Source organism: Thauera sedimentorum, assembly GCF_014489115.1.
GTDB lineage: Bacteria > Pseudomonadota > Gammaproteobacteria > Burkholderiales > Rhodocyclaceae > Pseudothauera > Pseudothauera sedimentorum.
Window position 1 is genome coordinate 1,870,134 of sequence record NZ_JACTAH010000001.1, and the last position, 223,371, is coordinate 2,093,504.

Sequence of the window (223,371 nt, forward strand, 5' to 3'; positions counted from 1 at the left end):
GCCAAGGCCAAGGAGGCCGGCGACGAGGAAGCGATGTACTACGACGCCGACTACATCCGCGCGCTGGAATTCGGCCTGCCGCCCACCGGCGGCTGCGGCATCGGCATCGACCGCCTGGTGATGCTGCTGACCGACAGCCCGTCTATCCGCGACGTGATCCTGTTCCCGCAGATGCGCCCGGAATGATCCGCCACGCCGCCCGCTCCGCCTGACCTCTGACCGGAAAAGAAGCGCATGGCCGGAACCAGCCTGTTCGTCCTGCTCGATGACATCGCCAGCGTGCTGGACGACGTCGCCACCATGACCAAGGTCGCCACCAAGAAGACCGCAGGCGTGCTGGGCGACGACCTCGCCCTCAACGCCCAGCAGGTCGCCGGGGTGCGCACCGAGCGTGAGCTGCCGGTGGTCTGGGCGGTGGCCAAGGGTTCGATGCTGAACAAGCTCATCCTGGTGCCGGCCGCGCTGGCCATTGCCGCCTTTCTGCCCTGGGCGATCGTCCCGCTGCTGATGCTGGGCGGCGCCTACCTGTGCTACGAAGGCGTGGAGAAGCTGGTCCACCACTTCCTGCACCGCGCCGAGGACAAGGCCCATCGCCAGCAGGTGCTGCAGGCGATGGCCAGCCCGGAAACCGATCTGGCGGCACTGGAGCGCGAGAAGATCCGCGGCGCCGTCCGCACCGACTTCATCCTGTCGGCGGAGATCATCGTCATCGCGCTGGGCGTGATCGGCGGCCTGGACCTCGTCACCCAGCTGTCGGTGCTCGCCGCCGTTGCGGTAATGATGACCGTCGGCGTCTACGGGCTGGTGGCGATCATCGTCAAGCTCGACGACCTCGGCCTGCTGCTCAGGCGCCAGCCGGGCGCCGGCGTGCTGCCGGCCGTGCAGCGCGGGCTGGGCGGCGGCATCCTGTGGGCCGCGCCGTGGCTGATGCGCGGCCTGTCGGTAGCCGGCACGGTGGCCATGTTCCTGGTCGGCGGCGGCATCCTCAGCCACGGCCTGCCGCCGGTGCACCACGCCATCGAGGCCGCCACCGCGGACATGGTGGGTGTCGCGGGCGCCTTGCTGCCCAGCGCCCTGGACGGCCTGGTCGGCATCGCCGCCGGCATCGTCGTGCTGCTGGTGGTGAGCATCGCCACCCGCCTGCTGCGCCCGCGCACCGAGGTGGCCTGATCCCTTCCCGGCTGCCACTCGGGCCGGGCGAACGAACGCAACGAAACCAACCGGCGCCCGCCGCGAACACCGGCGGGTGCCCCAAGCCAACGGCCGTCCGACCATGCCGATCATCCCTGCCCCGCTCGAGTTCGCCGCCGACGGCACGCCCTGCAGCAGCGCTTTCGACGACGTCTATCACTCGACCGACGGCGGGCTGGGCCAGGCGCAGCACGTCTTTCTCGCCGGCAACGACCTGCCGCGGCGCTGGCAGGGGCGCGACAGCTTCGTCATCCTGGAAACCGGTTTCGGTCTCGGCCTGAACCTGCTCGCCACCTGGGCCGCCTGGCGGGCCGACCCGCAGCGCTGCGCACGGCTGCATTTCGTCTCCTGCGAGCTGCACCCCTTCCGCCGCGAGGACCTCGCCGCCCTGCACGCCACGCTCGCCGCCCAGGCCCCCGAGATCGCCCCGCTGGCCGCCGAACTGCAGGCGCGCTGGCCCACGCTCACCCCCGGCCTGCACCGCATCCACCTCGACGGCGGGCAGGTGGTGCTGAGCCTCTTCCTGGGCGACGCCGCCGACGGCCTGGGCAATCTGCGGGCCTGCGCCGACTCCTTCTACCTCGACGGCTTCTCCCCGGCGAAGAATCCGCAGCTGTGGTCGGCGCGCGTCTTCCACCTGCTCGCGCGGCTGGCCGCGCCGGGCGCCACGCTGGCGACCTGGTCGGTGGCCGGCGAGGTACGCGAAGGCCTGCGCCGCGCCGGCTTCGACTGCGACAAGGCACCCGGCTTCGGTGGCAAGCGCCAGATGCTGCGCGGCGTCTATCGCGGCCCGGGCAAGCTTGCAGCCGCCGCGCCGCGCCGCCACGCGCTGGTGCTCGGCGCCGGCGCAGCCGGCAGCAGCGTGGCCGAACGCCTGGCCGCGCGCGGCTGGACGGTGGATGTGGTGGACGCGGCCGACCGTCCCGGCGCCGGCGCCTCCGGCAACCACGCCGGGGTGCTGCGCCCGCTGCCCAGCCTGGACGACAACCGCCTCGGCCGGCTCACCCGTGCCGGCACGTTGTATGCACTGCAGCACCTCGCCCACCTGGACGAACTCGGCCAGCCGGTGCGCTTCGACGCCTGCGGCGTGCTGCACATCGCCCGCGACGACCTGCAGGAGGACAAGCAGCGCGCGGTGGTCGAGCGCCACCAGCCACCGGCCGAACACCTGCGCTACGTCGACCGCGAGGAAGCCAGCCGCATCGCCGGCTGGCCGCTGGCCAACGGCGGCTGGTGGTTCCCCAGCAGCGGCTGGGTGCAGCCGCCCAGCCTGTGCCGCGCCAACCTGGCCGCGCAGGCGGAGCGCATCCGCTGCCACTTCGGCCGCACTGTCGCGCGCCTGGAGCGCGAAGGCGACGACTGGCTGGCGCTGGATGCGGAAGGCGGCCTCATCGCCCGTGCCCCGCAGCTCATCGTCGCCAACGGCGTAGGCATCCGCGAGCTGCCGCAGGCCGGCGCGCTGCCGGTGATCAGCGCCCGCGGCCAGGTCTCGCTGCTGCAGGCGGAAAACGGCTCTCCGCCCCGGGTGGTGGTGTGCCGCCAGGGTTACGTCAGCCCGGCGGTGGACGGCCTGCGCTGTGCCGGCGCGAGTTTCGGCGTAGGCGACGACGACCCGGCGCTGCGCCGTGCCGACCATGTGCAGAACCTCTACAAGCTGGAAGGCATCCTGCCCGGCTACACCAAGGGGCTGGACATCGCCGCCCTGGGCGGGCGGGTGGGCTTCCGCCCGGCCTCGCCCGACCGCCTGCCGATGGTCGGGGCGCTGCCGGCGCCGACCCGCCTGGAAACACCCTGCCCACTGAACGAGATCCCGCGCCACGAGGGGCTGTGGGCCATCTCGGGCTTCGGTTCGCGCGGCCTGGTGTTTGCCGCGCTGATGGGCGAAACCCTGGCCTGCATGCTGAACGGGGAACCTTTGCCCATCGAAAACGATCTTTGTGAAGCCATCGATCCGGCGCGCTTCCTGCTGCGCCCGCCACGCACCCCGCGCGGCGAGGATTGAGCCTGCCGACAACAACAATCGACAAGACAGACCCTGATGGACGCCATTCCGCTCTTCTTCCTGCTGGGCTTCGCCGCACGCCTGGCCCGTTCCGACCTCAAGCTGCCCGGCCAGTTGTACGAGGCCCTGTCGATCTACCTGCTGCTCGCCATCGGCCTGAAGGGCGGCATGGAACTGGCCAAGCAGGACCCGCTGCAGGTGCTGCCGCAGGCGCTGTCGGTGCTGACCCTGGGGGTGATCATCCCGCTGGTGGCCTTCCCCATCCTCTACAAGCTGGGCCGCTTCGAACGCCACGACGCCGCAGCCATCGCCGGGCATTACGGCTCGGTCAGCGTGGTGACCTTCGCGGTTGCGGTGGACTACCTGACCGCGCGCAGCATCCCCTACGAAGCCTACCTGCCGCTCTTCCTGGTGCTGCTGGAGATGCCCGGCATCGCGGTCGGCATCCTGCTGGCGCGCATGGGCGGCGAGATGCGCAGCATCAAGTGGGGGCCGCTGCTGCACGAGATCTTCCTGGGCAAGAGCATGGTGCTGCTGGCCGGCGGCCTGCTGATCGGCTGGGCGGCCGGCCCCAAGGGCCTGGCGCCGCTCGACCCCTTCTTCTTCGTGCTGTTCAAGGGCGTGCTGTGCCTGTTCCTGCTGGAGATGGGCCTGGTGGCGGCCGGCCAGGCCGGCACGCTGCGCACCAGCGGCGCCTTCCTGGCGGTGTTCGCGGTCGGCATGCCGGTGCTGTCGGCGCTGATCGGCACCGCGGCCGGTGCGCTGATCGGCCTATCGGCCGGCGGCACGCTGCTGCTCGCCACCCTGGCGGCCAGCGCCTCCTACATCGCCGCCCCGGCGGCCATGCGTATCGCGGTGCCGGAAGCCAACCCCGGCCTGTCGATCACCGCCGCGCTGGTGGTGACCTTCCCCTTCAACATCCTGCTCGGCATCCCGCTCTACGACCGCATCGTGGGGCTGGCGTACGGAGGCTGACCATCATGCCCAACACCCATCCCTGCAAACTCGTGGTGATCATTGCCGAGGAGGCGCTGGAAGGCCCCCTGGCCAAGGACGTGATGGCGCTCGGCGCCCACGGCTACACCGTGGCCGATGTACGCGGGCGCGGCAGCCATGGCAGCCGCAGTGGCGCCTGGGACGCGGACAAGAGCATCCGCATGGAGATCCTGTGCGACGAGGCGACCTCGCTGGCGATCACCCGCCACGTGGAGGAAAAGTACTTCCGCCACTACGCCATGGTGACCTTCGTCGCCGACGTCGGCGTGCTGCGGCCGCAGAAGTTCGTGCGCTGACCGCAGCAGGTTCACCCACCGACCACGGCCGTCGCATGAACCGCCGATCGCGGCCAAGGCCGCTCCTACAAGGGATGCATCGGTAGGAGCGGGCCTGCCCGCGATCGCGGCCGTCCAACCATCACCGGCCGCCGCCCTGGGCCGCTCGCCTGCGCGGGCGCGTCAGAGATGGCGGTCCAGGCGGTGCAGCACCGCCTCACGCCCCAGCACCTCCACCACCGCGTCGATGGCCGGGGTCTGCGGCACGCCGAGCAGGGCCACCCGCAGCGGAATGGCGACCTGCGGCATCTTCAGGCCATGCTCGGCCATGGTGTCCTTGATCGCCTGGCTGATCGCCGCCTTGTCCCAGGCCGCATCGGCGAGACGCGCGCGCAGGCTGGCAAGCGCCGCGCGGGCGGTTTCGGTCAGGTGCTGGCCGACCACTTCCGGTGCCGGATGAACCTCGACCACGAACAGTTCCACCGCGTCAGCCAGCTCGTTGAGGTTGGTCACACGCTCCTTGTACAGCGCGATCACCGCTTCGAGCGCCGGACCGCTTTCCGGGTTCACCCCGCGGCGCGCCAGGCGGTTCGCCACCTCGGCGGCCAGGCGGGCGTTGTCGGCCTGCTTGATGTAGTGGGCGTTGAGCCAGTTGAGCTTCTCGGTGTTGAACTGCGCGGCCGAAGGGGTGATGTGGTCCAGGTCGAACCACTCGACGAACTGTTCGCGGCCGAAGATCTCGTCGTCGCCGTGGCTCCAGCCCAGGCGCGCGAGGTAGTTGATCACCGCCTCGGGCAGGTAGCCGTCATCAAAGTACTGCATCACGCTCACCGCACCGTGGCGCTTGGAGAGCTTGGTGCCGTCGTCGCCGAGGATCATCGACAGGTGGCCGTACAGCGGCACCTCGGCGCCCAGCGCGCGCAGCACGTTGATCTGCCGCGGAGTGTTGTTCACATGGTCGTCGCCGCGCAGCACATGGGTGATGCGCATGTCCCAGTCGTCCACCACCACGCAGAAGTTGTAGGTCGGGGTGCCATCGGCGCGCGCGATGATGAAGTCGTCCATCTCCGCGTTGGCAATCTCGATGCGGCCCTTGACCTGGTCATCCCAGGCCACCACGCCCTCGGTCGGGTTGCGGAAGCGCACCACCGGCTGCACGCCGGCGGGCGGTTCGGGCAGCACCTTGCCCGGCTCCGGACGCCAGCGCCCGTCGTAGCGCGGCTTCTCCTTGCGCGCCTCCTGCTCGGCGCGCAGCGCGTCGAGCTCTTCCTTGGAGGTGTAGCAGTGGTAGGCGGTGCCGGCGGCGAGCATCTGTTGGATCACTTCCTTGTAGCGATCCATGCGCTGCATCTGGTAGTACGGTCCTTCGTCGGCCTCCAGCCCCAGCCACTGCATGCCGTCGAGGATGGCCTGCACGGCCTCCGGCGTGGAGCGCGCCACGTCGGTATCCTCGATGCGCAAGACGAACTGCCCGCCGTGGCGGCGCGCATAGGCCCAGGCGAACAGCGCGGTGCGCGCGCCGCCGATATGCAGGAAGCCGGTGGGGCTGGGAGCGAAACGGGTGCGGACGATGGAAGACATCTGGACGGGCCTGGAGCGGGACAAACGCCGGATTTTACGCCAGCCGCGCCGCCACGGCATAGCCTGGAGCGCCCTTCAAGCGCCCTCGGCGACCCCGACGTAGCGGCTCATCTGCACGAGGATCCCTGCCGTCGCGCCCCAGATGAAATAGTCGCCATAGGGGATCGCGTAGTACTCGCGCATGCGCCCCTGGTATTCCATGCGATGCCGCTGGCGGTTGGCCGGATCGAGCAGGAAGGCCAGCGGCACCTCGAAGGCCTCGGCGACCTCGAAGTCGTCCAGCAACAGTTCGAAGGGCGGATGCACCAGGCCGACCACCGGCGTGACCCGGAAGCCGGTACCGGTGTGATAGTCGGCCAGTTCGCCGAGCAGTTCGACGCGATCGGGCGCAAGGCCGATCTCCTCTTCGGTCTCGCGCAGGGCGGTCATCACCGGCGAGGTGTCGGCTTCCTCCACCCGGCCACCGGGAAAACTGATCTGCCCGGGGTGGTGATGCAGGTGATCGGTGCGCCGGGTAAGCAGTACCGACAGGCCATCGTTGCGATCGACCACCGGCACCAGCACCGCCGCCGGGCGCAGCGCCCTGCCCGGCTCCCCCTCATGCACCGGATCGCTCCCGTTGCCGGCAAGGAAGCGCTCCCGCAACCAGCCGGCGGAGAGGGGTTCGAGCGAGGGGGACAGGGTATCTGCGGTCACGATGCGTAAGGTCCGTAATGCCCGGGACGCCGCGCGCGGCGTGGCAAAACCTGCGCACCACTGTATGAACAACCACATGACGCGTCAACGTGCACCGCAGCAGATGCCTGCCCCGCTCACGGCCCGCCTAGTCGTTGCACTCGGCCCCCTCGACCATGCGCGGCCGGCCGGTGGCGCTGATGACGATCTTGCGCGCCAGGCCACGGTCGCACACCGTCAGCGTACCCATCTGCAGGGCGCCGCTGGCGGTACGGGTGACACCGGAGGGCACGTAGGACACATAGTTCCGTACCGGATCGTTGCCGCGGATCGCCAGGCGGTCGCTGCGCGCACCGGTCACATGGACGAGTTCCTCTCCCGCGTCACGCTGGCCATTGCCGTTCTCATCATCGAAAAGTATCCAGCCCGGTTCCCAACCGATTCCCGCCGTGCAGGATTCGCCATCGGCGCTGGTGCATAGCGTCGCCCGTCGTCCTCGCCTGATGGCCTCGGAGCGCGCATGGAAGAGCGCCGCGAAGAGTTCGCCCGAGGTGGTCGAGAGACGGGCATTGCGCATCAGTGCCTCGTACGACGGCACGGCGATAGCGGCGAGGACCGCGAGGACGGCGAGCACCAGCATCAACTCGACCAAGCTGAAGCCGCTCGCAACACGGCCGGAGACGATGCCGGAGGCTGGCATAGGCACGGACATGGCTCTGGATGCCGATCAACAATGACGTATGCATTCTAGAGAACACCCCAGATATTGCAAATGTCATTTACCGTCTATCAACGCACCGAGCCATCGCCCCCGATCCAAACATCGCGCGCACCAGGCGAGCAAAACCCCGGGAGTAGACGGCAAAAAGCCGCGCACGGCTTTCGTGAGCGGCTTGGCTGATCGACACCGAGGGTGTCGTGATCTTCGCTTTGGGCACCTGAGGAGGTGGTGGGCGGTACTGGGATCGAACCAGTGACCCCTGCCGTGTGAAGGCAGTGCTCTACCGCTGAGCTAACCGCCCCTCGGCGAAGAAGCGCGCATTCTAGTGGACGGATTTCGGGCAGTCAAGCTCCGCCTGAACCCCCGCCTTCACCTCGTATCGGCGCAGCCTCGACCTCCTGCACACCGAGCGTGAGCGTTTCGCGGTTCGGCACCGCGAACACGTCCTGGACGGACAGCAGTTCATTGCGATGCAGACCCGCCAGGAGCGTGACCAACTCGTCGCCGTGCGGCGTGAGCCTGACCTCCACCGTACGGCGGTCGTCCCGCCCGGTGCTGCGCATGACCAGGCCAAGCTTCTCGCAGCGCGTAAGGAGCGACACCACGCCATGATGATGGGCCTGCAGCCGCTCGGCCAGTTCTGCAATGGTCACCCAGTCGCGCTGCGGAAAGCCCTTGATCTGCAGAAGCAGCAGGTACTGGAGTTGGGTCACGCCGTGCTTGCGGGTGAGCACCTCCGAGAAACGCTCGAAGCGGCGCAGCTGATAGCGGAAATGGGCGAGCGCCTCGATCTCCTCCTTTGAAACCGCCTGCCTGTCACTCATTCGTCTCTCCCTCGTCTCGCTTCATCTGCGGAAAATCCTGACTTGCAAGATGGCACGCAGCATTTAATATCAAACTGTGATGCATTTAAACCCCGGCACCCTTGGTTTGCCTCATCCCGACAATGATTGCAAGGATTCTGGCCGAGGATCCACGGAGATGACATGAGCGAGTTTCTGGAGTATCCCCGCATGTTGTGGTCTTCAAGCGCAGGATGGGCGCGCCTCGCCCGGACGCGTCCGGCGATCGCGGCCATGTTCCTGCACCTTGTCCTGCCATTGTCCCTGCTCCCGCCCCTGATGCTGATCCACGCCGGCGGGCATATCGGCAGCGTCCACTTTCCGTCCGTGGCGCCCTGGGTGTGGTGGTCCGTTGCGGCCCTGTTCCTCGTGCTGGAACTGCTCACGGTGCCGCTCATGGCGCGCCTCCTGCAAACGCTTTCGCGCTCGAACGGCGGAACCGGCGAGCACCGCCCCGCCTTCACCATCGCTGCGGTGGCGCCGGTCCCGCTGTGGCTGTCGTCCCTGGTGCTCTTCCAGGACAGCGCGGCCCTCGCCCTCACGATACCCGCCCTCGCCTTGCTGGGGTCGGCCTCGCTGGTGTACCGCGGCGTCGGCGCGCTGCTCGACATCCGTGACGAGGTCGTTGCCGCCGAGGTCGCGAACATCACCATTGCGACCGGCCTCCTTGCCTGGCTGTCGATCCTGAGCGCCGCACTGATACCGCTGCTGATCGCACGCTGAGCGGCGCTCGAGAAGCGCGGGCGGACCATGTGGCGGCAGTGCGCAACTTTAAGATGCGTTTCGTTTGACTCTTTTTAAAGTTTCATTTTATATTCCTCTTCAACGTCAACCACGTTCGAGAGGCCGCAGCATGCAAACCGTTCAAGCTCCCGGTGCCGACGAGCATCCCTTTCCGCTGGATGCGACCCAGATCCTGATGCTGGGTCGCATGACGATGGCACTGACCGCTGCCGGATGCATCATCGCCGCCGTGATCGCCTATCCGCTGGCCAACCACTTCTCCCTCGCCGGGCAGATCGCCGCGCACCTGGCCCTCCCGGTACTCGCTGCAGGCTTCAAACTCGGGTATGTTGCAAGGCACGCCGCCCACCGCCATCTCGGCAACCTGAACGCCGGTTGAGGGCTCCACCCCTGCCGGCAGTCGCCGCCGCAGTCCATGGAACAGGCCATGTCCAAAGAACCTGCCTTCGACGAGAGCTTCATTCGTGATCTGCTGCGGCAGGTCATAGACCCCGAGGTCGGCATCAACATCGTCGACCTCGGACTGATCTACGGCATCGACGTATCGCCCGAACTGGTCAGCATCCGCATGACGATGACTTCGCCCGCCTGCCCCATGGGGGAGATGATCCTCGACGACATCGACCGCGTGCTCGACGCCGCCTTGCCGAAGGAGATCCGCATCGATCTGGCGCTGGTGTGGGACCCACCATGGACACCGGAGCGCATGGATGGCAGCGCACGAGCGCACTTCGGCTGGAAGCCCGGCCACTGAACTGACCGTCGCGCCCATGCCGATCTCGTTTGGCCGCAATCCGCGGACCCGCATCCCGCTGCTCGTCCTAGGCATGCTGGCGCTCGTGTTTGGCCTCCTCGCGGGCTTGGCACGCTTGGGCATCGCCGTTCCCGCAAGCGGCGCCCAACTGGCCGGACTGCACGGGGCATTGCTCGTCTGCGGTTTCTTCGGCACGGTCATCAGCCTCGAGCGCGCAGTCGCGCTGGGCGACTCCTGGACCTATCTCGCGCCGGCAGCGTCGGGAGCCGGCGGCATCGCCTTGGTCGCCGGCGCCCCCCCTGTCGCCGCGCAATACTTGTTCATTCTGGCCGCGACACTCCTGGTTGCCGGCAGCATCCGGGTCGTACTGCGCCAATGCGCCTTGTTCACCGTCATGCTCGGCGCAGGCGCCCTCGCATGGCTGGCAGGCTGCCTGGTCTGGCTATCCACCGGTGCAGTCTCCGCTGCCGTTCCATGGTGGCTCAGCTTCCTGGTCCTCACCATCGCAGCCGAGCGGCTGGAGCTCACTCGGCTGATGCCGGTTCGTCCGGCATCCCGGCCGCTGTTCATCGCCATCAGCCTGACCATTCTGGCAGGCGCAGTGGGCAGCGCATTCTCATCCACGCTCGGTCTGGGCGCGCTTGGCGCGGGGATGTTCGCCCTGGCATTGTGGCTGCTGCGCTATGACATCGCGCGGCGCAACCTGCATCTGGATGGACTGGCGCGCTTCATCGCCTGGTGTCTGCTCGGCGGCTATGCATGGCTTGCGCTGGGCGGAGCACTGGCCCTGGCAGGCGCCTTCGTGCCCGGCGCCCCCCTGCGCGATGCCGCCATTCACGCGACCACGCTCGGCTTCGTGTTCTCCATGGTCTTCGGCCACGCACCCATCATCTTTCCGGCGATCGTGCAGGTCCGCATTCCATACCTGAGGGCGTTCTATCTGCCTCTGCTCGCCCTGCATGCATCGCTGCTGGTGCGCATCATCGGCAACGTCTGGGAACGCATGGCCATTCAGCAGGTGGGAGCCATCGCCAACGCGCTGGTGCTCGCGCTATTCGTCGCGACGATGCTTGGCAGCGTGCTGCACGGCCGGCGCAAGCGCAGGGGCTGAAGCACCGCGCGCGGCGGCCGGATGCAGGATCTGCGGGCCGAGCAGCGGCCTTTGTTCAGGCCCCAGCAGGTCGGCCAGCGTCGCCCGGTCGAGCACGGCCATGAAGGCATCGAGCGCCCCGGCAAGTATCCCCTTCAGCTGACAGGCCGGCGTCAGCAGGCAGCGGTTCTGCGGTCCGAAGCACTCCACGATGTCCTTGTTGCGCTCCGTCACCCGCACCACGTCGCCAACGACGATACGGGCGGGCTCGCGGGCCAGCCGCAGGCCTCCCCCCTTGCCGCGCAGCCCCTCGACGAAGCCGCTGCGGATGAGTTCGTTGGCGACCTTCATCAGATGGGAGCGCGAAACGTCGAGGCGGCCGGAAATCTCCGCGATGGTCACCAGCCGATCGAGGTTGTTCCCGAGATAGATCAGAACACGCAGGGCATAGTCGGTGTGCTGGGTAAGGTGCATCGCTCAGCTCGGGGAAAGGGATGGGGAGTCGCAGGCAAATGCCGCTGCCCGGCGGCCGGCATGCATCCTCGTCGGAGGACGGCAAGCTGTCATCGTACTTGACGGCAGCCCCTGACAAGACAAAGCCCGGAACAGGTCCGGGCTTCATGTGAAATCTGGTGGGTGCTGACGGGATCGAACCGCCGACATCCAGCTTGTAAGGCTAGCGCTCTACCAACTGAGCTAAGCACCCGCACCGCACTGGTTGCGGCGAGAGTACCGCGCCCAGACGAGCCCGTCAGTTTACTGCATCTTTCAGGGCTTTGCCAGCGCGGAACTTGGGCACCTTGGCGGCCTTGATCTTGATGCTCTTGCCGGTGCGGGGGTTGCGTCCGGTACGCGCCGCGCGCTCACCGACGTAGAAAGTGCCGAATCCAACCAGAGTGACACTGTCATCTTTCTTCAGGGCCTGCTTGACGGCCGCAATGGCGGCATCGAGCGCCTTACCGGCGGCGGACTTGGAAATTTCGGCCTTGGCCGCGATCTCGTCAATCAGTTCGGATTTATTCACTTATGCCCCCTCTTCGGATTCGAATGCAACACGATAAAAACGCGCAATCCCTGAGCCGGCGCGGCATTCAGGGCCATTCCAAATGCGTTGAAGCTTGCACCGGCTTTATAGCCCGCGCAATTCCGGCATGTCAAGGGTGTTACCGCCCAATATCCCGAACGTTACAAAGGACGAAAAGAAAACGGCATGCGCCGGGTGGCCGCATGCCGTTTCGATCCTCCAATGGTCAGAGGCGTCAGTGTGCGCGAATCTTCGGCGCGCTTCCGTCCTCTACCGCCTGCGCCACTGCCGGCGCCTTCTCCTCCTCGACCTCGGGGAGCGGTTCGGGCTGGCGTTCGAGGGCGTGCTTGAGCACTTGGTCGATCCACTTCACCGGCAGGATCTCGATCGAGTTCTTGATGTTCTCAGGAATCTCGGCGAGGTCCTTGACGTTCTCTTCCGGGATCAGCGCCGTGGTGATGCCACCACGCACTGCGGCCAGCAGCTTCTCCTTGAGACCGCCGATGGCCAGCACTTCACCACGCAGGGTGATCTCGCCGGTCATCGCCACGTCGCAGCGCACCGGGATGCCAGTGAGCACCGAGACCAGCGCGGTGGAGATGGCCACGCCCGCCGACGGACCGTCCTTCGGGATCGCACCCTCGGGCAGGTGGATGTGGATGTCGCTCTTCTGGTAGAAGTCGCCGTCGATACCGAGCGAGCGGGCGCGCTTGCGCACCACCGACAGCGCGGCCTGGATGGACTCCTGCATGACCTCGCCGAGCTTGCCGGTGGTCATCACCTTGCCCTTGCCGGGCAGTACCACCGCTTCCACGGTGAGCAGTTCGCCGCCGACCTCGGTCCACGCCAGGCCGGTAACCTGGCCGATCTGGTTCTCCTTCTCGGCCATGCCAAAGCTGTACTTGCGCACGCCCAGGTACTTGTCGAGGTTCTTCGCGTTGACCACGATCTTGCTCGAACGCGCACGCAGCACCAGCGACTTCACCACCTTGCGGCAGATCTTGGAGATCTCGCGCTCCAGGCTGCGCACGCCCGCCTCGCGGGTGTAGTAGCGCACCACGTCGCGCAGGGCCTCTTCGGTCACCGACAGTTCGTCGCGCTTCAGCCCGTTGTTCTTCATCTGCTTGGGCAGCAGGTAACGCTGGGCGATGTTGACCTTCTCGTCCTCGGTGTAGCCCGACAGGCGGATCACCTCCATGCGGTCGAGCAGCGGCGCCGGGATGTTCATGGTGTTCGCGGTGGCCACGAACATCACGTCGGAGAGGTCGAAATCGACCTCGACGTAGTGATCCTGGAAGGTATGGTTCTGCTCCGGGTCCAGCACCTCGAGCAGCGCCGACGAGGGGTCGCCGCGGAAGTCCTGGCCCAGCTTGTCCACCTCGTCGAGCAGGAACAGCGGGTTCTTCACCCCGACCTTGTTCATGTTCTGCAGGATCTTGCCCGGCATGGAACCGATGTAGGTGCGGCGGTGGCCGCGGATCTCGGCCTCGTCACGCACGCCGCCCAGCGCCATGCGCACGAACTTGCGGTTGGTGGCCTTGGCAATCGACTGGCCGAGCGAGGTCTTGCCCACGCCCGGAGGACCGACCAGGCACAGGATGGGCGCCTTGACCTTGTCCACCCGCTGCTGCACGGCGAGGTACTCGACGATGCGTTCCTTGACCCGCTCCAGGCCGTAGTGGTCCCTGTCGAGGATCTTCTCGGCCGCGGCCAGATCCTTGCTGACGCGGGACTTCTTTTTCCACGGCAGGTTGATCAGGGTCTCGATGTAGTTGCGCACCACGGTGGCTTCCGCGGACATCGGCGACATCAGGCGCAGTTTCTTGAACTCCGCCTGGACCTTGGCGAGTGCGTCCTTCGGCATGCCGACCGACTTGATCTTGCGCTCCATCTCTTCGAGATCGGCGCCTTCCTCGCCTTCGCCGAGCTCCTTCTGGATCGCCTTGACCTGCTCGTTGAGGTAGTACTCGCGCTGGCTCTTCTCCATCTGGCGCTTGACGCGCCCGCGGATGCGCTTCTCCACCTGCAGGATGTCGAGCTCGGTCTCGAGCTGGGTGAGCAGGCGCTCCAGGCGCTCGCCGGTGTTGAACATCTCCAGCACTTCCTGCTTCTGCTCGAGCTTGAGCGGCAGGTGGGCGGCGATGGTGTCGGCCAGGCGGCCGGCTTCCTCGATGCCCGACAGGGAGGTGAGGATCTCCGGCGGGATCTTCTTGTTGAGCTTCACGTACTGGTCGAACTGGGCAATGATCGCCCGGCGCATGGCCTCGACCTCGTTGTTGCCCACGTCGGACGACGGGATGGGCGTGACACGGGCGACGAACACGCTGCGCAGGTCATCGACCGAATCCAGCCGGGCGCGCTGCACGCCTTCGACCAGCACCTTGATGGTGCCGTCCGGCAGCTTGAGCATCTGCAGGATGTTGGCGATGCAGCCGATGTCGTAGAGGTCCTCGGCACCCGGCTCGTCCTTGGCAGCGGACTTCTGCGCCACCAGCAGGATGCTCTTGCCCGCCTCCATGGCGTTTTCCAGCGCCTTGATGGACTTCGGGCGACCCACGAAGAGCGGGATCACCATGTGCGGAAACACCACTACGTCGCGCAGTGGCAGCAGCGGCATTTCCTGTTGTTCGTTGGGGAGGTCAAGCGGGCCTGACATGTTATTTACCCTTTCCAAGACGCGTTGAGCCCAGATATGGGCTCAAGCGGTGATTTCAAGCAACGAGGGTGACAATGATCAGTTGGAGCCGGAAACTTTTTGCTGATCAGCGTAGATGAGCAGGGGTTTCGCGCCTTCCTCGATGGTGTTCTCGTCGATGACGACCTTCTCCACCGATTTCATCGTAGGCAGTTCGTACATGATGTCCAGCAGCGCCGCTTCCAGAATCGACCGCAGCCCGCGCGCGCCGGTCTTGCGACGGATGGCCTTGCGCGCCACGGCGTGCAGGGCGGCCTGGCGGAACTCGAGATCGACGTTCTCCATCGCGAACAGCTTCTGGTACTGCTTGACCAGCGCGTTCTTCGGCTCCACCAGGATCTGGATCAGCGCTTCCTCGTCGAGTTCCTGCAGCGTGGCCACCACGGGCAGGCGGCCGACAAACTCGGGGATCAGACCGAACTTGACCAGGTCTTCCGGCTCGACCTGGCGGAAGGTCTCGGTCAGGTTCTTGCCCTGGCGGCTCTTCACCTCGGCGCCGAAGCCGATGCCGGCCCTTTCGGTGCGGTTGCGGATGACCTTGTCCAGGCCGTCGAACGCGCCGCCGCAGACGAACAGGATGTTGGTGGTGTCGACCTGAATGAAATCCTGGTTGGGATGCTTGCGCCCGCCCTGCGGCGGAATCGAGGCGATGGTGCCTTCGATCAGCTTGAGCAGCGCCTGCTGCACACCCTCGCCGGACACGTCGCGGGTGATCGACGGGTTGTCCGACTTGCGCGAGATCTTGTCGATCTCGTCGATGTAGACGATGCCATGCTGCGCCTTGTCGACATCGTAGTCGCACTTCTGCAGCAGCTTCTGGATGATGTTCTCGACGTCCTCGCCCACATAGCCGGCTTCGGTCAGGGTGGTGGCGTCGGCCATCACGAAGGGCACGTTGAGCAGGCGTGCAAGGGTCTGCGCGAGCAGCGTCTTGCCGGAACCGGTGGGGCCGATCAGCAGGATGTTGCTCTTCGAGAGCTCCACCTCGTCGTCACGTCCGGAGATGTGGCGCAGGCGCTTGTAGTGGTTGTACACCGCCACCGCGAGGTTGCGCTTGGCCTGGCCCTGGCCGATCACGTACTGGTCGAGGATGTCGCAGATCTCCTGCGGCGTGGGCAGGCTGTTGCCCTCGCCCTCGGCCGCGGCATCGCCCGCGATCTCGTCGCGGATGATGTCGTTGCACAGCTCGATGCACTCGTCGCAGATGAAGACCGACGGTCCCGCGATCAACTTGCGGACCTCGTGCTGGCTCTTGCCGCAGAACGAGCAGTACAGCAGCTTGTCGCCGCCCGTCTTCTTTTCCGTCATGGTCTTCCTCGCTTGGCTCTCAGGAATCGGTGCGGCTGGTCAGCACCTGGTCGACCAGGCCGTACTCGACGGCCGCAGTCGCCGACATGAAGTTGTCGCGATCGGTGTCCTTCTCGATCTGCTCGATCTTCTGACCGGTGTGCTTGGCCAGCATGTCGTTGAGCCGGCCGCGCAGGTAAAGGATCTCGCGGGCGTGGATCTCGATGTCCGAAGCCTGGCCCTGGAAGCCGCCCAGCGGCTGGTGAATCATCACCCGCGAGTTGGGCAGGCAGTAGCGCTTGCCCTTCTCCCCGGCCGCCAGCAGGAAGGCGCCCATGCTGGCCGCCTGGCCGATGCACAGGGTGCTGACGTTCGGCTTGATGAACTGCATGGTGTCGTAGATCGCCATGCCGGCGCTCACCGAACCGCCGGGGGAATTGATGTAGAAATGGATGTCCTTGTCGGGGTTCTCCGACTCGAGGAAGAGCAGCTGAGCGACGATCAGGTTGGCGGTGACGTCGTTGACCGGGCCGACCAGGAACACCACCCGCTCCTTCAGGAGGCGCGAATAGATGTCGTAGGCGCGTTCGCCGCGCCCGCTCTGTTCGACCACCATCGGAACCAGGCCGAGACCGACCGGTTCCCAGGTGCTGCCATGCTGTGGTGTTCCGTTGTTCATCGCTCGCTCTTCCGCGGTTTAGGCCGCATTGCCCATCAGTTCGTCAAAAGACACCGCCTTGTCGGTGGTCTTGGCCTCAGCCACCGCCCAGGCGACGACGTTGTCCTCGATCACCACCGCCTCGGCCTGCGCCAGGCGCTCCGGCTGGGCATAGTACCAGCGCACCAGTTCCGCCGGATCCTCGTAGCTCTGCGCCATCTCCTCGACCAGCGCACGGATCTGCTCCGGCTTGGCGTGCAGTTCCTTGGCCTTGACCAGCTCGGCCATGATCAGGCCCAGCTTGACGCGGCGCACCGCCTGGTCCATGAACCAGCTCGCGTTCACCGGGATGTCCTTGGTCTTCATGCCGCGGGCTTCCAGGTCACGCTTGGCGTTCTCGGCCAGCTGCTGGGCTTCGGCTTCGACCAGCGCCTTGGGCACCTCGATCGGGTTGGCCGCCAGCAGGGCTTCCATCACCTGTTCCTTCACCTTCGCCTGGATGCGGCGCTTCACTTCGCGCTCCAGGTTGGTCTTCACTTCCTCGCGCAGCTTTGCGACGTCGCCGTCGGCCACGCCCATCGCACGGGCGAAGTCGGCATCGACTTCCGGCAGGCGGGGCGCCTCGACCTTCTTCAGCGTCACTTCGAACTGCACCGTCTGGCCAGCCAGGTTGGCGGCGTGGTAGTCCTCAGGGAAGGTCATGTCGAAGGTCTTGCTCTCGCCTACCTTGAGACCGCCCACCGCGTCCTCGAAATCCTTCAGCATCGCGCCGGCACCCAGCACGAAGGGGAAATCCTGTGCCTGGCCGCCTTCGAACACCTCGCCATCCTTGCGGCCGGTGAAGTCGATGCTCACCCGGTCACCGCTCTCGGCAGCCTTGTCGGCCGCTTCGAAGGTGGTGCGCTGCTTGCGCAGCACGTCCAGGGTCTTGTCGACTTCGGCATCGCCCACTTCCAGCACCGGACGCTCGATCTCGCTGTCCTTCAGCTCAGCCGGCACGATCTCGGGATAGACCTCGAACACCGCGGTGAACTCCAGCGCTTCGCTGCTGCCCTCGCCCTCGGCCTGCTTCGGCTCGATGCGCGGGTAACCAGCCACACGCAAGTTCTGTTCCCGGACCTGCTCGACGAAAGCCTTTTCAACTGCAGCACCGATCGCCTCGGAGCGCGCCTGGGCACCGTGGGTCTGCTCGACGATCTTCATCGGCACCTTGCCCGGACGGAAGCCGGGCATCTTCACGGAGCGGGCCATGCGCTTCAGGCGGGTGGCCACTTCCTGGTCGATGGCCGCCATCGGCACGGACATGTCGATACGGCGCTCGAGCGAGCTTTGCGATTCCTGGTTGGTTTGCATTAAATGATCCCTGAGAAGTCAATTGATTGCGTCCTTGCCGCGCTGCCGGACGGGTCTGACCGGAGCGGCGACTGGCCGGGAATGTGCGGACGCGTGTTGCGAACAAATTTCGATTCTAGCACAGCCCCGGGGCCTTCCTTCCAGCGTCCCCGCGGGCGGAGAATGCGTCACGGGCCGATGCAAAAAGGTCCTCGCGGGGGCGGAACTCGCGACATGCCCCCCTATCTCATGAATGACGCGGACACAGCCGGACATGCGGCGGGCAAACCGCAGCACAGGCCGGCATCCACAACGGAGGAGCGGCGACATGAGCATCTTCAACGCGTACCAGACGCGCTTTGAATCGGCCCGTGAAGAAGAGATGTCCATCCAGGAGTACCTGGAGCTTTGCAGGCACGATCGTTCAGCCTACGCGACCTCGGCGGAACGCATGCTGATGGCGATCGGCGAGCCGGAGCTGGTGGACACCCGCCTTGATCCGCGCCTGTCGCGCATCTTCTCCAACAAGGTGCTGCGCCTCTACCCGGCCTTCCGCGACTTCTACGGCATGGAGGAAGTCATCGAGCACATCGTGTCGTACTTCCGACACGGCGCCCAGGGACTGGAGGAAAAGAAACAGATCCTCTACCTGCTCGGCCCGGTCGGCGGCGGCAAGTCCTCGCTGGCGGAAAAGCTCAAGAGCCTGATCGAGAAGGTGCCCTTCTACGCCATCAAAGGTTCGCCGGTGCACGAGTCCCCGCTGGGGCTGTTCGACCCCGAGGAGGACGGCGCGCTGCTCGAGGACGACTTCGGCATCCCGCGGCGCTATCTCAACACCATCATGAGCCCGTGGGCGGTCAAGCGCCTGCACGAGTTCGGCGGCGACATCACCAGGTTCCGCGTGGTCAAGCTGCGCCCCTCGGTACTGCGCCAGATCGCCGTGGCCAAGACCGAGCCGGGCGATGAGAACAACCAGGACATTTCCTCGCTGGTCGGCAAGATCGACATCCGCAAGCTGGAGCAGTACTCGCAGGACGACCCGGACGCCTACAGCTACTCCGGCGGCCTGTGCCTGGCCAACCGCGGCCTGCTCGAATTCGTGGAGATGTTCAAGGCGCCGATCAAGGTGCTGCACCCGCTGCTCACCGCCACCCAGGAGGGCAACTACAAGGGCACCGAAGGCTTCGGCGCGATTCCCTTCGACGGCATCGTGATGGCGCACTCCAACGAGTCCGAGTGGGTGGCCTTCAAGAACAACAAGAACAACGAGGCCTTCCTCGACCGCATCTTCACCGTCAAGGTGCCCTACTGCCTGCGCGTGTCCGACGAGATCCGCATCTACGAGAAGCTGCTCACCAACAGCTCGCTGTCGGAAGCGCCCTGCGCGCCCGACACCCTGCGCATGATGGGACAGTTCGCCGTGCTCTCGCGCCTGAAGGAGCCGGAGAACTCCAGCATCTATTCCAAGATGCGGATCTACGACGGCGAGAACCTCAAGGACACCGACCCCAAGGCGAAGAGTTTCCAGGAATACCGCGACTACGCCGGGGTGGACGAAGGCATGACCGGCCTGTCCACCCGCTTCGCCTTCAAGGTGCTGTCACGTGTATTCAACTTCGACCATCGCGAAGTCGCGGCCAACCCGGTGCACCTGATGTACGTACTCGAGCAGCAGATCGAGCAGGAGCAATACACCCCCGAAACCGAAGCGCGCTACCTGGGCTACATCAAGGAATTCCTCGCGCCACGCTACGCCGAGTTCATCGGCAAGGAGATCCAGACCGCCTACCTGGAGAGCTATTCCGAGTACGGGCAGAACATCTTCGACCGCTACTGCACCTACGCCGACTTCTGGATCCAGGACCAGGAGTTCCGCGACCCCAACACCGGCGAGATCCTCGACCGCAACGCGCTCAACGACGAGCTGGAGAAGATCGAGAAGCCGGCCGGCATCAGCAACCCGAAGGACTTCCGCAACGAGGTGGTCAACTTCGTGCTGCGCGCGCGGGCCAAGAACGGCGGCAAGAACCCGAGCTGGACCAGCTACGAGAAGCTGCGCGGGGTGATCGAGAAGAAGATGTTCTCCAACACCGAGGACCTGCTGCCGGTGATCAGCTTCAACGCCAAGGCCAGCGCCGACGAGCAGAAGAAGCACCAGGACTTCGTCAATCGCATGATCGAGAAGGGCTACACCGAGAAGCAGGTGCGCCTGCTGTGCGAATGGTATCTGCGGGTGCGCAAGAGCACCTGAGTCCGGTCCGGCCACCACCACGCCCGGCCCCGATGGCCGAGCCCACGACCACAGGCCACTGACATGGCCGGCGCCCCGTCCGCTCGGGGCGCCGGCCGGCAGCGCGGAGGGACTACATGGTCCGTATCATCGACAGGCGGTTCGACAGCAAGAACAAGAGCGCGGTCAACCGCCAGCGCTTCATGCGCCGTTTCCGCCAGCAGATCCGCCGCGCGGTGTCGGAGGCCATCCAGGGGCGCTCGATCCGCGACCTGGACAACGGCGAGCAGGTATCGATCCCGGCCCGCGACCTGTCCGAACCGCACTTCCAGCACGGCAAGGGCGGCGTGCGCGAGCAGGTGTACGCGGGCAACGACCAGTTCACCTCGGGCGACCACGTCAAGCGCCCGCTCGAAGGCGGGGGCGGCAGCGGACAGGGCAAGGCCAGCAACGAAGGCGAGCACGAGGACGATTTCGTCTTCCAGCTCTCGCGCGAGGAGTTCCTCGATCTGTTCTTCGACGACCTCGCGCTACCCAATCTGGTGCGCACCCAGTTGGCGCGCATCACCGACTACAAGACCCGCCGCGCCGGCTTCACCGCCGACGGCACGCCGGCCAACATCAACATCGTGCGCTCGATGCGCGGCGCGCTCGGCCGCCGGCTGGCGCTGGGCGCACCGTGGAACGCCCGCCTGCGCGAGGCCCAGCGCGAACTCGACGAGCTGGTGGCCGGCGGCGGCGGAGACAGCGAGGAAGCGCGCACGCTGCGCGAGGAGATCGCCCGCCTGCGCGCGCGCATCGAGGGCATCCCCTTCATCGACAGCTTCGACCTGCGCTACAACAATCGCGTCAGGGTGCCGCTGCCCACCACCAGCGCGGTGATGTTCTGCGTGATGGACGTCTCGGGCTCGATGGACGAGGAGAAGAAGTCCATCGCCAAGCGCTTCTTCATGCTGCTCTACCTCTTCCTCACCCGCAGCTACGAGCACATCGACGTGGTGTTCATCCGCCACCACACCGTGGCCAAGGAAGTGAACGAGGACGAGTTCTTCCACTCGCGCGAATCCGGCGGCACGGTGGTGTCCAGCGCGCTCAACCTGATGCACGAGATCATCGTCGAGCGCTACGCCGGCGGGCAGTGGAACATCTACGGCGCACAAGCCTCGGACGGCGACAACTGGGACAACGACTCGCCGGTGTGCCGCGAACTGCTGGACGAGGCCATCCTGCCCTGGTGCCAGCACTTCGCCTACATCGAGATCACCCCGGGCGAACCGCAGAACCTGTGGCGCGAATACGAACGCCTGCTCGGCGCCCACAAGAACTTCGCCATGCAGCGCATCGAGACGCCGGCCGACATCTACCCGGTATTCCGCGAACTGTTCAAGAAGACTCTCGTATGAAGCGCGCCGCCAGCCGGAAAAAGGAAGCCCTGCCCGCATCCTCGGAATGGACGATGGAGGCGATCGACCGCTACCACGAGGAGATCGCCCGGGTGGCCGCCGGGTTCGGCCTGGACACCTACCCGGTGCAGATCGAGATCATCACCGCCGAGCAGATGATGGACGCCTACGCCTCGGTGGGCATGCCGGTGAACTACCACCACTGGTCCTTCGGCAAGCACTTCCTCGCCACCGAGAAAGGCTACCGGCGCGGGCAGATGGGCCTGGCCTACGAGATCGTCATCAACTCCAACCCCTGCATCGCCTACCTCATGGAGGAAAACACTCTGACCATGCAGGGCCTGGTGATCGCCCACGCCGCCTACGGGCACAACAGCTTCTTCAAGGGCAACTACCTGTTCCGCACCTGGACCAACGCGGACGCCATCGTCGACTACCTGGTGTTCGCCCGCAATTACATCGCCGAATGCGAAGAGCGCTACGGCGAGGAAGAGGTGGAGCTGCTGCTCGACTCCTGCCACGCGCTGATGAACCTCGGCGTCGACCGCTACAAGCGCCCGCCCAAGCTCTCGCTGGCCAAGGAAAAGCTGCGCCAGCGCGAGCGCGAGGAATACCTGCAGGGCCAGGTCAACGAGTTGTGGCGCACCCTGCCGATCCAGGAGGTGCAGCACGAGACCGGCGGCCGCCGGCGCTTTCCGGCGGAACCCGAGGAGAACCTGCTCTATTTCATCGAGAAGCACGCGCCACTGCTCGAACCCTGGCAGCGCGAGCTGGTGCGCATCGTACGCAAGATCGCGCAGTACTTCTTCCCGCAGCGCCAGACCCAGGTGATGAACGAGGGCTGGGCCACCTTCTGGCACTACACCCTGCTCAACAAGCTGTACGACGAAGGCCTGCTGGCCGACAGCTTCATGCTGGAGTTCCTGCAGTCGCACACCAACGTGGTGTACCAGCCGCCCTACAACAGCCGCTGGTACAGCGGCATCAACCCCTACGCATTGGGCTTCGCCATGTGGCAGGACATCCGCCGCATCTGCGAGGAACCCACCGCAGAGGACCGCGAGTGGTTCCCCGACATCGCCGGCAGCGACTGGCTGCAGACCTTCGACTTCGCCATGCGCAACTTCAAGGACGAGAGCTTCATCGCCCAATACCTGTCGCCCAAGATCATGCGCGACATGCGCCTGTTCGCGGTGCTGGACGACGATCGCGAGGACACCCTGGAGATCTCCGCCATCCACGACCAGGGCGGCTACCGCGAGGTGCGCGCCCTGCTGTCGGAGCAGTACAACCTGGGGGCGCGCGAACCCTACATCCAGGTGTGGAACGTGGACCTGCGCGGCGACCGCTCGCTCACCCTGCGCCACCAGCAGCACATGCGCCGCCCGCTGGGCGAGTCCACCGACGAGGTGATGAAGCACCTGGCCCGCCTGTGGGGCTTCACCGTGCGGCTGGAGACCGTGGACGCCGACGGCCACGTGGAGCAGATCGCCGAAGTGCGCAACGAAAAGCGCCGCAACAACCACGACGACTGACCCCCGCCGCGCGCAAGCATCGCCGTAGGAGCGGCCTTGGCCGCGATGCGGCGGTTTTGCGGCCAATGAACCGCCGCATCGCGGCCAGGGCCGCTCCTACACACCAGCCCCGTCCCCGACCTAGCCCGCCGCCTCCAGCAGCACCCGCACCCGCAGGCCCGGCGCCACGTGGATGCCGCTGCCGGTCTGCTTGGCGACCTTCTTCGCGGCTGCCGCAGCCGAAGCGACCTCTTCGGGCGTCTGGAACTGCCCGCCGGTCACATGCACCACGCCCGCCGCCACCGTGGTCAGCGGGAAGAGCACCTTGAAGCCGCGCCTGTCCTCGCTCTCGAAGCCGTTGCGCGCCAGCTCCTCGGCATCGAACAGGTCGCGCGCCCGGCGGTTGAAGGCTTGCACCGTGCGCTCACAGCGCAGCCGCCAGTCCTCGCTCTGGAACAGCACCACGAAGTCGTCGCCGCCCACGTGGCCGACGAAGTCCTGCGCCGGATCGGCGTGCGTGCCGATCACCTGGGCGGCCAGCTTGATCATCTCGTCGCCGCGCCAGTAGCCGTAGAGATCGTTGTAGGGCTTGAAGTTGTTCAGGTCGAAGTAGCAGGCGGCGAACTCCGCCCCGGCGTCGAGCAGGCGGCGGATGTGCTCGGTGATCGGGATGTTGCCCGGCAGGAAGGTCAGCGGATTGGCGTGGCGGGCCGCCTCGATGCGCCGCTCGGTCACCGCGCGCACCAGGCTCTCGCCGGTGGCCAGCCCGGCGTAGCGCCCGTCCTCGGTGATGATGAAGCCTTCGTGCAGGTAGCGCTGGTCGTCGCCGGTCAGCACCGAGGTCAGCGAATCGATCGGCGCGCTCGCCTCCACCCGCAGCGGGGTGGCGTTCATGAACAGCGTGCACGGCCGCCGTCCGTAAAGTTCGCGCGAGTAGCGCTGGGCGAACTTGTCCACGAAATTGCGCCGGTTCACCAGGCCGATCGGGTAGTGGTTCTCCACCACCGCCACCGCGTGCAGATCGGGATGGCGGGTGAACAACTCCATCAGGGCGCTGTTGCTGTCCGCCGCGGCAATGGTCGGCGCGGCCAGCTTGAGCCGTCCGATGGTTTCCGCCATGTCGGGGCGCGGCGCGGAGTTGGGCAGCACCGCGATCTTGGACGATGCCAGCACCGCGCGCGCCGGCTCGGCCACCACCGACTCGGGGCGCGACACCGGCCGGCCGAAGAGATACCCCTGGCCGTAGTGGCAGCCGAGGTCGCGCAACACCCCCAGCTCCTCGGCCTCCTCCACGCCCTCGGCCACCAGCGGGGTGCCGAAGGCGGCGGCCAGCGCCAGCATGGCGCGCAGCACTTCCACCTTGCGGCTGTCGCGGTGGATGCCGCGCACGAAGAACTTGTCCACCTTGACGATCTGCGGCTTCAGCTGCGCCCACAGGCGCAGGCTGGAACGCCCGTCGCCGAAGTCGTCCAGCGCCAGCCCCACGCCCTGGCTGGCGAGCGCGGCGAAGGTGGCCTGCAGCGCGTCGACGTCCTCCACGCGCTCGTGTTCGGTGAGCTCCAGCATCAGCCGCGCGGGCGACAGGCCGGCGTCCACCGCGCAGCGCAGCAGCGCGCCGCCACGTTCGCGGCCGAAGGCGCTGATCGCCGGCGCACTCAGATTGAGGAACAGCTTGCCCGGCAGATGCAGGGCGGCAAAGGCCTGCATCGCGCCCAGGCAGGCGGCCACTTCGAGTTCCATGGCCAGGCCGCAGTGCTTGGCCACGCGCAGCAGCTCGTCCGGCGACTCCAGTGCCGTGCCGGCCGGCCCGCGCATCAGCGCCTCGTAGCCCAGAATGGTCGCCTGGCCGATATCGACGATAGGCTGAAACACGAAGCGCAGGCCCTGCCCCTCGAGGACCTGCCTCAACTCTGCGGCCAGCCTCGCGTTGTACAGCATGATCACCCCGGTCGTATTGAGCGCGCCGAGTGTGCCCGTCGAAGGTTAAGCTTCGATGACCGCCGGCCCGCGCGCCAGGCCTTACAATCCGGATTCACTTTCCAGGCCCCACCGTCATGTTCCTGCCCGCCCAGCCCATCTACCCGGTAGCCGGCATCCGCGAGATCGAAGCGCGGGTCATGCCCGGTGCCAAACCTTCTCTGATGGAGCGCGCCGGCCGCGCCGCGGCCGAGGATGCGGTGCGCCTCATCATGGACCGCCCCGGCCCCATCCTGGTGGCCTGCGGCCCCGGCAACAACGGCGGCGACGGCTTCGTGCTGGCGCGCCACTTCCGCCAGGCCGGCCGCGAGGTGGTCGCCGCCTTCGCCGACGACGCCGCACGCCTGCCGGCCGACGCGGCCAAGGCGCTGGCGGACTTCCGCGCCGGCGGCGGCGAACCGGTCGCAGAGCTGCCGCCCGCTCCGGCCGACGGCTGGGCGCTGGTCGTCGACGCGCTGTTCGGCATCGGTCTCAAGCGCCCGGTCGACGGGCGCCACGCCGAGTGGATCGCCACGCTCAACAGCCTGCGGGCGCCGCGCTTCGCGCTGGACATGCCCAGCGGCCTGGACACCGACACCGGCCGCGTGCTCGGCGCGTGCTTCCGCGCCACCCACACCACCACCTTCATCGCTCTCAAGCCCGGCCTGCTGACCCTGGACGGCCCGGACCATGCGGGCGACGTCTCGGTGCAGCGCCTGGACGTGGATGCCGCAGCCTGGCTCAAGCCGCTCGGCCACGCGGTGCGTCCCAGCCTGTTCACCAGCCAGTTGCTTCCCCGCCCGCGCAACTCGCACAAGGGCTGCTACGGCGACGCCGGCATCCTGGGCGGCGCGCCCGGCATGGGCGGCGCCGCCCTGCTGGCGGCCCGCGCCGCGCTGTGGCTGGGTACCGGCCGGGTCTATGCCGGCCTGATCGACCCGCAGGCGCCGACGGTGGACCCGACCCGTCCCGAGTTGATGCTGCGCCCGGCCGACGAACTGCCCGCGCACCTCACCGCGCTGGCGGTCGGCCCCGGCCTGGGCCAGTCCGGGCAGGCCGCGGCCGCCCTCGCCCAGGCCATCGCCCGCGAACTTCCGCTGGTGCTCGATGCCGACGCCCTCAACCTGCTGGCCGCCGACCCCGCCCTGCAGCAGGTTCTGGCCGCCCGCAGCGCGCCCACCATCCTCACGCCGCACCCGGCAGAGGCCGGCCGCCTGCTCGGGCGCGACACCGCCGCGGTGCAGGCCGACCGCGTGACCGCCGCGCTGGAGCTGTCGGCGCGCTACCGCGCCCACACCGTACTCAAGGGCTGCGGCAGCGTGGTCGCGTGCACCGACGGCAGCTGGTACATCAACGGCACCGGCCACGCGGGCATGGCCAGCGCCGGCATGGGCGACGTGCTCACCGGCCTGATCGTCGCCCTGCTCGCCCAGGGCTGGACGGCCGAACAGGCGCTGGTCGCCGCGGTACACCTGCACGGCGCCGCGGGCGACCGCCTGGCGCGCGAAGGCATCGGCCCGATCGGCCTGAGCGCCAGCGAAGTCATCGATGCGGCGCGCGGCGTCTACAACGGCTGGATGATAGAAGCCAACCGCGACGGCGGCTGACCCGCCGCTGCAGCGGAAATCCTTCCGGCGCACCGTGCACCGGCCGGATTACAATCGCGCCACCGCCCCACTTCACACCGCCATGCAAAAAGTCCCCATCGACCGCCTCCAGCCCGGCGTCTTCATCTCGCTGTCGTCCATCGGCTGGATGCGCCATCCGTTCATGCTGAACGAATTCCGCATCTCCAGCGAGAAGCAGATCCACGCACTGCGCGAGATGGGCCTGGCGGAAGTGGTCTGGGACCCGGCGCGCAGCGCGGCCCAGCCCTTGCCGGAGAGCGCCGTCGCCGGGAACGCGGGCGAGGAGGACTTCGGCAGCGCTGCGCTGGCCGGCATGCTGGACGAAAAGCGCCTGCGCCTGGACGGCCTGCGCCGCCAGCGCGAGGGCCTGGCGCGCCGCGAGCGCCAGTACGAGCAGGACGCCGCCGCGGCCGGCGACATCCTCAAGGGTTTCCCGGCCCGCGCCCCGGAGGCCCATGCCCGCGGCAAGCAGCTGGCCGGCCAGGTGGTCGACAGCCTGATCGGCGCCGAGAGCATGGTGATCCACCTGGTGAACCAGAAGAGCAAGGAAGGCGGCACGGCCTTCCACGCCCTCAACGTCATGGTGCTGTCGCTGCTGCTCGGCCGCGCCCTGAAACTGCCGGAGGAAGAGATGCGCCAGCTCGGCGTGGGCGCCCTGCTGCACGACGTGGGCAAGGCGGAGATCCCGCCGCGCATCCTGCGCGCCACCACCCGCACCCCACCGGAAGAGGAGTTCTACCGCGCCCACATCGGCTACGGCATCAAGGCGGTGGCCGGCGCACGCGGCATGCAGGTGGCCGAGCGCAACATCATCGCCTGCCATCACGAACGCTGGGACGGCAGCGGCTTTCCCAACAAACTTGTCGGTGAGAAGATCCCGCGCCTGGCGCGCATCACGGCAATCGCCAACCGCTACGACAACCTGTGCAATCCCTTCGAGCTGCAGCACGCCAAGACCCCGGCCGAAGCGCTGCGCCAGCTGTTCAAGGTCGAAGGCGCCCACTTCGACCCCACGATGCTGCAGGCCTTCGTCAAGACGCTGGGAGTGTATCCGCCGGGCTCCTTCGTGCACCTGTCCAACGGCGCGTTCGGCCTGGTGGTGGAGACCAATCCGGCCGCCCTGCTCAACCCGCTGGTCATGCTCTACGACCGCGACATTCCGCGCAACGAGGCCATGCTGCTGGACCTGCGCGATGTGGACCTGAAGGTCGAGTCGGTGGCCAATCCGGCCAAGCTGCCGGTGGAAGTGGTGGAGTACCTCGCCCCGCGCGGCCGCCTGGACTACTACGTCGAGGGCGCGGCCGGCTGAGCCGGACGCCCCCTCCGTATCCCCGCCGCCGATGTCCGCCCCCTCTCCGGCCGTGCTGCGCGCCATCCTCCTGCTGATGGGCGCGCTGGTGCTGTTCGTGCTGCTCGACGCCACCGCCAAGCACCTGGGCCGGACCTATCCGGTGCCCATGCTGGTGTGGGCCCGCTACGCGGTCCATTTCGCGCTGATGGTGGTCCTGCTCGGCCCGTCCATGCGCGGCCGCCTGGTCTCCACCGGCCGGCCTGGCCGCCAGGTGGTGCGCGCGCTGTGCCTGCTGGCGGTCACCTTCTTCAGCATGGCCGCGCTGTCGCGCATGCCGCTTGCCGAGACCACCGCCATCCTGTTCGCCGCGCCGCTGATCGTCACCCTGCTCGCCCGCCCGGTGCTGGGCGAGCAGATCGGCGCGGTGCGCTGGGCGGCGGTGCTCACCGGCTTTGCCGGCGTGCTGCTGATCGCCCGCCCGGGCAGCGGGCTGGTGGTCGAGGGAGTGCTGCTCGCGCTCGCGGGCGCGGTGAGCTACGCCATCTACCAGATCCTCACCCGCCAGCTCACCGCCACCGAGAATCCGGTGACCATGCTGTTCTACACCGCCCTGGTCGGCACCGGAGCGATGACGCTGATGCTGCCGTGGGTCTGGGAAGGCCCGCTGCCGGACCTGAAGGATGCGCTGCTGATCGCCTCACTGGGGGTGTATGGCGGCACCGGACACTTCCTGCTGATCCGCGCCTTCCGCGACGCGCCGGCCTCGACCCTGTCGCCCATCCTCTATGTGCAGCTGGTGTGGGCCACCTTGCTGGGCTGGGTGATCTTCGGCCATTTCCCGGATGGCCTCGCACTCGCCGGCATCCTCACCATCGGCGCCGCCGGCGCGATGATCGCGCTGCACAGCCGCAGCGGCGCACGCAAGAAAGTCTAGGTCGGAGCGGCCTTCATCCATCCAAAGCCGTATCGCGGCCAAGGCCGCTCCTACACGGGGCTCACCCTGTGCGGGAAGGCTAGCGCGGCAGCCTCACCACCCCGGTCGCCAGGCCGGTACCGAGCAGGATGATGCCGCTGCCGACGAGCATCAGCAGGGTGACCTGCTCGTCGATGAACAGGGCGCCCCACAACATGCCGAACACCGGGATCAGCAGGGTCACGGTCACCGCACGCTGCGGGCCGACGCGGGCCATGAGGCGGAAGAACAGTACGAAGGCGAGCCCGGTGCACAGCACCGCCAGCAGGATGCCGGCCATCCACGAACCGGACGAAGGCGGCTGCTCGGGCCAGTAGGCCAGGGCCAGCGGGGCGAGCAGCAGCGCGGCATAGAACTGGCTGCCGGTGGCGGTCACCATAGGCGCCGCGCCGGTGAGGTAGCGCTTGGTGATCGACGCGGAGATGCCGTAGCTCAGGGTCGCCCCCAGGCAGGCCGCAACCGCCAGTCCGGCGCCCTCGCCGCCGAAGGCGAGCTTGTCCCACACCAGGATCACCACCCCCGCCACCCCGGCGCACAGGCCCAGCGTCGCCCCTGCGCTCAAGCGGTCGCGCAGCCACAGCCAGGCGACCAGCGCGGTAAACAGCGGCGTGGTGGCATTGACCACCGCGGCGAAGCCGGCGGTCACCGTCAGGGTGGCGTAGGCATAGAGCACGAAGGGCAGCGCGGAACTGGTCAGCCCCAGCACCAGCAGCACCGGCCCGCGCCGCCACAGCTGCGCGAGCCCGCCGGACACCGCCAGCACCGGCAGCAGCACCAGGGCGGCCAGCCCCACGCGCAGCTCGATCAGCGCGAAGGGGCCGAACTCGGGCACCGCGATGCGGGTGAACAGAAAGGAGCCGCCCCACAGGGCGGCCAGAAGGAACAGCTCGAAGAGATCGCGCGGTTTCAAGATTCGCAGTCCGATGAGGTGCGGCGGTAAGGACGCCGCCGGCACTGCACGACCGATGGTAATCGGGCGCAGCGCACACGGCACGGCACAATAGCAGAACGTGCGCGAACACTGGCCCGGTCGCTCCGCCATGACAATGGCCCGTCCGCCCACGGCGGGCAAGCCAGCGCACGCCTGCCGTGCGGCAACCGCGTTAGAATCGGGCGACCACAGCGCAGGCAGACAAAGACATGATCCTCACCGAACAGCTCCGCATCGAAATCCAGCGCACCGTCGCCGCCTCGCTCGCCGAGGACGTCGGCACCGGCGACCTCACCGCCCGGCTGATCCCCGCCGGCACCCTGGCCCACGGGCGGGTGATCTCGCGCGAGGACGCGGTGATCTGCGGCACCGCCTGGTTCGATGCCACCTTCGCCGCGCTCAGCCCGACCGCCAACGTGCTGTGGCATGTGCGCGACGGCGAGCCGGTGGAAGCCGGTCAGCCGCTGTGCGACGTCGATGCCGACGCCCGCACCCTGCTCACCGCCGAGCGCACCGCGCTGAACTTCCTGCAACTGCTCTCCGGCACCGCCACCGTGACCCGCCGCTTCGTCGACGCCGTGGCCGGCACCCAGGCGAAGATCGTCGACACCCGCAAGACCCTCCCGGGCCTGCGCCTGGCGCAGAAGTACGCGGTCGCGGTGGGCGGCGGCACCAACCACCGCATCGGCCTGTACGACGGCATCCTGGTCAAGGAGAACCACATCATCGCCGCCGGCGGCATCCGCCAGGTAGTCGAGCAGGCGCGCGCGATCGCGCCGTCCAACGTGTTCATCGAGGTCGAGGTCGAGAACCTCGACCAGCTGCGCGAGGCGCTGGACGCCGGCGTGACCATGATCCTGCTCGACAACATGGGCCTGGAGGAGATGCGCGAGGCGGTGGGCATCACCGCCGGACGGGCCGAGCTGGAAGCGTCCGGCGGGGTCAACCTGGAGCGCGTGCGGGCGATCGCCGAGACCGGCGTGGACCGTATCTCCATCGGCAGCCTGACCAAGGACGTGCGCGCGCTGGATCTCTCCCTGCGCCACATCGAGGAATGATCCGCCGGGGCGGCGGTCGGCCACGATGAACGAGGAGCTCGCCGCCGCCCTCAAGCGCTGGCCGAACGTGCCGGCCTGCTACGGCTGGCTGTCTCTCGACCGGCGCGGCCACTGGCGGCTGCAGGGCAAGCGCATCGAGCACGCCGGGCTGATCGCTTTCCTCAACGCCCACTACCACGCGGACGAGGCCGGCAACTGGCTGGTGGATAACGGCCCACAACGGGTCTTTGTACGGCTGGACTACCTGCCCTGGGTGGTCCGCCTGCAGCCGGACGGCAGCCTCGCCACCCACACCGGCCAGACTACCGCCGCGCGAGGCGCGGTGCTGGTCGACGAGGACGGCTGCATCGTGCTCGATACCGCGGCCGGCCCTGCGTTGCTGCACGACCTGGATTTGCCGGATTTTCTCGCCGCGCTACGGGACGGCAGCGATCAGCCGGTTGCGGAAGACGAGCTGCTGGCACTGATCAAGGGAGACGGCAGCCGCACTATCCTGTGGCACGGCCAGGCACTGCAGCCGGTGCGCAGCGCCGAACTGCCGGCACGCTTCGGCTTTCAGCCCGACCCGTCGCCCTGATCCGGCCCGGCCGTCGTCCGGCCGGCCTCGAAGCGCCGCAGCGCGTTGCGGTAGCCGCGCGTGGCGAACACCGCCACCGCGAGCAGGATCAGCACGAACACCGTCAGTTTGAACGCCACCCCTTCACTCCCCCGTGCCCTTCGCTGTTGCGTGCAGAAGCGGCCTTGGCCGCGATGCCGCGCGCCGAAGAACCGACGCCGCAATCGCGGGCAAGCCCGCTCCTACCCAAGGCATGCCTGCCCCGCCCGCTCGGCCTCCGGCGCCGCCGCTATTGCCGACAGCCTGTTACCTGCTGTAGGAGCGGCCTTGGCCGCGATGCCACGCGCCGGAGAACGGACGCCGCAATCGCGGGCAAGCCCGCTCCTACCAAAGGCATGCCTGCCCCACCCGCTCGGCCTCCAGCGCCGCCGCTATTGCCGACTGCCTGTTACCTGCTGTAGGAGCGGCCTTGGCCGCGATGCCGCACGCCGGAGAACCGGCGCCGCAATCGCGGGCAAGCCCGCTCCTACCGGTGGCAAGCCTAGCCTACCCGTTCGACGATGAAGCGTTTGACCGCCTCGACGTCCGGCGCCATTACCTCGACGCGCTGCGGCAGGCGCTCGATGCCTTCGAGATCCGCGGGGCGCTCGGGCTCGCGGCCCAGGGCCTCGCGGATGGTCTCGGCGAACTTCACCGGCAGCGCGGTTTCCAGCACCAGCAGCGGCACGCCGGCCGGCAGCTCGGCGGCGCGCTCCCAGGCCACCTTCACACCGTCGGCGGTGTGGGTGTCGATCATCACGCCGTACTGCTCGAACACCTTGCGGATGGTGGCCAGGCGGTCGGCATGGCTGCTCGCCCCGGAGACGAAGCCGAAGTCGCCGATACGGGCGAAGTCGGCGGATGCGGACAGGTCGAAGGCGCGCCCGGCATCCACCTCGGCCCACAGCGCGGCAACCTTCTGCGGGTCGCGGCCGACCAAGTCGAAGACGAAGCGCTCGAAGTTCGACGCCTTGGAGATGTCCATCGACGGGCTGGAGGTGACATGCGTCTCAGCGGTCTTGCGCGGGCGGTACACGCCGCTGCGGAAGAACTCGTCGAGCACGTCGTTCTCGTTGGTGGCGAGGATCAGCTTGGCCACCGGCAGGCCCATCATGCGCGCGATGTGGCCGGCGCAGATGTTGCCGAAGTTGCCCGAGGGCACGCAGAAGGCCACCTGCTGGTCGTTGGATTCGGTGGCGCCGAAGTAGCCCTTGAAGTAATACACGATCTGCGCCGCGACCCGCGCCCAGTTGATCGAATTGACCGCGCCGATCTTGTGCTGCGCCTTGAAGGCGGCGTCGTTGGACACTGCCTTCACGATGTCCTGGGCGTCGTCGAACATGCCGGTGACGGCGATGTTGTAGATGTTGTCGTCCTGCAGGGAATACATCTGCGCGCGCTGGAAGGCGCTCATCTTGCCGTGCGGCGAGAGCATGAAGACGCGCACGCCGTGCTTGCCGCGCATCGCGTATTCGGCTGCCGAGCCGGTGTCGCCCGAGGTCGCGCCGAGGATGTTGATGCTCTGCCCGCGCTTGTCCAGCACGTACTCGAACAGGTTGCCGAGCAGCTGCATGGCCATGTCCTTGAAGGCCAGCGTGGGACCGTTGGACAGTTCCAGCAGACCCAGCTTGCGGTCTTCCAGCCAATGCACCGGGGTGATCTCGGCGGTGTCGTCGCCGGGGCGTGCGTGGCAGTACACCGCGGCGGTGTAGGTCTTGTCGCAGATGGCTTTGAGATCCGCCGGCGGGATGTCGGTGATGAACTTCGATAGGATCTCGAAGGCCAGCTCGGCGTAGGAGAGCTGGCGCCAGGCGTCCAGCTCGGCGCGGCTGACCTGCGGGTAGGTTTCCGGCAGGTAGAGGCCGCCGTCCGGCGCGAGGCCGCCGAGCAGGATGTCGCAGAATTCGGGCCGGCCGGCGTGGCCGCGGGTGGAGAGATATTTCACGACGGAGTCCTTGGTCTTCGTGAGGCGGGCGGCGCGCTTACTCGCGCGCCCGTGAGTCGATCATCAGGGTTACCGGGCCATCGTTTTCCAGATGGACCCGCATGTGGGCGCCGAACACCCCGGTCGGCACCGCGCGGCCAAAGGCCTGCGACAGGCGGGCGACGAAACCGTCGAACAGCGGCCCGGCCAGCTCGGGTGGCGCGGCGCGGCTCCACGACGGGCGGTTGCCCTTGCGGGTGGAGGCGAACAGGGTGAACTGGCTGACTGCCAGCAGCTCGCCACCGACCTCCTGCACGCAGCGGTTCATCACCCCGGCCTCATCGTCGAACAGGCGCAGGCGCAGCAGCTTGCCCACCATCCAGTCCTGGTCCGCGGCATCCTCGGGCGCATCCGCGCCTTCGAAGCCGGTCAGCAACAGCAGGCCGGGGCCGATGGCGCCGGTGACGCGCCCATCGACCTCGACCCGCGCGGCGCGCACGCGCTGCACCAGCACCCGCACGCCCTGCCCCGCTTACTGCAGGTTTTCCAGGCGCAGGCGGGTGACCTTGCCGCACACCACCGGCAGCGCCTCGATCTTGGCGATCGCGGCGTTGGCGTTCTTCTCCACCGTCTGGTGGGTCAGCATGATGATGTCGGTCTGCGACTCGCCCTCGGCCGGCTCCTTCTGGATCATGGCGTCGATGGAGATGTCGCTGTCGGCCAGGATGCGGGTGATGTCGGCCAGCACGCCCGGCTTGTCCTCGACGCGCATGCGCAGGTAGTAGGAGGTGAGCACTTCCTCGATCGGCAGCACGGCGATGTCCTGCACCTGATCCGGCTGGAAGGCCAGATGCGGCACGCGGTGCTCGGGGTCGGCAGTGTGCAGGCGGGTGATATCCACCAGGTCGGCGATCACCGCGGAAGCGGTGGGTTCGGCACCCGCGCCCTTGCCGTAGTACAGCGTGGCGCCGACCGCGTCGGCCTGCACCAGCACCGCGTTCATCGCGCCTTCGACGTTGGCGATGAGGCGCTTTTCCGGGATCAGCGTGGGATGCACGCGCAGTTCCACGCCGTTGTCGCGCTTCCTGGCGATGCCCAGCAGCTTGATGCGGTAGCCCAGCTGTTCGGCGTAGTTGATGTCGGCCGACTCCAGCTTGGTAATGCCCTCGACGTAGGCCTTGTCGAACTGCATCGGGATGCCGAAGGCGATCGCGCTCATGATGGTGGCCTTGTGCGCGGCGTCCACGCCCTCGATGTCGAAGGTCGGGTCGGCCTCGGCGTAGCCCAGCGCCTGCGCTTCCTTGAGCACCTCGGCGAAGGGCAGGCCCTTGTCGCGCATCTCGGACAGGATGAAGTTGGTGGTGCCGTTGATGATGCCGGCCAGCCACTGGATGCGGTTGGCGGTGAGGCCTTCGCGCAGCGCCTTGATGATGGGGATACCGCCGGCCACTGCGGCCTCGAAGGCCACCATGACGCCCTTCTTCTGCGCCGCGGCGAAGATCTCGTTGCCATGCACCGCGAGCAGTGCCTTGTTGGCGGTGACCACGTGCTTGCCGTTCTCGATGGCCTTCAGCACCAGTTCCTTGGCCACGCCGTAGCCGCCGATGAGTTCGACGACGATGTCGATCTCGGGGTCACTCACCACCGCAAAGGCGTCGTCGGTCAGCTTGACGCCGCCACCGGTCACACCGCGGGCATGCTCGAGGTTCTTGTCGGCCACCGCGGTAATGCGGATCGGCCGCCCGGCGCGCCGGGTGATTTCCTCTTCGTTACGTTTCAGAACGTTGAAGGTGCCGCCGCCGACGGTACCGATGCCCAGCAGGCCTACGTTGATCGGTTTCATGCAGTGTGTTTCCGTGTCGTCGTTGAATGGTTGGTGTGTTGTGCGCAGCCCAAGGGCTCAGTCGGTGCCGTGGCGCTTGCGGTAGTGCTCCAGGAAGCGGGCGATGCGGCCGATGGCGTCGCGCAGGTCGTCCTCGTGCGGCAGGAAGACCAGGCGGAAGTGATCGGGATGCGGCCAGTTGAAGCCGGAGCCCTGCACCAGCAGCACGCGCTCTTCTTCCAGCAGTTCGGCGATGAAGGCCTGGTCGTCCTCGATCGGATACACCTTGGGGTCCAGGCGCGGGAACATGTACAGCGTGGCCTTGGGCTTGACGCAGCTCACCCCGGGGATGGCGTTGATCAGCTCGTAGGCCAGGTCGCGCTGGCGGCGCATGCGCCCGCCTTCGGCCACCAGGTCGTCGATGCTCTGGTAGCCGCCCAGCGCGGTCTGGATGGCGTACTGGCCGGGCACGTTGGCGCACAGGCGCATCGAGGCCAGCATGTTGAGGCCTTCGATGTAGTCGGTGGCGCGGCGCTTGTCGCCGCACACCACCATCCAGCCGGCACGGTAGCCGCAGGAGCGGTAGTTCTTGGACAGGCCGTTGAAGACGATGGTGAGCACGTCCTCGGACAGCGCGGCCAGCGAGGTGTGGGTGACGCCCTCGTACAGCACCTTGTCGTACACCTCGTCGGCGTAGAGAATCAGGTCGTGCTCGCGGGCGAGCTGGATGATCTCCCTCAGCACCTCGTCCGGGTACACCGCCCCGGTCGGGTTGTTGGGGTTGATCACCACGATGGCGCGGGTGTTCGGCGTGATCTTGGCGCGCATGTCGGCGATGTCCGGCAACCAGCCGGCGCCTTCGTCGCACAGGTAGTGCACCGGGCGCCCGCCGGACAGGCTCACCGCGGCGGTCCACAGCGGGTAGTCGGGCGCCGGCACCAGCACCTCGTCGCCGGCGTTGAGCAGTGCGTTCATCGCCATCACGATCAGCTCGGACACCCCGTTGCCGATGTAGATGTCCTCGATGTCCACACCCTTGATGTGCTTCTGCTGGGTGTAGTGCATCACCGCCTTGCGCGCGGAGAAAATGCCCTTGGAGTCCGAATAGCCTGCCGAGTTGGGCAGGTTGCGGATCATGTCCATCTGGATCTCTTCGGGCGCGTCGAAGCCGAAGGCGGCCAGGTTGCCGATGTTCAGCTTGATGATCTTGTGGCCTTCGTCTTCCATCTGCTTGGCGCGGGTGAGCACCGGGCCGCGGATGTCGTAGCACACGTCGTTGAGCTTGGACGACTTGCGGACCGGACGGGCGGCGGCGGCCTCGGCCTTGACCGCCTCGGTGGGTGCCACAGCCAGGTTCAGGGGTTTCGCCGCTTTCATTTCCGTCGTCCTCGTCGTATCGTCCGCAGGTCGCTGCGGACATGCGTCTGCGCCCGGCCCGGGCGCAAAGAGTGCAATATTAGCCCCCCTGCCGCAGCGCGGCAATTTGCCCGGCGCGGCATGCCGGCACATCCGCCCTGCCCGGCCCGGCCGGTTTGTTTTTTCCACAGCAGAACCCCGCCATGAAGCTCTACACCGACCAGCCCGCCAACCTCAACATCGTCACCGGCTACGGCGACGATCACGTCCTGATCAACAAGCAGCGCCACGACGGCAACCTGCTGGTCACCCCGGACGAGATCCGCCCCGGCTGGGCGCCCGGCGGCTTCGCCGGCCTCACCGCCGACGACTTTGCTGCAGTGCGGGAGCTGCAGGTGCAGGTGGTCATCATCGGCACCGGCGCGCGCCAGCGCTTCCCCGCCCCGGCGCTGCTGCGTCCGCTGATCGAGGCCGGCATCGGTTTCGAGGTCATGGACCTGCCGGCCGCCTGCCGCACCTACAACATCCTCGCCGGCGAAGGCCGCAAGGTGGTCGCCGCGCTGCTGTTCGACCCCGCAAGCTGACGCAGGCGGCGGGCGCCGCGATTGTCAGCGCCCGCCTTCCTCCGCTACGCTGCGGTCATTCGTTCCCCCGCGGAGGCCTCATGAATCTACCTGAGCTCACCCTGCCGGCCACCGGCGGCAATCCGGTTGCGCTGGGCGCCTTGAAAGGCGGCAAGGCCGTCATCTACTTCTACCCCAAGGACAACACCCCCGGCTGCACCAACGAAACCAAGGACTTCGGCGCCCTGCACGCCGAGTTCGCCGCCGCCGGCTGCCAGGTGTTCGGCGTCAGCCGCGACAGCCTGAAATCGCACGAGAACTTCAAGGCCAAGCTGGAACTGCCCTTCGAGCTGCTCTCGGATGCCGACGAGGCGCTGTGCAACGCCCTCGGCGTGATCAAGATGAAGAACATGTACGGCAAGCAGGTGCGCGGCATCGAGCGCTCAACCTTCGTGTTCGCCGCCGACGGCAGCCTCGCGCGCGAGTGGCGCGGCGTGAAGGTGCCCGGCCACGCCGCCGAAGTGCTCGAATTCGTCCGCAGCCTGTAACAACGCCTACCGCCGTCCAACCTGTCCAGCGAGCCGCCCGATGACCAAACGCGTCACCCGCAGCACCAAGAGCCAGCCCGCCACCAAGCTGTTCGTCCTCGACACCAACGTGCTGATGCACGACCCCACCAGCCTGTTCCGCTTCGAAGAGCACGACATCTACGTGCCGATCATGACGCTGGAAGAGTTGGACGCGAACAAGAAGGGCATGAGCGAAGTCGCCCGCAACGCCCGCCAGGCCAGCCGCACGATGGACGACATCGTCACCTCCTCGCTGGACGACATGCACCAGGGCATCCCGCTGGACGAGCCCTCGCACGGGCTGGCCACCGGCAAGCTCTTCCTGCAGACCGAGGCGATCCGCATGGAGCTGCCCGAGGCGCTGCCCACCGCCAAGGGCGACAACCAGATCCTCGCGGTGGTGATGCACCTGGCCGAGCGCTTCCCCAAGCGCCCGGTGATCCTGGTGTCCAAGGACATCAACATGCGCATCAAGGCCCGCGCGCTGGGCCTGGCGGCGCAGGACTACTTCAACGACAAGGTGCTGGAGGATACCGACCTCCTGTACACCGGCACCCGCGAGCTGCCCGCCGACTTCTGGGACACCCACGCCAAGGGCATGGAATCCTGGAAGGAGGAAAGCCACACCTTGTACCGCGTGACCGGCCCGCTGGCCGCCGAGTTGCTGACCAACGAGTTCGTCTACCAGGACGGCGAGCAGCCTCTGGAAGCCTGGGTCACCGAGAAGGCCGGGCGTACCGCGGTGCTGCAGACGCTCACCGACTATACCCACCAGAAGAACAACGTGTGGGGCATCACCGCGCGCAACCGCGAGCAAAACTTCGCGCTGAACCTGCTGATGAACCCGGAGATCGACTTCGTCTCCCTGCTCGGCCAGGCCGGCACCGGCAAGACCCTGCTGACCCTGGCGGCCAGCCTCACCCAGGTGCTGGAGACCAAGCGCTACTCCGAGATCATCATGACCCGGGTGACCGTGCCGGTGGGCGAGGACATCGGCTTCCTGCCCGGCACCGAGGAAGAGAAGATGGCCCCGTGGATGGGCGCGCTGGAGGACAACCTCGACGTGCTCAACGGCACCACCGGCGAGGGCGGCGAATGGGGGCGCGCGGCCACCCGCGACCTGATCCGCAGCCGCATCAAGATCAAGAGCCTCAACTTCATGCGCGGGCGCACCTTCATCAACAAGTTCCTGATCATCGACGAAGCGCAGAACCTCACCCCGAAGCAGATGAAGACCCTGATCACCCGCGCCGGCCCCGGCACCAAGGTGGTCTGCCTGGGCAACATCGCGCAGATCGACACGCCCTACCTCACCGAGGGCAGTTCCGGCCTGACCTTCGCGGTGGACCGCTTCAAGGGCTGGACGCACTCGGGGCACATCACCCTGCAGCGCGGCGAGCGCTCGCGGCTGGCGGACTACGCGGCCGAGGTGTTGTAGAACCTCCCTGCCGTGCCGGCGACTCACCCGCCGGTGCGGCAGATGCGGGATAATCGCGTCATTCCAACGCGAATCCACGCGCCATGACCAACACCGCCCCCGAACTGCTCGTCGGAGCCAGTTCGGACTTCCTCAAGCGCTTCTCGCCCTTCGATCGCATGGAGGCCGACGCGCTGGCCTTCGTCGCGCAGCGGGCGGTACTCGGCTTCCACGCCCGCGGCAGCGAAGTGCTCACGCCCGAGATGGGCCTGCCGCGCCACTTCTACATCGTCCAGCGCGGCAAGGTGCAGGCCCGCCAGACCGCCGCCGGCGAGACCTCCAGCCTCACCCTGGGGCCGGGGGAGTGCTTCCCGATCGGCGCCCTGTCGGCCCAGCGGCCGTCCACCAACGCCTACGTCGCGCTGGAAGACAGCTTCGTATATCAGCTCGCCGCGGACGACTTCATCGAGCTGATGCGCATCAGCCCGGTCTTCCACCTGTTCTGTACCCAGTACATCGCCAGCCTGCTCAGCCAGTCGCGCCAGCAGCTGCAGAGCACCTTCGCGCAGCGCGCCGCCGAGCAGCAGACCATGACCACGCCGCTGGGCGACCTGGTCAAGCAGGCGCCGGTGTGGGTGGCCCCTGAGACCAGCACGCGCGCGGCGCTGGAGAAGATGGCCGAACTGCGCATCGGCTGCATGGTGGTGTGCGACGACGCCCAGCAGCCGGTGGGCATCCTCACCCAGAGCGACCTGCTGCCGCGCGTGGTGCTGCCCGCCTTCAACCTCGCCCGGCCGATCGCGGAGATCATGACGCCCGCGCCGCGCACGCTGCCGGCCAGCGCCTCGGCCTACGACGCGGCGCTCGACATGGCCACCCACGGCGTGCGCCACCTGCTGGTGATCGACGGCGAAGGCAGGCTCGCCGGCGTGGTGTCCGAGCGCGATCTCTTCAGCCTGCAGCGCATCAGCCTGCGTCAGATCCGCGCCAGCATCGAGACCGCGGCCGACATCGAGGCCCTGCAGCGCGCCGCTACCGACATCCGCCAGCTCGCCCTCAACCTGATCGCCCAGGGCATCGGTGCAGAGCAGCTCACCCGCTTCATCTCCGCGCTCAACGACGCCCTCACCCACCGCATCATCGCGCTCGCGCTGGAGCGCCACGACCTCTACGGCATCGACTACGCCTGGCTGGCCTTCGGCTCGGAGGGCCGTCACGAGCAGACCCTGTCCACGGACCAGGACAACGGCCTGGTCTTCGTCTGCCCCGAACTGGTCGACAAGGAGCAGCTCAAGCTGCGCCTGCTGGAGTTCGCCCGCGACGTGAACGACGACCTCGCCGCCTGCGGCTTCCCGCTGTGCAAGGGCAACATCATGGCCAGCAACCCGGAGCTCTGCCTCACCCCCGAGGAGTGGCGCCACCGCTTCGGCAAGTGGATCAGCGAACCCGACCCGCAGGCCCTGCTCAACGCCTCGATCTTCTTCGACTTCCGCGTGCTCTACGGCAACCAGCGCCTCGGCGACCAGCTGCGCGCCTGGCTCAACAAGACCGCCAAGGCCAACTCCGCCTTCCGCCGCATGATGGCGGTGAACGCCCTGCAGGTCGCCCCGCCGCTCGGCCGCCTGCGCGACTTCGTGGTCGAGGACGACGGCACCATAGACCTGAAGAAATCCGGCGCGCGCCTCTTCGTCGACGCCGCCCGCATCTTCGCGCTGCACACCGGGGTGGGTGCCAGCGGCACGGTGCAGCGCCTGCGCCAGTCGGCGGTGAAGATGGGATTCCCGCAGGACGAGGTGGCCGCCATCGTGGACGGCTTCCACTTCATCCAGCTGCTGCGCCTGCGCTCGCAGCACCTGGAGACCGAGCACGACGAGCCGGGCGACAACAAGGTGCATCCGGACGCGCTCAACGAGCTCGACCGCCGCATCCTCAAGGAAGCCTTCCGCCAGGCCCGCAAGCTGCAGTCGCGCCTGCGCCTGGACTACCAGATATGAACTGGCTGAACCGCCTGCGCCCCGCCCGCGGCGACGCTTCGCAGACATCGCCCGCCGCCCGCGAGGCCGTGGCGCGCTGGCAGGCCCTGCCGCAGCCCGAGCTCGGCCGGCCGCACTTCGACACCCGCTACGTGGTGGTCAACACCGAGGCCACCGGCCTGGACCTGGAGCGCGACCGCGTGCTCGCGGTCGGCGCCATCGCCATCGACGGCGGGCTGATCGATCCGCGCCAGTGCTACTACGCGCGCCTGGACGAAGACCCGGCCGGCGCCCTCGCCGGCCTGCTGAGCTTCTGCGGCAAGGCGCCGCTGGTGGTGTTCAACGCCGGCTTCAATCGCGTGGCGCTGGAGCGCGCCTGGACGCAGTGGCTGGAGATCGAACCCGAACCCTTGTGGCTGGACCTGTTCTGGCTGCTGCCGGCGGTGTTCCGCCCGGCACTCGACGGTCCCACCCGGCTGGCGCAGTGGATGAAGATCTTCGGCATCGAGACTTTCCAGCGCCATCACGCGCTGGGCGATGCCTGGGCGATCGCCCAGCTGTTCATCGCCTTGCAGGGACGCGCCACCCGCCAGGGCGCCACCACCCCGCGGGCGCTGGCCGAACTGGAACGCACGCGCCGGCAGTTCACCACGCCGGTTTAGGTCACCGGTAGACACGCGTCGGCGACGCCGGCGATTTACAGCCGCGGTGCCGATGCGTATATTCCGCGCGATGCGTTCACGCCCCGTCCTTATAGCCCTCGTTTCCATCGCGGTAAGCCTCACCGCGATGCACGCACGCGCGGACGATGCGACGCCCCTGCCTGCCGCCGCGGAGCCGGCGGCGGACTATGCCGGCGCGGCGCAGGAGCTTGCCAACCAGGCGATGAACTACCTGGGCATCCGTTACCGCTTCGGCGGCAACTCGCCGGAAACCGGCCTGGACTGCAGCGGCCTGGTGCAGACCGTGTTCCGCAATGCGCTGGGCCTGGACCTGCCGCGCACCGCGCGCGAGATGGCCGGCCTCGGCAGCCGGGTGACGCGCAACGAGCTGCAGCCGGGCGACCTGGTGTTCTTCAACACCATGCGCCGCACCTTCTCGCACGTGGGCATCTACCTGGGCGACGGCCGCTTCGTGCATGCCCCGGCCAAGGGTGGATCGGTGCGGGTGGAGAGCATGGGCACCGCCTACTGGTCGCAGCGCTTCAACGGCGCGCGCCGCCTGGTGCACGAAGACAGCCTGCCTTCCTCGCTGCCGGACACGCGCTGAACGGCCCACCACAAGCCGGGCCGTTTCCGCAGTAGCGGACTCGCCCGCGATTGGCGCTTGATTCAACGGCCGCATCGCGGCCAAGGCCGCTCCTACATGCCTACGCGCGGCCGCTCAGCGCTTCTTGCGCTTGCAGCCGTCACCGGCGCCGCAGCGCCCGCAGTCGTCCTCGCTCATCCGCCGTCCCAGGGCCTGCTGCAGCGCGCACACCGAGCGCCGGCAACAGACGAACATCACGCCCTCGCGGCTGGCCGCCTCGCGGAACCGCTGCATCACGTTGTGGCCCAGGAAGTCGGTAAACAGGATCACCACCTGAATGCCCGCCGGCAAGGGCGCACTGCGACGCTGATGCGTGGTGTCGCGACCGCTCACATGCGCGGCGATGCGGATGCCGAACTGTTGCAGGACATCCGGAATGTTCCCGAGGCGGTCGGCGCCGACGATCAGTGCATCCATGCATTTCTCCTTATTGCGAATAATTTTCAATAACACTAACTGCAATACGAGCCATTTGCAACTGCGAATTGATATCGTTACTATTGCGCCATCCAACCACGCAACCAGGAAGGCAGTCCCACCATGATCAAGAAGGCAGTCCTTACTTCCCTCCTCGCCACCCTCGGGCTTGCTGCCGGCAGCGCCGTCGCCCAGCAGGAGCTGAACATCTACTCCGCCCGCCACTACCAGACCGACGAGGCGCTGTACGGCGACTTCACCAAGCAGACCGGCATCAAGATCAACCGCATCGAGGCCAAGGAAGACGAGCTGATCGAACGCCTGCGCAACGAAGGCGCCAACAGCCCGGCCGACATCCTGATCACGGTGGACGCCTCCCGCCTGGCCAAGGCCGACGAGATGGGCCTGTTCGCCCCGGTCAAGTCCGCGGTGCTCGAGGAGCGCATCCCCGCCCACCTGCGCACCTATACCTGGATCGCCTTCTCCACCCGCGCCCGCGTGATCGTGTTCAACAAGGACCTGGTCAAGGCCGAGCAGGTGCAGAACTACGAAGACCTCGCCAACCCGGCGCTCAAGGGCAAGGTGTGCACCCGCTCGGGCAGCCATCCGTACAACCTGTCGCTGGGCGCCGCGCTGATCCAGCACAACGGCGCCGAGAAGACCGAGGAGTGGGCGCGCAATCTGGTGGCCAACTTCGCGCGCAACCCGCGCGGCGGCGACACCGACCAGATCCGCGCGGTGGCCGCCGGCGAATGCGGCGTGGCCATCGCCAACAGCTACTACTACGCCCGCCTGATGAACTCCACCCGCGCCGAAGACCAGAAGGTGGTGGAAGCCGCCACCCTGGTGTGGCCGAACCAGAAGACCACCGGCACCCACATCAACGTGTCCGGCGCCGGCATGCTGAAGCACGCGCCGAACAAGGAAGCCGCGGTCAAGTTCCTGGAGTACCTGGCCTCCGACGACGCACAGCGCTACTTCGCCGACGGCAACAACGAATGGCCGGCGGTGGCCGCGGTCAAGGTGAACAACCCGGCGCTCGAGAAGCTCGGCGAGTTCAAGGTCGACACCCTGCCGATGAGCAAGCTGGCCGGCTCCGTGCCGGAAGCCCAGCGCATCTACGACCGCGCGGGCTATCGCTGATCCAGCCCCCGCTCGCAGCAAGGAAGGCCGCCTCCGGGCGGCTTTCTTTTTTCTCGCCCCACCCGCTGCCATGCGGGCAGCCCCCAATTTCCGCCACCCGCACCAACTGCGAGCATCCGGACATCTTCCCCGCAAGAACAAGGACGCCTGCATGGACCCCATCCCGCTCGACCTGCCCGCCCTGCAGCAGGCGCGCGCCCGCATCGCCGATGCGGTGATCCGCAGCGCGCAGTGGCAGAACGATCCGCTGTCCGAAGAACTCGGCCTGCCGCTGCAGCTCAAGCTGGAGAACCTGCAGCGCACCGGCTCGTTCAAGCTGCGCGGCGCCACCCACAAGATCGACCGCCTGCTGGCCAGCGGCCGGCCGCCCGGGGTGATCGCCGCCTCGGCCGGCAACCACGCCCAGGGCGTGGCGCGCGCCGCGGCACTGGCCGGCCTGCGCGCGGTGGTGGTGATGCCGGCCAACGCGCCGATCACCAAGGTGCAGGCCTGCCGCAAGCTGGGTGCGGACGTGCGCCTGGTGGGCGAGAACCTGGAGCAGGCTGCCGACGAGGCGCGGCGCATTGCCGCCGACGAAGGCCTCGCCTTCCTCCACCCCTACGACGACTGGGACGTGATCGCCGGCCAGGCCAGTTGCGGCCTGGAGATGCTGGAGGACGCGCCGGAGATGACGCTCGCCATCGTGCCGCTGGGCGGCGGCGGGCTGATCTCCGGCATCGCGCTGGCGCTCAAGCTGCAGAACCCGGCGATCCGCATCGTCGGCGTGCAGACCGAAGCGGTGGCGCCCTACCGTCGCTTCCTGGTCGACGGTTCGCTGGAAGAAGTGCCGCCCGGCGCGCACACCATCGCAGACGGCATCAAGGTCAAGCGCCCCGGCGAACTCACCCGGCGGGTGATCGCGCAGTACGTGGACGAGATCGTCACCGTGGACGACAACGCCATCGCCGAGGCCATCGTCACCCTGCTCGAGCGCACCCGCACCATCGGCGAAGGCGCCGGCGTGGTCGGCCTGGCCGCGCTGATGCAGAAGAAGATCGCCCAGCGGGAGAACGAGCGCGCGGTGTGCGTGATCTCCGGCGGCAATGTGGACATGACCCTGGTCGGCCGCTCCATCGACTACGGCCTGGCCTCCAGCGGCCGGCTGATGAGCGTGGCGGTCACCATCACCGACGCCCCCGGCCAGCTGATGCGGCTGATCCGCAACGTCGCCGAACTGGGAATGAACATCCGCCACGTCGAGCACCGCCGTGGCGAACTGCACGTGCCGGTGGGCATGACCGAAGTGATCCTGCAGATGGAAACCCGCGACTTCGAGCACCAGCGCGAACTGCTCGCCCACCTGACCGGCGAGGGGCTCACCGTGCGCAATCTGCTGGGCATGTAGCGCCGTCGCTTATCGCGGCCAAGGCCGCTCCTACAAGTTCTGCCCTGGCCTTTCATGGCCAACGGAACCGTAGGAGCGGCCTTGGCCGCGACAAGCCCGCGATCACCCCACCCTAACCCGCCACCGCGCGCGGGTAATGAATCACGTTGTGAAACACCGCCGGCACGGCGCCCGGATTGCGGTAGCCGTGCGCACGGTCGGCGGCGAAGCGGATCGCCTCGCCCTCGGCGAGCGGCGTCCAGCGCCCGTCGACCAGCACCTCCATCGCCCCACGCACCACCAGCACGTATTCGCTCACCCCGGCCTCGTGCGGTTCGGACTGGCGTTCGTAGCCGGGCAGCAGGGTGAGCTCGAAAATCTCGAAGCCGGTGCGCGGCTCGAATGGAAACAGCGGCGCCACCAGCATGCCCTCGCCCGCCGGGCGGGTGCGCAGCGCGTCCGCGCGGCGCAGCAGCGTGTCGGTGCCGGCCGCGGGCGGCGGCTCCAGGAAGCTGGAGAGCGAGCTGCGGAAACCCCCGGCGATCTTCCACAGCGTGGCCACCGTGGGGCTGGATTCGCCGCGCTCGATCTGCCCGAGCATGGCCTTGCTCACCCCGGTCTCGGCCGCTGCGCGGTCCAGGCTCCAGCCCAGCGCCTTGCGCTGCGCGCGCAGGGCCTCGGCGAGATGGCGGTTCGGTTCTTCTACTGCGGTGTCGGTCATCGGTGTATCGGCGTGTTGGATCGAAAATCGAGCTTGTGCGTTATAGCGCACACCTGCTAGGCTGCGTTTGTGCGTTAAAACGCACAACAGTCTATCGCCATCCGGAGCCGCCGTGTTCAAGCATCTCAGCCTCTCGCACCTGTCCGCCGGTTTCATTGCCGTGCTGGTCGGCTATACCAGTTCGGCCGCCATCGTCTTCCAGGCCGCCAGCGCCGCGGGCGCCGGGCCGGCGGAGATCAGCTCCTGGCTGTGGGCGCTGGGCCTGGGGATGGGGGCCACCTGCATCGGTCTGTCGCTCGCCTTCCGCACCCCGGTGCTCACCGCCTGGTCCACGCCAGGCGCGGCACTGCTGGTCACCGCGCTGGCCGGCGTGCCGATGAATGAAGCCATCGGTGCCTTCCTGTTCTCCTCCGCGCTGATCGCCGCCTGCGGCTTCTTCGGCTGGTTCGACCGCCTGATGCGGCATGTACCGCGCACCCTGGCCGCGGCCATGCTGGCCGGCGTGCTGCTGCGCTTCGGGCTGGAGTTGATGGCCTCGCTGCAGACCGACCTCGTTATGGTCGGCGGCATGTTCGTGCTCTACCTCATCGGCCGCCGCGTGCTGCCGCGCTACACCGTGCCGCTGGCGCTCGCCGGCGGGCTGGTGCTGGCCGCCATGCAGGGCGGCATCCGCGTCGAGGCCCTGCAGCTGGAGTTCGCCCGCCCGCTGTTCACCATGCCGGCCTTCTCGGTGTCGACGCTGATCGGCGTCGGCCTGCCGCTGTTCATCGTGACAATGGCCTCGCAGAACCTGCCCGGCCTCGCGGTGCTGCGCGCCAACGGCTACACCGTGCCGGCCGCGCCGCTGGTGGGCTGGACCGGCGCCACCGGCGTGCTGCTCGCGCCCTTCGGCGGCTTTGCCTACAACCTGGCGGCGATCACCGCGGCGATCTGCATGAGCAAGGATGCCGACCCCGACCCCGCGCGGCGCTACCTCGCCTCGGTGTGGGCCGGGGTGTTCTACCTGCTCACCGGGGTGCTGGGTGCCACCGTCGCCGGCCTGTTCGCCGCCTTCCCGCAGGCGCTGATCGCCGCCATCGCAGGGCTTGCGCTACTCGGCACCATCGCTAACAGCCTGGCCGGCGCGCTGGCCGACGAAGCCGAACGCGAAGCGGCGCTGATCACCTTCCTGGTGACCGCCTCGGGCCTGACGCTGGGCGGCATCGGCAGTGCATTCTGGGGACTGGTGATCGGGCTGGCGGCGCTGCAGGCCAACCGCCTGTTCCGCAAGGCGGCCGGCTAAACTGCGGGACCACCCCGCTCCCCGTCCGACCACCATGCAAGCAGACGCCCGCCAGTTCGCCCCCGCCACCGCGCGCAATCGCGACTTCATCCTGCCCATCCTGCAGCGCGTACTGCCCGGGACCGGCACGGTGCTGGAGATCGGTAGCGGCACCGGCGAGCACGCGGTGTATTTTGCCGCGCACCTGCGGGGACTCAGCTGGCAGCCAAGCGACTGCGAGCCGGCGGCGCTGACGTCGATTGCCGCGTGGGTCGAGCACAGCGCCGCACAGAACGTGCGCCCGCCACTTGCGCTCGACGTTCATGCGCCCCGCTGGCCGCTCGCCGAAGCCGCCGCGGTGGTGGCGATCAACGTCATCCACTATTCGCCCTGGGAAGCCACCCCGGCGCTGCTCGCCGGCGCCGCGCGCCTGCTGCCCGCGGGCGGCGTGCTCTACTGCTACGGCCCCTACAGGCGCGGCGGGGCGCACACCGCGCCGAGCAATGCCGAGTTCGACCTGTGGCTGAAGAGCCGCGACCCGCGCTTCGGGGTGCGCGACCTGGAGGCGGTGCAGGCCGAGGCCGAGGCGGCCGGCCTGCTGCTGGAAGAGCTCATCGACATGCCGGCCAACAACTTCAGCCTGGTGTTCCGCCGCGCCTGAGCGCCGGAGGGGTCCGGGGCGGATTCAGCGCCCGCCCTTGGCGCCCTTGCCAGTCTTGGCGGTCTTGGCGGTCTTGCCGTACTGGCGGAACACGATGCGCGCGTCCTCGTGCGCGCGATCCAGCGTGCAGATCGAGGTGTCGTCGTCGTGCCCGCTGAAGAAGTCGTCCGCCTGCGCGCGCATCACCATGGCGATCGCCTCGTCGTCGGCGACGTCGTACTTCTCGGTGATCAGCGTGGTCACCTCGTCCAGGTGCTGCTCGTAGCTCATGGTTTTCGGGCTGCCTTGTCCTGCCATCTTCGTCTTCCTCGTCTTGTTCAGCGCCCGCGCAGCATGTCCACGTAGAGCTGCTCTACCTGCTCGCGCGCCCACGGCGTGCGGCGCAGGAACTTCAGGCTGGAGGCGATGCTGGGCTCGTGGGTGAAGCAGCGGATGTTCACCCGCCGGCCCAGCTGGTGCCAGCCGTAATAGTCCACCAGTTCGGTGAGCAGGCGCTCCAGCGTGACGCCGTGCAGCGGGTTGTTGGCTTGCGTGTTGGTCATCGTGTTCCTGTGTGCGGGCGGCGGCCCCGCCCGCGCGCCTTCATTCGTCTATCCGTCCGCGCCCGGCCTTCACTGTTGCGCGGCGCGCCTTGCCGGCCAGGCGGCGCTCCACCGAGGCGCGGGTCGGCCGGGTCGCGCGGCGCGCGCGCGGCACCGTCGCCACGCCGTCGACCAGCGCCTCCAGGCGACGCAGGGCTTCGGCGCGGTTCTTCTCCAGGCTGCGGAATTCCTGCGCCTTGATCACCACCACGCCGTCGCGGGTGATGCGGTGGTCGCGCAGCGCCAGCAGGCGCTCGCGGATCTCCGCCGGCAGCGAGGAGGCGCGGATGTCGAAGCGCAGATGCACCGCGTTCGACACCTTGTTCACGTTCTGCCCGCCGCTGCCCTGCGCGCGGATGGCGATGAACTCGACTTCCTCGGGCGGGATCGAAATGTGGGGGCGCATGAAGGTATACCGCGGCTGCGAGGCAGCCATTGTAGGAGCATCCGCCGGCCCGTGCGCCCCCGCAAGCGCCGCAAGCCTTCGATGTCCGGCCCAGGCGACGTAAGCTCCCCCCTTGTGACCGCACGCAGAATCCGCCCACGCCGATGAACTACCTCGCCCACGCCTTCCTTGCCGGCCCCTTGCCCGCCGACCGCATCGGCGGCGTGGTGGGGGATTTCGTCAAGGGCCGGCTCGATCCGCTGCCGCCCGGGCTGGACCCCGCGCTCGCGGCCGGGGTGATGCTGCACCGGCGCATCGACAGCTTCGCCGACACCCATCCCGCCTTCCGCCGCAGCCGCGCCCGCGCCAGCGCCGCGCGCCGCCGGGTGAGCGGCATCATGGTCGACCTGTTCTACGACCACTTCCTTGCCCGCCACTGGCAGAGCCTGAGTGCGCAGCATGCGGTGGAAGCGGACCTCGCGGCCTTCACGGCCCGCCTCTACCGCCAGATCGCCGAGCACCCTGCCCCGCTGCCCGCGGCCTTCCTGCCGGTGTTCGAGCGCATGGCCGCGCACGACTGGCTGACCAGTTACCGCGACCCCGCCAACGTGGCGCTGGCGCTCGACCGCATGGCCCGCTACCGCCTGCGCCAGCCCAACCCGCTGGCCGGTGCGGGCGAGGAGCTGCTGCGCGACTACGCCGGCTTCGAGGCCGATTTCCTGGCCTTCCTGCCCGACGCGCTGGATTTTGCCGAATCGGTGCGCGGCGCGCGCGCCATGGCGGACTGAAGGCCCCCGCCGACGGCGCCCGCCGCGGTCCGCGCCCTCACCGCCGCGCCAGCACCAGCAGGTTGCGCGGGGTGAGTTCGCGCGCGCAGAAACGCCCGACCTCCACCTCGAAGCCCCGCTCCGCCAGGCCGAGCGCCAGGTCCAGCACCAGCCATACCTCCAGCGGACGGCGAAAGGCGTGGCGCACCAGCTCCAGCCGTCGCACCTCACCGCGCCGCCGCCAGCCCACGGCCTCCCAGTGTTCCCAATCCACCGTCGTTGGCAACGCCATGTCCGCACGCTGCGCCAGCAGCCGGCAGAAGGCCTCGAAGCTGCCGCCCAGCCAGGCCGCCGGAACCGGGCGAAAGCTGCGCACCGCCTCGCCCTCCAGCGCATTGCGCAGGGCGATGAAGCCGAGCTTCCAGGCCTGGTCGCGGGCCAGGCGCACACGGTCGCGCGCCGGCGCGGTCACCGTCTCGGTCACTGCCAGGCGCAGCGCGCCTTCGTCCAGTTGCAGCGCCGCGTCGCGGCTCAGTGCGCGATAAGCCCCGTCGCTGCCCAGGTGGTAGCAGCACGGGGCGATCTGGTAGGCCAGCGCGCCGTCCTCGCCGGCACCGCGCACCAGCGTGCGGTGCAACTCGCCGCAGGCATGGAGTGCGACCACCGAATGTCCCCGCAGCAGCTCGCGTGCCGGCGCAGCGAGCGCGTCGCCGCACACCGCCCGCTGTGCCACGCCCTGCCGCAGGGCAAGCCGCCCGGTCTCGCCGCACAGCACCGGGTCGATCTCCAGCGACACCACCGGCACCCGGTCGGCCAGCGCCAGCCGCCGGCCCAGATGCCCCTTGCCGGCACACCACTCCAGCAGCGGCGCCGCTGCGGCCGGCATGTGGGTGGCGAAGGCCTCGATCTGGCGGCGCTTGCGCGCAGGAATGCCTTCGTCGAAGCGCGCATCGCATGCCGCCAGCACCCGCTGCGGCAACTCCGCAAACCGGCTCGCCGCGCGCAACTCCGCCAGCAGCGGCAGGCGGGGCAGCAGCCAGGCATCGGCGGCCTCTTCGTCGGTGCTCAGACGATCCACGCTGGCCTCGTCGAGTTCTTCCAGGGCGGCCACCAACGCCGGCCACTGCGCGCACCACGCCGGCCGTGCGACGCGGAAGGGCGCGGGACGCCAGAAGGATTCATGCTGCGCAAGCAGCGACTGGAGTTCGAGGAAGCGGGCGCGGAGCGTCATGGATGCCGGGGATGGTTCGAAGCGTGTGGATACCGGGCAATCCAGCACCGCCCGCAGGCCGGGCACCCGGGAGCGGCGCGATGGATGCTGCCTCGCCGCGGTTATAGCAGCAGCGCGGCGCGGACGGAATGGGCCGCGCCGGCCCGCGCGCGCCTAGCCGGCCATGGCCACCGCGCTGGCACGCGCCCGGTGCAGCTTGCGGTAGCTGTCGATCAGGCGATGGTGCCGGTCCAGCCCCTCCAGCTTCATGCTCGTCGGCGTCAGGCCGAAGAAGCGCACGCTGCCATCCACCGAGCCCATCACCGCGTCCATGCGCGGATTGCCGAACATGCGGCGGAAGTTGGTCTCGTAGTCGTCCAGTTCCAGCTCGTCGTCCAGCAGCACTTCCAGCACCACGTTCAGGGCCTGGTAGAACAGCACGCGCTCGACCGTGTTCTCGTTGTATTGCAGGAAGGCTTCCACCTGCTCCTTGGCCGCCTCGAAGTCCCGCAGCGCGAGGTTGATCAGCAGCTTCAGTTCCAGGATCGTCAGCTGGCCCCACACCGTGTTCTCGTCGAACTCGATGCCGATCAGCGTGATGATGTCGGTGTAATCGTCGAGTTCGCTGTCTTCCAGCCGTTCGAGCAGCGCTTCCAGTTCAGCGTCGTCGAGGCGGTGCAGGTTAAGGATGTCGGCGCGGAATTTCAGCGCCTTGTTGGTGTTGTCCCAGATCAGGTCTTCGACCGGATAGATCTCCGAATAGCCCGGCACCAGGATGCGGCAGGCGGTGGCGCCGAGCTGGTCGTACACCGCCATGTAAACTTCCTTGCCCATGTCTTCGAGAATGCCGAGCAAGGCAGCGGCTTCATCGGCATTGGAGTTCTCGCCCTGGCCGGAGAAATCCCACTCGACGAACTCGTAATCGGCCCTGGCGCTGAAGAAGCGCCACGACACCACGCCGCTGGAATCGATGAAGTGCTCGACGAAGTTGTTCGGCTCGGTCACCGCATTGCTCTCGAAGGTGGGCTGCGGCAGATCGTTCAGGCCTTCGAAGCTGCGCCCCTGCAGCAACTCGGTGAGGCTGCGCTCCAGCGCCACCTCCAGGCTGGGATGCGCGCCGAAGGAGGCAAACACCCCGCCGGTGCGCGGGTTCATCAGGGTGACGCACATCACCGGGTAGGCCCCGCCCAGCGAGGCATCCTTTACCAGCACCGGAAAGCCCTGCTTCTCCAGTTCCTCGATGCCGGCCAGGATGCCGGGATACTTGGCCAGCACCTCCGGCGGCACGTCGGGCAGCGCGAGTTCGCCTTCCAGGATCTCGCGCTTGACCGCCCGCTCGAAGATCTCCGACAGACACTGCACCTGCGCTTCGGCCAGCGTGTTGCCGGCGCTCATGCCGTTGCTGAGATACAGGTTGTCGATCAGGTTGGACGGGAAGTAGACCACCGCGCCGTCCGACTGGCGCACATAGGGCAACGCGCAGATGCCCCGCTCCACCGCGCCGGAGTTGGTGTCGTACAGGTGCGAGCCGCGCAGCTCGCCTTCCGGGTCGTAGATCCGCCGGCAGTGCTCGTCGAGCATCCCGGCCGGCAACGCATCGTCGCGACCGGGCTTGAACCAGCGCTCGTCCGGGTAATGCACGAAGGGCGCGTCGGCAAAATCCTCGCCCCAGAACTGGTCGTTGTAGAAATGGTTGCAGTTCAGGCGCTCGATGTACTCGCCCAGCGCCGAGGCCAGCGCGCTTTCCTTGGTCGCCCCCTTGCCATTGGTAAAGCACATCGGCGAATGCGCGTCGCGGATATGCAGCGACCACACATTGGGCACCAGATTACGCCAGGAGGCGATCTCGATCTTGATCCCCAGGTCCGCCAGCACCCCCGACATGTTGGCGATGGTCCGCTCCAGCGGCAGGTCCTTCCCCAAAATATAGGTACTCGCCTCCGAATCCGGATTGACCGCCAGCAGGGCCTGCGCGTCCGCATCCAGATTCTTCACTTCCTCGATCACGAACTCCGGCCCGGTCTGCACCACCTTCTTCACCGTGCAGCGCTCGATGGAACGCAGGATGCCCTGGCGGTCCGCAGCGGAAATATCCTCCGGCAACTCGACCTGGATCTTGAAGATCTGCTTGTAGCGATTCTCCGGGTCGACAATATTGTTCTGCGACAGGCGGATGTTGTCGGTCGGAATATTGCGGGTATCGCAGTACAGCTTCACGAAGTAAGCCGCGCACAAGGCCGACGACGCCAGAAAGTAATCGAACGGCCCCGGCGCCGAGCCATCGCCCTTGTAGCGGATGGGCTGATCGGCCACTACCGTGAAATCGTCGAACTTGGCCTCCAGGCGAAGCTTGTCGAGAAAATTGACCTTAATTTCCATGTGGGAATCCAGCAGCGGCGTTCGACGAAAAATTGGCCGCCATTATCGCCGTTTTTCCGGTGCGGAATCGGTTTTTCTCTGGACTTGAAAGAGTCGGCGAGCGGGCCCGGGCGCCAGCATGTGCTAGCGCGTCTGGCCGATGGAGGAGAGGCGCGTAGGCTCTGACGGTCAGTAGCCCCCGCGGTGTCGAGCAGCCGCCTCCGGCGGGCAAGCCTCGCCCATTTCGACGGGGTGCTATCGACCCGATGCTGTCGTTCAGCCTTCAGGGAAGCTGTCGCTCAACGATCATCTCCAATCGCGGCGCAGCCGGCTGCATGAGAATGCGGGTAGCGTCCGGTACGCCGGTCTCAAAGAGACCTTTCGGCACTATTTAGGTCCGTTTAAGGAGGCGGCACCCGAGCTTTGTGTCCCCAAACCTCAACGCCAACGCTTCGGTGACTTCGTACCAACCATGATGACTACCGCTTCCATGATTTGCCCCTAAGCAAGAGCACTGACATTCGAATCCCATAGCATTGATGCAGGACGGCGAGCACACTTCCTTTTCTCGATAGGGCTGGATGATGTAGACGCTTCCGAACCGGTCCAATATTGTTCTTACCACCTCGTTGAATCGTGACGCTGGAAGTTCCCAATACCTCTTCTCTTTGTTCCAGACGGGTTCTCTCTTCCGTGGAGCGCTCTTTAGCCACTCTCTGTTCTTTGGATCATACGGAACCCGCAGGCGAATCGGCTTGGACCCGCCACGACGCAGTACAACGGGAACTGTCCCATTGCCCCAAATCTTGTTTGCGTCTTGAAGCTCGCTTTCCATTACAACGCCGAAGGCCAGACATGAGCAGCGGCCGACCGGCGTAGCCCGTTGGACGTTGGCCCGATGATGGGGTTAGGAAACATCGTATCCAGAGGCTTTGAGGTCTTTCATAATCCCATAGGCGACCTCTTCGACTGATTTTTCGTACCGCTTGTAGATCAGCCCATGGACATCACTTGGTAATGCGACGTCTCCTGTGTAGACGCAGCACACCCGTGACCTCCCAAGGCGACCAACAAAATAGCCGAACTCGAATATCACATTCGGTCTCGCTCGCTTCTCCTTTGCTCGCTCCGCGTCAGGCTTATCATCTTCGCAGGCTAGATAGGCAACTTCGTCAGGGGTGAGCAGAATGAAGGCGTAGCCAACATCGGCATGTTTCTCGAATTTCTCAATGACTGTTAGTCCTTCATCCGCCTGCCGATGAAGAACGATCGGATCAAGCCCAATCTCGTGTAGGAACACCTCCAAGCTGGTCTTCGCCAGCTCATCGCGACCGTGAACCACGAACACCTTTTTGCTACGTGTTGTAGGGTCACTCGGGCTGTGCTTGGACGTCTCTGCGACTTGGACTGATGATGCAAGCGGGTAGAGCTCAAGACGCTCAACGATCGAATCGAGGCGGCGCAGCTTTTCGGTGATCGACTCGTGATGCTTCGCGATCATTTGACCGAGCGACTCGCGACCCATCGACATTGCCGCGATGCCCCACCATGAGTACTCATCCGAAAGTTCGTCGGTAGTGAAGAGTTGTTTAAGAAGCTCCACATTGAATTCAGACCACTTTCGGTAGGCATGCTTTGATTCGTCAAGGGCATTCGGCGTATTGATCTGGGTCTTCGTCAACTCCTGGCCGAGCTCAATCCGCTCCGCTAAACGGCGCCGAGCCTCGTCTCGCGGAACAGCGAGCTCGATTGGACGTTTCGGCTCCGCTTTTGGTGGTGTCTTCCTCGCCAAAACTACCTCCGTGGATTGATTTTTTGTTGCCTAATATTGTTTTAGGGAGACAGAAATACTGCATAACACCGAGCGTTCCGCATAACATCGGCCTAGCGACGCGAACAAAGTCGGCTTGCACGCTAGCGATAAACGGTGTGCGCGGCACCTTATTGCAGCCATAACACCTCGTAAGATCCATCGCCGAACGCCTGCGTCATCAGGATCGCAGCATACGGCTCGCGAAAGACCATGTCTATCGGATACCTTATTACGGCGGAGCGGATGATCTTAGCGCTACCTGTTCGTGAGGTAGCCCCGGCCGATTGCCCACAAGCCCGGCGGCGACTGGCCGCTTTCTTGTGCTCTGGCGGAGTGACCGATCCTGGCCGGAACTTACCGATCGTCCCCGACCGAGACCGGCCGCTGTCGCCCCCCGAACGGTAGCTCTCGACAGCTGTGAAGGACCGTGCGCGCCTAAGCTGCCGTTCATAGCGGAAAGCAGCCGTCGCATCGGGGCACGTGGGGTAACGATGCGGAAAGCGACACAACACGCGCTCGTCGATTGGCCCGAGCCCCCTGAACCCGATGCATGCTCCTCAGTTTCAGAGTGACTATATTCCGAGCACCTTGAGGGCCGCATCTAGCACGCCCTCAATGCCTCTCGCTCCCGATCCTGAACGGGAGCCACGGCTAGGCATTTCCTCGTACAGCACATAGCCAAAGTCACCAGTAAAACGGTCCTTTAACAAGTGCTTCTTCCCGGTCAGATATGCGCCAAAGGTCTGGCTTCTGTGCGTTGAATACCCGAGATTTGCGGTGAAACCGAGTGTGCAGTCCTGATCGACGTCGCGCCCCATTCCCACGTACTCAATTCGAACCCCGCGCGCGCCTTTAGCAATCAGGGTCACCGGACCGTGAAAGACCAGATATCGGAACTGAAGCGTCATCCAAGCGTGCAGACTGAGGACGCGCCAGTGACTGGTGATTCTGACCGGCCGTTCCGCTTCTTGGACAACGCCAACGAGACTGCGAGGATGGAAAACCATCGCCGAACCATCTGGCACATAGAGCAAAGCGAGTTCGGTCAGGGAGTCACGGCCAGCGGACAAAACCACAGACTGCGGCACGTCAGAGGTCACGCGGGTTAGATTAAACAAGCCCGCCGCAATACTTGTCAGAAGGTAAGAGCCACGCAGGACCGCGCAAGTACCGCTACTGCAGGCTTCCGGGACGCTCTGCAGGTAATGCGGCTGCACGAGGAGTTCCATCCCTTTGTTAAGAATAACCGTCTGCGAGATACCCGAACGCAAGCTGCCTTCGTCCCCAACCTGCGTATCGACTCTACCGGTCGATTCTGGAACCAGGCAGATCGGCGGGCGGCGGGAGGCGAGTGGCACTCCGACGTAGTAAAGCAGAGGCCGCAGGACAAGCGGCAATAGTATGATCGAGGCAAGCAACATCAGAGCGGTTGGAAGAACCGCCTTCAGCGGGGTGATGATCCATTGGAGCCAGTAGTTTTTCAGACGCTCTTCTCGAGCGGCTATTTCGGCGATTAGCTCATTATTTACTGCGTCAGCAACACTCCGGTCATACTGAAAAGCAGAAACGACATTTACGTCGTTCCGAAGCTGCTGAAGGCGTGCCACCTGGGCATCTATGCTTGCTGCGGTCGAGGCGGCTTCCACGACAGCGGTACGCAGCTGGTCAAGCTCCCGTCGAACCTTTTCGGGATCAACGTATTCATTTGAGATGGCTCGCCAAAACCCTTGGGTAGGTGGAAGAGATTGGTATTCTGCGTTCTTCTTTTCCCAGAGCGCATACAGCTCAACGTGCTTGCGCCGAGCCTCTGGTTGCGCCCTGACCGCCTCCTCCCCTTGGTCCTTGAAACTCAAGAGCTTCTCAACCGCCGGAAGGAGTTTGCCGATAAAGTGCCGTTCTTGCTCAAGTGCTGAAATTCTTACACGAAGACCCGCAGATTCAATAATCGCCTGCGCCGGGTTCATAAGGTTCGGTAGTTTTGACGCATCGCGCAGTTCAGCCTTTGCTGCGAGAATCTGACCGTCAAGCGAAACTAGCCTTTCGTTTAGCGCGCTCGCAGACATCAGCGGCAATTCTTTCGCCGCCTCGTGAGTTCGTGCCTCGACGGTTTGAGCTAACGAAATCACGCCCCCCTGCTTTTGGTGAAGCAGGTCCAAGGCCGCTTCGTCCTCGTTAAACTGCCGAAACAGAGGGAGCTCCCTCTGCACAAGGTAGCCGACTGAAAGGACGAGAATGATCGCTATCAGCCAGGTAAATCGTTGAAAAGCCCAATGAAAGACGACCGTGAAGATAATTCGCATCTGCTCAAGCTCGGTTCTTAGTTTAGTTCCGGGGAGGAAGGCGGAGGATGTGTCGATCCACTCAATCTACTACGATAGTATATTTTTATGATTCCCTTGCCGTCATAAAAGCGCATGCATAAAACGGTGCGCTTACGGTAGTAGGCGTAAAGCATACCGCGCAGCGCGGATGACCGCTATCTGGATCGGATGGCGACCGGCCGCTTCTGGCCGATTGCTGCCAAGCGACGCTGCTCACGGCACCACTCGCACGGCCCCTCCCGCACACTCCCCTTTCCGCTTTGTGCAAGCCCACAACCCGGCTATCGTGAAGTGAGTCCATCGCGGAGCGTCGCCATGAGCACGAGAACCGTTTCCGAGCACGCGCTGCTGGTGCGCATCAACCAGAAGCTGGAGAAGCGCGGGCAGGTGATGCGCCGGGCGCACGAGAGCGTCGTCGCGCAGGCGCCGGGCGGCTATCACCTGATCGACGTGAGCACGAACTTCCCCGAACGCGAGCATTGCGACCTGGAGGAATGGGGGCGCGAGCTGGGCGTGCTGGACGACGACGAGGAAGTCGTGGCGGGCGACTGAGGCGCCCGTCCGCAGGAAGCATCCGCCCCGCGCTGTAAGGTCTCCCCTCCCTCAGCCGACCATACGGTATCGACACTGCCGGAGCACGTTCGATGCCCAGGAAAGCGCTGGCGAGCCTGACGCTGATCGCGGCCGCGACCTTGACCGCCCCGCAGGCGCTGGCCGCCGCCGGTTGCAGCGCGGAAAGTCCCGCACACACGGTGGCGCTGGTGGAGCTGTACACCTCGGAAGGCTGCAGCAGCTGCCCGCCGGCGGACCGCTGGCTGAGCACCCTGCCCGGCGGGCTGGGCGCCGACCGCCTGGTGCCGCTGGCGCTGCACGTCGATTACTGGGATTACATCGGCTGGCAGGATCCCTACGCGCAGGCGCAGTTCACCGCGCGCCAGCGCCGCCTGGGGCAGTTGTCCGGCTCGCGCACGATCTACACCCCCGAGGTCTTCGTGGGCATGCGCGAGCTGCGCGGCTGGCACAACGGCAGCACGTTCGCGCGCCAGATACAGGCAGTGAATGCGCAGCCGGCGCGCGCCGCCATCGCTCTGGCAATGCGTCCGCTGGACGGCCGCGAGGTGGAGCTCGAAGCACGCTTCGCGCTGCCCGCCGGGCAGCAAGGCGGGGCACTGCAGGGCGTGCTGGTGCTCTATGAGGACAAGCTGGTCTCCGACGTGCGCCGCGGCGAGAACGCCGGCGTCACGCTGGGCCACGACCGCGTGGTGCGCCGCTGGCTGCCGCGCGTGCTGGAAGCCGGCGCCGCGGCGCAGGTGCTGCGCGAGACCGTCGCGCTGCCGGCCGGATGGAATCCGGCGAATCTGGGCGCGGCGGCCTTTGTCGAAGATATGAGCGGCGGCGAAGTGCTGCAGGCGCTCGCCCTGCCCGGCTGCCTGGCGGCCGGCGGCTGAAGCGCTTGCACCGAACCGCGCAAAGGAGGACACCATGAACCGACGTCAAACGCTCCACACCCTGCTGGGGGCCTCGCTGTTCCCGCTCGGCGGCTACCGCGTCGCCAGCGCGGCGGATGCGGACGGCCCCACGCTGGTCAAGTCCGACGAGGAATGGGCCAAGCTGCTGCCCCGCCCGGCTTTCGAGGTGCTGTTCGAGGAGGCCACCGAGCCGCCCGGCACCAGCCCGCTGAACGACGAGAAGCGCGCGGGCACCTACATCTGCGCAGCGTGCTTCCAGCCGCTGTTCGACAGCGCCACCAAGTACGACAGCGGCACCGGCTGGCCGAGCTTCTGGCAGCCGCTGGCCGGCGCCGTGGGCACCAAGCTGGACTTCAAGCTGATCTGGCCGCGCACCGAGTACCACTGCGCGCGCTGCGGCGGACACCAGGGCCACGTCTTCGACGACGGCCCCAAGCCCACCGGCAAGCGCTACTGCAACAACGGCCTCGCGCTGCGCTTCGTGCCGCGCAGTGAGCCGCTGCCGGAGCTGCGTACATGAACACCCCGCATCCGGCGATCCGGCTGGCGCTCGCAGGCGCGCTCGCCCTGGCGCTGACCGCCTGCACCGCGGCAGATGGACCGGCGCCAACCGGCGACGGGACCAAGACCATTCCCGCAAACGCGGCGACAGCGATCTTTGCCAGCGGCTGCTTCTGGTGCACCGAGGCGGATTTCGAGAAGCTGCCGGGCGTCTTCGAGGCCGAATCCGGCTACATCGGCGGCAAGACCGCCAACCCGAGCTACCAGGAGGTGACCACCGGCGCCACCGGCCACGCCGAGGCGGCGCGGGTGTATTACGACCCCGCACGCATCAGCTACGAGCAACTGCTGGAACACTACTGGCGCAACGTGGACCCGACGGTGAAGGACCGCCAGTTCTGCGACATCGGCAACCAGTACCGAAGCGGCATCCACTATCTGGACGAGGAACAGCGCCGCGCCGCCGAGGCCAGCCGCGATGCGCTGGCGCAGAGCGGAAAGTTCGAGCGCATCCACACCGAAATCGTTGCCGCGGATACCTTCTACCCGGCCGAGGAATATCACCAGGACTACTACAAGAAGAATCCGATTCGCTACAACTACTACCGCAGCGGCTGCGGGCGCGATGCGCGGCTGGAGCAGTTGTGGGGGAAGAAGGAGTAGAAGCGGGCTTGCCCGCGATTGCGGCGTTCGCTTTGCCACGGCCACATCGCGGCCAAGGCCGCTCCTACATCTGCCTGTGCTTGCCGTGAGCACCAATCGATGTCATGCGGGTAGGAGCGGGCTTGCCCGCGATTGCGGCGTTCGCTCTTCCCGGCGGCCGGATCGCGGCCAAGGCTGCTCCTGCATTTGCCTGCGCCTGCCGTGAGCACCAAGCGATGTCATGCGGGTAGGAGCGGGCTTGCCCGCGATTGCGGCGTTCGCTCTTCCCGGCGGCCGGATCGCGGCCAAGGCCGCTCCTACGGGGGCGGTTCAGATGTAGGTGGCCGGCTTCCTCGGCGCATGGCGCATGTGCAGCGACAGCCCGAGTGCGGCCATGTGGCTGGACACGCGCCCCAGGATCGTCTGCGCCAGCGGCAGGAACTCCACCTCTTCGAACTGCGCGTGCGCCCGGTAGCGGGCGACGAAGCGTTCGAGTTCGGCCACGTCCAGATGGCTGTCCTGCCCACGCGCGACGCGCTTGAGCTCGGCTTCCAGCCGTTTCCACGAGGATTCCAGCTCGCGGTGCTCGTCGGTGAGCCGCTTCGCCAGCACCTGCACCTGATCGCGCTCGGCGCCCTTCTCCGCGCTGGCGAGCACCGCGGGGAAGAGTTCGCGCTCTTCGTCCAGGTGGTGCTCGAAGATCGCCTCGCGGAAGAACTCCAGCGCGCCGGCGGCGATCTCGCGCGCACGGGCGGCCGGGTCCAGCAGGGCCGGCAGCTCGTTCAACACGTCCAGGCGCTTGAGGATGCCGGCGTGGCAGTGGGAGAAGTCCTGGACCGGCGCGTTGCCGGTGGCGCTGTCATTGGGCGTGCTCATGCTCTGGTATCCATGTCGTGGTAGGGCGCGCTCAGCGCGCGGTCATCAATGCCGGCAGCCAGGTGGAGATCTGCGGCACCGCGGCGATCAGCACCAGCACCAGCATGACCGCCAGCAGGAAGGGCGCGGTGGCGCGGAACAGCGGCCCCATGCGGATGTCGGCCTGGACGATGGCGATGTACAGCCCCGGGCCGACCGGCGGGGTGACCAGGCCGATCACCGTGGCCACGGTGCACACCACGCCGAAGTGGATCGGGTCGATGCCCAGGCTGGTGACCACCGGCATCAGCAGCGGCACCACCACGATCAGCACGCTGATGCTCTCCAGGAACATGCCGAGCAGCAGCATCATGACGATGACCAGCAGCAGGAAGACGAAGGGCGAATCGGTGAGCCCCTGCATGGCCTCGACCACCAGGTCGGGCACGCCTTGGAAGGCCAGCACCCAGCTCAGCACCGAGGCGGCGGCGATCAGGCCGGTGATGGTGGCGGTGTTGATGCCCACTTCCAGCAGGATGCGGCCGAGCTCGCGCACATGGATCTCGCGGTAGGCCAGGCCCAGTGCCAGCGCGATGACCGCGGCGACGGCGCCGGACTCGGTGGGCGTCATCACCCCGGCCATGATGCCGCCGATGACCACCACCGGGATCACCGCCGGCACCAGGCCTTCGACCAGCACGCGGAGCGAGGCCGCGCGGTCGCCACGCTGGCCGGCCGGCAGGCCGGGGCCGAGCAGGCCGGGGCCGAGCAGGCCGAACAGCACGATCACCAGCGCCAGCGCGCTGACCAGCAGCACGCCGGGCAGGATGCCGGCAATGAACAGCGGAGCGATCGGCTGCACCGCGACCACGCCGTAGATGATCATCAGCATCGACGGCGGGATGATCGGCCCGAGCAGGCCGGCGGACACGGTGACCGCGCCGGAGAACGCGCGGTCGTAGCCGGTGCGCTCCATGGCCGGGATCATCACCTTGCTCATCACGCCGATCTGCGCGATCGCCGAACCGAGGATGGAGGCCGCCATGGCGTTGGTGAACAGGTTGGCGTAGGCCAGCCCGCCCCTGAGGCCGCCGACCAGCACCTCGGCCACCGCGATCAGGCGCTGGGTGAGCCCGGCCTTGTTCATGATCTCGCCCACCAGCAGGAACAGCGGGATGGCCAGCAGGCTGTTGATCTCCAGCGCGCCGTAGAACTGGATGGGCACCGAATCGAACAGCACGGCGAGGTCGGCGGTGGCCATGAACACCAGCGCGCTGACCAGGATGGTGCCGAGGATGGGCAGGCCGGCGAACAGCAGGCCGAAGAACACGATCAGGGTGATCATCGCGCACCTCCGGCGAAGGCGCGCAGCTCGCGCAGGATGGCGGCCAGCTGGTGCCAGGCCATCATCGCCGCGGCCAGCGGCAGCACGGCGTAGTTCCACCAGCGCGGCAGCTGGGTGGTGGCGCCCAGTTCGATGCGCACCTCGGGGCGGGCGATCCACTCCCAGCCGAGCCAGCTGAGAAAGGCGAACAGCCCCAGCATGACCACGCCAAGCGCGGCGGACAGCCCGTGGCGCGCGCGCGGCGAGAGCGCGTTGGGCAGGAAGTCGATGGTCACCAGCTGGCCGTGGCGCACCAGCAGCGACAGGCCGAACAGGGTGGCGAACACCAGCATCTGCACGGAGATTTCCTCCGCCCAGAACAGCGGCGCGCCGAAGAAGTAGCGCATCACCACCTGCGCCACCATGATGCAGGCGATCGCGCCGGTGAATGCCACCACCAGGCCGCGCTCGATCCAGGCCAGGCCGTGGTCGGCCTTCTGTATGTATTCCAACACTGTCGGGACTCCTCAGTGCGGTGCGAGCGCACGGGCGGAGGCCATGCCGGCCCCCTGCCCGCGCGCGTCACGGATGTGACTCGGTGCTCCGGTGAGCCACGCGGCTCAGAGCGCCTTGGCCTGGCCGTAGAAGTCGGCGATCAGCGGGTTGCGGGCGATGTACTGCTCGCGCACCTTGCCACCCACCGCCTGGAAGGAGGCCACGTCCGCCTGGATGACCTGGGCGCCGTCGGCGCGGGCCTTGTCCAGGTTGGCCACGTCGGCGTCGATGGCGGCCTTGAAGCCCCAGGTCTCGGCGTCGGCGACCACCTTGGCGATCATCTCGCGTTCGGCCGGCGAGCGGCTGTCCCACCACTTCTTGGAGACCACGATCACCGCCGGGAAGGCCATGTGGCCGGTCAGGGTGAGGTTGGGCGCCTGCTGGTGGAATTTCAGTCCGACCAGCGCATCGAGGTCCACATCCACCGCGTCGAGCAGCTTGGTGGTCAGCGACGGGGCGATCTCGGAGAGCGGCATCGCGGTGGGTGCGGCGCCATTGGCGTTCCACCAGTCGTTGTACACCGGGTTGGGGAAGGAGCGGATCTTCTTGTTCGCCAGGTCGGCGGCCGAGGCCACCGGCTGCAGCGAGAGCACGTGGCGCATGCCGGCGAAGGCGTAGCCCAGGCCGACCAGGCCGTGCTTGTCGAGGCGGCGGAGCATCTCGCGCGCGGCCGGGGTGGCCGCGGCGCGCGAGGCGTGCTCGACGTCGCGGAACACGTAGGGCAGCGACCAGCCGAGGAAGGCTTCCTCGCGATTGGACATGGCGCCCACGGTGAACACGCCGAACTGCTGCGCGCCGGCCTGCATCAGGTTGATCATCTGCGCCTCGTTGCCGAGCTTCTGCAGCGGGCTGACCGCGATCTTCATCTTGCCGCCGGAGGCGGTGGCGAGATCGGCGGCGATCTTCTCCGAGACCTGGTGCCAGACGTGGGTGGGCGGGGTGATGTGGCCGAGCTTGAGGCTCTGCGCACCAGCGCCGGCGGCGGTGGCGCCGAGGACCAGGCCGGCGAGCGCGGCGCGTGCGAATCGAGCGAATCGGGTGATCTTCATGGTTTGTCTCCGGATGTGCTTGTTATAAGTGTGGACGAGTCATTGCGCGTCCGGCTGCAGGGCCGGTGCCGCGCGGCGGAAGGCGTCGAGTTCGCCGCAGGCGCGGTCGACCGCGACGATGTTGGGGTAAGGCGAAAGGTCGACCTGGAAGCGGCGCGCGCTCTCGACCTGCGGCACCAGATACACGTCGGCGAGCGTCGGCACGTTGCCGTGGCAGAAGGCGCCGCGTGCGGGGTCGGCGGCCAGCAGGGCCTCGAGGGCGTCGAAGCCGGCGCCGATCCAGGTGGCGCACCAGGCCAGCACCGCGGCCTCGTCCTGGCCGAGCTGGCGGCGCAGGTATTCCAGCACCCGGCGGTTGTTGAGCGGGTGGATGTCGCAGCCGACGATGGCGGCCAGCGCCCGCACCCGCGCACGCGCCGCCGGGTCGGCGGGCAGCAGCGCGGGCGTGGGGTAGCGCTCTTCCAGCCACTCGATGATGGCCGGCGACTGGGTCAGGGTGAGTTCGCCGTCGGTGAGCGCGGGCACCAGGGCCTGCGGATTGAGCGCACGGAAGGCGGCGCCGAGGTGTTCCTCGGTGCGCAGGTCCACCGGCACGTAGTCGTAGGCGATGCCCTTGAGGTTGAGCGCGATGCGCAGGCGGTGCGAGGTGCCGCTGCGGAAGAAGTTGTACAGCTTCATCGCCGCCGCCCTCAGGTGCGCGCCAGGCAGTTGTCGGCGTTCCAGCCGTACAGCCATTCCATGGCGTCGTAGAAGCGCTCGGCGGTGCGGCCCTTCCACAGCTCGTTCCTCACCAGGCGCTCGACGCCCTTGGCGTGGTAGATGCGCCCCATCTCGCGCGAGGACAGCACGATGCGCGCGGTACGCGCGATGCGCGAACGCTGGTACAGGTCGAAGGCGCGGGCGAAGTCGTTGTCATGCACGCGCAGCGCCTCGCCCAGCGTCACTGCGTCCTCCAGCGCCATGCACGCACCCTGCGCCATGTACTGCGTGGTCGGGTGGGCGGCGTCGCCCAGCAGGGTGGCGCGGCCAAAAGTCCATTGGCCGATCGGCTCGCGGTCGGCGGTGGCCCAGCGCTTCCAGCTCTTGGGCAGGTCGATGAGCTGGCGGGCCTTGGGGCAGATGCCCTGGAAGTAGCTCTGCACCTCTTCCGGGCTGCCTTCGGTGACGCCCCACTCTTCCTGCTCGCGGCTGTGGAAGGTGACCACCACGTTGTACTGCTCACCGCCGCGCAGCGGGTAATGCACCAGGTGGCAGTTGGGCCCCACCCAGATGCTGGCCGCGTTCCACTGCAGCTCGGCGGGGAAATCCTGCTTGTCCACCACCGCGCGGTACACCACGTGGCCGGTGACCCGCGGCGGGTCATTGACGTACTGCGCGCGCACCACCGACTTGACGCCGTCGGCGCCGATCAGCGCCAGGCCGTGGTGGGCATTGCCGTGCTGGTCGAACACGGTCACGCCTTCGTCGTCCTGCTCGATGCGCTCCACCCGGGTCGAGGTGAGGAACTCCACCCGGCCGGTCTCCTGCGCGCCTTCGAGCAGCGACAGATGCACGTCCACCCGGTGGATGACCGCGTAGGGGTTGCCGAAGCGCTTGCGGAAGGCCTCGCCGGTGGGGATGCGGCCGACCAGGGTTTCGTCGAGCGCATCGTGCATCACCATCTCATCGGTGTACACAGCGCGGCCGCGCGCCTTCTCGCCCACGCCCAGGGCGTCGAAGGCGTGGAAGGCGTTGGGGCCGAGCTGGATGCCGGCGCCGATCTCGCCGATCTCCGGCGCCTGTTCCAGCACCTTCACCGCAAAGCCGCGGCGCACCAGCGCGAGCGCTGCCGCCAGGCCGCCGATGCCGCCGCCGGCGACGATCACGGGTCGTTGTTGGCTCATGTCTCTCTCCTCTCTCTTCGTCCGTCCGCCTGGGGGCGGCTTATTCGGCCGCGCCGATGGTCAGCGCGATCCCGCCGACGCGGTCGATGTGGCCGGCCAGGCGGTCGCCCGGCTTGACCGCGCCCACGCCTTCCGGGGTGCCGGTGTAGATCAGGTCGCCGGGCTGCAGGTGGTAGAACTTCGACAGGTCGGCGATCAGCTCGGGGATGCTCCAGATCAGCTGCGACAGGTCGGCCGACTGGCGGGGTTCGCCATTCACCTCCAGACGGATCGCCCCGCTGCCGAGGATGTCCAGCTCGCCGATCGGGACGATCTCGGCACATACTGCGGACAGCTCGAAGTCCTTGCCCAGATCCCAGGGCCGGCCCTGCTCGCGGGCCACCAGCTGCAGGTCGCGGCGGGTCATGTCCAGGCCGGCGGCGTAGCCGTAGATCAGGCTGGCGGCATCGGATTCGGTGACGCGGAAACCCGGCGCGCCGATGGCGACCACCAGCTCCATCTCGTGGTGGTAATTGCTGGTGCCGGTGGGGTACGGCACGGTGGCGCCGGATTCGACCAGCGTGGAAGCAGCCTTGGTGAAGTAGAAGGGCTGCGCATTGGCCTTGTCGACCGGCACGCCCATCTCCACCGCGTGGGCGTGGTAGTTGCGGCCCACGCAGAAGATGCGATTGACCGGGTAGCGCGCTTGCAGGCCGCGCACCGGCAGGGAGTACACCGGGGGCGGGGTGAACAGGTATTGGGTCTGGCTCATGTCGGGTGTCTCTGTGGGTTCTGTCGGGAAATCAGGCACGCACTTCGTAGACGCCGAGCTTCCTGTGCAGCGGCGACTCGTCGGCGACGAAGACGAAGGCGGGCCGCTCGGCCGAGCGGTTGCTCAGGGTGATCGGCACGTAGCCGGGCACGCAGCAGGTGTCGGCTTCGGCCAGGGTGAAGCTGGCGCCGTCCGCGCTGACCTGCGCGCCACCTTCGATCTGGTGGAACACGGTGGCTGGCGAGCGCGCCGGCAGCTGCAGGGTTTCGCCCGGGCGCAGCATCAGCGCTGAGTAGCCGAGGATGGCCTGGCAGTCGGCGCCGGATTCCGGGTTCACATAGGCCACCTGCACCGCCTCGATCTGCGGTTCGGCCTCGGCCAGCGCGAGCAGCGCGGCACGCACCTCGGCCCACGGGTAGCGCAGCATCGGGAAGCGCTTGTCGGCGCGCGCGAACACCGGCGAGGGCACCACCCCGCCGCGCCGGTAGGCACGCTCGGTGGCCTGGGCCTCGACCTGCTGGGCCTCGCCCTCGGTCACGTAGGAGGCTTCCATGTAATAGACCAGCGGCAGGTCGAGCACGTCCAGCCACACCACCGGCGCCTTGCCGTCGTGGCCGTGCTCGTGCCACAGGCCGGTGGGGGTGAGGATCAGGTCGCCGCGGCTCATCGGGCACTTCTCGCCATCGACCGTGGTGTAGGCGCCCTCGCCTTCCACGATCATGCGCACCGCGTTCGGCGTGTGTTTGTGCGCCGGCGCCCATTCGCCCGGCAGCAGCAGCTGCATGCCCAGGTAGATCGCCGCGCTGGCCTGCATCTTCTCCAGCCCGTGGCCCGGGTTGGCCAGCACCAGCACGCGGCGCTCGGCCTTCTCGATCGGGGTCAGTTCGCCGGCCTTGAGCAGCAGCGGGCGCAGCGCTTCATACGACCAGCTCACCGGCCTGGTGCGCCGCGTGGGCACGCCCGGCGGCAGCACCGCGCGCAGGCTGGGCCACAGCGGCACCAGGTTGTGTGCGTCGAGCGCGTCGCGGTAGTCCTGCGGCAGTTCGTCGAGTCGTCCGAGTTCCAGCATTGTTCGCTCCTCCAGCGTTTCGGTCGCCGCTCCGGCTGTCCCGACCGGGATTGGCCCGGTCGCAGCGGGCGGCGATGCGTTGTGTGGAGTGCAATCTATCGAGCGAGCTTTATTCCGTCGACGCATGGCGTGGAATAATGCGATTTCGAAAATCGAATAGTGAGCCGAGGATGAGCACCCCCGACCTGCGTCCGCTGATGGTCTTCGATGCGATCTACAAGACGCGCAGCGTCAGCCGCGCCGCCGAGCAGCTGGAGCTTGGCCAGCCGGCGGTGAGCATCGCCCTGGGCAAGCTGCGCGATCACTTCGGCGACCCGCTGTTCGTGCGCACCTCGGCCGGCATGGAGCCCACGCCGCTGGCGGCCGAGCTCGCCGGCCCGATCCGCAACGCGCTGGACGCGCTGGACGAGGCGCTCGGCCACCGCGCGCTGTTCGACCCGGCCAATTCCGAGCGCAGCTTTCGCATCTGCATGACCGACATCACCCACCTGGTGCTGCTGCCCCGCCTGTGGCGGCGGCTGCGCGCCACCGCGCCCGGGGTGAGGATCGAGATCTCGCCGCTGTCGGCCGACACCGGGCGCCTGCTGGAAGCGGGCGAGGCCGACCTCGCCGTGGGCTTCATCCCCGACCTGGAAGCCGGCTTCTACCAGCAGGCGCTGTTCCGCCAGCAGTACGTCTGCCTGGCCAGCGCAGACCACCCGCGCATCCGCGGCGGACTCAGCCTGGCGCAGTACCAGGCCGAGGACCACGCGGTGTTCAGCACCTCGGGCACCGGCCACCAGGTCATCAACCAGGAGATTGCCCGCCAGGGCATCACCCGACGCATCGTGCTCAACATCCCCAACTTCCTCGGCGCCGCCTTCGTGGTCGAGCGCACCGACCTGCTGATGACCGTTCCCCGCCGCCTGGGCGAACTGCTGCGCGGCCGCGGCGACTTCAGCATCTTCCCGGTGCCCTTCACCCTGCCGGAGTTCACCGTCAAACAGCACTGGCACGCGCGCTTCCACCACGATCCGGGCAACCGCTGGCTGCGCGGCGCAATCGCCGAGCTGATGTCGGAGCTCGATCCGCCCATGGTGCGCGAATAGGCCGCGGGCCTGCCGGGGGCAAAGGAGCGGCACCATTGCCTCGGCCAAACGGATAATCGGCCAAACATATCCGGAAGCGATAGACCGACGATCTTCGCCCCGTCGCCCCCGGCACCGCCCCCGATTCCTGCAAGCAACGCGGGCTCGCCACCAAAGCGGAGATGGGAAGAGTCACGCGAGGAAGCACTTCACGATTCTACAAACACATCCTTGGACCTATATCTTTCGCGCTAGTAAAATCGCATACGGACGCAATCGTGCGTCGGCCCGAGGACCCCGCAATGGCCGTAGTTAACATCCTTCTGGTGGAAGACGACGACGTCGACGTGATGGCCGTCAAGCGCGCCTTCCGCGACCTCAAGATCGCCAACCCGCTGTACCAGGCGCGCGACGGCCTGGAAGCGCTGGACATGCTGCGTGGCACTGGCGGACACGAACCGCTCCCCCGCCCCTACGTGATCCTGCTCGACCTCAACATGCCGCGCATGGGCGGGCTGGAGTTCCTCGATGAGGTACGCAAGGACCCCGAGCTGCACCGCAGCGTGGTGTTCGTGATGACCACCTCGGCCGACGAGCGCGACCGCGTCAGCGCCTACGACAAGAACGTGTCCGGCTACGTGCTCAAGCACAGCCCGGGACGCAGCTTCCTGGATGCGGTGTCGATGCTCGAACACTTCTGGCGGGTGGTCGAACTGCCGGACGTGCAATGAGCTCGCAGCGCGTCCTGCTCATCGACGACGACGAGGTCGACCGCCGCCTGGCGCGGCGTGCGCTGAGCCAGGCAGGCTGGCAGGGCGAGCTCGTGGAAGCGCCCACCGCCGACGAGGCCCGCAGCCTGGCCGCCACGCAGCACTTCGACTGCTTCCTGCTCGACTACCACCTGCCGGGCACCGACGGCCTCACCCTGCTGGCCGAACTGCGCAGTACGCTGGCACCGCAGGTCCCGGTGGTCATGCTCACCGGCGAAGGCAACGAGATGATCGCGGTGCAGGCCATGAAGGGCGGCGCCTGCGACTACCTGCCCAAGGCGCTGCTGGCCCCCGACACGCTGCACCGCGCGCTCACCCATGCCCTTGAGCGCGGCCGTCTGGAGCGCGAACTGAGCGAAGCGCGCGCGCAACTCGAACACCAGGCCATGCACGACGGCCTCACCGACCTGGGCAACCGCCGTCTGTTCGTCCGTGATCTGGACCATGCACTGGCCGGCGCCCAGCGCGGCACCCAACGCACCTGCCTGCTGATGATGGACCTCAACCGCTTCAAGGCCGCCAACGACCGTTACGGACATGAAGCCGGCGACGCCGTGCTGACCGAAGTGGCGCGCCGGATGGAGGCCACCGGGCGGGCCAACGACCGCTTCTACCGCCTCGGCGGCGACGAGTTCACCGCGCTGATCGATGGTTCGGACCTGAACGGCGTGCTGGCCCTCGCCCAGCGCATCATCGACGCCGTGTCCGCACCGATCGCCTGGAATGACCATGAACTGCAGATCGGCATCAGCATTGGCGTCGCCCCGCTGAGCGCCGACGGCACGGACCGCGACGAGCTGCTGCGCGCGGCCGATGGGGCCATGTACCAGGCCAAGCGCACCGGCCGCGGCGTCGCCTGCGCGGAAGGCGACTCGTGACGCGCGCACGGCTCGGCACCAGGACGATCACCGGCGGCGTCTGGCTGTTGTTCGGAGTCGCCATGGTCATCTTGGTGAGCCTGCTCGGCGTACTCCACTGGAATCTAGCCGAGTTCAAGACGCTTGCCGACGGCTTCACCCGCACCGAAGCCATCGAGCGCGAACTGCGTGCGATGCGCGAGGACATGATCGACGCGGAAACCGGCCAGCGGGGCTTCCTGCTCACTCAGAATCCCGCCTACCTCGAACCCTACGAGAACGCCACGGCGACCCTGCTTACGCGCTTCAGGTCGCTGCATGGCCTGGTCGAGGATGCACACGCCCAGGACCTGCTGGCGCGCATGCATCCGGTGGCCGAAGCGCGCATCGAGCTGCTGTCCCGGACGATCAGACTGACCCACGACGGGCGGCATGCCGAGGCCTTGAGGATCGTCCACGAAGGCACCAGCAAGGCGCTGATGGACCAGTTCCGCCGCTTGAACGACCAGGCCATCCAGCGCGAACTCGAACTGCTCGCCGCGCTGCGGAGCAACTTCCTGCGGCAGTTCGACCAGGTATTGATCTCCTCGGTCCTGGGTGGCCTTGCCGCGCTGGCGCTGCTCTGGTTCACCGCGCTGCGCACCGCGCGCCGGGTGGCCGGCCCGGTGCATGCCTTGCTGCACGGCATCGAGGCCACCACCGCCGGCGACCTGCGCCACCAAGTCGCGGTGACCGACCATGACGAGATCGGCCGCATCGCCGAGGCCTTCAACCACATGAGCGAACGCCTGCGCCTGGCGCAGGACGAACGCGACGCCGCACTGCGCGAACTGCAGCGTAGCAACGCCGAGCTCGACAACTTTGCCTACGTCGCCTCGCACGACCTCAAGGCTCCGCTGCGCGGCATCCGCAACCTGACCGAGTGGATCGCCGAGGACGTGCGCGCGACCGCCTCGGAGGATACCCACGACAACCTGCGCCTGCTGCACAACCGGGTCGACCGCCTCGACAGCCTGCTGGAGAGCCTGCTGACCTACTCGCGCGTCGGCCGGCAGAACGGCCATGCCGAAACCGTGGACCTCGGCCGCCTGGTCGGCGAGATCCGCGACTACCTCGCGCCACGCCCCGGCTTCACCGTGAGCTGCAGCGCGGACATGCCCGTGCTGACCACCAACAAGGCACCGCTCGAGCAGGTGCTGCGCAACCTGATCAACAACGCCCTCAAGCACCACGATCGCGACACGGGACGGGTGACCGTATCGGCCACTCCCAGCGGGGAGTTCGTCGAGTTCCGCGTCGAGGACGACGGCCCCGGCATCGCACCCGAGTTCCACGAGCGCATCTTCCAGATGTTCCAGACCCTCAAGCCGCGCGACCAGGTCGAAGGCAGCGGCATGGGCCTGGCCATCGTGCGCAAGACCATCGAGGGCTTCGGCGGCACGATCCGGGTGGAGAGTGCGCCGCCGCGGCGCGGGAGTTGCTTCGTGTTCACCTGGCCGACCCATGTCGAGGGCGTTTGCTGAAGAGATGCGCCCCGGCTTGCGCGTGCCTGCCCATGAGGAGCAGTCGCACGCGTTCTGATGTCCTGCGCCCACGGCCAAGCCGCGCTGAGTGGCGGCACCGGCAGGAAAGGCCGGAGGCCAGGCTCTCGCACCCGCTGCGCGGCCACACGGAACGATAGACCGGCCCACTCACGGACACAGCCCGGGCACGGCGTCTTGCATGCGGCGCGCGCAGCTGCTATCCGACAAGAGAGGGGCCTGTGCCGCCCCTTCCCCGGAGAGCCGCCATGAGCGCCCTGACGCTGACCTCGCCCGCCTTCGCCAACACGGCGGACATCCCCGCCATCTACACCTGCGACGGCCACGACAGTTCGCCGCCGCTCGCCTGGACCGCCCCGCCGGCCGGCACCCGCAGCCTGGCACTGATCGTGGAAGACCCCGACGCGCCCGATCCCGCCGCCCCGCAGCGGGTGTGGGTGCACTGGGTGCTCTACAACCTCCCGCCCTCGGCCGGCAGCCTGCCGGCCGGCGTGCATGTCGACTCGCTGCCGCCCGGCACCCAGCAGGGACTCAACGACTGGAAACGCACCGGCTACGGCGGCCCCTGCCCGCCCATCGGCCGCCATCGCTACTTCTTCAGGCTCTACGCGCTGGACAAGCTGCTGCCCGACCTCGGCCACCCCGACAAGCAGCGCCTGGTGCAGGCAATGCAGGGCCATGTGCTGGCCCAGGCGGAACTGCTGGGTTTCTACCAGCGCTGACGGTGCCGTTCAGCGCAAGGGTTCGGCGGGGACGGCCACCAGCCGCATCCTCACCTTCAGCGCATCGGCCACCTGCAGCGCACCGCCCAGGACGCTAAACGGCACGATACCGAAATCGCTCTGGCGGACCTCGAAGACCGCCGTGGCCACCAGGCGGCCCGGTTGTCGGTCGAGCGCGACCGGCACGGTCTGCCGGTGCTCCACGCCGCGCAGGCGGATGGCCACGGTGACGTCCGGCGCCCAGGCCGGGCCGGAGACCGACAGCGAGCGGATCTCCACCTGCGGGTGGCGCCCGGCATCCAGCACCGCCTCGCCGAGCATGTTGTTGCGCGTGCCGGCAGCCGCTTCGGCGCTCACCACCGAGGCGAAGGCCTCGCCCTCCTCGGCGCGCAGCGCCGGCTCGTCGACGCGGAAACCCGCCACCGGCAGGCGGAGCACGAAGGACGACAGCCGCAGTTCATCGGCCAGCACGATCTGACCGTCGATCGCCGCGGCACGGACGACGTGGTTGTGGCCCAGGCGCGCCAGCGTGCCGGCGCGGAACACCAGGAAGCGCACATCGGACTGCGCGGCGTCGATCACATGGGTTGCGGCGACCGGCGCCGGGCCCGGCGCGGGGAGTGTCTCGCCGACGGCCGGCGCTACCGGCGGAACGCTGCCGCACCCGCTCAACAGCGTGGCGAACAGGCCCAGGATGAGGATGCGGCGCAACACGAGCATGACGGCAGGCTCCGGGGAAACAGTCGACGACCGGACCATTCTGGCACTAAGAGCCCCTAACAGAATGAAACGCCCCCGCGCCGGGCTGTCTTGGGGTGCAGCGCAAGGCGCGGCCCCGCCGCAATGCTGATTGCCTTGCAAGGGGGCGCAACGCGGCGATGCGCCCCAAGACAGCCCGGCCCTGCGGGTTGGGGGCCAGAAGCGGCGCTCGCTTTGTCGCGCTCCTTGCCAAGGGAGCCACCCTTGACTGCGTCGCGCTTCGCGCGGTCATCCGCTTCTGGCCCCCAATGCGGGGGCGTTTCATTCTGTTAGGGGCTCTATGCGCCGGCCCGCCGCGCTTGCCGCGCACACGGCCGGGGCGCTACCCTCGCGGCCTTTCCAACCAGACGCGAGCCGCCACCATGTCCACGATTCCGCCCTGTCCGCAATGCACGCTGGAGAACACCTACCCGGACGGCGACAACTACGTGTGTGCCGATTGCGGCTACGAATGGCCGATGGCCGCCGACGCGGAGACGGCCGAGGACGGCGAGCGCGAGGTGCGCGACGCCAACGGCAACCCGCTGGTAAGCGGCGACACGGTGGTGCTGGTCAAGGACCTGAAGGTCAAGGGCTCATCCACCACGCTCAAGGTGGGCACCAAGATCAAGAACATCCGCATCGTCGGCAGCGGCGACCACGAGGTGGACTGCAAGACCGACGCGGGCCAGTTCATGCTCAAGGCCTGCTTCCTGCGCAAGGCCTGAAGCACGCCATGCTGCAACCGCTACCGCGTAGGAGCGGGCTTGCCCGCGATTCGGCCATCGTTTGATTTCAGGCCTCAATCGCGGGCAAGCCCGCTCCTACCAAACCATGTGAAACGGGGGCCATCGGCCCCCGTTCGTCATTGCTGCGGATGCGAGCGTCTTACTTGCCGAAGGGCTGCGGACGCGGCGTGCTGTCCGAGGACGGCGGCAGGATCGGCAGGGTGAAGCTCGGCTGATCGCCGGTCAGGGTCTTCAGGAAGGCGACGATCTGCGCGTTCTCTTCCTTGGTGAACTTCTTGCCCAGCTGCAGGCGACCCATGATGTCCACCGCTTCGGTCAGGGTGTTGGCCGCACCGTCGTGGAAGTACGGGTAGGTCATTTCCACGTTGCGCAGCGTCGGCACCTTGAAGTTGAAGCGATCGGCGTCCTTGCCGGTCACCGCCGAGCGGCCTTCCGCCGGGCTGGAGGCCTTGTACGGCTCGACCACGCCCATCTTCTGGAAGGAGTTGCCGCCCACGGCTTCGCCGTTGTGGCAGGCCACGCAGCCGCTGTTCTTGAACAGCTGATAGCCGGCCAGCTCGGTGGCGTTGAGCGCGTCCTTCTTGCCGAGCAGCCACTGGTCGAAGCGCGAGTTCGGCGTCACCAGGGTCTTCTCGAATTCGGCGATCGCGTTGGTCACCTGGTCGATGTCGATCTTGTCGGAGCCGAACACCTGCTTGAACTCACGCACATAGCCGGGGATGGACTCGAGCACGTCGATGGCCAGGGTGTGGCTGAAGGCCATCTCGCCCGGATTGGCGATCGGGCCGCCGGCCTGCTCCTTCAGGTCGGCCGCGCGGCCGTCCCAGAACTGCGCCACGTTGAGACTGGAGTTGAGCACGGTGGGCGCGTTGATCGGACCCTGCTGCCACTTGTCGCCGATCGAGGTCGGGATGTTGTCGGTACCGCCCATCGACAGGTTGTGACAGGAATTGCAGGAGATGAAGCCGGACTTGGACAGGCGCGGATCGAAGTAGAGCTTCTTGCCCAGTTCGACCATGCCGAGGTTGATGTTCTGCGGCGGACGGATCACCTGGATCGGTTCGTCCATGGCGGCCTGGGCGGTCTGGGCGGCAAGGCCGGACAACAGCGCAACGGCAACGGGCAGGATGGTACGTTTCATCTTTGTTGCTCCCCTTCATCGTGGTTCAAACTTTGGACGCAGTCTAAACCCCGGAAAAGGTCGCAATTTGATCCCGGTCAACAAACACGCCGATCAGATAATGACGGCCGACCGCGGTCGGCGGGCTGCCTGATCAGGTGCTGACGCGCTCGCCGCGCACGATCTGGCGCGAGATGATGAACATCGGCAGCAGGCCGACGGCGACGATGGTCAGCGCCGCGGTGGAGGCTTCGGTCAGGCGCTCGTCGGCGGCCAGCGTATGCGCCTGGGTGGCCAGGGTGTCGAAGTTGAAGGGACGCATCACCAGCGTGGCCGGCAGCTCCTTCATCACGTCCACGAACACCAGCAGGCCGGCGGTGAGCAGGCTGCCGCGCAGGATGGGCACATGCACCCGCCCCAGCGTGGCCCACTTGCCGTAGCCCATGCTGCGCGAGGCATCGTCCATGTTGGGGGTGATCTTGCCCAGGCTGGACTCCACCGAATGCAGCGCCACAGTCAGGAAGCGGCTCAGGTAGGCATACACCAGCGCGGCGATGCCGCCGGTCAGCACCAGCCCGGGATTGACCCCGAAGGCCGCCTCCCAGGCCGCGGCGATCTGGTTGTCCAGCCGGGTCACCGGGATCAGCACGCCCACCGCGATCACCGAGCCCGGCACCGCATAGCCCAAGGCGACGATGCGGTTGAGCATCTCAGGCAGGCGGCTGCGCGCCAGGCGCGCCGCGTAGGCCAGCAGCACCGCCAGCACCACGGCCAGCACGGCGGTGACCGCGGCGAGCACGAAGCTGTTGCGCGCCAGGTCGATGAAGCGCGCGCCGAACTGCGCATCGCCCTCGACCAGGGCCATCTTCAGCAGCAGGAAGCCCGGCAGCAGAAAACCGAGGAACAGGGGCATGAAGCAGGCAAAGGCGGCCAACGCACCGGCTGCCGGCGACAGCCGCTTGCGCACCGGCCGTGCGGCGCTGCGCGAGGTGTTGTTGAAGCGCGCCCGCCCACGGCTGGCGCGTTCGAGCAGCAGCACCAGGATGACGAAGGCGAGCAGCGAGGCGGACAACTGCGCCGCGGCGATGCGGTCGCCCAGCGAGAACCACGCCCGGTAGATGCCGGTGGTGAAGGTCTGCACGCCGAAATAGGCCACCGTGCCGAAGTCGGCCAGGGTCTCCATCAGCGCCAGCGCGGTGCCGGCGACCACCGCGGGGCGGGCCAGCGGCAGCGACACGCGGAAGAAACTGCCCCACGGTCCCAGCCCCAGCGAGCGCCCGGCTTCCAGCATGCCCGAGGCGCGCTCGAGGAAGGCGGTGCGCACCAGCATGTAGACGTAGGGGTAGAGCACGAACATGAACATCGCCACCGCGCCGCCCACCGAACGCACGTCGGGAAACCAGTAATCCCCCGCGCGCCAGCCGAACAGTTCGCGCAGCCAGGTCTGCACCGGGCCGACGAACTGCAGGGTGTCCGTGTAGACATAGGCCATCACGTAGGCCGGCACCGCCAGCGGAAGCACCAGCGCCCACTCGAAGAAGCGCCGCCCGGGGAAGTCGTGCATGGTGGTCAGCCAGGCGGTGGTCACGCCGATGCTGGCCACGCCAAGCCCGGCGCCGATGCACAGGATCACCGTGTTGCGCAGGAACTCGCCCAGCACGGTGTCGGCCAGGTGCGCCCAGGTCGCCGAGGTGCCGCCCACCAGCACGTTGGAGAATACCGACAGCACCGGCATGGAGATCAGCGCGGCGATCAGCACCGCCACCACGGTGAGCGTGGACCAGTACCGGCGCACGCGCAGCGCGATCCCCGGTCGGCCTGCCTTCACTCCTTGCACGATGTCCATTACGCTCCCGTCCGTGCCTGCGGCAATTCGTCTATGGCGAAAATTATAATTGATCGCATTTGGATTGCCGCAGTGCAATAATCAATTCCATCCTGTCCGTTCACTCCGGATACCGAAATGTCCCACCTGCAGCTTACCGACATCGACCTCGCCTTCGGCGCCCACCGCGTGGTGCGCAAGCTCGGCCTGAGCCTTGAGAAGGGGCGTATCGGCTGCCTGCTGGGGCCATCGGGCTGCGGCAAGACCACCGTACTGCGCTGCATCGCCGGCTTCGAGCGCGTGGCCGCCGGCGAGATCCGGCTCGACGGCCAGGTGGTGAGCAGCCGCGACCAGCACCTGCCGCCCGAGCGCCGGCGCATCGGCATGGTGTTCCAGGACTACGCGCTGTTTCCCCACCTGACCGTGGCCGAGAACGTCGGCTTCGGCCTGCGCGGCGCGGCTCCCGAGGCCCGCCGAGCCCGGGTCGACGAACTGCTCGGCATCGTCGGCCTGGCCGACCAGGGCGCCAAGTATCCGCACGAAATGTCCGGCGGCCAGCAGCAGCGCGTGGCGCTGGCGCGTGCCCTGGCCCCCCGCCCCGCCCTGCTGCTGCTCGACGAGCCCTTCTCCAACCTCGACGTGGACCTGCGCGAGCGCCTGTCCTACGAGGTGCGCGACATCATCAAGGCCACCGGCACCACCGCCATCCTGGTCACCCACGACCAGCACGAGGCCTTCGCGGTCGCCGACGAGATCGGCATCATGAACGAGGGGCGCATCCAGCAGTGGGACACGCCCTACAACCTCTACCACCGCCCGCACAACCGCTTCGTGGCAGACTTCATCGGCCAGGGCGTGCTGATGCACGGCACCGTGCTCAACGACCGCCAGGTCCAGGTCGAACTGGGCACGCTCAACAGCGCGGTACCGGTGGAATGCGGCATCGGCTGCGGCGGCTGCAGCCGCAAGTGCCAGGTCGAGGTGCTGCTGCGTCCGGACGACATCGTGCATGACGACGCCAGCCCGATGAAGGCGCGGGTGGTCAAGAAGGCCTTCCGCGGCGCCGACATCCTGTACACCCTGGAACTGCCCAGCGGCACCCGGGTGCTGTCGCTGGTGCCCAGCCACCACAACCACGCCCTCGGCGAAGCCATCGGCATCCGCCTGGACGTGGACCACGTGGTGACCTTCCATGAAGACACGCCCGAACCGGCCAGCGTGCAGGACCAGGGTCTGGTGCAGATCATTTCATGATCCCCTGGCTGTTCGACCGGCCGGCCTTCCCGCCGGTCGAGCGCGCGCTGAGGGAGCCCGAAGGCCTGATCGCGGCCGGCGGCGAGCTGGGCCCCGAATGGCTGCTGGCCGCCTACCGTCGCGGCATCTTTCCCTGGTACAGCCCGGGCGAGCCCATCCTGTGGTGGAGCCCGGACCCGCGCCTGGTGCTGTTCCCGGGCGAGATCCGCATCACCCGCTCGCTGAGGAAGACCCTGCGCCAGGGGCGCTTCGAGATCCGCCTGGACACCGCCTTTGCCGAGGTCATGGCGGCCTGCGCCGCGCCGCGCGAACCGGGCGGCGGCACCTGGATCACCGCGGAAATGCAGGCGGCCTACCTGCGCATGCATGAACTGGGCTACGCCCACAGTGTCGAAAGCTGGTCGGACGGCAGGCTGGTCGGCGGCCTGTATGGCATGGCGCTGGGGCGCGCCTTCTTCGGCGAATCCATGTTCAGCCGGCAATCGGACGCCTCCAAGGTCGCGCTCGCGCACCTCGCGCGCTTCCTTGAGATGCGCGATTACGCCGTGATAGATTGCCAGATGACAACGCAGCATCTGCTGTCGATGGGCGCACGGGAGGTCTCCCGCAGCGACTTCAGCCGGGGCCTGGCCACCTGGACGCACGAAGGCCCGCCGACCGGCCGATGGCCGGCAGATGCGGCGCAAGGCATGGATTGGCGCTGAAGACGCCGGCCACCCTACAGAGAGACCAGGGCGCCGGAGAGCCCGCCAGCCCGGGGAGACGAGCATGCAGAAAGACTACCCGTATGCGCTGATCCAGTTCTACGCCACGGCGCCCTACGCGTGCTCCTACCTGCCCGACCGCCTGGCCCGTTCGCAGGTCGCCACCCCCGGCCACCTGATCGACCCGCACATCTACAGCGAACTGGTGCGCAACGGCTTTCGCCGCAGCGGCACCTTCACCTACCGCCCCTATTGCGACAACTGCCGCGCCTGCGTGCCGGTACGGGTGGCGGTCAACCGCTTCCGCCCGGACCGCAGCCAGCGCCGCGCGGCACAAAGGCATGCGACGCTGACCGCCACCGAGCGCCCGCTCGCCTTCCAGGAAGAGCATTACGCGCTCTACCAGCACTACCAGAACGCGCGGCACGCCGGCGGCGGCATGGACCAGGACAACCGCGAGCAGTACGCCCACTTCCTGCTGCAGAGCCATGTGGACACGCGTCTGGTGGAATTTCGCGAGCAGGGCGTGTTGCGCATGATCAGCGTGATCGACCGCCTCACCGACGGCCTGTCCAGCGTCTATACCTTCTACGACCCGCAGGTCGCGCATGCCAGCTACGGCACCTACGGCATCCTGTGGCAGATCGAGGCCTGCCGCCGGCTGCGCCTGCCCTATGTGTATCTCGGCTACTGGATCGGCGAGAGCCCGAAGATGGCCTACAAGGCGCGCTTCAGCGCCCTGGAAGGCCGGGTACGCGGCGAATGGCGCCCGTTCGAGGACTTCGTCGACGAGTTTCCCGGTCCGCCGGCGGGGTAAACGGAACACGGGAAAACCTCCCGTAGGAGCGGGCTTGCCCGCGATGCGGCGCGCGGATATACGGACGCCGCATCGCGGCCAAGGCCGCTCCTACACGCCCTCCCGGGCCGATTCCCGCCACCCGGCCCGCGATTCAATCCCACATCCCGCGCATCTTCGCCGCCAGATCCAGCGCCGCCTGGCGTGAATCCGGCGTGCCGCGCAGTTCCGGCGGCGGGGGCGGCCAGGAGCGCTGCTCGAAGTGGCCGAGCATGCGGTTGGAGATGAAGCGGGTGCGCCCGGCGTACACATGGCGGTCGCCCAGGCCTTGCTGGCCGGTGACGTAGAAGCGCTGCGGCACGACCAGCTCGAGGTGGTCCTTGGCGCGCGTCATGGCCACGTAGAGCAGGCGGCGCTCCTCGTCGATCTCCACGCTGCTGCGGGTGGCGATGTCCGACGGGATGCAGCCGTCGACCACGTTCAACACCGTTACCGCGCGCCATTCCTGGCCCTTGGCCGAGTGCATGGTGGACAGGATCAGGTAGTCCTCGTCGAGCAGCGGCATGCCGGCCTCGTCGCTGGTGGCGCTGGGCGGGTCCAGGGTGAGTTCGGTGAGAAAGCGCTGCCGACTCGGATAGGTGGCGGCGATGCGCGCGAGCTGGGCGATATCGCCCTGGCGCACCGCGGCGTCGTCGTAGAGGCGCGGCATCTCGCCCTCGTACCAGCGGCAGGCCAGCTCGAAGCTCGCCGGCCAGGCGGCGTCGGCCGCGCGCAGGCGGTCGAGCAGCGCGGCAAACTCCGTCCAGCCCGCACGCGCGGCCTCCGGCACCGGCTGCTCGGCGAGCAGCTCGCAACCGGCCGGCGCAGCGGCGAGGTTGTCCAGCACGCGCGCCGCGCTCTTGGGACCGATGCCGGCCAGCAGTTGCAGCACGCGAAAGCCCGACACCCGGTCGCGCAGGTTCTCGGTCCAGCGCAGCAGCGCGAGCACGTCCTTGACGTGGGCGGCTTCGAGGAACTTGAGCCCGCCGAACTTCACGAAGGGGATGTTGCGCCGGGTGAGCTCCATCTCCAGGCGCGCGCTGTGGCTGGCTGCGCGGAACAGCACCGCCTGCTGCTTGAGCTTGATGCCCTCCTCGCGCCGCGCCAGCACGCGCTCGACCACGAAGGCGGCCTGCTCTGCGTCGTCGCGCACGCTCACCAGCTGCGGGCGGGCGTCGGATTCTCGAGCACTCCACAACTCCTTGGCGTAGCGCTCGCTGGCCTGGGCGATCACCGCGTTGGCCGCAGCGAGGATGGGCTGGGTGGAGCGGTAGTTGCGCTCCAGGGTCACGCGCTGCGCCGGCGGGTCGAAGTGCGCGGGAAAATCCAGGATGTTGCGCACCGTGGCGCCGCGAAAGGCATAGATCGCCTGCGCGTCGTCGCCCACCACGGTGAGCCCGCGGCCGTCCGGCTTCATCGCCAGCAGGATTCTCGCCTGCAGCGGGTTGGTGTCCTGGTATTCGTCCACCAGCACGTGCCGGAACTGCTCGCCGACCTCGGCGGCCAGCGCGGACTCGGCCATCATGTGCGCCCAGTAGAGCAGCAGGTCGTCGTAGTCGAGCACCTGCTGGGCCTGCTTGGCGGCCACATAGGCGCGGAACAGCGCCTTGAGTTCCGCCTCCCACTCGGCGCACCACGGGAAGGTGGACTGCAGCACCTCGGCGAGCGGCGCACCGGTGTTCACCGCGGCGGAGTAGATCGCCAGACAGGTGCCCTTGAGCGGAAAGCGCCGCTCGCGGGTGGACAGGCCGGCCTCGTGGCGCGCGAGATTCATCAGGTCGGCCGAGTCCTCGCGGTCGTGGATGGTGAAGGCCGGGTCCAGGCCGATGCGCCCGGCGTGCTCGCGCAGCAGGCGCGCGCCGATGCCGTGGAAGGTGCCGGACCACTCCAGGGAGGCCTGCGCGAGCCAGGGATGCTCGGCCGCAGCCCGCCCGAGGATGCGCCGCACCCGCCGGCCCATCTCGTCCGCGGCGCGGCGCGAGAAGGTCAGCAGCAGGATGCGCGCCGGGTCGGCGCCGTGCAGGATCAGGTTCGCCACCCGGTGCGCCAGCGTGCTGGTCTTGCCGGACCCGGCCCCGGCGATGATCAGCAGCGGCGACGGGGCATCGACGCCGATGCCGTGCATGACCGCCTCGCGCTGGGCGGGATTGAGTTCATCGAGCCAGGCGGACGCGGCATGGGGAGCGGCATGGGTATTCATGGCTGTAATTCTATCCAGTCATCGCACACCGGCGATAGCCCGCGAGCGTCGTGCGGCGCACAACTGGCCTTCAACCTGAAAACCGCAGTTGGACGCGTCCGAGTGTGCGTCTGGCGGGCTGTCTGGCAAGGCGCGACAAAGCCGCATGGTCATTCCCTGCAATGAGGAGCAACGCAGCCAGGCGGCCCGCCAGGCGTGCAATCGGGTGCGTAGTGCACTCACCCGAGCGGTGAGGCTGGACGAAGGCTGACAACACTGTGTTCATCAGGCTTCCTGAACGTCAACAAGCGGTCAACTGCGGTTTTTAGGTTCATACGAAGGTAGAATCCGCCGATGCTCTACGACATCGCCCGCCCGCTGCTGTTTTCGCTCGATGCGGAAACCGCCCACGAATTCACCCTCGCCACCCTGAATGTTGCCGGCCGCGCCTTGCCCGCCGGCCGCCCGGAACCGGCCGCGCCGGTACAGGTGATGGGCCTGAACTTCCCCAACCGCATCGGCCTGGCCGCCGGTCTGGACAAGAACGGCGAGGCCATCGACGGTCTGGCGCGCATGGGCTTCGGCTTCATCGAGATCGGCACCATCACCCCGCGCCCGCAGCCCGGCAACCCGCGCCCGCGCCTGTTCCGCCTGCCGGAGGTGCAGGGCATCATCAACCGCATGGGCTTCAACAACCACGGCGTGGATGCGCTGGTGGCCAACGTCAAGGCGGCCAAGTTCAGCGGCATCCTCGGCATCAACATCGGCAAGAACTTCGATACGCCGATCGAGAACGCCGCCGACGACTACCTCGCCTGCCTGGAGAAGGTCTATGCGCTGGCGAGCTATGTCACGGTGAACATCTCCTCGCCCAACACCGCGAACCTGCGCCAGCTGCAGGGCGAATCCGAACTCGACGACCTTTTGGCGAAGCTCAAGGCCGCACAGACCCGCCTGGCCGACACCCACGGGCGCTACGTGCCGATGACGCTGAAGATCGCCCCGGACCTGGACGACGCGCAGATCACCAACATCGCCGACGCGCTGCGCCGCCACCGCATCGACGGGGTGATCGCCACCAACACCACGATCGCGCGCGACAAGGTGCAGGGCGTGCGCTTTGCCGAGCAGCAGGGCGGCCTCTCCGGTGCGCCGGTATTCGAGGCCTCCACCGCGGTGGTGGTCAAGCTCGCCGCCGCGCTGGCCGGGGAACTGCCGATCATCGCCGCCGGCGGCGTGACCAACGGACGCACCGCGCGCGCCAAGCTGGAAGCCGGCGCCACCCTGGTGCAGCTCTACAGCGGGCTGATCTACCGCGGCCCTGGCCTGGTGCGCGAATGCGTGCGCGCCACCGACGGCATGTCCCCGCCCGCGCCGGCCGCTGCATAGAGCCGGCGTTCATAAGCCTATTCCCCTGTCAGGGTTGAGCGCCGCAGTGCAGCAGGGGATAATCCCGCGATTACACGTGGTTAGCGAGTCATGAGCAGCTACATCTTCGTCGTCATCGGCGCGGTCCTGGTCAACAACGTGGTGTTCATCCGCATCCTGGGCCTGTGTCCGTTCATGGGCGTGTCCAAGAAGCTGGAGACCGCGATCGGCATGGGCGCGGCGACCACCTTCGTGCTCACCCTGGGCGCGGGCACCAGCTACCTGATCGACCACTACCTGCTGCAGCCTTTCGATCTCGCCTACCTGCGCACCCTGTCCTTCATCGTGGTGATCGCCGCCATCGTGCAGTTCACCGAACTGGTCATCCAGAAGACCAGCCCGCTGCTGCACCAGGTGCTGGGCATCTACCTGCCGCTGATCACCACCAACTGCGCGGTGCTCGGCGTGCCGCTGCTCAACGTCGGCCTCAACCACAACCTGCTCGAATCCCTGCTGTTCGGCTTCGGCTCCTCGGTGGGCTTCACCATGGCGCTGGTGCTGTTCGCCGGCATCCGCGAGCGCCTGGACGGCGCCGACGTGCCGCTGCCCTTCAAGGGCACGGCGATCGCGATGATCACCGCCGGCTTCATGAGCCTGGCCTTCATGGGCTTCGCCGGACTGGACCGCTTCCAGTAGGCGGAGCGCCGTGCGCAAGTCCTGATCTGACGCAAAAGAACAACATTCGCTTTCCCTTATTCTTCGCCCCTTTGCCCCCAACCCACCTCCGCTGACCGCATGCTGACCGCACTCCTGATCATGGCCGGAATCGCCGTCGTGCTGGGCGCCACGCTCGGCTACGCGTCGATCCGCTTCAAGGTGGAGGGCGACCCGCTGGTCGAGAAGATCGACGCCATCCTGCCGCAGACCCAGTGCGGCCAGTGCGGCTACCCCGGCTGCAAGCCCTACGCCCAGGCGGTGGCCAACGGCGAGGCCGACATCAACCAGTGCCCGCCGGGCGGCGAGGAAGGCATCCGCAAGCTGGCCGACCTGCTCGGCCGCGAGTTCAAGCCGCTCTCGGAAGAGCACGGCGTGGAGAAGCCCAAGTCGGTGGCCTTCATCGACGAGCAGACCTGCATCGGTTGCACGCTGTGCATCCAGGCCTGCCCGGTGGATGCCATCGTCGGCGCGGCCAAGCAGATGCACACCGTGGTGGCGCCGCTGTGCACCGGCTGCGAGCTGTGCGTGGCGCCCTGCCCGGTCGATTGCATCACCATGGAGCCGCTGCCCGAGACCGTGGAGAACTGGAAGTGGAAGTACCCGGTGGTCGAGCTCAGGAAGATCGCATGATCGCGCGTCTGTTCGGTTTCCACGGCGGCATCAAGCCCGACGCCCACAAGAACGAGTCGGCCGGCAGCCCCATCCGCCCCGCGCCCATCCCTTCGCGACTGGTGGTTCCGCTGCGCCAGAGCACGCGCGCCACTTCGGAATGCCTGGTCGTGCCGGGCCAGAAGGTGCTGAAGGGCGAGCGCATCGGCGCCCCGGAAGGCGTGCTCGGCACCGCGGTGCATGCGCCCACCTCGGGCACCGTGCTCGAGGTCGTCGAGCACCACATGCCTCACCCCTCGGGGCTGGACACGCTGTCGGTGGTCATCGAGCCGGACGGCGAGGAGCGCTGGATCGAACACGGCCCCTTCGACTGGAAGGAGCGCTCGCGCGACGAGGCCCTCGCCCACCTGCGCGACTGCGGCATCGTCGGCCTGGGCGGCGCCACCTTCCCCAGCCACATCAAGCTCGGCACCGGCACCGGCATCGAGGTGCTGATCCTCAACGGCGCCGAATGCGAACCCTGGATCACCTGCGACGACCGCCTGATGCGCGAGCGCGCCGCGGACATCCTCACCGGCGCGCAGATCCTGCGCGAGCTGATCGGCGCGCCGCGCCTGGTGGTCGGCATCGAGGACAACAAGCCCGAAGCCATCGCCGCGATGCGCACCGCGGCCGAGGCGATGGGCACCGGCATCGAAGTGGTGCCCATCCCCGCGCTCTACCCGGCCGGCGGCGAAAAGCAGCTGATCCGCGTGCTGACCGGCATCGAGATCCCCTACGGTCGCCTGGGCGGCGAGTTCGGCGTGCAGTGCTTCAACGTCGGCACCGCGCACGCGGTGTACCGCGCGATGAGCTTCGGCGAGCCGCTGGTGAGCCGCGTGCTCACCCTCACCGGCAACGTGGACCAGCCCGGCAACTACGAGGTGCTGATCGGCACGCCGATCGAAGACCTGCTGCCGCTCGCCGGCCCGCGCCGCGCCGACACCGACCGCATCATCATGGGCGGGCCGATGATGGGCTTCGCCCTGCCGGCACTCGACGTGCCGGTGGTCAAGGCCACCAACTGCCTGATCTCCGCCTCCCAGAAGCTCTTCCCCACGCCGCCGCCCGAGCAGGCCTGCATTCGCTGCGGCGCCTGCGCGCGCGCCTGCCCGGCCGAGCTTCAACCCTTCGAGCTGTACTGGCACTCGCGCGCCAAGAACTTCGGCAAGGCGCAGGAATACAACCTGTTCGACTGCATCGAGTGCGGCTGCTGCGCCTACGTATGCCCCTCGCACATTCCGCTGGTCGACTACTTCCGTTTCTCCAAGAGCGAGATCTGGTCGCGCGAACGCGAGAAGAACGCCGCCGACCAGGCCCGCGAGCGCTTCGAGTTCCGCAACTGGCGCCAGGAGCGCGAGAAGGAGGAGAAGGCCGCCAAGCTCGCCGCCAAGGCCGCCGAGACGCGCGCCAAGCTGGCCGAGCAGCCCGCTGCGGGCGAAGGCGCCGCGGCCGCCGCACCGGCTGCCGAGGAAGACCCCAAGAAGGCGCTGATCGCCGCCGCCCTGGCGCGCGCCAAGGCGCAGAAGGCCGCCAGCGAGCCGAAGAACACCGACGGCCTGAGCGCCGAAACGCAGGCCGAGATCGCCGAGATCGACCGCCGCCGCCAGGCGCTCGGCCTGGCCGAGGGCGCGGAGCCGGCGCCGGACGCAGCGCCCGCCGCCCCGGCCGCCCCCGACGACAAACCCGCCGCGTCCACGCGCGACGCATGACCGGTCTTCCGACGCGATGATCCACTCCCCCTACATCCGCAAACCGGCCAGCGTGCAGCAGGTGATGTTCACCGTGCTGCTCGCGCTGGTGCCCGGCATCGCCGCCTACGTCTGGCAGGTGGGCGCCGGCATCCTGGTGAACCTCGCCATCGCCACCACGGTGGCACTGGCGGCCGAGGCGCTGATGCTGCGCCTGCGCAAGCGTCCGGTGATGCTCTCGCTCGGCGACCTGTCGGCGGTGGTCACCGCCTGGCTGGTGGTGCTGTGCTTCCCGACCATCGTGCCCTGGTGGGTCACCACGCTGGCGGTGCTGGTGGCCATCGTCGGCGCCAAGCACCTGTATGGCGGCCTGGGGCAGAACCCCTTCAACCCGGCGATGGTCGCCTACTGCACGATGATCGTCGCCTACCCGGCGCTGATGTCGCAGTGGCCGCCGGCCGGCCAGCTCGACTTCGCCACCCAGCTCGACCTCATCCTCGGCGGCGCGCGCAACCTGGACGCCATCACCGGCGCCACCGCACTGGACGCCCTGCGCACCGGCCTGCGGGTGGGCGAGGCCGACGTCGCCACCCTGCTGCAGCAGAAGGCCTTCGGCGCACTCGGCGGACGCGGCTGGGAGTGGGTGGCGGGCGGCTACCTGGTCGGCGGGCTCTTCCTGCTGGCGCGCGGCGTCATCACCTGGCACATGCCCACCGCCTTCATCGTTGCGCTGGCGACCATCGCCGGCCTGTTCTGGCTGGTGCATCCCGAACAGTTCGCCTCCCCCCTGTTCCACCTGGCCAGCGGCGGCGCCATGCTGGCGGCCTTCTTCATCGTCACCGACCCGATCTCCGGCGCCACCACGCCGCGCGGCAAGCTGCTGTTCGCCGCCGGGGTGGCGATCATCGCCTACCTGATCCGCAACTTCGGCGCCTACCCGGAAGGCATCGCCTTCGCGGTACTGCTGATGAACATGTGCGTGCCGCTGATCGACATGAAGACCCAGCCCCGCGTCTTCGGCCATCGCGAGGAAAAGCCATGAGCGCGCGCTATACGGCAGCGCGCACCTCGCTGCGCACCGCGGCCATCATGCTGGTGTTCAGCCTGCTGTTCACCGCAGCCATGGCCTTCACCTACCAGCTCACCCGCCCGGCCATCGAGGCCTCCGAGCTGGAAGAAAAGATGCGCCTGATCAACGAGGTGCTGCCCGCCGGCAGCTACGACAACGCACTGCTCGAAGACGTGGTGAAGCTCGGCCCCACCCCCGCGCTCGGCCTGGACAACGGCGGCGTGGCCTATCGCGCGCGCAAGGCCGGCGAGCCGGTGGCGCTGGTGCTCGAGGCGGTCGCGCACGACGGCTACGCCGGAAACATCGACCTCGTCCTCGCGGTCACCACCGATGGGCGGATCTCCGGCGTGCGCGTCACCCGCCACAAGGAAACCCCGGGCCTGGGCGACTACATCGACCCGAAGAAGGACCGCAACAAGGAGCGGCCGTGGATCGGCCAGTTCGCCGGCATCGCCTTCGCGCAGGTCGATCCGGCGGTGTGGAAGGTCAAGCGCGACGGCGGGGTGTTCGACGCCCGCACCGGCGCCACCATCAGTGCCCGCGCGGTGACCAATGCCACCGGACGCGCGCTCGGCTTTGCGGTGGCGCGGCGCGACGACCTGTTCGCCGCCGCCCCGGGCAGCGTGCTGGCTGCCGAGGAGTGATTGCGATGGACATGCAGAGATTCCGCGAAAACGCCTGGAACGGCATCTGGAAGCAGAACCCCGGCCTGGTGCAGCTGCTCGGCCTGTGCCCGATCCTGGCGATCAGCACCAGCATGGTCAATGCGGTCAGCCTGGGGCTGGCGACCATCCTGGTGATGGCGGTGGCCAACCTGGCGGTGGCCAGCCTGCGCAACTTCATCCCCTACGAGATCCGCATCCCGGTGTTCATCCTCATCATCGCCGCGCTGGTGACCATGGTGGATCTCGCCTTCAACGCCTATTTCCACGGGCTCTACCTGGTGCTGGGCATCTTCATCCCGCTGATCGTCACCAACTGCATCGTGCTCGCCCGGGTGGAAGCCTACGCGGCCAAGAACGACCCGGTCAGTTCGACGATAGACGGCGTGATGATGGGCGTCGGCCTGGTGTGGGTGCTGGCGGTGCTGGGCGGCGTGCGCGAACTGATCGGCAGCGGCACGCTGTTCTCGGGCATCGACATGATCTTCCCGGGCCTGTCTGCCATTCACCTCTTCGGCGAGGGCTACCCCGGCTTCCTGATCGCCATCCTGCCGCCGGGGGCCTTCTTCGCCCTCGGCGTGCTGATCGCTCTGTTCAACTGGATCAATCAGCGCGCCGCCGCGCGCCACCGCGCACGGCCGCAGCCAGCGGCCGCCGAAACCCCCGCCGACAAGCCTGCCGAAGCGCCTGCCGCCGGTTGAACGCATGATGAAGCGCGAGGCCATCCGCGAGTTCTTCCGCCGGCTCGCCGAGGCCAACCCCCACCCCACCACCGAGCTCGAGTACGGCACGCCCTACCAGCTGCTGGTGGCGGTGGTGCTCTCGGCGCAGGCCACCGACAAGAGCGTGAACCTCGCCACCCGCAAGCTGTTCGCCGCCGCCCCGACCCCGGAGGCGATGATCACCCTGGGTGAAGAAGGCGTGGCCGAGCACATCAAGACCATCGGCCTGTTCCGCAACAAGGCCAGGAACACCGTGGCGCTGTCGCGCCAGCTGCTGGAACGCCACGGCGGCGAAGTGCCGCACGACCGCGCCGCACTGGAGGCCCTGCCCGGGGTCGGCCGCAAGACCGCCAACGTGGTGCTCAACACCGTGTTCGGCGACCCGGTGATGGCGGTGGACACCCACATCTTCCGCCTATCCAACCGCACCGGGCTGGCGCCCGGCAAGGACGTGCTGGCCGTCGAGCAGGCGCTGATGCACCGCGTGCCCAAGGACTACCTGAAGGACGCCCACCACTGGCTGATCCTGCACGGGCGCTACGTATGCACCGCGCGCAAGCCCAACTGCGCCGCCTGCATCGTGCGCGACCTGTGCGAATTCCGCGACAAGACCGCCTGAACGCCGGAGACCGAAACCATGTTCAATCCCTCGCGCGAGCAGGTGCGCAACTTCTTCATCGAGGCCTGGCGCAAGCAGCGCGCCGCCGAGCCGCTGACCGCGCTGGAATCGATGGCGGTCGACATCATCGGCCTGCACCCGGAGTACCACCGCGTGCTGGAAGACCCGGAGGCGGTCGGCCGCGAGTTCAGCCCGGACGACGGGCAGGTCAATCCCTTCCTGCACCTGTCGCTGCACCTGGCGATCGAGGAACAGCTCTCCATCGACCAGCCGCCCGGCATCCGCGCCGCGGTAGCCACCCTGCAACTGCGCCGCGGCGACCGCCACGCCGCCCTGCACGAGGTGCTGGAATGCCTGGGCGAAACGGTGTTCAACGCCCAGCGCAACAACGCCCCGCCGGACGGCGCAGCCTACCTGGAATGTCTGCGCCGGCGCGCGGGTGCGCCGGCCTAGCCGCGATCCGGCCTGCGGGAACATGAACGCCGCATCGCGGGCAAGCCTGCTCACACAGCCCGGAACCGCAGCGGCTCAACGCCCCTTCAGCGGCCACTCGCAGCGCAGGTCGCGAAACGGCCCGCGCACCCGCTCCCAGCCCGGTCCGGGCGACACCTGGGCGCAGTACAGGGCGCCATCGACCTTGCTGCGCCACAGGTACCACGGTGCCGGCGCGGCCGCTGCACCCAGCGACAGCAGCAGGGCGCCGAGCAGCAGCAAGCGGGAGGCGGACGGAAATCGGACGCTGAACATGGCGGAGCGCGGGCTGACGGTGTTCACGCAAGCTTAGGTCCAGGGCCGCTGCGCTTCAAGCGCCCCGCGTGCTCATGCCGATGCGCTGTTTCCGCGCGTCATTCCACGGTAGCATGCGGTTTCCCGAAAACCCTGCGGAGACCTGCGGCATGTCCACCTCCTGGATCGTCATCGCCATTCTCGTCGTCCTCGTCGGCTACCTCGTCGTCATCTACAACGGCCTGGTCGCCCTGCGCAACCGCGTCAAGAACGCCTTCTCGCAGATCGACGTGCAGTTGCAGCGCCGCTACGACCTGATTCCCAACCTGGTGGAGACCGCCAAGGGCTACATGCAGCACGAGCGCGACACCCTGGAAGCGGTCATCCAGGCGCGCAACCAGGCCCAGTCCGCCGCCCGCCGCGCCGAGGGCGACCCGGGCGATGCTGCGGCGATGCAGGCCCTGATGGGCGCCGAAAACGTCCTGGGCGGCGCGCTCGGCCGCTTCTTCGCCCTGGCCGAAGCCTACCCGGACCTCAAGGCCAACCAGAACATGGCGCAGTTGCAGGAAGAGCTGGCCTCCACCGAGAACCGCATCGCCTTCTCCCGCCAGGCCTACAACGACGCGGTGACCACCTACAACATCAAGCGCGAGCAGTTCCCCGACTCGCTGGTGGCCAACAACTTCGGCTTCAAGCCGGCCGAGCAATGGACCATGGAAGACACCGCGGCGCGCCAGCCGGTGAAGGTGAGCTTCAACTAGGCGGCTGCCGGCAATGGATTTCTTCGCCGCGCAGGACCACGCCCGGCGCACCAGCCGCCAGCTGGTGGGCTGGTTCGCCGCGGCCGTGGTGGCGATCGTGCTGGTCATCTACCTGGCGCTCGCCTTCGCGCTCGGCCTGGGTGAGAGCCCGCCGCCGGGCGCGCCGCCGCCCTCGCTGTGGCAGCCCGACCTGCTCCTCGCCACCGCGGTGGTGGTCGGCGGCTTCATCCTGCTCGGTTCGCTGTACAAGATCATCGCGCTCGCCAGCGGCGGCGGCGCGGCGGTGGCCGAAGCGCTGGGCGGGCGGCTGGTGGCCCGCGACAGCCACGACCCGCTGGAGCGCCGCCTGATCAACGTGGTGGACGAGATGGCGATTGCCGCCGGCCTGCCGGCGCCGCCGGTCTACATCCTCGACGCCGAACAGGGCATCAACGCCTTCGCCGCGGGCAGCGGCACCACCGAGGGGGTGGTCGCGGTCACCCGCGGCACGCTGGAGGCGCTGTCGCGCGACGAGCTGCAGGGCGTGATCGCGCACGAGTTCAGCCACATCCTCAACGGCGACATGCGCCTCAACCTGCGCCTGATGGGCGTGCTGCACGGCATCCTGCTGCTCACCATCATCGGCCGCATCCTGCTGCGCGGCGCACGCGGCTCGGACAAGGGCGCCGCACCGCTGCTGCTGATGGGTCTGGTGCTGGTGGTGGTCGGCTACATCGGCGTGCTGTTCGGCAAGCTCATCAAGGCGGCGGTCTCGCGCCAGCGCGAATATCTCGCCGACGCCGCGGCGGTGCAGTTCACCCGCAATCCGTCCGGGATCGCCGGGGCGCTCAAGCGCATCGCCGGCTACGGCTCGGAGATCCGCCATCCGCGCGCGGAGGAAGCGAGCCACATGTTCTTCGGCAGCGGGCTGGCGCTGTCGCGCATGTTCGCCACCCATCCACCGATCGAGGACCGCATCCGCCGCATCGACCCGGCCTTCGAGCCCGGCGAGATGCCGCCCCCCGCCCCCCTTCCAGAGACCACCGAGTACGACGACGGCTCGGGCATGGCGGACGGAACGCCCGTTGCCGGGCTCGCCGGCCTTGCCGGTCCGCAGCGGCTGTCGGCGGAGGGCTTCGCGGCCACGGCCGGCACGGTCCTGCCCGCGCACATGGACTACGCCCGCCATCTGCTCGCCGCGCTGCCGCCGGCCCTGCACGACGCCGCTCACCGCCCCGGCGACGCCCAGGCGCTGGTATTCGCATTGCTGCTGTCGGCCGACGCCGGCATCGCGCACAAGCAGCTCGACGAGGTGCGCGCGGTGCAGGGTCCGGCCCTTGCCGACCGCAGCGCGGCCTTGCGGGCCGCGGTCGTGACGGCCGGCGCAGCCCTGCGCCTGCCTCTGCTGGATCTTGCCCTGCCGGCGCTTAAGGAGCTGTCCGGCGAAGCCCACCGCGCCCTGCTCGCCACCACCGACGCACTGGTGCGTGCCGACGGCCGGGTGTCGCTGTTCGAATACGCGCTGCAGCGTCTGCTGCGCGTGGCGCTGCAGGGACGCCGCAGCGGGCTGCGTCCTGCCGCCCTGGCCACACCGGGCCGCCTGAAGGACGATTGCGGCGTGCTGTTCAGCCTGCTGGCACGCGCCGGGCACCGGACCGAGTTCGATGTCGAGGCAGCCTTCACCCGCGCTGCCGGCCTTGCCCCGCTGGACGGCCCCTACCCCCTGCTGGGCGCCGCGGACATTGGCCCGGCCCGCATCGACGCAGCGCTCGAGCGCCTCGCCGCCAGCTCGCCGCCGTTCCGCAAGCGCCTGCTGGAAGCCTGCGCCGCCGCCGTGCTGCACGACGGGCAGGTCGCGCCGGAAGAGTACGAACTGCTGCGCACGGTCGGCGAGGCGCTGGACTGCCCGCTACCGCCGCTGCCGCCGGTCTCCGCAGACTGATGCAGCGGTTCAGCGCTTGAGGTACAAGCCCTGCTGGCTGGCGTACCAGGCCGCCAGGTCGCGCAGATCCTGGCGCGAGAGCGCCTCGACCTGGGCGGCCATGATCGGATTCTTGCGGGTGCCCAGCTGGTAGGCGCGCAGGGCCTGGAACAGGTAGTCCTCATGCTGCCCGCCGATGCGCGGAAATTCCGGCGACGGGCTGTTGCCGTCCGGCCCGTGGCAGGCGGCACACACCGCGGACTTCTCCTGCCCGCGGGCCGGGTCGCCGCCCGCCAGCGCCGGCCCGCCCACCAGCAGTGCACTGGCGGCCAGGGCCAGCGGCAGCATGCGGAACAGGGTGTTCGGATTGCTCGCTCGCATCGCCCTCTCCTACCTTGCAGTGCCGTAGTACGCGGCGAGGTCGGCCATGTCCTGCTCGCTCAGGCTCTCGGCGATGCCGCGCATGGTGGGATGGCTGCGCTCGCCGTCCTTGTAGGCCTGCAGCGCGCGGACGATGTACTCCGGGTGTTGCCCGCCTAGCTTGGGCACCGGATAGACATCGGGAAAGGTGGTGCGGTAGCCGGGAATGCCGTGGCAGCCGATGCACATGGAAATCTTGCTGCGGGCCGCTTCCGCGTCGCCCTTGGGCGGGCCGCTGTCCGCCAGGGCGGTGCCGGCGGCGATGGCCAGCACGCTTGCAAGAATGAAGCTCCGTCCCTGCATGGTGTCTCCTCCGTTGGGTCGGAATACAGGCACTGCTGGAAAAGCGCTTGCCGGTCGTGCGCCGGACTTGTTTGGACTTGTTGCCCGGGCGCCTTCTTTTTTCGGCCGATTTTATGCCGCTGCGGATGCCGAACGCAAACGATTCCCGAATCGGGACAAACCCTTACGCGCGGTCATCAGCCACCGAAACCCAGCAAGGCGGCCACGCCCAGGACCAGAAAGATGAGCGCGGCGATGCCGTGCACCAGGCGCACCGGAAGCCGCTCGGCCAGCCGCCCGCCGACCAGCACCGCCGGCACGTTGGCGATCATCATGCCCAGCGTGGTGCCGGCCACCACCATGGCGAAATCCCCGTACTGCGCCGCCAGCGCAACCGTGGCCACCTGGGTCTTGTCGCCCATCTCGGCGAGGAAGAAGGCCACCAGGGTGGTGCCGAACACACCGAAGCGCAGCGGACGCACCTCTTCCTCGTCCAGCTTGTCGGGCACCATGATCCACAGCGCCATGGCGACGAAGGACAGGCCCAGCACCCAGCGCAGCACGTCGGGCCCGAGGACGGTGGTCACCCAGGCGCCGACCGCCGCGGCAAAGGCGTGGTTGGCGAGCGTGGCAACGAGGATGCCGGCAATGATGGGCCAGGGCTTGCGGAAGCGCGCCGCCAGCACGAAGGACAGCAATTGGGTCTTGTCGCCGATCTCGGCGAGCGCGACGATGCCGGTGGATACGAGGAAGGCGTCCATGGACGGGAGTGCTCCGGGCCGGCAATGAAAACCGATGACCGCGCCACGCCCCCGGCCCTTGCGGGGCGGCACGGTCAAAGGTCTCGCCAGGCCGTGCACGGCGCGATGCGCGCGTGTCTGCTGCCTGCACCATGTCCTTGCGGACAAGTCTGTTGATGCGGGCCCCGGTCGCGATGCCGGGCGGCTACTCCCCGATGACGGGGGCGGATTCTACGCAAGTGCGAAGCGCGCCGCAACGCAGCAGGGCCGTGCCCACCTATAATCGCTGAGTCACTGCAAGGAAATCGACATGCGTTTCGAAGGCACCCAGGACTACGTCGCCACCCCCGACCTGATGCTGGCGGTCAATGCCGCCATCACCCTGCAGCGCCCCCTGCTGATCAAGGGCGAACCGGGCACCGGCAAGACCATGCTGGCGGAGGAGGTCGCGCGCGCCCTCGGCCTGCCGCTGCTGCAGTGGCATATCAAGTCCACCACCAAGGCCCAGCAGGGTCTCTACGAGTACGATGCGGTGTCCCGCCTGCGCGATTCGCAACTGGGCGACGACCGCGTCAAGGACATCGCCAACTACATCGTCAAGGGCGTGCTGTGGCAGGCCTTCGAGGCCGACACCCCGACCGTGGTGCTGATCGACGAGATCGACAAGGCCGACATCGAGTTTCCCAACGACCTGCTGCGCGAGCTCGACCGCATGGAGTTCCATGTGTACGAGACCCGCCAGACGGTGCGCGCGCGCCACCGCCCGCTGGTGTTCATCACCTCCAACAACGAGAAGGAGCTGCCGGACGCCTTCCTGCGGCGCTGCTTCTTCCACTACATCAAGTTCCCCGACCGCGACACCATGCAGGCCATCGTGGACGTGCACTTCCCCGGCCTCAAGAAGACCCTGCTCGCCGAGGCGCTGGAGGTGTTCTTCGGCCTGCGCGAGGTGCCCGGACTGAAGAAGAAGCCGTCCACCTCGGAACTGCTCGACTGGCTGAAGCTGCTGATGGCCGAGGACATCCCGCCCGAGGCGCTGAAGAGCCGCGACAACAAGGAGGTCGTACCGCCGCTGGCCGGCGCGCTGCTGAAAAACGAGCAGGACCTGCACCTCTTCGAGCGGCTGGTGTACATGGCGCGCCAAAACCGTTGAAGCGCGCCGCCGCGCCATGCTGATCGACTTCTTCCTGCACCTCAAGGCACACAGGCTGCCGGTGTCGACGCGCGAGTACCTGACCCTGCTGGAAGGCCTGCGCGCGCGCGTGTGTGGGCACGACATGGAGGCCTTCTACCACTTCGCGCGCGCCTGCCTGGTGAAGGACGAGACCCTCTACGACCGCTTCGACCAGGCTTTCGGCGAGTACTTCAAGGGGGTCAGCGAGATCCCCGGCCTGGAGGCCGAGCTGCCGGAAGAATGGCTGCGCGCGATGATGAAGAAGCACCTCAGCCCCGAGGAGCAGGCACGCCTGGAGAAGCTCGGCTGGGACAAGCTGATGGCGGAGTTCCGCAAGCGCCTGAAAGAGCAGAAAGGCCGCCACCAGGGTGGCAGCAAATGGATCGGCACCGGCGGCTCCTCGCCTTTCGGCAACAACGGCACCCACCCGGAGGGCATCCGGGTCGGCGGCGAGTCGGCGGGCAAGCGCACGGCGGTGAAGGTGTGGGAGAAACGCGAGTTCCGCAACCTGGACGACAGCGTGGAGCTGGGCACGCGCAACATCAAGGTGGCGCTGCGCCGCCTGCGCCGCTTCGCACGCGAAGGCGCGGCCGAGGAACTGGACCTGGACGGCACCATCGCGGCCACCGCGAAGAACGCCGGCTGGCTGGATCTGCTGATGCGCCCCGAGCGCCACAACGCGGTCAAGGTGCTGCTCTTCCTGGACGTGGGCGGCTCGATGGACGACCACGTCCAGGTGTGCGAGGAGTTGTTCTCCGCCTGCCGCAGCGAGTTCAAGCACCTGGAGTACTACTACTTCCACAACTGCGTGTACGAGAGCGTGTGGCGCGACAGCACCCGCCGGCACCACGAGCGCACCCCGCTGATCGACGTGATCCACCGCTACGGGCCGGACTACAAGCTGATCTTCGTCGGCGACGCCACCATGAGCCCCTACGAGATCCTGCACCAGCACGGCTCCATCGAACACATGAATACCGAACCGGGCGCGGCCTGGCTGCGGCGCCTGCTCGACGCCTACCCGGCGGCAGCCTGGCTCAACCCGGAGCCGGAGCGCCTGTGGCCCTACCGCAAATCCATCAACATCATCCGCCAGCTGGTCGGCGAGCGCATGTTCCCGCTCACCCTGGCCGGCCTGGAACGCGCCATCACACAACTCAGCCGTCGTCACTGACGCACCCGATCGACAACCGCCAAAGACCAATAAAAATGTTGAAGCGCATACCCGTCAAGCATCTCAAGCCCGGCATGTTCATCCAGGAACTGTGCGGTTCGTGGATGGAGCATCCGTTCTGGCGCAGCTCCTTCATGCTCGAGGATCCGGCCGACATCCGCCGCATCACCGAATGCGGCATCCACGAAGTGTGGATCGACACCGCCCGTGGCGCGGACGTGCTGGAGCACCCGGAACAGGCGGTGGACAAGGCCGAGAGCGACGCCGAGGTGGAACGCGAGTTGCAGCGCGCGGCGTCGGCGCCCGCGATGCAGCGCGCCACGATGACCGAAGAGCTGGCCCGCGCCTCGCAGATCTGCGCCCGCTCCAAGCAGGCAGTGGTGTCGATGTTCAACGAGGCGCGCATGGGCCGGGCGATACAGGCCGCGGACGCGATGCCGCTGGTCGACGAGATTTCCCAGTCGGTGGCGCGCAATCCGGGCGCACTGATCAGCCTGGCGCGACTCAAGACCGCGGACGACTACACCTACATGCACTCGGTGGCGGTGTGCGCGCTGATGATCGCCCTGGCCCGGCAGCTCGGCCTGCCCGAGGAGCAGGTGCGCCAGGCCGGACTGGCCGGCCTCCTGCACGACCTGGGCAAGGCGACCATTCCGCTGGAGATCCTCAACAAGCCGGGCAAGCTCACCGACGCCGAGTTCGAGATCGTCAAGTCGCACCCTGTGCAGGGACACGCGATGCTGCGCGAGGCCGCCGGGGCCGACGCGGTGGCGCTGGACGTCTGCCTGCACCACCACGAAAAGGTCGACGGCACCGGCTATCCGCATCATCTCAAGGCCGACGAGATCAGCCTGTTCGCCAGGATGGGCGCGGTGTGCGACGTCTATGACGCGATCACCTCGAACCGGCCCTACAAGGCCGGCTGGGACCCGGCGGAATCGATCCGCCGGATGGTGGAATGGAGCAAGGGACACTTCGACGAGACCGTCTTCCAGGCCTTCGTGCGCAGCGTGGGCATCTATCCGGTGGGTTCGCTGGTACGGCTTGAATCCGGCCGCCTGGGGGTGGTGATGGACCAGGGCAGCAAGTCGCTGCTCAAGCCCAGGCTGCGCGTCTTCTACTCGACCCGCGCGGACGCCCACATCAAGCCGGAAGTGCTGGACCTCGCCCGCCCGGGCTGCACCGAGCGCATCGCCGGCACCGAGGACCCCTCGCGCTGGCACTTCAAGGATCTCGACCGGCTCTGGCAGGCCGCCTGAGCCGCCGGCGTCCGGGCGCTCAGGGCGCCCGGTAGTTCTTCTCGGTCATCAGGTCCACGCCGCACTCCAGGCGTTCGACCCAGTCGATGAAGCGGCCGACCATCTCCTTGCCGACGAAGCGCGCGCCGTGCTGCGGCACGATCATCTCGATGTCCAGGCCGCGCGCCATGTTCGCCCACAGGCGGCAGATCTTGTTGGACACCATGTAGCGGCGGTGGAAGCCCTCCATCAGCGGCAGGTGCTGATCGAAGTCCTGCACCGGCTCGGCGGCGTGGCCGTGATCGACCAGCGAGGCGCCGAGGTCGCCCGAGAACAGGATGCGCGAGACCGGATCGTAGAACTGGAAGTTGCCTTCCGAATGCAGGAAGTGGCCCGGCAGGGCCTTGAGCTTGCAGTTGCCCAAGGGGATCAGCATGCCCTCGTCGGGGATGCCGATGGTACGCGCGGAATAGTCGCGTCCGGTGGTGAAATGCGGCAGGAAACGCGTCCACAGCTTGGAGATCAGCACCCGGGCGTTGGTGGTGACCATCCACTTGTTCAGCGAGGCGATGATGTCCGGGTCGGGATGGGAGGCGAGGATGTAGTCGAGATTGCGGATCGGGAAGAAACGCTGCATGCCCATCAGCAGACCGTTGTAGGTCATGTTGCCGCCGGGATCGATCAGTGCGCCGTGTTCGCCGTCCACCACCAGGAACTGGTTGGACTGGACCGCATATTCCGCTTCCTCGTGCACCAGGTCGTAGAACGCCAGGCACGCGTGCTTGCCATCGTTGTAGAGTTCGACTGCCATTTTGCCTTCGCAGTATGGGTACGGGGCGCACCGCAACAGGCCGGCGCGCAGGGCCGCGTAACTCTACAAGAGCGCCCCGGCAGCGGTGTGGACGACCACGCCGGAACTTGACCTCGATCAAAAAAAGAAGCGGCCCGGGGGCCGCTTTCAAACTGCTGTCCGCACAAGTGCGAAACGGTTTGCCGGCTGCCCGCCGGCGGGGATTCGGTCTGTTCGTTCTATTCGGTGAAGGGCAGCGGCTGCATGCCGAAGCCTTCGTCCATGTTCTTGATCTGCAGCAGCAGGCCGTCGAGCTCGTTCTGCAGGCGCTGCAGCGATTCCTCGTCGAGCTTGCGCAGCGCTTCCGGCAACACGCCGCGGGCCGGCGACGGCGCGCGCGCCAGCAGCTCGGACCCCTTGTCGGTAAGGTAGAGGCGCACTACCCGCTGGTCCGCGCTGGTGCGTTCCTTGCGGATGAAGCCCGCCGTTTCCAGACGGTCCACCATGTTCGACGCTGTCGACTGGTGCAGCGCCATGCGGTTGGCCAGTTCGCCGACGCGCAGGCCCGGAACCTCCACGAGCTCCTGCATGGCCCACAGCTGTGCGCCGGTGACGCCGCTCTGACGCTCTATCCATTGCGAGTGCCGCTGCGCCGTACGGATCAGCACCCGAAAACGCTGCAACACCGACAAGGGCGTCACTCCGGACTTGGGGGAGGGGTTCTTTTTCAAGGAAGACTGTGTGGCCATCTGGAAAGCCGCTCCGGACTATATTTGCTCGAATTGTGATTGTCAAAAAATTAACATTGCTGCAGCAAGGGCGTATTGTAGGGTCCTGCAGCAGCGGCTTGTCGGCGATGTAGTCGGGACGCAACGCCCGGGCCGGCTGCGCCGTTGATCCCGTACCAATACAAAACGATAATTCGCCCCCATGGAGCCTCCCCCACCCACGCCGGACCGCGACGGCCCGCTCGCGCGCGCGTCCGACCGGGCATTGCGCAAACTCGCCCGCGGCGGTCGCCGCTACGCCCTGCCCTGGCTGTCGATCCGCCGCTGGATGATCCGCCTGCAGTTCGTCGGCGCGGCCCTGCTCGCCGGCCTGATCGCCATCCTGTTCGCCATCGGCGCCGAGCTGGCCATCGGCACTCATGCGGGGATCATGGCGGAGCTGCCCTGGCTCACGCTCATCGTCGCTCCCGCCGGCTTCGCGCTGATGGCGTGGATCTCGCGCACCTGGTTCCCCGGCGCGCAGGGTAGCGGCATCCCGCAGGCCATTGCCGCGATCGAGTCCGACGACGGCCAGGTGCGCAAGAAGCTGCTGTCGATGCGCCTGGCCATCGCCAAGGTCTTCCTCACCCTGGGCGGCCTGCTGTCGGGCGCCTCCATCGGCCGCGAGGGCCCTTCGGTGCAGATCGGCGCCTCGGTGATGAGCCTGATCGCCGGCAAGAAGACCCGCCGCATCGCCAACAGCCGCGACCTGATGATCGCCGGCGGCGGTGCGGGGGTGGCGGCCGCGTTCAACACCCCGCTGGGCGGCATCATGTTCGCCATCGAGGAGTTGTGCCGCTTCCACCCTTTCCGGGCCAACAGCACCACGCTGATCGCGGTGATTTTCGCCGGCCTGATGTCGCTGGCCGTGCTGGGCAATTACACCTATTTCGGCCGTACCCCCGCGGCCATCGACTGGCCCGACAGCGTGTGGCCCATCCTGCTGTGCGGGGCCATCGGCGGGCTGCTGGGCGGCGGCTTCTCGCGCCTGCTGGTGGCCTCCAGCCGCGGCCTGCCGGGCAGGCTCGGTGAGCTGTCGAACAACCGCCCGGTCGCCTTCGCCGCCCTGTGCGGCCTGGGCACCGCGCTGATCGGCCTGGCCACCGGCGGGCTGACCTACGGCACCGGCTACGCGGAATCCAAGGCCGCCCTGGAGGGCGCCGCGCAGCTGCCGGTGTACTTCCTGGTCGCCAAGATGGCGGTGATCTGGCTCGCCTTCCTGTCGCGCATCCCCGGCGGCGTGTTCGCCCCGGCACTGGCGGTGGGCGCAGGCATGGGGGCGAACATCGGCCTCATGCTGCCGCCGGAACACGGCTCGGCCATCCTCGTGCTCGGCATGGTCGGCTTCCTCGCCGGCGTCACCCAGACGCCGATCACCTCCTTCGTCATCGTCATGGAGATGACCGCCAACCATCAGATGCTGCTGCCGCTGATGGCCACCGCGGTGGTGGCGCACGCCTTCTCCAAGACCGTGGCGCAGACCCCGCTCTACCATGCGCTGGCCTACCCCACCCTGCGCAAGGTCGAGGCCGAGGTGCGCAGCCGCCACCACGCGCACGCCGCCGCAGGCGGCGCGGTGCACACGGTGCCGCTCGACACGCCGCCCCCCGAGGTCCCGGCAAGCGCACCGACCGAAACGCATACCGATCAGCCGCCGCCCCGCTAGCAGCCCGCTTTCTTGATCCGGACCATGGGCCGATGCAGCGCGCGATGGCATACTCCGCCCTACTAAAGTAATAGGCTCGATCCATGGCGACCCTGACTGCATACAGCGACAAGAAGCTGCTGATCATCGACGACATGCCCGAGATGCGCAGTTCTCTGCGCAGTCAGGCCAGCAGCATAGGCTTTCAGAAGATCACCGTATGCGGCCACCTGCGCGACGCCTTCGAGGCGCTGCGCCAGACCAGCTTCGACATCATCCTGTGCGACTACTACCTCGGCGCGGGCACCAACGGCCAGCAGTTCCTCGAGCACCTGCGCAACCGGCGGATGATTGCGCGCAGCACGCTGTTCATCATGATCACCGCGGAGAAGAACCACGACAGCGTGATCACCGCCGCCGAGTGCATGCCGGACGACTACCTGCTCAAGCCCTTCACCGCCGACCTGTTCGCCTCCCGGGTCGAGAAGCTGCTGGAGAAGAAGCGCCGCCTCGCCCGCATCGACGCCATGCAGGACAAGGGCCAGTGGCCCGAGGTGCTCGCCGAGTGCGACGCCATCATCGCCTCGCGCGACCGCTTCCAGATCGACGCCCTGCGCATCAAGGGCAACGCCCTGCTGCAGTCCGGCCGCAGCGAGGAAGCGGCAAAGTTCTACGAGCAGGTGCTGGGCATGCGCGCCATGCCCTGGGCACGTCTCGGCCTGGCGCGCGCGCAACGCGAACTGGGCCGGCCCGCCGAGGCCAAGGAAACGCTCAACACGCTGATCGCCGAGGCCCCCAAGCTGATGGCGGCCTACGATCTGCTCGGTCACATTCATGCAGCCGAGGGCGACACCGGCGCCGCCCTGCAGGTGCTGGACGACGCCTGCCGGCTGTCGCCCCACTCGCTGGCCCGCCTGCGCGCGATCGCCGAAGTGGCCGAGGATGCCGGCGACTACGAGCGCGTCGAGCAGAGCCTGGGGCAGGTGGTCGAGAAGACCCGCAACTCTCCGCTGCGCGAAACCTCGGACTATGCCCGCCTGGGCAACGCGCTGGCCGCCACCGGCCAGGCCGACAAGGCGCTGAACCTGATCGACGAAGCCCGCAGCGCCTTCCGCGAGGAGACCGGCCATCCCGCGCTGGCGGCGATCGAGGCCATCGCGCTGCACCAGCTCGGCGACACTGCGAAGGCGGAGGCGGCGCTGCAGGTGGCCCTGCAGGGCGACCTCACCGACCTGCCGGCCAGCGCCATGCTTACCGTGGCCAAGGCCTGCCTCGCCACCGGGCGCACCGAACAGGGCGAAGCCCTGCTCAAGCAGGTGGTGCAGACCAACCCCGACGCCACCGACATGCACGCCCGCGTGACCCGCGTGATGCAGGACCACGGCGTCGCCGACCACGCCGAGCGCCTGGTCGCCGACAGCGTGCAGGAAGTGATCGAGCTCAACAACGAAGCGGTGCGCTGCGGCAAGGAAGGCCGCATCGGCGAAGCCGCGCAGATGCTCACCGCGGCCGCCAACCGCCTGCCCGGCAACCTGCAGATCGTCGCCAATGCGGCCTACGCACTGCTGCTCGACCTGCTGACCAATGGCATGGACCCCGCCAAGCTGGACGATGCCCGCCGCTTCCGCGAGGCGGTGCGGACCCGGGCGCCGGCGCACCGCAAGCTGGCCGACATCGACGGGCTGTGGAGCAAGCTGGCGGCACGGGACGGCAGCGGGAGCGCGTCGTGAGCTTCGAGGCCTTTGCCGCGCTCACCATCCACGACGTCAAGAACCGGCTGGCGACCCTCGCCGGACGCGCCGAAGCACGCGGCGACAGCGAAACCCTGCGCGAGGCGCTCGATGCCGCCGCGCGCCTGACCGCCCTGCTGGTGTGCTACCGCGCCGAACGCGGCTGGCAGGGCGCCGACATCGACGCCCACATCCCCGAAGACCTGCTCGACGAACTCGCCGCGCAGGCCGCGCGGATGTCCGCCACGCCGGTGCGCACCGAGGCCGGCCCGCTGGACGGGCTGTTCTTCTACGACGAAACCCTGGTGCGCATGACGCTCGAGAACGCACTGCAGAACGCCTTGCGCCACGCGCGCAGCGAAGTGCTGCTGGGCGTGCACGCCGACGAGCAGTGGCTGGACTTCACCGTCGAGGACGATGGCGAAGGCTATCCCGCCGACCTGCTGGCCGGCGCCGGGCAACCGGCCGCACTGAGCGGCCAGGGCACCGGGCTGGGGCTGCACCTGGCCCGCCTGGTGGCCGGCCTGCATGCCCACGCCGGCAAGGAAGCCCGCGTGGAACTGGCCAACCGCGAACAGGGCGGCGCCCGCTTCAGCCTGCGACTGCCGCGCTGAACGTTCCGGTCCGCGCAGCAGGTTCATTCACACGTTCTCAGCGCCGGCCGGCAAGCAGCGCGTCGGTCCGCGCCGCCATGATGAAGTCGTTCTCGTGCAACCCGCGGATCTTCTTGGTCTGCCAGGACACCGTGGCCCAGCCCCAGCCGAAGGCGATGTCGGGGTGGTGTCCCTGCTCCTCGGCCACCGCGCCCAGGCGCTGCACGAACGCCAGCGCCTCGGCAAAATCGCCGAACTCGTAGCGCCGCACCAGGCAGCTGGCCTCATCCGCCAGCTCCCAGCCCGGCACGCGGCTCAACATGGCTTCCGCCTCCGCCCGCGCGAGCGGCGGTATGCCGCCGCGGCAGGGCGTACACACCCTGTCCTGCAGTTCCTCGCTCATGTCCTTGTCCCTTTCCTCGCTCAACGGGCGCACAGCCTGCCGGCGATGTCGGCCACGTGCGCGCCCTGGAAGCGGGCGATGCGCAGCTCGTTGTCGCTGGGCGTGCGCTTGCCGTCGCCACCGGCCAGCGTCCCGGCCCCGTAGGGCGAACCGCCGGTGATCTCGTCCATGTTGGTCAGCTCCTTGCACGAATACGGCACGCCGACGATGACCATGCCATGGTGCAGCAAGGTGTGATGTACCGAGACGATGGTGGTCTCCTGCCCGCCATGCTGGGTGCCGGTGGACGTGAACACGCTGCCCACCTTGCCCACCAGCCCGCCGTTCATCCACAGCCGGCCGGTCTGGTCGAGGAAGTTGCGCATCTGCGCGCACATGTTGCCGAAGCGCGTCGGCGTGCCGAAGATGATCGCGTCGTAGTCGGCCAGCTCGTCCACCGTGGCCACCGGCGCCGCCTGATCCAGTTTGGCGCCGGCCTTGCGGGCCACTTCCTCGGGCATCAGCTCGGGGACGCGCTTCACCGCCACCTCGGTGCCGGCCACGCTGCAGGCGCCGTCGGCGACCGCATTGGCCAGCGTCTCGATGTGGCCGTACATGCTGTAGTAGAGCACCAGTATCCTGGTCATCGTGCTGCCTCCTGTCCGTGCTCAGTCCAGTGATGGCTGCCGGCGCCCACCGCCCGCAGCCCACGACACGCCGTTCAGTGGTGCCGCCAGGTGTGTTCGCCGAAGTGCACCGTGCTGGCGCGCTCCATCTCCATCATCGCCATGAAGTCCTCGCGGCTCATCTGGATCACGCGCTCGTGGTCGCCGGCCTCGAAGTAGATCTCCGCCTGCTGGGCCAGGCTGTCGTCGACCACCATGCGCATGCCGTAGGCGGCCCCCATGGGCGGGATCGCCCCCGGCTCGCAGTCGGCGAACAGGCGGCCCAGTTCATCTTCGCCCACCAGCCGCACCCGCCCGCTGAGCGCCTTGCCAAGCATGCCCAGCTGCACGTGCCGGGTGGAGGGCAGCACCGCCATGAGGTAGCCGTGGTCGTCCTCCAGCACCACGCACTTGGCCAGGGAGTCGCCCGGCACGTGCGCGTACTGCGCGGTCTGCGAACTGCAGTGGGAATGCGGGTGGCTGAGCACGTCGTAGCGCAGGCCGTGCTCGGCCATGAAGTCCCGGACTCTGGTCGCGATTGCCATGATCCTTCTCCTCGGTATCGACTGCCGGGCCTGCCTTGTATCTCTTGCCCGCAACACGGGAGCGCCCTTGCGCTCCCGCCTTTCCTCCCCTGCGGCCCCGGGGGCCGTCACGCTTCATTCTAGGACGCAGGCCCCGCATATCCAGCCGCCCCCCGGACGGCTTGCCGCGGGCGCGGCGCCTCGCCCCCCTCGTGACGTGCCAGTGTGAGAAATGCGGGCTAGAACGGAAGTGCACACGGCCGCGCCGCGGCCGCGAGGAGCGCGACATGGCCCTGATCCTCTATCACGGCGCCGGCTCGCCCTACGGCTGGCGGGTATGGATGGCGCTGGAACACAAACGGCTCGACTACGAGCTGCGGGTGCTGTCCTTCGACGACGCGGAAATGAAGCAGGCCGCCTACCTGGCGATCAATCCGCGCGGCAAGGTCCCGACGATCGACGACGGCGGTTTCACGCTGTTCGAGTCCGGCGCCATTCTCGAGTACCTCGACGAACGCTTCCCGCAGGCGCCGCTGCTCTTTCCCGGCACCGTCGAGCGTCGCGCACTGATCCGCCGCAAGGCGCGCGAGGCGGAACAGTACGCCGCCGTGGCACTGGAAACCCTGGTCTGGGCGGTGTTCTACACTCCGCGCGAACGCTGGGACGATGCGCTGATCGCCCGTGGGCGCGAGGAGTTCGCCCGCGAACTGGCCTACTGGGAGAGCGCCATCGACGGCCCCGGCCTGGCCGGCGCCTGGTCGGCGGCCGACTTCACCCTCTATCCGCTCATCGCCCTGGCGCTGCGCATCGAACGGGTACGGACCGACCTCGCCCTGCGCGCCGCCATCGGCCCACGGCTGGCGGCCTGGATGGCGCGGGTCGAAGCCCTGCCCTGGTTCGCGCGCACCTGGCCACAGCACTGGGAACGCGGCGGCCTGCCGGGCTGACGGGCTTGCGACAAACCGCAGCGGTTTTGTCGCCTTGCCGACCATCGCGCGCGGCGTCCGGCCACGCCCGGCAAGGACCGCCGCCGCACCGCAAGCTGGCACCGCTCTTGCAGTACAGCCGCTGGAAAACCAGCGGAGCGCGCCATGCCGGCCATCACCATCAACGACACCACGCTGCGCGACGGCGAACAGACCGCCGGCGTGGCCTTCACCGCGGACGAGAAGCTGCGCATCGCCCACGCGCTGGCCGAAGCCGGCGTACCGGAGCTGGAGATCGGCATCCCCGCCATGGGCGCGGCCGAGCAGGAGGTGATCCGCGCCATCGTCGCCCAGCGCCTGCCGGCGCGCACCATGGTCTGGGGCCGGCTGTGCGAGGCCGACCTGGAAAGCTGCGCGGCCACCGGCGCCGACCTGCTGAACCTGTCCATCCCGGTATCCGACATCCAGATCGGCCACAAGCTGCGCCGCGACCGCGACTGGGTGCTGGCCACCATCGCCCGCCTGGTGCCGGCCGCGCGTGCCCGCGGCGCCGAGGTCTGCCTGGGCGGCGAGGATGCCTCGCGCGCCGACCCCGACTTCCTCCACCGCGTGCTGGACGCGGCACAGGCCGCGGGCGCGCGGCGCTTCCGCTTCGCCGACACCACCGGCATCCTCGACCCCTTCACCACCTTCGAGCGCATCGACGCGCTGCGCGCGCGCAGCGACCTGGAATTGGAGATCCACGCCCACGACGACCTCGGCCTGGCCACCGCCAACACCCTGGCCGCGGTACGTGCCGGCGCCACCCACCTGAACACCACGGTCAACGGCCTGGGCGAGCGCGCCGGAAACGCCGCGCTGGAAGAGGCGGTGGTGGCGCTGCGCACCCTCTATGGCGTCGACAGCGGCGTGGCGCCGGATCGCCTGCAGGCCATCTCCGACCTGGTGGCCCAGGCCTCCGGGCGGCCGGTGGCGGCCAACAAGTCCATCGTGGGCAGCGGGGTGTTCACCCACGAGGCCGGCATCCATGTGGACGGCCTCTACAAGCACCCGGAAACCTACCAGTCGCTCGACCCCGCCCTGCTCGGCCGCCATCACGCGATCGTGCTCGGCAAGCACTCCGGCACCCGCGCGTTGATGCGCGCCTGCCAGGAGCTGGGCGCGGAACTCGACCCGGCGCTCGCCGAACGCCTGCTCACCGGGGTGCGCGAATTCGCGGTGCGCCACAAGCGCCCGCCCGCCGCCGAGGAACTGCGCGCCCTGCAGCGGGCCGCCACGGTCGCCGAGCACCCCGCATGCTTCGCGGCGCCGCCGTCCGCGCAGGTGAACTAGGGCGCCCCGCATCGATGCGCACCGCATCCCCCGTAGGAGCGGCCTTGGCCGCGATTCAACAGGTGGAACAGGCACCGCCGCATCGCGGCCAAGGCCGCTCCTACGGGCGCTTTCCGCCTTCTTCCCGGCGTGCCCGGTCGTGCGCCAGCGCAGCCACCACCTCGTCGTCCTCGACCTGGCCGAAGCGCACATAGAACTGTCCCACCGCCCGGAAGTCCACCGGCGCGTGCAGGCAAACCACCTCGTCGGCCAGCGCCTGCACCGCCTTGAGGCTGTCGCGCGCGGCCACCGGCACCGCGCAGATCAAGCGGGCCGGCCCCTGGCTGCGCACCGCGCCGAGTGCGGCCAGCATCGTCGCGCCAGTGGCCAGTCCGTCGTCCACCACGATGACCACCCGCCCCTTGGCGTCGGCCGGCGGACGGCCGGGGGAGAACAGCGCGCGCCGCCGGTGCAGCGCCGCCAGCTGGCGCTCGCCCTCTTCCGCCAGCCAGCGCTCGCCGCCGCTGGCCGGATCGGTGACGATGCGCCGCCCGCTCTCGTCGATGGCGCCGACCGCGTATTCCGGATTCCACGCCGAGCCGAGCTTGTGCACCAGCACCACGTCCAGCTCGCCGTCCAGCGCCTCGGCGATCAGCGCCCCCATCGGCACCGCGCCACGCGGAATGGCCAGCACCAGCGGCTGGCGGCCGCGCTGCGCGGCCAGCGCATCGGCCAGCTGGCGGGCGGCATCGAGACGGTCGGCAAACATCATGTCGCACCCCCTTCGGCGCCCTCGCCGGACGGCCGGTGCACCACCACGATGCCGAAGTCCGGCTCATAGGGCGGAACCCGGCACTCGACGATGTCGCCCGCCGCCACCTGCAGGCGCAGGCCGACGACGTCGGCGCGCAGCGGCAGGCGGGTCACGCAGCGGTCGGCCAGCACCGCCGCGTGCACGGCCTCGGCACCCCGGCGCACCAGGTAGTCGAGCGCGCGCAGCAGCGAATGGCCGGTGTACAGCACGTCGTCGACCAGCAGCACGCGCTGCCCGGCGAGATCCGGCGGGCTGGCGGCCCTGTCTTCCACAAGGCGGGTTTCCGGGTACAGCAAAGTGAGGTCGTCGGCATAGCGGCTGATCGCCAGATCCAGCCTGCGGACCGCCGGCAGGCCGCAGGCCGCCAGCCGGCCGGCGAGCAGGTCGGCCAGCGGCGCGCCACGGCGCAGCACGCCCACCACCGCCAATGGCAGATCGCGGCCGGGCAGGCCTGCGGCCTGACGCGCCATGTCATCGAGCACGCCACCGAGCTGCACCGCATCGAACAGCCGGCTGCGTCGCGGCGATTCCGCCATGCTTTCCTCCCTTCCATGCACGGCCGCAGACGCCCGCTCCGCCTTCCGCAGCGCAGCTGCGGCGGCTAAGGTGAATCAGGGCACAGCGATGTTTGCCGCGTCGCTTCAATCTAGGCAGTGCCGGCCGGCAGTTCAAACCGAGGAGAACCCGAGCATGCAGTCCGATGCCGAAACCCCGTCCAGCAGCCTGCATCCGGCCGCCGGCGACGCCCTGCTGGTGGTGGACCTGCAGCGCGACTTCCTGCCCGGCGGCGCGCTCGCGGTGGCCGACGGCAACGCCGTGGTGCCCGTGCTCAACCGCTACATCGACCTGTTCTCCGCGGCACGCCTGCCGCGCGTGTTCAGCCGGGACTGGCATCCGGCCAACCATGTGTCCTTCGCGGAGCGCGGCGGCCCCTGGCCCCCGCACTGCATCGCCGAAACCACCGGCGCATCCTTCGCCCCCGGGCTGAATGTGCCGCCGGACGCATACATCGTCTCCAAGGCGACCGGCGCGGAGGCCGACGCCTACTCGGCCTTCCAGGGCACCGACCTGGCCGGCTGGCTGCGCCACCGCGGCTGCCGGCGGGTGTTCGTCGGCGGGCTGGCCACCGACTACTGCGTTCGCGAAACCGTGCTGGACGCACTGGCCCTCGGCTTCGAGGCCGTGCTGCTCACCGATGCGGTGCGCGCGGTGGAGGTCGAGCCCGGCGACGGTCGGCGCGCGCTCGAGGCCATGATCGTCCGCGGCGCCCGCCCCGCCACACTGCAGGCCATCGCCGGAGAGCAGGCATGAAGAGCGGGGACGAGGCACTGCTGACCGACCTCTACCAGCTCACCATGCTGCAGGCCTACTACGACGAAGGGCTGCGCGGGCGGGCGGTGTTCGAACTGTTCGTGCGCAGGCTGCCCCCCGGCCGCGGCTTCCTGCTGCTCGCCGGCATCGAGCAGGCGCTGGACTACCTGGAGGGCCTGCGCTTCGAGCCGGCGGAACTCGACTGGCTGCGCGAGAGCGGACGCTTCCGCGCCGATTTCGTGGACTGGCTGGCCGACTTCCGCTTCACCGGCACGGTCTCGGCCATGCGCGAAGGCAGCGTGTTCTTTGCCAACGAGCCGGTGCTGCGGGTGGAGGCGCCGATCGCCCAGGCGCAGTTCGTCGAGAGCCGGCTGATCAACCTGGTCAACTACGCCACCATGGTCGCCACCAAGGCCGCGCGCTGCCGCTTCGCGGCACCCTCCCGGCTGCTGGTGGACTTCGGCCTGCGCCGCGCCCACGGGGCGGAGGCCGGCCTGCTGGCTGCGCGCGCCGCCTACCTGGCCGGCTTCGACGGCACCGCCACGGTGCTCGCCGGACAGCGCTTCGGCATCCCCCTGTTCGGCACCATGGCGCACTCCTACATCGAAGCCCATGAGCACGAGAGCGATGCCTTCGCGCGCTTCGCCGCCTCGCAGCCGGGCAACGTCACCCTGCTGATCGACACCTACGACACCGAAGAGGGCGCGCGCCGCGTGGTGGCGCTGGCACCCGCGCTGCACGCGCGCGGCATCCGCATTGCCGCGGTGCGCCTGGACAGTGGCGACCTGGACGCGCACGCCCGCGCAGTGCGCCGCATCCTCGACGAAGGCGGACTGCGCGAGGTGCACATCTTTGCCAGCGGCAATCTCGACGAATGGCAGATCGCCCGCCTGCTCGCCAGCGGCGCGCCGATCGACGGCTTCGGCGTCGGCACCCATCTCAGCACCTCGGTGGACGCCCCCTTCCTCGACATGGTCTACAAGCTGCAGGCCTACGACGGCCGGCCGCGCCGCAAGCGCTCGGAAGGCAAGGCCACCTGGCCCGGCGCCAAGCAGGTATGGCGGCTGCACACACCCGGCGGCGGCGTGGCAGGCGATCTGGTCGCCCTGCGCGAGGAGGCGCCCCCGCCCGGCGACGCCCGCGCGCTGCTGCAAGTGGCGATGGACGGCGGGCGCCGGCTCGCGCCCCCCGAAGCCCTGGCCGCGCTGCGCCAGCATGCCGCAGCCGAACTCGACCGCCTGCCCGCGGCGCTGCGCGCTGCCGACGGCGCCGACCCGGGGCTGCACTGGCCGGTACGCATCTCGCCGGCACTGCAGGCCCTGGCGGAAGAACTCGACCGCGGCCGCCATTGAGCGGCCGCGCCGCCCGGCGCGGCGCAGCGGATCGCGCGGATAAGCCCTAAACTGTCGCCCCGGACATGACCCAGCGCCACGCACCATGAAGATCGACCACCTCCCCATCGGCGCCCGCTTCCTGTGGAAGGGCGTCGCCTACACCAAAGCCGGGCCGATGACCGCCTCGGCCGACTCCGGCGGCTCGGTGTTCGTGCCCAAGCATGCCGTCCTGCAGCCGGTCCCCGGCGAGGCACCCCCGCCGCTGGCGGCTCCCGAGAGCGGACCGCTCGACGCGGCGAAAGTGCTCGCCGCCTTCGAGACCTATCACCAGACCGCCCTGACGCTTGCCGGCGAGGACGGACGCAGCGCGCTGGAATCCGCCCGCCAGCGTTTCATTGCCGAGATCCGCTGAAACCCGCCACCAGAACCTGCCACCGAAGCCACCGCGCAATCAGGCCGCCGCAACGCAGCCTGCCGGCGCACGCATGCACGGTTCACCCGATGCCGTAGCGCCGCAGCCGGGTGGCGATTGCGGAGTGCGAGGTACCCAGCCGCCTGGCCAGCCGGCGGCTGGAGGGGAAGTCCTTGTAGAGCCGCTGCAGCAGGCTCTTCTCGAACTCGGCCACCGCCTCGTCGAGGCTCGCCACCTCGCGCCCGTCCTGCGCCGCCGGGCCGGCCGCGCGCGCGAGTTCCAGTTCCCCGGCGTTGATCACCTTGCGCTCGGACATGGTCACCGCGCGGAAGATCACGTTCTGCAGTTCGCGCACGTTGCCCACCCAGGGATTGTCCAGCAGCGCTGCACGCGCCGCCGCCGACAAGCGCATCGGGCCGCGCGCGGTCTGGGCGCAGGCGCGCTCGAGGAATAGCTCGGCGAGCGGCAGGATGTCGCCCGGGCGCTCGCGCAGCGGCGGCATGTGGAGCTGCAGCACGTTGAGGCGGAAGAGCAGGTCCTGGCGGAAGTCGCCCGCCGCCACCATCGCCTCCAGGTCGCGGTGGGTGGCGCTGACGATGCGCACATTGGCCTTCAGCTCGCGGTCGCCGCCCACCCGGCGGAAGCTGCCGTCGTTGAGAAAGCGCAGCAGCTTGGCCTGCAGGTAGGGCGAGAGCTCGCCCACCTCGTCGAGGAACACCGTGCCGCCCTCGGCGAGCTCCAGCAGGCCGGGCTTGCCGCCGCGCAGCGCACCGGTGAAGGCGCCCGGGGAATAGCCGAACAGTTCGCTCTCGGCAAGGTTCTCCGGTAGCGCCGCGCAGTTGAGCGCGAAGAAGGGCTCAGCGGCGCGCCGGCTGCCGGCATGGCAGGCATGCGCCAGCAGCTCCTTGCCGGTGCCGGTCTCGCCGGTGATCAGCAGCGGCGCATCCACCAGCGCCATGCGCGCCGCGCGCTGCTTGAGCTGCTCGATCTCGGCCGAGTGGCCGACGATGGTCTCGAAGCTGCCCGGCTCGTAGTTGCGCAGCGCGGAGAGCCGCTCGCCCATGCGGCTGGGCGCGTGCAGCGTGAGGAAGGCGCCCGCCACGCGGCCGTCCGGGTCGTGCAGCGGCACGGTCTCCAGCATGTAGGGCTCGCCCTCGAGCTCGATCTCGCGCACCGGCAACTGGAAGCCGCAGTCGACGAGCGCCGCGAGCAGGCCCGGGTCGCCGAACAGCGCCTGTACCGAGGTGCCGCGCAAGTTCTCCTCCGCCATGCCGCTGGCGCTCACCGCGGCGCTGTTGGCAACCACCACCACGCCGCCCGCATCCACCGCCAGCACCGGATCGGGCTGGGAAGCCATCAGCGCCTCGAGATACAGGCGGCGGCGCGCGCCCGGCAGGAAGTCCACCACCTCCACCGAGCGCATGCCCGCGATCCGGCCGAGTTGCGCGCGCAGGTCGCGCAGGCCCGCCTGGTCCAGCGCCGGGGCCTCGATGTAGATGTGCGGCGGGTCGACCTCGACCGCGGTGACGTTGAGCGAACGGCGCGCCACCGCCGCGAGGACCTCCTGGGCAATGCCGACCCGGTCGGCGAAGAGCACGTCGATGCGCATTTCTCGGGATGTATTCGATTCGTTACAACGTAACGAAAACAATACACCGAGCCGGAACCCCGCGTCATCCCCGGGTTTTCCGCCACCCCGGCGCCGCGGCGGCGCCGTGCTGTAACGATTTCGCTACGGCATTGCGCGCACGACGCCCCGCATTGCGCCCTAAGGGACTGTTTTACATGGACAACCAATTCCTGGCATGCCCATTGCGATAGGCCGCGGAGCGCGCCGCCGGTACGGCGCACCACAACACGGCAAGCAGGAGACGCAGCATGCACGTCCTCATCCTCGGCAGCGGGGTGATCGGTACCACCATGGCCTACTACATGGCGCGCGCCGGCCACCAGGTCACCGTCGTCGACCGCCAGCCCGGCGTCGGACTCGAGACCAGCTACGCCAACGCGGGCGAGGTCTCGCCGGGCTATTCGGCGCCGTGGGCGGGGCCGGGTGTGCCGCTCAAGGCCATCAAGTGGCTGCTGATGCAGCACAGCCCGCTGGTGATCAAGCCCATGCTCGACCCCGCGATGTGGCGCTGGGGCGCAGCCATGCTGCGCAACTGCACCACGCGTCGCTACCGGCTGAACAAGAGCCGCATGGTGCGGCTGGCCGAGTACAGCCGCGACTGCCTGAAGGCGCTGCGCGCCGAGACCGGCATCCGCTACGACGAGCGCAGCCTGGGCACGCTGCAGCTCTTCCGCACCCAGCAGCAACTCGACGGCGTGGCCAAGGACATCGAGATCCTCAAGGAGTACGGCGTGCCCTACCAGGTGCTCGACCGCGCGGGCTACGTCGAGCACGAACCGGCGCTCGCGCTGGTGAAGGAGAAGTTCGTCGGTGGCCTGCGCCTGCCGGGCGACGAGACCGGCGACTGCTACAAGTTCACGCAGAACATCGCCGGGCTGGCCGAAGCGCTGGGGGTGGAGTTCCGCTTCGGGGTGAACATCCAGGGCCTCGAGCGCGCCAACGGCCACATTGCCGGCGTGCGCACCGACGCCGGCATGCTCACCGCCGACCGCTACGTGGTGGCGCTGGGCAGCTACTCGACCAGACTCCTCGCCCCGCTCGGCATCGACATCCCGGTGTACCCGGTGAAGGGCTTCTCGATCACGGTGCCGATCACCGACGCCGCCAAGGCGCCCGAGTCGACCATCATGGACGAGACCCACAAGGTGGCGGTCACCCGCCTGGGCGACCGCATCCGGGTGGGCGGCACCGCGCAGCTGTCCGGCTTCGACCTGCAGCTCGATGCGAAGCGCCGCGGCACCCTGGAGTTCGTGGTCAAGGACCTCTTCCCCCAGGGCGGCGACGTCGCGCGCGCAGAGTTCTGGACCGGCCTGCGCCCGATGACCCCCGACGGCACGCCCATCGTGGGCGCCACCCGCTACCCCAACCTCTATCTGAGCACCGGCCACGGCACCCTGGGCTGGACCATGGCGGCCGGCACCGGCCGCGTCATGGCCGACCTGCTGAGCGGCCGCAAGCCCGACATCGACGTGGACGACCTCGCCGTCGCCCGCTACGCCTGACCCCCGACCCCACCTCGAACGAATCACCAAAGGAGGAAGTACATGCAGATCGTTTCGACCGACCGCGCGCCCCAGGCAATCGGCCCCTATTCCCAGGCCATCGCCAGCGAGGGCTGGCTCCACACCTCGGGCCAGATCCCGCTCACCGCCGCCGGCGAGAAAGTTGCCGGCGACATCGCCACGCAGACCGAGCAGGTCTTCGACAACCTCGAGGCGGTGCTCGCCGCCGGCGGCGCCGCGCTCGCGCAGGTGGTCTCGGTGAACGTCTACATGACCGATCTCGGCGAGTTCGCGCAGATGAACGAGGTGTTCGCGCGCCGCTTCGGCGGACACCGCCCGGCCCGCTCCACCGTGCAGGTGGCGGCCCTGCCCACCGGCGCCCGCGTCGAGATCGCCGCCGTCGCCCGCCTCATTCGCTGACCACCCGGCTTGTGCGCAAGCCCTGATCACCACAATAACGGAGACAACTCATGGAAGCACTCACCCAGCTGGTGACCGCGATCAACGACCTCGTGTGGGGGCCGCCGATGCTGGTGCTGATCCTCGGCACCGGCCTGTTCCTGCAGCTGCGCCTCAAGCTGATGCCGATCTTCAGGATCGGCACCGGCTTCGCCATGGTGTGGCGCGGCCGCCACCCGGGCGCCGGCGCCCAGGGCGAGATCAGCCCCTATGCCGCGCTGATGACCGCGCTCGCCGCCACCGTCGGCACCGGCAACATCGCCGGCGTGGCCACCGCGATCGCACTGGGCGGGCCGGGCGCGCTGTTCTGGATGTGGATGACCGCGCTGGTCGGCATGGCCACCAAGTACGTCGAGGTGGTGCTCGCGGTGCACTACCGCGAGAAGGACGAGAACGGTGAGTTCATCGGCGGGCCGATGTACGCGATCAAGAACGGGCTGGGCCGCCATTGGCACTGGCTGGGCCTGGCGTTCGCGCTGTTCGGCGGGCTGGCCGGCTTCGGCATCGGCAACATGGTGCAGGCCAACAGCGTCGCCGAGGTGATGAACGCCAACTTCGGCGTGGACCACTGGGTGTCGGGCATCGTCATGACCGTGCTCACCGGCTTCGTGCTGCTGGGCGGCATCAAGCGCATCGGCGCGGTGGCCGAGAAGCTGGTGCCCTTCATGTGTGTCGCCTACATCGCGGTCTCGCTGACGGTGCTCCTGCTCAACGCCGGGCACATTCCCGCGGCCTTCGCGCTGGTCTTCGACTACGCCTTCAGCCCGGCCGCGGCCACCGGCGGCTTTGCCGGCGCGGCGGTGATGATGGCGATCCGCTACGGCGTCGCGCGCGGCATCTTCTCCAACGAAGCCGGCCTGGGCACCGCGGGCATCGCCCAGGCGGCCGGCAAGTCGGCCAATGCGGTCGAGTCCGGCCTGATCGGCATGATGGGCACCTTCATCGACACCATCCTGGTGTGCACGATGACCGGCCTGGTGCTGATCGTGACCGGGGTATGGAACTCCGGGGTGACCGGCGCGGCGCTCTCCTCCAGCGCCTTCGCCGCGGGCCTGCCGGCCGGTGGCGCGCAGTTCCTCGCCGTCGCCCTTGCGGTGTTCGCCTACACCACCATCCTCGGCTGGGCCTACTACGGCGAGAAGTGCTGGGAGTACCTGTTCGGCGCGCGCATCCTGAAGCCCTACCGCCTGTTGTGGACCGCCTTCGTGCTGGTCGGCGCGCTCACCCACCTCGACTTCGTGTGGCTGGTGGCCGATACGCTCAACGCGCTGATGGCGATCCCCAACCTGGTGTCCCTGCTGCTGCTCTCGCCGGTGGTCGCCAAACTCACCCGGGAGTATTTCGCCGCCAAGGCGATGCCTGCCAACGTGGCGGCCGCGCGCAGCCGCGGCTGACGCGAGCCTCGCAAGGGGCCTCGCGCGCCGCGCGGGGCCCCTTGCCCGAATCACTCGACCTGCACAGACCACCGATGACGCACGACCGCCAGCCGGATCACGCCGGCGCCCTTCTCACCATCGACCTTGCGGCCATCTGCGACAACTGGCGCCTGCTCAAGGCCCGCCTCGGCGGCGCAGAGTGCGCCGCGGTCGTCAAGGCCGACGCCTACGGGCTGGGCGCAGCGCGGGTCGCGCCCGCGCTCTACCGCGCCGGCTGCCGCCACTTCTTCGTCGCCCACCTGGACGAGGCGCTCGCGCTGGGCCCCGCCCTCGCGGCGGACGCCACCCGCTACGTGCTGCACGGCCCGCTGCCCGGCAGCGAAGCCGAGTTCGCCGCCCAGGGCATCATCCCGGTGCTCAACAGCCTGCCCCAGCTCGCCGCCTGGCGGGCACTCGCCCAAGCGCTGGACCGACCACTGCCTGCCGTGCTCCAGGTCGATACCGGCATGGCCCGGCTCGGCCTCGCGCCGCAGGAGCTCGACGCGCTGTGCGCCGATCCCGACGCCCTGCGCGGCGTGGACCTGCGCTGCGTGATGAGCCATCTGGCGAGCGCCGAGGAGCCGGCCAACCCGGTCAACGCGCAGCAGCTGCAGCGCTTCCGCGCTGCGCTCGAACGCCTGCCGCAGACACCGGCGAGCCTGGCCAACTCCTCGGGCATCTTCCTTGGCGCCGACTACCATTTCGACCTGGTGCGCCCGGGCGCCGCGCTCTACGGCGTCGCGCCGGTGGCCGGACAGCCGAACCCGCTGCGCCCGGTGGTCCGCCTGCAGGGCAAGGTCGTCCAGACCCGGACGATCGAGCCGGGCACCCCGGTGGGCTACGGTCACAGCTGGACCGCGCAGCGGCGCTCGCGCATCGCCACCGTCGCGGTGGGCTACGCCGACGGTTTCCTGCGCAGTGCGAGCAACCGGGCTTACGTGTGCCTCAACACCGTGAAGCTGCCGCTGGTCGGCAAGGTGTCGATGGACACCATCCTGGTGGACGCCAGCGCCCTCGGCGAGGAGGCGATCCACGAAGGCGCACTGCTCGACGTCATCGGCCCGGAATGCGGGGTGGACGAGCTCGCCGCCCGCGCCGGCACCATCGGCTACGAGATCCTCACCAGCCTGGGCACGCGCTACGCGCGCTCGTACATCGGGGGCTGAAGCCAGCCCGCGCGAAGCTCCACTGGCCCGGAAACAAAAAATGGCCGCGGACACGCCGCGGCCATTCCTCGCTTCGGGCGCTGAGGCTTAGGCTCAGTTCCCGCTCATCGCCAGCATCAGCTGGTTGACCCGCTTCACGAAGGTCGCCGGGTCGTCCAGCGTGCCGCCTTCGGCCAGCAGGGCCTGGTCGAACAGCACCGCGGCCCAGTCGTCGAAGTTCTTCTCCTCGTACTTCAGGCGCAGCACCGCCGGGTGGCTGGGGTTGATCTCCAGGATGGGCTTGGAAGCCGGAGCGTTCTGCCCGGCGGCCTTGAGGATGCGCGCCAGGTTCATGCCCAGGTCGTGCTCGTCGGCCACCAGGCAGGCGGGCGAATCGGTCAGGCGCAGGGTGACCTTGACGTCCTTGACGCGTTCGCCGAGGCTGGCCTTCATCTTGTCGAGCAGCTCCTTGTACTCGTCGGCGGCCTTCTCGGCTTCCTGCTTCTCGGCCTCGTCCTCCAGCGCGCCCAGGTCCAGGCCGCCCTTGGCCACCGAGACCAGCGGCTTGCCGTCGAACTCGGTGAGGTTGCCGGTCACCCACTCGTCCACGCGGTCGGAGAGCAGCAGCACTTCGATGCCCTTCTTGCGGAACACTTCCAGGTGGGGGCTGTTCTTGGCGGCGTTGAAGGTCTCCGCGGTGACGTAGTAGATCTTGTCCTGGCCTTCCTTCATGCGGCCGATGTAGTCGGCCAGCGACACCACCTCGTCCGGCGTATCGGCCTTGGTGGAGGCAAAGCGCAGCAGGCCGGCGATCTTGTCCTTGTTGGCGAAGTCCTCGCCCACGCCTTCCTTGAGCACCTTGCCGAACTCCTTCCAGAAGGTGGCGTACTTGGCGCGCTCGGCCTCGTCCTCGCTGGTGGCGAGGCTTTCGAGCAGGGACAGCACCTTCTTGGTGCAGCCCTGGCGGATGGCGTCGATGTCCTTGGATTCCTGCAGGATTTCGCGCGAAACGTTGAGCGGCAGGTTGTTGGAGTCCACCACCCCGCGCACGAAGCGCAGATAGGTCGGCATCAGCTTCTCGGCGTCGTCCATGATGAACACGCGCTTGACGTAGAGCTTCACGCCGTGGCGGGCGTTGCGGTCCCACAGGTCGAAGGGCGCGTGGGCCGGCACGTAGAGCAGCTGGGTGTATTCCTGGCGGCCCTCGACGCGCGAGTGGGTCCACGCCAGCGGTTCGTCGTAGTCGTGGCCGACGTGCTTGTAGAAGGCCTTGTAGTCGTCGTCGGAGATCTCGTTCTTGGGCTTGGCCCACAGCGCGCTGGCCTGGTTGACGGTTTCGTACTCGTCGCGGACCACCTGCTCCTTCTTCTCCTCGTCCCACTCCTCCTTCTTCATCTGGATGGGCTGGACGATGTGGTCGGAATACTTGCTGACCAGGCTCTTGAGCTTCCAGGTGGACAGCAGGTCGTCCTGGTCCTCGCGCAGGTGCAGGGTGATGCGGGTGCCGCGCTCGGCGCGCTCGACCGGCTCGATGCTGTATTCGCCAGCGGTGTCGCCGCTCATCGCGCACTCCCAGCGCACGCCCTCGGACGCGGCCAGGCCGGCGCGGCGGGTATGCACGGTGACCTTGTCGGCAACGATGAAGGCGGAGTAGAAGCCGACGCCGAACTGGCCGATCAGGTGGGCGTCCTTCTGCTGGTCGCCGGTGAGCTTGCCGAAGAATTCCTTGGTGCCGGACTTGGCGATGGTACCGAGGTTGGTCACCACCTCGTCGCGGCTCATGCCGATGCCGTTGTCGGTGATGGTGAGCGTGCGCGCGTCCTTGTCGAAGTCGATGCGGATCTTCAGCTCGCCGTCGCCCTCGAAGAGCTCCGCCTTGTCCAGCGCCTCGAAGCGCAGCTTGTCGCAGGCATCCGAGGCGTTGGAGATCAGTTCGCGCAGGAAGATCTCGCGGTTGGAGTACAGCGAGTGGATCATCAGGTGAAGCAGCTGCTTCACCTCGGCCTGGAAGTTCAGGGTCTGGGCGGTCGCGGTCTCGGACATCGATGAAACTCCGTGTTGACTGGATGAACGCGCCACATGTGGGGGCGCCCGGGCGGAGTTTCAAGCCCCGTAAACGCCGAGCGCCGCCGCCCGGCAAACGGACGGCGGCGCTCGGGCGGACGTGCTCAGTAGCGGAAGCGGCCGACCAGCTCGTGAAGGTCGGCTGACAGCTTCTCCAGTTCCTCCACCGCCGACACCGCGGAGCGCATCGAGCTGCTGGTGCCTTCGACCATCTGGGCGATCTGCTCGACCTGCTGGGCGATGGAAGTGGACACCGAACTCTGCTCCTTGGTGGCATCGGCCACCTCGCGGATGCGCCCGAGCGCCACCTGCGTGCCTTCGCGGATCTCGCGCAGCGAGCCGGCCGCGCCCTGCACCAGGTCCACCCCGCCCTTGACCTGCCCGGCGACCCGCCCCATGACCTCCACCGCGCTGGCGGTGTCGCCCTGGATGGCGCCGATCATGCCGCCGATCTCCTCGGTGGCGGCCGAGGTGCGCTCGGCCAGCTTGCGCACCTCGTCTGCCACCACCGCGAAGCCGCGGCCCTGCTCGCCGGCACGCGCCGCCTCGATGGCGGCGTTGAGCGCCAGCAGATTGGTCTGCGCGGCGATCTCCTTGATCACGTTGGCGATCGAACCGATCTCGTTGGCACGCTCGACCAGCTGCTGGATCTTCTCGGCGGCCTGGTCGACGGTGCCGGCCATGGCACCCATCTCCGCCACCGCCTCGTCGGCACGGGCCTCGCCCTGCCTGGCCAGGGTCGCAGCCCGCTCGGAGTTGGTTTCGGTCTCGCGCGCGCTGTCGGAGATGTGGGTGACGCTCACGGTCATCTGCTCGACCGCCGCGGCAATCGAGGACGCCGCATCCGACTGGTTGTGCGCCGCCTCGGCCACCGAGCGGGACACGCCGGACAGTTCGTGCGAGAAACCGGCCACCCGCTCGGCGTCGTTGCCGATGTCGCCCACCATCTTGCGCAGGCGGGTAACCATCTGCGCGAGCGCGCCGAGCAGGCTGTCGCGGTCGCCACCGCTGACCCGCACATCCACCGTCAGGTCGCCGGCGGCCACGCTGCGCATCACCTCGGTGGCATAGGCCGGCTCGCCGCCCAGTTGCGAGGTGACGCTGCGCACCACGCGCCAGGCCACGAACACCAGCACCGCCATCAGGCCGGCCACCACCGCGGCAAACTGGTACAAATGCCCCATGAAGGCATGGCCGATGTCGTCCACATAGATGCCCGAACCGACGATCCAGTCCCAGGGCTTGAACATCTTCACGTAGGACAGCTTGGGCTGCGGCGCTTCCGAACCGGGCTTGGGCCACATGTAGTCGACGAAGCCGGCGCCCTCGGCATTGGCCACGCGGGCGAACTCGCGGAACAGGTACTTGCCGTTGGGGTCCTGGCTCTGCCCCAGGTTCTTGCCTTCCAGCTCGGGCTTGATCGGGTGCATGACGATCACCGGCCCGCTGTCGTTGATCCAGAAGTACTCCACCCCGTCGTAGCGCAAGGCACGCAGCGCGGCGATCGCTGCCGCCTGCGCATCGGCCCGGCTCAGCGCGCCGGAGCGCTCCAGCTCGTGATGATGCGCGACGACGCCGTGCGCCACGTCCACCAGGCTGCGTACCGCGCGCTGGTAGTCCTCCAGCATCCGTCCGCGGTACTGCTGCAAGGCCACCGCCGAGAGCAGCAAGGTCCCGGCCAGGGCGATGACCAGCACCAGCACGAGCCGGTTCATGACCGACATTGACTTGAGCGACATGACTTCCTCTGCTTGATTGATGTCCCGCGACCGATTGCAGTTGCGTCGCGGGATGCTTGTTTCCCCGTCTGCTAGAACGGCTCGCCGGGGTGGAACTTTAGCTGCGGCGGCGATTATCCATTATAGAAAAGTGGTTTTCAGATACTTCCCGCACATCCGCCCGTCGCCCTTGCCCCCACCGCGAAATGCGCGAATACTCGCGCCAACGTCATATCGCCGGATGTCCCATGACCGTCAGCGCCGAGTTGCTCATCTATCTCACGGACTCGCTTGCCCAGTTGGGCGCCATCCAGTGCAGGCGCATCTTCGGCGGCGCCGGGCTGTTCCTCGACGGCCTGATGTTCGCCATCGTGGCCGACGGCAGGCTCTGGCTGAAGACCGACGGCAGCGCGCGCGGGGACTTCCTCGCACGCGGCCTGCCCGCCTTCACCTATCGGCGCGGCGGGCGCGAGGTCGCGCTCGGCTACCACCTTGCTCCGGAAGAAACCCTGGACGCCCCCGAGGAATTGCTGCGCTGGTGCCGCAGCGCCCACGCAGCCGCACTGCGCAGCGCCGGCAAGGCTCACGCCCGGCACTGAGGCATCGCCGCGCACCGCTTCAGCGGTAGGCAATCTCCAGCACTTCGATCTCCCGCATGCCGGCGGGACTCATGAAACGCACCACCTCGCCCTCGCGCGCCTTGAGCAGCGCGCGCGCCAGCGGCGAGATCCAGCTGATGCGCCCGGCGGTGACGTCGGCCTCGTCCACACCCACGATCTGCCAGGTCTGCTCGTCCTCGCCGTCCACCTCGCAGATCGTCACCGTGGCACCGAAAAAGACCTGGTCGGTGTTCTCCTGCTCGGACGGATTGACCACCGTGGCGCTCTCCAGGCGCTTGATCAGGAAGCGGATGCGCCGGTCGATCTCGCGCAGGCGCTTCTTGCCATAGATGTAGTCGCCGTTTTCCGAACGGTCGCCGTTGCCGGCCGCCCAGGCGATGGTCTCCACCAGCTTGGGCCGCTCGACCCGCACCAACTGGTCGAGCTCCTCGCGCAGCACGTGATGGCCGCGCCGCGTCATGTAGTTCTTGCTGCCGGGCGGCAGACGCAGGGCGGGGGCGAGCTCCTCGTCGTCGTCCTGACCGTCGCCTTCCTTGACGAATGCCTTGTTCACGCTGACTCTCGATCGCACAGTGTTTCGGGGGAAGGGAATGGTAGTCCACCCGAAAGCGCCGCGCACGGCCATCCTGGCCGCAGCGGTCCATTGTCATGCGGGGCGCGCGCGCATACCATTGTCGCCGGAGACAGAACGATCAACGGCGCGCCGCGCGCCATGCCGGGAACGGATCCTCCATGGACGACAGCGCCTTCGAAGATGCAACCAGCCTGCAGGCACGCCTGGAGGCCCTGCGCGCCGAGCACCGCGATCTGGACGACGCGATCGCCCGCCTGGGCGACACGCCGGCCGAGGACGAACTGCTGCTGCGCCGCCTGAAGAAGCGCAAGCTCGCCCTCAAGGACCGCATCACGATGATCGAGCGCATGCTCGAACCGGACGAGCTGGCCTGACCCGGCCAGCCCTGCCGCCCGCTCACGGCCCGCGCGCGTCCCGTCGATCGTCTACCGACTACAACAACCGGGAAAACCCATAGATGACGCAATCCAGCCCTTACGGGCGGGAGACGCTTGCGCTGCACGCAGGCCAGTCCCCCGATCCGACCCACGGTTCGCGCGCCACGCCGATCCACTTCACCACCAGCTACGTCTTCCCCGATACCGAGCGCGCCGCCGAGCTGTTCAACCTCGAACGCCCCGGCCACGTCTATTCGCGCATCTCCAACCCCACCAACGCGGTGCTGGAGGAGCGCGTCGCCGCGCTGGAGGAAGGCATCGGCGCGATCGCGGTGGCCAGCGGCCAGGCCGCGCTGCACCTGGCGATCACCACCTTGATGGGCGCCGGCGGCCACATCGTCGCCTCGCGCTCGCTGTACGGCGGCTCGCACAACCTGCTCGGCTACACCCTGCCGCGCTTCGGCATCCACACCACCTTCGTCGACCCGCGCGACCCGGACGCCTGGCGCGCCGCGGTACGCCCGGAGACACGGCTGTTCTTCGGCGAATCGCTCGGCAACCCCGGATTGGACGTGCTGGACATCCCCACCGTGGCGCAGATCGCCCACGAGCACCGCGTGCCGCTGTTGGTCGACGCCACCCTGGTCACCCCCTGCCTGCAGCGCCCGCTGGAACTGGGCGCCGACCTGGTGATGCACTCGGCCACCAAGTTCCTCGGCGGCCACGGCGTGGCGGTGGGCGGCGTGCTAGTCGACGGCGGGCGCTTCGACTGGGAAGCCTCCGGCCTCTTCCCCACCCTCACCGAACCCTACGACGGCTTCCACGGCATGGACTTCGCCGAGGAGTCGCCGGTTGCCGCCTTCCTGCTGCGCGCGCGTCGCGAAGGCCTGCGCGACTTCGGCGCCTGCCTGTCGCCGATGAACGCCTTCCAGCTGCTGCAGGGCCTGGAGACGCTGCCGCTGCGCATGCGCGCCCATGTCGACAACGCCCGCGCGGTGGCCGAGCACTTGGCCGCCCACCCGCTGGTCGACAAGGTCTCCTATCCCGGACTGGCGAACCACCCGGACCACGAGCTGGCCACCCGCCTGCTGCCGGCCGGCTGCGGCTCCATCCTGTCCTTCGAGCTCAAGGGCGGACGCGCCGCGGGCCGGGCCTTCATCGAGGCGCTCAAGCTGTTCTCCCACCTGGCCAACGTGGGCGACGCCAAGTCGCTGGTGATCCACCCGGCCAGCACCACCCACTTCCGCATGTCGGCGGCCGACCTCGCCGCTGCCGGCATCGGCGAAGGCACGGTGCGCCTGTCGGTGGGGCTGGAGAACGCCGGCGACCTGATCGCCGATCTCGACCGCGGCCTGTACGCCGGCGGCAAGCTGGTGAAGGAGTGAGCGGGATGGATCTCTACGTACTCGACACCCCGACCCGCGTCTATACCGGCGGCCGCAGCTTCGACCGCGAACTGCCCACCGTGGTGCTGATCCACGGCGCCGGCCACGACCACAGCGTATGGAACCACCAGGCGCGCCATCTGGCCCACCACGGCTTCGGCGTGCTCGCCCCCGACCTGCCGGGACACGGCGCCTCCGGCGGCGAAGCGCTGGCCTCGATCGACGCGCTGGCCGACTGGATCGCCGCCCTGCTCGATGCCGCCGGCGTGGTGCGTGCCGCGCTGGTCGGCCACAGCATGGGCTCGCTGGTGGCGCTGGAAACCGCCGCCCGCTTCCCGGAACGCGCCGCCGCGCTGGTCCTGGTCGGCAGCGTCGCGCCGATGCCGGTGGCCCAGCCGCTGCTCGACGCCGCCGCCGGCAACCGGCCTAAGGCGCACGCGATGATCAACCAGTGGTCCTACACCCCCGCCGGCCACCTGGGCGCCAGCGCCTCGCCCGGCCTGTGGCTGCCCGGCGTGAACAGCCGCCTGATGGAGCACCAGGGCGCCGGCGTGCTCGCCACCGACCTGGCCGCCTGCAACGCCTATGCGCGCGGCCTGGAGGCCGCCGCCGCAGTGCGCTGCCCCGCCCTGCTGGTATGCGGCGAGCGTGACCAGATGACCCCGCCGCGTGCGGTAAAACCCCTACGCGAAGCGCTTGTCAACGCGGCAGGCGGTGCGCGTATGATGACGATACCCGGCGCCGGCCACGCGATGATGGCCGAAGCGCCGGATGCGGTAACCGATTCGATACGGGGGTTCCTCACCAACAACTAGACCAATACCGGGAGCAAGTCCTTGTCGCGGCCGCGTCCTTCCTGCGGCCGCGCCGCCCGCCCCGGGCGGCCAGAAACTGCCCTTGCCCCACCCCCTGTCGAGCGGATGTCGTACGGCGACACCGACAAAAAAACAGATCATCCCGACAGGAGAGAGACATGTCGCAGACGAACGATGCTCAATTGAGCGAAGGCCTCGGCTTCCCCACGGTGCGCGAGGTCGGCGCGGGCGCGCCCTTCCGCTGGCTGGCCCGCGGCCTGGGCGACCTCAAGTCCTGCCCGATTCCCAGCCTGTTCTACGGCTTCTGCTTCGCCGCCATGGGCCTGCTGATCACCTTCGTGTTCGAGCACGCCTACGAGTACACCTCGGCGCTGACCTCCGGCTTCCTGCTGCTCGCCCCCTTCCTCGCCATGGGGCTGTACGAGATCAGCCGTCGCCGCGAGCGCAACGAAGGCTGCTCGCTGGCGCCGACGCTCACGGTGTGGCGGCGCAACGCCGGCAACATCGGCATCTTCGCGGTCGTGCTGGGGGTGGTGTTCCTGGTCTGGGCACGCGCCTCACTGGTGGTGTTCGCGCTGTTCTACACCAACGAGATGCCCAACCTGTCGGGTTTCCTGGCGCAGATCCTGGCAATGGAGAACCTCGAATTCCTGATGGTGTATTTCGGCGTCGGCCTGATCTTCGCCACCATCGTGTTCGCGGTCAGCGTGGTGTCCATCCCGATGATGCTGGACCGCGACCAGGACGCGATCACCGCCATGCTGGCCAGCGTCGGCGCGCTGGCACGCAATCCCGGGACCATGATCCTGTGGGCGCTGACCATCGTCGTCTGCACCGTCCTCGGCTTCCTCACCTTCCACGTCGGCCTGGTGGTGCTGATGCCGGTGGTGGGCCACGCCACCTGGCACGCCTACCGCGACCTGGTGGCGCCGGCCGGCACCGGACCGGCCTGAACCAAGCACCGCAAGAACCGCCAGTAGGAGCGGCCTTGGCCGCGATGCATCCTTGGAGGAAACCACCGCCGCATCGCGGCCAAGGCCGCTCCTGCTTTCAACCGACGGCCAGCGTGAGCACCACCGGCTGATGGTCGGACGCCGGTGTGTCGGCATCGACCTCCACCCGCTTGACCAGCGAGGCGATGTCGGCAGAGACGAAGAAGAAATCGCAGCAGTACGGACGATCCGGCCATTCCGCGCCATGCAGCCCTACCGTCGCATCGTGCAGCGTGCCGGGATGGCGGATGCGCCAGGCGTCGCGCCAGCCCGGCGCCAGGCCGCCCAGCGGCTGACACAGGGCGGCATACTCCTCGCCGTCCGGTTCGCAGTTGAAGTCCCCACACAGCACCGCCGATGCGGGCCGCGGACGCGGCGCGAAGGCCGGGTTGCCCTCGCGCGCCGTGCCACCGGCCGCGGCATTGGCCACCGCCTCGCGCTGCAGCGCGCGCAGGGTTTCCATCTGGGCGCGCCGCTGGCGCTGCGAATAGTATTCCAGGTGGGTGGTCATCACCCGCAGCCAGCCCCAGGGCACGGCAATCACCGCCTCCACGCACACCCGCTGCATCGACGGCAGGTCCGGGTCGGGCGGGCGCGGCAGCAGATGCCGGAAGACCTGGTCCACCGGCAGGCGCGACAGGATGAGGTTGCCGAAGCGCGATCGTCCGCCCTCGCCGTCGCGCGCGTCGATGCCGGCGCCGAACACCGGCTCGTAGCCGGGGAAGGCCTGGGCGAACCAGGCGGGTTCGTCCTCGCGCGCCCCGCCCGGCAGGCCGCCGAAATTGCTCGCGACCTCCTGCAGGCAGATCACGTCCACCCCGTGGGTGCCGCCGAGCGCACGGATCGCCTGCGCGGTGCGCGGCAGATCGACCCGCCCGTCGGCGCCTCGCCCCCACTGGATGTTCCAGCTCACCACCTTCACCGACGTCGTCATCGCCCGGGCTCCAAGCTGCCATGCTGATCGTTGGATTATGGATCAGGCTCGCGCGCGCTTCATGTGCGAGGCGGCACACCCGCCGCCGACACGGCATAATCGACCGGCCACCGCGCAAATCCCGCCCATGCACGCACCGCACACCCCTTCCTCCGTCAGCGACACGCCCCACGACCACCATCACGGCGGCCACGGGCACGATCACGCCCATCACCACGCCGCCAGCCGCTGGCTGCCGCTGGCGCTGGCGATCACCCTGGGCTTTGCCGCTGTCGAGGCCTTCGCCGGCTGGTGGTCCGGTTCGCTGGCCCTGCTCGGCGACGCCGGCCACATGCTCACCGATGCGCTGGCCCTGGGTCTGGCCACCCTCGCCGCCCGCTTCGCCCGCGCCCCGGCCAGCCCCCGGCACTCCTACGGCCTGCACCGCATGGAGGCACTGGCGGCCCTGGCCAACGGCCTGCTCATGCTGGCGCTGGTCGGCACGCTCACCTGGCAAGCCATCCTGCGCCTGGGCGCGCCGCGCGAGGTTGCCGGCGAAGTCGTCACCGCAGTGGCACTGAGCGGCCTGGCGATCAACCTGCTGGTCGCCTGGTTGCTGACACGCGGGGAAGGCGACCTGAACACGCGCGGCGCGCTGCTGCACGTGCTGGGCGACGCGCTCGGCTCGGTGGCGGCGCTCGCCTCGGGCCTGATCATCCAGTTCACCGGCTGGACCCCCATCGACCCGCTGCTGACCATGCTGATCGGCGGACTGATCCTCGCCTCCACGCTCGCCCTGCTGCGGCGGGTGTTCAACACCTTGCTCGAGGGCGTCCCCGAGGGCCTGTCGCTGCAGCGGGTGGGGCAGGCGATGGCCGCCACCGAAGGCGTGCGTTCGGTGCACGACCTGCACATCTGGAGCCTGGATTCGCGCCATCCGGCGCTCTCGGCCCATGTGGTGATTGCCCATGCCACCGAATGGCCCGCGGTGCTGGCCGCGCTGCGCCGCATGCTGCACGCGCGCTTCGCCATCGATCACATCACCCTGCAGCCCGAGTTGCCGCGCGACGAGCCCATGGTTTTTGCGCCGCATCATTCCCGCCGCTCCGAGGATCGCAGATAATCATGCCGAACGCCCATCGGACCCGCCTCATGCATTCCGCCCAGGAACTCGTTTCCCAGCTCGACGCCCTCGCCTCCCTGCCCACGGTCTACCAGCGCATCCGCGACGAGCTGGACTCCCCGGACGGTTCGGTGACCGAGGTCGGGCGTCTGGTGGCCGCGGACCCCGCGCTGACCGCCCGCCTGCTGCGCGTGGTCAACAGCGCGCTCTACGGCTACGGCGGCCAGGTGGACACGGTCGCCCGTGCGGTGCAGATCCTCGGCCTGCAACAGGTGCATGACCTGGTGCTGGCGATGTCGCTCAGCTCGGTGTTCGCCGGCATCAGCGCGGAACACATGGACATGAACCGCTTCTGGCGCGGCAGCATGATGTGCGCACTGGCGTCCCGCGCCATTGCGCGCGGCTGCGGCCTGCCCAGCGCCGAACGCCTGTTCGTGGTCGGCCTGCTGGCCGATCTCGGTCATCTGGCCATGTACCAGACGGTTCCCGACCTCGCCTTCGAGGCGCAGCTCGCGGCCGACCGCGGCGAGCCGCTGGCCGAAGCCGAGCGCCGCCTGATCGGCTGCGATTACGCCGAGGTGGGCGCCGCGCTGGCGGACCACTGGAAGCTGCCGCCCTGCTTCGCCGAGGTGCTCGGCGCCCAGCTCGATCCCCGCCTGGGCGGCGACAGCGCCTTCGATGCGGCCATCGTGCATGTCGCCACGCAACTGGTGCGTGCCGACCGCTGCGGCGAATCGAGCGATACCGCCGCAGCGCGCGTGGCGGCCCCGGTGTGGCAGCAACTGTCGATGTCGCCCACCAGCCTGGGACGCATCCGCGAGGAGGCGGAGCTCAACCTCGCGGCCTACGTGGCCCTGTTCTTTCCCAAGCTCGGCGTTCAGTAAGCAGGCAGCGACCCCCAGTCTCCGGGGTCGACGAGCAGTCGCTGCAGCAAGGCCCAGGCATGATCGGCAGACGCCGCGGCGCGCGCCGACAGCCCCTCTCCCAGTGCAAAGGATTCGCCGGCCACCGCCAGCACCCATGCGGGCGGCGGCGGGCAGTCATGGATCTGGCGATAGACCGCCAGCAAGGCGGCGGGCGCCAGCGCGTGCGAGAAGGTCGCACGGCCGGGCTCGGGCGCAAGCGCGCGCAGCTCGGCATCTGCCGCCAGCCCCCGCGCCGCGTCGACGAAGAGCACGCGTTCCGCGCCCGCCATCTCCAGCGCGTGCTCGACCTGCAGCTGGTAGTCGCAGACCACGCTCACCCCGGGCGCCCCCAGGTTTTCCAGCCGCTCGGCCAGCAGCGGCCCGAGGGCGTCGTCGCCGCGCGACCGGTTGCCGACCGCGAACACCACCGTGCGGGGTGCGGGCGCGCTCACCGCTCGCGCACCACCCGCTGGTGCACCGTACCGTCGGTGGAGGCGAGTTCGACGACCAGCGGCATCTGTCCCAGCGCATGGGTGGCGCAGGACAGGCAGGGATCGTAGGCGCGGATGGCCACCTCGATATGGTTGAGCAGGCCCTCGGTGAGCGTTCGCCCGGACAGGTAGCGTTTCGCCACCTCGCGTACCGCGGTGTTCATGGCCTGGTTGTTGTGGGTGGTGGAGACGATGAGGTTGCACATCGTCACCAGGTCGTCCTCGCCGATACGGTAGTGGTGGATCAGGGTGCCGCGCGGCGCTTCGATGATGCCCACCCCTTCGCGCCGGCTGGTGCCGGTGGTGAGCAGCTCGCCGCTGCGCAGATCGGGGTCGTCGAGCAGCTCGCGGATCACCTCGGCGGCGTGCAGCATCTCGATCATGCGCGCCCAGTGGTAGGCCAGCGTGGCATGCACCGGGTGCCCCTGCCCGTGATCGAGGAATTCGCGCCGCTCGGCCTCTGCAAAGGGCGTGGGGATGAAGTCGCAGTTCTGCACCCGCGCGAGCGGCCCCACCCGGTACCAGCCGGTCTCGGGCCCGAGCTCGCGCAGGAAGGGAAACTTCATGTAGCTCCACGGTTTGACCTCCTCGCAGATCAGCCGGTGGTAGTCCTGGTCGGGCACGTGGTCGCGCAGGATGCGCCCTTCGGCGTCGCGCACGCGCAGCCCGCCGTCGTAGAGATCCATCGCGCCGTCGGCGCGCACCAGGCTCATGAAGGCGGAGTCGAAGCTGCCGAACACGTCGTACAGCGCCGGGTCGGCGCGGTGCAGGCGCTTGACCAGCTCCACCGCCGCGCGGCTCCAGTCGATCACCTGATGGATGTCGCGGCTGAGCAGCGCGTGGTCCTCGGCGGACAGGCGGCGGTTCATGCCGCCGGACACCGCGCCGGTGCCGTGGATCTTCTTGCCGGCAGTGGCGCGGATCACCTCCTGGCCGAACTTGCGCAGCAGCACGCCCTGGCGGGCAACCTCCGGGTGCGCCGCCGCCACGCCGACGATGTTGCGCCGCGCCACCTCGGACTCGAAGCCGAACAGCAGATCCGGCGAGGACAGATGGAAGAAGTGCAGCGCGTGCGACTGCAGGATCTGCCCGTAGTGCATCAGCCGGCGCAGCTTCTCGGCGCTGGCGGTGATCGGCGCGGCGCCGGTGGCAACATCCAGCGCCTTGGCCGCCGCCAGGTGGTGGCTCACCGGGCAGATGCCGCACAGGCGCTGCACCATCACCGGCACCTCCCAGTACGGGCGGCCCTGGATGAAGACCTCGAAGCCGCGGAACTCGACGATGTGCAGGCGGGCTTCGCGCACCTCATCGTGCTCGTCGATCAGCAGGGTCACCTTGCCGTGGCCTTCCACCCGCGACACCGGGTCGATGGCCACGCGGCGCAGGCTGTCGCGCCCGTCGGCGGTTTCCAGTTCGAATGCCATGATCTCAGTCGTAATGCATCAGGTCGTAAGGCAGGCGCGGGGTGCGCCCGGCGATCAGGTCGGTGAGGAACTTCCACAGCGCCTCGCCCGGGGGCGGGCAGCCGGGCACGAAGTAATCCACCCGCACCACCTCGTGGATGGGGCGCACCTTGTCGAGCAGCAGCGGCAGTTCCGGGTCGTCCGGGATCTGCGGCGCGGCCAGCCCCTCGCGGAACTGGTAGACCTGCTGCAGGCAGGCGCCCAGCTCCAGGTGGTTGCGCTGCGCCGGCAGGCCGCCATTGACCGCGCAGGCCCCCACCGCCACCAGGATCTTGCAGTTGCGACGGAATTCGCGCAGCACATGGACGTTCTCCGCATTGCACACCCCGCCCTCGATCAGGCCGATGTCGCAGGGGCCGCAGTGCTTCACGTCGGTGAGCGGCGAGCGGTCGAAGTCCACCAGCTGGGCCAGCTCGAAGAGGTGCTCGTCGATGTCGAGCAGCGACATGTGGCAGCCGAAGCAGCCGGCCAGCGAAGTGGTGGCGATGCGCAGCCGCGGGCGGCGGGCATCGGACTCGGCGGCATCCATCACTTGTCCTCCTGCATGGCGACTACGTGGATGGGCTGCGCGTCGTACTTGCGCGCGCCGATGGGCTGGGCGAAGCCGACCCGCTTCCTGAGGATCACGCCCACCGGGCAGATGCTGGCGGCCAGGTCGTTGGCAGCGAAGTCGGTATCGCCCAGGCGGCCGGATTCGGCATTCACCACCAGGTGCTTGTGGATGCCGCGCTCGGTGAGCGCGAACACATTCTTGTGGTCGACATCGCGCGAGGCGCGCACGCACAGCTCGCAGAAGATGCAGCGGTTGAAGTCGAGCAGCACCTCGGGGTGGGAGGCATCCACCGGGCGGTCGGGGAAGAAGTGGTTGAAGCGCGGGGTGAGCATCTCCAGGTCGTAGGCCAGGGCCTGCAGCTGACAGTTGCCGCTCTTCTCGCAGGAGGGACAGAAGTGATTGCCCTCGACGAACAGCATCTGCAGCAGCGCGCGGCGCTCGCCGTTGATCTCCGGGGTGTTGCTCTCCACCTCCATGCCTTCCTTGGCCGGCATGGCACAGGAGGACACGTGCCGCCCGGCCACCTTGACGATGCACAGCTTGCACGAGCCGTGCGGCGGGAAGTCCGGGTGCCAGCACAGGTGCGGAATGTAGTGCCCGGCCGCGCGCGCGGCCTGCAGGATGGTCTGGCCGTCGGTGAAGGGCACCGGCTGGCCGTCGAACAGGAAGGTGCCGCTCATCGGGAGGTCTCCTGCGCGGTGTCGAGGTGGGCGCCGGGGTCGTCGCGCCCGGTGGCCTGACGCGCCGGGGCGAGCGCGGCGTCGAGGTCGAAGGCCGGCTCGAAGTCCAGGTTCTTCAAGCGCCGCTCGTAGGCCGGACGGAACTTCAGCAGGGTGTCGAGCACCGGGTTCGGCGCGCTGGAACCCAGGCCGCAGTGGCTGGCGTTCTTCAGCAGGCGGTCTATCCATTCGATGTCGGCCAGATCCATCTTGGCACCGTGGCCGGCGGCGAGCTTGTCCATGTAGCCCTCCAGCAGCGAGGTGCCGACCCGGCACGGGGTGCAGAAGCCGCAGCTCTCGTGGGCGAAGAAATGCACGAAGTTGCGCGCCACCGCGAACATGTCGCGGCTGGAGTCGAACACCATGAAGGCGCCGGCAGTGGGTACGTCCTCGAAGGCGATGCGGCGGTGGAACTCGTAGCCCGCCAGGGTCACCCCGGAGGCGCCGCCCACCTGCACCGCCTGCACGTCGGAGGCGCCGCAGTCTTCCAGCACGCGCTCCACCGACACGCCGAAGGGGTACTCGTAGATGCCGGGATAGGCGCAGTCGCCGGAGATCGACAGCAGCTTGGTGCCGGTCGATTGCGCGGTGCCGGTGGCGGCGAAGGCCGCGCCGCCGTGCAGCGCGATCAAGGTGGTCTTGGCCAGGGTCTCGACGTTGTTCACCACGGTCGGCCGCCCCAGGTAGCCGTGGGTCACCGGGAAGGGCGGGCGGATGCGCGGGGTGCCGCGCCTGCCTTCCAGGGATTCGAGCAGCGCGGTTTCCTCGCCGCACACATAGGCGCCGGCACCCAGGTGGATGTCGATATCGAAGTCGAAGCCGGCCTCGCCCAGGATGCCCTGCCCCAGCAGCCCGGCGGTGCGGCGGCGCGCCAGCGTCTCGCGCAGGCCGTCGAGCAGGTAGCGGTACTCGCCGCGCAGGTAGAGCAAGCCCTGCCGCGCGCCGACCGCCCAGGCCGCCAGGGTCATGCCCTCGAACACCGGATCGGCGAAGGAGGCCAGCAGCACGCGGTCCTTGAAGGTGCCCGGTTCGCCCTCGTCGGCATTGCACACCACCACCTTGTCGGCACCGGCCGCATCGCGGCAGGCCATCCACTTCACCGCGGTGGTGAAACCCGCGCCGCCCCGCCCGCGCAGGTTGGACAGGCGCATCTGCTCCAGCCAGCCCTCACGGCCGCGGGCGATGGCCGCGGCCAGCGCCTCGCCCGGCTGCTGGCTGGGTCCGAGCAGTGCGTCGCGCCGGCGGATGTTGTCGTTCACGTGGAAGAGTTCCGCCGGCCAGGCGTCGAGCGGCCGCTTGCGACGGATCAGTTCGGCGATCTGATTGACCCGCGCGTGGTCCAAACGGGTGAGCGGCCGGCCATTGACCAGCAAGGCCGGCCCCTGGTCGCACATGCCGGTACAGGAGGTAGTGGCCACGCTGACCAGGCCGTCTTCCGAGAGCTTGCCCGGTTCCACCCACAGCTTGCCGCACAGCGCCTCCATCAAGGCCGGGGCGCCGAGCATGCGGTCGGTAATGTTGTCGGAGAACAGCACCCGGTAGCGTCCCATCGGGCGGGTGTGCAGGAAGCTGTAGAAACCCGCCACGCCTTCCACGCGGGCGCGCGGCAGGTCGAGCTGCGCGGCGATGGCGGTGAGCAGGGGCGGCGGCAACCAGCCAACGCGGTCCTGTGCGTCGATCAGTACCTGCAGCAGCCGGGTGCGGTCCCGGCGATGTCGCAGGCAGATCTCCTCCGCCACGCGAACGGGGTCGTGCTGGCTCACTGGACTACCTCCTGTTACGGCCCGGCCTCCCGCCCGGCATGCTGGCGGATGTCCCGGCGAACGGCTCGGCGGACGCTTTCGCCGGAGTGTTCCGGCGACTTGCGCGCCTCAGATTATAGGCCCGGCGTATGCCTTTCCGCCGATGTTTCCGGCATTTTCGCCAGTGTTCACAAGGGTTTTTGCACTGCAAAACAGCCGAAACAAAGCTACTAGATGTAGTAGTAAATAAGACCTTGACACACGAAGTGTTTTGTTAAGTCTTTGTTTTTGCTGTTTTTTATTTTTTTGCACATCGGAACATTTGGCGCTATGCTTCAGGCCATTCCACCACCCATCACAACGGACACAACCACATGAGCGCTACCACCCACACCCGGGCGGGCGGCAAGGCCGATGCCTCTACGCTCGCTCCGCAAGAGATTTCCGGCGAAGTGCTGGTCGAAAAATACGCCAAGGGCGAGGAGACGACGATCACCGAGGTGCGCCGCCGCGTGGCGCGCGCACTGGCCGCGGTCGAGACCGAGGACAAGCGCGCCTACTGGGAGGCCAAGTTCCTCGACGCCCAGGAAAAAGGCTTCGTGCCCGCCGGGCGCATCAACAGCGCCGCCGGCACCAACCTGCAGGCCACGCTGATCAACTGCTTCGTCCAGCCGGTGGGCGACTCGGTCACCGAGGCGGTCGACGGCCGCCCGGGCATCTACACCGCGCTGGCGCAGGCCGCCGAGACCATGCGCCGCGGTGGCGGCGTGGGTTACGACTTTTCCTCCATCCGCCCGAAGGGTGCGCTGGTCAAGGGCACGCATTCGAATGCCTCCGGCCCGGTGTCCTACATGCGGGTGTTCGACCGCTCCTGCGAGACGGTGGAATCGGCCGGCGCGCGCCGCGGCGCGCAGATGGGCGTGCTGCGCTGCGACCACCCGGACATCGAGGAATTCATCCACGCCAAGGACCACGGCGACCTCACCAACTTCAACATCTCGGTGGGCGTCACCGACATCTTCATGCAGGCGGTGGAGGCCGACGGCGACGTCGAGCTGCTGCACAAGGCCGAACCGGCCGAGGAACTGAAGGAAGCCGGCGCCTACCAGCGCGACGACGGCCTGTGGGTGTACCGCAAGGTGCGCGCGCGCGAGCTGTGGGACCAGGTCATGCGCTCGACCTACGACCACGCCGAGCCGGGCATCCTGTTCCTCGACCGCATGAACGCGGACAACAACCTGTACTACTGCGAGACCATCGAGGCCACCAACCCGTGCGCCGAACAGCCGCTGCCGCCCTATGGCTGCTGCTGCCTGGGCTCGATCAACCTCACCCTGTTCGTCAAGAACCCGTTCTCCGAGCAGGCCGAGTTCGACTACCCGGCCTTCGGCAAGGTGGTCGACACCTCGATCCGCATGCTCGACAACGTGCTCGACGTCACCCACTGGCCGCTCGAGCAGCAGTCCAAGGAAGCGGCCTCCAAGCGCCGCGTGGGCCTCGGCTTCACCGGCCTGGGCGACACCCTGATCATGCTGGCCAAGCGCTACGACACCCCGGAAGCGCGTGAGGAAGCGCGCAAGATCTCCGAGTACATGCGCAACCGCGCCTACCTGGCCTCGGTCGAACTGGCCCGCGAGCGCGGCGCCTTCCCGCTGTTCAACGCCGACATGTACCTGTCCGGCGGCAACTTCGCCTCGCGCCTGCCGGCCGACGTGAAGGACAAGATCCGCAAGCACGGCATCCGCAACTCCCACCTGCTGTCGATCGCGCCCACCGGCACGATTTCTCTGGCCTTCGCCGACAACGCCTCCAACGGCATCGAACCGCCCTTCTCCTACACCTACACCCGGCGCAAGCGCATGGCCGACGGCACCTTCAAGGAGTACGCGGTCGAGGACTACGCCTGGCGCTTGTACCGCCACACCGGCGGCAACGTCGAGAAGCTGCCGCCCTACTTCGTCACCGCGCTGGAGATCTCCGCGCAGGCGCACAAGGACATGGTGGCGGTGGTCGCCCCCTATGTGGACACCTCCATCTCCAAGACGGTGAACGTGCCCGAGGACTACCCCTACGCCGAGTTCGAGGACCTCTACCTCACCGCCTGGAAGGCCGGCCTGAAGGGCCTGGCCACCTACCGGCCCAACTCGGTGCTGGGCTCTGTGCTCTCGGTCACCCCGACCGCCGAGCAGAAACAGCCGCACGACGTGGAGATCGCCGACGCCAACAAGCGCCTCTCCATCAAGAGCCTGCCCGCCCCGGTGCTCTCCAGCCTGCGCTGGCCGGGCCGCCCGGAGATGCCGGACGGCAACATGGCATGGACCTACATGCTCGCCACGCCGAGCGGCGACTTCGCCCTCTTCGTCGGCCAATTCGGCACCAACGGCGGCACCTTCCCCTTCGAAGTGTGGGTGAACGGCGCCGACCAGCCGCGCGGCCTGGGCGCGGTGGCCAAGACCCTGTCGATGGACATGCGCGCCAACGACCGCGGCTGGCTCAAGCTCAAGCTCGACACCCTGGCCCGCACCGTGGGCGAGAAATCCTTCGAGATGCCCTTCCCGCCGCACGGCGAGAAGAAGCTGATGCCCGGCGCGGTGTCGGCCTTCGCCCAGGTGGTGCGCTACCGCTGCGAGCAGCTCGGCAGCTTCGACACCGAGGAAGCCAGCCCGGTGCTGGAGACCCTGTTCAGCCTGGAAGAGCCCAAGACCGGCACCGACGGCACGCTGTCCTGGACGGTGGACATCTACAACCCGGCCACCGGCGAAGACTTCGTCCTCGGCCTGAAGGAGATCACCCTGCCCGACGGCGTCACCCGCCCGTACTCGGTGTGGCTCTCCGGCAACTACCCGCGCGCGCTCGACGGCCTCACGCGCATCCTGTCGCTCGATATGCGCGTCATGGACCCGGCGTGGATCGGCATGAAGCTGCGCAAGCTGCTCGACTACCCGGAGCCGCTGGGCGACTTCATGGCCTTCATCCCGGGCACCAGGCGCCAGCAGAACTACCCCAGCACCGTGGCCTACATCGCCCAGCTGATGATCCACCGCTATGCGATGCTCGGCGTGCTCGACGAGAAGGGCTACCCGACCCGCGAGATGGGCATCCTGGAGTCGCCGCGCGACGACAGCGAGCCCCAGCTGATGCAGGGCGCGCTGTGCTCCGAGTGCGGCAACCACACGGTGATCCGCAAGGACGGCTGCGATTTCTGCACGGCCTGCGGCGCGGTGGGCACCTGCGGCTGATAGTCGCCGGTCGCTGAAGGGATGAAGGGCCGCGTGCGCCATGCACGCGGCCCTTTTCGCATGGGAGATCGCTGTAGGAGCGGGCTTGCCCGCGATCAACACGCTCACATCGGCCGGCGCAGCAGCGCCACGTCCTTCGCCGGCACGTCCAGCGTGAAGCCCAGATGCGCGGCCAGCCAGGCGAAGCTGGCTTCGCGATAGAACACCACGTGCGTCGGGTCGCGCCGGTAGTGCCAGTTGGCGAAGCGCGCGTCGTCGGTCTGGAAGCAGGTCATCACCGCGAGCCAGCCGCCGGGGCGCAAGAGGCCGGCCAGACGCGCGAACTCGGTGGCCGGATCGTGGAAATGCTCGGCGACCTCGGTGCAGGTAACGAAGTCGTAGCGCCGCTCCAGCAGCTCGGCCTGCGGACGGTAGTAAGGGTCGTAGCAGGCGACGCGGTGGCCGCCCTCCTCCAGCAGCGCGGCAAGCGCCGGCGCCGGGCCGCAGCCGTAGTCCAGGCCCTCGCTGCCCGCGGGCAGGCGCGCCATCAGCGGGTCCGCAAGACGCGCGAGAAAACGCCGGTAGCCGGGATCGTCGGTCGCATTGCGGTGGGTGTCGTAGAAGGCGCGCTCGGCGGCCAGCGCCAGGCGCTGCGCGGGATCGAGGTAGCTGACCGCGCAGATCTCGCAGCGCAGGTAATCCTGACCCCCCACCGACGCCAGCGCGCGCACCGCGCCGCCGCCGCACAGCGGACAGGCGTGCCGGCTCGACGCCACCGCCTGAGCATCACCGGCCAAGGCGCGACCTAGGCGAGCGCCGCGCGGATGCGCTCGGCGTAGCCCTGCAGCACCTCGAAGGCGGGATCCTTGCGCGGCCACGACAGCGCGATGCCGTCGTCGCCGTGCCGCGGCACGACGTGCATGTGGAAGTGGAACACCGTCTGGTCGCCCTCGCGGCCATTGGCCTGCAGCAGGGTGAGCCCGCGCGGGTCGAAGGCCTCGCGTACTGCCAGCGCAACCCGTCGTGCGCTGCGCATCGCCGCGGCGGCCTCCTCGTCGGTGAGATCGAACAGGGTCGCGGCATGACGCTTGACCGCGACCAGCACGTGCCCAGGATTGCACTGGCCGATGTCCATGAAGGCGACGGTGAGCTCGTCCTCATAGACGCGCGCGGAGGGGATCTCGCCCGCGATCAGGCGACAGAAGATGCACTGGCCCGGGGGCGAGTTGTCGACAAACATTGGCATGGGGGTCTCCGTCCTTGTTGCCGGGGGGCGGATGCCGCCGCCCGCATCTGCCGAGTGTATCAGCGCCCGGGCGCAGGAGTGCGCGGCTCAGCCGCGCAGCAGGGGCAGCGCGCGGAACAGCGCGGCGATGGTCTTGCCGTCGGTGATGCGGCCGTCGTGCACCGCGGCTTCGGCCTCATCCGGTGAGAGCGTCAGGAGTTCGAGGAACTCGCCCTCGTCGAGCGCATTGCCCACATGCCGCAGCTCGCGGGCCAGGAAGAGTTCGATCCGCTCGTCGGCGTAGCCGATGCACGGGTGCATCACGCCCAGGTGCCGCCAGTCGGCGGCCTCGTAGCCGGCCTCCTCACGCAGTTCGCGGATCGCGCAGGCGAGGATGTCCTCGCCCGGGTCGATCTTGCCTGCAGGCACCTCGACGAAGGCCCGGCGCAGCGGGTAGCGGTACTGGCGCTCGAAGATCAGCCCGCCGTCGGGCAGCACCGCGACGATGGCCACCGCACCGGGGTGGCGGACGTACTCGCGTACGCCCTCCTTGCCGTCCGGCAGACCCACCGTGTCGCGGCGCACCTTGAGCAGGCAGCCGTCGAACACCATTTCGGAGGTCAGTTCGACCTCCTCCAGCGGGTCGCGTTGCCCGCGGTCGCTCATGCCTGCGCCGCGGCGTCACGGCGCTTGGCGCCGTGCCAGAGATAGCGATAGACGAAACCGGGGAAGGCGAACACCACGAAGAGGCTCAGCGTGGTGGCGTAGAACTCCCAGTTCTGCGGATAGGCGCCGCCGTGACCGCGCGTCTCGAGCACCTGGGCCAGCAACCCGACCGCCACATACAGCAGCAGCAGTTCGAGCAGGCGCCAGGCGAAGCCCTTGCTGCCGCCCGCCGGACGCAGGACGAAGAGGATGCGTTCGAACAGGAACGGCAGGTTGGCGGCCACGAAGGCCAGTGCGAGAAGAATGTAGATGCCTGCGTCCTGGCTCATGGAAACGCCTCGTCCCGGCGGCGGCCGCTCAGACCAGCGAGGCCAGCAGGGCGATGCCGCACAGGTACATCAGCCCCTGCGGCATCAGGCCGAGCGCGGCGATCGACAGGCCATTCACCGACAGCAGCACGCGCACGTCGGCCGGGGCGTGGATGGGCGCGGTATCGACCGGCTCGTCGAAGTACATCACCTTGACCACGCGCAGGTAGTAGAAGGCGCCGATCACCGACATGAGCACCGCCAGCACCGCAAGCCAGATGTAGCCGGCGGCAACCACCGACTGCAGCACCGCGAGCTTGGCGAAGAAGCCGATGAAGAACGGGATGCCGGCCATCGAGAACATGATGATCATCATCATCGCCGCGAACCACGGGCTGCGCTTGTTGAGACCCTTGAAGTCCTCGATGTTCTCCGCCTCGAAGCCGGCGCGCGACAGCAGCAGCACCATGCCGAAGGAGGCCAGGCTCATGATCACGTAGGACACCGCGTAGAACATCGCCGAGCTGTAGGCGCCGAAGGCGTAGTGGCGGTCGCCGTCGACCACGCCGGCGAGCAGACCCAGCAGCATGAAGCCCATGTGCGAGATGCCCGAGTAGGCCAGCATGCGCTTGATGTTGGTCTGCGCGATCGCCGCCAGGTTGCCGAGGATGATCGACAGCACGGCGAGGAACATCAGCATCGCCTGCCACTGCTCCACCAGCTCGAACAGGCCGAACACCAGCAGGCGCATGGCCATCGCGAAGGCGGCCAGCTTGGGCGCGGTGGCGATCAGCAGGGTGACGGCAGTGGGCGCGCCCTGATAGACGTCGGGCACCCACATGTGGAACGGCACCACGCCCAGCTTGAAGGCGATGCCGGCGACCAGGAAGACCAGGCCGAACAGCAGCACGGTACGGTTGGCCGACTGGTAGTAGAGCGCTTCATGCACGCTGCCGAAGTCCAGCGAGCCGGTCGCGCCGTACACCATCGACATGCCGTAGAGCAGCAGGCCGGAGGCCAGCGCGCCAAGCACGAAGTACTTCATCGCCGCCTCGGTTGAACGCGCCGAGTCGCGGTCGAAGGCGACCATCGCGTAGAGCGCCAGCGACATCATCTCCAGGCCTATGTACAGCGTGAGCATGTGGTTGGCGGTAATCATCACCATCATGCCCAGGGTCATCAGCACCGCCAGCAGGTAGTACTCCGGGCGGTCCATCTTGCGGTCGGCCAGGTAGCCGCGGCTGTAGAGCAGCGCGATGGCCACCGAGAAATACACCAGCAGCTTGAGGAAGTCGCCGAACAGGTCGCTGACGAACATGCCGCTGAAGGTGTAGTTCACCTCGCCGGTCATCGTGAAGATGGTAATGAAGGCCGCGCCGAGCAAGGTGGCCTGGCTCATCGCATAGGCAAGCCAGCGCACGCTGCGGGCGAAGGCGCCTGCAAGCATGATCACGAGGGCCATGACGGCGACGAAGATCTCGGCCGCTGCGGGGTAGAAGTCGGGGACTACGAAATTCATCTTCTGACCGGTCCGTATTAGGTATTCGCCTGCTCGCTCAGAGCTTGCTCACGGCAACGTGCCGCAGGAGTTCATCGACCGAGGCATGCATCACCTCGGTGAACGGGAAGGGATAGAGGCCCATCGCCAGCACGCAGATGGCAAGGACCGCGAGGAAGGCGAACTCCCGCGCATTGAGGTCTTCGAGCTCGGCGACATGGTCGTTGGCGACGTCGCCGAACATCACCCGCTTGTACATCCACAGCGTGTAGGCGGCGCCGAGGATCAGGGTGGTGGCGGCCAGGAAGGCCACCCAGAAGTTGAAGTCCACCGCGCCGAGCACGACCATGAACTCGCCGACGAAGCCGCTGGTGCCCGGCAGGCCGGCGTTGGCCATGGCGAACAGCATGAAGAAGGCGGCGAACTTGGGCATCTTGTTCACCACGCCGCCGTAGTCGGCGATGTTGCGCGAGTGCATGCGGTCGTAGAGCACGCCGATGCACAGGAACATGGCGCCCGACACGAAACCGTGGGAGATCATCTGAACCAGCGCGCCTTCGATGCCCAGCTGGTTGAACATGAAGAAGCCCAGGGTGACGAAACCCATGTGGGCGATCGACGAATAGGCCACCAGCTTCTTCATGTCGGTCTGCACCAGGGCGACGAAGCCGATGTACACCACCGCCACCAGCGACAGCGCGATGATCAGCGAGGCGTACTCATTGGCTGCGTCCGGCACGATGGGCAGCGAGAAGCGCAGGAAACCGTAGGCACCCAGCTTCAGGGCGATCGCCGCCAGCACCACCGAACCGCCGGTGGGTGCCTCGACGTGGGCGTCCGGCAGCCAGGTATGCACCGGCCACATCGGCACCTTGACCGCGAAGGCGACCAGGAAGGCGAAGAAGATCAGGGTCTGCGCGCCCATCGGGATCGGCAGCTGGTGCCAGTCGAGGATCGCGAAGCTGCCGCCGGCCTGCATGAACAGGTAGAGCAGCGCGACCAGCATCAGCAGGGAACCCGCCAGGGTGTAGAGGAAGAACTTGATCGCCGCATACACCCGGTTGGCGCCGCCCCAGATGCCGATCACCAGGTAGAGCGGGATCAGCGAGGCTTCGAAGAACACGTAGAACAGCACGCCGTCGAGCGCGGAGAAGATGCCGTTCATCAGGCCGGACATGATCAGGAAGGCGGCCATGTACTGCGCGACCTTCTCGCGGATCACCTCCCAGCCGGCGACCACCACGATGATGGTGATGAAGGCGTTGAGCAGCACGAACAGCACCGAGATGCCATCGACACCCAGGTGGTAGTTGATGTTGAACGGGCGGATCCACGGCGAGATCTCGACAAACTGCATCGCAGCAGTCGTGGTGTCGAAGCCGGTGTAGAGCGGGATGGTCACCGCGAACCCGGCCACTGCAGTCAGCAGGGCCAGGGCGCGCGCCAGCGGCGCGTTGCGATCCGAGCCGGTGGCGAGCACCAGCAAACCTCCGAGGATCGGAATCCAGATCGCGAGGCTGAGGAGAGGCATACCCGTCATCGTTACTTTCCGTTCAGTGCGTCGCCGCGGTGGCGCCTTTGTCGTTATTCAAGATCCGTCGGTCCCGCGCTCAGCCGCGGTTGAACCAGAAGGTGAGCAGCACGAATACGCCGATGATCATCGCGAAGGCGTACTGGTAGATATGGCCGGTCTGGAACAGGCGGCTGGCCTGCGCCACCCAGCCCACCAGCTTGGCGGTGCCATTGACCGCGGCGCCGTCGATCAGCGCCTGGTCGCCACCCTTCCACAGGCCGCGGCCCAGCAGGCGCGAGCCGGCGGCGAAGAACACCTCGTTGAAGCGGTCGAAGTAGTACTTGTTCTCCAGCAGGGTGTGCAGCGGACGGAAGGTGCGCTGGATGGCGGCCGGGATGTCCGGGCGCTTCATGTAGAAGAACCAGGCCGTGGCCACGCCACCCATCGCCAGCCAGAACGGTGCGGTCTGCAGGCCGTGGATGGCCATGCCCACCGGGCCGTGGAAGCTGGCCGCCAGCTCGGACAGGCCGACGTGGTTGTCGCCGACGAAGATCACATCCTTGAACCACTCGCCGAACAGCATCGGCTCGATGGTGAAGAAGCCGATCAGCACCGAGGGGATGGCCAGCAGGACCAGCGGCACGGTAACCACCCAGGGCGACTCGTGCGGCTTCTGCCCCGGCGCGAGGCCGTGGTGGTGGTCCTCGGACGGTTCCTCGTCGTCGTGGTCGCCATGGTGATCGTGGTGGTTCTTGCCGAAGCGCTCCTCACCGTGGAACACCAGGAAGTACATGCGGAAGGAGTAGAAGGCGGTGATGAAAACGCCCGCCAGCACGCAGAACAGCGCATAGCCCGCACCCGGGATGTTGGCCGCGTGCACCGCCTCGATGATGGAATCCTTGGAGTAGAAGCCGGCGAAGAACGGGAAGCCGATCAGCGCCAGGGAACCGAGCAGCGAGGTGAACCAGGTCACCGGCATGTACTTCCACAGGCCGCCCATGTTGCGCATGTCCTGATCGTGGTGCATGCCGATGATCACCGAGCCGGCGCCGAGGAACAGCAGGGCCTTGAAGAAGGCGTGCGTCATCAGGTGGAACACCGCCGCCGAGTAGGCCGACACGCCCAGCGCCACGGTCATGTAGCCGAGCTGGGACAGCGTCGAGTAGGCCACCACGCGCTTGATGTCGTTCTGCACGATGCCGAGGAAGCCCATGAACAGCGCGGTGGTCGCGCCGATCACCAGCACGAAGGACAGCGCCGCGTCGGACAGTTCGAAGAGCGGCGACATGCGCGCCACCATGAAGATGCCCGCGGTCACCATGGTCGCCGCGTGGATCAGCGCGGAGATCGGGGTCGGGCCTTCCATCGAGTCGGGCAGCCACACATGCAGCGGCACCTGGGCGGACTTGCCCATCGCGCCGATGAACAGACAGATGCAGATCGCGGTGATCAGCGGCCAGCCGGTCACGGCCATGTCCTGCGAAGCCAGGCTGTCGGCCATCGCGAACACTTCGGCGTAGTTCAGGCTGCCGGTGTAGGCGGCGATCAGGCCGATGCCGAGCAGGAAGCCGAAGTCGCCCACGCGGTTGACCAGGAAGGCCTTGAGGTTGGCGTAGATCGCGGTCGGGCGCTTGTACCAGAAGCCGATCAGCAGGTAGGACACCAGGCCCACCGCCTCCCAGCCGAAGAACAGCTGGAGAAAGTTGTTCGACATCACCAGCATCAGCATGGAGAAGGTGAACAGCGAGATGTAGCTGAAGAAGCGCTGGTAACCCGGGTCGTCGTGCATGTAGCCGATGGTGTAGAGGTGCACCATCAGCGACACGAAGGTGACGACCAGCATCATCATCACGGTCAGCGAGTCGATCAGGAAGCCGACCTCGAAGGTGATGCCGCCGGCCTGCATCCAGGTGTAGATCGTGCCGTTGAAGGTGTTGCCGGCCGCGACGTCCTGGTAGATCAGCACCGAGGCGCCGAGCGCCACCGCCACCCCGAGGATGGTGACGATGTGCGCGCCGGTGCGGCCGATGGCCTTGCCGAACAGGCCGGCGAGGATGGCGCCGGCCAGCGGTGCCAGGGGCACCAGGAGATAGAGCATTTGCATGTCGGTCATTGCGCCGCGTCCTTAACCCTTGAGGCTGTCCAGATCATCCACGTGGATGGTGCGCAGATTGCGGAACAGCACCACCAGGATCGCCAGGCCGATGGCCGATTCGGCCGCGGCGACGGTAAGGATGAAGAAAACGAACACCTGTCCCGCGAGATCGCCGAGGTAGTGCGAGAAGGCCACGAAGTTCATGTTCACCGCGAGCAGCATCAGCTCGATGGCCATCAACAGCACGATCAGGTTCTTGCGGTTGAGGAAGATGCCGACCACGCCGATGGCGAACAGGATCGCGCCGAGGATGAGGTAATGGGAAAGCGAAAGCATGTTCTTATTCCTTCTCCGCCGGCATCTTCACCAGTTCGACCCGGCCTTCGCGCTTCACCGAGACCTGCTCGTCCGGATTGATGTACTTGAGGCCCTTGCGCTTGCGCAGGGTCAGCGTGACCGCGGCGATCATCGCCACCAGCAGCACCAGCGAGGCGAGTTCGAAGGGATAGACGTACTCGGTGTAGAGCACCATGCCCAGTTCGCGGGTGTTGCTGTAGCCCTCGGCGGCGGCCGGCGGGTTGGGCATGGCGTCCAGGCCGAAGTAGCGTCCGCCCAGCACGATGGCCATTTCCACCACCAGCAGCACGCCGATCAGCGCGCCCACCGGCAGGTAGCTCCAGAAGCCCTGGCGCAGCCGGTCGAGGTTGATGTCGAGCATCATCACCACGAAGAGGAACAGCACCATCACCGCGCCGACGTACACCATGACAAGCACGATGGCGAGGAACTCGGCCTGCAGCAGCAGCCAGATGCCGCCCGCGGTGAAGAAGGCCAGCACCAGGTGGAGCGCCGCGTGCACCGGGTTGCGCGCAGTGATCACGCGCAGCGCGGCGAACACCAGGATCGCGCCGAGAAAGTAGAAGACGAAGGTCTTGAAATCCATGCTCTGTTTTCGCGCACGCACTCAGGCGGGCGCCCTCCCCTTAGCGGTACTTGGCATCCTGCTCGCGGTCGGCGGCGATCTGGGCTTCATGCCTGTCGCCCACCGCCAGCAGCATCTGCTTGGTGTAGTAGAGATCGCCGCGCTGCTCGCCGTGGTACTCGAACACCCGCGTCTCGACGATCGCATCCACCGGACAGGCTTCCTCGCAGAAGCCGCAGAAGATGCACTTGGTCAGGTCGATGTCGTAGCGCGTGGTACGGCGCGAACCGTCGTCACGCTGCTCGGACTCGATGGTGATCGCCATCGCCGGGCAGATGGCCTCGCACAGCTTGCAGGCGATGCAGCGCTCTTCCCCGTTCGGGTAGCGGCGCAAGGCGTGCAGGCCGCGGAAGCGGTTGCTCTGAGGCGTCTTCTCCTCAGGGAATTGAATGGTGATCTTGCGGGCGAACAGATGCCGCCCGGTGAGCTGCATGCCCTTGAGCAGTTCCTTGAGGAACAGACTGCCGATGAAATCCTTGGCACCCATGGTCTTTCCTATCACCTCCAGATCGACAGCGGGGACATCATCCACACCGCCACGACGAACACCCACACCAGGGTGACGGGAATGAACACCTTCCAGCCCAGACGCATGATGTGGTCGTAGCGGAAGCGCGGGAACGTGGCCCGTGCCCACAGGAAGATGAACAGGATGGCGGCGGTCTTGAGCGCCAGCCAGTGGAAGCCGTCGGGCAGGAAGCCGACCGGCGACAGCCAGCCGCCGAGGAACAGGACCGAGGTCAGGATGGAGACCAGGATCATGTTGGCGTACTCGGCCAGGAAGAACAGCGCGAAGCTCATCCCGGAATACTCGACCATGTGGCCGGCGACCACCTCGGCTTCACCTTCGACCACGTCGAACGGTGCGCGGTTGGTTTCGGCGATGCCCGAGATCACGAACACCACGAACATCGGCAGCAGCGGCAGCCAGTTCCACGACAGGAAGGACAGGCCCATGTCGTGGAAGTGTCCGGCGCCCTGGGAGGTGACGATGTCGGTGAGGTTGAGGCTGGACGAGATCAGCAGCACGCAGATCAGCGCGAAACCCATCGACACCTCGTAGGACACCATCTGCGCGGCGGCACGCATCGAACCCAGGAAGGGGTACTTGGAGTTGGACGCCCAGCCGGCGACGATCACGCCATACACTTCCATCGAGGTGACCGCGAGCAGGAACAGCAGGCCGGCATTGACGTTGGCCAGCACCAGGCCTTCGTCGAAGGGCACCACCGCCCAGGCCACCAGCGAGGGCGCGATGGCCAGGATGGGACCGATGATGAACAGGCCCTTGTTGGCGCTGCCCGGGACGATGATCTCCTTGAACAGCAGCTTCATGCCGTCGGCGATCGGCTGCAGCAGGCCAAGCGGGCCGACGCGGTTGGGGCCGATACGCACCTGCATGTAGCCGATCACCTTGCGCTCGGCGAGCGTCAGGTAGGCCACGCAGATCATCAGCGGCGCGATGATGGCGACGATCTTCGCCAGGGTCCATACCAGCGGCCAGGTCGGGCCGAAGAACTGCGCCACCGGTTCCAGCAATGCTTCCATCAGATACGCTCCACGCTGATTTCGCCGCTCATCGCGCCCAGGGTCGCGGTGTCAGGATGCGCCGCGGCCACCCGTACGCAACCATCGGCGAGCTTGTCGTCGGCGACGATGCTCAGTTCGGCACCGGCATTGCCCTGCACCAGGCGCACGCGCTCGCCGCCGGCCAGGCCGAGCGCGGCTAGGGTAGCGGGACTGACGCGGGCCAGCGGCGCCGCGGCGTCGCGGGTGCGCTGCAGTGCCGGGGCACGGCGCACCAGCGGATCGGCGAAGTGGATGGGCACGTCGGCCACACGCTCCAGCGCACCGGCCGGCGCCTGCGGCGAAGACAGCGCGATGCCTTCGACACGGTTGTCCAGTCGCGCGGCGGTGTCGCCGGGCAGCGCGTCGGCGCGTACCGCCTCGGAGTCGTTGTAGTCGAAACCGGGCAGCTCGAGCAGGTTGCCGAGCACGCGCAGCACCTTCCACGCCGGGCGGGTGTCACCCTGCGGGCGGGCCACCGCGTTGAAGCTCTGGGCACGGCCTTCGCAGTTCACGAAGGTGCCGGAGGTTTCCGCGAACGGCGCGACCGGCAGCATCACGTCGGCCACCTGGCGCAGGCTGGCGGACTGGAAGGCGGACAGCGCCACCACCAGCTGGGCGTTGCCGAGCGCGGCCATGGCGGCGGCCGGGTCGGCGAAGTCCAGATCCGGCTCCGCACCCAAAAGCACGTAGGCCTTGAGCGGCTGCTCAATCATGCCGCGGGCGTTCAGGCCGTCGGCCGAGGGCAGCGCGGCAGCCAGATAACCGCCCACGCTGTTGGCCGCCTCGCCGATCACCCCGGCGCGGCCGTCGGTCAGACGGGCGATCTCGTTGGCCAGCAGCTGCAGTTCCGCGGCACGCTGGTCCTGCACCGCGAGGTTGCCCAGCCACACCGCGACCTTGCGGCCGGACGCCAGGCTGGCGGCGATGTCGCGCGCCTCGGCGGAAATTTCCTGGGGCAGTGCGCCGGCCAGGCGCTCGTCGGCGGCCACGCCCTTCTCGGCCGCCAGCGCGGCGACGATCTGGCCCAGCATGCCAACCATGGCGGACGGTGCGACCAGCGCGCGATGACGCACCGGCAGCAGCCACTCCTCGGCGTTCGGGCCGACCACGCTGACGTGCAGGCCGCGCTTGGCCGCCTGGCGCACGCGCTGGGCGAGCAATGGGTTGTCCTTGCGCAGGAAGCTGCCGACCACCAGCAGGCGGTTCAGCTCGCCCACTTCTGCGAGCTTCATGCCCAGCCACGGGGCGCCGGCACGGTTTGCGTCGGCGCGGAAGTCGGACTGGCGCAGGCGGAAGTCGACATTGCCCGAGCCCAGCCCGCGGACCAGCTTCTGCAGCAGGTAGAGTTCTTCGACCGTGGAATGCGGCGAGGCCAGCGCGCCAATCGCGGAGGCGCCGCAGTCGCGGGCAGTGCCGCGCAGCCCGTTGGCGACGAACTCGATCGCCGCCTGCCAGTCGACCGCCTTCCACTCGCCGCCCTGCTTGATCATCGGCTGGGTCAGGCGCTCTTCGCTGCCGAGGCCTTCGTAGGAGAAGCGGTCCTTGTCGGACAGCCAGCACTCGTTGACTTCTTCGTTCTCCAGCGGCAGCACGCGCTTGACCACGTCATGCTTGGTCTGCACGATCAGGTTGGCGCCGAGGGAATCGTGCGGGCTCACCGAGCGGCGGCGCGACATTTCCCAGGTACGGGCGGAGAAACGGAAGGGCTTGGAGGTCAGCGCGCCGACCGGGCACAGGTCGATGATGTTGCCGGAGAGTTCGGAATCGACCGTCTTCTCGATGAAGGGCATGATCTCCGCGTGCTCGCCGCGGAAGGCCTGGCCCAGTTCCATCTCGCCGGCGATTTCGCTGGTGAAGCGCACGCAGCGGGTGCAGTTGATGCACCGGGTCATGTCGGTCGAGACCAGCGGCCCGAGGTTCTTGTTGAACACCACGCGCTTCTCTTCCTGGTAGCGCGAGGCGCTGGCGCCGTAGCCCACCGCCAGATCCTGCAACTGGCATTCGCCGCCCTGATCGCAGATCGGGCAGTCCAGCGGGTGGTTGATCAGCAGGAACTCCATCACCCCGGCCTGCGCCTTCACGGCGGCCTCGGAGTGGGTCCACACCTTCATGCCGGCGGTCACCGGCGTGGCACAGGCGGGCAGCGGCTTGGGCGCCTTCTCCACCTGCACCAGGCACATGCGGCAGCTGGCGGCGATGGAGAGCTTCTTGTGGTAGCAGAAGTGGGGAATGTAGACGCCGGCCTGGTTGGCGGCATCCATCACGGTGCTGCCGTCCTGTACCGACAGCTGCTTGCCGTCGATTTCGATCTCTAGCATGAGGGGCTCACGTAGATGTTGCTGCCGGCGTACTGCACTTCGGGCGGCACGAGGCACTTCTTGTTTTCGATGTGGTACATGAACTCGTCGCCGAAGTGCTTGACGAAGCTCTGCACCGGCATCGAGGCGGCGTCACCCAGGGCGCAGATGGTGCGGCCCATGATGTTGCCGGTGACCGAGTTCAGCAGGTCGAGGTCGTCCGGGCGGCCGAGGCCGTGCTCGATGCGATGCACCACGCGGTACAGCCAGCCGGTGCCCTCGCGGCAGGGCGTGCACTGGCCGCAGGACTCCTCGAAGTAGAAATAGGACAGGCGCTCAAGGGCCTTCACCATGCAGGTGGTTTCGTCCATGACGATGACCGCGCCGGAACCGAGCATCGACCCCGCCTTGGAGATCGAGTCGTAGTCCATGGTGCAGTCCATCATCACTTCGGCCGGCACCACCGGGGCGGACGAGCCGCCGGGGATCACCGCCTTGAGCTTGCGCCCGGCGCGCATGCCGCCGGCCATTTCCAGCAACTCGGCGAAGGGCGTGCCCAGCGGCACCTCGTAGTTGCCCGGACGATTGACGTGGCCCGACACCGAGAACAGCTTCATGCCGCCGTTGTTGGGCTTGCCGAGGTTGAGGAACTGTTCGCCGCCCATGTTCATGATGAAGGGCACGGAGGCGAAGGTCTCGGTGTTGTTGATCGTGGTCGGCTTGCCGTACAGGCCGTAGCTCGCCGGGAACGGCGGCTTGAAGCGCGGCTGGCCCTTCTTGCCCTCGATCGACTCGAGCAGCGCGGTTTCCTCGCCGCAGATGTAGGCGCCGTAGCCGTGGTGCGCGAAGAGCTCGAAGCTGAAGTCGGAGCCGAGGATGTTCTGGCCGATCAGGTTGGCCTCGCGGGCTTCGGCGAGCGCCTCTTCGAAGCGCTGGTAGATCTCGAAGATCTCGCCGTGGATGTAGTTGTAGCCGCGCGCCGCGCCCATCGCGTAGGCGGCGATGGCCATGCCTTCGATGACGCTGTGCGGGTTGTAGCGCAGGATGTCGCGGTCCTTGAAGGTGCCCGGTTCGCCCTCGTCCGAATTACAGGCGAGGTACTTGTCGCCCGGGAAGGAGCGCGGCATGAAGCTCCACTTCAGGCCGGTCGGGAAGCCTGCGCCGCCACGACCGCGCAGCACCGAGGTCTTCAGCTCGGCGATGATCTGGTCCTGCGGGATCTTCTCGGCGACGATCTTCTTGAGCGCCGAGTAGCCGCCGCGGGCGAGGTAGTCCTGGAGCCGCCAGGTGCGGTCGCCGTCACAGCCGGCGAGGATCATTCCTTGCGTGCTCATTTGCCATCCAGTTCGGCCAGCATCTGGTCGATCTTTTCGCGGGTCATCCAGCTGCACATGTGATGGTTGTTGTGCAGCAGCACCGGGGCGTCGCCACAGGCGCCCATGCACTCGCCTTCCTTGAGCGTGAACTTGCCGTCCGCGGTGGTCTCGTTGAAGTCGATGCCGAGCTTCTCCTTGAGGTACTCGGCCACATGCATCCCGCCCGACAGCGCACAGGGCAGGTTGGTGCACACGGTGATCTTGTGGCGGCCGACCGGCTCGAGGTCGTACATGTTGTAGAAGCTCGCCACTTCATACGCGGCGATGGCCGGCATGCCCAGGTAGCTGGCGACGAACTCGATGGTCTCGTTGGCCAGCCAGCCCTTCTCGACCTGGGCGATGCGCAGGGCCGCCATCACGGCGGACTGCTTCTGCTCCGGCGGATACTTGGCGATCTCGCGATCGATCTGTTGGAGTGATTCCTGGCTCAGCATTGCGTACTCGTTTTCCCGTCAGCCTGCCTGTTCTCTGTGTGCTGCGCCGCTGTGGCGGCCGCCCTTCCCTCGCCTGCCCGCGCTAGCGGTCGATCTCGCCGAACACCACGTCCATGGTGCCAATGATCGCCACCACGTCGGCGATCATGTGGCCGCGGGAGATCTCGTCCATCGCCGCCAGGTGCGCAAACCCGGGGGCGCGCAGCTTGAGGCGGTAGGGTTTGTTGGCGCCGTCGGACACCGCATAGACGCCGAACTCGCCCTTGGGATGCTCGATACCGGCATAAACCTCGCCGGCTGGCACGTGCATGCCTTCGGTGAAGAGCTTGAAATGGTGGATCAGCTCTTCCATGTTCGACTTCATCTTTTCGCGCGGCGGCGGGGCGACCTTGTGGTTGTCGGTGATCACCGGCCCCGGGTTCTTGCGCAGCCAGTCGATGCACTGGCGGATGATGCGGTTGGACTGGCGCATCTCTTCCATGCGGCACAGGTAACGGTCGTAGCAGTCGCCGTTCTTGCCCACCGGAATGTCGAAGTCGACCTTGTCGTACACCTCGTAGGGCTGCTTCTTGCGCAGATCCCAGGCGATGCCGGAACCGCGCAGCATGGGGCCGGTGAAACCCCAGGCCAGCGCCTGCTCGGGCGACACCACACCGATGCCGACGGTACGCTGCTTCCAGATGCGGTTGTCGGTCAGCAGGGTCTCGTACTCGTCGCAGTAGCGCGGGAAGCGCTCGGTGAAGTCTTCCAGGAAGTCGAGCAGCGAACCCTGGCGCGAGGCGTTGAGTTCGCGTACGGTCTTCTCGTTCTTGAAGCGGTTCACCTCGTACTGCGGCATGCGGTCCGGCAGGTCGCGATAGACGCCGCCCGGCCGGTAGTAGGCCGCATGCATGCGCGCGCCGGAGACCGCCTCATAGACGTCCATCAGGTCTTCGCGCTCGCGGAAGGTGTACAGCACCATGGTCATCGCGCCGATGTCGAGCGCGTGGGTGCCGATGTTCAGCAGGTGATTCAGGATGCGGGTAACTTCGTCGAACATCACCCGGATGTACTGGGCGCGCTCGGGCACCTGCACGCCCAGCAGGCGCTCGATGGCCATGCAGTAGGCGTGCTCGTTGCACATCATGGAGACGTAGTCGAGACGGTCCATGTAGGGCACGGACTGCACCCAGGTACGGGTCTCGGCGAGCTTCTCGGTGCCGCGGTGCAGCAGGCCGATGTGCGGATCGGCGCGCTCGACGACTTCGCCGTCGAGTTCCAGCACCAGGCGCAGCACGCCGTGGGCCGAGGGGTGCTGCGGGCCGAAGTTGATGGTGTAGTTGCGGATTTCAGCCATGGCCGACGTCCCCGTAGTTCTCTTCGCGCACGATGCGCGGGGTGTTTTCACGCGGCTCGATGGTCACCGGCTGGTACACCACGCGACCGGCTTCCGGGTCGTAGCGCATCTCGACATAACCGGAAACGGGGAAGTCCTTGCGGAAGGGATGACCGACGAAACCGTAGTCGGTGAGAATGCGGCGCAGGTCGGGGTGACCGCTGAACATGATGCCGTAGAGGTCGAAGGCTTCACGCTCGAACCAGTTCGCGCTCGGCCATACGCCGACCAGCGAATCCAGCACCGGGAAACCGTCGTCGTCCGCAAAGGCGCGCAGACGCAGCCGCCAGTTGTGCTTGACCGACAGCAGATGGGTTGCGGCGGCAAAGCGCTTGCCCTGCCGGGTGCCGTTGCCGTAGGTCGAATAATCCAGCCCGGACACGTCGATCAATTGCTCGAAATGCAGATCGGCATGGTCGCGCAGGGTTTGCGCCACCTGGAGATAATCCGCCGCTACCACCTCGATGGTGACTTCTCCGCAATCGATCACCAGCTTCTGCAGCACGTCGCCAAAGACGTCGCGCAGTGTCTGACCCAGTCTTTCCAGCTTGGCACTCATGGACTCTGCCTATCTGTCAGCGCGCAATCGTGTTGGTGCGCTTGATCTTGTTCTGCAACTGGATGATTCCGTACATGAGCGCCTCGGCGGTAGGCGGGCAGCCCGGCACATACACATCCACCGGCACGATGCGGTCGCAACCACGCACGACCGAGTACGAGTAGTGGTAGTAGCCGCCGCCGTTGGCGCACGACCCCATGGAGATCACCCAGCGCGGCTCGGCCATCTGGTCGTATACCTTGCGCAGCGCCGGCGCCATCTTGTTGCACAGCGTGCCGGCGACGATCATCAGGTCGGACTGACGCGGACTCGGACGGAACACCACGCCGAAGCGGTCCAGGTCATAGCGCGAACAACCCGCGTGGATCATCTCCACCGCACAACAGGCCAGACCGAAGGTCATCGGCCACAGCGAGCCGGTGCGCGTCCAGTTGATTACCGCATCAAGCGAGGTGGTGACGAAACCCTCGCGAAAGACGCCCTCGATGCTCATGCATTACTCCCAGTCGAGCGCTCCGTTTTTCCACTCGACGATGTAGCCGATAACCAGCACGGCAAGAAAAACCATGACCGAGCCGAACACGAACCAGGCGTGCTCTCCGGCCACAATGAAATCCTGGAAGACGGTCGCCCACGGAAAGAGGAAGGCGATCTCGAGATCGAAGAGAATAAAGAGGATGGCGATCAGGTAGTAGCGGACATCGAACTTCATGCGGGCGTCTTCAAACGCCTCGAAGCCGCACTCATAAGGCGACAGCTTTTCGCTGTCCGGGCGGTAGGGGGCCACGATGCGGCCCAGCAGGATGGGAACAATGCCGAAACCCAGGCCCACGAGAATGAAGACCAGAACGGGAAAATAATTTTCCAGCATTGCGAAACAACCCCCGTTGAAATGAGTTTATTGTTGTTTTGTACCGCTCTGCATGGAAACGCCCGCTTTAAGCGGGCGCCTCCGAATTCTGGTGCCGACGGTGAGACTCGAACTCACACGGCTTTCGCCACCACCCCCTCAAGATGGCGTGTCTACCAATTTCACCACGTCGGCACGTCTTGTTACAGCACCGGAATTATACGGGTTTTTCCGCGGTGCGCAAACTCTATTTATAGCTTATTTGGGGATGGCCTGCTCGCGCGAATCCGGCGCGGTCTGGTCATTTGCGGGAATCTGCTCGGTAGCCGGCGCGGTCGCCGGCACCGCCCCTTCCATCACGCTCGCGGGCGCCGTCGGCTTGTTGCTCGCCACATAGCTCAGACCCAGGCTGGTGAGGAAGAAAACGGTCGCCAGCACGGCCGTGGTGCGGCTCAGGAAATTGGCCGATCCGGACGAACCGAACAGACTGCCGGACGAACCACTGCCGAATGCGGCGCCCATGTCCGCACCCTTGCCATGCTGCATCAGCACCAGCCCAATCACGGCAAGACCGACAATCACGTGCACCGTGAGGATCATGGAGAAAAGAAAGTTATTCATTACTGACCTTGCAGATATGTTTCACGATTGAGCATTTGCCGCTGCGCGGCAAATCGCCAGAAAATCATTCGCCACCAGGGACGCGCCGCCGATCAGACCACCATCGACATTCTCGACGGCAAACAATTCGGCCGCATTGCCCGGCTTGACGGACCCGCCATAGAGGATCGGCACCAGATCCGCGACCGCGCAGCGCTCACGCAGCCAGCCACGAATCTCACCATGCACCTCGCCCACCTGCCCCGCCGACGCCGAGCGGCCGGTACCGATGGCCCACACCGGCTCATAGGCGAATACCACGCTGCCCAGAACCTCGTCGCCGAGCACCCCGGCAACGGCGTCGAGCTGACGGCGTATCACCGCCATCGTTTCGCCGGACTCCCGCTCGGCCAGGGTTTCGCCGACACACACGATGGGCACCAGCCGCGCCGCCAGTGCAGCCGCCGCCTTGCGCCCGACCGTGGCATCGTCCTCGGCGAACAGCGCACGGCGCTCGGAGTGTCCGACGATCGCGTAGCGACAACCGAACTCGGCGAGCATGCCGGCACTCACCTCGCCGGTGTAGGCGCCTTCGCCGAACTCGCTGACGTCCTGCGCACCCAGCGCGATCGCGGTGCCGTCAAGCCGATCCCGCGCCTGCCCAAGGTAGGGATAGGGCACGCATACGGCGCACGCAACCCCCAGGTCGCCGCCCGAAGCAAGCTCGCCAAGGAGCGCCGCATTGGCGGCGAGGCTGCCATGCATCTTCCAGTTTCCGGCAACGAGTTTGTTCGGCACGCGCAGTTCCACCCGGGTAAAACCTGCGGATTATATGCGCTGCCGTGTCGACCGGCAAACGCCAGCGCCGCCCTTACCCGGCGGCGGACGCAGAGCGCGCACACCCCACAGACGCCCCATCCTGGCGACAGACGGCAGCGGACAAGCCCGCTCAGCGCGCCCCCGCGCCGAGCTCCGCCATGCGCGCCAGCCACTTGCCACGCGCCTCCGGCTTGAGGGCTTCGACCCTGCCTACCAGCGAGCTGCGGACCGGCGCGATGCCCGCAAAGCGCAGGATGTTCGAGCGGAAACTGCGCAGGGAGTGGGCGCCGAAGTACCAGCGGTAAATCAGCGCCGGCATGCCCATGGTCACCACCACGTGCGCCGACTTGCCGCGCAAGCCGCCGCCCTGCCGGTTGCCGTCGGGCTGCTGCGGACCGAAGGCGAAACCGGGTCGCAGGCACTGCTCGAGAAAGCCCTTGAGCACGGCCGGCATGTCGCCCATCCACAGGGGATAAAGGAACACCAAATGGTCAGCCGCCGCCATCCGCGCCTGCACCGCCGCAATGACCGGCGGCGCAACGCCGTGCTCGAAATCCTCCTTGGTACGCAGCAGGGGAAAGTCCAGCATCGCGACTTCCACGCAATCGACCGCATGCCCGCCGCGCTCCGCCCCGACGCGGTAGGCGTCGGCCAGCGCGTGGCAGAAGTGGCTGCCGGCGGGATCGGGATGCCCCTGGACGATCAGGATGCGCCTGCTCATGATGACTCCGCAATCGTGGCGTCCGGCGATTTTACGCCCGCCCTGCAGGCCGAGGTCACCGGGCCGCCGTGTCGCCCCATGCCGGGCCGGGCAGCGCTTGACCTGTCTCCGCTTGCGGTGAATACTTCAACTTTCGTTGAACTTTTCAAATGCCAGACCGGATGGAAAAGACCGCAGTTCTTCAGGTGTTCGAAGCACTCTCCTCGGGCGTGCGCCTGGACGTCTTCCGCCTGCTGGTGCAGGCCGGCGGTGCCGGTCGGGTGGCCGGCGAGATCGCCGCCACGCTGGATGTACCGCCCACCAACCTGTCCTTCCACCTCAAGGCCCTGCTCGCCGCCGGGCTGGTCAGCGTGGAGCAGGAAGGCCGCTTCCAGCGCTACCGCGCCAGCATCCCGCTGATGCTGGACACCATCGCCTACCTCACCGCCAACTGCTGCGGCGACAACCCGGAAGAATGCGCCAGCCTGCGCGACCGGGTGCCGGGCGTGGATGCCTTCCTCCCCAAGATCTCCTGCAAACCCGACGGAAGCTGCAAAGAATGAACATCCTCTTCCTGTGCACCGGCAACTCCTGTCGTTCCATCCTCGCCGAGGCTACCTTCAACGCCCTGGCCCCGGAAGGCATGCGCGCGATGAGCGCCGGCAGCCAGCCGGCCGGCTACGTGCACCCGCGCTCGCTGGCCCTGTTGGCGCGCGAAGGCATCGCCACCGAGGGCTACTACAGCAAATCGTGGAACGAACTGCCCGCCACGCCGGATGTGGTGGTCACCGTATGCGCCAGCGCCGCCGGCGAGACCTGCCCGGTGTACCTAGCCCCGGTGCCGCGCACCCACTGGGGCGTGGACGACCCGGCCAAGGCCACCGGCACGGATGCCGAGATCGACGCTGCCTTCGAAACCGCCTATCGCATCCTGCGCGCACGCATCGAAGCCTTCCTCGCCCTGCCCGCCGACCTCGCACAGCGCGATCCGGCCGCCTTCAAGGCCGAGTTCGACCGCATCGGCACGATCACCGCCTGAACACCCCACACCACCCTTCACGGAGTACACCACGATGAAAACCATCCACGTCTTCGATCCCGCCCTGTGCTGCAGCACCGGCGTGTGCGGCACCGAGGTCGACCAGGCCCTGGTCAGCGCCGCAGCCGACCTCGACTGGGCCAAGCAGCAAGGCCTCGCCGTCGAGCGCTTCAACCTCGCCCAGCAGCCGCTGGCCTTCGCCGAGAACGCGGTGGTCAAGGGCTACCTGGAGCGCTCCGGGCAGGACGCCCTACCGCTGGTGCTGGTCGATGGCGAAGTGGCGCTGGCCGGCCGCTACCCCAGCCGCGACGAACTCGCGCGCTGGGCCGGCGTCGCCACGCTGAAGCCCAAGGCCGAAGGCAGCACCTGCTGCGGCGGCTGCTGCTAAGCCTTTCGGAGGCCACGATGCTCTTCCTCGACCAGCCGCCCCGTTTCCTCTTCTTCACCGGCAAGGGTGGGGTCGGCAAGACCTCGCTGGCCTGCGCCACCGCGGTGCAGCTGGCCGATGCGGGGCACCGGGTGCTGCTGGTGAGCACCGATCCGGCCTCCAACGTCGCCCAGGTGTTTGGCCAGGAGATCGGCAACCGCCTGGTGCCGGTCTCCGCCGTGCCCAATCTCACCGCGCTGGAGATCGACCCCGAGGCGGCCGCCCAGGCCTACCGCAACCGCATCGTCGGCCCGGTGCGCGGCGTGCTGCCGGACGAGGTGGTGCGCGGCATCGAGGAACAGCTCTCCGGCGCCTGCACCACCGAAATCGCCGCCTTCGACGAGTTCACCGGCCTGCTCACCGACGACGCCCTGTTGCGCGATTTCGAGCACGTCGTCTTCGACACCGCGCCCACCGGCCACACCATCCGCCTGCTGCAGCTGCCCGGCGCCTGGAGCGGCTTCCTGGAGGCCAACGACAACGGCGCCTCCTGCCTCGGCCCGATGGCCGGGCTGGAGAAGCAGCGCCAGAAATACCGCGCCGCAGTGGACGCGCTTGCCGACCCGGCACGCACCCGGCTGGTGCTGGTGGCCCGCGCGCAGGCCGCCACGTTGCGCGAGGTGGAGCGCACCCATGAGGAACTGGCCGCCATCGGCCTCACCCGCCAGCATCTGGTGATCAACGGCGTGCTGCCGCCAACCGAAGCCACCGCCGACCCGCTGGCCGCAGCCATTGCCGCGCGCGAAGCGGCGGCGCTGGCCGCCCTGCCCGCCGCGCTGGCCGGCCTGTCGCGCGACCAGGTGGCGCTCAAGCCCTTCAACCTGGTCGGCCTGCCGGCGCTGCGCGCGCTGCTCGGCGAAGTGGCGGATGGCAGCGCCCCACTTTCGGCCCCCGCGCAGACCACGGACCTCAACGATCTGCCGCGCCTGAACGCGCTGGTCGACGAGATCGCCGCCGCCGGTCACGGCCTGGTGATGTTGATGGGCAAGGGCGGCGTGGGCAAGACCACGCTGGCCGCCGCGGTGGCGGTGGAACTCGCCCGCCGCGGGCTGCCGGTGCACCTGACCACGTCCGACCCCGCGGCGCATCTGGCCGAAACCCTGGAAGGCAGCCTGGAGTCGCTCTCCGTCAGCCGCATCGATCCGCATGCGGAGACCGAGCGCTACCGCGCCGAGGTGCTGGCCGCCAAGGGCAAGGACCTGGACGAACACGGTCGCGCGCTGCTGGAAGAAGACCTGCGCTCGCCCTGCACCGAGGAGATCGCGGTGTTCCAGGCCTTCTCGCGCATCATCCGCGAGGCCGGGCGCAAGTTCGTGGTGATGGACACCGCGCCCACCGGCCATACCCTGCTGCTGCTCGACGCCACCGGCGCCTATCACCGCGAAATGGCGCGCCACATGGACAAGAGCGGCGTCACCCACTACACGACGCCGATGATGCAGTTGCAGGACCCGGCGCGCACCCGGGTGCTGATCGTCACCCTGGCCGAGACCACCCCGGTACTGGAAGCCGCCCGCCTGCAGCACGACCTGCGCCGCGCCGGCATCGAGCCCTGGGCCTGGGTGATCAACAACAGCCTGGCCGCCGCGCATCCTGCCAGCCCCCTACTCGCCCGCCGCGCCGCCGCCGAAATGGCGCAGATCGACGCGGTACGCCGCGAGCACGCCCAACGCGTGGCGCTGGTGCCGCTGCAGGCCGAGGAACCGGTGGGCGTGGCGCGCCTGTCGGCGCTCGCCGGGCAAGGATAGGGCCGCATAGCGGGACGAGTACGTGCCCGCGACAATCATTGTCACCTTTCAACAACTATTAAATCGTTACCCGAACCGACCATGTCCGCACAATGTGAAATCACCGCCAAACGCGCCGCCGGCAGCCCGCTGGGCTTCTTCGAACGCTATCTCACCGTATGGGTGTTCCTGTGCATCCTCGCAGGCACCGCCTTCGGCCAGGCCGCACCGGAGGTCGCGCAGGCCGTCGGCGCGCTGGAAGTGGCCCATGTGAACATCCCGGTCGGCCTGCTGATCTGGGTGATGATCATCCCGATGCTGATGAAGATCGACTTCGGCGCCCTGCACGAGGTACGTCAGCAGAAGGCCAGCATCGGCGTCACCCTGTTCGTGAACTGGGCGGTCAAGCCCTTCACCATGGCCGCGCTGGGCTGGCTCTTCATCCGCCACGTGTTCGCCCCCTGGCTGCCCGCCGAGCAACTCGACAGCTACATTGCCGGGCTCATCCTGCTCGGCGCCGCGCCCTGCACCGCGATGGTCTTCGTGTGGAGCAACCTGTGCCGCGGCAACGCCAACTTCACCCTGACCCAGGTGGCGCTCAACGACGCGGTGATGGTGGTCGCCTTCGCCCCCATCGTGGCCCTGCTGCTGGGCGTGTCGTCCATTCCCGTGCCCTGGGACACGCTCTTCCTCTCCGTGGTGATGTACATCGTCATCCCGCTGGCCATCGCCCAGTTCGCCCGCGCCCGCCTGCTGCGCGGCGGGCAGGTGGCCTTCGATGCGGCCATGGCCCGCATCGGCCCCTTCTCCATCATCGCCCTGCTCGCCACCCTGGTGCTGCTGTTTTCCTTCCAGGGCCGCACCATCGTCGCCCAGCCGGCCATCATCGCCATGCTGGCCGTACCCATCCTGCTGCAGACCCTGCTGATCGCCGCGCTCGGCTATGCGCTCAACCGCAAGCTCAAGGTACGCCACGACGTGGCCGGCCCGTCCACCATGATCGGCGCGTCCAACTTCTTCGAGCTCGCGGTGGCGGTAGCCATCGTGCTGTACGGCTTCGACTCGGGCGCGGCGCTGGCCACCGTGGTTGGCGTGCTGATCGAGGTGCCGGTGATGCTGTGGCTGGTGAAGATGGTGATGCGCACCCGGCAGTGGTACGAACGCGGCCTGCCGGCCGGCGCTACGCAGAACGGGTAGCGGCGTCCTTTCCATGGCGTCCGCGTCATCTACAGTCAGAGAGTGACCGTCCTGCCCTCCCGGGCGCGACGATCCCGGCACCAGCCCACCTCTTCCGGGGAGACGCACATGGAAACGATCGAACAGATCCTGGCCGGCTTCCGCAGCGACCTGCCGAGCGGCAGCCGCACCGCACAGGCGATGGACCGCGGGGCCGGCGCCGAGGAGATCGCCAGCTGCGCCGCGGCCGAGGGCCTGCACGCGCTGGCCGGCGCATTGTTCGAGGCGCTGGAGGAGCAGGCCGCCGGCACGCTGCCGGACACCGACGCGCATGTCACCGGCGCACTCGAGGAACGCATCCGCGAGTTCCGCGCCCAGTTGCCCGCCGACAGCGAGACCGCGCGGGCCATCGACCGCCAGGCCAGCATCGAGGAGATCTCCGAGACGGCACAGCAGGAGGGCCTGAGTTCCTTTGCCGCCCTGCTGTTCGAAGCCGAGCAGGAAGCGGCGCGCGACTGAGGCGCGGCGCAGAAAGACCGCCCTGCAGCATGGCCGCGCTCCGTGCCTTTCGTTTTGGATCAAAACAAGCATCCGGTAACACACTGATCGACACGACATGAGACTGCCCTCCCTGCTTGCCGCTTCCCTGCTTGCTCTCCCGCTCCTGACCCAGTCCCTGCCCGCCGCTGCCGGCGACACCTTCATGCCGACTGTGCAGCGTGTTGCCGAAGGCGTGCATGCGCTGATCGGCCCGACCGGTGCACGCACCCACGACAACCACGCCCTCAACGCCAACTTTGGCGTCATCGACACCGCGGCCGGAACGATACTGATCGACAGCGGCGCCTCGCGCACCGGAGCCGCCCTGCTCGAGGCGCAGGCGGAGGCGCTCACCGGCAAACCGGTACGCTGGGTGATCAACACCGGTGCCCAGGACCACCGCTGGCTGGGCAACGGCTACTTCGCGGACAAGGGCGTGGAGGTCATCGCCCTGGCCCGCACCGTGGAAACCCAGCAGGCCGTAGCGGGCGACCAGCTTGCGGCACTGACGACGGTGCTCGGCGACCGCCTGGCCGGCACCACGCCGACCCACGCCAGCCGCCGGCTCGCAGGCGAACACGGGGTGCTGGAACTGGGCGGACGCCGAATCGAGCTGCACTATTTCGCCGATGCCCACTTCCCCGGCGACATCGTGGTCTGGCTGCCGGACGAGGGCATCGCCTTCGCGGGCGATCACGTCTATGTCGACCGCCTGCTCGGTATCCGCCCACAAAGCAACCCGGAGACCTGGCTGGCCGCATTCGAGGCGCTCAAGGCCTTGCAACCGGCAGTCATCGTCCCCGGCCACGGTCCGGTGACCGATCTGGCCACCGCGGAAGCCGACACCGGAACCTATCTGCGCTATCTGGTCGACAAGGTGAAGGGGCTGGCCGAGGACCTGGCCGGCGTGGATACCGCGGTGGCCGAACTGGCCGATGCGCCGCAGTTCGCCCGGCTCAAGAACTACGACGAGCTGCACCGCCTCAACCTCAGCCGTGCCTACCTGGCCTTCGAGGCCGCGCAATGATGCTCATGACTCGAGGCGATGCCGGCGCCCCGCTGTAGCGGGAACATGCTCCCGCGAGGCCGACAGCCATCGACGCACTCGTCGGACCCGGTACCTAGAACGACAGGAGGACAAGACGATGGAAAGCCCCACCCACGCGTTCAGCGACCTGTTCGCCCAGCTTGGCCTGCCGAACGACAACGAGGCCATCCGGCGATTCATCGACGGCCACCGGCCTCTGCCGGACGAGGTCGAACTCGCGGATGCCCCCTTCTGGACCACGGCACAGGCCGCCTTCCTGCGCGAGGAACTGCGCGACGACGCGGACTGGGCGGAACTGGTCGACCAGTTGAGCGCCGCCCTGCGCTGATGCCGCAACGGGAAACCTCCCCAGGGTCCCCTTGCTTGACCTTTCTTCGTTATTCGCTAAACTACGAACACTCATAGCACCACCGACCCTGCAGACATGCCCACGCCCCCCCCTACGCCGAAGCTGCCCGCCCTCGATGCCGAAGAACTCGCGCTTCTGTGCAAGGCGCTCGGCCACCCGGTGCGGGTGCGCATCCTGCAGCACCTGGCGGCCATCGGCGAATGCTACTTCGGCGAACTGTCCGAGCTGCTGCCGCAGGCGCCGTCCACCGTCTCCCAGCACATGAGCGTGCTCAAGGAGGCCGGCTTGGTGCTGGGTGAATCCGAAGACCAGCGCACCTGCTACTGCGTCAATCCCGCACGCGTCGCGCAACTGCGCCAACTGATCGACGCGCTGGCCGCGCGCGCCTGCTGCTGATTTTTTTAACTACAGTGTTCGGTATTCGCCGAATACAAAAGGAGACACCCATGACCCAAGCCGCCACCCCGCTTCCGGTCGCCGTGATCGGTGCCGGCCCGGTCGGCCTTGTCGCCCTCGCCCACCTGGTCGAGCGCGGCCTGCCCGCCGTGCTGCTCGAAGCCGGACCGCAGATCGCCCAGAGCTACGAGGACTTCCGCCATGTGCGCCTGTTCTCGCCGTGGCGCTTCAACGTGGACCGCGCCGCCGCCCGCCTGCTGGCCGCCGCCGGCTGGCAGGCGCCGGACGAAGAGGCCATTCCCAGCGCCGGCGAAGTGATCGATCGCTACCTCGCCCCGCTCGCCGCGCTTCCAGCCATCGCCGGCGCGATCCGCTTCGGCACACGGGTGACCGCGATCAGCCGCCGGGCGACCGACCGGGTGAAGTCCGCCGGGCGCGAGCGGGCGCCCTTCGTTCTGCGCCTGAGCACCGCGGACGGCGAAACCCTGCTGCACGCCCGCGCAGTGATCGACGCCTCCGGCACCTGGGGCCAGCCCAATCCGCTCGGCGCCGACGGCCTGCCGGGGCTGGGCGAAGCCGAGCACGCCGCGCACGTCCGCTACGGCATGCCCGACATCCTCGGCGCCGAGCGCGCCCGCTACGCCGGGCGCAGCGTGCTGGTGGTGGGTGCCGGGCATTCGGCCGCCGGCAATCTGCTGGCGCTCGCCGAACTGGCCGAAACCGCGCCGGGCATGCGCATCGTCTGGACGATCCGCGGCACGAGCCCGGCCCGCACGCTGGGCGGCGGCGCAGCCGACGGCCTCCCCGCACGCGGTGCCATCGGCATGGCGCTGCGCGCGCTGCTCGACGCCGGACGGATCGAACTGGTCACCGGCTTCCGCGTTCACGCGCTGCGCCGCGACGGCGACCGGCTCGCGGTCGATGCCGACGACCCGCAGCGTGCGCCGCTCACCGGCCTCGACCAGATCATCTGCGCCACCGGCGCACGGCCGGACCTGGCCATGCTGCGCGAACTGCGCACCGCGCTCGACCCGGCGCTGGAGAGCAGCGCCGCGCTCGGCCCGCTGATCGACCCCAACGTGCATAGCTGCGGCACCGTGCGCCCGCACGGCCACCGCGAACTGGCCCACCCGGAACCCGGCTTCTACGTGGTCGGCGCCAAGAGCTACGGACGTGCGCCGACCTTCCTGATGGCCACCGGCTACGAGCAGGTGCGCTCGGTGGTAGCCGCGCTCGCCGGTGACCTGGCGGCCGCCGACGAGGTGCGCCTGGAGTTGCCGGAAACCGGCGTGTGTTCGACGGATCTCGCCGACGCAGCGGACGGCGCCTGCTGCACGGTCGAACCGCGTCGCCAGGCGGCAGCAGACGCCGTGAAGAACGCTTGCTGCACACCGGCAGGCAAACCGGCCGATAGCGCAGCGCGGACCTGCTGCGCATGAACGCTGCCGCGCCTGCCTTGCCCACCCTGCCCCGCGCGCTGCTGGCGCGCGTGGTGGTGGTGCTCGGCCTGAGCCAGATCGTCACCTGGGGCAGCCTCTATTACGCCATCGCCGTGCTCGCCGGACCGATGGCCGACGACCTGGGCTTGCCGCGCAGCCTGGTGTTTGGCGCCTTCTCGGCCGCGCTGGTGGTCTCCGGGCTGGCCTCACCGCACGTCGGGCGCGCCATCGACCGCCACGGCGGGCGGCGGGTGCTGGCCGCGGGTACGCTCACCGGCGCGGCGGCGCTGGCCGTCGTCGCATTCGCGCAGGGGCCCGCCACACTGTTCGCCGGTTGGCTGCTCGCCGGGGTCGCGCTGGCGGCCACCACCTACGACGCCGCCTTCCCGGCGCTCAGCCAGCTCGCCGGCCCGGCCTACCGCAAGGCGCTGACCGCACTGACCCTGTTCGGCGGGCTGGCCAGCACCGCGTTCTGGCCGCTCGCCTGGGCCATCGAGCAACACGCCGGCTGGCGCACCGCCTGGGGCGTATTCGCCGCGATCCTGCTTTGCGTCGTACTGCCGCTGTTCTGGTTCGGGCTGCCGGACCCTGCCCGGCAGCCGGACGGCAAAGCGGACGACGAGCGCCCGGCCGCAACCGCGACACCAACTCCCCGCGTGCATGGCGCGGCCTTCGCCTGGCTCGCCACAGCCTTCACGCTGGGCGCCTTCGTCTTCTCGGCGATCGGCGCGCACGGCGTCGGCGCGCTCGCGGCCAGCGGTCTGCTCCCCGAGACGGCCATTCTCGCCGCCAGCCTGATCGGCCCCATGCAGGTCGCCGGGCGGGTGCTGGAATTCGCCTTCGCCCGCCATGTGAGCCCGCTGCGGGTGGGCACGCTGGCCTTCGCATTCACGCTGGCCGGCATGCTGATGCTGTGGACCGCAGACCTGTCACCGTGGCTCGCCTTCGGTTTCGCGGTGTGTTACGGGGCAGCCAACGGGGTCATGACCATCGTGCGCGGCACGGTACCGGCCGAACTCTTCGGCCGCGCCGCCTACGGCGACACCATGGGCCGCCTGGCCCGCCCGGCCTTCATCGCCAAGGCCGCGGCGCCGCTCGCCATCGCCCTGCTGGTGGCCGACGGCGACGGCTACGGCGCGATGGCCCTGCTGCTGGCCGGCATCATGGCGCTGGCGCTCGGCGCCTATCTGGCGGCGGTCGGTCGTCCCGCCATACCGGCTCGCACCTGAGTCAGGTGCTACCCGCATCCGCGCGCATCAGGTCATGGGGCTCGGACCCGGCCTGATAGACCACCACGCAGCCTCGCCCGGCGTTCTTGGCGCGATACATTGCAACGTCGGCCTGCTTCAGGAACTGCTCGATATCCGCGGCGCCGGCGCTGCAATGCACGACGCCGGCGCTGGCACCGATGCTGAGGCCCTCCGCGACCCCTTCCAGCACTACCGGGCGGCCAATGGCCTTGATGAAACGCCGGGCCACCACTTCGGCTTCGTCGGCCGAACGACAGTCGCGCAGCACGATGACAAATTCATCGCCCCCCAGCCGCGCCGCGAAGTCGGTGTCGCGCGCGGTGTGCTGGATGCGCTGGGCGATGATGCGCAGCACTGCGTCGCCCGCATCGTGCCCGAGGCGGTCATTGACCGGCTTGAAACCGTCGAGGTCCATCATCACCACCGCGCAACGATGCGCCGCCGCAGCCATCTGCGCCCGAAGTTCGCGATACAGGCTGGCTCGGTTGGGAAGATCGGTGAGCGCATCACGGTAGGCCAACCGCTGCATCTCCAGCTCCGCCTGGCGGCGCTGGGTGATGTCCTCGGCGGTGACGATGGCCATCGCCGGCACCGCATCGTCGAGCAGGATCAGGGACAGTTCGCACAACGCGCTGGCGCCGTCACGGCGCTTCATGACCACCTCGACCTTGTCGAGCACCCGATCGGACGTACCGTCCACCCGGGCAATCAGCGCGGGCCAGGTTTCCGGCTCCGCCCACACCGGACACTGCGCAAAGGGCGTCGGCCGGTCCGGAATGGCCGCACACTGCTCGTCCCAGCTGCGATTGACCGTCACTACCTGTTGGGTATCCATCCTGACCACGGCGGCCGGGACCGGCAGCACCCGCATCAGGTCCAGCAAGCGATCCCGCATCGACACCACCGCGGAGATCAGCGGCATCTGCAGGCTGCCCTGGCTCACCTCGACCCGCTTGGTGAGATCGCCACGCATGATTTCGTTGGCCAGTGCAATCACGTGCGCCGCCTCATGGCCCTCACGCCGCAACCAGACGGCCAGGTAGCCCATCATGGTGACGAAGGGCAGGAAATAGGCCACATGAATGGCGAAGGTGCGCCAGTAGGCCCCGGTATCGAATACGTAGACGGCCACGCCGCGCGTCTGCGCGAAGCCGAGTACCAGATGGTGGAGGTAAATGAATATCGTGGCCGCAAGAATGGTTCGCCAGTCGCGGTAGTAGAGCAGCACGCCGATCAAGCCGAACGCGGTGAAATGCGCCTCGATGTCGCCACCGGTCTGGTGAATGATCAGGCCGGTGAAGGCCATGAACGCGCAGGCCATGAAGATGCGCGTCAGCAGGGTTCCCCCGGCACTGCGCATCAGCCACCAGGACAGCGCCATCGTCGGCACACCGACCAGCAGGACCGCCAGCCAGGTGTCGCGCACGGGCGCAAGGGCCGCACAAACCAGCAGCAGAAACAGATTCATCCCGACCATGATGCGGTCGGCCCGCTCACGGTAGGGCGACAACAAGGCGTCGAAACCGCGCTCGCGCCGGAATGCCTGACGAAGATTCACGCGACCCCGCAGATCAGGCCCGACACGGCATCCTGATAGCCAAGGTAGGCCAGCGCGGCGAGCGCATACATCACCCACAGCGACACCCAAAACAGCGGGCGACGACAAAGCCCGCGGATCGTCGCGGGCATCGGCGTGCTGGAAGCGGAAGGAGGCACTTGGTACATGCTGCTCATGGCTACCCGGAATGGATCGAACGCCGGCATTCTAGCCCCGTTCGAGCACGCCGGAACAAGCCGCGTGCCGCCACCACATCGCTTGCCCCCGGTCATACCGCGGGACACCGCCCTCGCCCGTCCGCGCGAGCGATCACTTCATGATCGTGCCGCCGGCTTGCGCCCGGATCGGCGATACTTGGCCCTCGGCGCGAGCAGCTCCGCCGGTATCGATCAAGGACGCAAGGAAAGGCAGCATGGGCATCATCACCTGGCAGGACGAAGGCGGCACCCACGAACTGGAATGGCTGTCGGCCACGGACGCCCCGCCGCCGCGCAAGATCGGCCTTGCAGACGACCGCACGACCGCCGATGCCGCCTACCGCATCCTCAGCCAGGGCGGCGCGCTGCAGTGGCAGGGCGACTACCACAACGCCCGCCAGTTGCTGCAGGCGCTCGGACGCCGGGTGGAGCGCAGCGCCGGCAAAGGCAAGCCTGCGACGCGGAAAAGCGGCGGCAGCGCGAACCTGACCGAGATCTTCCACCGCGAACGCCTCGCCCGCGCCCAGCGCGCCCGCCTGCTCGGCCAGTTGCTGGTGCCCTGCGAGCCGGGCTACCGCATCGCGCTGCGACGCGCACCGGATGTCGCGACGGCCTGTCTGGAGGCCTACGGTCCCTCGCCTGAGCAGCCCTTCGCGCTGTCGCTACGCGAACTGCTGGGGGTGATCGGCGCGCACGAATGGCGCCAGAAGGGGCTTGAAGTCGCCGCGCTCGGCGCACGCATCCATCCGCACTACGGGGTGTTCGCGCCCATCCGCAGCGAATACCTGGACCTGCTGATGCAGGCACCGCTGCCGGCCGTCCCCACCCGGCTCGCCTTCGACCTGGGCACCGGCACCGGCGTGCTGGCCGCGCTGCTGGCGCGCCGCGGGGTGGAGGGCATCGTCGCTACCGACAACTCGCCGCGCGCGCTGGCCTGCGCGCAGGACAACCTGCAGCGCCTGGGACTGGACGGGCGGGTGCGGCTGGAGGCCGCCGACCTCTACCCCGCCGGCCAGGCCGAGCTGGTGGTGTGCAACCCGCCCTGGCTCCCCGGACGCGCCAGTTCCGCACTGGATGCGGCCATCTACGACCCCGACAGCCGCATGCTGCGCGGCTTTCTCGATGGTCTGGCGGCACACCTCACGCCTGGCGGCGAGGGTTGGCTGATCCTTTCCGACCTCGCCGAGCACCTCGGCCTGCGCAGTCGCCAGCAGCTGGAGGACTGGATCGCCGCAGCCGGCCTGCGGGTGATCGGGCGGCTGGAGGTCGCCCCGCGCCACCCCCGGGCCGCAGACGCATCTGATCCGCTCCACGCCGCGCGCGCTGCCGAGCGCACCGCGCTCTGGCGGCTCGCCCCGCGCTAGCGGTCGACCGCCTCCCCCGCCTGGGTGTCGCGCGTCTTGCCGATCTCGTCCATCTTCGCCTTCAGGCTGAGCCGGTCGAGGCCCGCCAGCGGAAGGTTCACGAAGATGCCGATGCGGTTGCGCAGCATGCGGTAGGTGTCGGCGAAGGCCAGGTGGCGCTCGCTCTCGCTGCCTTCCACCGCCGCCGGGTCGGGCACGCCCCAGTGCGCGGTCATCGGCTGGCCGGGCCACACCGGGCAGACCTCGCCCGCGGCGTTGTCGCAGACCGTGATGACGAAGTCCATGCGCGGCGCGTCCGCCGCGGCGAACTCCTCCCAGCTCTTGGAGCGCAGCTCGTCGAGCGGATGGTTGAGCTTGCCGAGCAGTTCCAGCGCGCGCGGATGCACCGCCCCCTTGGGCTGGCTGCCCGCCGACCAGGCACGGAAGCGGCCCATGCTCTCGCGGTTGAGGATGGCCTCGGCAAGGATGGAGCGCGCCGAGTTGCCGGTGCACAGGAACAGGACGTTAAAGAGGCGTTCGGTGGCCATGAGGAAGCTCTCCGGAATGGATGGACGAATGCGGGTACGCGAAATTCAACTTTTCAACAACACTTGAACAATTACGCAAAAGCAAAGGGCGCCAATGCGCCCTTTGCGCTCAGCCGAAGCGGCCGGTGATGTAGTCCTCGGTCCGCGTATCGGTCGGGCTGGTGAAGATCTTGGTGGTCTCGTCCACCTCCACCAGGTTGCCCAGGTGGAAGAAGGCGGTGCGCTTGGAGACGCGCGCGGCCTGCTGCATGTTGTGGGTGACGATGACGATGGTGTAGCTCTCGGCAAGCTCGGTGATCAGCTGCTCGACCTTGGCCGTGGCGATGGGGTCCAGCGCGGAGCACGGTTCGTCCATCAGGATCACCTCCGGGCTCACCGCGATCGCGCGCGCGATGCACAGGCGCTGCTGCTGGCCGCCCGACAGGCCGGTGCCCGGCTGGTCCAGGCGGTCCTTCACCTCGTCCCACAGGCCGGCGCGATGCAGGCTGCGTTCGACGATCTCGTCGAGTTCCGCGCGGCCACTGGCCAGGCCGTGCAGCCGCGGGCCGTAGGCGATGTTCTCGTAGATCGACTTGGGGAAGGGGTTGGGCTTCTGGAACACCATGCCGACGCGCGCGCGCAGCAGCACCACGTCGAGCGAGCGGTCGTAGATGTCCTCGCCGTCGAGCTCGATGCGCCCGGTCACCCGGCATCCGTCGATGGTGTCGTTCATGCGGTTCAGGCAGCGCAGGAAGGTGGACTTGCCGCAACCCGAAGGGCCGATGAAGGCGAGCACCTCGTTGGCGTAGATGTCGAGGTTCACACCGTGCAGGGCTTCCGACTCGCCATAGAACACCCGCACGTCGCGGGCGGTCATCTTGAGCGCGGTCCGGTCCGCGCCCGCGAGTTTCTCGGCATTGGCCAGCGTTGCACGCATGACGGTATCTTCCATTTTCATACTCACCACCTTTTCTCGAATCGTTTGCGCAGCCAGATGGCTAGCGCGTTCAGGCTGAGCATCAGGGCCAGCAGCACGATGATGGCGGCAGAGGTACGGGCTTCGAAAAAGTTGCGCAGCTCGTTACCCTGCCACAGATAGATCTGCACCGGTAGCGCGGTGGACTGGTCCAGCGGCGTCGCCGGCACCGAAGCCACGAAGGCGCTCATGCCGATCAGCAGCAGCGGCGCGGTTTCGCCGATGGCCTGGGCCACGCCGATGATCGCCCCGGTGAGGATGCCCGGCAGAGCCAGCGGCAGCACGTGGTGCAGGATCATCTGCACCTTGGAGGCGCCGATGCCCAGCGCCGCCTGGCGGATGGACGGCGGGATGGCCTGCAGCGTGGAGCGGGTGGCGATGATCACCGTGGGCAAGGTCATCAGCGAGAGCACCAGACCGCCCACGACGGGGGCGGACAGCGGCATCTTGAACCAGTTGATGAACACCGCCGCGCCCAGCAGGCCGAAGATGATCGACGGCACCGCCGCCAGGTTGTTGATGTTCACCTCGATCAGGTCGGTGAAGCGGTTGCGCGGGGCGAACTCTTCCAGGTAGATCGCGCTCGCCACCCCGACCGGCACCGCCAGCAGGATGACGATGGCCATCATGTACACCGAACCGACGAAGGCGCCCGCCAGGCCGGCCGAAGCCAGCGAGCTGCGCGAATCGGGGTTGCCGAACAAGGCGGTGCTGAACTTCATCTGGATGATGCCGCGCTCGTGCAGGTCGTCGGCCCAGGCGCGCACGTCTGCGGACAGCTGTTGCTGGCTGTCGGGCAGGCTGCGGTCGATGTTGCCCTTGAGCCACACGTCCACGTTGGCATCGGCCAGCAGGTCGAGCTTGAGTCGCTGGCCGATGAGGCCGGGGTCGGCCACCACCATGTCGCGCAGCGCGAAGCGCTCCCCGCTGGTGACCAGCTGGCGCAGGCGGGCGCGGGTGCGCGCATCCTCGACCTCGGGCAGGTGGGTGGCCAGGGCGTTCTCGATGATGCGGTTCCAGTTCACCATGGTGAGCTGGGTCTGCCAGGCCATCTCGCGCTCGCGCAACTGGGCGGGCGTCTCGCCCGGCAGGGGCTCGGGGCGCGGATCGACCTTGATCACCTCGGGGTCGAAATACACCTCGGTGACCACGGTCGCCTGCCAGAAGGCGGGAAGGCCCTTGCCGAGAATGCTGATGAACAGCAGCGCCACCATGCCCAGGCCGAAGAGCACCGCCGCCATCCCGGCCGCGCGGAAGCGCCGCTCGGCGCCGTGGCGGCGGGCCAGCGAGCTTTCGACGCGCTTGCGCTGGGCATACGGTTCCTGCCGGCCGGCAACGGACTTGTCGTTTTCCATAGCTTTGCTTTCCACGGCTTACTCGTACTGTTCGCGGTACTTGCGCACGATGTAGAGCGCAACGACGTTCAGCGACAGGGTGATCACGAACAGCGTCAGACCCAGCGCAAAGGCCACCAGCGACTGCGGACTGGCGAAGTCGGTATCGCCGGTGAGCTGGTTCACGATGGTCACGGTGACGGTCGACACCGCCTCGAACGGGTTGGCGTGCAGCACCGGGCTGTTGCCCGCGGCCAGCACCACGATCATGGTCTCGCCGATGGCCCGGCTCGCCGCCAGCAGGAAGGCGCCGACGATGCCAGGCAGCGCCGCCGGCAGCACCACCTTGCGGATGGTCTCCGACTTGGTCGCCCCCAGGCCGAGCGAGCCGTCGCGCATCGTCTTGGGCACCTGGGTGATGATGTCGTCGGACAGCGAGGACACGAAGGGGATGATCATGATCCCCATCACCACGCCGGCGGTCAGCGCGCTGGTGGCGCGGATGTCGATGCCGACCGCCTGCCCCGCGCCGAAGAAGAAGGGACCGACGACCACCAGGGCGAAGAAGCCATACACGATGGTCGGCACGCCGGCCAGCACCTCGATCACCGGCTTGGCCACCGCGCGCAGCCAGGCAGGCGCGTACTCGGCCATGTACACCGCGGTCATCAGGCCCGCCGGCACGGCCACCAGCAGCGCGATGAAGCTGACCATCAGCGTGCCCCACAGCAACGGCAGCAGGCCGAAGTCGCCCTGGCCACCGGTGCCGGTGGTGGAGAAGCGCGGATTCCACACGGTGCCGAAGAAGAAGTCCGCCGGATTGACGAAGCGGAAGAAATGCAGGGCCTCGCCGACCATGGACAGCACGATGCCCACGGTGGTCAGGATGGCGATGGTCGAGCACACCACCAGCAGCACGCGGAACACCGTCTCGACCTGATTACGCGCGCGCAGCTTCGGGCTGATGCGGCGCAGGGTGTATACCAGGCCAGCAAGGCCCAGCGCCGCCATCGAGGCAATCATCGCCAGACGACCGGTATCCTGCAGGCTGCGCATGCGCTCGGCGGCGGCCAGTTCATAGGCTTCCGGCTCGCCGGCGACCCCGAAGCCCGAGGCGATCTGCTGGATGCGACGCATCAGCACGTCGAGCTCTGCGCCCTGCAGCCCGGCCAGATGGGCCGGCAGCTGATCGAGCACCGCCGAACGGATGATGCTCGGCTCGAACAGGCTCCAGAGCAGGAATACCGCCAACGCCGGCAGACCGCACCACAAGGCCACCAGCAGTCCGTAGTAGCCCGGCCGCGAATGCATGCGCACCTGGCTTGCGCCTGCCACCGACCGGCTGCGCGACAGGCCGAACTGATAGGCCATCGCCATCAGCATCAGCAGCACGCAGATCAGTACCCAGTTATTCATTTCGACTCCGCTGTGGGCATTCGGCAATCACCCCGAACCGCATCGGGGGCGAGTTCGGGGCGATTGTTGCAGCTTGCTGCGCGAGCGGCCGGCGCAGCCGGCCACCCGCGCGACCAGCGCTTACTTGACGGTCTTGCCGCTGCGCACGTTGGCGAGGATCTTTGCACGCTCGTCGTCGGACAGCGGGATCAGGCCGGCCGCCTCAAGCGGGCTGCCGAAACCGGACACCGCATCGCTCAGGAAGTACTCGGCGTACTCCTTGAGGCCCGGGATCACGCCGACGTGCTCACCCTTGATGTAGAAGAACAGCGGACGGGAGACCGGATACTCGCCGGAGCCGATGGTCTTGAGGCTGGGCGTCACGCCATTGACGGTCGCCACCTTGAGGCGGTCGCGGTTCTGGTCGTAGAAGCTCAGGCCGAACACGCCGACCGCATCGCCCTGGGCCTGCAGGCGGGCCAGCGTCTCGGTGTAGTCACCGGCGATCTCGATCACGCGGCCATCCTGGCGCAGGTTGTTGCACGCCTTCTTCTTGGCGTCCTTGTCCATCGCCTTGACCTCGGCAAAGGTCTCGCAGCCGGCGTGGGTGACCTTCTCCTCGAACACCTCACGGGTACCGTGGTTGGAAGCCGGGATCACCAGCACGATCTCCTGGTCCGGCAGCGACTTGTCGATCTGCGACCAGCGGGTGTAGGGGTTGTTCACCATCTTGCCGTCCTGCGGCACCTGGGCGGCGGCGGCCAGGAAGACGTGCTTGGGCTGGAGCGCGAAGCTGCCCTTGTCGGCACGCGAGGCGAACACGATGCCGTCGTAGCCGATCTGCACTTCGATGATCTTGTTCACGCCGGCCTTGGCGCAGGCCTCGACTTCGGAGGACTTGATCGCGCGGGAGGCGTTGGCGATGTCGATGGTGTTGGCGCCGACGCCCTGGCAGAACTGGCGCAGGCCGCCGGACGAACCGCCGGAGCCGACCACCGGGGTCTTGAACTGCGGGAAGGCGTTACCGAACTCCTCGGCGACGATGCTGGCAAACGGCAGCACGGTCGACGAACCGGCGATCTGCAGGTTGTCGCGCGCCATGGCCGGGGCGGCAAAGGAGGCGCTGAGGGCAACAACGGCGGTCGCGATGAAGCTCTTCTTGAACATGTACGGATTCTCCAGTCTCGTGAATTCAGCTTTCCCGGTTTCGGGTGAGCTCCCGCCGTGACGGGAACGAAACGGATTATCCGCAGCGATGATGACAGTTCTGTTAAACGTCACGAAACATGTCACGACGCCCTGTCACAATCCCCTGCCCTGAACGCCCCGGGGCGCCGCCACTGCGGCGCATCCACGGGCTGAGGAACTACTCCACCGACTCGCGCACCGCGCCGGCGATCGCATTCGCCAGGCGCTCGACCTGCTCGCCGTCACGGCCCTCCACCATCACGCGCAGCAGCGGCTCGGTACCCGAAGGGCGCAGCAGCACCCGGCCACCATCGCCCAGTTCGGCCTCCGCAGCCTGGCGCGCGGCGGCGATGCCGCGATCGGCCTGCCAGTCGAAGCCGGCCGGCAGGCGCACGTTGATCAGCCGCTGGGGGTAGAACACCAGGTCCGCGCAGGCTTCGGCCAGCGTGCAGCCCCGCTGGCGAAGGGCGGCCAGCACCTGCAGCGCGGAGACGATGCCGTCGCCGGTGGTGTGGCGGTCCAGGCAGATGATGTGGCCGGAGTTCTCGCCGCCCAGCTTCCAGCCGCGCTCGTGCAGTTGCTCCAGCACGTAGCGGTCGCCCACCTTGGCGCGCGCGAAGGGCACGCCGAGCCGGCCCACCGCATGTTCGAAGCCCAGGTTGCTCATCAGCGTGCCGACCACGCCGTCCAGCCGGCCTTCCGCGTGGCGCGCGCCGGCGATCACGTAGATCAGCTTGTCACCGTCGTAGATCTCGCCATTGCGGTCCACCATGATCAGGCGGTCGCCGTCGCCGTCCAGCGCGATCCCCAGGTCGGCGTTCTCCGCCAGCACGGTCTTGCGCAGGTTCTCCGGACGCGTGGCGCCGACGCCGTCGTTGATGTTCAGCCCGTTGGGTTCCACGCCTACCGGCAGCACCTCGGCGCCCAGCTCGTGAAACACCGCCGGCGCGATGTGATAGGCCGCGCCGTGCGCGCAGTCCAGCGCGATGCGCAGGCCGCGCAGGTCCAGCTCGTTGGGGAAGGTGCTCTTGCAGAACTCGATATAGCGCCCGGCCGCGTCGTCGATGCGACGGGCCTTGCCCAGGCGCGCCGAATCCGCGCAACCCATGGGCTGCTCCAGGCGCGCCTCGATCTCCGCTTCGACCGCGTCCGGCAGCTTGGCGCCGCCGGCCGAGAAGAACTTGATGCCGTTGTCGAAATACGGGTTGTGCGAGGCGGAGATCACCACCCCGGCCTGCAGGCGCAGCGCGCGGGTGAGATAGGCCACCGCCGGCGTGGGCACCGGGCCGGCCAGCATGACGTCGACGCCGGCCGCGGCGAAGCCTGCCTCGAGCGCGGCTTCCAGCATGTAGCCGGAGATGCGTGTGTCCTTGCCGATCAGCACCGCCGGATGCTCACCGTGGGGCAGATGCTCGCGCGCCACCAGGGTGACGCCGGCCGCATAGCCCAGGCGCATGACGAAATCGGGCGTGATCGGCGTCTCCCCTACCCGGCCGCGCACCCCGTCGGTGCCGAAATACTTGCGTCCCATCCTGACTCCAGTGCGAATCGCTGCAAAGCCGGAATTATGGCAGCAAGCTGGGGCGGCATGGCGCCGCCCCTCGACATCTGACGTGTGGTGGCGGCCTTGGCCGTAATACGGCCTGTGGACGAACAGCCACCGCATCGCGGCCAAGGCCGCTCCTACCGGGGAGCGGTGCAGGTTCAGGCGGCCAATTGCACCGCTTCCAGCACCTTGAGCGCATCCACGGTATCGGCCACGTCGTGCACCCGCACGATGCGCGCGCCCTTCTGCACCGCAAGCAGTGCCGCGGCCACACTAGCCCCAAGCCGCTGGTCCACCGGCCTGCCGGTGATGGCACCGAGCATGGACTTGCGCGACACCCCGGCCAGCACCGGCAGGCCGGCGGACCCGAGCCGGTCCATGTGGGCGAACAGCGTGAGATTGTGAGCCAGGGTCTTGCCGAAACCGAAGCCGGGATCGAGCACGATGCGCTCGCGGGCCACGCCGGCGGCGCACAGGATCGCCACCCGTTCGTCGAGGAATGCGGCCACCTCGCCCACCACGTCACGGTACTGCGGATCGGCCTGCATGGTGCGCGGTTCGCCCTGCATGTGCATCACGCACAGCGCGGTATCGCCATCGCGCACCGCCTCCACCGCACCGGGGGCGCGGAAGCCATTGACGTCGTTGATGAGGTCCGCGCCCGCCTCCAGGGCGGCACGCATCACCGCGGGCTTCAAGGTATCGACCGAGATCGGCACGCGCCAATCGGCCAGCGCGCGCACCACCGGCACGATGCGGGCGATCTCCACCGCCTCGGGCACCGGGTCCGAGCCCGGACGGGTGGACTCCGCGCCCAGGTCCAGAATGTCGGCGCCCGCCTCGAGCGCCGCTTCCGCGCGTGCCAGCGCGGCGGCCAGGTCGCTGCCCACCCCGTCGCCGGAGAACGAATCCGGGGTGAGATTGACGATGGCCATCACCCGCGGGCGGGACAGGTCCAGCTGGAAACGGCCGCAGCGCAGCAGGCTCATCTTGGCTCCTTGGAATGCAAACGGGCCGGCAAAGGCCGGCCCGCGGGTCGATGCAGTGAGATCGGGATCAGGCAGCCGGCGCCGGAGCGTTGGGCTGCTGGCCGGTGCCGTCGTCGGAGGACGGCTTGACCGGCACCGAAGCCGGCTTGGGCGGACGCGGCGGCTTGCCCTCCATGATGTCGTTCACCTGGTCGGCGTCCAGCGTTTCCCACTCGAGCAGCGCGTGGGCCATGGTCTCGACCTTGTCGCTGTGCGTCTCGATCAGGTTGCGCGCCAGGCTGTACTGCTGGTCGATGATGCGACGGATCTCCGCATCGACCTTCTGCATGGTGCTCTCGGACACGTTGCGGTGGGTGGTGACCTGGCGGCCGAGGAAGATCTCGCCTTCCTCCTCGCCATACACCATGGGGCCGAGCGTGTCGGACATGCCCCACTGGGTGACCATGCGACGCGCCAGATCGGTGGCACGCTGGAAGTCGTTGGAGGCGCCGGTGGTCATCTGCTTCATGAAGATCTCTTCGGCGATCCGCCCGCCGAACAGCACCGCGATCATCTGCAGCAGGCGGTCGCGGTCCTGGCTGTAGCGGTCCTCGGCCGGCAGCTGCATGGTCACGCCCAGCGCGCGGCCGCGCGGGATGATGGTGACCTTGTGCACCGGATCGGTCTTGTCGAGCAGCTTGGCGACCACCGCATGGCCGGACTCGTGGTAGGCGGTGTTGCGGCGCTCTTCCTCCGGCATGACCACTGAGCGGCGCTCGGCGCCCATCATGATCTTGTCCTTGGCACGCTCGAAGTCGTCCATGTCCACCAGACGCTTGTTGGCGCGGGCGGCGAACAGCGCGGCCTCATTGACCAGGTTGGCCAGGTCGGCACCGGCAAAGCCGGGCGTGCCGCGCGCCAGCACATGCGGATCGACGTCCGGGGCGATCGGCACCTTGCGCATGTGAACCTTGAGGATCTGCTCGCGGCCGCGGATGTCCGGCAGCGGCACCACCACCTGGCGGTCGAAGCGGCCCGGGCGCAGCAGCGCCGGGTCGAGCACGTCGGGGCGGTTGGTGGCGGCGATGACGATCACGCCGGCGGCGCCCTCGAAGCCGTCCATTTCCACCAGCAGCTGGTTCAGGGTCTGCTCGCGCTCGTCGTTGCCGCCGCCCAGGCCGGCGCCACGCTGGCGGCCGACCGCGTCGATCTCGTCGATGAAGATGATGCACGGCGCGTGCTTCTTGGCCTGCTCGAACATGTCGCGCACGCGCGCCGCGCCGACGCCGACGAACATCTCGACGAAATCCGAACCGGAGATCGAGAAGAACGGCACCTTGGCCTCGCCGGCGATCGCCTTGGCGAGCAGGGTCTTGCCGGTACCGGGCGAGCCGACCATCAGCACGCCCTTCGGGATGCGCCCGCCGAGCTTCTGGAACTTGGACGGGTCACGCAGGAACTCGACCAGCTCGGACACTTCTTCCTTGGCCTCGTCGCAACCGGCGACGTCGGCGAAGGTGATCGAGTTGGCGGACTCGTCCAGCATGCGCGCCTTGCTCTTGCCGAAGGAGAACGCCCCGCCCTTGCCGCCGCCCTGCATCTGGCGCATGAAGAAGATCCACACGCCGATCAGCAGCAGCATCGGGAACCAGGAGATGAAGATGCTGGCTAGGAAGCCCTGTTCCTCTTCGGGCTTGGAGGCATTGACCGTGACGCCGTAGCGCATCAGGTCCGACACCATCCAGATATCCTGCACACCCGGGGTATATACCGTGATCGAGCGGCCATCCTGGGTCGACGCACGCAGCGTGCGGCCGTCCACAGTGACCTTGGAGACCCGGCCAGCCTTGGCCTCCTCCATGAATTGCGAGTACTCCATGGTGTTCGGAGACACCTGGCGCTCGTTGAACTGGTTGAAGACCGTCATCAGCACGACGCCGATCACCATCCAGATGGCAAGATTCTTGAAGAGATTGTTCAACGTATTTCCTCGAAAGCCCGACTGGGGCCAGCGCAAGATTGACCCATTCTAGTGGCGAACGTTCCCGCCGGCAAACCAATCGGGACGATCAACAATAACAATTACAGAACGGCGGAAAGCGGCTACTTGCGCCCGGTTCCGAGCAGGTACACCTCGGCGCTGCGATCGCGCGAGGCCTTCGGCTTGCGCACCTGCACGCTGCGGAACACCTCCTGCATCTGCCGGCGCAGCTCGTCGAAGCCCTCGCCCTGGAATACCTTCACCACGATATTGCCGCCCGGCTTCAGATGCCGCGCGGCAAAATCCAGTGCCAGTTCGCACAGATGGATGGAGCGCGCCTGGTCCACCGTGGGCACGCCAGACATGTTGGGGGCCATGTCCGACATTACAAGGTCCACCGCCGCACCCTGCAGGCTGGCCTCGAACTGTTCTGCCACCGCATCGTCGGTGAAATCGCCCTGCAGGAACTCGACCCCGGGGATAGGTTCGACCGGCAGCAGGTCGAGCGCGAACACCCGCCCCTTGGCCCCGATGCGCTGCACCGCGACCTGGCTCCACGAGCCCGGCGCAGCGCCCAGGTCCACCACCACCGCGCCGGGGCGCAGCAGGCGGTCACGGTCGTCGATCTCGGCGAGCTTGAACGCCGCCCGCGAGCGATAGCCGCGCGCCTTTGCCTGTTGCACGAAGGTGTCGTTCACATGTTCCTGCATCCAGGCCTTGCTGGTCTTGGTTCGCTTCATCGCAATAGATCGGAGTAGAATCCGCAACAATCGAAGCCCCCGGCCGACTGGCGGGGGCTTCGCCACTAATCGGTGCGGAACCCCGCGGGTTCCGCGCAATTCACCGGCACCGCCGGCGAGCAGAATCGAGAATACAGATGAGCGAACTCACCCCCGCGCAACGCCGCGACCTGCGCGCCCGCGCCCACCACCTGAGCCCGGTCGCCAGCGTTGCGTCCAACGGCCTGAGCCCGGCCGTACTGGCCGAGATCGAGCGCGCGCTGCAGGCCCATGAACTGATCAAGGTCCGCGTCTACGGCACCGAGCGCGACGAACGCGACGCGCTGATGAAAGAGCTGTGCACCGCGCTCGGCGCAGCACCGGTCCAGCACATCGGCAACATCCTGATCGTGTGGCGCGAGCGCCGCGAGGAAGAACGTGCTGCCGCCGCGCCGGCCGCCAAGACCGGCCGCGCCGCGCGCCCGTCGACCGCGAAGTCCGCCGCAGGGTTCGCAGCCGCCGCGCGCCGCGCCGCGCTGACCCAGGCCGCGCAGGCCAAGAACCGCAAGACCCGCGGCGCCCCCGGCGGTCGCTACAAACCGGCCGCGCCGTCGACCCGCAAGAAGTAAGGCGCTCAGCGCAGCACCCGGCGCGGCGCGACCAGCAGCACCAGTCCGGCCACGCTCTGCACCAGGTAGAGCACGCTGGACACGCCATGCCAGGTGGCGAAGCGGTCGCGCAGCGCGCTGTCCATCACCTCGCGCGGCCAGGCTTCCGCCTTGAGCTGCGCCATCAATGGCTGTATCCCGAACAGGATCGCCAGGCTCGCCGCCAGCATCAGCACGACCAGCCAGAACACCCAGCCACGAAACGCCGCCCAGCCCTGCCGCAGCGCCAGAAACAGCAGCAGGTAGCCGGCGCAGGCCACGCCGATCCAGCCCACGCTGGCGAACAGGCGGCCGGCTACATTGCCGGCCAGTACGCGGTCGCCGATCATGGCGAACAGCGTCGGCGCCACCAGGTAACCCACCACCCACAGCGCGCCCACCCACAGCGTGAGCGCAAGCAAGAAGGCGTAGTCCGCCAGACGGCGCATGCCGGTCCTGCCCGCCTCAGACGTAGCGGACGTCCACGATCTCGTACTCGCGCACGCCCCCCGGGGCCTGCACCTCGGCGATGTCGCCGGCGTACTTGCCGATCAGCGCACGGGCGATCGGCGAGCTGATGGAGATCTTGCCCAGCTTGATGTCGGCCTCGTCGTCGCCGACGATCTGATAGGTCACGGTCTGGCCGGAATCCATGTCCTCCAGTTCGACGGTGGCGCCGAACACGCAGCGGCCGTCGGCATCGAGCAGCGCGGGATCGATGATCTGCGCGCTGGCCAGCTTGCCTTCGAGCTCCATGATGCGGCCCTCGATGAAGCCCTGGCGGTCCTTGGCGGCTTCGTACTCGGCGTTCTCGGACAGGTCGCCGTGCGAGCGCGCCTCGGCGATCGCGGCGATCACGTTGGGGCGCTCCACGGTCTTCATGCGGTGCAGTTCGGCGCGCAGCATCTCGGCGCCGGCGACGGTGAGTGGCGTCTTGTTCATCAGGCTTGCTTCAGTTCGGCGTGCAGCGACTGCACGGAATACACTTCCAGGCCGGCCAGGTGGCGCATGCCCATGCAGGCCGCGCGCGCGCCCTCGATGGTGGTGTACACCGTGACCTTGGCGGCGAGCGCGCTGGTGCGGATGGAGCGCGAGTCGGTGATCGCCTGACGCTTTTCCTCCACCGTGTTGATCACCAGGCAGATCTCCTCGTTCTTGATCATGTCCACGATGTGCGGGCGTCCCTCGGTGACCTTGTTCACCACCGCGACCGGAATGCCGGCCGCCTCGATCGCGCCGGCGGTGCCGCGGGTGGCGACCAGGCGGAAGCCGAGGTCATGCAGCTCGCGCGCCACCTCGACCGCAGCCGGGCGGTCGGTGGGCTTGACGCTGATGAACACCAGGCCGGTTTCCGGCAGGCGCACGCTGGCGGCAATCTGGCTCTTGACGAAGGCTTCGGCAAAGCTGCGGCCCACGCCCATGACCTCGCCGGTGGACTTCATCTCGGGCCCGAGGATGGTGTCCACGCCCGGGAACTTCACGAACGGGAACACTGCTTCCTTGACCGAGTAGTACGGCGGCACGATTTCGCCGGTAACGCCCTGGCTGGCCAGGCTCTGGCCGGCCATGCAGCGCGCGGCGACCTTGGCCAGCGGCAGCGAGCAGGCCTTGGAAACGAAGGGCACGGTGCGCGAAGCACGCGGGTTCACTTCCAGCACGTACACCACGGCGTTGTCGCCCTCGCCCTGGATGGCGAACTGCACGTTCATCAGGCCGCACACGTTGAGCGCACGGGCCATCGCTTCGGTCTGGCGGCGCAGTTCGTCCTGCAGCGCGGCCGACAGGGTGTAGGGCGGCAGCGAGCAGGCGGAGTCGCCCGAGTGCACGCCAGCCTGTTCGATGTGCTCCATGATGCCGCCGATGATGACCTGCTGGCCGTCGGACAGCGCATCGACGTCAACCTCGGTGGCGTCGTTGAGGAAGCGGTCGAGCAGCACCGGCGATTCATTGGACACCTTGACCGCTTCGCGCATGTAGCGCTCGAGGTCCTTCTGCTCGTGCACGATCTCCATCGCGCGGCCGCCCAGCACGTAGCTTGGCCGCACCACCAGCGGGTAGCCGATCTCGGCAGCCAGGCGCACCGCCTCTTCCGGGGTGCGCGCGGTGCGGTTGGGCGGCTGCTTGAGGCCGAGGTCGGTGAGCAGCTTCTGGAAGCGCTCGCGGTCTTCGGCGGCGTCGATCATGTCCGGGCTGGTGCCGATGATGGGCACGCCGTTCTCTTCCAGGGCACGGGCGCGCTTGAGCGGGGTCTGCCCGCCGAACTGCACGATCACGCCGACCGGCTTCTCGATGTGCACGATCTCGAGGATGTCCTCCAGGGTGATCGGCTCGAAGTACAGGCGGTCGGAGGTGTCGTAGTCGGTGGACACGGTTTCCGGGTTGCAGTTGACCATGATGGTCTCGTACCCGTCCTCGCGCAGCGCCAGCGCCGCGTGCACGCAGCAGTAGTCGAACTCGATGCCCTGGCCGATGCGGTTCGGACCGCCGCCCAGCACCATGATCTTCTTCTTGTCGGTCGGGTGCGCCTCGCACTCTTCCTCGTAGGAGGAATACATGTAGGCGGTGGAGGTGGCGAACTCGGCCGCACAGGTATCAACCCGCTTGAACACCGGGCGCACGCCCAGGGTGTGGCGATGCAGGCGCACCGCGGTTTCGTCGGTGCCGAGCAGCTTGGCCAGACGGCGGTCGGAGAAACCCTTCTGCTTGAGCGCGCGCAGTTCGGCCGCCTGGATGGCCTTCAGCGAACGGCCGGTGAGCGCCTTCTCGGTGAGGACGATGTCCTCGATCTGGGCGAGGAACCAGGGGTCGATCTTGGTCAGGGCGAACACCTGCTCCTGGGTATAGCCCTCGCGGAAGGCCTGGCCGACGTACCAGATGCGCTGCGCACCCGGGTTGACAAGCTCGTGCTCCAGGTCCTCTCGATCGGTCTCGACCTCGTCCAGACCGTAGGCCCCCACTTCCAGGCCGCGCAGGGCCTTCTGGAAGGATTCCTGGAACGTGCGGCCCATGGCCATCACCTCGCCCACCGACTTCATCTGGGTGGTCAGGCGGTCGTTGGCCTGCGGGAACTTCTCGAAGGCGAAGCGCGGGATCTTGGTGACGACGTAGTCGATCGAGGGCTCGAAGGACGCCGGGGTGGCGCCGCCGGTGATGTCGTTCTTCAGCTCGTCCAGCGTATAGCCCACCGCCAGCTTGGCCGCGACCTTGGCGATCGGGAAGCCGGTGGCCTTGGAGGCCAGCGCCGAGGAACGCGACACGCGCGGGTTCATCTCGATGACGATCATGCGACCGTCCTTCGGATTGATGGCGAACTGCACGTTGGAGCCGCCGGTATCCACGCCGATCTCGCGCAGCACCGCGATCGAGGCGTTGCGCAGGATCTGGTATTCCTTGTCGGTGAGCGTCTGCGACGGGGCGACGGTGATCGAGTCGCCGGTGTGCACGCCCATCGGATCGAGGTTCTCGATCGAGCACACGATGATGCAGTTGTCGGCGCGGTCGCGCACGACTTCCATCTCGTATTCCTTCCAGCCGAGCAGCGATTCCTCGATCAGCAGCTCGTTGGTCGGGCTGGCCTCGAGACCGCGCTTGCAGATCTCATGGAACTCTTCCATGTTGTAGGCGATGCCGCCGCCGGTGCCGCCCAGCGTGAAGCTCGGGCGGATGATCACCGGGAAGCCGATGCCGCCCTGCACCTGCAGCGCCTCTTCCATGCTGTGGGCGATGCCCGAACGCGCCGAGCCGAGGCCGATCTTGGTCATCGCATCCTTGAACTTGAGGCGGTCCTCGGCCTTGTCGATGGCCTCTTCGGAGGCGCCGATCAGTTCCACGCCGTACTTCGCCAGCACACCGTTGCGGCCCAGGTCGAGCGCGCAGTTGAGCGCGGTCTGGCCGCCCATGGTCGGCAGGATGGCGTCCGGACGTTCCTTCTCGATGATGCGCTCGACCACCTGCCAGGTGATGGGCTCGATGTAGGTCACGTCCGCGGTGCCCGGGTCGGTCATGATGGTGGCCGGGTTGGAGTTCACCAGGATGACCTTGTAGCCTTCCTCGCGCAGCGCCTTGCAGGCCTGGGCACCTGAGTAGTCGAACTCGCAGGCCTGGCCGATGATGATCGGGCCGGCGCCGATGATCAGGATGGACTGGATGTCTGTACGCTTGGGCATTGCCGTAGTCTCAAATCGGTGACGGCGGGCCGTGGCCCGCCGGGGTGCAGTCTTACTTGGCCGCTTCGATCAGTTGCACGAAGCGGTCGAAGAGATAGGACACGTCGTGCGGGCCGGGGCTGGCTTCCGGGTGTCCCTGGAAGGAGAAGGCCGGCACGTCGGTGCGGGCGATGCCCTGGTTGGAGCCGTCGAACAGCGACACGTGGGTGATCCGCAGGTTGTCCGGCATGCTGGCCGGGTCGACCGCGAAGCCGTGGTTCTGGCTGGTGATCAGCACCTGGCCGGTATCCATGTCCTTGACCGGGTGGTTCGCGCCGTGGTGGCCGAACTTCATCTTCATGGTCTTCGCACCCGAGGCCAGCGCGAGCAGCTGGTGGCCGAGGCAGATGCCGAAGGTCGGCACGCGGGCGTCGAGGATCTCGCGGATCGCGGCGATGGCGTAGTCGCAGGGCTCCGGGTCGCCGGGGCCGTTGGAGAGGAACACGCCGTCGGGCTTGAGCGCCAGCACGTCCTTGGCCGGAGTCTGCGCCGGCACCACGGTCAGGCGGCAGCCGCGGCTGGCGAGCATGCGCAGGATGTTGCGCTTGACGCCGAAATCGTAGGCCACCACATGATGACGGCCGTCGGCCTGCGGCACATAGCCTTCGCCCAGCACCCACTCGCCCTCTTTCCAGGGGAAGGCCGCCGGCGCGCTCACCACCTTGGCCAGGTCCATGCCGGCCAGCCCGGGGAAGGCGCGCGCCTGGGCCACGGCCGCCTCGGCGTCGAGCACCTCGCCTACCGCGCCGGTGACGATGCAGCCGGCCTGCGCACCCTTCTCGCGCAGCACGCGGGTCAGGCGGCGGGTGTCGATGCCGGCGATGGCCACCACGTTCTCGGCCTTGAGATAGGCATCGAGCGTCTGGTCCATGCGGAAATTCGAGGGCAGGATGGGCAGGTCGCGGATCACCAGGCCGGCGGCGTGCACCCGGCCGGCTTCCACGTCCTCACGGTTCACACCGGTGTTGCCGATGTGCGGATAGGTCAGCGTAACGATCTGGCGGCAATAGCTGGGGTCGGTCAGGATCTCCTGATAACCCGACATGGAGGTGTTGAACACCACCTCGCCGACCGTGCTGCCTGCCGCACCGATGCCCTTGCCGTGGAAGACCGTCCCGTCGGCAAGCGCGAGAAGGGCGGGCGGGAAAGCAGTCACGAGATACTCCTGGATACAGGCGGAATTTGGGGTGGACCGAAGGCACCGGAAGCCCGGAGCACGTCTGGCCCATACGTGAAAAAACGGGACGGACCCACCGGCCAATCCCGCTTCAAATCCTTGAGATTATATTGTTTTGCCGAGCCGTAGGCAACGCGGCGAGGTGTCGAGCCAAGCCCACCGGGCGGCTGCCCCCAACGGACGGACCGGATGAACGCCCTCTCGCTCCCGCTCACCCGCCGTGCAGATGCTGGCGCAGGTTGTTCGCCAGCAGATTCATCTCGCGGATCAACGCGGAAAGGGCGTCCGCACACCCGCTGCCGTCGCCGTCGCGGGAGACTTCTTCCAGCCGCCGCGCCGCCTTCTCCGCACGCCCGGCCCCGAAGATGCCGACCGACCCCTTCATGGCGTGCGCCAGCTCGTAGAGGCGGCGCTGGTCGCACACCTCCCCGGCGCTCCGCAGCGCGGCGATGTTGGCTCCCAGGTCTCGGAAGAACAGCTGCAGCAACTGCCCAACCGCCTCTTCGTCACCCCCCAGCAAGGCCCGCGTATGCGCCAAGTTGGCCACTTCGTCGGACTGCGCCGGCGACCCGGCAGGTTCGAGCAGGGTTGCATCCGCCGCCTCGTCCAGCGATGCGACCATCTCGTCGTGCCGGCTGCACACGCGGTGTATCGCACCGAACAGCGCCGAGGGCTGTATCGGCTTGGTCACGTAGTCGTCCATGCCAGCCTCGAGGCAACGGGTGCGGTCGCCTTCCATGGCATGAGCGGTCATGGCGATGATGGGCACCGACTGCCAACGCCCGGACATCGCCCAGCTGCGCCGCGCCTCGCGTGCCCGGATGGCCTGGGTGGCCTCGATGCCCCCCATCACCGGCATCTGCACATCCATCAGCACCACGTCGAACTGGCCGTCCTCGAGGATCTCGACCGCCTCCTGGCCGTTGTTCACGACGGTCACCCGATGCCCGGCACGCTCCAGGATGCGGGAGGCCACGGTCTGATTGACCGGATTGTCCTCGACCAGCAGCACGGCCAGCGACTGCCCGAGACCGGCCTCCTGCTCAAGCACCGTCCTGCCGAGATCCGGATCGAACTGGAGGAAGCTGTGCTCGTCGACCTCGTCCTCGGCCCCGTTGCAGGCAATCCTCAGCGCCTCGACCACGTCGCCGATCCCGAAGGGCTTGGCGAGCCGGGACGTCAGGCCAAGCTCCCGGCAACGCGCGAGGTCATCGCGCATCGAGTGGCTGGCAAGCATCATGACGATGCGCTCAAGCCATGTCGTCGATTCCCGGTAACGCGCAGCCAGCGCAAATCCTCCAGGCTCGGGCATGGCGGCATCCATGAGGACGAAATCCACCGGGTCATTGCCCTGCTGCGCCGCCGCGAGCGCGTCGACAACGGCCTGTCCCTCGCTCAGCGCCTCTGCCCGCAACCCCAGGCCGCACAACTCGTCTGCCAGCTGAGCGCCGAAGGCCGGATTGACCGCACCGACCAGGATCCGCCTGCCCTGCAGGTCCTGCGCCTCGAGTCGCTGCGGCTCGGCGATCGCTTCCAGACGTGCCGTGAAACTGAAGGTGCTGCCGTAGCCCTCGCGGCTGCTGACGGTCAGCCGGCCACCCATCAGGCCGACGAGATGCCGGCAAATCGCCAGCCCCAGCCCGGTGCCGCCGTACTTGCGGGTGGTCGAGGTGTCGGCCTGGGAGAAGGCCCCGAATATGTCATCCAGCTTGTCATCCGGAATACCGATGCCGGTGTCGCGCACGGCAATGCAAAGCTCCGTCTCGGCGCCATCCCGCCGGGCGACGGTCACCGCCACCTCGATCTCCCCCGCTTCGGTGAACTTGATGGCGTTGCCCACCAGATTGAGCAGCACCTGGCGAATACGCCCCGGGTCGCCGCGCAGCACCGCCGGCACATCGTCAGCGAGATGGCAATAGAGCTCCAGGCCCTTCTGGTGCCCGCGCAGCGCCAGCGACTTGACCGTCTCGCCGACCACCGACGCCGGGGCAAAATCGATGTACTCCAGGTTGAGCTTGCCGGCCTCGATCTTGGAGAAGTCAAGCACGTCATTGATGATGGTGAGCAGCGCTTCCGCCGAGGACTTGACCGTCTGCAGGTAGTCGCGCTGCTCGGCGTCCGGGCCCGAATCGAGCAGCAGCTCGGTCATGCCGAGGATGCCGTTCATCGGCGTGCGGATCTCGTGGCTCATGTTGGCGAGAAAGTCGCCCTTTGCCCGGCTGGCCGCCTCGGCCGCCTCCTTGGCCTGCAGCAACTCGAGTTCCTTGTGCTTGGCATCGGTCACGTCACGCCACACGCCGGCCAGGCGTTGCCAGCGCCCGTCCGCGCCGCGCTCTTCGGCGCAGCCACGAACCTGGATCCACTGCCAGGCGTCCGCCCGCGTGCGCACGCGGAACTCGCATTCGAAACGGGGAAGATCGCCACGCAGGTGGCCACGCAGCAAGGCCTGCGCAGCACCGAGATCCACCGGATGAATCAGCGGCAGCCAGGCCTCCGGCCGCCGGCCGATCTCGTCCTCGGCATAGCCGAACAAGGCATACCAGTGGGCATCGACCTCGATCTCGTTCGTACTCAGGCGCCAGTCCCACAGGCCGCCGCCGGCATAGCGCAACGCAAGGTCGAGACGTGCGCGGGAGTCGGCCAGCTCGGCAAGCGCGCGATCACGCTCGTCGCATAGCGACGCAAGCAGCGCGCGCAAGGCTACCGGATCCGTGGGCAGGTCCGGCAGCTCGCTCATGGTTCAACGCAGACCCAGGACGTCCTGCATGTCGAACAGACCGGCCTTGCGCCCGGCCAGGAAGCGCGCCGCGCGCAGCGAACCGAGCGCGTAGGGCATGCGGCTGCCCGACTTGTGGGTGATCTCGATGCGCTCGCCGATGCCGGCAAACAGCACGGTGTGGTCGCCCACCACGTCGCCACCGCGGATGGTGGAGAAGCCGATGGTCTCGGCCTTGCGCTCGCCGGTAACGCCTTCGCGGCCGTAGATCGCGCATTCGTCGAGGTCGCGGCCGAGTTCGCGTGCGACCACCTCGCCCATGCGCAGCGCGGTGCCCGAGGGTGCATCGACCTTGAAGCGGTGATGCGCCTCGATCACCTCGACGTCGTAGCCGTCGTTGAGGATGCGCGCGGCGACCTCGAGCAGCTTGAACACCGCATTCACGCCGACCGCCATGTTGGGCGCGAACACCACGGGAATGTCGCGCGCCGCCTCGGCAATCACCTGCTTGCCGGCCGCATCGAGGCCGGTGGTGCCAATCACCATCGCCTTGCCGAGCTCGCGGGCCAGTGCCAGATGGGCGAGCGTGCCCTCCGGACGGGTGAAGTCGATCAGGCAGTCGCAGGCGGCGATCGCAGCACGGGCGTCGTCACCAATGGCGACTCCGCTGGCCACGCCGACCATCTCGCCGGCATCGCGGCCGACGAAGGGCGTCCCGGGGCGGTCGAAGGCCGAGGCAAGGACGGCCTCGCCGTCCTTCAGCACCGCTTCGATCAGCATCCGCCCCATCCTGCCGGACGCCCCGGCAATGGCAATACGCAATTGACTCATCAGTAATCCTTGCTGTCTGCGCGCAGGGCGCGCCACTCAGTCCTCGACCGGCGCCTCGATCTCGATCACCCGGCTGCGTTCGCCACGCTGGGCCTGCACCTCCGCCTGCGGATCGCCGGCCTGGACGTCGCCCGCCACGCGATCGAGCGCGTCGCCCTCGAAGAACACCGAGATGACCCGCTGCTCGGGCTCGCCATGCCCCTTGGTGAACAGATAGACGTAGTCCCAGCGGTCGTTGCGGAACATGTCGACCACCAGCGGCGTACCGAGCACGAAACGCACCTGTTCGCGAGTCATGCCGCGACGCAACTGCGCGACCATTTCCTGGTCCACGTAGTTGCCCTGGCGGACATCGATGCGATACGGGTTGATGCGGTCCGTGATGGTTCCGAATGAACAACCGGCCAGCAGGCCGAGCGCGGCAATCAGTGCCGTAATGTGCGGAAGGCGCATGAGTGGTGTCTTGGTTGGCACGCCGATCGGCGCATCGTTCTCAGGTCAGGGCAAAAAATATATCATAGGCGGGCTCGGCCACAGCGGTTCGCAAGCGCGGCTGCGCCGTTTCCTGCCACTCCCCGACAGGCAATCATGTCCGAAAACTCACAAAGCCTCAAAAGCATCGGTCTCAAGGCCACCTATCCGCGCCTGAAGATACTTGACCTGTTTCAGACCTCCGAGCAGCGCCATCTCACGGCCGAAGACGTCTATCGCCTGCTGATGAGCGAAGGCATGGACATCGGCCTGGCCACCGTCTATCGCGTACTGACGCAGTTCGAGCAGGCCGGCCTGCTCGAGCGGCACTACTTCGAGTCGGGCAAGGCGGTCTTCGAGCTGCACGAAGGCGGGCACCACGACCATCTGGTCTGCCTGCAGTGCGGCAAGGTCGAGGAATTCTTCGATCCGGAGATCGAGCGCCGGCAGAACGCGGTAGCCGAGGAGCGCGGCTTCAAGATGAAGGACCACGCCCTCTACCTGTACGCCGAATGCATCAAGGAGAACTGCCCCAACCGCGGGGGCAACGGCGAGTAAACACGACCTTGGCCCGCAGCCCGGGCCGGTCGAAAACGGCTTGCCGCGTGCTCAGTCCGCGCCGAGCATCTCCGCGGCATGCCGGCGGGTGGTCTCGGTGATGTTCACCCCGCCCAGCATGCGGGCAATCTCTTCCACCCGCGCGCCCTGATCGAGCACCGAAACGCGGCTGAGCACCTCGCCGCCCTGCTCGGCCTTGGCGATGTTCCACTGCCAGTCCGCGCACGCGGCCACCTGTGGCAGGTGGGTCACGCACAGCACCTGGCGCTCGCGCCCCAGGCGATGCAGGAGCTTGCCGACGATCTCGGCCACCCCACCACCGATGCCGACATCGACCTCGTCGAAGATCAGCGTCGGCGTGGCAGAGTCGCGGCTGGTCATCACCTGGATCGCCAGGCCGATGCGCGACAACTCGCCACCGGAGGCCACCTTGGCCAGCGGGCGCAGCGGCTGGCTCGGGTTGGCCGCCACCAGGAACTCCACCGTCTCGTCGCCATGCGCCGAACCGTCCGGCAGAGGGATGAGCGACGCCTCGAAGCGCCCGCCGGCCATCGCCAGCGTCTGCATGGCCTCGCTCACCTCGGCAGAGAGCGCAGCTGCGGCCGGACGGCGTAACGCGCCGAGTTGCCGTGCGGCGGTTTCGTAGGCCTTGCGCGCGGCGGCTTCCTGCTCCGCCAGTCGGGCCGGGTCGGCGCTGGCGCTCAACTCTTCCAGCCGCCTGCGCCAGTCCGCCAGCAGGGCGGGCAACGCTTCGGGCGCTGCGCGATGCTTGCGCGCAAGATCGGTCACCGCAGCAATGCGGCCCTCCACCTCGGCCAGGCGCTCGGGGTCGAGGTCCAGCCGATCGCGATAGCGGCGCAGCGCATGCAAGGCCTCGTCCGCCTGGATGGCGGCGTCGGCCAGCAGGCTGCGCACCTCTTCGAGCGATGCGTCGATGCCGGCCATCTCGCCGACCTTGTTGCCCAGGCTGGCGAGCATGGGGGCTGCGGCCAGTTCGCCGTCGCCCAGGGCGACGAGCACCTCGTCGGCGCCGGACATCAGCCCCGCGGCATGTGCGAGGCGCGCGTGTTCCTGGTTCAGCTCCTGCCACTCGTCGGCGTCGAAAGCCAGCTCCTCGAGCTCGCGCACCTGCCAGGCGAGCAGCTCGCGCTCGCGCTCGGAGGCGGCGCTGTCGTGCTCGGCACGCTCGCGCCGCTCGACCGCCTGCCGCCAGTCGCGGTAGCGCGCCGCCACCTCGGCCACCGCCTCGGCGGCCCCCGCGTGGGCGTCGAGCAGCGCCCGCTGCGCGTCGGCACGCAAGAGGGCGTGATGGGCATGCTGGCCGTGGATGTCGCACAGCCACTCGCCGGCCTCGCGCAGCTGCGCCAGGGTGACCGGGGTGCCGTTCAACCAGGCCCGCGAACGCCCGCCCGCCTCCACCACGCGGCGCAGGATGAGCGCCCCGTCCTCGACCTCCAGGGCCTGCTCGGCAAGCCAGGCGGCGAGCGGCCCGTCGGGCGGCAGATCGAACTCGGCGCACACTTCCGCGCGCTCGCGCCCGGTGCGTACCGCGGCGGCATCGGCACGGTCGCCCAGCGCCAGGCCGAGCGCGTCGAGCAGAATGGACTTGCCCGCACCGGTCTCGCCGGTGAGGGCGCCGAAGCCGGCCTCGAAATCGAGCTCCAGGCGGTCGACGATGACGAAATCGCGTATGGTCAGGCGGCGCAGCATGGTGGACGCTGATGTCAGGTGTGGCGCGGAACCGCACTCCAGTGCAGTTTCTCGCGCAGCATGGCGAAGTAGCTGTAGCCCTCGGGGTGCAGCAGGCGGACCTGCAGCGCGGAACGCGTGATGCGCATGCAGTCGCCGGCACGCGCATCGAAGCGCGCCTGGCCGTCGAAATGCACGCGCGCGTCGTGCGGCGGCAGGAGATTGATCTCGATACGGCAGGTGTCCGGCAGGGTCACCGGGCGGGCGGTGAGCGCATGCGGGCATAGCGGCACGATGGCGATGCCGCCGACGCTGGGATGCAGGATGGGGCCGTTGGACGACAGCGCGTAGGCGGTGGACCCGGTAGGGGTGCTGACGATCATGCCGTCCGAACGCTGGGTGTAGACGAACTCGCCGTCTATCGCCACGTCGAACTCGATCATGCGCCCGAGGTCGCCCTTGTTGATCACCACGTCGTTGAGCGCCAGGGTCTGGAACACGCGCTGGCCGCCACGCAGGATCTCGGCGTCGAGCATGAAGCGGGACTCGGCAGTGTAGCGCCCGTCGAGGATCTCGCCGATGCGCTCGGTCGCGTCCTCGCGCGCCACGTCGGTGAGAAAGCCCAGCCGCCCCTGGTTGACGCCGACCAGCGGCACCTCGTGCTCGGCCAGCCGGCGCGCGGTGTTGAGCATGGTGCCATCGCCGCCGAGCACCACCGCAAGATCGGCGCGCGCGCCGATCTCGTCGTAGGTGGCCGGCGGAAACTCGCCGCCCCCCATGCCGATCGAACTCGCGGTGCCCTGCTCGATCAACACCACAAGCCCGCGTTCGCGCAGGAACTCGGCCAGGCGCGACACGGATTCGGCCACGTCTGGGCTCTGGTACTTGCCGATCAGGGCAACGGTGCGAAAGCGCTGGCTCATGGAACGCGATTAAACCACATCCGCCCGGCGCCCGGCAGCGCGCTGCACCGGGGCCCGATCCGCGCTATATTTGCCTCCGCCATGAACACGCTAGACGCCCGCTCGCAGATCCTCCTCAAGACGCTGATCGAACGCTACATCGCCGAAGGCCAGCCGGTCGGCTCGCGGGCGCTGTCGCGTTATTCAGGCCTCGAACTGTCGCCGGCCACGGTGCGCAACGTCATGAGCGACCTGGAGGAGATGGGCTTCATCGCCAGCCCGCATACCTCGGCCGGCCGCATCCCCACCGCGCGCGGCTACCGCTTCTTCGTCGACTCGCTGCTCACCGTGCAGCCGCTGGACAAGTCGCGCATCAGCGCCTTGCGCGGCCAGTTGCAGCCCGACCAGCCACAGCGCCTGATCAGCTCGGCCTCACACCTGCTGTCCGAACTCACCCAGTTCGCCGGCGTGGTGGTCGCCCCGCGCCGCGAGGCGGTGCGCATCCGCCAGATCGAGTTCATCAGCCTGTCCGAAACCCGCATCCTGCTGATCATCGTCACCACCGCGGGCGACGTGCAGAACCGCATCCTGCTCACCCGCCGGCCCTACAGCAGCAACGAGCTGACCGGCGCTGCGAGCTATCTCAACGAGCACTTCGCCGGCCTCGCCTTCGAAGAAATCCGCAGCCGCGTGCAGGAAGAGCTCAAGCAACTGAGCAGCGACATGAGCGAGCTGATGGCCGCGGCGGTGGAAGCCGGCACCGAGGCCACCGCGGAGACCGCGGCCAGCTACGTGATCTCGGGCGAAACCAACCTGCTGGACGTGGAAGACCTGTCGTCCAACATGGTCCGCCTGCGCGAACTGTTCAAGATGTTCGAGAAGCGCACCGGCCTGCTGCAACTGCTCGACCTGTCCAACCGCGCCGAGGGCGTGCAGATCTTCATCGGCGGCGAATCCGGCCTGGCGCCGCTCGACGGCTGCAGCGTGATCACCGCCCCCTACGAGGTCGACGGTCAGGTGGTCGGCTCGGTCGGCGTCATCGGCCCCACGCGGATGGCCTACGACCGGGTGATCCCCATTGTCGACATCACCGCCCGCCTGCTCTCCAACGCACTGTCGACCCGCGACTGACCCATTCCACAAGGACTCCCATGGCCCGCTACCGGCCCGAACCGCCCTACACCCACGGCACGCCCGCACGCACCGCGGTACTGCTGGTCAATCTCGGCACCCCCACCGCGCCCACTGCGGCGGCGCTGCGCCCCTATCTGAAGCAGTTCCTCTCCGATCCGCGGGTGGTGGAGATCCCGCGCGCGCTGTGGTGGCCCATCCTCAACGGCATCATCCTCAACACCCGGCCGAAGAAGTCCGCCGAGAAATACGCCAGCGTGTGGCTGCCGGAGGGTTCGCCGCTGAAGGTGCACACCGAGAAGCAGGCCAAGCTGCTGGCCGGCTACCTCGGCCAGTCCGGCGCACACGGCGTCCGGGTGGACTGGGCGATGCGCTACGGCAGCCCGTCGATTCCCGAGGCCCTGGAGCGCCTGCGCGCCGCCAACTGCACCCGCATCCTGGTGGTGCCGATGTACCCGCAGTACGCGGCCAGCACCACCGCCAGCGTGATGGACGAGGTCGCGCGCTGCCTGCTCGGCTGGCGCAACCTGCCCGAGATCCGCTACGTGCGCAGCTTCCATGACGACCCGGGCTACATTGGGGCGCTGGCCCAGAGCGTGCGCGACCACTGGGTCCGGTCCGGCGAGGGCGACAAGCTGGTGATGAGCTTCCACGGCGTGCCGCGCCGCTCGCTCGACCTGGGCGACCCCTACCATTGCGAGTGCCACAAGACCGCCCGCCTGGTCGGCGAGGCGCTCGGGCTGCCGGCCGAGCGCGTACTGGTCACCTTCCAGTCGCGCTTCGGCAAGGCCGAATGGCTCAAGCCCTACACCCAGCCCACGCTCGAGGCCATGGCGGCCGGGGGCACGCAGCGGGTGGACGTCATGTGCCCCGGTTTCGTCGCCGACTGCCTGGAAACCCTGGAAGAGATCGCCATGGAATGCCGCACCGCCTTCATCGGCGCCGGCGGCCAGCAGTTCGAGTACATCCCCTGCCTCAACGAGAACGACGCCTGGATCGATGCGCTGTGCCGCATCACCCGCGCGCACCTGGGCAACTGGCTGGAACTGCCGGAGCCCGATCCACAGGCGCTGGAGCGCAGCCGGCAGCGCGCCAGGGAACTCGGGGCGCAGCGTTGATGGGCCCGCGGCTGCGCCTGCTGCTGCAGATCGCCCTCAACGCGGTGGCGCTGATGCTGCTGCCGGAACTGATCGACGGCCTGCGGGTGGAGAGCTGGACCGCGGCGCTGCTCACCGCGCTGCTGCTCGGGCTGATCAACGCGCTGGTGCGCCCCATCCTGATCCTCATCACCCTGCCGATCACCGTGCTCACCCTGGGCCTGTTCACCCTGGTGATCAACGCCTTCCTGTTCTGGGGCGTGGCTGCGCTGGTGAGCGGCGTGCACGTGGCCGACTTCTGGACCGCCTTCTGGAGCGCCCTGCTCTACAGCCTGCTGACCTGGCTGGTCGGCCTCGCGCTGGGAGATCCGCGCGACCGCCGGGTGCGCATCGTCGTCGGCCGGCGCGACTGAAGCGATGACGCAGGACGGCACCGAGCCGTCCTGCAATCGGGCACTCAAGATTTCCGCCCACCGGCCGTTAATACCTCCGGGCAGGTTCAACCTCGGAGACGGCCATGAAGATCGCGGCGGCCAGCGTACAGATGCAGGCGGAACACCTTTCGACGACTCGCTTCGAGTCTTCGGAACGCCTCACCGCATGGGTCGGCGAACGGCGCCCCGGCGCGCGTCCCGAACCCGCCGCCAACGCAGCCCGCGTCGTCGCGCAGGCGGTGGCGCCACAGGTCAGGCTCTCGGCCGAAGCCCTCGCCGCTCAGGCGGCAGACGCCGCCGAGGCGGCCGACGAGGCCGGCCAGGGCGACCCGCGCCTGCAATTGCTGGCGCGCATGATCGAGTTCTTCACCGGCCGTCCGATGCGCCTGTTCGACATGGCCGAATTCGCCCGCGGCCGCGCCCGCGCCGAGGCGGACGCCGCAGCATCGACCAGCCAGGTCCAGGGCGCGCAGGCCAGCGGCAACGGTCCGGCGCGTGCCGGCTTTGGCATCGAGTACGACTACAGCGAGACCTACGCCGAACACGAGCAGCTGAGCTTCCAGGCCAGCGGCACGGTGCGGACCGCCGACGGCCGCGAGATCGCCTTCGAGCTGTCCCTCGAGATGGAACGCAGCTACGTGGAAACCCACAGCGTCAGCGTGCGCGCGGGTGATGCCCGTCTCAAGGACCCGCTGGTGTTCGATTTCGGCGGTCCGGCCGGCGCGCTCTCGGACCTGCGCTTCAGCTTCGACCTGGACGCCGACGGCCAGGCCGACGAAGTGCCCCTGCTGGCCGGCGGCCGCGGCTTCCTTGCCTTCGATCGCAACGACAACGGACGGATCGACGACGGCAGCGAACTCTTCGGCCCGCTGTCGGGCGACGGCTTCGCCGAGCTCGCGGCGCTGGACGACGACGGCAATGGCTGGATCGACGAGAGCGACGCGGCCTTCGGTCAACTGCGCGTCTGGCAGCCTGCCGCCGAGGGCGACGGCAACGTGCAGACCCTGGCCGCAGCCGGCGTGGGCGCGCTCTACCTGGGACGTGTGGCCACGCCGTTCGACCTGCGCGGCGCCGCCAACGACACGCTGGGCATGATGCGCAGCTCCGGCGTCTATCTGCGCGAAGACGGCAGCGCCGGTACGCTCAGCCAGATCGACCTGAGCGTCTGAACGCCGCGCAAGGCCTCCATCGGCCCGCGCAGCAGATCCATTCTGCACGTTCTCAGTCTTCGACCAGTTGCAGGTCCAGGCCGCCGGTGGCGGTGTAGTTGCCGCGCGTCGCCTTTTCTGCCGTCTCTCCCACCCGCTTGGACAGGCCGGTCAGGCGGTCGATGACCACCGTGGACAACTGCGCGCGGAACTTCTCGCGCACCTCGTCGGTTGCCAGGGCAAGGGCCGCGGGGTTGATCTCCAGGTAGGTGCACGGCCTGGTGCTCACCACGCTCAGGCGCTGGCGGTGGTCGCGCTGGTCCAGCCACGCGGTTTCACCGAACACTTCGCCGGGCTCCAGGGTCATGAGCTTGCGGTCACTCACCGATAGCTCGATCTCGCCCTCGAGCAGCAGCCCGAAGCGCTGGTCCGCGTCTCCTTCGCGCATCAGGGTGGTGAACTCGTCCACCTTGCGCCAGGCACTGATGCGCAGCACCTCCCACACCTCGATATCGTCGAACTCGGTGAAGAATCCCAGCTTGCGCAGCACCGAAAAACGGCTGGTGTCCGGCGGCACGTAGCTGTCGTCGATGATCTTGTAGCGCACCGCGGAGAGATCCTTGGCGAACTCGGCACCGTTCTTGTAGCGCGAGTACAGGTCCTTCTCCAGGGCCTTGCGGATCACCGCGTCCATCTGCTCGGGGACGTCCGGGTTGAGTTGCGAGACCGAGGGCGGGTCGGCATTGATGATCTTGTAGATCAGTTGCGCCGGATTGCCCGCGCGGAAGGGCAGCCGCCCGGTCAGCATGTGGAACAGCACCACGCCGAGCGAGTACAGGTCGGTCTTCTGGTTGAGCGGGTAGTTCTTGATCTGCTCGGGACTCATGTAGGCCGGCGAACCGACGCCCATGATGAAGGTGGAGTCCGACTCGATCTTCTTGTCGACATTCAGCGCCAGGCCGAAGTCGGTGATCTTCACGTTGTCCTTGTCGTCGACCAGGATGTTGGCCGGCTTGATGTCGCGATGCACGATGCCGTGGCGGTAGGCGTAGTCGAGCGCCATGCAGCACTTGAAGACGATGCCGATCACCCTGTGCACCGGCAGCAGGCGCTCGAAGGAGCAGTAGCGCTCCAGCGACTCGCCCGGAAAGTACTCCATGACCACGTAGGCCTGGTCCGGCTGGATCACGGCGTCGAAGATGCGGATGATGTTCGGGTGATCGAGACGGGTCGCCACCGCCTTCTCGGCCTTCAGCAGCTTGATCAGGCGGCGGTTCCACTTGGCCTCGTCCTTCGCGCGGTCGGCAAAGCGCACGTGCTTGACCGCCACCGGCTCGGGATAGTGCGGGTTCTCCGCCAGATAGACGACGGCGGTCGCGCCGCGGCCGATCTCGCGGACGATGCGGTACTTGCCTATCTGCTGCGGAATGTCGCCCATGTCTGCGCGCGAACCCGTCCAAGGTCGAAGAAGTGATTCTGGCACGGAGCCCCTTGCCAGCGCCAAGGGTTAAGCATAACGAAAAATTATCCTCCACCCTCTTGAAATGCCGCGACGCGCCCCAAGCTAGCCGCCTATTGCCAGCAACCGGAGTCCGCAACAATGCAGGAGCAGAACAAGGCGCCGCACGGCACCGAGGCCATCGAGAACCATACCGGCGAGACCGGCGCCCACGGCGTCGACACCCGCGCGGAAGCGCCCGAGAGCCATGTCGACACCACGCCCAGCCTGGAGGAAAGCCTGCGCCAGGCCGAGCTGAAGGCCTCCGAGCATCACGACGCCTGGCTGCGCGCCAAGGCCGAGACCGAGAACGTGCGCAGGCGTGCACAGGAAGACATCGCCAAGGCCTCCAAGTTTGCCGCCGAGAAGTTCGCCTCCGCCATGCTGCCGGTGAAGGACAGCCTGGAGGCCGCGCTGGCCACCGATAACCAGACGCTGGAGAAACTGCGCGAAGGCGTCGAGCTCACGCTCAAGCAGCTCGTCTCGGCCTTCGAGGGCGCCAGCCTGGCCGAGGAGAATCCGCTGGGCCAGAAGTTCGACCCCAACAAGCACCAGGCCATCGGCACCCTGGAGTCGGACGCCGAGCCGAACACCGTGATCAACGTGTTGCAGAAGGGCTACCTGTTGCACGAGCGCGTGGTCCGTCCCGCGCTGGTGATGGTCTCCAAGGCCAAGGACCAGTAATCGCCAGGCGGTTGCAGGCTTGAAAGCCGGCGCAGCCGCCCCATATTCGGAACAAGCCGGCCGGCACAGCGGCCATCGAACATTCGGGAACTGAAAGGAAATCAGACATGGGCAAGATCATCGGCATCGACCTCGGCACCACCAACAGCTGCGTCTCCGTGATGGAAGGCGGCAAGCCGAAGGTCATCGAGAACTCGGAAGGCGCGCGCACCACCCCGTCGGTGGTGGCCTACGCCGAGGACGGCGAGATCCTTACCGGCGCGCCGGCCAAACGCCAGGCGGTGACCAACGCCAAGAACACCCTGTTCGCGGTCAAGCGCCTGATCGGCCGCCGCTTCGAAGAGAAGGAAGTGCAGAAGGACATCGACCTGATGCCCTACACCATCTGCAAGGCCGACAACGGCGACGCCTGGGTGGAAGTGCGCGGCAAGAAGATCGCCCCGCCGCAGGTCTCCGCCGAAGTGCTGCGCAAGATGAAGAAGACCGCCGAGGACTACCTGGGCGAGGAAGTGACCGAAGCCGTCATCACCGTGCCGGCCTACTTCAATGACAGCCAGCGCCAGGCCACCAAGGACGCCGGCCGCATCGCCGGCCTGGAAGTCAAGCGCATCATCAACGAGCCCACCGCGGCGGCGCTGGCCTTCGGCATGGACAAGAAGCCGGGCGACTCCAAGGTGGCGGTGTATGACCTGGGCGGCGGCACCTTCGACATCTCCATCATCGAGATCGCCGACATCGACGGCGAGCACCAGTTCGAAGTGCTGGCCACCAACGGCGACACCTTCCTGGGCGGCGAGGACTTCGACCAGCGCATCATCGATTACATCGTCACCGAGTTCAAGAAGGAACAGGGCGTCGACCTGAAGAACGACGTGCTGGCCCTGCAGCGCCTGAAGGAAGCCGCCGAGAAGGCCAAGATCGAGCTGTCCTCGTCCAGCCAGACCGAGGTGAACCTGCCCTACATCACCGCCGACGCCTCCGGGCCGAAGCACCTGGCGATCAAGATCACCCGCGCCAAGTTCGAATCCCTGGTCGAGGACCTGGTCGAGCGCACCATCGAGCCCTGCCGCATCGCACTCAAGGACGCCGGCGTCAAGGTCTCCGACATCGACGACGTGATCCTGGTCGGCGGCCAGACCCGCATGCCCAAGGTCATCGAGAAGGTGAAGGAGTTCTTCGGCAAGGAAGCGCGCCGCGACGTGAACCCGGACGAAGCGGTGGCGGTCGGCGCCTCCATCCAGGGCGGCGTGCTGCAGGGCGAAGTGAAGGACGTGCTGCTGCTCGACGTCACCCCGCTGAGCCTGGGCATCGAGACCCTGGGCGGCGTGATGACCAAGCTGATCCAGAAGAACACCACCATCCCGACCAAGGCCAGCCAGGTGTTCTCCACCGCCGACGACAACCAGTCCGCGGTGACCATCCACGTGCTGCAGGGCGAGCGCGAGATGGCCTCCGGCAACAAGAGCCTGGGCCAGTTCAACCTCTCCGACATCCCGCCGGCGCCGCGCGGCATGCCGCAGATCGAGGTCACCTTCGACATCGACGCCAACGGCATCCTGCACGTGTCCGCCAAGGACAAGGCCACCGGCAAGGAGAACAAGATCAAGATCCAGGCCAACTCCGGCCTGTCGGACGAGGAAGTCGAACGCATGGTGCAGGACGCCGCCGCGCACGCCGAAGAAGACAAGAAGGCGCACGAGCTGGTCGACGCCCGCAACCAGTGCGACGCGCTGATCCACTCGGTGAAGAAGGCGGTGGCCGAGCACGGCGACAAGCTCGACGAAGGCGAGAAGTCGGTGATCGAGTCCGCCATCAAGGAGGCCGAGGAAGCGCTCAAGAGCAACGACAAGGCCACCATCGACGCCAAGAGCGAAGCGCTGGCGCAGGCCAGCCAGAAGCTGGGCGAGAAGATGTACGCCCAGGCACAGGCTGAAGCCGGCGTGCAGCCGGGCGCCGAAGGCGCCCAGGCGGCCGGTGGCGGCAAGGCGGCCGATGCCGACGTGGTCGACGCGGAGTTCACCGAGGTGAAGGACAACAAGTAGGCGCCCGCCGGGCGGCAACCCAACGGCCGAACCCTTGCCGGAGCGCGCCTCCGGTGCGGGTTCGGCCTTTGCATGAATCAGTGCCTGAGCGAGGAACCATGTCGAAACGCGACTACTACGACGTCCTCGGCGTCAATCGCGACGCCAGCGACGACGAGATCAAGAAGGCCTACCGCAAGCTGGCCATGAAGTATCACCCGGACCGCAATCCGGACAACAAGGAAGCCGAGGACAAGTTCAAGGAGGCCAAGGAGGCCTACGAGATCCTTTCCGACGCGCAGAAGAAGGCCGCCTACGACCGCTACGGCCATGCCGGCGTCGACCCCTCCATGGGCGGAGGCCCGGGCGGCGCTCAGGGCTTCGACGGTTTCTCCGACGCCTTCTCCGACATCTTCGGCGAGATTTTCGGCGGCGGTCGTGGCGGCGCAAGGTCCAACGTCTATCGTGGCGCCGACCTGCGCTACAACCTGGAGATCTCGCTGGAAGAGGCCGCGCGCGGCGCCGACAAGACCATCCGCATTCCCACCGTGGAAGAGTGCGAGACCTGTCAAGGCAGCGGCGCCAAGCCCGGCACCCAGCCCAAGGCCTGCCCCACCTGTGGCGGCGCCGGGCAGGTGCGCATCCAGCAGGGCTTCTTCTCCATCCAGCAGACTTGCCCGAAGTGCCACGGCAGCGGGCGCATCATTCCCGACCCGTGCACCGCCTGCCACGGCGCCGGCCGGGTGAAGCGCCAGAAGACCCTGGAGGTGAAGATCCCCGCCGGCATCGACGAAGGCATGCGCCTGCGCCACGCCGGCCATGGCGAACCGGGCGTCAACGGCGGCCCCCCGGGCGACCTCTACGTGGAGATCCACATCCGCAAGCACCCGGTGTTCGAGCGCGATCACGACGACCTGCACTGCGAGATGCCGATCAGCTTCACCACCGCGGCGCTCGGCGGCGAAATCGAGATCCCCACGCTGGACGGCATGGCCCGGCTGAAGATTCCGGCCGAGACCCAGACCGGCAAGGTCTTCCGCCTGCGCGGCAAGGGCATCAAGAACGTGCGCTCGCATGCCCACGGCGACCTGATGTGCCACGTGCTGGTGGAAACGCCGGTCGACCTCACCGAGCGTCAGCGCGACCTGCTGCGCGAGTTCGAGGAAGTGTCGAAGACCAACGTCGACCGGCACAACCCCAAGGCCAAGTCCTGGATGGACAAGGTCCGGGATTTCTTCAGCGCCTGACGCATCCCCGGGACCGCCCCGGGACCCCACATGGGCCGGCCGCTTCCGCAAGGAGGTCGCCGGCCCATTCTCATGGCATCGCCGGCGGCGCCCGGCAAGCTCCGTTCTTGGTTATACTCGCCGCGAAGGTGGAGACAGACAGACGGCGAACCACGCCGCACGCCCGGCCAGGCGCCGGAACATTCGCTCCTGCCGGACGCGCACGTCGCCCCGGGGGTGCAACTCCGCCCCTCGCCGAACATGAGATACGGAGCACGCATGACCTTCCTGCGCACCCTCGCCCTTGCCGCCCTGCTGCCCTTCGCCGCCTCACACGCACCGGCCCAAGCCCAACAGGGCGTCACCTCCGACACCGTCCTGCTGGGCCACTCCGGCGCCCTGAGCGGTCCGCTGGCAGAACTGAACCGGGAGTATCTCTCGGGCGCAACGCTCTACTTCGACGACCTCAACAGCCGCGGAGGCGTCCAGGGACGGCGGATCGCGCTGCTCACCATCGACGATGAATACAAGCCCGAGAAGGCTGCCGAGAACGTGCGCAAGCTGATCGAGGACGAAGGCGTCTTCGCCCTGTTCGCCTGCTTCGGCACCGGCCCCAGCGTGCAAACGATTCCGATCGCCACCCGCGCCCGGGTGCCGTTCTTCGCCCCCTACACCGGCGCGGACGTACTGCGCGAGCCGCTCAACCCCTATGTCTTCCACCTTCGCGCGTCCTACGGGCAGGAGATCGAGGCCATGGTGAACCACCTGGTCTCGGTCGGCGTGCAGTCGATCGGCGTCGTTCATCACGCCGATCCGTTCGGCCAGGCCGGCCTGGACGCAGCGGAGAAGACGCTCGCCCGGCACAACCTGCGCCCCGCCGTGATCGCGCCAATCGCCTCGAGCGGTGCCGACGCGGCGGAATCCGCCCGGCGCGTGGTGGCCGCCAATCCGGCAGCGCTGATCATGGTGACGGCCGGCAACAGCTCGGCCGCCTTCATGCGCGCCCTGCTGGCCACCGACGCCCGCCCCATGCTCTACGGCCTGTCGGTGATCAGCAGCCGGCAGCTGATCCGCGAACTCGGGAGGGACGCCCACGGTCTGGTAATCGCCCAGGTCGTGCCCTCGCCCTTCCGGCTCGACCACGCGGTGGTGCGCGACTATCGCCGCCTCGCCGAACAGGCCGGCCAGCCCTACTCCTACACTGCGCTGGAAGGCTACCTCGCCGCCAAGACCTTCACCGAGGCCTTGCGCCGCGCAGGGCGCGACCTCAATCGCGAGAAGCTGGTCGAGGCCCTGCAGGGCATGGGCAACTGGGACGCCGGCGGGCTGCGCCTGCAGTACTCGTCGCGACGCCACGTGGCCCTGGACTACGTCGACCTCAGCATCATCAGCCGCGGCAACTTCACCCGCTGATTCAGCGCAGGCTGCTGCGGCGGGCCTTCCGCCGCAGCGCGCCGCAATTCAGGCGCGGCGCCAGGTCGTACCCTGGGCGGAGTCTTCCAGCACGATGCCGCGCGCGAGCAGATCGGCGCGGATGCGGTCGGCCTCCGCATAGTCCCTGGCCTTCTTGGCCGCCGCGCGCGCATCGATCAGCGCCTCGATCTCTGCCGAGGCCTCCTCGGCCCCCGCCGCGCCGCCCTGCAGGAACACCACCGGATCACGCTCCAGCAGGCCGAGAACCCCGGCCAGCGCCTTCAGCTGCGCGGCCAGTTCGGCCGAGGCGCTGCGATTGACTTCATTGGCCAGTTCGAACAGCACGGCCACCGCCTCGGCGGTATTGAAGTCGTCGTCCATGGCCGCCCGGAAACGCTGCGCGTGCGCCTCCGTCCAGTCCACACCGGCCACACCGGCGGCCGGCGCGACGTTCTTCAGCGCGGTATACAGGCGGGTCAGCGCATGGCGCGCATCCTCGAGATGCGCGTCCGAGTAGTTCAGCGGGCTGCGGTAGTGGGCACGCAGGATGAAGAAGCGCACCACCTCCGCGTCGTACTGCTTGAGAACGTCGCGGATGGTGAAGAAGTTGCCCAGCGACTTGGACATCTTCTCGTCGTCCACCCGCACGAAACCATTGTGCATCCAGTAGTTCACGAAGGCGTGACCGTGCGCGCCCTCCGATTGGGCAATCTCGTTCTCGTGGTGCGGAAACTGCAGGTCCTGACCGCCACCGTGGATGTCGAAATGATCGCCCAGCAGTTGCGAGCTCATCGCGGAGCACTCGATGTGCCAGCCCGGGCGGCCGCAGCCCCAGGGCGATTCCCACTTGACCTCGGCCGGCTCGTCCTCGCGCGCGTGCTTCCACAGCACGAAGTCGAGCGGGTCCTGCTTGCCCGCATCCACATCCACCCGCTCGCCGGCGCGCAGCTCGTCCAGCGACTTGCCCGAGAGCTTGCCGTAGCCGCGGAACTTGCGCACCGAATAGCACACGTCGCGGTTGGCCGCGACATAGGCCAGGCCGTTCTTCTCCAGCTTGTCGATGATCTGCTGCATCTGCGCCACGTATTCGGTGGCACGCGGTTCGTGGTCGGGGCGCAGCACGCCGAGCGCGTCGGCGTCCTCGTGCATTGCGGCGATGAAGCGGTCGGTCAGCGTCCGGATGGATTCGCCGTTCTCGCCGGCCCGGCGGATGATCTTGTCGTCGATGTCGGTGATGTTGCGCACATAGGTGACCTGATAGCCGCTCGCCCGCAGCCAGCGCGCCACCATGTCGAAGACCACCATCACCCGTGCATGCCCCAGATGGCAGTAGTCATACACGGTCATTCCGCAGACATACATGCGGACCTTGCCTGGTTCGATCGGGGTGAAGCTTTCCTTCCTGCGGGTCTGGGAGTTGTGAATCGTGAGCATGACATCATCCGAAAAATCCGGCCCGGCCAATGCCGGCCATGCCGCGCAAGCGGAAACGGGCCGCAAAAAAACGGGTCCGAAGCGGACCCGCCTTTGCCCGACGGCGCGCCGGGGCCGTCGTGGCTCGATTGTGGGATATCGAGCGTTGTTGGTAGAATCGCCTGCTGAGTTGCAGGGACATCCGCCCGAAAATCAACGCATTATAGTACATGAGAATCCGTCCCTCTGCCGCCCTCGGCGCACTGGCCATAGCGCTGGCCATCGGCTTCGCCCCCGCTCATGCGGACGACAGGAACCGCGAAGCGCGCAACCTGTTGCAGAACGGGCAGCCCGAACACGCCCTTGCCGCCGCCGACAAGCTGATCGCGGGCAGCCCGGCCAATGCCGAAGCCCGTTTCCTGCGCGGCGTCGCACTCGCCGAGCTCGGCCGCACCGCCGAAGCCATTTCCACGTTCCGCAAGCTCACCGAGGACTTCCCGAGCCTGCCGGAACCCTACAACAACCTCGCCGTGCTCTACGCTCACCAGCGCGACTACGACAAGGCTCGCAGCGCCCTCGAACAGGCGATCCGCACGCATCCCAGCTATGCGACGGCACACGCGAATCTGGGCGATCTCTACGCCAGGCTCGCCAACGAGGCCTATGAGCGGGCGCTGCAGCTCGACGCGGGGCGCGAGACAAGGCGCCCGCCCTCCACCCAGCCGCCGCTGGCCCTGATCCGCACGCTCGGCCCGGCCGCGGCATCGCCGCTGGTCATTGCACAGACCCCGCCGGCGGCACGTCCGGCCGCGCCGGCCCCTGCACCGACCCCCGCACCGGCTGCGGCGCCACGCCCCACCCCGTCTCCTGCCGCCGCGCCGGTGACCACGCCTTCCCGCGAGCCCGAGCCCATCGCCGCCACGCCCCCGGCAGCGGCTGGCGAAGCACCTGCCGCCGCCGTCGAAACGGCGAGCCCGAAACCCGAGCCGGCACCGGTGCCGGCCCAGGCCGTGGCGGAACCCCGGCCCGCCGCGCCAGCCCCGGCGGCCCCGCCCGCGGCACAAGCGGCGACGGCGAGCGAGGACGTGCTGGCCGCCGTGCGGGCCTGGGCTGAGGCCTGGTCCTCCAAGGATGTGAACGCCTATCTCGCCGCCTACGACAAGGACTTCGAGGTGCCCGGCGGGCGCTCCCGCTCTTCCTGGGAGAACGAACGCCGCCAGCGCGTAGGCAAGCCGGGCGACATCAGCGTGGAGGTCGACGGTCCGCAGGTGGATATCGACGGCGACCGCGCGGAGGTGCGCTTCCGGCAGCACTATCGTTCGTCCAACTTCAATGCCAGCACCGTCAAGATCCTCGAGATGGTCCGCCGCGGCCAGCGCTGGCAGATCGCTAGGGAGAAGATCGGTCGATGAGACGGATGCAGATCGGCAGGCGCCTGCTCCGCAGTGGTGCGCTCGTGTTCGCCCTCCTCGGCGGCGTCGCCCTGGCGGCACCGGAGGACAGGCGCATTTCCGACGCCGGCCCGGAAGCCGCATTGCAGCAGATTTTCGGCGAGATCGAGGCCAACCGGCTGGATGCCGCCCTCGACCGCACCGAGATGCTGCTCAAGGCGTATCCTAACTTCCGCCTTGCGCACCTGATCCGCGGCGATCTGCTGCTCGCCCGCGCCCGCCCGCTGTCGACCTTCGGCAACGCCGAGAACTCCCCCGAGCGCGTGCAGGAATTGCGCGACGAGGCCATCGCCCGGCTGCGCGCCTACCGCGAACGTCCCAGCGCGGCCAACTATGTGCCGCGTTACCTGCTGCAGATGGGCCCCGAGCAGCAGCATGCCGTGGTGGTGGACACCCAGCGCGCACGGCTCTACGTGTACCGCAACGAAGACGGCAAACCGCGCTTCGTGGCCGACTACTACATCAGCCAGGGCAAGGCAGGCTCGGGCAAGCAGTTTGAGGGCGACAACAAGACCCCGCTCGGCGTCTATCACGTCACCTCCTTCATCGACCCTGCCAAGCTGCCCGACCTCTACGGCAAGGGCGCCTTCCCGCTCAACTACCCGAACCCCTGGGACAAGCGCCTCGGGCGCACCGGCTACGGCATCTGGCTGCACGGCACGCCGAGCGACACCTATGCCCGTCCGCCGCTGGCCTCCGAGGGCTGCGTGGTACTGGCCAACCAGGACTTCACCAGCCTGAGCAGCTTCGTGCAGCCCGGCCTGACCCCGGTGATCATCAGCAACGACATCGAATGGCTGTCGCTCGACGACTGGCAGGCCGAGCGCAGCAGCCTCAACGCGGCGATCGAAGCCTGGCGCAGCGACTGGGAGAGCCTGGACGTGGAGCGCTATCTGTCGCACTACTCGGCCCAGTTCCGCAACGACCGCTACGACTACGCCGAATGGAGCTCGCGCAAGCGCCGCTTCGCGAACGCGCGCGAATGGGTGAAGGTGGAGGTCGGCAAGCTCAGCATGCTGCGCCAGCCGGGAGAGGACGCGCTGGTGGAAGTCATCTTCGAGCAGGACTACCGCAGCGACGGCTTCACCGACACCATGCGCAAGCGCCAGTACTGGACCAAGGAAGACGGGCGCTGGAAGATCATCTACGAGGGCGGCGCCTGAGCGCCGGCACCCCGTTTTCGCAACGCAATCAAAGGAGTTCCACGTCGATGAAGAAACTGTTCACCCTGCTCGCCCTGTTCGGCTGGATGAGCGTTGCCGTAGCCGCCAACCCGCAGGTGGAGCTCGACACCACCCAGGGCCGCATCGTCCTGGAGCTCTACCCGGAGAAGGCGCCCAAGACGGTCGCCAACTTCCTTGAGTACGTGTCCAGCGGTCATTACGACGGTACCGTGTTCCATCGCGTGATCGACGGCTTCATGATCCAGGGCGGCGGCTTCGACGCCCAGATGACGCAGAAGCAGACCCGCGCGCCGATCGAGAACGAGGCCAAGAACGGCCTGAAGAACGTCGCCGGCTCGATCGCCATGGCCCGCACCCAGGCGCCGCACTCGGCCTCTGCGCAGTTCTTCATCAATCTGGTGGACAACGCCAACCTCGACTACCCCTCCTTCGACGGCTGGGGTTATGCCGTGTTCGGCAAGGTCACCGAGGGCCTCGACGTGGTGAACAAGATCGGCAAGCTGCCGGTCCGCAACGTCGGCTTCCATCAGAACGTCCCCGCGGAACACGTAGTCGTCAAGCGCGCGCGCGTGCTCGAGAACCGCTGAAATCCGCCCCCATTCCATCCAGGACAAGCCCAGGAGCAGCACATGGCAGTCAAACTGCACACCAGCCACGGCAGCATCACCATTGAACTCGACGCCGACAAGGCCCCCGCCACGGTCGAGAACTTCATCGCCTACGTCGAAGCCGGCCACTACGACAACACCATCTTCCACCGCGTGATCGACGGCTTCATGATCCAGGGCGGCGGCTTCGAGCCGGGCATGAACCAGAAGCCCACCCGCGACCCGATCAAGAACGAGGCCGACAACGGCCTGAAGAACGAGCGCGGCACCATCGCCATGGCCCGCACCCAGGCTCCGCACTCGGCCACCGCGCAGTTCTTCATCAACGTCGCCGACAACGACTTCCTCAACTTCCGCTCGCCCGACCTGCAGGGCTGGGGCTACTGCGTGTTCGGCCGCGTCAGCGAGGGCCTGGACGTGGTGGACAAGATCCGCGCGGTCAAGACCGGCTCCAAGGGCTTCCACCAGGACGTGCCGGTGGAAGACGTGGTGATCGAGCGCGCGGAAGTCGTCTGATTCCGTCCGCTCGTCAGCACACCGGCCAGATGCAGGCGCTGTTCGTCTCAGACCTGCATCTGACCGAGGAGCACCCGGAAACCGCCGCGGCCTTCCTCGCCTTTCTGGCGGGGCCGGCCCGCGGCGTGCCGGCGCTGTACATCCTGGGCGACCTGTTCGAATACTGGGCGGGCGACGACGACGGCGACGCCCCGCTCAACCGCCGAATCGCCGAAGCCCTGCACAGCCTGTCAGCGTCCGGCAGTGCCATCCATTTCATCGCGGGCAACCGCGATTTCCTGCTCGGCGAGGCCTATGCCGCACGCGCCGGCATGGCCCTGCTGCCCGATCCCTGTCCGCTTCGTCTCGGCTCCGTGGATGTACTGCTCAGCCACGGCGACGCGCTGTGCACCGACGACCTGGCCTATCAGGCCTACCGCCGCCAGGTCCGCGACCCGGCCTGGCAGGCGGCCTTCCTCGCCCGCCCGCTGGCCGAACGCAAAGCCTTCATCGACAGCCTGCGCAGCCGCAGCGAGCAGGCCAAGCGGGAAAAGGAAATGGCCATCATGGACGTCAACCGGTCCGCGGTGGAGGCCCTGCTGCGCGAACACGCCTACCCCACGTTGATCCATGGCCACACCCACCGGCCGGCGCGTCACGAACACCTGGTCGATGGCCGCCGCTGCGAGCGCTGGGTACTGGCGGACTGGCACGGCACCGCGCCCTATCTCGCCTTCGACGGCGAGCGCTTCAGCACCCACGAACTGATTCCCTAGGAACGGGCCCTGCCCGCGATGCGCGGAAGGGTCTTGCGAAGGCCGCATCGCGGCCAAGGCCGCTCCTACGCGGCGAGGCCGCGCGCCAGATCGGCCTTGAGGTCCTCGATCGACTCCAGCCCCACCGCCACGCGCAGCAGGCCTTCGGAGATGCCCGACGCCTCGCGTGCCTCGGCGCTGATGCGCCCGTGGGTCGTTGAAGCCGGATGGGTGATGGTGGTCTTGGTGTCGCCCAGGTTGGCGGTGATCGAGATCACCCGGGTCGAATCGACCACCCGCCAGGCGCGCTCGCGCCCGCCATCGACCTCGAAACTGAGGATCGCACCACCGCTCTTCTGCTGGCGCATCGCCAGTTCGTGCTGAGGATGCGAGCTCAGACCCGGGTAATGGACCCGCCGCACGCCGGCCTGCGTCTCCAGCCAGCGCGCCAGTTCCAGCGCCGCGGACGACTGCGCGTCCATGCGGATGCGCAGCGTCTCCAGCCCCTTGAGGATGATCCAGGCGTTGAACGGCGAGATGCACGGCCCCGCGGTGCGCAGGAACTTGAAGACCTCGTCCACCACGTCCGCACGCCCAGCCACCGCGCCGCCCAGCACGCGGCCCTGGCCATCCAGGTACTTGGTGGCCGAATGCACGACGACGTCGGCGCCGAGCGCCAACGGACGCTGCAGGGCCGGGGTGCAGAAGCAGTTGTCCACCGCCAGCAGCGCACCGGCCGCATGGGCCACTTCGGCCACCGCGGCGATATCGACGACCTCGGTGAGCGGATTCGACGGCGTCTCGATGAAGAACAGCCGGGTGCGCGGACGCACCGCGGCGCGATAGGCCGCCAGCTCGGTGGCCGGCACGAAGCTGGTCTCGATGCCGAACCTGGCCAGGATGTTGCCGAACAGCTGCTGGGTGGCGCCGAACAGCCCGCGCGAGGCGACGATGTGGTCGCCGGCCTGCATGGTCGCCATCACCAGCGACAGGATGGCCGACATGCCCGAGGCCGTTGCAACGCAGGCCTCGGCCCCCTCCAGCGTCGCCAGACGCTGCTGCATGGCGGTTACCGTCGGGTTGCTGAAGCGCGCGTAGACGTTGCCCGCCTCCTCCCCGGAGAAGCGCGCGGCGGCCTGCGCGGCGCTGTCGAACACGAAGCTCGAGGTCAGGTAGAGCGCCTCGCTGTGCTCGTTGAACTGGCTGCGCGCCGTGCCCGCGCGGACCGCCTGGGTGTCGAAGTCGAACTCGTCCATCGGCCCGCCGGTCAGTGGTCGCTGTTGGTGACGAGGTTCAGGTCGAGCTGGCCGTCGTCGTGGTCGTCGTGCTGCGCGCTGGCCGGCTTGGCCTCACCGCGCTGGTTCTCGACGCCGTTCAGGTACTCGGCGGTGATGTCGCCGGTGACGTACTGGCCATCGAAACAGGAGGTCTCGAAGAAGCTGATCGCCGGGTTCACCGCGCGCACCGCCGCCTTCAGATCGTCCAGATCCTGGTAGATCAGCCCGTCGGCGCCGATCTCGGCACAGATCTGCGCCTCGTCGCGGTCGGAGGCGATCAGCTCGCCGCGGGTGGGCATGTCGATGCCGTACACGTTGGCATAGCGCACCGGGGGCGCCGCCGATGCCAGGTAGACCTTTGCCGCGCCGGCCTCGCGCGCCATGTTCACGATCTCCTTGCTGGTGGTGCCGCGCACGATGGAATCGTCCACCAGCAACACGTTCTTGCCGCGGAATTCCTGCGGGATGGTGTTGAGCTTCTGGCGCACCGACTTCTTGCGCGTGGCCTGCCCCGGCATGATGAAGGTACGGCCGATGTAGCGGTTCTTGACGAAGCCCTCGCGGTACGGCAGTCCGAGCTTGTGCGCCATTTCCATGGCCGACGGGCGGCTGGAATCCGGAATCGGGATCACCACGTCGATGGCCGCGTGCGGCAGCGTGCGCTTGAGCTTGTCGGCGAGGAATTCACCCATCTTGACGCGCGACTCATAGACCGACACGCCGTCGATGATGGAATCCGGGCGCGCCAGGTAGACGAACTCGAACATGCACGGCGCCTCCACCGTGCGCTCGGCGCACTGGCGGCTCCTGAAATTGCCCGCGGTGTCCACCAGGATGGCCTCGCCCGGCGCCACGTCGCGCAGCAGCTTGAAGCCGAGCACGTCCACCGCCACCGACTCGGAGGCCACCATCCACTCGGAGCCCTCGGCCGTGTCGTTGCGGCCGACCACCAGCGGACGGATGCCGTAGGGGTCGCGGAAGGCCAGCAGGCCGTAGCCGGCGATCATCACCACCGCGGCATAGGCACCGCGGCAACGCCGGTGCACGCCGGCCACTGCACGGAACACCGCTTCCTCGTCGAGCTTGAGGCCATTGGTGGCGTGCTGCAGCTCGTGCGCCAGCACGTTGAGCAGCACCTCGGAGTCGGAATTGGTGTTGATGTGCCGCAGGTCGGCGAGGAACATCTCGCGCTTGAGCTCTTCGGAATTGGTCAGGTTGCCGTTATGCGCCAGCAGCAGGCCGAAGGGCGAATTGACGTAGAAGGGCTGCGCCTCGGCGGCGTTGTAGGCCGACCCGGCGGTCGGGTAGCGCACATGGCCGATGCCCCAGTTGCCGGTGAGGTTGCGCATGTTGCGCGTGCGGAACACGTCGCGCACCAGGCCGGAGCCCTTGTGCATGAGGAAGCGCCCCCCCTCGGAAGTGGCGATGCCCGCCGCGTCCTGGCCCCGGTGCTGGAGCACCTGCAGACCGTCGTAGAGCAACTGATTCACCGGAGAGGTGGCGACCACCCCAAGGATTCCGCACATGGAAGACCTGCCTATCTGAAACGAACTCTATCGGCCACCGCATCCGGCAGCCACGGTTTGGCGGCAATCACCGCCGTCTCGAGCGGCGGTGCGAACAACGCGTTGGACCACCAGGGTTCCCGCGAAATTCCGACCAGACCGCCCAGCAACACTATCACCAATGCAATCGCCAGCCCGCGCACCAGTCCGAAAAAGGCGCCGAACAGGCGGTCCGCCGGCCCCAGCCCGATGGCGCGCAGCAACTCGCGCAACAGGAAGCGCAACAGCGCCGCGACCAGCAGCACCGCCACGAAGAGCGTCGCGAAGCCGGCCACGTGGCGCCACGCCGGCTCCACGATCCAGCTGGAGAACAGCGGTGCGGCCATGTGCGCGTAGCGCCAGGCCAGGAACAGCGCAAGCACCCATGCGACCAGCGCCATCACCTCGCTCACCAGGCCGCGCCACACGCCGATGGCGGCAGACAGGGCGAGGATGCCGAGGAAAACGTAGTCGAAAACCGTCATTGCCCACCGTTCAGCGCGCGGCCACAACGGGGCTCTGGCCGAGCGCCTTGAGGCGTTCGGCGGCACGGTCGGCCTCGGCACGGGCGGCGAAGGGGCCGACCCGCACGCGCGTAACCGAACCGGCCTTTTCAGTGTAGGCGGAGAATCCCTTGGCCTTGAGCTCGCTGGCCAGTGCGGACGCCTTGCCGGCCTCGCCGAAGGCCGCAACCTGGACGACGAAGCCGTCGCCAGCGGCGGGCGGCGGCGGAACCTTGCCTTCGAGGATGGCGCGCACGCGGTCGGCCTCGTCCCGCGGCGGCTTTGCAGGCGCAGCCTGAGCGGGCGGCGCGGCGGGAGCGCTCGGTTGCGCGGCCGGGGCCGGCGCTGCGGGCGGCGCGGGGGCAGCGGCGGCGGAAGGGGCCGGAGCCTCGGCCGGCGTCTGCGCGGGCGGTTGCTCCTGCGGCGGCGGCGCGACGTCCGGCTCCGGGTCGGCCGGTGCACGGCCGGCGATCGGGCGCGACAGTTCGGCGTCACGGTTGGGGATGGTGATCTGGATGTCCTGGCTGGGCGCGCGCGGCTCCTGATCCATCACCATCGGCAGCAGGATGGCAGCGAGCAGCGCCAGCGCCGCCGCACCCACCAGGCGTCGCCGCGAGCGCTTCTTGAGCTCGAGGTTGTCAGTGTCCATCGCGCGATGATCTCAATGACGTTCCGCGTGGATGGCTGCGAGCACGTCGGCCACGGTCAGAAACGAACCAAAGGCGACGATTCTATCACCCTCGGCTGCGCTTTTCCGCGCTGCGGCAAACGCGTCCGCAGGCGAGTCGAAACAGCGTATGTCGGCCTCCACGCCGGCGGCGCGCAAGCGCACTGCGAGCTCCTCGGCCTTCAGGCCCCGCGGCCCGGGCAGCGAGGCCAGCAGCCAGTGATCGACCCGCTCGCGCATCAGCGCGATCACGCCATCGACGTCCTTGTCGCCCAGCATGCCGAGCACCGCCCAGGTATCCGGGTAGAAGCCCATGTTGCCCAGGTTCTCGGCCAGCACACCGGCGGCCTGCGGATTGTGTGCAACGTCGAGCACCACCGCTGGCCGCCCCGGCAGGACCTGGAAGCGGCCCGGCACCTCGACCAGCATCAGGCCCTGGCGGATGGCCTGCATCGACACCGGCAGACGCTCGCGCAGCAGTTCCAGCGCGGTGATCACCGCCGAGGCGTTGAGCAACTGGTTGGCCCCGCGCAGCGCCGGGTAGGCCAGGCCGCCGCGGCGCACCAGCTCACCCTGGGCCGGGGGCGCGGCATAGCGCCAGTAGCCCCACTGCTGGCGGTCGCCGCCGAAGCCGAAGTCGCGGCCGCTCACCCACAGCCGCGCGCCGATGGCCTCGGCGTGGGCGAGCAGGCTGGCCGGCGGCTGCGGGTCACCACACACGGCGGGACGTCCGCCGCGGAAGATGCCGGCCTTCTCGAAACCGATCTGCTCGCGCGTGTCGCCGAGATAGTCCATGTGGTCCATGGCGATGCTGGTGACGATGGCGCAGTCGGCATCGAAGATATTGACCGCATCCAGGCGGCCGCCGAGGCCGACCTCGAGGATCACCACGTCCAGCGACTCTCGACAGAAGGCGGACCAGGCGGCCAGCGTGCCGTGCTCGAAATAGGTCAGCGGCGTGTCGCCGCGCGCCCGTTCGACGGCGGCAAAGGCATCGGCAAGCGCCGCATCGTCGATCTCGCGGCCGTCGATGCGCACACGCTCGTGGTAGCGCAGGAGATGCGGCGAGGTGTAGCAGCCCACCCGGTAGCCGGCCGCGAGCAGGATGGCCTCCAGCATGGCGCAGGTCGACCCCTTGCCATTGGTGCCACCGACCGTGATCACCAGCGCCTCGCTGGCCGCACCGAGCGCGTCGCGCACCGTGCGCACCCGCTCCAGGCCGAGTTCGATCTGCTGCCCGTGGCGCTGCTCGATCAGCGCCAGCCAGCCGTCGACGGTGGACGGCAAAGCGCTTGCATTCATCGTCTGGCGGTCAGGCCTGCACCGCCGGCTGGCGGGTCAGCAGGGTCAGCAGTTCGGCAAGCTTGGTGCGCATCTCGCGGCGGTCGACGATCAGGTCGATGGCGCCCTTCTCGAGCAGGAACTCGGAACGCTGGAAGCCTTCCGGCAGCTTCTCGCGCACGGTCTGCTCGATCACCCGCGGGCCGGCAAAGCCGATCAGCGCGCCGGGTTCGGCTATCACCACGTCGCCCATGAAGGCGAAGCTGGCGGACACGCCGCCCATGGTGGGATCGGTGAGAATGGTGAGGAAGGGCAGCTTGCGCTGGGCGAGCTGGGTGATGGCCGCGGTGGTCTTGGACATCTGCATCAGCGAGAACAGGCCTTCCTGCATGCGCGCGCCGCCGGTGGCGGTGATGCAGATGAAGGGCAGGCGCTGCTCCAGGGCCGCGCGGGCGCCGCGCACGAAGCGCTCTCCCACCACCGAACCCATGGAACCGCCGAGGAACTCGAACTCGAAGCAGGCCACCACCACCGGCACGGTGTTGATCGCGCCCTGCATGACGACCATCGCGTCGGCCTCGTCGGTGTCCTTGTTGGCCGCCGACAGGCGCTCGGTGTAGCGGCGCGAATCCTTGAACTTGAGCGGATCGACCGGCACCACCTCGGCGCCGATCTCGAAGCGCCCCTCGGCGTCCAGCAGCATGTCCAGGCGCGCGCGCGCGCGGATGCGCTGGTGATGGCCGCACTTGGGGCAGACGTTGAGGTTGCTTTCCAGGTCCGAGCGGTAGAGTACCGCCTCGCAGGCCGTGCACTTGCTCCACAGGCCTTCCGGAATGGACTTGTTGCGCGCGCTGACTTCGGCGCGCTTGATCTTCGGGGGAAGCAGTTTCTGCAGCCAGCTCATCGGGCCGTTTCTCCGATCTGGTCCAGGGCCTCGCGTATGCCCTTGATGAAGTCGCGCACCCGGGCAACAGCCTGGTCGGGGACGCTACGCTCGATTTCCTCAATGATGCGACTGCCGATCACCACGCCGTCGGCCAGTTCGCCGATGCGCCGTGCGGACTCCGCATCGCGGATGCCGAAACCGACGCCCACCGGCATACCCACTGCCGCACGGATCTTGGGGATGCGTGCGGCCACCTCGTCGAGGTCGATGTTCGCGGAGCCGGTCACGCCCTTGAGCGACACGTAGTAGATATAGCCGCTGCCGGCGGCCGCCACCTCGGCGAAGCGCTGCTCGGACGATGTCGGCGCGAGCAGGAAGATCGGATCCAGGCCGGCGCTCTTCAGCGTCCGGGCGAACTCCATGCACTCCTGCGGCGGGTAGTCCACCACCAGCACGCCATCGACGCCGGCCATCTGCGCCGCATCGGTGAAGGCCTGCACGCCCATCGCCTCGATCGGGTTGGCGTAGCCCATCAGCACCACCGGGGTGTCGCTGTTGGTGCGGCGGAACTCGCGCACCGCGTCGAGCACCTTGCGCAGGGTCATGCCCTTGGCCAGCGCGCGCTCGGAGGCGCGCTGGATGGTCGGGCCGTCGGCCATCGGGTCGGAGAACGGCACGCCCAGTTCGATCACGTCCGCGCCGCCTTCGACCAGCGCGTGCATCAGCGGTACGGTGGCGGCGGGATCGGGGTCGCCCGCAGTGATGAACGGGATCAGCGCCTTGCGCCCTTCCGCGTGAAGACGCTGGAAGCTTGTCTGGATTTTCGACATGTTCGTATTCATGCGTCGGGGCGCACTCGCGTACGCCCCGGGAGGAGTCAGAATTGGATGCCGGAACGCTCGGCGACGGTGTGCATGTCCTTGTCGCCGCGCCCGGACAGATTGACCAGCACGATCTTGTCGCGCGCCAGCTGCGGGGCCAGCCGGGCTGCATAGGCGAGCGCATGGGAGGATTCCAGCGCCGGAATGATGCCCTCGAAGCGGCACAGGTCGTGGAAGGCCTGCAGCGCCTCGCTATCGGTCACGCCGACGTATTCGGCGCGCGCCGAGTCCTTCAGCCATGCGTGCTCGGGGCCGACACCGGGATAGTCGAGGCCGGCGGAGACCGAGTGGGTCTCGACGATCTGGCCGTCCTCGTCCTGCAGCAGATAGGTGCGGTTGCCGTGCAGCACGCCGGGACGTCCGGCCGTGAGCGAGGCCGCATGCCGGCCGCTGTCCAGCCCGTCGCCCGCCGCCTCCACACCCACCAGTCGCACCGCCTTGTGCTCGAGATAGGGGTGGAAGATGCCCATGGCGTTGGAGCCGCCACCCACGCAGGCGATCACGTAGTCCGGCTGGCGGCCGGTCATCTCGGGCATCTGCTCGATGCACTCCTTGCCGATCACCGCCTGGAAATCGCGCACCATCATCGGATAGGGGTGAGGCCCCGCAACCGTGCCGATGATGTAGAAGGTGTTGTGCACATTGGTGACCCAGTCGCGCATCGCTTCGTTGAGCGCGTCCTTGAGGGTCTTGGAACCGGACTCCACCGGCACCACGGTGGCGCCGAGCAGCTTCATTCGGTAGACGTTGGCAGCCTGGCGCCTGACGTCCTCGGCGCCCATGTACACCACGCACTCCATGCCGTAGCGCGCCGCCACGGTGGCGGTCGCCACGCCGTGCTGGCCGGCACCGGTCTCGGCGATCACCCGCGGCTTGCCCATCCGCCTGGCGAGCAGCGCCTGGCCGATGCAGTTGTTCACCTTGTGGGCGCCGGTATGGTTGAGATCCTCGCGCTTGAGGTAGATCTGCGCGCCGCCGAGCAGCTCGGACCAGCGCTTGGCGTGGTAGATCGGACTCGGCCGGCCGACATAGTGCTTGAGTTCGTACTCGTACTCGGCGACGAAGGCCGGGTCGTGCTGGCAGGCAGCGTAGGCCTGGCGCAACTCTTCCAGCGCGGGAATCAGCGTTTCCGAAACGAACACGCCGCCGTAGGGACCGAAATGGCCGCTGGCGTCGGGAAACTGGTAAGGCGTGTCAGCCATCTGCATTGCGAACTCCGGCGATGAAGGCGGTGATCAGGCGGGCATCCTTGATACCCTTGGCCGATTCGACGCCGCTGGAAACATCCACCGCCCACGGGCGCACCCGCCGCACGGCTTCGCTCACGTTGTCCGGCGTCAACCCGCCCGACAGCACCAGCGGACGGTCGAAGCCGTCCGGGATCAGCGACCAGTCGAAGACCTTGCCGCCACCACCATAACCATCCACGAAGGCATCGACGAGAATGCCGCGCGCCCCCGGATGGCAAGCTGCGAATTCTAGCAGATCGACCCCGGGGCGCATCCGCGCCGCCTTGATCCAGGGTCGTCCGAAGCGGGCGCATTCGGCCTCGCTCTCGTCGCCGTGGAACTGCAGCAACTGCAAGGGGACGGCATCCAGCACGCGCCGCACCTGGGCTTCGTCCGCGTTCACGAACAGGCCGACCGTGGTGACGAAAGGCGGGATCAATGCGGCCAGCGTGGCTGCCTGCGCCAGTTCCACATGGCGCGGACTGGGCGGATAGAACACCAGCCCGATCGCGTCCGCGCCGGCGTCAACGGCCGCGCGCACGTCATCCGGCCGGGTCAGGCCACAGATCTTGATACGGGTACGGGACATTCAGAGCAGGGGAATTCGGGGCAGCGCGATGATACGCCCATCGCCGGGCAGCGACCAGCGCGGCGGATAGTCCACCCCGCACAGGTAGAGCCCGTCCGGCGAGAAGGTCGGCGCAGCATGCTTGCGGTCGCGACTGGCGAGCAATTCCGCCATCCAGCCGACCGGATGACGCCCCTTGCCGACATAGCAGAGCGCACCGACGAGGTTGCGGATCATGTGGTGCAGGAAGCCGTCGGCGTAAAAGTCGAAGACGATGAACTCTCCGCTGCGCGCCACGCTCACCTCGTACATGTTGCGCACCGGCGTCTTCGCCTGGCAGCCCGCCGCGCGGAAGGCGCTGAAATCGTGCCGCCCCACCAGGCAGGCCGCCGCCTCGGCCATGCGCGCCGCGTCAAGCGGCGCATGGAACCAGCCTACCCGGCGCGCGAGCAGTGCCGGGCGCACCGGCGCATTGTGGAGGATGTAGCGGTAACGCCGCGCGCAAGCCAGGTAGCGGGCATGGAAGCCGTCGTCCACCTCGACCGCCCAGCGCACCACGACCGCAGGCGGCAGCAGGGCATTGACACCACGTACCCAGGCGCCGAGCGGACGTTCGGCCGAGGTGTCGAAATGCACGACCTGGGCGGTCGCATGCACGCCGGCATCGGTGCGGCCCGCGCAATGCAGGCGCACCGGGTGCGCGCAGATCGCGCCGAGCGCGTCCTCCAGCGCATCCTGGACCGCACCCCCACCCCGCTGGCTCTGCCAGCCGAGAAACGCATCGCCCGCATACTCGACGCCAAGTGCGATTCTCTTCATGCGTAAGCCCACAAGAGATAGGCGAAACCGATTCCGAGCACCCCCCACTCGAGTACACCGAGTCGCTCACGTTGCAGTTGGAGGCGCTCGTTCTCCACCTCGCCCGGCTCATGGAGCAACTCGCGCCACACGTGGGCACGAGGGCTGTCCACGTATCGCAGCACCAGCAGCATCCGCACCGCGACCCGCTCCGCAGGCAGACCGAACACGGCCAGCGGGCGGCTCAGTGCGTAGAGTCCGCCGATCAGGCGCTCGGTAGACAGGCGTTCCAGCAAGATGGCGACACAACACACGACCGCCACCAGACGTCCGGCATGGGCCAGGGCCTGGAGGAGACCTTCACGACTCGGGCTGAGGGCGGGCCAGTCCGCGAGCACTGCCTCGCCGGGCGTGAAGCCCGCGAAGAGCACGATGATGGCGATCAGCAGGATGCGCACCCGCCGCAGCAGGCGCAGGGTGCGCAGCCGGGCGCCAAACAGCGCCACGACCGCCAGCCCGCAGACGACAAGCGCCAGCGCGCCGGGCTGAAGGAACTGCAAGGCCCCCACCCCCAGCATCCAGCAAAGAATCAAGAAACCTGCATGCATCGTTCTGATCACGCCCCCACCATCCGCGGCTGGCGATCCAGCCGGCCTCGGCGGAGGGCGAGCATACCTCGAAAGCAGTGCGGAGAAACGGAAACGGGCGGGGTTCCCCCCGCCCGTGGTCATGCGCCGGTCGAGCCGGCAGGGCTCAATCGAGGCGAGCGAGCAGTTCCCGCGCAGCCGCCTGCTGGCTGTCGCTGCCTTCGCGCAGCACCTCGTCGAGGAGTTCCCGCGCACCTTCCTTGTCACCCATTTCCTCGTAGGCACGGGCAAGCTCGAGCTTGGTATCGACCTCCTGCCCGCCCGCCGCTTCGCCTGCAGGCATCCTGGCCTCTTCAGCGGCGACGTCTGTACGCTCACCGCCGACATCCGGCTGTGCTTCCTGCGGTGTCTCGAGTTCGAGATCGATGCTGGAAAGATCGAGCGCCGGCGGCTCGCCACCCGAGGCAGCAGTCGGGGAGTCGAGCTCAAAGTCGAAGTCGAGCAGATTGGTGTCGAAACTGGACTCCTCCAGATCCACCACGTCCCCGCCCTGTTCCGAAAACGCGTTCACACCCTCGATCTGCGTCTCCGCGCCGTAGGTGTCCGAGCCGGCAATGACGGTCGCTGCCAGATCGACAGGCTCGGCCTCGTTGGGCGCACCCGCCTCCTGAGGCGCGTCAAGATCGATGAAGGCCGCGTCAGATGCAGGCGCATCGAGATCGATGAAGGCCTCGTCGGCCGCCTCCCCCTCGCTCTGAGCGGAGGATGCAACAACCGTGGCCGTCAGATTCGAGGCGTCGGTCTGCGCCGCGCCCTCCTCGAGATCGGGCTCTGCGCTCCCGGCTTCGGGCGCTGCCGCAGCGGGCTCCTCGAAATCGAGATCGAAGTCCAGGACATTGCTGTCCACCTCGGGCACGGGCACTTCGAGCGCCTCGCTCTCTCCGCCGGTCTCGGTTCCGGTGAATGCCAGCTGGCCGCCGGGCATCGCCCAGGTGTCCTTCAGCTGGTTCTCACCCTCCTCACCGGCCTCGGGCACTTCCGGCTCGACGGGCGGCTCTTCCGCAGCGGGCTGTTCCGCCGGCTCGATGTCCGGAAGATCGAAATCCAGCGCGCCCAGCGACTGGGTCAGGTCCTGACCGGCATCATCGACGGCCGCAGCTTGCTCGGGTTGCTCGGGCTCCTCGCCCGCCACCAGACCGCCCGCCAATGCCGCAACTCCCACGGCACCGGCAGCAGCCGCGGTAGCCGGCGAGGGCTGGCCAGCCTTGTCGCCAACGCTCTCCTCGACGTCGCCGGCCTCACCGCCGCGGTCCGCCGCGTAAAGCGGATTCTCGGGATCGATCTCGCGACCGAGCGCCGCAGCCTTGGCCCACTCGGAGCCCTCGCCGCTGGTCCGTGCGTAGAGATCCGCAGCGATGGTCTCGAACTGCTTGAGGCTCTTGCGCGCCGCGTAGAGCTCCAGCAGCTTGAGATAGATCGCAAGCCGGCTGGGATCGGCCTTGAGCGCATCGACAAGGATCTCTTCGGCTTGGGCATCGCGCCCGTAGGCCATGTACACATCGGCCTCTGCCACCGGATCGACGCCTTCGTCAGTGTCGATCGAGGACAGCCCCGACTGGCTGAAATCGGTCTGCAGCACACTGCTGCTACTGGTGTCGACGCTCTGCCCACCGGTCACGCCGAACACCGAATTCGGGCCCGTCGGCGCCTCCGACATCAACGCCGACGACAATCCGGCCCCTTCGCTCTGCTTGCGACGCTGGCGCAGCTTGAAACCGGCATAGCCGAGCAGCAAGGCAAGCACGCCGCCACCGGCCGCCAGGGTCATCGGATCACCGAGCAATTCGTCCAGGAAACTGGGCTGCGGTTGCGGCGCAGGCTGCGGTGCAGGCTTGCGGGCCGCAGGCGGCGCCGGTTTCGGTGCGGGCTCGGCCTTCGGCTCGACACTGGGTTCCGGCGCAGGGGCCGGAGTGGGAGCTGCCTGGGACACCTGCGCTTCCGCGGCCGGTGCCGGCGCCTGTGCCGGCTGCGAGGCCTCCGCCGCCGGCGTGGGCGTCTCGGCCGCCGGTGTATCCGCTGCGGCCGCAGGCGCCTCTGCCCCAGGCACGGCGGCCGGCGGGGTGCCGGTTCCAGCCTGTTGCTGCAGTTGGGCGAGTTGTTCGCTCTTCAGTTCGATGAGCTTCTGCAGATCGCGGATGCTGCGCTCCAGCTCGACCAGGCGCTGATTGGCTTCTTCGAGCGCACGATCGCGGGCGACCAGGTCTTCCTCGAGCGCCCTGAGCCGATCCGTCCTTGCCGCGTCGCCGGACTCCGCAGCCGCATCGTCCGCCGCACGTGAGACCTGCACCCGGTCAGTGCTCGCATCGGGCCTGGCAGTCTCTTCGACACGCGGCGTAATCCTGCCTTCGCTCGCCTGGTCGGCCGTGTCGGGTGCCGCGGGGGTCGCTGCCGCAGCGCCCGCCAAACGGCGTCGATAGGCTTCGAAATCGGCGGCCTGGGCAACCACTTCGCGCCTGGCTTCGGTACGGTCGATCGCCCTGACCTGCTCGGCCGAGGGCATGTTCAGGATCGCGCCTGCGCGCATGCGATTGATGTTGCCGTCATCGAAGGCAGCGGGGTTCTCGCGCGCCAGGGCAATCAGCATCTGATCCAGGGTGACATCCGCCGGCCGGCTTTCCTCGGCGATGCGTCGCAGGGTGTCACCCCGCTGCACCCGGTAGCTGCCGGATGCGGCCGCCGGACTCGCCGCCGCAGCAGGTGCGACGCGGCTGGAAGCCTGGGTCGGCGCCGAAGCGGGTTGAGCGGGCTGCACCGGCGCAAGGGCGACCGGATCGAGCAGGAAGGTGTATTCGCGCACCAGCCGCCCTGCATCCCAGCTGAACTCCAGCAGGAGATCAAGGAAAGGCTCGTTCACCGGCCGATCACTGCTGATGCGCAGCACCGGCTTGGAGCCGGAATTATCTACCGAGACGCGCAGCAGGCTCAGCGCCGAGGAATACGGGATGTTGGCCTGGCGAAAGGCATCGGGGGGTGCAATCCGCGCCGACAGTGACTGCAACTCCTGGGGCGTTGCAGACAGCGGCACTTCGGCCCGCAAGGGCTGGCCCAGACCGCTGAAAACATTGATCGGCCCGGCTCCGAGCGCGAATGCGCTGGACGGGATGGATGCAATCGCGGTCGCGATCAGGGATGCCTTGAGCAAAGTTTTCATCGTTTTGTGCGCGTTCCCTTGCCGGTGCCAAGCTATAAAGAACATAGCATCATGGACTTGGGCTAGCAATCTAGCATTTTCTTTAACTTTGCGCAGCAATTGTTTCTTGCCAAAGATAAAGAGCCGTGCATGCCCGTCCGCACGCCACTACGCTGCCGGTCCGGTGCGGGCGGCCGCAGGAGCCGCCCGCACCGGACGCATGAATCAGCGATCGAGCAGGATGCGCAGCATGCGGCGCAGCGGCTCGGCCGCGCCCCACAGCAGCTGGTCGCCCACGGTAAAGGCGCCGAGATATTCCGGCCCCATCGCCATCTTGTGCAGGCGGCCGACCGGGATGGACAGGGTGCCGGTGACCGTGGCCGGCGACAGTTCGCGCTCGGTGGTCTCACGGTCGTTCGGCACCACCTTCACCCAGTCGTTGGCGGTGGCGATGATCTCGGTCACCTCATCCAACGGCACGTCCTTCCTGAGCTTGATGGTGAGCGCCTGCGAGTGGCAGCGCATGGCACCGATACGCACGCACAGTCCATCAATGGGAATGCTTCCCGGGGTACGGAAGGCCGGCTTGCCGAGGATCTTGTTGCACTCGGCGCCTCCCTTCCACTCTTCCTTCGACTGGCCGTGCTCGACCGGCACGTCGATCCACGGGATCAGGCTGCCCGCCAGCGGGGTGTTGCGGAAGTTCTTCTTCGGGAAGGCATCGGAACGGATGGTGTCCGCCACCTTGCGGTCGATGTCGAGGATGGCCGAGGCCGGATCGGCCAGCAGGTCGGCCACCGAGGCGTGGATGGCGCCCATCTGCGCGATCAGCTCGCGCATGTTCTGCGCGCCGGCGCCGGAAGCGGCCTGGTAGGTCATCGCCGAGATCCACTCGACCAGGTCGTGCTTGAACAGGCCGCCCAGGCCCATCAGCATCAGCGACACGGTGCAGTTGCCGCCGATCCAGTTCTTGCCGCCCTTGGCGAGCGCGTCCTTGATGACGTGCATGTTGACCGGATCGAGGATGATCACCGCGTCGTCAGCCATGCGCAGCGCGGAGGCGGCGTCGATCCAGTGGCCGTCCCAGCCTGCGGCGCGCAGCTTCGGGTACACCTCCTTGGTGTAGTCGCCGCCCTGGCAGGTGATGACGATGTCGCAGGCCTTGAGCGCGTCGACGTTCATCGCGTCCTGCAGCGGCTCGCTCGCTTCCTTGCCACCGAAAGCCGGGGCCTTGCCACCGGCGTTGGAGGTGGAGAAGTACACCGGCTCGATATGGGCAAAGTCGCCCTCTTCCACCATGCGCTGCATCAGCACGGAGCCGACCATGCCGCGCCAACCGACCAGACCAACCTTGTTCATCGCTCTTCCTCTTGATGCCTAGAACCTTACAGCGCCGCCAGCACGGCGTCGCCCATTTCCCGCGTGCCGACCTTCTTCGTGC

Annotated in this window: 218 protein-coding genes, 3 tRNA genes and 1 riboswitch (2 of these 222 running past the window's edge); of the genes, 102 read left to right on the forward strand and 119 right to left on the reverse strand. The window is 67.9% G+C overall.

Going from position 1 to position 223,371, the window contains the following annotated elements; all coding sequences use genetic code 11:
- From lysS to IAI53_RS08505, 5 genes are all read left to right on the forward strand, one after another.
- Nucleotides 1-186 carry the 3' end of a lysine--tRNA ligase gene (gene lysS, locus IAI53_RS08485; protein WP_187717664.1) on the forward strand. 1,317 nt of this gene lie to the left of the window's left edge, so the window shows 186 of its 1,503 coding nt (coding positions 1,318-1,503); its start codon lies off the left edge, out of view; it ends in the stop codon at nt 184-186.
- A 48-nt stretch (nt 187-234) separates the two neighbouring features.
- Nucleotides 235-1,170: a DUF808 domain-containing protein gene (locus IAI53_RS08490; RefSeq protein WP_187717665.1), complete on the forward strand. Its 936-nt coding sequence runs from the start codon at nt 235-237 to the stop codon at nt 1,168-1,170.
- A 103-nt stretch (nt 1,171-1,273) separates the two neighbouring features.
- Nucleotides 1,274-3,193 (forward strand): bifunctional tRNA (5-methylaminomethyl-2-thiouridine)(34)-methyltransferase MnmC2/FAD-dependent 5-carboxymethylaminomethyl-2-thiouridine(34) oxidoreductase MnmC1, encoded by a 1,920-nt coding sequence (mnmC, locus tag IAI53_RS08495; RefSeq protein ID WP_187717666.1) that lies wholly within the window; start codon nt 1,274-1,276, stop codon nt 3,191-3,193.
- Nucleotides 3,194-3,229: 36 nt separating this feature from the next.
- Nucleotides 3,230-4,168 (forward strand): sodium-dependent bicarbonate transport family permease, encoded by a 939-nt coding sequence (locus IAI53_RS08500; RefSeq protein ID WP_187717667.1) that lies wholly within the window; start codon nt 3,230-3,232, stop codon nt 4,166-4,168.
- A 5-nt stretch (nt 4,169-4,173) separates the two neighbouring features.
- Nucleotides 4,174-4,485: a P-II family nitrogen regulator gene (locus IAI53_RS08505; protein ID WP_187717668.1), complete on the forward strand. Its 312-nt coding sequence runs from the start codon at nt 4,174-4,176 to the stop codon at nt 4,483-4,485.
- A gap of 162 nt (nt 4,486-4,647) precedes the next feature.
- On the opposite strand, the gene gltX is transcribed toward IAI53_RS08505, so the two are convergent.
- From gltX to IAI53_RS08530, 5 genes are all read right to left on the reverse strand, one after another.
- Nucleotides 4,648-6,045, reverse strand: coding sequence for a glutamate--tRNA ligase (gene gltX / locus IAI53_RS08510; protein WP_187717669.1), 1,398 nt, complete (start codon nt 6,043-6,045; stop codon nt 4,648-4,650).
- Between the two features lie 75 nt (nt 6,046-6,120).
- Entirely contained in the window at nt 6,121-6,741 is a 621-nt protein-coding gene (locus IAI53_RS08515; protein WP_432813917.1) for a CoA pyrophosphatase, read from the reverse strand.
- Nucleotides 6,742-6,868: 127 nt separating this feature from the next.
- Complete coding sequence (locus IAI53_RS08520) at nt 6,869-7,420, reverse strand: GspH/FimT family pseudopilin (RefSeq protein ID WP_187718001.1); 552 nt, start codon at nt 7,418-7,420, stop codon at nt 6,869-6,871.
- Between the two features lie 247 nt (nt 7,421-7,667).
- Nucleotides 7,668-7,742, reverse strand: a tRNA-Val gene (locus IAI53_RS08525).
- 43 nt (nt 7,743-7,785) lie between these two features.
- Nucleotides 7,786-8,265, reverse strand: a complete 480-nt coding sequence (locus tag IAI53_RS08530) for a MarR family winged helix-turn-helix transcriptional regulator (protein WP_187717671.1) — start codon at nt 8,263-8,265, stop codon at nt 7,786-7,788.
- Nucleotides 8,266-8,427: 162 nt separating this feature from the next.
- Between IAI53_RS08530 and IAI53_RS08535 the strand changes: the two genes are divergently transcribed.
- The 4 genes from IAI53_RS08535 (at nt 8,428) to IAI53_RS08550 (ending at nt 10,892) form a co-directional block, all read left to right on the forward strand.
- Nucleotides 8,428-9,006 carry a YIP1 family protein gene (locus IAI53_RS08535; protein WP_187717672.1) on the forward strand — a complete coding sequence of 193 codons (579 nt, stop codon included), beginning with the start codon at nt 8,428-8,430 and terminating at the stop codon, nt 9,004-9,006.
- A 130-nt stretch (nt 9,007-9,136) separates the two neighbouring features.
- Entirely contained in the window at nt 9,137-9,406 is a 270-nt protein-coding gene (locus IAI53_RS08540) for a hypothetical protein (protein ID WP_187717673.1), read from the forward strand.
- Between the two features lie 48 nt (nt 9,407-9,454).
- Nucleotides 9,455-9,781, forward strand: a complete 327-nt coding sequence (locus IAI53_RS08545) for a metal-sulfur cluster assembly factor (RefSeq protein ID WP_187717674.1) — start codon at nt 9,455-9,457, stop codon at nt 9,779-9,781.
- On the forward strand, nt 9,738-10,892 hold the full coding sequence (locus tag IAI53_RS08550; protein ID WP_225433188.1) for a DUF8744 domain-containing protein: 1,155 nt from the start codon (nt 9,738-9,740) through the stop codon (nt 10,890-10,892). Before IAI53_RS08545 ends, IAI53_RS08550 begins: the two co-directional genes overlap by 44 nt.
- Here IAI53_RS08550 and IAI53_RS08555 read toward each other — a convergent pair.
- The 7 genes from IAI53_RS08555 to tig all read right to left on the reverse strand — a co-directional run bounded on the left by IAI53_RS08555 (nt 10,833) and on the right by tig (nt 17,888).
- Nucleotides 10,833-11,345, reverse strand: coding sequence for an RrF2 family transcriptional regulator (locus tag IAI53_RS08555; RefSeq protein ID WP_187717675.1), 513 nt, complete (start codon nt 11,343-11,345; stop codon nt 10,833-10,835). The two genes, IAI53_RS08550 and IAI53_RS08555, sit on opposite strands and share 60 nt — an antisense overlap.
- A gap of 156 nt (nt 11,346-11,501) precedes the next feature.
- A tRNA-Val gene (locus IAI53_RS08560) sits at nt 11,502-11,577 on the reverse strand.
- A 45-nt stretch (nt 11,578-11,622) separates the two neighbouring features.
- The gene (locus tag IAI53_RS08565; RefSeq protein WP_136346463.1) at nt 11,623-11,895 is read right to left on the reverse strand and encodes an HU family DNA-binding protein; all 273 of its coding nucleotides are present in this window, start codon (nt 11,893-11,895) and stop codon (nt 11,623-11,625) included.
- A gap of 235 nt (nt 11,896-12,130) precedes the next feature.
- Nucleotides 12,131-14,551: an endopeptidase La gene (gene lon, locus IAI53_RS08570; RefSeq protein ID WP_187717676.1), complete on the reverse strand. Its 2,421-nt coding sequence runs from the start codon at nt 14,549-14,551 to the stop codon at nt 12,131-12,133.
- A gap of 78 nt (nt 14,552-14,629) precedes the next feature.
- Nucleotides 14,630-15,898, reverse strand: coding sequence for an ATP-dependent Clp protease ATP-binding subunit ClpX (clpX, locus tag IAI53_RS08575; protein WP_187717677.1), 1,269 nt, complete (start codon nt 15,896-15,898; stop codon nt 14,630-14,632).
- Nucleotides 15,899-15,917: 19 nt separating this feature from the next.
- Entirely contained in the window at nt 15,918-16,556 is a 639-nt protein-coding gene (gene clpP, locus IAI53_RS08580) for an ATP-dependent Clp endopeptidase proteolytic subunit ClpP (RefSeq protein WP_187717678.1), read from the reverse strand.
- 18 nt (nt 16,557-16,574) lie between these two features.
- A complete protein-coding gene (gene tig / locus IAI53_RS08585) occupies nt 16,575-17,888 on the reverse strand; it encodes a trigger factor (protein WP_187717679.1) in 1,314 nt (437 codons plus the stop codon).
- Nucleotides 17,889-18,195: 307 nt separating this feature from the next.
- Between tig and IAI53_RS08590 the strand changes: the two genes are divergently transcribed.
- The 3 genes from IAI53_RS08590 to IAI53_RS08600 all read left to right on the forward strand — a co-directional run bounded on the left by IAI53_RS08590 (nt 18,196) and on the right by IAI53_RS08600 (nt 23,035).
- A complete protein-coding gene (locus IAI53_RS08590) occupies nt 18,196-20,118 on the forward strand; it encodes a PrkA family serine protein kinase (protein ID WP_187717680.1) in 1,923 nt (640 codons plus the stop codon).
- A gap of 116 nt (nt 20,119-20,234) precedes the next feature.
- Nucleotides 20,235-21,500 carry a YeaH/YhbH family protein gene (locus IAI53_RS08595; protein ID WP_187717681.1) on the forward strand — a complete coding sequence of 422 codons (1,266 nt, stop codon included), beginning with the start codon at nt 20,235-20,237 and terminating at the stop codon, nt 21,498-21,500.
- Nucleotides 21,497-23,035 (forward strand): SpoVR family protein, encoded by a 1,539-nt coding sequence (locus IAI53_RS08600; protein ID WP_187717682.1) that lies wholly within the window; start codon nt 21,497-21,499, stop codon nt 23,033-23,035. Before IAI53_RS08595 ends, IAI53_RS08600 begins: the two co-directional genes overlap by 4 nt.
- Before the next feature lie 120 nt (nt 23,036-23,155).
- On the opposite strand, the gene IAI53_RS08605 is transcribed toward IAI53_RS08600, so the two are convergent.
- A complete protein-coding gene (locus IAI53_RS08605; RefSeq protein WP_187717683.1) occupies nt 23,156-24,952 on the reverse strand; it encodes an EAL domain-containing protein in 1,797 nt (598 codons plus the stop codon).
- A 116-nt stretch (nt 24,953-25,068) separates the two neighbouring features.
- On the opposite strand from IAI53_RS08605, the gene IAI53_RS08610 reads away from it, so the two are divergent.
- From IAI53_RS08610 to IAI53_RS08620, 3 genes are all read left to right on the forward strand, one after another.
- Nucleotides 25,069-26,577, forward strand: coding sequence for an NAD(P)H-hydrate dehydratase (locus tag IAI53_RS08610; protein WP_187717684.1), 1,509 nt, complete (start codon nt 25,069-25,071; stop codon nt 26,575-26,577).
- 82 nt (nt 26,578-26,659) lie between these two features.
- The gene (locus IAI53_RS08615; protein ID WP_187717685.1) at nt 26,660-27,907 is read left to right on the forward strand and encodes an HD-GYP domain-containing protein; all 1,248 of its coding nucleotides are present in this window, start codon (nt 26,660-26,662) and stop codon (nt 27,905-27,907) included.
- A gap of 31 nt (nt 27,908-27,938) precedes the next feature.
- Nucleotides 27,939-28,823: a DMT family transporter gene (locus IAI53_RS08620; RefSeq protein ID WP_187717686.1), complete on the forward strand. Its 885-nt coding sequence runs from the start codon at nt 27,939-27,941 to the stop codon at nt 28,821-28,823.
- A 79-nt stretch (nt 28,824-28,902) separates the two neighbouring features.
- On the opposite strand, the gene IAI53_RS08625 is transcribed toward IAI53_RS08620, so the two are convergent.
- A complete protein-coding gene (locus tag IAI53_RS08625; protein WP_187717687.1) occupies nt 28,903-29,772 on the reverse strand; it encodes a DMT family transporter in 870 nt (289 codons plus the stop codon).
- A 230-nt stretch (nt 29,773-30,002) separates the two neighbouring features.
- Between IAI53_RS08625 and nadC the strand changes: the two genes are divergently transcribed.
- The gene (gene nadC / locus IAI53_RS08630) at nt 30,003-30,851 is read left to right on the forward strand and encodes a carboxylating nicotinate-nucleotide diphosphorylase (RefSeq protein WP_187717688.1); all 849 of its coding nucleotides are present in this window, start codon (nt 30,003-30,005) and stop codon (nt 30,849-30,851) included.
- 25 nt (nt 30,852-30,876) lie between these two features.
- On the forward strand, nt 30,877-31,428 hold the full coding sequence (locus IAI53_RS08635; protein ID WP_187717689.1) for a DUF2946 family protein: 552 nt from the start codon (nt 30,877-30,879) through the stop codon (nt 31,426-31,428).
- Here the strand turns inward: IAI53_RS08635 and IAI53_RS08640 are convergent.
- The 5 genes from IAI53_RS08640 to IAI53_RS08660 form a co-directional block, all read right to left on the reverse strand.
- Nucleotides 31,407-31,547 (reverse strand): hypothetical protein, encoded by a 141-nt coding sequence (locus tag IAI53_RS08640; RefSeq protein ID WP_187717690.1) that lies wholly within the window; start codon nt 31,545-31,547, stop codon nt 31,407-31,409. The two genes, IAI53_RS08635 and IAI53_RS08640, sit on opposite strands and share 22 nt — an antisense overlap.
- Nucleotides 31,548-31,948: 401 nt before the next feature.
- The gene (thrC, locus tag IAI53_RS08645) at nt 31,949-33,391 is read right to left on the reverse strand and encodes a threonine synthase (RefSeq protein ID WP_187717691.1); all 1,443 of its coding nucleotides are present in this window, start codon (nt 33,389-33,391) and stop codon (nt 31,949-31,951) included.
- A gap of 37 nt (nt 33,392-33,428) precedes the next feature.
- A complete protein-coding gene (gene dtd / locus IAI53_RS08650) occupies nt 33,429-33,890 on the reverse strand; it encodes a D-aminoacyl-tRNA deacylase (RefSeq protein ID WP_187717692.1) in 462 nt (153 codons plus the stop codon).
- A gap of 12 nt (nt 33,891-33,902) precedes the next feature.
- Complete coding sequence (locus IAI53_RS08655; RefSeq protein WP_187717693.1) at nt 33,903-35,213, reverse strand: homoserine dehydrogenase; 1,311 nt, start codon at nt 35,211-35,213, stop codon at nt 33,903-33,905.
- 57 nt (nt 35,214-35,270) lie between these two features.
- Nucleotides 35,271-36,569 (reverse strand): pyridoxal phosphate-dependent aminotransferase, encoded by a 1,299-nt coding sequence (locus tag IAI53_RS08660; RefSeq protein WP_225433190.1) that lies wholly within the window; start codon nt 36,567-36,569, stop codon nt 35,271-35,273.
- Between the two features lie 182 nt (nt 36,570-36,751).
- Between IAI53_RS08660 and IAI53_RS08665 the strand changes: the two genes are divergently transcribed.
- From IAI53_RS08665 to IAI53_RS08690, 6 genes are all read left to right on the forward strand, one after another.
- Nucleotides 36,752-37,132 carry an Mth938-like domain-containing protein gene (locus IAI53_RS08665; RefSeq protein ID WP_187717694.1) on the forward strand — a complete coding sequence of 127 codons (381 nt, stop codon included), beginning with the start codon at nt 36,752-36,754 and terminating at the stop codon, nt 37,130-37,132.
- Between the two features lie 80 nt (nt 37,133-37,212).
- Complete coding sequence (locus IAI53_RS08670; RefSeq protein WP_187717695.1) at nt 37,213-37,659, forward strand: peroxiredoxin; 447 nt, start codon at nt 37,213-37,215, stop codon at nt 37,657-37,659.
- A gap of 40 nt (nt 37,660-37,699) precedes the next feature.
- A complete protein-coding gene (locus tag IAI53_RS08675) occupies nt 37,700-39,118 on the forward strand; it encodes a PhoH family protein (protein WP_187717696.1) in 1,419 nt (472 codons plus the stop codon).
- Nucleotides 39,119-39,201: 83 nt separating this feature from the next.
- Nucleotides 39,202-41,091 (forward strand): DUF294 nucleotidyltransferase-like domain-containing protein, encoded by a 1,890-nt coding sequence (locus IAI53_RS08680; RefSeq protein WP_187717697.1) that lies wholly within the window; start codon nt 39,202-39,204, stop codon nt 41,089-41,091.
- Nucleotides 41,088-41,732 carry a 3'-5' exonuclease gene (locus tag IAI53_RS08685; RefSeq protein WP_187717698.1) on the forward strand — a complete coding sequence of 215 codons (645 nt, stop codon included), beginning with the start codon at nt 41,088-41,090 and terminating at the stop codon, nt 41,730-41,732. The genes IAI53_RS08680 and IAI53_RS08685 overlap by 4 nt, the downstream gene beginning before the upstream one ends.
- Before the next feature lie 127 nt (nt 41,733-41,859).
- Nucleotides 41,860-42,339 (forward strand): C40 family peptidase, encoded by a 480-nt coding sequence (locus tag IAI53_RS08690; RefSeq protein WP_225433193.1) that lies wholly within the window; start codon nt 41,860-41,862, stop codon nt 42,337-42,339.
- Between the two features lie 114 nt (nt 42,340-42,453).
- On the opposite strand, the gene IAI53_RS08695 is transcribed toward IAI53_RS08690, so the two are convergent.
- A complete protein-coding gene (locus IAI53_RS08695; RefSeq protein WP_187717700.1) occupies nt 42,454-42,795 on the reverse strand; it encodes a DUF2325 domain-containing protein in 342 nt (113 codons plus the stop codon).
- Between the two features lie 123 nt (nt 42,796-42,918).
- Between IAI53_RS08695 and IAI53_RS08700 the strand changes: the two genes are divergently transcribed.
- Nucleotides 42,919-43,938: a Fe(3+) ABC transporter substrate-binding protein gene (locus IAI53_RS08700; RefSeq protein ID WP_187717701.1), complete on the forward strand. Its 1,020-nt coding sequence runs from the start codon at nt 42,919-42,921 to the stop codon at nt 43,936-43,938.
- Nucleotides 43,939-44,089: 151 nt separating this feature from the next.
- Nucleotides 44,090-45,322: a threonine ammonia-lyase gene (ilvA, locus tag IAI53_RS08705; RefSeq protein ID WP_187717702.1), complete on the forward strand. Its 1,233-nt coding sequence runs from the start codon at nt 44,090-44,092 to the stop codon at nt 45,320-45,322.
- A gap of 112 nt (nt 45,323-45,434) precedes the next feature.
- Here ilvA and IAI53_RS08710 read toward each other — a convergent pair whose 3' ends face one another.
- The gene (locus tag IAI53_RS08710) at nt 45,435-46,022 is read right to left on the reverse strand and encodes a helix-turn-helix domain-containing protein (protein WP_222948187.1); all 588 of its coding nucleotides are present in this window, start codon (nt 46,020-46,022) and stop codon (nt 45,435-45,437) included.
- Between the two features lie 112 nt (nt 46,023-46,134).
- Between IAI53_RS08710 and IAI53_RS08715 the strand changes: the two genes are divergently transcribed.
- On the forward strand, nt 46,135-47,304 hold the full coding sequence (locus IAI53_RS08715; RefSeq protein ID WP_187717704.1) for a benzoate/H(+) symporter BenE family transporter: 1,170 nt from the start codon (nt 46,135-46,137) through the stop codon (nt 47,302-47,304).
- Nucleotides 47,305-47,338: 34 nt separating this feature from the next.
- A complete protein-coding gene (locus IAI53_RS08720; protein ID WP_187717705.1) occupies nt 47,339-47,944 on the forward strand; it encodes a DUF938 domain-containing protein in 606 nt (201 codons plus the stop codon).
- A 24-nt stretch (nt 47,945-47,968) separates the two neighbouring features.
- Here IAI53_RS08720 and IAI53_RS08725 read toward each other — a convergent pair whose 3' ends face one another.
- Genes IAI53_RS08725 through arfB form a run of 3 tightly spaced genes read right to left on the reverse strand, consistent with a single transcriptional unit; the run spans nt 47,969 to nt 48,931 of the window.
- Nucleotides 47,969-48,214, reverse strand: coding sequence for a hypothetical protein (locus tag IAI53_RS08725; RefSeq protein WP_187718004.1), 246 nt, complete (start codon nt 48,212-48,214; stop codon nt 47,969-47,971).
- A 47-nt stretch (nt 48,215-48,261) separates the two neighbouring features.
- Nucleotides 48,262-48,486 (reverse strand): VF530 family protein, encoded by a 225-nt coding sequence (locus IAI53_RS08730; RefSeq protein ID WP_187717706.1) that lies wholly within the window; start codon nt 48,484-48,486, stop codon nt 48,262-48,264.
- A gap of 40 nt (nt 48,487-48,526) precedes the next feature.
- Nucleotides 48,527-48,931: an alternative ribosome rescue aminoacyl-tRNA hydrolase ArfB gene (arfB, locus tag IAI53_RS08735; RefSeq protein WP_187717707.1), complete on the reverse strand. Its 405-nt coding sequence runs from the start codon at nt 48,929-48,931 to the stop codon at nt 48,527-48,529.
- Nucleotides 48,932-49,074: 143 nt separating this feature from the next.
- Between arfB and IAI53_RS08740 the strand changes: the two genes are divergently transcribed.
- Nucleotides 49,075-49,698, forward strand: a complete 624-nt coding sequence (locus IAI53_RS08740; RefSeq protein WP_187717708.1) for an acyl carrier protein phosphodiesterase — start codon at nt 49,075-49,077, stop codon at nt 49,696-49,698.
- Nucleotides 49,699-49,735: 37 nt separating this feature from the next.
- Here the strand turns inward: IAI53_RS08740 and IAI53_RS08745 are convergent, their stop codons facing one another.
- The 4 genes from IAI53_RS08745 to IAI53_RS08760 all read right to left on the reverse strand — a co-directional run bounded on the left by IAI53_RS08745 (nt 49,736) and on the right by IAI53_RS08760 (nt 57,358).
- A complete protein-coding gene (locus tag IAI53_RS08745; RefSeq protein WP_187717709.1) occupies nt 49,736-50,908 on the reverse strand; it encodes a methyltransferase in 1,173 nt (390 codons plus the stop codon).
- 153 nt (nt 50,909-51,061) lie between these two features.
- Nucleotides 51,062-53,266: an OsmC domain/YcaO domain-containing protein gene (locus IAI53_RS08750; RefSeq protein ID WP_187717710.1), complete on the reverse strand. Its 2,205-nt coding sequence runs from the start codon at nt 53,264-53,266 to the stop codon at nt 51,062-51,064.
- An 886-nt stretch (nt 53,267-54,152) separates the two neighbouring features.
- Complete coding sequence (locus tag IAI53_RS08755) at nt 54,153-54,926, reverse strand: TIR domain-containing protein (RefSeq protein ID WP_222948188.1); 774 nt, start codon at nt 54,924-54,926, stop codon at nt 54,153-54,155.
- A gap of 704 nt (nt 54,927-55,630) precedes the next feature.
- Nucleotides 55,631-57,358, reverse strand: a complete 1,728-nt coding sequence (locus tag IAI53_RS08760; RefSeq protein ID WP_187717711.1) for a hypothetical protein — start codon at nt 57,356-57,358, stop codon at nt 55,631-55,633.
- 336 nt (nt 57,359-57,694) lie between these two features.
- Between IAI53_RS08760 and IAI53_RS08765 the strand changes: the two genes are divergently transcribed.
- The 4 genes from IAI53_RS08765 (at nt 57,695) to msrA (ending at nt 60,012) form a co-directional block, all read left to right on the forward strand.
- On the forward strand, nt 57,695-57,931 hold the full coding sequence (locus IAI53_RS08765) for a hypothetical protein (protein WP_187717712.1): 237 nt from the start codon (nt 57,695-57,697) through the stop codon (nt 57,929-57,931).
- A 92-nt stretch (nt 57,932-58,023) separates the two neighbouring features.
- A complete protein-coding gene (locus IAI53_RS08770; protein WP_187717713.1) occupies nt 58,024-58,827 on the forward strand; it encodes a DUF1223 domain-containing protein in 804 nt (267 codons plus the stop codon).
- Nucleotides 58,828-58,861: 34 nt separating this feature from the next.
- Nucleotides 58,862-59,368, forward strand: coding sequence for a peptide-methionine (R)-S-oxide reductase MsrB (msrB, locus tag IAI53_RS08775; RefSeq protein WP_187717714.1), 507 nt, complete (start codon nt 58,862-58,864; stop codon nt 59,366-59,368).
- Complete coding sequence (msrA, locus tag IAI53_RS08780) at nt 59,365-60,012, forward strand: peptide-methionine (S)-S-oxide reductase MsrA (protein ID WP_187717715.1); 648 nt, start codon at nt 59,365-59,367, stop codon at nt 60,010-60,012. Before msrB ends, msrA begins: the two co-directional genes overlap by 4 nt.
- A 309-nt stretch (nt 60,013-60,321) precedes the next feature.
- On the opposite strand, the gene IAI53_RS08785 is transcribed toward msrA, so the two are convergent.
- From IAI53_RS08785 to IAI53_RS08820, 8 genes are all read right to left on the reverse strand, one after another.
- Nucleotides 60,322-60,867 carry a hemerythrin domain-containing protein gene (locus IAI53_RS08785; protein ID WP_187717716.1) on the reverse strand — a complete coding sequence of 182 codons (546 nt, stop codon included), beginning with the start codon at nt 60,865-60,867 and terminating at the stop codon, nt 60,322-60,324.
- A gap of 31 nt (nt 60,868-60,898) precedes the next feature.
- A complete protein-coding gene (locus IAI53_RS08790) occupies nt 60,899-62,191 on the reverse strand; it encodes a TRAP transporter large permease (RefSeq protein WP_187717717.1) in 1,293 nt (430 codons plus the stop codon).
- Nucleotides 62,188-62,685 (reverse strand): TRAP transporter small permease, encoded by a 498-nt coding sequence (locus tag IAI53_RS08795; RefSeq protein ID WP_187717718.1) that lies wholly within the window; start codon nt 62,683-62,685, stop codon nt 62,188-62,190. Before IAI53_RS08795 ends, IAI53_RS08790 begins: the two co-directional genes overlap by 4 nt.
- A 105-nt stretch (nt 62,686-62,790) precedes the next feature.
- The gene (locus tag IAI53_RS08800) at nt 62,791-63,774 is read right to left on the reverse strand and encodes a TRAP transporter substrate-binding protein (protein ID WP_187717719.1); all 984 of its coding nucleotides are present in this window, start codon (nt 63,772-63,774) and stop codon (nt 62,791-62,793) included.
- A gap of 39 nt (nt 63,775-63,813) precedes the next feature.
- Nucleotides 63,814-64,452 (reverse strand): maleylacetoacetate isomerase, encoded by a 639-nt coding sequence (maiA, locus tag IAI53_RS08805; protein ID WP_187717720.1) that lies wholly within the window; start codon nt 64,450-64,452, stop codon nt 63,814-63,816.
- Between the two features lie 11 nt (nt 64,453-64,463).
- Nucleotides 64,464-65,657 (reverse strand): 3-hydroxybenzoate 6-monooxygenase, encoded by a 1,194-nt coding sequence (locus IAI53_RS08810; protein WP_187717721.1) that lies wholly within the window; start codon nt 65,655-65,657, stop codon nt 64,464-64,466.
- 40 nt (nt 65,658-65,697) lie between these two features.
- Nucleotides 65,698-66,408, reverse strand: a complete 711-nt coding sequence (locus IAI53_RS08815) for a fumarylacetoacetate hydrolase family protein (protein ID WP_187717722.1) — start codon at nt 66,406-66,408, stop codon at nt 65,698-65,700.
- A gap of 31 nt (nt 66,409-66,439) precedes the next feature.
- Nucleotides 66,440-67,477 carry a cupin domain-containing protein gene (locus tag IAI53_RS08820; RefSeq protein WP_187717723.1) on the reverse strand — a complete coding sequence of 346 codons (1,038 nt, stop codon included), beginning with the start codon at nt 67,475-67,477 and terminating at the stop codon, nt 66,440-66,442.
- A gap of 170 nt (nt 67,478-67,647) precedes the next feature.
- Here IAI53_RS08820 and IAI53_RS08825 point away from each other — a divergent pair, with 170 nt between their 5' ends.
- The 5 genes from IAI53_RS08825 to IAI53_RS08845 all read left to right on the forward strand — a co-directional run bounded on the left by IAI53_RS08825 (nt 67,648) and on the right by IAI53_RS08845 (nt 72,434).
- Nucleotides 67,648-68,565 carry a LysR family transcriptional regulator gene (locus IAI53_RS08825; protein ID WP_187717724.1) on the forward strand — a complete coding sequence of 306 codons (918 nt, stop codon included), beginning with the start codon at nt 67,648-67,650 and terminating at the stop codon, nt 68,563-68,565.
- Between the two features lie 281 nt (nt 68,566-68,846).
- A complete protein-coding gene (locus IAI53_RS08830) occupies nt 68,847-69,275 on the forward strand; it encodes a response regulator (protein WP_187717725.1) in 429 nt (142 codons plus the stop codon).
- Entirely contained in the window at nt 69,272-70,192 is a 921-nt protein-coding gene (locus IAI53_RS08835) for a GGDEF domain-containing response regulator (protein ID WP_187717726.1), read from the forward strand. The genes IAI53_RS08830 and IAI53_RS08835 overlap by 4 nt, the downstream gene beginning before the upstream one ends.
- A gap of 62 nt (nt 70,193-70,254) precedes the next feature.
- Nucleotides 70,255-71,694, forward strand: coding sequence for a sensor histidine kinase (locus tag IAI53_RS08840; protein WP_187717727.1), 1,440 nt, complete (start codon nt 70,255-70,257; stop codon nt 71,692-71,694).
- A 266-nt stretch (nt 71,695-71,960) separates the two neighbouring features.
- Complete coding sequence (locus IAI53_RS08845) at nt 71,961-72,434, forward strand: YbhB/YbcL family Raf kinase inhibitor-like protein (RefSeq protein WP_187717728.1); 474 nt, start codon at nt 71,961-71,963, stop codon at nt 72,432-72,434.
- Between the two features lie 9 nt (nt 72,435-72,443).
- Here the strand turns inward: IAI53_RS08845 and IAI53_RS08850 are convergent, their stop codons facing one another.
- Nucleotides 72,444-73,154 (reverse strand): YceI family protein, encoded by a 711-nt coding sequence (locus IAI53_RS08850; protein ID WP_187717729.1) that lies wholly within the window; start codon nt 73,152-73,154, stop codon nt 72,444-72,446.
- A gap of 401 nt (nt 73,155-73,555) precedes the next feature.
- Here IAI53_RS08850 and IAI53_RS08855 point away from each other — a divergent pair, with 401 nt between their 5' ends.
- On the forward strand, nt 73,556-73,900 hold the full coding sequence (locus IAI53_RS08855) for a zinc ribbon domain-containing protein YjdM (protein ID WP_187717730.1): 345 nt from the start codon (nt 73,556-73,558) through the stop codon (nt 73,898-73,900).
- 160 nt (nt 73,901-74,060) lie between these two features.
- Here IAI53_RS08855 and IAI53_RS08860 read toward each other — a convergent pair whose 3' ends face one another.
- Both IAI53_RS08860 and IAI53_RS08865 read right to left on the reverse strand, forming a co-directional pair.
- Nucleotides 74,061-75,062, reverse strand: coding sequence for a cytochrome-c peroxidase (locus IAI53_RS08860; protein ID WP_187717731.1), 1,002 nt, complete (start codon nt 75,060-75,062; stop codon nt 74,061-74,063).
- A 133-nt stretch (nt 75,063-75,195) separates the two neighbouring features.
- Nucleotides 75,196-76,776 carry an ABC transporter permease gene (locus tag IAI53_RS08865; protein ID WP_432813920.1) on the reverse strand — a complete coding sequence of 527 codons (1,581 nt, stop codon included), beginning with the start codon at nt 76,774-76,776 and terminating at the stop codon, nt 75,196-75,198.
- A 228-nt stretch (nt 76,777-77,004) separates the two neighbouring features.
- Here IAI53_RS08865 and IAI53_RS08870 point away from each other — a divergent pair, with 228 nt between their 5' ends.
- From IAI53_RS08870 to IAI53_RS08880, 3 genes are all read left to right on the forward strand, one after another.
- Nucleotides 77,005-78,120 carry an ABC transporter ATP-binding protein gene (locus tag IAI53_RS08870; protein WP_187717733.1) on the forward strand — a complete coding sequence of 372 codons (1,116 nt, stop codon included), beginning with the start codon at nt 77,005-77,007 and terminating at the stop codon, nt 78,118-78,120.
- On the forward strand, nt 78,117-78,824 hold the full coding sequence (gene aat, locus IAI53_RS08875; protein WP_187717734.1) for a leucyl/phenylalanyl-tRNA--protein transferase: 708 nt from the start codon (nt 78,117-78,119) through the stop codon (nt 78,822-78,824). The genes IAI53_RS08870 and aat overlap by 4 nt, the downstream gene beginning before the upstream one ends.
- A gap of 64 nt (nt 78,825-78,888) precedes the next feature.
- Nucleotides 78,889-79,641: an arginyltransferase gene (locus tag IAI53_RS08880; RefSeq protein WP_187717735.1), complete on the forward strand. Its 753-nt coding sequence runs from the start codon at nt 78,889-78,891 to the stop codon at nt 79,639-79,641.
- A gap of 133 nt (nt 79,642-79,774) precedes the next feature.
- Here IAI53_RS08880 and IAI53_RS08885 read toward each other — a convergent pair whose 3' ends face one another.
- Nucleotides 79,775-81,859: an ATP-dependent helicase gene (locus tag IAI53_RS08885; RefSeq protein ID WP_187717736.1), complete on the reverse strand. Its 2,085-nt coding sequence runs from the start codon at nt 81,857-81,859 to the stop codon at nt 79,775-79,777.
- Nucleotides 81,860-82,192: 333 nt separating this feature from the next.
- Here IAI53_RS08885 and IAI53_RS08890 point away from each other — a divergent pair, with 333 nt between their 5' ends.
- The 9 genes from IAI53_RS08890 to IAI53_RS08930 all read left to right on the forward strand — a co-directional run bounded on the left by IAI53_RS08890 (nt 82,193) and on the right by IAI53_RS08930 (nt 89,787).
- On the forward strand, nt 82,193-83,227 hold the full coding sequence (locus IAI53_RS08890) for a quinone-dependent dihydroorotate dehydrogenase (protein ID WP_187717737.1): 1,035 nt from the start codon (nt 82,193-82,195) through the stop codon (nt 83,225-83,227).
- A gap of 90 nt (nt 83,228-83,317) precedes the next feature.
- The gene (gene rsxA / locus IAI53_RS08895) at nt 83,318-83,902 is read left to right on the forward strand and encodes an electron transport complex subunit RsxA (protein ID WP_187717738.1); all 585 of its coding nucleotides are present in this window, start codon (nt 83,318-83,320) and stop codon (nt 83,900-83,902) included.
- Between the two features lie 99 nt (nt 83,903-84,001).
- Nucleotides 84,002-84,553, forward strand: coding sequence for an electron transport complex subunit RsxB (rsxB, locus tag IAI53_RS08900; RefSeq protein ID WP_187717739.1), 552 nt, complete (start codon nt 84,002-84,004; stop codon nt 84,551-84,553).
- Entirely contained in the window at nt 84,550-86,283 is a 1,734-nt protein-coding gene (gene rsxC, locus IAI53_RS08905; protein ID WP_187717740.1) for an electron transport complex subunit RsxC, read from the forward strand. Before rsxB ends, rsxC begins: the two co-directional genes overlap by 4 nt.
- 16 nt (nt 86,284-86,299) lie before the next feature.
- Entirely contained in the window at nt 86,300-87,304 is a 1,005-nt protein-coding gene (locus tag IAI53_RS08910; protein WP_187717741.1) for an RnfABCDGE type electron transport complex subunit D, read from the forward strand.
- A complete protein-coding gene (locus IAI53_RS08915) occupies nt 87,301-87,975 on the forward strand; it encodes an RnfABCDGE type electron transport complex subunit G (RefSeq protein WP_187717742.1) in 675 nt (224 codons plus the stop codon). The genes IAI53_RS08910 and IAI53_RS08915 overlap by 4 nt, the downstream gene beginning before the upstream one ends.
- Nucleotides 87,976-87,980: 5 nt before the next feature.
- Nucleotides 87,981-88,694 (forward strand): electron transport complex subunit E, encoded by a 714-nt coding sequence (locus IAI53_RS08920; protein WP_187717743.1) that lies wholly within the window; start codon nt 87,981-87,983, stop codon nt 88,692-88,694.
- Nucleotides 88,695-88,701: 7 nt separating this feature from the next.
- Nucleotides 88,702-89,334, forward strand: coding sequence for an endonuclease III (gene nth, locus IAI53_RS08925; protein WP_187718006.1), 633 nt, complete (start codon nt 88,702-88,704; stop codon nt 89,332-89,334).
- Between the two features lie 18 nt (nt 89,335-89,352).
- Nucleotides 89,353-89,787, forward strand: a complete 435-nt coding sequence (locus IAI53_RS08930; RefSeq protein WP_187717744.1) for a DUF1841 family protein — start codon at nt 89,353-89,355, stop codon at nt 89,785-89,787.
- 75 nt (nt 89,788-89,862) lie between these two features.
- Here the strand turns inward: IAI53_RS08930 and IAI53_RS08935 are convergent, their stop codons facing one another.
- Nucleotides 89,863-90,108: a hypothetical protein gene (locus tag IAI53_RS08935; RefSeq protein ID WP_222948189.1), complete on the reverse strand. Its 246-nt coding sequence runs from the start codon at nt 90,106-90,108 to the stop codon at nt 89,863-89,865.
- A 122-nt stretch (nt 90,109-90,230) separates the two neighbouring features.
- Between IAI53_RS08935 and IAI53_RS08940 the strand changes: the two genes are divergently transcribed.
- Both IAI53_RS08940 and IAI53_RS08945 read left to right on the forward strand, forming a co-directional pair.
- Nucleotides 90,231-90,821, forward strand: coding sequence for a LemA family protein (locus IAI53_RS08940; RefSeq protein ID WP_187717745.1), 591 nt, complete (start codon nt 90,231-90,233; stop codon nt 90,819-90,821).
- Between the two features lie 13 nt (nt 90,822-90,834).
- Complete coding sequence (locus IAI53_RS08945; protein WP_187717746.1) at nt 90,835-92,742, forward strand: M48 family metallopeptidase; 1,908 nt, start codon at nt 90,835-90,837, stop codon at nt 92,740-92,742.
- Nucleotides 92,743-92,751: 9 nt separating this feature from the next.
- Here the strand turns inward: IAI53_RS08945 and IAI53_RS08950 are convergent, their stop codons facing one another.
- From IAI53_RS08950 to IAI53_RS08960, 3 genes are all read right to left on the reverse strand, one after another.
- Entirely contained in the window at nt 92,752-93,102 is a 351-nt protein-coding gene (locus IAI53_RS08950; RefSeq protein ID WP_225433198.1) for a c-type cytochrome, read from the reverse strand.
- A 9-nt stretch (nt 93,103-93,111) separates the two neighbouring features.
- Nucleotides 93,112-93,444 carry a c-type cytochrome gene (locus IAI53_RS08955; protein WP_187717747.1) on the reverse strand — a complete coding sequence of 111 codons (333 nt, stop codon included), beginning with the start codon at nt 93,442-93,444 and terminating at the stop codon, nt 93,112-93,114.
- Between the two features lie 176 nt (nt 93,445-93,620).
- Entirely contained in the window at nt 93,621-94,184 is a 564-nt protein-coding gene (locus IAI53_RS08960; protein ID WP_187717748.1) for a TMEM165/GDT1 family protein, read from the reverse strand.
- 109 nt (nt 94,185-94,293) lie between these two features.
- Nucleotides 94,294-94,389, reverse strand: a riboswitch (yybP-ykoY riboswitch).
- Between the two features lie 84 nt (nt 94,390-94,473).
- Between IAI53_RS08960 and IAI53_RS08965 the strand changes: the two genes are divergently transcribed.
- From IAI53_RS08965 to IAI53_RS08975, 3 genes are read left to right on the forward strand one after another with little or no spacing between them, the layout of a single operon-like run.
- On the forward strand, nt 94,474-95,316 hold the full coding sequence (locus IAI53_RS08965) for an AAA family ATPase (RefSeq protein ID WP_187717749.1): 843 nt from the start codon (nt 94,474-94,476) through the stop codon (nt 95,314-95,316).
- A 16-nt stretch (nt 95,317-95,332) separates the two neighbouring features.
- A complete protein-coding gene (locus IAI53_RS08970) occupies nt 95,333-96,511 on the forward strand; it encodes a vWA domain-containing protein (protein WP_187717750.1) in 1,179 nt (392 codons plus the stop codon).
- A 35-nt stretch (nt 96,512-96,546) separates the two neighbouring features.
- Nucleotides 96,547-97,770 (forward strand): HD-GYP domain-containing protein, encoded by a 1,224-nt coding sequence (locus IAI53_RS08975; protein ID WP_187717751.1) that lies wholly within the window; start codon nt 96,547-96,549, stop codon nt 97,768-97,770.
- A gap of 19 nt (nt 97,771-97,789) precedes the next feature.
- On the opposite strand, the gene IAI53_RS08980 is transcribed toward IAI53_RS08975, so the two are convergent.
- Entirely contained in the window at nt 97,790-98,560 is a 771-nt protein-coding gene (locus IAI53_RS08980) for an oxygen-binding di-iron domain-containing protein (RefSeq protein WP_187717752.1), read from the reverse strand.
- Nucleotides 98,561-98,778: 218 nt separating this feature from the next.
- A complete protein-coding gene (locus IAI53_RS08985; RefSeq protein ID WP_187717753.1) occupies nt 98,779-99,288 on the reverse strand; it encodes a MarR family winged helix-turn-helix transcriptional regulator in 510 nt (169 codons plus the stop codon).
- 181 nt (nt 99,289-99,469) lie between these two features.
- On the opposite strand from IAI53_RS08985, the gene IAI53_RS08990 reads away from it, so the two are divergent.
- From IAI53_RS08990 to IAI53_RS18740, 3 genes are all read left to right on the forward strand, one after another.
- Complete coding sequence (locus tag IAI53_RS08990; protein ID WP_187717754.1) at nt 99,470-100,972, forward strand: chloride channel protein; 1,503 nt, start codon at nt 99,470-99,472, stop codon at nt 100,970-100,972.
- An 83-nt stretch (nt 100,973-101,055) separates the two neighbouring features.
- The gene (locus IAI53_RS08995) at nt 101,056-102,681 is read left to right on the forward strand and encodes a tetratricopeptide repeat-containing response regulator (RefSeq protein WP_187717755.1); all 1,626 of its coding nucleotides are present in this window, start codon (nt 101,056-101,058) and stop codon (nt 102,679-102,681) included.
- Nucleotides 102,678-103,295: a sensor histidine kinase gene (locus tag IAI53_RS18740; RefSeq protein ID WP_187717756.1), complete on the forward strand. Its 618-nt coding sequence runs from the start codon at nt 102,678-102,680 to the stop codon at nt 103,293-103,295. Before IAI53_RS08995 ends, IAI53_RS18740 begins: the two co-directional genes overlap by 4 nt.
- 37 nt (nt 103,296-103,332) lie before the next feature.
- Here the strand turns inward: IAI53_RS18740 and IAI53_RS09005 are convergent, their stop codons facing one another.
- From IAI53_RS09005 to IAI53_RS09015, 3 genes are all read right to left on the reverse strand, one after another.
- Nucleotides 103,333-103,677: a 4a-hydroxytetrahydrobiopterin dehydratase gene (locus tag IAI53_RS09005; protein ID WP_187717757.1), complete on the reverse strand. Its 345-nt coding sequence runs from the start codon at nt 103,675-103,677 to the stop codon at nt 103,333-103,335.
- Nucleotides 103,678-103,697: 20 nt separating this feature from the next.
- Nucleotides 103,698-104,303 carry an NAD(P)H:quinone oxidoreductase gene (gene wrbA / locus IAI53_RS09010; RefSeq protein ID WP_187717758.1) on the reverse strand — a complete coding sequence of 202 codons (606 nt, stop codon included), beginning with the start codon at nt 104,301-104,303 and terminating at the stop codon, nt 103,698-103,700.
- Nucleotides 104,304-104,377: 74 nt separating this feature from the next.
- Nucleotides 104,378-104,866 carry an aminoacyl-tRNA deacylase gene (locus IAI53_RS09015; RefSeq protein WP_187717759.1) on the reverse strand — a complete coding sequence of 163 codons (489 nt, stop codon included), beginning with the start codon at nt 104,864-104,866 and terminating at the stop codon, nt 104,378-104,380.
- Between the two features lie 266 nt (nt 104,867-105,132).
- Between IAI53_RS09015 and IAI53_RS09020 the strand changes: the two genes are divergently transcribed.
- Both IAI53_RS09020 and nifV read left to right on the forward strand, forming a co-directional pair.
- Nucleotides 105,133-105,792 carry a glutathione S-transferase family protein gene (locus tag IAI53_RS09020; RefSeq protein ID WP_187717760.1) on the forward strand — a complete coding sequence of 220 codons (660 nt, stop codon included), beginning with the start codon at nt 105,133-105,135 and terminating at the stop codon, nt 105,790-105,792.
- A 144-nt stretch (nt 105,793-105,936) separates the two neighbouring features.
- On the forward strand, nt 105,937-107,103 hold the full coding sequence (gene nifV / locus IAI53_RS09025; RefSeq protein WP_187717761.1) for a homocitrate synthase: 1,167 nt from the start codon (nt 105,937-105,939) through the stop codon (nt 107,101-107,103).
- 100 nt (nt 107,104-107,203) lie between these two features.
- Here the strand turns inward: nifV and IAI53_RS09030 are convergent, their stop codons facing one another.
- Together IAI53_RS09030 and IAI53_RS09035 are read right to left on the reverse strand one after the other, a co-directional pair.
- Nucleotides 107,204-107,854: a phosphoribosyltransferase gene (locus IAI53_RS09030; RefSeq protein ID WP_187717762.1), complete on the reverse strand. Its 651-nt coding sequence runs from the start codon at nt 107,852-107,854 to the stop codon at nt 107,204-107,206.
- Nucleotides 107,851-108,432 (reverse strand): phosphoribosyltransferase family protein, encoded by a 582-nt coding sequence (locus tag IAI53_RS09035; RefSeq protein ID WP_187717763.1) that lies wholly within the window; start codon nt 108,430-108,432, stop codon nt 107,851-107,853. Before IAI53_RS09035 ends, IAI53_RS09030 begins: the two co-directional genes overlap by 4 nt.
- 154 nt (nt 108,433-108,586) lie before the next feature.
- On the opposite strand from IAI53_RS09035, the gene IAI53_RS09040 reads away from it, so the two are divergent.
- From IAI53_RS09040 to IAI53_RS09050, 3 genes are all read left to right on the forward strand, one after another.
- On the forward strand, nt 108,587-109,207 hold the full coding sequence (locus IAI53_RS09040) for a nicotinamidase (RefSeq protein WP_187717764.1): 621 nt from the start codon (nt 108,587-108,589) through the stop codon (nt 109,205-109,207).
- Nucleotides 109,204-110,559 (forward strand): nicotinate phosphoribosyltransferase, encoded by a 1,356-nt coding sequence (locus IAI53_RS09045; protein WP_187717765.1) that lies wholly within the window; start codon nt 109,204-109,206, stop codon nt 110,557-110,559. The genes IAI53_RS09040 and IAI53_RS09045 overlap by 4 nt, the downstream gene beginning before the upstream one ends.
- Before the next feature lie 85 nt (nt 110,560-110,644).
- Nucleotides 110,645-110,953, forward strand: a complete 309-nt coding sequence (locus tag IAI53_RS09050) for a hypothetical protein (protein WP_187717766.1) — start codon at nt 110,645-110,647, stop codon at nt 110,951-110,953.
- Between the two features lie 82 nt (nt 110,954-111,035).
- Here IAI53_RS09050 and IAI53_RS09055 read toward each other — a convergent pair whose 3' ends face one another.
- A complete protein-coding gene (locus IAI53_RS09055) occupies nt 111,036-112,562 on the reverse strand; it encodes a sigma 54-interacting transcriptional regulator (RefSeq protein ID WP_187717767.1) in 1,527 nt (508 codons plus the stop codon).
- 269 nt (nt 112,563-112,831) lie between these two features.
- On the opposite strand from IAI53_RS09055, the gene IAI53_RS09060 reads away from it, so the two are divergent.
- The 4 genes from IAI53_RS09060 to alr all read left to right on the forward strand — a co-directional run bounded on the left by IAI53_RS09060 (nt 112,832) and on the right by alr (nt 117,125).
- Nucleotides 112,832-114,085, forward strand: coding sequence for a D-amino acid dehydrogenase (locus IAI53_RS09060; protein WP_187717768.1), 1,254 nt, complete (start codon nt 112,832-112,834; stop codon nt 114,083-114,085).
- Nucleotides 114,086-114,127: 42 nt separating this feature from the next.
- Nucleotides 114,128-114,505 (forward strand): Rid family detoxifying hydrolase, encoded by a 378-nt coding sequence (locus IAI53_RS09065; protein ID WP_187717769.1) that lies wholly within the window; start codon nt 114,128-114,130, stop codon nt 114,503-114,505.
- A 50-nt stretch (nt 114,506-114,555) separates the two neighbouring features.
- Nucleotides 114,556-115,938, forward strand: coding sequence for an alanine/glycine:cation symporter family protein (locus IAI53_RS09070; RefSeq protein WP_187717770.1), 1,383 nt, complete (start codon nt 114,556-114,558; stop codon nt 115,936-115,938).
- 74 nt (nt 115,939-116,012) lie between these two features.
- Nucleotides 116,013-117,125 (forward strand): alanine racemase, encoded by a 1,113-nt coding sequence (gene alr / locus IAI53_RS09075; RefSeq protein WP_187717771.1) that lies wholly within the window; start codon nt 116,013-116,015, stop codon nt 117,123-117,125.
- Between the two features lie 93 nt (nt 117,126-117,218).
- On the opposite strand, the gene htpG is transcribed toward alr, so the two are convergent.
- A complete protein-coding gene (htpG, locus tag IAI53_RS09080; RefSeq protein WP_187717772.1) occupies nt 117,219-119,147 on the reverse strand; it encodes a molecular chaperone HtpG in 1,929 nt (642 codons plus the stop codon).
- 125 nt (nt 119,148-119,272) lie between these two features.
- Nucleotides 119,273-120,907, reverse strand: a complete 1,635-nt coding sequence (locus IAI53_RS09085) for a methyl-accepting chemotaxis protein (protein WP_187717773.1) — start codon at nt 120,905-120,907, stop codon at nt 119,273-119,275.
- Nucleotides 120,908-121,134: 227 nt separating this feature from the next.
- On the opposite strand from IAI53_RS09085, the gene IAI53_RS09090 reads away from it, so the two are divergent.
- Nucleotides 121,135-121,485, forward strand: coding sequence for a TfoX/Sxy family protein (locus IAI53_RS09090; protein ID WP_187717774.1), 351 nt, complete (start codon nt 121,135-121,137; stop codon nt 121,483-121,485).
- 19 nt (nt 121,486-121,504) lie between these two features.
- On the opposite strand, the gene greB is transcribed toward IAI53_RS09090, so the two are convergent.
- A complete protein-coding gene (gene greB / locus IAI53_RS09095; protein ID WP_187717775.1) occupies nt 121,505-122,059 on the reverse strand; it encodes a transcription elongation factor GreB in 555 nt (184 codons plus the stop codon).
- 179 nt (nt 122,060-122,238) lie between these two features.
- Between greB and IAI53_RS09100 the strand changes: the two genes are divergently transcribed.
- From IAI53_RS09100 to IAI53_RS09115, 4 genes are all read left to right on the forward strand, one after another.
- Nucleotides 122,239-122,454, forward strand: coding sequence for a YdcH family protein (locus IAI53_RS09100; protein ID WP_187717776.1), 216 nt, complete (start codon nt 122,239-122,241; stop codon nt 122,452-122,454).
- A gap of 83 nt (nt 122,455-122,537) precedes the next feature.
- Complete coding sequence (locus tag IAI53_RS09105; RefSeq protein ID WP_187717777.1) at nt 122,538-123,842, forward strand: O-acetylhomoserine aminocarboxypropyltransferase; 1,305 nt, start codon at nt 122,538-122,540, stop codon at nt 123,840-123,842.
- 5 nt (nt 123,843-123,847) lie between these two features.
- The gene (locus IAI53_RS09110; RefSeq protein WP_187717778.1) at nt 123,848-124,657 is read left to right on the forward strand and encodes an alpha/beta fold hydrolase; all 810 of its coding nucleotides are present in this window, start codon (nt 123,848-123,850) and stop codon (nt 124,655-124,657) included.
- Between the two features lie 158 nt (nt 124,658-124,815).
- Nucleotides 124,816-125,610 carry a DUF2189 domain-containing protein gene (locus IAI53_RS09115; RefSeq protein ID WP_187717779.1) on the forward strand — a complete coding sequence of 265 codons (795 nt, stop codon included), beginning with the start codon at nt 124,816-124,818 and terminating at the stop codon, nt 125,608-125,610.
- Nucleotides 125,611-125,707: 97 nt separating this feature from the next.
- On the opposite strand, the gene IAI53_RS09120 is transcribed toward IAI53_RS09115, so the two are convergent.
- On the reverse strand, nt 125,708-126,583 hold the full coding sequence (locus IAI53_RS09120; protein ID WP_222948191.1) for an endonuclease/exonuclease/phosphatase family protein: 876 nt from the start codon (nt 126,581-126,583) through the stop codon (nt 125,708-125,710).
- Nucleotides 126,584-126,710: 127 nt separating this feature from the next.
- On the opposite strand from IAI53_RS09120, the gene IAI53_RS09125 reads away from it, so the two are divergent.
- Both IAI53_RS09125 and IAI53_RS09130 read left to right on the forward strand, forming a co-directional pair.
- Nucleotides 126,711-127,685 (forward strand): cation diffusion facilitator family transporter, encoded by a 975-nt coding sequence (locus IAI53_RS09125; RefSeq protein WP_187717780.1) that lies wholly within the window; start codon nt 126,711-126,713, stop codon nt 127,683-127,685.
- Nucleotides 127,686-127,714: 29 nt separating this feature from the next.
- Nucleotides 127,715-128,569 carry an HDOD domain-containing protein gene (locus tag IAI53_RS09130; protein ID WP_187717781.1) on the forward strand — a complete coding sequence of 285 codons (855 nt, stop codon included), beginning with the start codon at nt 127,715-127,717 and terminating at the stop codon, nt 128,567-128,569.
- Here IAI53_RS09130 and IAI53_RS09135 read toward each other — a convergent pair.
- The 5 genes from IAI53_RS09135 to IAI53_RS09155 are packed head-to-tail and all read right to left on the reverse strand — an operon-like array spanning nt 128,563 to nt 133,579.
- Entirely contained in the window at nt 128,563-129,042 is a 480-nt protein-coding gene (locus IAI53_RS09135; protein ID WP_187717782.1) for a hydrogenase maturation protease, read from the reverse strand. The two genes, IAI53_RS09130 and IAI53_RS09135, sit on opposite strands and share 7 nt — an antisense overlap.
- Nucleotides 129,039-130,505, reverse strand: a complete 1,467-nt coding sequence (locus tag IAI53_RS09140) for a Ni/Fe hydrogenase subunit alpha (protein WP_187717783.1) — start codon at nt 130,503-130,505, stop codon at nt 129,039-129,041. The genes IAI53_RS09135 and IAI53_RS09140 overlap by 4 nt, the downstream gene beginning before the upstream one ends.
- 4 nt (nt 130,506-130,509) lie before the next feature.
- Complete coding sequence (locus IAI53_RS09145) at nt 130,510-131,073, reverse strand: NADH-quinone oxidoreductase subunit B family protein (protein WP_187717784.1); 564 nt, start codon at nt 131,071-131,073, stop codon at nt 130,510-130,512.
- Complete coding sequence (locus tag IAI53_RS09150) at nt 131,073-131,777, reverse strand: 2Fe-2S iron-sulfur cluster-binding protein (protein WP_187717785.1); 705 nt, start codon at nt 131,775-131,777, stop codon at nt 131,073-131,075. Before IAI53_RS09150 ends, IAI53_RS09145 begins: the two co-directional genes overlap by 1 nt.
- Nucleotides 131,774-133,579: an NAD(P)H-dependent oxidoreductase subunit E gene (locus IAI53_RS09155; RefSeq protein WP_187717786.1), complete on the reverse strand. Its 1,806-nt coding sequence runs from the start codon at nt 133,577-133,579 to the stop codon at nt 131,774-131,776. Before IAI53_RS09155 ends, IAI53_RS09150 begins: the two co-directional genes overlap by 4 nt.
- A gap of 353 nt (nt 133,580-133,932) precedes the next feature.
- On the opposite strand from IAI53_RS09155, the gene IAI53_RS09160 reads away from it, so the two are divergent.
- The gene (locus IAI53_RS09160) at nt 133,933-136,797 is read left to right on the forward strand and encodes an adenosylcobalamin-dependent ribonucleoside-diphosphate reductase (protein WP_187717787.1); all 2,865 of its coding nucleotides are present in this window, start codon (nt 133,933-133,935) and stop codon (nt 136,795-136,797) included.
- A gap of 104 nt (nt 136,798-136,901) precedes the next feature.
- On the opposite strand, the gene IAI53_RS09165 is transcribed toward IAI53_RS09160, so the two are convergent.
- From IAI53_RS09165 to IAI53_RS09270, 22 genes are all read right to left on the reverse strand, one after another.
- Nucleotides 136,902-137,573 carry a class I SAM-dependent methyltransferase gene (locus IAI53_RS09165; protein ID WP_225433201.1) on the reverse strand — a complete coding sequence of 224 codons (672 nt, stop codon included), beginning with the start codon at nt 137,571-137,573 and terminating at the stop codon, nt 136,902-136,904.
- Nucleotides 137,574-137,581: 8 nt separating this feature from the next.
- Complete coding sequence (locus tag IAI53_RS09170; protein ID WP_187717788.1) at nt 137,582-138,022, reverse strand: HIT family protein; 441 nt, start codon at nt 138,020-138,022, stop codon at nt 137,582-137,584.
- A gap of 87 nt (nt 138,023-138,109) precedes the next feature.
- Complete coding sequence (locus IAI53_RS09175) at nt 138,110-138,667, reverse strand: NUDIX domain-containing protein (RefSeq protein ID WP_187717789.1); 558 nt, start codon at nt 138,665-138,667, stop codon at nt 138,110-138,112.
- The gene (locus IAI53_RS09180) at nt 138,664-138,996 is read right to left on the reverse strand and encodes a DUF2818 family protein (protein WP_187717790.1); all 333 of its coding nucleotides are present in this window, start codon (nt 138,994-138,996) and stop codon (nt 138,664-138,666) included. The genes IAI53_RS09175 and IAI53_RS09180 overlap by 4 nt, the downstream gene beginning before the upstream one ends.
- Nucleotides 138,997-139,024: 28 nt before the next feature.
- Nucleotides 139,025-140,494 carry an NADH-quinone oxidoreductase subunit NuoN gene (nuoN, locus tag IAI53_RS09185; RefSeq protein ID WP_187717791.1) on the reverse strand — a complete coding sequence of 490 codons (1,470 nt, stop codon included), beginning with the start codon at nt 140,492-140,494 and terminating at the stop codon, nt 139,025-139,027.
- Between the two features lie 37 nt (nt 140,495-140,531).
- Nucleotides 140,532-142,013, reverse strand: a complete 1,482-nt coding sequence (locus tag IAI53_RS09190) for an NADH-quinone oxidoreductase subunit M (RefSeq protein WP_187717792.1) — start codon at nt 142,011-142,013, stop codon at nt 140,532-140,534.
- Between the two features lie 70 nt (nt 142,014-142,083).
- Nucleotides 142,084-144,099: an NADH-quinone oxidoreductase subunit L gene (nuoL, locus tag IAI53_RS09195; RefSeq protein WP_187717793.1), complete on the reverse strand. Its 2,016-nt coding sequence runs from the start codon at nt 144,097-144,099 to the stop codon at nt 142,084-142,086.
- A 12-nt stretch (nt 144,100-144,111) separates the two neighbouring features.
- Nucleotides 144,112-144,417: an NADH-quinone oxidoreductase subunit NuoK gene (gene nuoK / locus IAI53_RS09200; RefSeq protein WP_187717794.1), complete on the reverse strand. Its 306-nt coding sequence runs from the start codon at nt 144,415-144,417 to the stop codon at nt 144,112-144,114.
- 4 nt (nt 144,418-144,421) lie between these two features.
- On the reverse strand, nt 144,422-145,024 hold the full coding sequence (locus IAI53_RS09205) for an NADH-quinone oxidoreductase subunit J (RefSeq protein ID WP_187717795.1): 603 nt from the start codon (nt 145,022-145,024) through the stop codon (nt 144,422-144,424).
- A 40-nt stretch (nt 145,025-145,064) separates the two neighbouring features.
- The gene (gene nuoI, locus IAI53_RS09210) at nt 145,065-145,550 is read right to left on the reverse strand and encodes an NADH-quinone oxidoreductase subunit NuoI (protein WP_187717796.1); all 486 of its coding nucleotides are present in this window, start codon (nt 145,548-145,550) and stop codon (nt 145,065-145,067) included.
- Between the two features lie 11 nt (nt 145,551-145,561).
- Nucleotides 145,562-146,611 carry an NADH-quinone oxidoreductase subunit NuoH gene (gene nuoH, locus IAI53_RS09215; protein WP_187717797.1) on the reverse strand — a complete coding sequence of 350 codons (1,050 nt, stop codon included), beginning with the start codon at nt 146,609-146,611 and terminating at the stop codon, nt 145,562-145,564.
- Nucleotides 146,611-148,950, reverse strand: a complete 2,340-nt coding sequence (gene nuoG, locus IAI53_RS09220; protein ID WP_187717798.1) for an NADH-quinone oxidoreductase subunit NuoG — start codon at nt 148,948-148,950, stop codon at nt 146,611-146,613. The genes nuoH and nuoG overlap by 1 nt, the downstream gene beginning before the upstream one ends.
- Nucleotides 148,944-150,248, reverse strand: a complete 1,305-nt coding sequence (gene nuoF / locus IAI53_RS09225; RefSeq protein WP_187718011.1) for an NADH-quinone oxidoreductase subunit NuoF — start codon at nt 150,246-150,248, stop codon at nt 148,944-148,946. Before nuoF ends, nuoG begins: the two co-directional genes overlap by 7 nt.
- Nucleotides 150,249-150,259: 11 nt before the next feature.
- On the reverse strand, nt 150,260-150,739 hold the full coding sequence (nuoE, locus tag IAI53_RS09230; RefSeq protein ID WP_187717799.1) for an NADH-quinone oxidoreductase subunit NuoE: 480 nt from the start codon (nt 150,737-150,739) through the stop codon (nt 150,260-150,262).
- 82 nt (nt 150,740-150,821) lie between these two features.
- Nucleotides 150,822-152,075 carry an NADH-quinone oxidoreductase subunit D gene (locus tag IAI53_RS09235; RefSeq protein WP_187717800.1) on the reverse strand — a complete coding sequence of 418 codons (1,254 nt, stop codon included), beginning with the start codon at nt 152,073-152,075 and terminating at the stop codon, nt 150,822-150,824.
- Nucleotides 152,068-152,673 carry an NADH-quinone oxidoreductase subunit C gene (locus IAI53_RS09240; protein WP_187717801.1) on the reverse strand — a complete coding sequence of 202 codons (606 nt, stop codon included), beginning with the start codon at nt 152,671-152,673 and terminating at the stop codon, nt 152,068-152,070. Before IAI53_RS09240 ends, IAI53_RS09235 begins: the two co-directional genes overlap by 8 nt.
- Nucleotides 152,674-152,689: 16 nt before the next feature.
- Complete coding sequence (locus tag IAI53_RS09245) at nt 152,690-153,166, reverse strand: NuoB/complex I 20 kDa subunit family protein (RefSeq protein WP_107493445.1); 477 nt, start codon at nt 153,164-153,166, stop codon at nt 152,690-152,692.
- Nucleotides 153,167-153,169: 3 nt separating this feature from the next.
- Entirely contained in the window at nt 153,170-153,544 is a 375-nt protein-coding gene (gene ndhC, locus IAI53_RS09250) for an NADH-quinone oxidoreductase subunit A (RefSeq protein ID WP_187717802.1), read from the reverse strand.
- 89 nt (nt 153,545-153,633) lie between these two features.
- A tRNA-Leu gene (locus IAI53_RS09255) sits at nt 153,634-153,718 on the reverse strand.
- 63 nt (nt 153,719-153,781) lie between these two features.
- Nucleotides 153,782-154,144, reverse strand: coding sequence for a preprotein translocase subunit SecG (gene secG, locus IAI53_RS09260; RefSeq protein WP_187717803.1), 363 nt, complete (start codon nt 154,142-154,144; stop codon nt 153,782-153,784).
- A 21-nt stretch (nt 154,145-154,165) separates the two neighbouring features.
- The gene (gene tpiA / locus IAI53_RS09265; protein ID WP_187717804.1) at nt 154,166-154,921 is read right to left on the reverse strand and encodes a triose-phosphate isomerase; all 756 of its coding nucleotides are present in this window, start codon (nt 154,919-154,921) and stop codon (nt 154,166-154,168) included.
- Nucleotides 154,922-155,072: 151 nt separating this feature from the next.
- Nucleotides 155,073-155,663, reverse strand: a complete 591-nt coding sequence (locus IAI53_RS09270) for an NAD(P)H-dependent oxidoreductase (RefSeq protein WP_187717805.1) — start codon at nt 155,661-155,663, stop codon at nt 155,073-155,075.
- 161 nt (nt 155,664-155,824) lie between these two features.
- Between IAI53_RS09270 and IAI53_RS09275 the strand changes: the two genes are divergently transcribed.
- From IAI53_RS09275 to IAI53_RS09325, 11 genes are all read left to right on the forward strand, one after another.
- A complete protein-coding gene (locus IAI53_RS09275) occupies nt 155,825-156,205 on the forward strand; it encodes an ArsR/SmtB family transcription factor (RefSeq protein ID WP_187717806.1) in 381 nt (126 codons plus the stop codon).
- Complete coding sequence (locus tag IAI53_RS09280) at nt 156,202-156,681, forward strand: arsenate reductase ArsC (protein WP_187717807.1); 480 nt, start codon at nt 156,202-156,204, stop codon at nt 156,679-156,681. Before IAI53_RS09275 ends, IAI53_RS09280 begins: the two co-directional genes overlap by 4 nt.
- Before the next feature lie 34 nt (nt 156,682-156,715).
- On the forward strand, nt 156,716-157,069 hold the full coding sequence (arsD, locus tag IAI53_RS09285; protein WP_187717808.1) for an arsenite efflux transporter metallochaperone ArsD: 354 nt from the start codon (nt 156,716-156,718) through the stop codon (nt 157,067-157,069).
- A gap of 17 nt (nt 157,070-157,086) precedes the next feature.
- The gene (arsA, locus tag IAI53_RS09290; RefSeq protein WP_187717809.1) at nt 157,087-158,856 is read left to right on the forward strand and encodes an arsenical pump-driving ATPase; all 1,770 of its coding nucleotides are present in this window, start codon (nt 157,087-157,089) and stop codon (nt 158,854-158,856) included.
- Nucleotides 158,857-158,937: 81 nt separating this feature from the next.
- Complete coding sequence (arsB, locus tag IAI53_RS09295; protein WP_187717810.1) at nt 158,938-160,032, forward strand: ACR3 family arsenite efflux transporter; 1,095 nt, start codon at nt 158,938-158,940, stop codon at nt 160,030-160,032.
- A 108-nt stretch (nt 160,033-160,140) separates the two neighbouring features.
- The gene (locus IAI53_RS09300) at nt 160,141-160,530 is read left to right on the forward strand and encodes a hypothetical protein (RefSeq protein WP_187717811.1); all 390 of its coding nucleotides are present in this window, start codon (nt 160,141-160,143) and stop codon (nt 160,528-160,530) included.
- Nucleotides 160,531-160,627: 97 nt separating this feature from the next.
- Complete coding sequence (locus IAI53_RS09305; protein WP_187717812.1) at nt 160,628-161,578, forward strand: MBL fold metallo-hydrolase; 951 nt, start codon at nt 160,628-160,630, stop codon at nt 161,576-161,578.
- A 118-nt stretch (nt 161,579-161,696) separates the two neighbouring features.
- On the forward strand, nt 161,697-161,927 hold the full coding sequence (locus IAI53_RS09310; RefSeq protein ID WP_187717813.1) for a DUF2789 domain-containing protein: 231 nt from the start codon (nt 161,697-161,699) through the stop codon (nt 161,925-161,927).
- A 96-nt stretch (nt 161,928-162,023) separates the two neighbouring features.
- On the forward strand, nt 162,024-162,344 hold the full coding sequence (locus IAI53_RS09315; protein WP_187717814.1) for an ArsR/SmtB family transcription factor: 321 nt from the start codon (nt 162,024-162,026) through the stop codon (nt 162,342-162,344).
- A 50-nt stretch (nt 162,345-162,394) separates the two neighbouring features.
- Nucleotides 162,395-163,783 (forward strand): NAD(P)-binding domain-containing protein, encoded by a 1,389-nt coding sequence (locus IAI53_RS09320; protein ID WP_187717815.1) that lies wholly within the window; start codon nt 162,395-162,397, stop codon nt 163,781-163,783.
- Nucleotides 163,780-165,012 (forward strand): MFS transporter, encoded by a 1,233-nt coding sequence (locus IAI53_RS09325; RefSeq protein ID WP_187717816.1) that lies wholly within the window; start codon nt 163,780-163,782, stop codon nt 165,010-165,012. The genes IAI53_RS09320 and IAI53_RS09325 overlap by 4 nt, the downstream gene beginning before the upstream one ends.
- A gap of 1 nt (nt 165,013) precedes the next feature.
- Here IAI53_RS09325 and IAI53_RS18745 read toward each other — a convergent pair whose 3' ends face one another.
- Both IAI53_RS18745 and IAI53_RS09335 read right to left on the reverse strand, forming a co-directional pair.
- Complete coding sequence (locus tag IAI53_RS18745) at nt 165,014-166,591, reverse strand: diguanylate cyclase domain-containing protein (protein WP_187717817.1); 1,578 nt, start codon at nt 166,589-166,591, stop codon at nt 165,014-165,016.
- Nucleotides 166,588-166,767: a hypothetical protein gene (locus IAI53_RS09335; RefSeq protein WP_187717818.1), complete on the reverse strand. Its 180-nt coding sequence runs from the start codon at nt 166,765-166,767 to the stop codon at nt 166,588-166,590. Before IAI53_RS09335 ends, IAI53_RS18745 begins: the two co-directional genes overlap by 4 nt.
- Nucleotides 166,768-167,003: 236 nt before the next feature.
- Between IAI53_RS09335 and IAI53_RS09340 the strand changes: the two genes are divergently transcribed.
- Nucleotides 167,004-168,152, forward strand: a complete 1,149-nt coding sequence (locus tag IAI53_RS09340; protein ID WP_187717819.1) for a methyltransferase — start codon at nt 167,004-167,006, stop codon at nt 168,150-168,152.
- Here the strand turns inward: IAI53_RS09340 and IAI53_RS09345 are convergent.
- From IAI53_RS09345 to rlmE, 9 genes are all read right to left on the reverse strand, one after another.
- Complete coding sequence (locus IAI53_RS09345) at nt 168,149-168,679, reverse strand: arsenate reductase ArsC (protein WP_187717820.1); 531 nt, start codon at nt 168,677-168,679, stop codon at nt 168,149-168,151. The genes IAI53_RS09340 and IAI53_RS09345 overlap by 4 nt on opposite strands.
- Before the next feature lie 109 nt (nt 168,680-168,788).
- Entirely contained in the window at nt 168,789-169,610 is an 822-nt protein-coding gene (gene pstB / locus IAI53_RS09350; RefSeq protein ID WP_187717821.1) for a phosphate ABC transporter ATP-binding protein PstB, read from the reverse strand.
- Between the two features lie 8 nt (nt 169,611-169,618).
- Entirely contained in the window at nt 169,619-171,004 is a 1,386-nt protein-coding gene (gene pstA / locus IAI53_RS09355) for a phosphate ABC transporter permease PstA (protein ID WP_222948192.1), read from the reverse strand.
- Nucleotides 171,005-171,007: 3 nt separating this feature from the next.
- On the reverse strand, nt 171,008-172,384 hold the full coding sequence (gene pstC / locus IAI53_RS09360; protein ID WP_187717822.1) for a phosphate ABC transporter permease subunit PstC: 1,377 nt from the start codon (nt 172,382-172,384) through the stop codon (nt 171,008-171,010).
- A gap of 120 nt (nt 172,385-172,504) precedes the next feature.
- Nucleotides 172,505-173,530: a substrate-binding domain-containing protein gene (locus IAI53_RS09365; RefSeq protein ID WP_187717823.1), complete on the reverse strand. Its 1,026-nt coding sequence runs from the start codon at nt 173,528-173,530 to the stop codon at nt 172,505-172,507.
- Nucleotides 173,531-173,729: 199 nt separating this feature from the next.
- Nucleotides 173,730-175,082, reverse strand: a complete 1,353-nt coding sequence (glmM, locus tag IAI53_RS09370; RefSeq protein WP_187717824.1) for a phosphoglucosamine mutase — start codon at nt 175,080-175,082, stop codon at nt 173,730-173,732.
- A 173-nt stretch (nt 175,083-175,255) separates the two neighbouring features.
- A complete protein-coding gene (gene folP / locus IAI53_RS09375; RefSeq protein ID WP_187717825.1) occupies nt 175,256-176,086 on the reverse strand; it encodes a dihydropteroate synthase in 831 nt (276 codons plus the stop codon).
- Nucleotides 176,087-176,153: 67 nt separating this feature from the next.
- Entirely contained in the window at nt 176,154-178,046 is a 1,893-nt protein-coding gene (gene ftsH, locus IAI53_RS09380; RefSeq protein WP_187717826.1) for an ATP-dependent zinc metalloprotease FtsH, read from the reverse strand.
- A 122-nt stretch (nt 178,047-178,168) separates the two neighbouring features.
- Nucleotides 178,169-178,786, reverse strand: a complete 618-nt coding sequence (rlmE, locus tag IAI53_RS09385) for a 23S rRNA (uridine(2552)-2'-O)-methyltransferase RlmE (protein ID WP_187717827.1) — start codon at nt 178,784-178,786, stop codon at nt 178,169-178,171.
- Nucleotides 178,787-178,923: 137 nt separating this feature from the next.
- On the opposite strand from rlmE, the gene IAI53_RS09390 reads away from it, so the two are divergent.
- Nucleotides 178,924-179,394 (forward strand): YhbY family RNA-binding protein, encoded by a 471-nt coding sequence (locus IAI53_RS09390; protein ID WP_187717828.1) that lies wholly within the window; start codon nt 178,924-178,926, stop codon nt 179,392-179,394.
- 5 nt (nt 179,395-179,399) lie between these two features.
- Here IAI53_RS09390 and IAI53_RS09395 read toward each other — a convergent pair whose 3' ends face one another.
- The 7 genes from IAI53_RS09395 to IAI53_RS09425 form a co-directional block, all read right to left on the reverse strand.
- Nucleotides 179,400-179,861 (reverse strand): DUF4149 domain-containing protein, encoded by a 462-nt coding sequence (locus IAI53_RS09395; RefSeq protein ID WP_187717829.1) that lies wholly within the window; start codon nt 179,859-179,861, stop codon nt 179,400-179,402.
- Between the two features lie 16 nt (nt 179,862-179,877).
- Nucleotides 179,878-180,354, reverse strand: coding sequence for a transcription elongation factor GreA (gene greA, locus IAI53_RS09400; RefSeq protein WP_187717830.1), 477 nt, complete (start codon nt 180,352-180,354; stop codon nt 179,878-179,880).
- Nucleotides 180,354-183,578, reverse strand: a complete 3,225-nt coding sequence (carB, locus tag IAI53_RS09405) for a carbamoyl-phosphate synthase large subunit (protein ID WP_187717831.1) — start codon at nt 183,576-183,578, stop codon at nt 180,354-180,356. Before carB ends, greA begins: the two co-directional genes overlap by 1 nt.
- Nucleotides 183,579-183,630: 52 nt before the next feature.
- A complete protein-coding gene (gene carA / locus IAI53_RS09410) occupies nt 183,631-184,773 on the reverse strand; it encodes a glutamine-hydrolyzing carbamoyl-phosphate synthase small subunit (protein WP_187717832.1) in 1,143 nt (380 codons plus the stop codon).
- A 232-nt stretch (nt 184,774-185,005) separates the two neighbouring features.
- Nucleotides 185,006-187,531 carry a response regulator gene (locus IAI53_RS09415; protein ID WP_187717833.1) on the reverse strand — a complete coding sequence of 842 codons (2,526 nt, stop codon included), beginning with the start codon at nt 187,529-187,531 and terminating at the stop codon, nt 185,006-185,008.
- A gap of 3 nt (nt 187,532-187,534) precedes the next feature.
- Nucleotides 187,535-188,341, reverse strand: a complete 807-nt coding sequence (dapB, locus tag IAI53_RS09420; protein ID WP_187717834.1) for a 4-hydroxy-tetrahydrodipicolinate reductase — start codon at nt 188,339-188,341, stop codon at nt 187,535-187,537.
- 36 nt (nt 188,342-188,377) lie between these two features.
- Nucleotides 188,378-188,794, reverse strand: coding sequence for an outer membrane protein assembly factor BamE (locus IAI53_RS09425; RefSeq protein ID WP_187717835.1), 417 nt, complete (start codon nt 188,792-188,794; stop codon nt 188,378-188,380).
- Between the two features lie 135 nt (nt 188,795-188,929).
- Between IAI53_RS09425 and fur the strand changes: the two genes are divergently transcribed.
- A complete protein-coding gene (gene fur / locus IAI53_RS09430; protein ID WP_187717836.1) occupies nt 188,930-189,370 on the forward strand; it encodes a ferric iron uptake transcriptional regulator in 441 nt (146 codons plus the stop codon).
- 51 nt (nt 189,371-189,421) lie between these two features.
- Here the strand turns inward: fur and recN are convergent, their stop codons facing one another.
- On the reverse strand, nt 189,422-191,080 hold the full coding sequence (gene recN / locus IAI53_RS09435; protein ID WP_187717837.1) for a DNA repair protein RecN: 1,659 nt from the start codon (nt 191,078-191,080) through the stop codon (nt 189,422-189,424).
- A gap of 14 nt (nt 191,081-191,094) precedes the next feature.
- Nucleotides 191,095-191,982 (reverse strand): NAD kinase, encoded by an 888-nt coding sequence (locus tag IAI53_RS09440; protein WP_187717838.1) that lies wholly within the window; start codon nt 191,980-191,982, stop codon nt 191,095-191,097.
- Nucleotides 191,983-192,063: 81 nt separating this feature from the next.
- Here IAI53_RS09440 and hrcA point away from each other — a divergent pair, with 81 nt between their 5' ends.
- The 4 genes from hrcA to IAI53_RS09460 all read left to right on the forward strand — a co-directional run bounded on the left by hrcA (nt 192,064) and on the right by IAI53_RS09460 (nt 195,792).
- The gene (gene hrcA, locus IAI53_RS09445) at nt 192,064-193,092 is read left to right on the forward strand and encodes a heat-inducible transcriptional repressor HrcA (protein ID WP_187717839.1); all 1,029 of its coding nucleotides are present in this window, start codon (nt 192,064-192,066) and stop codon (nt 193,090-193,092) included.
- Between the two features lie 20 nt (nt 193,093-193,112).
- Nucleotides 193,113-194,210, forward strand: a complete 1,098-nt coding sequence (gene hemH / locus IAI53_RS09450; RefSeq protein ID WP_187717840.1) for a ferrochelatase — start codon at nt 193,113-193,115, stop codon at nt 194,208-194,210.
- On the forward strand, nt 194,210-194,602 hold the full coding sequence (locus IAI53_RS09455) for a phage holin family protein (RefSeq protein ID WP_187717841.1): 393 nt from the start codon (nt 194,210-194,212) through the stop codon (nt 194,600-194,602). Before hemH ends, IAI53_RS09455 begins: the two co-directional genes overlap by 1 nt.
- Nucleotides 194,603-194,706: 104 nt before the next feature.
- Nucleotides 194,707-195,792: an SPM autocatalytic domain-containing protein gene (locus tag IAI53_RS09460; protein WP_187717842.1), complete on the forward strand. Its 1,086-nt coding sequence runs from the start codon at nt 194,707-194,709 to the stop codon at nt 195,790-195,792.
- 52 nt (nt 195,793-195,844) lie between these two features.
- Here IAI53_RS09460 and IAI53_RS09465 read toward each other — a convergent pair whose 3' ends face one another.
- The gene (locus IAI53_RS09465; RefSeq protein WP_187717843.1) at nt 195,845-197,209 is read right to left on the reverse strand and encodes a serine/threonine-protein kinase; all 1,365 of its coding nucleotides are present in this window, start codon (nt 197,207-197,209) and stop codon (nt 195,845-195,847) included.
- A 162-nt stretch (nt 197,210-197,371) separates the two neighbouring features.
- Between IAI53_RS09465 and grpE the strand changes: the two genes are divergently transcribed.
- From grpE to IAI53_RS09485, 4 genes are all read left to right on the forward strand, one after another.
- Entirely contained in the window at nt 197,372-197,953 is a 582-nt protein-coding gene (gene grpE, locus IAI53_RS09470) for a nucleotide exchange factor GrpE (protein WP_187717844.1), read from the forward strand.
- Between the two features lie 107 nt (nt 197,954-198,060).
- Nucleotides 198,061-199,995, forward strand: coding sequence for a molecular chaperone DnaK (gene dnaK, locus IAI53_RS09475; protein ID WP_187717845.1), 1,935 nt, complete (start codon nt 198,061-198,063; stop codon nt 199,993-199,995).
- 98 nt (nt 199,996-200,093) lie between these two features.
- Nucleotides 200,094-201,221 (forward strand): molecular chaperone DnaJ, encoded by a 1,128-nt coding sequence (dnaJ, locus tag IAI53_RS09480; RefSeq protein WP_187717846.1) that lies wholly within the window; start codon nt 200,094-200,096, stop codon nt 201,219-201,221.
- A gap of 258 nt (nt 201,222-201,479) precedes the next feature.
- Complete coding sequence (locus IAI53_RS09485) at nt 201,480-202,613, forward strand: ABC transporter substrate-binding protein (protein WP_187717847.1); 1,134 nt, start codon at nt 201,480-201,482, stop codon at nt 202,611-202,613.
- Nucleotides 202,614-202,661: 48 nt separating this feature from the next.
- On the opposite strand, the gene cysS is transcribed toward IAI53_RS09485, so the two are convergent.
- Nucleotides 202,662-204,047 carry a cysteine--tRNA ligase gene (cysS, locus tag IAI53_RS09490; RefSeq protein ID WP_187717848.1) on the reverse strand — a complete coding sequence of 462 codons (1,386 nt, stop codon included), beginning with the start codon at nt 204,045-204,047 and terminating at the stop codon, nt 202,662-202,664.
- Nucleotides 204,048-204,256: 209 nt separating this feature from the next.
- Here cysS and IAI53_RS09495 point away from each other — a divergent pair, with 209 nt between their 5' ends.
- From IAI53_RS09495 to IAI53_RS09515, 5 genes are read left to right on the forward strand one after another with little or no spacing between them, the layout of a single operon-like run.
- Nucleotides 204,257-205,438, forward strand: a complete 1,182-nt coding sequence (locus IAI53_RS09495) for a nuclear transport factor 2 family protein (protein ID WP_187717849.1) — start codon at nt 204,257-204,259, stop codon at nt 205,436-205,438.
- Nucleotides 205,435-206,640: a L,D-transpeptidase family protein gene (locus IAI53_RS09500; protein ID WP_187717850.1), complete on the forward strand. Its 1,206-nt coding sequence runs from the start codon at nt 205,435-205,437 to the stop codon at nt 206,638-206,640. Before IAI53_RS09495 ends, IAI53_RS09500 begins: the two co-directional genes overlap by 4 nt.
- 47 nt (nt 206,641-206,687) lie before the next feature.
- The gene (locus IAI53_RS09505; RefSeq protein ID WP_187717851.1) at nt 206,688-207,248 is read left to right on the forward strand and encodes a peptidylprolyl isomerase; all 561 of its coding nucleotides are present in this window, start codon (nt 206,688-206,690) and stop codon (nt 207,246-207,248) included.
- A 42-nt stretch (nt 207,249-207,290) separates the two neighbouring features.
- Complete coding sequence (locus IAI53_RS09510; RefSeq protein ID WP_187717852.1) at nt 207,291-207,785, forward strand: peptidylprolyl isomerase; 495 nt, start codon at nt 207,291-207,293, stop codon at nt 207,783-207,785.
- 29 nt (nt 207,786-207,814) lie between these two features.
- Complete coding sequence (locus tag IAI53_RS09515) at nt 207,815-208,540, forward strand: UDP-2,3-diacylglucosamine diphosphatase (protein ID WP_187717853.1); 726 nt, start codon at nt 207,815-207,817, stop codon at nt 208,538-208,540.
- A 65-nt stretch (nt 208,541-208,605) separates the two neighbouring features.
- Here IAI53_RS09515 and IAI53_RS09520 read toward each other — a convergent pair whose 3' ends face one another.
- The 14 genes from IAI53_RS09520 to leuB all read right to left on the reverse strand — a co-directional run.
- Nucleotides 208,606-209,775, reverse strand: coding sequence for an O-succinylhomoserine sulfhydrylase (locus tag IAI53_RS09520; protein ID WP_187717854.1), 1,170 nt, complete (start codon nt 209,773-209,775; stop codon nt 208,606-208,608).
- An 11-nt stretch (nt 209,776-209,786) separates the two neighbouring features.
- Entirely contained in the window at nt 209,787-211,322 is a 1,536-nt protein-coding gene (gene purF / locus IAI53_RS09525) for an amidophosphoribosyltransferase (protein WP_187717855.1), read from the reverse strand.
- Between the two features lie 11 nt (nt 211,323-211,333).
- On the reverse strand, nt 211,334-211,825 hold the full coding sequence (locus IAI53_RS09530; protein ID WP_187717856.1) for a CvpA family protein: 492 nt from the start codon (nt 211,823-211,825) through the stop codon (nt 211,334-211,336).
- Nucleotides 211,826-211,835: 10 nt separating this feature from the next.
- Entirely contained in the window at nt 211,836-212,492 is a 657-nt protein-coding gene (locus tag IAI53_RS09535; protein WP_187717857.1) for an SPOR domain-containing protein, read from the reverse strand.
- A 12-nt stretch (nt 212,493-212,504) separates the two neighbouring features.
- Nucleotides 212,505-213,812: a bifunctional tetrahydrofolate synthase/dihydrofolate synthase gene (folC, locus tag IAI53_RS09540; RefSeq protein WP_187717858.1), complete on the reverse strand. Its 1,308-nt coding sequence runs from the start codon at nt 213,810-213,812 to the stop codon at nt 212,505-212,507.
- Between the two features lie 10 nt (nt 213,813-213,822).
- Nucleotides 213,823-214,695, reverse strand: a complete 873-nt coding sequence (gene accD / locus IAI53_RS09545) for an acetyl-CoA carboxylase, carboxyltransferase subunit beta (protein WP_187717859.1) — start codon at nt 214,693-214,695, stop codon at nt 213,823-213,825.
- Nucleotides 214,692-215,507 carry a tryptophan synthase subunit alpha gene (gene trpA / locus IAI53_RS09550; RefSeq protein ID WP_187717860.1) on the reverse strand — a complete coding sequence of 272 codons (816 nt, stop codon included), beginning with the start codon at nt 215,505-215,507 and terminating at the stop codon, nt 214,692-214,694. The genes accD and trpA overlap by 4 nt, the downstream gene beginning before the upstream one ends.
- A 47-nt stretch (nt 215,508-215,554) precedes the next feature.
- Complete coding sequence (trpB, locus tag IAI53_RS09555) at nt 215,555-216,766, reverse strand: tryptophan synthase subunit beta (protein ID WP_187717861.1); 1,212 nt, start codon at nt 216,764-216,766, stop codon at nt 215,555-215,557.
- Entirely contained in the window at nt 216,753-217,376 is a 624-nt protein-coding gene (locus IAI53_RS09560; RefSeq protein ID WP_187717862.1) for a phosphoribosylanthranilate isomerase, read from the reverse strand. Before IAI53_RS09560 ends, trpB begins: the two co-directional genes overlap by 14 nt.
- The gene (gene truA, locus IAI53_RS09565) at nt 217,377-218,174 is read right to left on the reverse strand and encodes a tRNA pseudouridine(38-40) synthase TruA (RefSeq protein ID WP_187717863.1); all 798 of its coding nucleotides are present in this window, start codon (nt 218,172-218,174) and stop codon (nt 217,377-217,379) included. It abuts the gene before it with no gap.
- Entirely contained in the window at nt 218,171-218,746 is a 576-nt protein-coding gene (locus IAI53_RS09570; RefSeq protein WP_225433204.1) for an energy-coupling factor transporter transmembrane protein EcfT, read from the reverse strand. The genes truA and IAI53_RS09570 overlap by 4 nt, the downstream gene beginning before the upstream one ends.
- A gap of 160 nt (nt 218,747-218,906) precedes the next feature.
- A complete protein-coding gene (locus IAI53_RS09575) occupies nt 218,907-221,951 on the reverse strand; it encodes a motility hub landmark protein FimV (RefSeq protein ID WP_187717864.1) in 3,045 nt (1,014 codons plus the stop codon).
- Between the two features lie 204 nt (nt 221,952-222,155).
- Nucleotides 222,156-223,289, reverse strand: a complete 1,134-nt coding sequence (gene asd, locus IAI53_RS09580; protein ID WP_187717865.1) for an aspartate-semialdehyde dehydrogenase — start codon at nt 223,287-223,289, stop codon at nt 222,156-222,158.
- Between the two features lie 26 nt (nt 223,290-223,315).
- A protein-coding gene (gene leuB / locus IAI53_RS09585) for a 3-isopropylmalate dehydrogenase (RefSeq protein WP_187717866.1) crosses the window boundary here: on the reverse strand, nt 223,316-223,371 show its 3' portion. Its footprint extends 1,009 nt past the window's final position; only the last 56 of its 1,065 coding nucleotides appear in the window; the start codon falls outside the window, past its right edge; the stop codon is at nt 223,316-223,318.

Excerpts from the sequence above, each read along its gene's own strand:
- IAI53_RS08490 (WP_187717665.1), top strand. The coding sequence starts at position 235 with ATGGCCGGAACCAGCCTGTTCGTCCTGCTCGATGACATCGCCAGCGTG.
- mnmC (WP_187717666.1), top strand. The coding sequence starts at position 1,274 with ATGCCGATCATCCCTGCCCCGCTCGAGTTCGCCGCCGACGGCACGCCC.
- IAI53_RS08500 (WP_187717667.1), top strand. The coding sequence starts at position 3,230 with ATGGACGCCATTCCGCTCTTCTTCCTGCTGGGCTTCGCCGCACGCCTG.
- IAI53_RS08505 (WP_187717668.1), top strand. The coding sequence starts at position 4,174 with ATGCCCAACACCCATCCCTGCAAACTCGTGGTGATCATTGCCGAGGAG.
- gltX (WP_187717669.1), bottom strand. The coding sequence starts at position 6,045 with ATGTCTTCCATCGTCCGCACCCGTTTCGCTCCCAGCCCCACCGGCTTC.
- IAI53_RS08520 (WP_187718001.1), bottom strand. The coding sequence starts at position 7,420 with ATGCCAGCCTCCGGCATCGTCTCCGGCCGTGTTGCGAGCGGCTTCAGC.
- IAI53_RS08530 (WP_187717671.1), bottom strand. The coding sequence starts at position 8,265 with ATGAGTGACAGGCAGGCGGTTTCAAAGGAGGAGATCGAGGCGCTCGCC.
- IAI53_RS08535 (WP_187717672.1), top strand. The coding sequence starts at position 8,428 with ATGAGCGAGTTTCTGGAGTATCCCCGCATGTTGTGGTCTTCAAGCGCA.
- IAI53_RS08540 (WP_187717673.1), top strand. The coding sequence starts at position 9,137 with ATGCAAACCGTTCAAGCTCCCGGTGCCGACGAGCATCCCTTTCCGCTG.
- IAI53_RS08545 (WP_187717674.1), top strand. The coding sequence starts at position 9,455 with ATGTCCAAAGAACCTGCCTTCGACGAGAGCTTCATTCGTGATCTGCTG.
- IAI53_RS08550 (WP_225433188.1), top strand. The coding sequence starts at position 9,738 with ATGGCAGCGCACGAGCGCACTTCGGCTGGAAGCCCGGCCACTGAACTG.
- IAI53_RS08555 (WP_187717675.1), bottom strand. The coding sequence starts at position 11,345 with ATGCACCTTACCCAGCACACCGACTATGCCCTGCGTGTTCTGATCTAT.
- lon (WP_187717676.1), bottom strand. The coding sequence starts at position 14,551 with ATGTCAGGCCCGCTTGACCTCCCCAACGAACAACAGGAAATGCCGCTG.
- clpX (WP_187717677.1), bottom strand. The coding sequence starts at position 15,898 with ATGACGGAAAAGAAGACGGGCGGCGACAAGCTGCTGTACTGCTCGTTC.
- clpP (WP_187717678.1), bottom strand. The coding sequence starts at position 16,556 with ATGAACAACGGAACACCACAGCATGGCAGCACCTGGGAACCGGTCGGT.
- tig (WP_187717679.1), bottom strand. The coding sequence starts at position 17,888 with ATGCAAACCAACCAGGAATCGCAAAGCTCGCTCGAGCGCCGTATCGAC.
- IAI53_RS08590 (WP_187717680.1), top strand. The coding sequence starts at position 18,196 with ATGAGCATCTTCAACGCGTACCAGACGCGCTTTGAATCGGCCCGTGAA.
- IAI53_RS08595 (WP_187717681.1), top strand. The coding sequence starts at position 20,235 with ATGGTCCGTATCATCGACAGGCGGTTCGACAGCAAGAACAAGAGCGCG.
- IAI53_RS08600 (WP_187717682.1), top strand. The coding sequence starts at position 21,497 with ATGAAGCGCGCCGCCAGCCGGAAAAAGGAAGCCCTGCCCGCATCCTCG.
- IAI53_RS08605 (WP_187717683.1), bottom strand. The coding sequence starts at position 24,952 with ATGCTGTACAACGCGAGGCTGGCCGCAGAGTTGAGGCAGGTCCTCGAG.
- IAI53_RS08610 (WP_187717684.1), top strand. The coding sequence starts at position 25,069 with ATGTTCCTGCCCGCCCAGCCCATCTACCCGGTAGCCGGCATCCGCGAG.
- IAI53_RS08615 (WP_187717685.1), top strand. The coding sequence starts at position 26,660 with ATGCAAAAAGTCCCCATCGACCGCCTCCAGCCCGGCGTCTTCATCTCG.
- IAI53_RS08620 (WP_187717686.1), top strand. The coding sequence starts at position 27,939 with ATGTCCGCCCCCTCTCCGGCCGTGCTGCGCGCCATCCTCCTGCTGATG.
- nadC (WP_187717688.1), top strand. The coding sequence starts at position 30,003 with ATGATCCTCACCGAACAGCTCCGCATCGAAATCCAGCGCACCGTCGCC.
- IAI53_RS08635 (WP_187717689.1), top strand. The coding sequence starts at position 30,877 with ATGAACGAGGAGCTCGCCGCCGCCCTCAAGCGCTGGCCGAACGTGCCG.
- IAI53_RS08655 (WP_187717693.1), bottom strand. The coding sequence starts at position 35,213 with ATGAAACCGATCAACGTAGGCCTGCTGGGCATCGGTACCGTCGGCGGC.
- IAI53_RS08660 (WP_225433190.1), bottom strand. The coding sequence starts at position 36,569 with ATGAAAGCGGCGAAACCCCTGAACCTGGCTGTGGCACCCACCGAGGCG.
- IAI53_RS08665 (WP_187717694.1), top strand. The coding sequence starts at position 36,752 with ATGAAGCTCTACACCGACCAGCCCGCCAACCTCAACATCGTCACCGGC.
- IAI53_RS08670 (WP_187717695.1), top strand. The coding sequence starts at position 37,213 with ATGAATCTACCTGAGCTCACCCTGCCGGCCACCGGCGGCAATCCGGTT.
- IAI53_RS08675 (WP_187717696.1), top strand. The coding sequence starts at position 37,700 with ATGACCAAACGCGTCACCCGCAGCACCAAGAGCCAGCCCGCCACCAAG.
- IAI53_RS08680 (WP_187717697.1), top strand. The coding sequence starts at position 39,202 with ATGACCAACACCGCCCCCGAACTGCTCGTCGGAGCCAGTTCGGACTTC.
- IAI53_RS08685 (WP_187717698.1), top strand. The coding sequence starts at position 41,088 with ATGAACTGGCTGAACCGCCTGCGCCCCGCCCGCGGCGACGCTTCGCAG.
- IAI53_RS08690 (WP_225433193.1), top strand. The coding sequence starts at position 41,860 with ATGCACGCACGCGCGGACGATGCGACGCCCCTGCCTGCCGCCGCGGAG.
- IAI53_RS08695 (WP_187717700.1), bottom strand. The coding sequence starts at position 42,795 with ATGGATGCACTGATCGTCGGCGCCGACCGCCTCGGGAACATTCCGGAT.
- IAI53_RS08700 (WP_187717701.1), top strand. The coding sequence starts at position 42,919 with ATGATCAAGAAGGCAGTCCTTACTTCCCTCCTCGCCACCCTCGGGCTT.
- ilvA (WP_187717702.1), top strand. The coding sequence starts at position 44,090 with ATGGACCCCATCCCGCTCGACCTGCCCGCCCTGCAGCAGGCGCGCGCC.
- IAI53_RS08710 (WP_222948187.1), bottom strand. The coding sequence starts at position 46,022 with ATGACCGACACCGCAGTAGAAGAACCGAACCGCCATCTCGCCGAGGCC.
- IAI53_RS08720 (WP_187717705.1), top strand. The coding sequence starts at position 47,339 with ATGCAAGCAGACGCCCGCCAGTTCGCCCCCGCCACCGCGCGCAATCGC.
- IAI53_RS08725 (WP_187718004.1), bottom strand. The coding sequence starts at position 48,214 with ATGAGCTACGAGCAGCACCTGGACGAGGTGACCACGCTGATCACCGAG.
- IAI53_RS08730 (WP_187717706.1), bottom strand. The coding sequence starts at position 48,486 with ATGACCAACACGCAAGCCAACAACCCGCTGCACGGCGTCACGCTGGAG.
- arfB (WP_187717707.1), bottom strand. The coding sequence starts at position 48,931 with ATGCGCCCCCACATTTCGATCCCGCCCGAGGAAGTCGAGTTCATCGCC.
- IAI53_RS08740 (WP_187717708.1), top strand. The coding sequence starts at position 49,075 with ATGAACTACCTCGCCCACGCCTTCCTTGCCGGCCCCTTGCCCGCCGAC.
- IAI53_RS08745 (WP_187717709.1), bottom strand. The coding sequence starts at position 50,908 with ATGACGCTCCGCGCCCGCTTCCTCGAACTCCAGTCGCTGCTTGCGCAG.
- IAI53_RS08750 (WP_187717710.1), bottom strand. The coding sequence starts at position 53,266 with ATGGAAATTAAGGTCAATTTTCTCGACAAGCTTCGCCTGGAGGCCAAG.
- IAI53_RS08760 (WP_187717711.1), bottom strand. The coding sequence starts at position 57,358 with ATGCGAATTATCTTCACGGTCGTCTTTCATTGGGCTTTTCAACGATTT.
- IAI53_RS08765 (WP_187717712.1), top strand. The coding sequence starts at position 57,695 with ATGAGCACGAGAACCGTTTCCGAGCACGCGCTGCTGGTGCGCATCAAC.
- IAI53_RS08770 (WP_187717713.1), top strand. The coding sequence starts at position 58,024 with ATGCCCAGGAAAGCGCTGGCGAGCCTGACGCTGATCGCGGCCGCGACC.
- msrB (WP_187717714.1), top strand. The coding sequence starts at position 58,862 with ATGAACCGACGTCAAACGCTCCACACCCTGCTGGGGGCCTCGCTGTTC.
- msrA (WP_187717715.1), top strand. The coding sequence starts at position 59,365 with ATGAACACCCCGCATCCGGCGATCCGGCTGGCGCTCGCAGGCGCGCTC.
- IAI53_RS08785 (WP_187717716.1), bottom strand. The coding sequence starts at position 60,867 with ATGAGCACGCCCAATGACAGCGCCACCGGCAACGCGCCGGTCCAGGAC.
- IAI53_RS08790 (WP_187717717.1), bottom strand. The coding sequence starts at position 62,191 with ATGATCACCCTGATCGTGTTCTTCGGCCTGCTGTTCGCCGGCCTGCCC.
- IAI53_RS08800 (WP_187717719.1), bottom strand. The coding sequence starts at position 63,774 with ATGAAGATCACCCGATTCGCTCGATTCGCACGCGCCGCGCTCGCCGGC.
- maiA (WP_187717720.1), bottom strand. The coding sequence starts at position 64,452 with ATGAAGCTGTACAACTTCTTCCGCAGCGGCACCTCGCACCGCCTGCGC.
- IAI53_RS08810 (WP_187717721.1), bottom strand. The coding sequence starts at position 65,657 with ATGAGCCAACAACGACCCGTGATCGTCGCCGGCGGCGGCATCGGCGGC.
- IAI53_RS08815 (WP_187717722.1), bottom strand. The coding sequence starts at position 66,408 with ATGAGCCAGACCCAATACCTGTTCACCCCGCCCCCGGTGTACTCCCTG.
- IAI53_RS08820 (WP_187717723.1), bottom strand. The coding sequence starts at position 67,477 with ATGCTGGAACTCGGACGACTCGACGAACTGCCGCAGGACTACCGCGAC.
- IAI53_RS08825 (WP_187717724.1), top strand. The coding sequence starts at position 67,648 with ATGAGCACCCCCGACCTGCGTCCGCTGATGGTCTTCGATGCGATCTAC.
- IAI53_RS08830 (WP_187717725.1), top strand. The coding sequence starts at position 68,847 with ATGGCCGTAGTTAACATCCTTCTGGTGGAAGACGACGACGTCGACGTG.
- IAI53_RS08835 (WP_187717726.1), top strand. The coding sequence starts at position 69,272 with ATGAGCTCGCAGCGCGTCCTGCTCATCGACGACGACGAGGTCGACCGC.
- IAI53_RS08840 (WP_187717727.1), top strand. The coding sequence starts at position 70,255 with ATGGTCATCTTGGTGAGCCTGCTCGGCGTACTCCACTGGAATCTAGCC.
- IAI53_RS08845 (WP_187717728.1), top strand. The coding sequence starts at position 71,961 with ATGAGCGCCCTGACGCTGACCTCGCCCGCCTTCGCCAACACGGCGGAC.
- IAI53_RS08850 (WP_187717729.1), bottom strand. The coding sequence starts at position 73,154 with ATGCTCGTGTTGCGCCGCATCCTCATCCTGGGCCTGTTCGCCACGCTG.
- IAI53_RS08855 (WP_187717730.1), top strand. The coding sequence starts at position 73,556 with ATGTCCACGATTCCGCCCTGTCCGCAATGCACGCTGGAGAACACCTAC.
- IAI53_RS08860 (WP_187717731.1), bottom strand. The coding sequence starts at position 75,062 with ATGAAACGTACCATCCTGCCCGTTGCCGTTGCGCTGTTGTCCGGCCTT.
- IAI53_RS08865 (WP_432813920.1), bottom strand. The coding sequence starts at position 76,776 with ATGCCGGTGCTGTCGGTATTCTCCAACGTGCTGGTGGGCGGCACCTCG.
- IAI53_RS08870 (WP_187717733.1), top strand. The coding sequence starts at position 77,005 with ATGTCCCACCTGCAGCTTACCGACATCGACCTCGCCTTCGGCGCCCAC.
- aat (WP_187717734.1), top strand. The coding sequence starts at position 78,117 with ATGATCCCCTGGCTGTTCGACCGGCCGGCCTTCCCGCCGGTCGAGCGC.
- IAI53_RS08880 (WP_187717735.1), top strand. The coding sequence starts at position 78,889 with ATGCAGAAAGACTACCCGTATGCGCTGATCCAGTTCTACGCCACGGCG.
- IAI53_RS08885 (WP_187717736.1), bottom strand. The coding sequence starts at position 81,859 with ATGAATACCCATGCCGCTCCCCATGCCGCGTCCGCCTGGCTCGATGAA.
- IAI53_RS08890 (WP_187717737.1), top strand. The coding sequence starts at position 82,193 with ATGCTCTACGACATCGCCCGCCCGCTGCTGTTTTCGCTCGATGCGGAA.
- rsxA (WP_187717738.1), top strand. The coding sequence starts at position 83,318 with ATGAGCAGCTACATCTTCGTCGTCATCGGCGCGGTCCTGGTCAACAAC.
- rsxB (WP_187717739.1), top strand. The coding sequence starts at position 84,002 with ATGCTGACCGCACTCCTGATCATGGCCGGAATCGCCGTCGTGCTGGGC.
- rsxC (WP_187717740.1), top strand. The coding sequence starts at position 84,550 with ATGATCGCGCGTCTGTTCGGTTTCCACGGCGGCATCAAGCCCGACGCC.
- IAI53_RS08910 (WP_187717741.1), top strand. The coding sequence starts at position 86,300 with ATGATCCACTCCCCCTACATCCGCAAACCGGCCAGCGTGCAGCAGGTG.
- IAI53_RS08915 (WP_187717742.1), top strand. The coding sequence starts at position 87,301 with ATGAGCGCGCGCTATACGGCAGCGCGCACCTCGCTGCGCACCGCGGCC.
- IAI53_RS08920 (WP_187717743.1), top strand. The coding sequence starts at position 87,981 with ATGGACATGCAGAGATTCCGCGAAAACGCCTGGAACGGCATCTGGAAG.
- nth (WP_187718006.1), top strand. The coding sequence starts at position 88,702 with ATGAAGCGCGAGGCCATCCGCGAGTTCTTCCGCCGGCTCGCCGAGGCC.
- IAI53_RS08930 (WP_187717744.1), top strand. The coding sequence starts at position 89,353 with ATGTTCAATCCCTCGCGCGAGCAGGTGCGCAACTTCTTCATCGAGGCC.
- IAI53_RS08940 (WP_187717745.1), top strand. The coding sequence starts at position 90,231 with ATGTCCACCTCCTGGATCGTCATCGCCATTCTCGTCGTCCTCGTCGGC.
- IAI53_RS08945 (WP_187717746.1), top strand. The coding sequence starts at position 90,835 with ATGGATTTCTTCGCCGCGCAGGACCACGCCCGGCGCACCAGCCGCCAG.
- IAI53_RS08950 (WP_225433198.1), bottom strand. The coding sequence starts at position 93,102 with ATGCGAGCGAGCAATCCGAACACCCTGTTCCGCATGCTGCCGCTGGCC.
- IAI53_RS08955 (WP_187717747.1), bottom strand. The coding sequence starts at position 93,444 with ATGCAGGGACGGAGCTTCATTCTTGCAAGCGTGCTGGCCATCGCCGCC.
- IAI53_RS08960 (WP_187717748.1), bottom strand. The coding sequence starts at position 94,184 with ATGGACGCCTTCCTCGTATCCACCGGCATCGTCGCGCTCGCCGAGATC.
- IAI53_RS08965 (WP_187717749.1), top strand. The coding sequence starts at position 94,474 with ATGCGTTTCGAAGGCACCCAGGACTACGTCGCCACCCCCGACCTGATG.
- IAI53_RS08970 (WP_187717750.1), top strand. The coding sequence starts at position 95,333 with ATGCTGATCGACTTCTTCCTGCACCTCAAGGCACACAGGCTGCCGGTG.
- IAI53_RS08975 (WP_187717751.1), top strand. The coding sequence starts at position 96,547 with ATGTTGAAGCGCATACCCGTCAAGCATCTCAAGCCCGGCATGTTCATC.
- IAI53_RS08980 (WP_187717752.1), bottom strand. The coding sequence starts at position 98,560 with ATGGCAGTCGAACTCTACAACGATGGCAAGCACGCGTGCCTGGCGTTC.
- IAI53_RS08985 (WP_187717753.1), bottom strand. The coding sequence starts at position 99,288 with ATGGCCACACAGTCTTCCTTGAAAAAGAACCCCTCCCCCAAGTCCGGA.
- IAI53_RS08990 (WP_187717754.1), top strand. The coding sequence starts at position 99,470 with ATGGAGCCTCCCCCACCCACGCCGGACCGCGACGGCCCGCTCGCGCGC.
- IAI53_RS08995 (WP_187717755.1), top strand. The coding sequence starts at position 101,056 with ATGGCGACCCTGACTGCATACAGCGACAAGAAGCTGCTGATCATCGAC.
- IAI53_RS09005 (WP_187717757.1), bottom strand. The coding sequence starts at position 103,677 with ATGAGCGAGGAACTGCAGGACAGGGTGTGTACGCCCTGCCGCGGCGGC.
- wrbA (WP_187717758.1), bottom strand. The coding sequence starts at position 104,303 with ATGACCAGGATACTGGTGCTCTACTACAGCATGTACGGCCACATCGAG.
- IAI53_RS09015 (WP_187717759.1), bottom strand. The coding sequence starts at position 104,866 with ATGGCAATCGCGACCAGAGTCCGGGACTTCATGGCCGAGCACGGCCTG.
- IAI53_RS09020 (WP_187717760.1), top strand. The coding sequence starts at position 105,133 with ATGGCCCTGATCCTCTATCACGGCGCCGGCTCGCCCTACGGCTGGCGG.
- nifV (WP_187717761.1), top strand. The coding sequence starts at position 105,937 with ATGCCGGCCATCACCATCAACGACACCACGCTGCGCGACGGCGAACAG.
- IAI53_RS09030 (WP_187717762.1), bottom strand. The coding sequence starts at position 107,854 with ATGATGTTTGCCGACCGTCTCGATGCCGCCCGCCAGCTGGCCGATGCG.
- IAI53_RS09035 (WP_187717763.1), bottom strand. The coding sequence starts at position 108,432 with ATGGCGGAATCGCCGCGACGCAGCCGGCTGTTCGATGCGGTGCAGCTC.
- IAI53_RS09040 (WP_187717764.1), top strand. The coding sequence starts at position 108,587 with ATGCAGTCCGATGCCGAAACCCCGTCCAGCAGCCTGCATCCGGCCGCC.
- IAI53_RS09045 (WP_187717765.1), top strand. The coding sequence starts at position 109,204 with ATGAAGAGCGGGGACGAGGCACTGCTGACCGACCTCTACCAGCTCACC.
- IAI53_RS09050 (WP_187717766.1), top strand. The coding sequence starts at position 110,645 with ATGAAGATCGACCACCTCCCCATCGGCGCCCGCTTCCTGTGGAAGGGC.
- IAI53_RS09055 (WP_187717767.1), bottom strand. The coding sequence starts at position 112,562 with ATGCGCATCGACGTGCTCTTCGCCGACCGGGTCGGCATTGCCCAGGAG.
- IAI53_RS09060 (WP_187717768.1), top strand. The coding sequence starts at position 112,832 with ATGCACGTCCTCATCCTCGGCAGCGGGGTGATCGGTACCACCATGGCC.
- IAI53_RS09065 (WP_187717769.1), top strand. The coding sequence starts at position 114,128 with ATGCAGATCGTTTCGACCGACCGCGCGCCCCAGGCAATCGGCCCCTAT.
- IAI53_RS09070 (WP_187717770.1), top strand. The coding sequence starts at position 114,556 with ATGGAAGCACTCACCCAGCTGGTGACCGCGATCAACGACCTCGTGTGG.
- alr (WP_187717771.1), top strand. The coding sequence starts at position 116,013 with ATGACGCACGACCGCCAGCCGGATCACGCCGGCGCCCTTCTCACCATC.
- htpG (WP_187717772.1), bottom strand. The coding sequence starts at position 119,147 with ATGTCCGAGACCGCGACCGCCCAGACCCTGAACTTCCAGGCCGAGGTG.
- IAI53_RS09085 (WP_187717773.1), bottom strand. The coding sequence starts at position 120,907 with ATGTCGCTCAAGTCAATGTCGGTCATGAACCGGCTCGTGCTGGTGCTG.
- IAI53_RS09090 (WP_187717774.1), top strand. The coding sequence starts at position 121,135 with ATGACCGTCAGCGCCGAGTTGCTCATCTATCTCACGGACTCGCTTGCC.
- IAI53_RS09100 (WP_187717776.1), top strand. The coding sequence starts at position 122,239 with ATGGACGACAGCGCCTTCGAAGATGCAACCAGCCTGCAGGCACGCCTG.
- IAI53_RS09105 (WP_187717777.1), top strand. The coding sequence starts at position 122,538 with ATGACGCAATCCAGCCCTTACGGGCGGGAGACGCTTGCGCTGCACGCA.
- IAI53_RS09110 (WP_187717778.1), top strand. The coding sequence starts at position 123,848 with ATGGATCTCTACGTACTCGACACCCCGACCCGCGTCTATACCGGCGGC.
- IAI53_RS09115 (WP_187717779.1), top strand. The coding sequence starts at position 124,816 with ATGTCGCAGACGAACGATGCTCAATTGAGCGAAGGCCTCGGCTTCCCC.
- IAI53_RS09120 (WP_222948191.1), bottom strand. The coding sequence starts at position 126,583 with ATGACGACGTCGGTGAAGGTGGTGAGCTGGAACATCCAGTGGGGGCGA.
- IAI53_RS09125 (WP_187717780.1), top strand. The coding sequence starts at position 126,711 with ATGCACGCACCGCACACCCCTTCCTCCGTCAGCGACACGCCCCACGAC.
- IAI53_RS09130 (WP_187717781.1), top strand. The coding sequence starts at position 127,715 with ATGCATTCCGCCCAGGAACTCGTTTCCCAGCTCGACGCCCTCGCCTCC.
- IAI53_RS09140 (WP_187717783.1), bottom strand. The coding sequence starts at position 130,505 with ATGGCATTCGAACTGGAAACCGCCGACGGGCGCGACAGCCTGCGCCGC.
- IAI53_RS09145 (WP_187717784.1), bottom strand. The coding sequence starts at position 131,073 with ATGGATGCCGCCGAGTCCGATGCCCGCCGCCCGCGGCTGCGCATCGCC.
- IAI53_RS09150 (WP_187717785.1), bottom strand. The coding sequence starts at position 131,777 with ATGAGCGGCACCTTCCTGTTCGACGGCCAGCCGGTGCCCTTCACCGAC.
- IAI53_RS09160 (WP_187717787.1), top strand. The coding sequence starts at position 133,933 with ATGAGCGCTACCACCCACACCCGGGCGGGCGGCAAGGCCGATGCCTCT.
- IAI53_RS09170 (WP_187717788.1), bottom strand. The coding sequence starts at position 138,022 with ATGCCAATGTTTGTCGACAACTCGCCCCCGGGCCAGTGCATCTTCTGT.
- IAI53_RS09175 (WP_187717789.1), bottom strand. The coding sequence starts at position 138,667 with ATGAGCGACCGCGGGCAACGCGACCCGCTGGAGGAGGTCGAACTGACC.
- IAI53_RS09180 (WP_187717790.1), bottom strand. The coding sequence starts at position 138,996 with ATGAGCCAGGACGCAGGCATCTACATTCTTCTCGCACTGGCCTTCGTG.
- nuoN (WP_187717791.1), bottom strand. The coding sequence starts at position 140,494 with ATGAATTTCGTAGTCCCCGACTTCTACCCCGCAGCGGCCGAGATCTTC.
- IAI53_RS09190 (WP_187717792.1), bottom strand. The coding sequence starts at position 142,013 with ATGACGGGTATGCCTCTCCTCAGCCTCGCGATCTGGATTCCGATCCTC.
- nuoL (WP_187717793.1), bottom strand. The coding sequence starts at position 144,099 with ATGACCGACATGCAAATGCTCTATCTCCTGGTGCCCCTGGCACCGCTG.
- nuoK (WP_187717794.1), bottom strand. The coding sequence starts at position 144,417 with ATGCTTTCGCTTTCCCATTACCTCATCCTCGGCGCGATCCTGTTCGCC.
- IAI53_RS09205 (WP_187717795.1), bottom strand. The coding sequence starts at position 145,024 with ATGGATTTCAAGACCTTCGTCTTCTACTTTCTCGGCGCGATCCTGGTG.
- nuoI (WP_187717796.1), bottom strand. The coding sequence starts at position 145,550 with ATGGGTGCCAAGGATTTCATCGGCAGTCTGTTCCTCAAGGAACTGCTC.
- nuoH (WP_187717797.1), bottom strand. The coding sequence starts at position 146,611 with ATGGAAGCATTGCTGGAACCGGTGGCGCAGTTCTTCGGCCCGACCTGG.
- nuoG (WP_187717798.1), bottom strand. The coding sequence starts at position 148,950 with ATGCTAGAGATCGAAATCGACGGCAAGCAGCTGTCGGTACAGGACGGC.
- nuoF (WP_187718011.1), bottom strand. The coding sequence starts at position 150,248 with ATGATCCTCGCCGGCTGTGACGGCGACCGCACCTGGCGGCTCCAGGAC.
- nuoE (WP_187717799.1), bottom strand. The coding sequence starts at position 150,739 with ATGCTGAGCCAGGAATCACTCCAACAGATCGATCGCGAGATCGCCAAG.
- IAI53_RS09235 (WP_187717800.1), bottom strand. The coding sequence starts at position 152,075 with ATGGCTGAAATCCGCAACTACACCATCAACTTCGGCCCGCAGCACCCC.
- IAI53_RS09240 (WP_187717801.1), bottom strand. The coding sequence starts at position 152,673 with ATGAGTGCCAAGCTGGAAAGACTGGGTCAGACACTGCGCGACGTCTTT.
- IAI53_RS09245 (WP_107493445.1), bottom strand. The coding sequence starts at position 153,166 with ATGAGCATCGAGGGCGTCTTTCGCGAGGGTTTCGTCACCACCTCGCTT.
- ndhC (WP_187717802.1), bottom strand. The coding sequence starts at position 153,544 with ATGCTGGAAAATTATTTTCCCGTTCTGGTCTTCATTCTCGTGGGCCTG.
- secG (WP_187717803.1), bottom strand. The coding sequence starts at position 154,144 with ATGAATAACTTTCTTTTCTCCATGATCCTCACGGTGCACGTGATTGTC.
- IAI53_RS09270 (WP_187717805.1), bottom strand. The coding sequence starts at position 155,663 with ATGAGCAGGCGCATCCTGATCGTCCAGGGGCATCCCGATCCCGCCGGC.
- IAI53_RS09275 (WP_187717806.1), top strand. The coding sequence starts at position 155,825 with ATGGAAAAGACCGCAGTTCTTCAGGTGTTCGAAGCACTCTCCTCGGGC.
- IAI53_RS09280 (WP_187717807.1), top strand. The coding sequence starts at position 156,202 with ATGAACATCCTCTTCCTGTGCACCGGCAACTCCTGTCGTTCCATCCTC.
- arsD (WP_187717808.1), top strand. The coding sequence starts at position 156,716 with ATGAAAACCATCCACGTCTTCGATCCCGCCCTGTGCTGCAGCACCGGC.
- arsA (WP_187717809.1), top strand. The coding sequence starts at position 157,087 with ATGCTCTTCCTCGACCAGCCGCCCCGTTTCCTCTTCTTCACCGGCAAG.
- arsB (WP_187717810.1), top strand. The coding sequence starts at position 158,938 with ATGTCCGCACAATGTGAAATCACCGCCAAACGCGCCGCCGGCAGCCCG.
- IAI53_RS09300 (WP_187717811.1), top strand. The coding sequence starts at position 160,141 with ATGGAAACGATCGAACAGATCCTGGCCGGCTTCCGCAGCGACCTGCCG.
- IAI53_RS09305 (WP_187717812.1), top strand. The coding sequence starts at position 160,628 with ATGAGACTGCCCTCCCTGCTTGCCGCTTCCCTGCTTGCTCTCCCGCTC.
- IAI53_RS09310 (WP_187717813.1), top strand. The coding sequence starts at position 161,697 with ATGGAAAGCCCCACCCACGCGTTCAGCGACCTGTTCGCCCAGCTTGGC.
- IAI53_RS09315 (WP_187717814.1), top strand. The coding sequence starts at position 162,024 with ATGCCCACGCCCCCCCCTACGCCGAAGCTGCCCGCCCTCGATGCCGAA.
- IAI53_RS09320 (WP_187717815.1), top strand. The coding sequence starts at position 162,395 with ATGACCCAAGCCGCCACCCCGCTTCCGGTCGCCGTGATCGGTGCCGGC.
- IAI53_RS09325 (WP_187717816.1), top strand. The coding sequence starts at position 163,780 with ATGAACGCTGCCGCGCCTGCCTTGCCCACCCTGCCCCGCGCGCTGCTG.
- IAI53_RS09335 (WP_187717818.1), bottom strand. The coding sequence starts at position 166,767 with ATGAGCAGCATGTACCAAGTGCCTCCTTCCGCTTCCAGCACGCCGATG.
- IAI53_RS09340 (WP_187717819.1), top strand. The coding sequence starts at position 167,004 with ATGGGCATCATCACCTGGCAGGACGAAGGCGGCACCCACGAACTGGAA.
- IAI53_RS09345 (WP_187717820.1), bottom strand. The coding sequence starts at position 168,679 with ATGGCCACCGAACGCCTCTTTAACGTCCTGTTCCTGTGCACCGGCAAC.
- pstB (WP_187717821.1), bottom strand. The coding sequence starts at position 169,610 with ATGGAAGATACCGTCATGCGTGCAACGCTGGCCAATGCCGAGAAACTC.
- pstC (WP_187717822.1), bottom strand. The coding sequence starts at position 172,384 with ATGAATAACTGGGTACTGATCTGCGTGCTGCTGATGCTGATGGCGATG.
- IAI53_RS09365 (WP_187717823.1), bottom strand. The coding sequence starts at position 173,530 with ATGTTCAAGAAGAGCTTCATCGCGACCGCCGTTGTTGCCCTCAGCGCC.
- glmM (WP_187717824.1), bottom strand. The coding sequence starts at position 175,082 with ATGGGACGCAAGTATTTCGGCACCGACGGGGTGCGCGGCCGGGTAGGG.
- folP (WP_187717825.1), bottom strand. The coding sequence starts at position 176,086 with ATGAGCCTGCTGCGCTGCGGCCGTTTCCAGCTGGACCTGTCCCGCCCG.
- rlmE (WP_187717827.1), bottom strand. The coding sequence starts at position 178,786 with ATGAAGCGAACCAAGACCAGCAAGGCCTGGATGCAGGAACATGTGAAC.
- IAI53_RS09390 (WP_187717828.1), top strand. The coding sequence starts at position 178,924 with ATGAGCGAACTCACCCCCGCGCAACGCCGCGACCTGCGCGCCCGCGCC.
- IAI53_RS09395 (WP_187717829.1), bottom strand. The coding sequence starts at position 179,861 with ATGCGCCGTCTGGCGGACTACGCCTTCTTGCTTGCGCTCACGCTGTGG.
- greA (WP_187717830.1), bottom strand. The coding sequence starts at position 180,354 with ATGAACAAGACGCCACTCACCGTCGCCGGCGCCGAGATGCTGCGCGCC.
- carB (WP_187717831.1), bottom strand. The coding sequence starts at position 183,578 with ATGCCCAAGCGTACAGACATCCAGTCCATCCTGATCATCGGCGCCGGC.
- IAI53_RS09415 (WP_187717833.1), bottom strand. The coding sequence starts at position 187,531 with ATGAGCGAGCTGCCGGACCTGCCCACGGATCCGGTAGCCTTGCGCGCG.
- dapB (WP_187717834.1), bottom strand. The coding sequence starts at position 188,341 with ATGAGTCAATTGCGTATTGCCATTGCCGGGGCGTCCGGCAGGATGGGG.
- IAI53_RS09425 (WP_187717835.1), bottom strand. The coding sequence starts at position 188,794 with ATGCGCCTTCCGCACATTACGGCACTGATTGCCGCGCTCGGCCTGCTG.
- fur (WP_187717836.1), top strand. The coding sequence starts at position 188,930 with ATGTCCGAAAACTCACAAAGCCTCAAAAGCATCGGTCTCAAGGCCACC.
- recN (WP_187717837.1), bottom strand. The coding sequence starts at position 191,080 with ATGCTGCGCCGCCTGACCATACGCGATTTCGTCATCGTCGACCGCCTG.
- IAI53_RS09440 (WP_187717838.1), bottom strand. The coding sequence starts at position 191,982 with ATGAGCCAGCGCTTTCGCACCGTTGCCCTGATCGGCAAGTACCAGAGC.
- hrcA (WP_187717839.1), top strand. The coding sequence starts at position 192,064 with ATGAACACGCTAGACGCCCGCTCGCAGATCCTCCTCAAGACGCTGATC.
- hemH (WP_187717840.1), top strand. The coding sequence starts at position 193,113 with ATGGCCCGCTACCGGCCCGAACCGCCCTACACCCACGGCACGCCCGCA.
- IAI53_RS09455 (WP_187717841.1), top strand. The coding sequence starts at position 194,210 with ATGGGCCCGCGGCTGCGCCTGCTGCTGCAGATCGCCCTCAACGCGGTG.
- IAI53_RS09460 (WP_187717842.1), top strand. The coding sequence starts at position 194,707 with ATGAAGATCGCGGCGGCCAGCGTACAGATGCAGGCGGAACACCTTTCG.
- IAI53_RS09465 (WP_187717843.1), bottom strand. The coding sequence starts at position 197,209 with ATGGGCGACATTCCGCAGCAGATAGGCAAGTACCGCATCGTCCGCGAG.
- grpE (WP_187717844.1), top strand. The coding sequence starts at position 197,372 with ATGCAGGAGCAGAACAAGGCGCCGCACGGCACCGAGGCCATCGAGAAC.
- dnaK (WP_187717845.1), top strand. The coding sequence starts at position 198,061 with ATGGGCAAGATCATCGGCATCGACCTCGGCACCACCAACAGCTGCGTC.
- dnaJ (WP_187717846.1), top strand. The coding sequence starts at position 200,094 with ATGTCGAAACGCGACTACTACGACGTCCTCGGCGTCAATCGCGACGCC.
- IAI53_RS09485 (WP_187717847.1), top strand. The coding sequence starts at position 201,480 with ATGACCTTCCTGCGCACCCTCGCCCTTGCCGCCCTGCTGCCCTTCGCC.
- cysS (WP_187717848.1), bottom strand. The coding sequence starts at position 204,047 with ATGCTCACGATTCACAACTCCCAGACCCGCAGGAAGGAAAGCTTCACC.
- IAI53_RS09495 (WP_187717849.1), top strand. The coding sequence starts at position 204,257 with ATGAGAATCCGTCCCTCTGCCGCCCTCGGCGCACTGGCCATAGCGCTG.
- IAI53_RS09500 (WP_187717850.1), top strand. The coding sequence starts at position 205,435 with ATGAGACGGATGCAGATCGGCAGGCGCCTGCTCCGCAGTGGTGCGCTC.
- IAI53_RS09505 (WP_187717851.1), top strand. The coding sequence starts at position 206,688 with ATGAAGAAACTGTTCACCCTGCTCGCCCTGTTCGGCTGGATGAGCGTT.
- IAI53_RS09510 (WP_187717852.1), top strand. The coding sequence starts at position 207,291 with ATGGCAGTCAAACTGCACACCAGCCACGGCAGCATCACCATTGAACTC.
- IAI53_RS09515 (WP_187717853.1), top strand. The coding sequence starts at position 207,815 with ATGCAGGCGCTGTTCGTCTCAGACCTGCATCTGACCGAGGAGCACCCG.
- IAI53_RS09520 (WP_187717854.1), bottom strand. The coding sequence starts at position 209,775 with ATGGACGAGTTCGACTTCGACACCCAGGCGGTCCGCGCGGGCACGGCG.
- purF (WP_187717855.1), bottom strand. The coding sequence starts at position 211,322 with ATGTGCGGAATCCTTGGGGTGGTCGCCACCTCTCCGGTGAATCAGTTG.
- IAI53_RS09530 (WP_187717856.1), bottom strand. The coding sequence starts at position 211,825 with ATGACGGTTTTCGACTACGTTTTCCTCGGCATCCTCGCCCTGTCTGCC.
- IAI53_RS09535 (WP_187717857.1), bottom strand. The coding sequence starts at position 212,492 with ATGGACACTGACAACCTCGAGCTCAAGAAGCGCTCGCGGCGACGCCTG.
- folC (WP_187717858.1), bottom strand. The coding sequence starts at position 213,812 with ATGAATGCAAGCGCTTTGCCGTCCACCGTCGACGGCTGGCTGGCGCTG.
- accD (WP_187717859.1), bottom strand. The coding sequence starts at position 214,695 with ATGAGCTGGCTGCAGAAACTGCTTCCCCCGAAGATCAAGCGCGCCGAA.
- trpA (WP_187717860.1), bottom strand. The coding sequence starts at position 215,507 with ATGTCGAAAATCCAGACAAGCTTCCAGCGTCTTCACGCGGAAGGGCGC.
- trpB (WP_187717861.1), bottom strand. The coding sequence starts at position 216,766 with ATGCAGATGGCTGACACGCCTTACCAGTTTCCCGACGCCAGCGGCCAT.
- IAI53_RS09560 (WP_187717862.1), bottom strand. The coding sequence starts at position 217,376 with ATGTCCCGTACCCGTATCAAGATCTGTGGCCTGACCCGGCCGGATGAC.
- truA (WP_187717863.1), bottom strand. The coding sequence starts at position 218,174 with ATGAAGAGAATCGCACTTGGCGTCGAGTATGCGGGCGATGCGTTTCTC.
- IAI53_RS09575 (WP_187717864.1), bottom strand. The coding sequence starts at position 221,951 with ATGAAAACTTTGCTCAAGGCATCCCTGATCGCGACCGCGATTGCATCC.
- asd (WP_187717865.1), bottom strand. The coding sequence starts at position 223,289 with ATGAACAAGGTTGGTCTGGTCGGTTGGCGCGGCATGGTCGGCTCCGTG.